Source organism: Paraniabella aurantiaca (genome assembly GCF_050309965.1).
Classification (GTDB): Bacteria; Bacteroidota; Bacteroidia; order Chitinophagales; family Chitinophagaceae; genus Niabella.
This window is the reverse complement of the sequence record NZ_JBLOSY010000002.1, coordinates 1-230686: the sequence shown is the minus strand read 5'-3', so window position 1 is coordinate 230686 and position 230686 is coordinate 1. Positions and strand designations below refer to the sequence as shown.

163 protein-coding genes and 2 tRNA genes are annotated in these 230686 nt (G+C 42.4%); 65 read left to right on the top strand and 100 right to left on the bottom strand.

Annotated elements, in window-relative coordinates; translation table 11 throughout:
• The first annotated feature begins 673 nt into the window (after positions 1-673).
• Positions 674-1219, top strand: a complete 546-nt coding sequence (locus tag ACLOAU_RS15725; RefSeq protein ID WP_427861403.1) for a hypothetical protein — start codon at positions 674-676, stop codon at positions 1217-1219.
• Between the two features lie 2 nt (positions 1220-1221).
• Positions 1222-2124 carry an IS3 family transposase gene (locus tag ACLOAU_RS15720; protein ID WP_427861404.1) on the top strand — a complete coding sequence of 301 codons (903 nt, stop codon included), beginning with the start codon at positions 1222-1224 and terminating at the stop codon, positions 2122-2124.
• Positions 2125-2536: 412 nt separating this feature from the next.
• Here ACLOAU_RS15720 and ACLOAU_RS15715 read toward each other — a convergent pair whose 3' ends face one another.
• Positions 2537-3781 (bottom strand): MFS transporter, encoded by a 1245-nt coding sequence (locus ACLOAU_RS15715; RefSeq protein ID WP_427862849.1) that lies wholly within the window; start codon positions 3779-3781, stop codon positions 2537-2539.
• A 115-nt stretch (positions 3782-3896) separates the two neighbouring features.
• Between ACLOAU_RS15715 and ACLOAU_RS15710 the strand changes: the two genes are divergently transcribed.
• A complete protein-coding gene (locus ACLOAU_RS15710) occupies positions 3897-4805 on the top strand; it encodes a helix-turn-helix domain-containing protein (RefSeq protein WP_427862848.1) in 909 nt (302 codons plus the stop codon).
• Between the two features lie 80 nt (positions 4806-4885).
• Entirely contained in the window at positions 4886-5887 is a 1002-nt protein-coding gene (locus ACLOAU_RS15705; protein WP_427862847.1) for an aldo/keto reductase, read from the top strand.
• A 319-nt stretch (positions 5888-6206) separates the two neighbouring features.
• Here ACLOAU_RS15705 and hepC read toward each other — a convergent pair whose 3' ends face one another.
• From hepC to ACLOAU_RS15690, 3 genes are read right to left on the bottom strand one after another with little or no spacing between them, the layout of a single operon-like run.
• On the bottom strand, positions 6207-8177 hold the full coding sequence (gene hepC / locus ACLOAU_RS15700; protein ID WP_427862846.1) for a heparin-sulfate lyase HepC: 1971 nt from the start codon (positions 8175-8177) through the stop codon (positions 6207-6209).
• Positions 8178-8230: 53 nt separating this feature from the next.
• Positions 8231-9070: a heparin lyase I family protein gene (locus ACLOAU_RS15695; protein WP_427862845.1), complete on the bottom strand. Its 840-nt coding sequence runs from the start codon at positions 9068-9070 to the stop codon at positions 8231-8233.
• Positions 9071-9129: 59 nt separating this feature from the next.
• Complete coding sequence (locus ACLOAU_RS15690; RefSeq protein ID WP_427862844.1) at positions 9130-10338, bottom strand: glucuronyl hydrolase; 1209 nt, start codon at positions 10336-10338, stop codon at positions 9130-9132.
• Between the two features lie 611 nt (positions 10339-10949).
• Between ACLOAU_RS15690 and ACLOAU_RS15685 the strand changes: the two genes are divergently transcribed.
• From ACLOAU_RS15685 to ACLOAU_RS15640, 10 genes are all read left to right on the top strand, one after another.
• Positions 10950-14108, top strand: a complete 3159-nt coding sequence (locus ACLOAU_RS15685; protein ID WP_427862843.1) for a SusC/RagA family TonB-linked outer membrane protein — start codon at positions 10950-10952, stop codon at positions 14106-14108.
• Positions 14109-14128: 20 nt separating this feature from the next.
• A complete protein-coding gene (locus ACLOAU_RS15680) occupies positions 14129-16009 on the top strand; it encodes a RagB/SusD family nutrient uptake outer membrane protein (RefSeq protein WP_427862842.1) in 1881 nt (626 codons plus the stop codon).
• 36 nt (positions 16010-16045) lie between these two features.
• Positions 16046-17569, top strand: a complete 1524-nt coding sequence (locus ACLOAU_RS15675; protein WP_427862841.1) for a sulfatase family protein — start codon at positions 16046-16048, stop codon at positions 17567-17569.
• 52 nt (positions 17570-17621) lie between these two features.
• Positions 17622-18575 carry an ROK family protein gene (locus ACLOAU_RS15670; protein WP_427862840.1) on the top strand — a complete coding sequence of 318 codons (954 nt, stop codon included), beginning with the start codon at positions 17622-17624 and terminating at the stop codon, positions 18573-18575.
• 17 nt (positions 18576-18592) lie between these two features.
• Positions 18593-19852, top strand: coding sequence for an MFS transporter (locus tag ACLOAU_RS15665; RefSeq protein WP_427862839.1), 1260 nt, complete (start codon positions 18593-18595; stop codon positions 19850-19852).
• Positions 19853-19957: 105 nt separating this feature from the next.
• Positions 19958-21106, top strand: coding sequence for a heparin lyase I family protein (locus ACLOAU_RS15660; protein WP_427862838.1), 1149 nt, complete (start codon positions 19958-19960; stop codon positions 21104-21106).
• A gap of 19 nt (positions 21107-21125) precedes the next feature.
• Entirely contained in the window at positions 21126-22679 is a 1554-nt protein-coding gene (locus ACLOAU_RS15655) for a sulfatase family protein (RefSeq protein WP_427862837.1), read from the top strand.
• Between the two features lie 18 nt (positions 22680-22697).
• Positions 22698-23471 (top strand): glucosamine-6-phosphate deaminase, encoded by a 774-nt coding sequence (gene nagB, locus ACLOAU_RS15650; RefSeq protein ID WP_427862836.1) that lies wholly within the window; start codon positions 22698-22700, stop codon positions 23469-23471.
• 36 nt (positions 23472-23507) lie between these two features.
• Entirely contained in the window at positions 23508-26693 is a 3186-nt protein-coding gene (locus ACLOAU_RS15645) for a chondroitinase family polysaccharide lyase (protein ID WP_427862835.1), read from the top strand.
• Between the two features lie 83 nt (positions 26694-26776).
• Positions 26777-28141, top strand: a complete 1365-nt coding sequence (locus ACLOAU_RS15640; protein ID WP_427862834.1) for a sulfatase family protein — start codon at positions 26777-26779, stop codon at positions 28139-28141.
• 28 nt (positions 28142-28169) lie between these two features.
• Here the strand turns inward: ACLOAU_RS15640 and ACLOAU_RS15635 are convergent, their stop codons facing one another.
• From ACLOAU_RS15635 to ACLOAU_RS15605, 7 genes are all read right to left on the bottom strand, one after another.
• Positions 28170-29105, bottom strand: a complete 936-nt coding sequence (locus ACLOAU_RS15635; RefSeq protein WP_427862833.1) for an ROK family protein — start codon at positions 29103-29105, stop codon at positions 28170-28172.
• Between the two features lie 130 nt (positions 29106-29235).
• The gene (locus ACLOAU_RS15630) at positions 29236-33297 is read right to left on the bottom strand and encodes a hybrid sensor histidine kinase/response regulator transcription factor (protein ID WP_427862832.1); all 4062 of its coding nucleotides are present in this window, start codon (positions 33295-33297) and stop codon (positions 29236-29238) included.
• Between the two features lie 122 nt (positions 33298-33419).
• On the bottom strand, positions 33420-34877 hold the full coding sequence (locus tag ACLOAU_RS15625) for a sulfatase family protein (RefSeq protein WP_427862831.1): 1458 nt from the start codon (positions 34875-34877) through the stop codon (positions 33420-33422).
• 61 nt (positions 34878-34938) lie between these two features.
• Positions 34939-36828: a sulfatase-like hydrolase/transferase gene (locus ACLOAU_RS15620; protein WP_427862830.1), complete on the bottom strand. Its 1890-nt coding sequence runs from the start codon at positions 36826-36828 to the stop codon at positions 34939-34941.
• Between the two features lie 7 nt (positions 36829-36835).
• Entirely contained in the window at positions 36836-38329 is a 1494-nt protein-coding gene (locus tag ACLOAU_RS15615) for a RagB/SusD family nutrient uptake outer membrane protein (protein ID WP_427862829.1), read from the bottom strand.
• A gap of 41 nt (positions 38330-38370) precedes the next feature.
• Positions 38371-41466, bottom strand: a complete 3096-nt coding sequence (locus ACLOAU_RS15610) for a SusC/RagA family TonB-linked outer membrane protein (protein WP_427862828.1) — start codon at positions 41464-41466, stop codon at positions 38371-38373.
• 567 nt (positions 41467-42033) lie between these two features.
• A complete protein-coding gene (locus ACLOAU_RS15605) occupies positions 42034-42438 on the bottom strand; it encodes a VOC family protein (RefSeq protein ID WP_427862827.1) in 405 nt (134 codons plus the stop codon).
• Between the two features lie 254 nt (positions 42439-42692).
• Between ACLOAU_RS15605 and ACLOAU_RS15600 the strand changes: the two genes are divergently transcribed.
• The gene (locus ACLOAU_RS15600; protein ID WP_427862826.1) at positions 42693-43670 is read left to right on the top strand and encodes a GlxA family transcriptional regulator; all 978 of its coding nucleotides are present in this window, start codon (positions 42693-42695) and stop codon (positions 43668-43670) included.
• A gap of 223 nt (positions 43671-43893) precedes the next feature.
• On the opposite strand, the gene ACLOAU_RS15595 is transcribed toward ACLOAU_RS15600, so the two are convergent.
• The 3 genes from ACLOAU_RS15595 to ACLOAU_RS15585 form a co-directional block, all read right to left on the bottom strand.
• Positions 43894-45288 (bottom strand): sulfatase-like hydrolase/transferase, encoded by a 1395-nt coding sequence (locus ACLOAU_RS15595; protein WP_427862825.1) that lies wholly within the window; start codon positions 45286-45288, stop codon positions 43894-43896.
• A 973-nt stretch (positions 45289-46261) separates the two neighbouring features.
• Positions 46262-47425 carry an FAD-dependent oxidoreductase gene (locus tag ACLOAU_RS15590; protein WP_427862824.1) on the bottom strand — a complete coding sequence of 388 codons (1164 nt, stop codon included), beginning with the start codon at positions 47423-47425 and terminating at the stop codon, positions 46262-46264.
• A 69-nt stretch (positions 47426-47494) separates the two neighbouring features.
• Positions 47495-48250 (bottom strand): DUF6597 domain-containing transcriptional factor, encoded by a 756-nt coding sequence (locus ACLOAU_RS15585; RefSeq protein WP_427862823.1) that lies wholly within the window; start codon positions 48248-48250, stop codon positions 47495-47497.
• A 411-nt stretch (positions 48251-48661) separates the two neighbouring features.
• On the opposite strand from ACLOAU_RS15585, the gene ACLOAU_RS15580 reads away from it, so the two are divergent.
• Both ACLOAU_RS15580 and ACLOAU_RS15575 read left to right on the top strand, forming a co-directional pair.
• A complete protein-coding gene (locus ACLOAU_RS15580; RefSeq protein ID WP_427862822.1) occupies positions 48662-49282 on the top strand; it encodes a Crp/Fnr family transcriptional regulator in 621 nt (206 codons plus the stop codon).
• 107 nt (positions 49283-49389) lie between these two features.
• Positions 49390-50268 (top strand): sterol desaturase family protein, encoded by an 879-nt coding sequence (locus ACLOAU_RS15575; RefSeq protein ID WP_427862821.1) that lies wholly within the window; start codon positions 49390-49392, stop codon positions 50266-50268.
• Between the two features lie 346 nt (positions 50269-50614).
• Here ACLOAU_RS15575 and ACLOAU_RS15570 read toward each other — a convergent pair whose 3' ends face one another.
• The 15 genes from ACLOAU_RS15570 to ACLOAU_RS15500 all read right to left on the bottom strand — a co-directional run bounded on the left by ACLOAU_RS15570 (position 50615) and on the right by ACLOAU_RS15500 (position 75354).
• On the bottom strand, positions 50615-52093 hold the full coding sequence (locus ACLOAU_RS15570) for a S41 family peptidase (RefSeq protein ID WP_427862820.1): 1479 nt from the start codon (positions 52091-52093) through the stop codon (positions 50615-50617).
• 52 nt (positions 52094-52145) lie between these two features.
• Positions 52146-53468 carry a MutS-related protein gene (locus ACLOAU_RS15565; RefSeq protein WP_427862819.1) on the bottom strand — a complete coding sequence of 441 codons (1323 nt, stop codon included), beginning with the start codon at positions 53466-53468 and terminating at the stop codon, positions 52146-52148.
• A gap of 18 nt (positions 53469-53486) precedes the next feature.
• Positions 53487-54647, bottom strand: coding sequence for a redoxin domain-containing protein (locus ACLOAU_RS15560; protein ID WP_427862818.1), 1161 nt, complete (start codon positions 54645-54647; stop codon positions 53487-53489).
• Positions 54648-54695: 48 nt separating this feature from the next.
• Positions 54696-55997, bottom strand: a complete 1302-nt coding sequence (locus ACLOAU_RS15555; RefSeq protein ID WP_427862817.1) for a MutS-related protein — start codon at positions 55995-55997, stop codon at positions 54696-54698.
• 6 nt (positions 55998-56003) lie between these two features.
• Positions 56004-58307, bottom strand: coding sequence for an ABC transporter permease subunit (locus tag ACLOAU_RS15550; RefSeq protein WP_427862816.1), 2304 nt, complete (start codon positions 58305-58307; stop codon positions 56004-56006).
• Between the two features lie 82 nt (positions 58308-58389).
• Positions 58390-60765: a Gldg family protein gene (locus tag ACLOAU_RS15545; protein ID WP_427862815.1), complete on the bottom strand. Its 2376-nt coding sequence runs from the start codon at positions 60763-60765 to the stop codon at positions 58390-58392.
• 102 nt (positions 60766-60867) lie between these two features.
• Positions 60868-61791 (bottom strand): ABC transporter ATP-binding protein, encoded by a 924-nt coding sequence (locus ACLOAU_RS15540; RefSeq protein WP_427862814.1) that lies wholly within the window; start codon positions 61789-61791, stop codon positions 60868-60870.
• A gap of 234 nt (positions 61792-62025) precedes the next feature.
• On the bottom strand, positions 62026-62733 hold the full coding sequence (locus tag ACLOAU_RS15535; protein WP_427862813.1) for an RNA polymerase sigma factor: 708 nt from the start codon (positions 62731-62733) through the stop codon (positions 62026-62028).
• A gap of 63 nt (positions 62734-62796) precedes the next feature.
• Positions 62797-63720: a hypothetical protein gene (locus ACLOAU_RS15530; RefSeq protein ID WP_427862812.1), complete on the bottom strand. Its 924-nt coding sequence runs from the start codon at positions 63718-63720 to the stop codon at positions 62797-62799.
• Positions 63721-63842: 122 nt separating this feature from the next.
• Positions 63843-65339 (bottom strand): RagB/SusD family nutrient uptake outer membrane protein, encoded by a 1497-nt coding sequence (locus tag ACLOAU_RS15525; protein WP_427862811.1) that lies wholly within the window; start codon positions 65337-65339, stop codon positions 63843-63845.
• A 77-nt stretch (positions 65340-65416) separates the two neighbouring features.
• Positions 65417-68929 (bottom strand): SusC/RagA family TonB-linked outer membrane protein, encoded by a 3513-nt coding sequence (locus ACLOAU_RS15520; protein WP_427862810.1) that lies wholly within the window; start codon positions 68927-68929, stop codon positions 65417-65419.
• A 176-nt stretch (positions 68930-69105) separates the two neighbouring features.
• Positions 69106-70287, bottom strand: coding sequence for a FecR family protein (locus tag ACLOAU_RS15515; RefSeq protein WP_427862809.1), 1182 nt, complete (start codon positions 70285-70287; stop codon positions 69106-69108).
• 57 nt (positions 70288-70344) lie between these two features.
• Positions 70345-70950, bottom strand: a complete 606-nt coding sequence (locus tag ACLOAU_RS15510; RefSeq protein ID WP_427862808.1) for an RNA polymerase sigma factor — start codon at positions 70948-70950, stop codon at positions 70345-70347.
• Positions 70951-71289: 339 nt separating this feature from the next.
• On the bottom strand, positions 71290-73770 hold the full coding sequence (locus tag ACLOAU_RS15505) for a glycoside hydrolase family 95 protein (protein WP_427862807.1): 2481 nt from the start codon (positions 73768-73770) through the stop codon (positions 71290-71292).
• 639 nt (positions 73771-74409) lie between these two features.
• The gene (locus ACLOAU_RS15500) at positions 74410-75354 is read right to left on the bottom strand and encodes a helix-turn-helix transcriptional regulator (protein WP_427862806.1); all 945 of its coding nucleotides are present in this window, start codon (positions 75352-75354) and stop codon (positions 74410-74412) included.
• Between the two features lie 88 nt (positions 75355-75442).
• Between ACLOAU_RS15500 and ACLOAU_RS15495 the strand changes: the two genes are divergently transcribed.
• From ACLOAU_RS15495 to ACLOAU_RS15480, 4 genes are all read left to right on the top strand, one after another.
• A complete protein-coding gene (locus ACLOAU_RS15495; protein WP_427862805.1) occupies positions 75443-76612 on the top strand; it encodes an FAD-dependent oxidoreductase in 1170 nt (389 codons plus the stop codon).
• Positions 76613-76806: 194 nt separating this feature from the next.
• Positions 76807-77811, top strand: a complete 1005-nt coding sequence (locus ACLOAU_RS15490) for an aldo/keto reductase (RefSeq protein WP_427862804.1) — start codon at positions 76807-76809, stop codon at positions 77809-77811.
• 8 nt (positions 77812-77819) lie between these two features.
• Positions 77820-78707 carry a helix-turn-helix domain-containing protein gene (locus tag ACLOAU_RS15485; RefSeq protein ID WP_427862803.1) on the top strand — a complete coding sequence of 296 codons (888 nt, stop codon included), beginning with the start codon at positions 77820-77822 and terminating at the stop codon, positions 78705-78707.
• Between the two features lie 400 nt (positions 78708-79107).
• Positions 79108-81276 (top strand): TonB-dependent siderophore receptor, encoded by a 2169-nt coding sequence (locus ACLOAU_RS15480; RefSeq protein WP_427862802.1) that lies wholly within the window; start codon positions 79108-79110, stop codon positions 81274-81276.
• A 311-nt stretch (positions 81277-81587) separates the two neighbouring features.
• On the opposite strand, the gene ACLOAU_RS15475 is transcribed toward ACLOAU_RS15480, so the two are convergent.
• The 3 genes from ACLOAU_RS15475 to ACLOAU_RS15465 all read right to left on the bottom strand — a co-directional run bounded on the left by ACLOAU_RS15475 (position 81588) and on the right by ACLOAU_RS15465 (position 86842).
• Complete coding sequence (locus ACLOAU_RS15475) at positions 81588-84230, bottom strand: alpha-L-rhamnosidase (protein WP_427862801.1); 2643 nt, start codon at positions 84228-84230, stop codon at positions 81588-81590.
• A 534-nt stretch (positions 84231-84764) separates the two neighbouring features.
• A complete protein-coding gene (locus tag ACLOAU_RS15470) occupies positions 84765-85100 on the bottom strand; it encodes an L-rhamnose mutarotase (protein WP_427862800.1) in 336 nt (111 codons plus the stop codon).
• Between the two features lie 86 nt (positions 85101-85186).
• Positions 85187-86842 carry an alpha-L-fucosidase gene (locus ACLOAU_RS15465; RefSeq protein WP_427862799.1) on the bottom strand — a complete coding sequence of 552 codons (1656 nt, stop codon included), beginning with the start codon at positions 86840-86842 and terminating at the stop codon, positions 85187-85189.
• Positions 86843-87357: 515 nt separating this feature from the next.
• Between ACLOAU_RS15465 and ACLOAU_RS15460 the strand changes: the two genes are divergently transcribed.
• Positions 87358-88236 carry a helix-turn-helix domain-containing protein gene (locus ACLOAU_RS15460; protein ID WP_427862798.1) on the top strand — a complete coding sequence of 293 codons (879 nt, stop codon included), beginning with the start codon at positions 87358-87360 and terminating at the stop codon, positions 88234-88236.
• An 832-nt stretch (positions 88237-89068) separates the two neighbouring features.
• Here ACLOAU_RS15460 and ACLOAU_RS15455 read toward each other — a convergent pair.
• Positions 89069-89719 carry an NAD(P)-dependent oxidoreductase gene (locus ACLOAU_RS15455; RefSeq protein ID WP_427862797.1) on the bottom strand — a complete coding sequence of 217 codons (651 nt, stop codon included), beginning with the start codon at positions 89717-89719 and terminating at the stop codon, positions 89069-89071.
• A 66-nt stretch (positions 89720-89785) separates the two neighbouring features.
• On the bottom strand, positions 89786-90193 hold the full coding sequence (locus tag ACLOAU_RS15450; protein WP_427862796.1) for an Rrf2 family transcriptional regulator: 408 nt from the start codon (positions 90191-90193) through the stop codon (positions 89786-89788).
• A gap of 513 nt (positions 90194-90706) precedes the next feature.
• Between ACLOAU_RS15450 and ACLOAU_RS15445 the strand changes: the two genes are divergently transcribed.
• Positions 90707-91528, top strand: coding sequence for a universal stress protein (locus ACLOAU_RS15445; protein ID WP_427862795.1), 822 nt, complete (start codon positions 90707-90709; stop codon positions 91526-91528).
• A 465-nt stretch (positions 91529-91993) separates the two neighbouring features.
• Positions 91994-94513: an SdrD B-like domain-containing protein gene (locus ACLOAU_RS15440; protein ID WP_427862794.1), complete on the top strand. Its 2520-nt coding sequence runs from the start codon at positions 91994-91996 to the stop codon at positions 94511-94513.
• A 451-nt stretch (positions 94514-94964) separates the two neighbouring features.
• On the opposite strand, the gene ACLOAU_RS15435 is transcribed toward ACLOAU_RS15440, so the two are convergent.
• The 8 genes from ACLOAU_RS15435 to ACLOAU_RS15400 form a co-directional block, all read right to left on the bottom strand.
• Positions 94965-95840, bottom strand: a complete 876-nt coding sequence (locus tag ACLOAU_RS15435) for a lysophospholipid acyltransferase family protein (protein WP_427862793.1) — start codon at positions 95838-95840, stop codon at positions 94965-94967.
• A 670-nt stretch (positions 95841-96510) separates the two neighbouring features.
• Positions 96511-97326, bottom strand: a complete 816-nt coding sequence (locus ACLOAU_RS15430) for a class I SAM-dependent methyltransferase (RefSeq protein WP_427862792.1) — start codon at positions 97324-97326, stop codon at positions 96511-96513.
• A 206-nt stretch (positions 97327-97532) separates the two neighbouring features.
• Positions 97533-98237 carry an SDR family oxidoreductase gene (locus ACLOAU_RS15425; RefSeq protein WP_427862791.1) on the bottom strand — a complete coding sequence of 235 codons (705 nt, stop codon included), beginning with the start codon at positions 98235-98237 and terminating at the stop codon, positions 97533-97535.
• A gap of 507 nt (positions 98238-98744) precedes the next feature.
• Entirely contained in the window at positions 98745-99056 is a 312-nt protein-coding gene (locus ACLOAU_RS15420; RefSeq protein WP_427862790.1) for a carboxymuconolactone decarboxylase family protein, read from the bottom strand.
• Positions 99057-99910: 854 nt separating this feature from the next.
• Positions 99911-99994 (bottom strand) — tRNA-Leu (locus tag ACLOAU_RS15415).
• Between the two features lie 48 nt (positions 99995-100042).
• Entirely contained in the window at positions 100043-101002 is a 960-nt protein-coding gene (locus tag ACLOAU_RS15410; RefSeq protein WP_427862789.1) for an SPFH domain-containing protein, read from the bottom strand.
• A 112-nt stretch (positions 101003-101114) separates the two neighbouring features.
• On the bottom strand, positions 101115-102380 hold the full coding sequence (gene pepT / locus ACLOAU_RS15405) for a peptidase T (protein ID WP_427862788.1): 1266 nt from the start codon (positions 102378-102380) through the stop codon (positions 101115-101117).
• Positions 102381-102528: 148 nt separating this feature from the next.
• Positions 102529-102984 carry an FKBP-type peptidyl-prolyl cis-trans isomerase gene (locus tag ACLOAU_RS15400; protein ID WP_427862787.1) on the bottom strand — a complete coding sequence of 152 codons (456 nt, stop codon included), beginning with the start codon at positions 102982-102984 and terminating at the stop codon, positions 102529-102531.
• 188 nt (positions 102985-103172) lie between these two features.
• Here ACLOAU_RS15400 and fmt point away from each other — a divergent pair, with 188 nt between their 5' ends.
• Positions 103173-104111, top strand: a complete 939-nt coding sequence (gene fmt / locus ACLOAU_RS15395; protein WP_427862786.1) for a methionyl-tRNA formyltransferase — start codon at positions 103173-103175, stop codon at positions 104109-104111.
• A gap of 278 nt (positions 104112-104389) precedes the next feature.
• Here fmt and ACLOAU_RS15390 read toward each other — a convergent pair whose 3' ends face one another.
• The 3 genes from ACLOAU_RS15390 to ACLOAU_RS15380 form a co-directional block, all read right to left on the bottom strand.
• The gene (locus ACLOAU_RS15390) at positions 104390-106312 is read right to left on the bottom strand and encodes an SH3 domain-containing protein (RefSeq protein ID WP_427862785.1); all 1923 of its coding nucleotides are present in this window, start codon (positions 106310-106312) and stop codon (positions 104390-104392) included.
• Positions 106313-106398: 86 nt separating this feature from the next.
• Positions 106399-107118, bottom strand: coding sequence for a LytR/AlgR family response regulator transcription factor (locus ACLOAU_RS15385; protein WP_427862784.1), 720 nt, complete (start codon positions 107116-107118; stop codon positions 106399-106401).
• On the bottom strand, positions 107105-108169 hold the full coding sequence (locus tag ACLOAU_RS15380) for a sensor histidine kinase (protein ID WP_427862783.1): 1065 nt from the start codon (positions 108167-108169) through the stop codon (positions 107105-107107). Before ACLOAU_RS15380 ends, ACLOAU_RS15385 begins: the two co-directional genes overlap by 14 nt.
• A gap of 209 nt (positions 108170-108378) precedes the next feature.
• Here ACLOAU_RS15380 and ACLOAU_RS15375 point away from each other — a divergent pair, with 209 nt between their 5' ends.
• The 5 genes from ACLOAU_RS15375 (at position 108379) to ACLOAU_RS15355 (ending at position 111414) form a co-directional block, all read left to right on the top strand.
• Complete coding sequence (locus tag ACLOAU_RS15375) at positions 108379-108843, top strand: hypothetical protein (protein ID WP_427862782.1); 465 nt, start codon at positions 108379-108381, stop codon at positions 108841-108843.
• 10 nt (positions 108844-108853) lie between these two features.
• Positions 108854-109429: a hypothetical protein gene (locus tag ACLOAU_RS15370; RefSeq protein WP_427862781.1), complete on the top strand. Its 576-nt coding sequence runs from the start codon at positions 108854-108856 to the stop codon at positions 109427-109429.
• A 123-nt stretch (positions 109430-109552) separates the two neighbouring features.
• Positions 109553-109942, top strand: a complete 390-nt coding sequence (locus ACLOAU_RS15365) for a DoxX family protein (RefSeq protein WP_427862780.1) — start codon at positions 109553-109555, stop codon at positions 109940-109942.
• A gap of 102 nt (positions 109943-110044) precedes the next feature.
• Positions 110045-110389, top strand: a complete 345-nt coding sequence (panD, locus tag ACLOAU_RS15360) for an aspartate 1-decarboxylase (protein WP_427862779.1) — start codon at positions 110045-110047, stop codon at positions 110387-110389.
• Positions 110390-110406: 17 nt separating this feature from the next.
• A complete protein-coding gene (locus ACLOAU_RS15355) occupies positions 110407-111414 on the top strand; it encodes a lysylphosphatidylglycerol synthase transmembrane domain-containing protein (protein ID WP_427862778.1) in 1008 nt (335 codons plus the stop codon).
• A 46-nt stretch (positions 111415-111460) separates the two neighbouring features.
• Here ACLOAU_RS15355 and ACLOAU_RS15350 read toward each other — a convergent pair whose 3' ends face one another.
• The 7 genes from ACLOAU_RS15350 to ACLOAU_RS15320 all read right to left on the bottom strand — a co-directional run bounded on the left by ACLOAU_RS15350 (position 111461) and on the right by ACLOAU_RS15320 (position 122110).
• Positions 111461-112831, bottom strand: a complete 1371-nt coding sequence (locus ACLOAU_RS15350; protein WP_427862777.1) for a protein kinase domain-containing protein — start codon at positions 112829-112831, stop codon at positions 111461-111463.
• 23 nt (positions 112832-112854) lie between these two features.
• A complete protein-coding gene (locus tag ACLOAU_RS15345) occupies positions 112855-113754 on the bottom strand; it encodes a hypothetical protein (RefSeq protein ID WP_427862776.1) in 900 nt (299 codons plus the stop codon).
• A 110-nt stretch (positions 113755-113864) separates the two neighbouring features.
• Positions 113865-117911, bottom strand: a complete 4047-nt coding sequence (locus ACLOAU_RS15340) for an FtsW/RodA/SpoVE family cell cycle protein (RefSeq protein WP_427862775.1) — start codon at positions 117909-117911, stop codon at positions 113865-113867.
• Between the two features lie 7 nt (positions 117912-117918).
• A complete protein-coding gene (locus ACLOAU_RS15335; RefSeq protein WP_427862774.1) occupies positions 117919-119013 on the bottom strand; it encodes a PP2C family protein-serine/threonine phosphatase in 1095 nt (364 codons plus the stop codon).
• A 101-nt stretch (positions 119014-119114) separates the two neighbouring features.
• Positions 119115-119480 (bottom strand): four helix bundle protein, encoded by a 366-nt coding sequence (locus ACLOAU_RS15330; RefSeq protein WP_427862773.1) that lies wholly within the window; start codon positions 119478-119480, stop codon positions 119115-119117.
• Between the two features lie 99 nt (positions 119481-119579).
• A complete protein-coding gene (locus ACLOAU_RS15325; protein ID WP_427862772.1) occupies positions 119580-120524 on the bottom strand; it encodes a hypothetical protein in 945 nt (314 codons plus the stop codon).
• A gap of 53 nt (positions 120525-120577) precedes the next feature.
• Positions 120578-122110 carry a serine/threonine protein kinase gene (locus ACLOAU_RS15320; protein ID WP_427862771.1) on the bottom strand — a complete coding sequence of 511 codons (1533 nt, stop codon included), beginning with the start codon at positions 122108-122110 and terminating at the stop codon, positions 120578-120580.
• A gap of 173 nt (positions 122111-122283) precedes the next feature.
• On the opposite strand from ACLOAU_RS15320, the gene ACLOAU_RS15315 reads away from it, so the two are divergent.
• From ACLOAU_RS15315 to ACLOAU_RS15305, 3 genes are all read left to right on the top strand, one after another.
• A complete protein-coding gene (locus tag ACLOAU_RS15315) occupies positions 122284-123132 on the top strand; it encodes a fructosamine kinase family protein (RefSeq protein ID WP_427862770.1) in 849 nt (282 codons plus the stop codon).
• A gap of 240 nt (positions 123133-123372) precedes the next feature.
• A complete protein-coding gene (locus tag ACLOAU_RS15310; protein ID WP_427862769.1) occupies positions 123373-125034 on the top strand; it encodes a DUF6923 family protein in 1662 nt (553 codons plus the stop codon).
• Positions 125035-125310: 276 nt separating this feature from the next.
• Positions 125311-125724 (top strand): PH domain-containing protein, encoded by a 414-nt coding sequence (locus tag ACLOAU_RS15305; RefSeq protein WP_427862768.1) that lies wholly within the window; start codon positions 125311-125313, stop codon positions 125722-125724.
• A 1-nt stretch (position 125725) separates the two neighbouring features.
• Here the strand turns inward: ACLOAU_RS15305 and ACLOAU_RS15300 are convergent, their stop codons facing one another.
• Together ACLOAU_RS15300 and ACLOAU_RS15295 are read right to left on the bottom strand one after the other, a co-directional pair.
• Positions 125726-127615: a tetratricopeptide repeat-containing sensor histidine kinase gene (locus ACLOAU_RS15300; RefSeq protein ID WP_427862767.1), complete on the bottom strand. Its 1890-nt coding sequence runs from the start codon at positions 127613-127615 to the stop codon at positions 125726-125728.
• A gap of 148 nt (positions 127616-127763) precedes the next feature.
• Positions 127764-128954: a pyridoxal phosphate-dependent aminotransferase gene (locus tag ACLOAU_RS15295; RefSeq protein WP_427862766.1), complete on the bottom strand. Its 1191-nt coding sequence runs from the start codon at positions 128952-128954 to the stop codon at positions 127764-127766.
• A 271-nt stretch (positions 128955-129225) separates the two neighbouring features.
• Here ACLOAU_RS15295 and secDF point away from each other — a divergent pair, with 271 nt between their 5' ends.
• Entirely contained in the window at positions 129226-132357 is a 3132-nt protein-coding gene (gene secDF / locus ACLOAU_RS15290) for a protein translocase subunit SecDF (RefSeq protein ID WP_427862765.1), read from the top strand.
• Between the two features lie 132 nt (positions 132358-132489).
• Positions 132490-133518 (top strand): DUF6807 domain-containing protein, encoded by a 1029-nt coding sequence (locus ACLOAU_RS15285; protein ID WP_427862764.1) that lies wholly within the window; start codon positions 132490-132492, stop codon positions 133516-133518.
• 2 nt (positions 133519-133520) lie between these two features.
• On the opposite strand, the gene ACLOAU_RS15280 is transcribed toward ACLOAU_RS15285, so the two are convergent.
• Positions 133521-134432, bottom strand: a complete 912-nt coding sequence (locus tag ACLOAU_RS15280) for a hypothetical protein (RefSeq protein WP_427862763.1) — start codon at positions 134430-134432, stop codon at positions 133521-133523.
• 181 nt (positions 134433-134613) lie between these two features.
• Here ACLOAU_RS15280 and ACLOAU_RS15275 point away from each other — a divergent pair, with 181 nt between their 5' ends.
• Together ACLOAU_RS15275 and ACLOAU_RS15270 are read left to right on the top strand one after the other, a co-directional pair.
• A complete protein-coding gene (locus tag ACLOAU_RS15275) occupies positions 134614-135273 on the top strand; it encodes a metal-dependent transcriptional regulator (protein ID WP_427862762.1) in 660 nt (219 codons plus the stop codon).
• Positions 135273-137159 carry an Nramp family divalent metal transporter gene (locus tag ACLOAU_RS15270; protein WP_427862761.1) on the top strand — a complete coding sequence of 629 codons (1887 nt, stop codon included), beginning with the start codon at positions 135273-135275 and terminating at the stop codon, positions 137157-137159. The genes ACLOAU_RS15275 and ACLOAU_RS15270 overlap by 1 nt, the downstream gene beginning before the upstream one ends.
• A 23-nt stretch (positions 137160-137182) precedes the next feature.
• Here the strand turns inward: ACLOAU_RS15270 and ACLOAU_RS15265 are convergent, their stop codons facing one another.
• Complete coding sequence (locus tag ACLOAU_RS15265) at positions 137183-137809, bottom strand: Crp/Fnr family transcriptional regulator (protein ID WP_427862760.1); 627 nt, start codon at positions 137807-137809, stop codon at positions 137183-137185.
• A gap of 152 nt (positions 137810-137961) precedes the next feature.
• Here ACLOAU_RS15265 and ACLOAU_RS15260 point away from each other — a divergent pair, with 152 nt between their 5' ends.
• From ACLOAU_RS15260 to ACLOAU_RS15250, 3 genes are all read left to right on the top strand, one after another.
• Positions 137962-139194: an isocitrate dehydrogenase (NADP(+)) gene (locus ACLOAU_RS15260; protein WP_427862759.1), complete on the top strand. Its 1233-nt coding sequence runs from the start codon at positions 137962-137964 to the stop codon at positions 139192-139194.
• Positions 139195-139320: 126 nt separating this feature from the next.
• Positions 139321-140019: a porin family protein gene (locus ACLOAU_RS15255; RefSeq protein WP_427862758.1), complete on the top strand. Its 699-nt coding sequence runs from the start codon at positions 139321-139323 to the stop codon at positions 140017-140019.
• 57 nt (positions 140020-140076) lie between these two features.
• Positions 140077-140571 carry a GNAT family N-acetyltransferase gene (locus ACLOAU_RS15250; RefSeq protein ID WP_427862757.1) on the top strand — a complete coding sequence of 165 codons (495 nt, stop codon included), beginning with the start codon at positions 140077-140079 and terminating at the stop codon, positions 140569-140571.
• On the opposite strand, the gene ACLOAU_RS15245 is transcribed toward ACLOAU_RS15250, so the two are convergent.
• The gene (locus ACLOAU_RS15245) at positions 140568-142205 is read right to left on the bottom strand and encodes a TlpA family protein disulfide reductase (RefSeq protein ID WP_427862756.1); all 1638 of its coding nucleotides are present in this window, start codon (positions 142203-142205) and stop codon (positions 140568-140570) included. The genes ACLOAU_RS15250 and ACLOAU_RS15245 overlap by 4 nt on opposite strands.
• Before the next feature lie 389 nt (positions 142206-142594).
• Here ACLOAU_RS15245 and leuC point away from each other — a divergent pair, with 389 nt between their 5' ends.
• The 8 genes from leuC to ACLOAU_RS15205 all read left to right on the top strand — a co-directional run bounded on the left by leuC (position 142595) and on the right by ACLOAU_RS15205 (position 150036).
• A complete protein-coding gene (leuC, locus tag ACLOAU_RS15240; protein ID WP_427862755.1) occupies positions 142595-144016 on the top strand; it encodes a 3-isopropylmalate dehydratase large subunit in 1422 nt (473 codons plus the stop codon).
• Between the two features lie 91 nt (positions 144017-144107).
• Positions 144108-144704: a 3-isopropylmalate dehydratase small subunit gene (gene leuD, locus ACLOAU_RS15235; RefSeq protein ID WP_427862754.1), complete on the top strand. Its 597-nt coding sequence runs from the start codon at positions 144108-144110 to the stop codon at positions 144702-144704.
• 115 nt (positions 144705-144819) lie between these two features.
• A complete protein-coding gene (locus ACLOAU_RS15230; protein WP_427862753.1) occupies positions 144820-146337 on the top strand; it encodes a hydroxymethylglutaryl-CoA lyase-like TIM-barrel protein in 1518 nt (505 codons plus the stop codon).
• Positions 146338-146381: 44 nt separating this feature from the next.
• A complete protein-coding gene (locus tag ACLOAU_RS15225) occupies positions 146382-147611 on the top strand; it encodes a hypothetical protein (RefSeq protein WP_427862752.1) in 1230 nt (409 codons plus the stop codon).
• A 9-nt stretch (positions 147612-147620) separates the two neighbouring features.
• Positions 147621-148283: a DUF8692 domain-containing protein gene (locus ACLOAU_RS15220; protein WP_427862751.1), complete on the top strand. Its 663-nt coding sequence runs from the start codon at positions 147621-147623 to the stop codon at positions 148281-148283.
• Positions 148284-148500: 217 nt separating this feature from the next.
• Positions 148501-149571 carry a 3-isopropylmalate dehydrogenase gene (gene leuB / locus ACLOAU_RS15215; protein ID WP_427862750.1) on the top strand — a complete coding sequence of 357 codons (1071 nt, stop codon included), beginning with the start codon at positions 148501-148503 and terminating at the stop codon, positions 149569-149571.
• Positions 149572-149588: 17 nt separating this feature from the next.
• On the top strand, positions 149589-149915 hold the full coding sequence (gene ytxJ, locus ACLOAU_RS15210) for a bacillithiol system redox-active protein YtxJ (RefSeq protein ID WP_427862749.1): 327 nt from the start codon (positions 149589-149591) through the stop codon (positions 149913-149915).
• 47 nt (positions 149916-149962) lie between these two features.
• Positions 149963-150036 (top strand) — tRNA-Met (locus tag ACLOAU_RS15205).
• A gap of 282 nt (positions 150037-150318) precedes the next feature.
• Here the strand turns inward: ACLOAU_RS15205 and ACLOAU_RS15200 are convergent.
• The 3 genes from ACLOAU_RS15200 to ACLOAU_RS15190 all read right to left on the bottom strand — a co-directional run bounded on the left by ACLOAU_RS15200 (position 150319) and on the right by ACLOAU_RS15190 (position 153084).
• The gene (locus ACLOAU_RS15200; RefSeq protein ID WP_427862748.1) at positions 150319-150690 is read right to left on the bottom strand and encodes a response regulator; all 372 of its coding nucleotides are present in this window, start codon (positions 150688-150690) and stop codon (positions 150319-150321) included.
• Complete coding sequence (locus ACLOAU_RS15195) at positions 150687-152222, bottom strand: PAS domain-containing sensor histidine kinase (protein ID WP_427862747.1); 1536 nt, start codon at positions 152220-152222, stop codon at positions 150687-150689. The genes ACLOAU_RS15200 and ACLOAU_RS15195 overlap by 4 nt, the downstream gene beginning before the upstream one ends.
• Before the next feature lie 406 nt (positions 152223-152628).
• Positions 152629-153084, bottom strand: a complete 456-nt coding sequence (locus ACLOAU_RS15190) for an SRPBCC family protein (RefSeq protein WP_427862746.1) — start codon at positions 153082-153084, stop codon at positions 152629-152631.
• A gap of 122 nt (positions 153085-153206) precedes the next feature.
• Between ACLOAU_RS15190 and ACLOAU_RS15185 the strand changes: the two genes are divergently transcribed.
• Both ACLOAU_RS15185 and ACLOAU_RS15180 read left to right on the top strand, forming a co-directional pair.
• Entirely contained in the window at positions 153207-154202 is a 996-nt protein-coding gene (locus ACLOAU_RS15185) for a GlxA family transcriptional regulator (RefSeq protein WP_427862745.1), read from the top strand.
• A gap of 138 nt (positions 154203-154340) precedes the next feature.
• Positions 154341-154784, top strand: coding sequence for an SRPBCC family protein (locus ACLOAU_RS15180; RefSeq protein WP_427862744.1), 444 nt, complete (start codon positions 154341-154343; stop codon positions 154782-154784).
• 134 nt (positions 154785-154918) lie between these two features.
• Here the strand turns inward: ACLOAU_RS15180 and ACLOAU_RS15175 are convergent, their stop codons facing one another.
• Positions 154919-157186: a PAS domain-containing protein gene (locus ACLOAU_RS15175; RefSeq protein ID WP_427862743.1), complete on the bottom strand. Its 2268-nt coding sequence runs from the start codon at positions 157184-157186 to the stop codon at positions 154919-154921.
• A gap of 457 nt (positions 157187-157643) precedes the next feature.
• The gene (locus tag ACLOAU_RS15170) at positions 157644-159923 is read right to left on the bottom strand and encodes an autotransporter outer membrane beta-barrel domain-containing protein (RefSeq protein WP_427862742.1); all 2280 of its coding nucleotides are present in this window, start codon (positions 159921-159923) and stop codon (positions 157644-157646) included.
• Positions 159924-161691: 1768 nt separating this feature from the next.
• Between ACLOAU_RS15170 and ACLOAU_RS15165 the strand changes: the two genes are divergently transcribed.
• Both ACLOAU_RS15165 and ACLOAU_RS15160 read left to right on the top strand, forming a co-directional pair.
• Positions 161692-162291 (top strand): PH domain-containing protein, encoded by a 600-nt coding sequence (locus tag ACLOAU_RS15165; protein ID WP_427862741.1) that lies wholly within the window; start codon positions 161692-161694, stop codon positions 162289-162291.
• Positions 162292-162425: 134 nt separating this feature from the next.
• A complete protein-coding gene (locus ACLOAU_RS15160; protein ID WP_427862740.1) occupies positions 162426-162788 on the top strand; it encodes a VOC family protein in 363 nt (120 codons plus the stop codon).
• A gap of 24 nt (positions 162789-162812) precedes the next feature.
• Here ACLOAU_RS15160 and ACLOAU_RS15155 read toward each other — a convergent pair whose 3' ends face one another.
• A complete protein-coding gene (locus ACLOAU_RS15155) occupies positions 162813-163178 on the bottom strand; it encodes a response regulator transcription factor (protein ID WP_427862739.1) in 366 nt (121 codons plus the stop codon).
• A gap of 331 nt (positions 163179-163509) precedes the next feature.
• Between ACLOAU_RS15155 and ACLOAU_RS15150 the strand changes: the two genes are divergently transcribed.
• Entirely contained in the window at positions 163510-163875 is a 366-nt protein-coding gene (locus tag ACLOAU_RS15150; protein WP_427862738.1) for a response regulator, read from the top strand.
• A gap of 51 nt (positions 163876-163926) precedes the next feature.
• Here the strand turns inward: ACLOAU_RS15150 and ACLOAU_RS15145 are convergent, their stop codons facing one another.
• From ACLOAU_RS15145 to ACLOAU_RS15135, 3 genes are all read right to left on the bottom strand, one after another.
• Positions 163927-164157 (bottom strand): hypothetical protein, encoded by a 231-nt coding sequence (locus tag ACLOAU_RS15145; protein WP_427862737.1) that lies wholly within the window; start codon positions 164155-164157, stop codon positions 163927-163929.
• A 367-nt stretch (positions 164158-164524) separates the two neighbouring features.
• A complete protein-coding gene (locus ACLOAU_RS15140) occupies positions 164525-165721 on the bottom strand; it encodes a hypothetical protein (RefSeq protein ID WP_427862736.1) in 1197 nt (398 codons plus the stop codon).
• Between the two features lie 141 nt (positions 165722-165862).
• The gene (locus ACLOAU_RS15135) at positions 165863-167071 is read right to left on the bottom strand and encodes a LamG domain-containing protein (RefSeq protein ID WP_427862735.1); all 1209 of its coding nucleotides are present in this window, start codon (positions 167069-167071) and stop codon (positions 165863-165865) included.
• A 328-nt stretch (positions 167072-167399) separates the two neighbouring features.
• Here ACLOAU_RS15135 and ACLOAU_RS15130 point away from each other — a divergent pair, with 328 nt between their 5' ends.
• A complete protein-coding gene (locus ACLOAU_RS15130) occupies positions 167400-169343 on the top strand; it encodes a sensor histidine kinase (RefSeq protein WP_427862734.1) in 1944 nt (647 codons plus the stop codon).
• Between the two features lie 23 nt (positions 169344-169366).
• Entirely contained in the window at positions 169367-169981 is a 615-nt protein-coding gene (locus ACLOAU_RS15125; RefSeq protein ID WP_427862733.1) for a response regulator, read from the top strand.
• A gap of 375 nt (positions 169982-170356) precedes the next feature.
• On the opposite strand, the gene ACLOAU_RS15120 is transcribed toward ACLOAU_RS15125, so the two are convergent.
• The 14 genes from ACLOAU_RS15120 to ACLOAU_RS15055 form a co-directional block, all read right to left on the bottom strand.
• Positions 170357-171532 carry a glycosyltransferase WbsX family protein gene (locus ACLOAU_RS15120; protein WP_427862732.1) on the bottom strand — a complete coding sequence of 392 codons (1176 nt, stop codon included), beginning with the start codon at positions 171530-171532 and terminating at the stop codon, positions 170357-170359.
• 28 nt (positions 171533-171560) lie between these two features.
• Positions 171561-173297 (bottom strand): alpha-L-rhamnosidase-related protein, encoded by a 1737-nt coding sequence (locus ACLOAU_RS15115; protein ID WP_427862731.1) that lies wholly within the window; start codon positions 173295-173297, stop codon positions 171561-171563.
• A 28-nt stretch (positions 173298-173325) separates the two neighbouring features.
• Positions 173326-176475, bottom strand: coding sequence for a glycosyl hydrolase (locus tag ACLOAU_RS15110; RefSeq protein ID WP_427862730.1), 3150 nt, complete (start codon positions 176473-176475; stop codon positions 173326-173328).
• Between the two features lie 170 nt (positions 176476-176645).
• Entirely contained in the window at positions 176646-178133 is a 1488-nt protein-coding gene (locus tag ACLOAU_RS15105; RefSeq protein ID WP_427862729.1) for a phosphodiester glycosidase family protein, read from the bottom strand.
• Positions 178134-178169: 36 nt separating this feature from the next.
• Positions 178170-179867, bottom strand: a complete 1698-nt coding sequence (locus ACLOAU_RS15100; protein ID WP_427862728.1) for a hypothetical protein — start codon at positions 179865-179867, stop codon at positions 178170-178172.
• Between the two features lie 233 nt (positions 179868-180100).
• On the bottom strand, positions 180101-181279 hold the full coding sequence (dgoD, locus tag ACLOAU_RS15095) for a galactonate dehydratase (RefSeq protein WP_427862727.1): 1179 nt from the start codon (positions 181277-181279) through the stop codon (positions 180101-180103).
• 48 nt (positions 181280-181327) lie between these two features.
• Positions 181328-182080, bottom strand: a complete 753-nt coding sequence (locus ACLOAU_RS15090) for an SDR family NAD(P)-dependent oxidoreductase (RefSeq protein ID WP_427862726.1) — start codon at positions 182078-182080, stop codon at positions 181328-181330.
• Positions 182081-182098: 18 nt separating this feature from the next.
• Positions 182099-182851 (bottom strand): SDR family NAD(P)-dependent oxidoreductase, encoded by a 753-nt coding sequence (locus ACLOAU_RS15085; RefSeq protein WP_427862725.1) that lies wholly within the window; start codon positions 182849-182851, stop codon positions 182099-182101.
• 13 nt (positions 182852-182864) lie between these two features.
• Positions 182865-183755, bottom strand: a complete 891-nt coding sequence (locus ACLOAU_RS15080) for an SMP-30/gluconolactonase/LRE family protein (protein WP_427862724.1) — start codon at positions 183753-183755, stop codon at positions 182865-182867.
• Between the two features lie 24 nt (positions 183756-183779).
• Positions 183780-185780 carry a retaining alpha-galactosidase gene (locus ACLOAU_RS15075; protein WP_427862723.1) on the bottom strand — a complete coding sequence of 667 codons (2001 nt, stop codon included), beginning with the start codon at positions 185778-185780 and terminating at the stop codon, positions 183780-183782.
• 60 nt (positions 185781-185840) lie between these two features.
• Positions 185841-187088: a DUF4998 domain-containing protein gene (locus ACLOAU_RS15070; protein ID WP_427862722.1), complete on the bottom strand. Its 1248-nt coding sequence runs from the start codon at positions 187086-187088 to the stop codon at positions 185841-185843.
• A gap of 10 nt (positions 187089-187098) precedes the next feature.
• Entirely contained in the window at positions 187099-188292 is a 1194-nt protein-coding gene (locus ACLOAU_RS15065) for a DUF5000 domain-containing lipoprotein (RefSeq protein WP_427862721.1), read from the bottom strand.
• A 30-nt stretch (positions 188293-188322) separates the two neighbouring features.
• Complete coding sequence (locus tag ACLOAU_RS15060; RefSeq protein ID WP_427862720.1) at positions 188323-190218, bottom strand: RagB/SusD family nutrient uptake outer membrane protein; 1896 nt, start codon at positions 190216-190218, stop codon at positions 188323-188325.
• Between the two features lie 23 nt (positions 190219-190241).
• Entirely contained in the window at positions 190242-193436 is a 3195-nt protein-coding gene (locus ACLOAU_RS15055) for a SusC/RagA family TonB-linked outer membrane protein (RefSeq protein WP_427862719.1), read from the bottom strand.
• Between the two features lie 249 nt (positions 193437-193685).
• On the opposite strand from ACLOAU_RS15055, the gene ACLOAU_RS15050 reads away from it, so the two are divergent.
• The gene (locus ACLOAU_RS15050) at positions 193686-194561 is read left to right on the top strand and encodes a helix-turn-helix domain-containing protein (protein WP_427862718.1); all 876 of its coding nucleotides are present in this window, start codon (positions 193686-193688) and stop codon (positions 194559-194561) included.
• 148 nt (positions 194562-194709) lie between these two features.
• Here the strand turns inward: ACLOAU_RS15050 and ACLOAU_RS15045 are convergent, their stop codons facing one another.
• From ACLOAU_RS15045 to ACLOAU_RS15035, 3 genes are all read right to left on the bottom strand, one after another.
• Positions 194710-196143 carry a Gfo/Idh/MocA family oxidoreductase gene (locus ACLOAU_RS15045; protein WP_427862717.1) on the bottom strand — a complete coding sequence of 478 codons (1434 nt, stop codon included), beginning with the start codon at positions 196141-196143 and terminating at the stop codon, positions 194710-194712.
• 42 nt (positions 196144-196185) lie between these two features.
• Positions 196186-197547: a 3-keto-disaccharide hydrolase gene (locus tag ACLOAU_RS15040; protein WP_427862716.1), complete on the bottom strand. Its 1362-nt coding sequence runs from the start codon at positions 197545-197547 to the stop codon at positions 196186-196188.
• Between the two features lie 481 nt (positions 197548-198028).
• Positions 198029-198898, bottom strand: a complete 870-nt coding sequence (locus ACLOAU_RS15035; RefSeq protein WP_427862715.1) for an alpha/beta hydrolase — start codon at positions 198896-198898, stop codon at positions 198029-198031.
• 175 nt (positions 198899-199073) lie between these two features.
• Between ACLOAU_RS15035 and ACLOAU_RS15030 the strand changes: the two genes are divergently transcribed.
• Both ACLOAU_RS15030 and ACLOAU_RS15025 read left to right on the top strand, forming a co-directional pair.
• Positions 199074-199910, top strand: coding sequence for a hypothetical protein (locus tag ACLOAU_RS15030; protein ID WP_427862714.1), 837 nt, complete (start codon positions 199074-199076; stop codon positions 199908-199910).
• A gap of 293 nt (positions 199911-200203) precedes the next feature.
• Complete coding sequence (locus tag ACLOAU_RS15025) at positions 200204-200590, top strand: VOC family protein (protein WP_427862713.1); 387 nt, start codon at positions 200204-200206, stop codon at positions 200588-200590.
• 40 nt (positions 200591-200630) lie between these two features.
• Here ACLOAU_RS15025 and ACLOAU_RS15020 read toward each other — a convergent pair whose 3' ends face one another.
• Positions 200631-201845, bottom strand: coding sequence for a serine hydrolase domain-containing protein (locus ACLOAU_RS15020; RefSeq protein ID WP_427862712.1), 1215 nt, complete (start codon positions 201843-201845; stop codon positions 200631-200633).
• Positions 201846-201954: 109 nt separating this feature from the next.
• The gene (locus ACLOAU_RS15015) at positions 201955-202620 is read right to left on the bottom strand and encodes a DUF1345 domain-containing protein (RefSeq protein ID WP_427862711.1); all 666 of its coding nucleotides are present in this window, start codon (positions 202618-202620) and stop codon (positions 201955-201957) included.
• A gap of 120 nt (positions 202621-202740) precedes the next feature.
• On the opposite strand from ACLOAU_RS15015, the gene ACLOAU_RS15010 reads away from it, so the two are divergent.
• On the top strand, positions 202741-204930 hold the full coding sequence (locus ACLOAU_RS15010) for an alpha-galactosidase (protein WP_427862710.1): 2190 nt from the start codon (positions 202741-202743) through the stop codon (positions 204928-204930).
• A gap of 28 nt (positions 204931-204958) precedes the next feature.
• Here ACLOAU_RS15010 and ACLOAU_RS15005 read toward each other — a convergent pair whose 3' ends face one another.
• The 3 genes from ACLOAU_RS15005 to ACLOAU_RS14995 form a co-directional block, all read right to left on the bottom strand.
• Positions 204959-205537, bottom strand: a complete 579-nt coding sequence (locus ACLOAU_RS15005) for a helix-turn-helix domain-containing protein (RefSeq protein WP_427862709.1) — start codon at positions 205535-205537, stop codon at positions 204959-204961.
• 249 nt (positions 205538-205786) lie between these two features.
• Positions 205787-206044, bottom strand: coding sequence for a DUF3781 domain-containing protein (locus ACLOAU_RS15000; RefSeq protein WP_427862708.1), 258 nt, complete (start codon positions 206042-206044; stop codon positions 205787-205789).
• A 61-nt stretch (positions 206045-206105) separates the two neighbouring features.
• A complete protein-coding gene (locus ACLOAU_RS14995; protein ID WP_427862707.1) occupies positions 206106-207944 on the bottom strand; it encodes a UbiD family decarboxylase in 1839 nt (612 codons plus the stop codon).
• 259 nt (positions 207945-208203) lie between these two features.
• On the opposite strand from ACLOAU_RS14995, the gene ACLOAU_RS14990 reads away from it, so the two are divergent.
• The 5 genes from ACLOAU_RS14990 to ACLOAU_RS14970 all read left to right on the top strand — a co-directional run bounded on the left by ACLOAU_RS14990 (position 208204) and on the right by ACLOAU_RS14970 (position 213023).
• Positions 208204-209280: a sensor histidine kinase gene (locus ACLOAU_RS14990; protein ID WP_427862706.1), complete on the top strand. Its 1077-nt coding sequence runs from the start codon at positions 208204-208206 to the stop codon at positions 209278-209280.
• A complete protein-coding gene (locus ACLOAU_RS14985) occupies positions 209277-210032 on the top strand; it encodes a LytR/AlgR family response regulator transcription factor (RefSeq protein WP_427862705.1) in 756 nt (251 codons plus the stop codon). Before ACLOAU_RS14990 ends, ACLOAU_RS14985 begins: the two co-directional genes overlap by 4 nt.
• A gap of 469 nt (positions 210033-210501) precedes the next feature.
• Positions 210502-210960 carry a cupin domain-containing protein gene (locus ACLOAU_RS14980; RefSeq protein ID WP_427862704.1) on the top strand — a complete coding sequence of 153 codons (459 nt, stop codon included), beginning with the start codon at positions 210502-210504 and terminating at the stop codon, positions 210958-210960.
• Between the two features lie 17 nt (positions 210961-210977).
• On the top strand, positions 210978-211586 hold the full coding sequence (locus ACLOAU_RS14975) for a YceI family protein (RefSeq protein WP_427862703.1): 609 nt from the start codon (positions 210978-210980) through the stop codon (positions 211584-211586).
• Between the two features lie 183 nt (positions 211587-211769).
• Positions 211770-213023 (top strand): hypothetical protein, encoded by a 1254-nt coding sequence (locus ACLOAU_RS14970; RefSeq protein WP_427862702.1) that lies wholly within the window; start codon positions 211770-211772, stop codon positions 213021-213023.
• Positions 213024-213152: 129 nt separating this feature from the next.
• Here ACLOAU_RS14970 and ACLOAU_RS14965 read toward each other — a convergent pair whose 3' ends face one another.
• The 9 genes from ACLOAU_RS14965 to ACLOAU_RS14925 all read right to left on the bottom strand — a co-directional run bounded on the left by ACLOAU_RS14965 (position 213153) and on the right by ACLOAU_RS14925 (position 225402).
• A complete protein-coding gene (locus tag ACLOAU_RS14965) occupies positions 213153-213701 on the bottom strand; it encodes a cupin domain-containing protein (RefSeq protein ID WP_427862701.1) in 549 nt (182 codons plus the stop codon).
• A gap of 158 nt (positions 213702-213859) precedes the next feature.
• Positions 213860-214336 carry a GNAT family N-acetyltransferase gene (locus tag ACLOAU_RS14960; RefSeq protein ID WP_427862700.1) on the bottom strand — a complete coding sequence of 159 codons (477 nt, stop codon included), beginning with the start codon at positions 214334-214336 and terminating at the stop codon, positions 213860-213862.
• Positions 214337-214351: 15 nt separating this feature from the next.
• Positions 214352-215197: a TapB family protein gene (locus ACLOAU_RS14955; RefSeq protein ID WP_427862699.1), complete on the bottom strand. Its 846-nt coding sequence runs from the start codon at positions 215195-215197 to the stop codon at positions 214352-214354.
• A gap of 164 nt (positions 215198-215361) precedes the next feature.
• Positions 215362-216612 (bottom strand): YeiH family protein, encoded by a 1251-nt coding sequence (locus ACLOAU_RS14950; RefSeq protein WP_427862698.1) that lies wholly within the window; start codon positions 216610-216612, stop codon positions 215362-215364.
• 40 nt (positions 216613-216652) lie between these two features.
• Positions 216653-218161 carry a hypothetical protein gene (locus ACLOAU_RS14945; protein WP_427862697.1) on the bottom strand — a complete coding sequence of 503 codons (1509 nt, stop codon included), beginning with the start codon at positions 218159-218161 and terminating at the stop codon, positions 216653-216655.
• Positions 218149-219630, bottom strand: coding sequence for a hypothetical protein (locus tag ACLOAU_RS14940; protein ID WP_427862696.1), 1482 nt, complete (start codon positions 219628-219630; stop codon positions 218149-218151). The genes ACLOAU_RS14945 and ACLOAU_RS14940 overlap by 13 nt, the downstream gene beginning before the upstream one ends.
• Positions 219599-220927, bottom strand: a complete 1329-nt coding sequence (locus ACLOAU_RS14935; protein WP_427862695.1) for a DoxX family protein — start codon at positions 220925-220927, stop codon at positions 219599-219601. Before ACLOAU_RS14935 ends, ACLOAU_RS14940 begins: the two co-directional genes overlap by 32 nt.
• A 17-nt stretch (positions 220928-220944) precedes the next feature.
• A complete protein-coding gene (locus tag ACLOAU_RS14930; RefSeq protein ID WP_427862694.1) occupies positions 220945-222318 on the bottom strand; it encodes a RagB/SusD family nutrient uptake outer membrane protein in 1374 nt (457 codons plus the stop codon).
• 30 nt (positions 222319-222348) lie between these two features.
• The gene (locus ACLOAU_RS14925; protein ID WP_427862693.1) at positions 222349-225402 is read right to left on the bottom strand and encodes a SusC/RagA family TonB-linked outer membrane protein; all 3054 of its coding nucleotides are present in this window, start codon (positions 225400-225402) and stop codon (positions 222349-222351) included.
• Positions 225403-226005: 603 nt separating this feature from the next.
• On the opposite strand from ACLOAU_RS14925, the gene ACLOAU_RS14920 reads away from it, so the two are divergent.
• A complete protein-coding gene (locus tag ACLOAU_RS14920) occupies positions 226006-226770 on the top strand; it encodes a transporter (RefSeq protein WP_427862692.1) in 765 nt (254 codons plus the stop codon).
• Positions 226771-227017: 247 nt separating this feature from the next.
• Here the strand turns inward: ACLOAU_RS14920 and ACLOAU_RS14915 are convergent, their stop codons facing one another.
• The 3 genes from ACLOAU_RS14915 to ACLOAU_RS14905 all read right to left on the bottom strand — a co-directional run.
• A complete protein-coding gene (locus tag ACLOAU_RS14915) occupies positions 227018-227359 on the bottom strand; it encodes a hypothetical protein (protein ID WP_427862691.1) in 342 nt (113 codons plus the stop codon).
• Positions 227360-227989: 630 nt separating this feature from the next.
• On the bottom strand, positions 227990-229774 hold the full coding sequence (locus tag ACLOAU_RS14910; protein WP_427862690.1) for an alpha-L-fucosidase: 1785 nt from the start codon (positions 229772-229774) through the stop codon (positions 227990-227992).
• A gap of 165 nt (positions 229775-229939) precedes the next feature.
• The coding region (locus tag ACLOAU_RS14905) for a DUF4998 domain-containing protein (protein WP_427862689.1) at positions 229940-230686 on the bottom strand (747 nt) is incomplete at its 5' end.

Genomic DNA, 230686 nt, shown 5'->3' with positions numbered 1-230686 from the left:
AACACGCTCTTTAATATTTTTATGTGTTTCGATTAGATTTGCTGAGATGACAATATGTAACAGTCATCTAACGGAATTGGCCAGGTGGCAAAAAGCCGGATTTGACTTCAATGTTGCAATCATATAAAATACCGTGCCACAACTAATATATTTTGCTAATATACGTTAAACAGTACTTCAAGCTTGCAAAACAATTCATATTGCCTTGAATTTCTAATCGTATTCTAATATTATTAAAATATATAAAGTATTAACATCCTGGCTATAAACTTCGTGGAATAAAGGGATCATCTTCGAAAGCATGCAAATGATCCATCTGAAATAACGATAGATGCTTAGTGTTTCAGCCATACTGCCGGGTTGTGTCTGACAGTCCCATGTGGTACAATCAGTAGCCCTCCATTCGGTCATTTGCGGAAGAGCATGATGTAGATGAGAAAACCATCAGACAAATTGCTGAATCGAAAAATACGCTCTACAGAATTGGTTTGTACACTTTACATAAAATGGGCGTGGCCAGGGATTTAACGCCGGAAGATTTTTTAAGGTTGATTAAGAGGTAGAATAGTTGTCCTTTTTTATATTTTTCGCCGCAGCTGGCTATGTCACGAATCAAAGCCTGGATACAGAAAGGTGTCTTGTCCTAAGATAGCTATACACCAAACAAGTGTATATGGAATCAAATCAACCAACAAATTATGTTTCCAGATCTGACGGACAGTCACGTTATGACAAACGATTGATTTTAAAAATTGTAAAAGAAGTGGAAGAAGGATTGCCCAGAAAAGAAGCCATGCGAATTTATGGTTTTGGAGTATCCACCTTAAATATCTGGTTAAAAAAATATGGTTCAACAAATTATCATGAGCATATCAAGCGAAAAACATATACAAAACTTCAAAAACGCACCATTGTCAGTGCTATCGAGCAAAAACGAATGAGCGTCAAAGAAGCTCAGGATGCCTATAAAATCAATTCTTCAAGCACCATCAGGTCATGGCTTCATCAATATAAAGCAGAAAACGTAGAGATTTGTATAGAAAAGCATGAGTCCATGAGTAAAAAGAAAAAAAGTAAAGAAGTGTTACAAACAGCGGCTCTGCAAAAAGCATTGGAAGAGGCTGAGCTAAAGATAAAAGCGCTGAATACTTTAATTGATGTGGCCGAAGAACAATTAAAAATTGATATTAGAAAAAAGTCTGGTGCCAGGCAGTCATAAAAATGAAACAGGATCACCCGGATAAAGGGATGGTTGTGTTATGCAGACTGTTTGGCAAAACAAGACATGCTTATTACGATGCATTATGGCGCAAAGAAAACTGCCTGGTCAAAGAAGATGTTATTATCCAGGAAGTAATTAATATCCGCAAAGAATTACCGGCATTAGGTACCCGCAAACTTCATTACCTATTACAGCACAGGCTTGTTTCTCATAAAATCAGTATAGGAAGAGATTATCTTTTTGATTTATTGGCAGAGCACATGCTGTTGATCCGTCGTAGAAAAAGAAAAGTTATTACAACGGACTCAAGGCACTGGATGCGTAAATATGGCAACCTGATAAAGTCTGTGTCAATAACCAGGCCCGAACAAATCTGGGTCAGTGATATTACCTACATCCGTATAAGTAATCAATGGGGATATCTAAGTTTAATTACAGACGCTTATTCCAGGAAAATTATGGGCTACAGCTTCCGCAATGACCTGTCCGCTGAGGGGTGTATAGAAGCTTTAAAAATGGCTTTAAATAACAGAATATATAATGAGCAGCTTATCCATCATTCTGACAGAGGTTCTCAATATTGTTCCCATCAATATGTAAACCTGTTGCTGGAAAATAAAATAGCAATCAGCATGACTGAAAATGGCGATCCATATGAAAATGCATTGGCAGAACGAGTAAATGGAATAATAAAAACGGAATTTAATTTGTATAATAACCAGCTTGGTTTTGAGCAGACCAATTATGTTATCAATAAAAGTATCAATGCGTATAATAGCTTAAGGCCGCATGCCAGTTGCGACTACATGACCCCTGATCAAGCCCATTTTAAATCCGGAAAGATTAATAAAAGATGGAAGAACTATAACCAAAATTATAATTTTGAAAAAGCAACTGTATAGTCATTACAGGATTGAAAATTATATTCGTATAACTATATCAGGACTTATTATTTAACCTGTATAGCTAATTTAGGACGATACAAGGATACACGAACGATACAGCCAGGATACAGAAGCGATATACAAACGATATACAAAGGATACAGAAAGGATATAGCCAGGATACAGAAGCGATATACAAAACCTTCGCTAAAAAGCTTTGTTTCGCCGCAGTTGGTGATTGTCACCAACTGCATGTAGTACCACTTTAAATTAGTTATAAATGTTTGATGTAGCTTGAACGCTAATGTAACAACCTATCCATGCCTCAGTTGTATAGAAAAAGACACAACAACGGCAGCGCAAAACCTTCACCTAAATGACTGGTAAGAGGATGGATTTTAGTAATGCAAAAACTTAGTAAAAAGTTCTATTACAACTGCTGCACTTCTTTCGAAACTCCGGGCTGTTGTTCTTTAAACAATCCGGCAAAAAGCAGCAGGCATACCGTTGCCATTGCTGCCGGGGTTAACCACAGGTAGCGCCAATACCGGGTTCCCTCATAAGCCATAAGCGCGTCGGCTACAAAACCTGCGATCCAGAACCCAATCAGCATGCCGACGCCATACATTGCAACAGTGACCAGTCCCTGGGCGGAAGACCGGTATTGTTCACCAGCAATGTTATTGGTATAAATCTGTCCTACCACAAACATAAAATCATAACATATACCATGCAATACAATACCCAGGATCAGCATAAATGAAAGGTCCTGGCCGTTGCCATATGCAAACAAAAGATAACGTAATGCCCAGGCGGCAATACCCAGCAGGATCATTTTTTTATATCCCAGTCGGGCAAATAACAATGGGATCAATAAGAGGCACAGCGCCTCAGAAAGCTGTCCCAATGCCATTTTAGCGGTAGGATTGGGCAAACCCGTTGCCACCAGAAACGGGTTAGTGTGCTGGTAGTAAAATGAAATAGGTATACAGATAACGATGGCCGTCAGGAAGAAGATAAGAAAGCTCTTTTGACGTAATAGTTTCAGCGCTTGTAAACCCAGGGCATCCTGCCAATCAAATGACGATTGATTTTTCTTTAACGGTGGTGTAGCCGGCAGTAGGAAACAAAGCAAGCCCAGAACCGCAGAGCAGGATGCCCCCAACAAAAAGGTTTTGTGCAATGCCCCCGCGACAACCGCTTCTTTGGAATCCCAGTGAAACAGGTAGCTGATAGCAAAGCCTGCAACCACCCACCCTATTGTGCCAAAGATGCGTATGGATGGATATTGTTTTTGGGGATTGGTGAGATTTCTGAATGCTACCGAACTGGTGAGGGCCAGCGTAGACATATAACCAATAAAGTAAAGCAGCACATATGGATATATACCAGCAGCGCTATCGGCCCGGTACATCATCAGTAATAAACCGGCCCCTATCAAATGCAAAACACCCATTACACGCTCTGCATTAAAGTATCGGTCTGCTATAAAACCGATGAAGAACGGAGCCACCACCGCACCCAGTGACTGCGTTGAAAAAATGTTTGAAACCTCCAGCGCTGAAGCTCCCAGGTTGCTTTTTAAGTAAGTGCCCAGTGTAACGAACCAGGATCCTTTCATAAAAAATTCCAGGAACATCATCAGGGACAGTTGGAAACGTAACCGTAAAGTCATACAATATCCGGGGCTTTGCTTATCGTTAAAACTTCCAAGATAAGACAGTTTATTCATCTACTCAACAACCCGGACACACTGCTTACAATTATGCTTGATTTTTATAACTTCGTGCATGTTTTCAACTGAGTCAATACAGGATTTTTATCAACGCCATTCAGGCAGTACTATTCAATCTGAGGTTATTAATAATACCGGAGCAGGGCATTTTAATGTATTCCGTCGTGAAACCTGCAGCACCAAAACCAGTTATAGCCGGAGGGATTTTTATAAAGTGTCTTTTATTATCGGAACCGGCAAACTTCATTTTGCTGATAAATGGATTTATATTGACAGCCCTGCCCTATTATTCTCCAATCCATTGGTGCCCTACTCCTGGGAAGCAATATCCAGTGAGCAAACCGGTTGGTTCTGTTTATTTACCGAAGACTTTCTTCAGCACGACGAAAAGACCACAACCCTTTCTGACTCACCATTCTTTCGGATTGGAAGCAACCCGGTATACTTTCTTGATCAGCAACAGCAGGAGGAAGCCACCGGTTTTTTTCATAAGATGGAACAGGAAATGAGTTCAGATTATCTGCATAAATTCAATGTTTTAAGAAATTATATGCACCTGCTTATACACCTGGCTATGAAGAGCCGCAGGGAAGCGATCTTCGAAAGAAATATCAATGCCGGCACGAGAATCACCGAGCTTTTTTTTGAACTGATGGAAAGACAGTTTCCTATAGATGCTCCTGACCGTAAACTTGTGTTACGCAATCCTCAACAATATGCATATGCCCTTTCAATACATGTAAATCATCTAAACCGGGCAATAAAGCAAGCTACGGGCCGCACCACAACGGAGCATATTGCATCACGGATCACCAAGGAGGCGCGTGCGCTTCTGGTACATTCTGATTGGAATATAGCAGAAATTGCCTATAGCCTTGGCTTTGAATATGCTGCGCACTTCAGTAACTTCTATAAAAAGCATACAGGCCTAAGCCCTGTAGCACAGAGAAAAACCCTTGTTTGATTTTTGTAAGTATTGGTTTGATTCCGGTAATTCTGTTGTAAAGAGATCCATCTACTTTTGGGTAACAAAACAAAAGTACGATGAAATACAAAACACTTTCGGCAACCAACAACCGGGTTTCGGCAATTGGCCTGGGATGCATGGGTATGAGTTTTGCCTATGGCCCTGCTGATGAAAAAGAAAGCATAGCTACGCTTCAAAAAGCATTGGAACTGGGCATTAATTTTTGGGACACAGCAGACATGTACGCTAACGGTGCCAACGAGGAATTGATATCCAGGGTGCTGGTACCTAACAGGGAAAAAATTTTCATTGCCACCAAATTCGGGTTCAGGTTCCGCAATGGCATTGCCGGGCCCAGCGGCACAGCAAATACCTATTTTGACGGATCTCCTAAATGGATGAAAATAGCAGTAGAAGCCAGCCTTAAAAGGCTAAAAATTGAGACCATCGATCTTTATTATGCGCACCGTATTGATCCGGCCATCCCGGTGGAAGATATGGTAGGCGCAATGGCAGAACTGGTAAAGGAAGGGAAAGTCAGATACCTTGGCTTGAGCGAAGCATCGGCGTTGTCTATTCGTAAAGCACACGCAGTACACCCTATTACGGCCCTCCAGAGCGAATACTCCCTGCTAAGCCGCGACATTGAACAGGATATATTGCCTACGATACGGGAACTGGGCATCACCCTCGTTCCCTACTCGCCTTTGGCACGCGGCCTGTTTGCTAACATTAACGAATCAGACCAGCTCTCCGAAGGGGATTTCAGGCGCAGCTTACCTCGTTACCAGGAGGAGTTCCTGGACAACAACCGGAAACTTGCGGCCAGCCTGAACGCCATAGCAGCGAGCAAGGGTATTAAAGGAACACAATTGGCTCTTGCCTGGGTACTGGCACAGGGCGATGACATTGTTCCCATTCCCGGCACGAAGCGAGTGAACTACCTGTTGGAAAACGCAGCAGCTACAGAAATAGCACTTTCCAAAGAAGATTTGCAAAATATTGAAGACCTGCTGGCTCTTTATCCTAATACCGGTGAACGGTACAACGAAGGTTCCATGAAAATGGTGAACCGGTAAAAGAACCCGAAACCGACCATAGCAACCAGTAAAGCAACAATTTTACTGGTTGCCTGGTCATATTGTTCAGGCTGGCCATAATCTAAATATTGCTAATGAAGATTTATAAGTATCTCTTTACGCATTACCGCCTGCAGAAAAGATATGATAATAAACAGGTATCAATATTATTATTACCTATAGCTTACCGTTTCCTCCCAGCCAGTAGAGACACTGGTCAGGGCAATGCTGAGGTTTGTATCTCACAAACCAGTCGGATGCATTTCAGTAAAATTGATGCCGGTTTGTTATCAGACTCACTTTAAATTCAAGCAGTCTTTTAAGGTAATATGCGTTGCGTTATGTTCCTGGATTTACCATCAACTGTCAGGGTAAGCCGAAGGGATCTGTTTTCATAATCGTTTTCTGAATGCTCTTTTAATGTTACTACCGGCGGCTTTTGACCACTGAAAGGATACAATACCGTAACAAATGTTTGGGCTGCGGCTCCCTGTTTGTTTTTTTCAAAAGCAAATGCCGGACGCGTCAGTTCCTGCCGATAGGAATAGGATACTTTGCCTTCTTCTTCCTCTAATGAAACAGGGCCGGTACTCAGGTTCTGGATCAATAAATTATTCCCGTCGTTAAAAGTGGTGTAAACCCTTTGTTGTTGCCTGTCAAAAACAGGGTTACTTTTTTCCTTAAGCAGAAAGTGAACACCAACAGTACCCTTAGCTTCACCTACAGCACGGTCAATAATTATAAAATATTTCTGATCCACAAATAATACGGTTCGCTGATGAGCGAGCTGGCTGTAGCTTGGATTGGTATAGCTGAGTACATCCAGATCTTTTTTAGTTTTCCATTGCTGCTGAACCGCTTTTGTGATCACCATATTCTCATTATTCAGTGTTAAGGTACTATGTACGCGGCTCTGCCGATACCAATCGCGCAGCTTCATGATGGTTGAATCACCGGCGTATACATAACATCCTGCATCTGGTGTAAAGTTGCGGCCCTTTACCCAAAGCTCAAAAGTTCCATTATCGGGCTGGGCATGGAAAGCGCCGGGCGGACTGGCTTTTAGTACCATTACCGTAGCATCTGTATTCCACCCATTCCTGAATGTATAAAAACCGGAAGTAGTTAAGCCATGTGAAAGATAAGACGGAGCTTTACCTTTTTTGCCATCCGTTGCATAATACCGGATCACTTCATTACCAGGAAAAGCTTTAGCCCAGCTCGCATACGACTTCAACATGGATGACTTATCTACCAGCTTTGCATCACTAAATACGGGATAAGTATAATCAGGAAAAGAAAAATTGATCGTTGCCAGGATCATTTTCTCTACTGTTTCCTTATAGCTGGATGGAAACAACTGATCCATACCGGCCTTTTGTGCAGAGCGAAGCGCACTTAAAAACGTATTGATCATAGCCACATGGTAGTTGGGCGACAGCTCCCACTGTACGCCATCAGGGTACACCTGCTTCTTTATTTCATCGTTCAGAATAGCAACACCTCCATCTCTCCAGCTTGCTGAGTTTTTGAATTCGGGAAAAGAAACCCCGGCAAATAAAACGCGCTGCGCCTCAAAAAGCCGGTGATTCCCCCTGTCTGCGTAATTATGCGATAAATAGTCTGCCTGTTGTTGATAATTTACCAAAAACTCCATCAGGAAAGCCGGCGTGAAATGGCGGGAATGTACAAAAATATTAAAGGAAGGCGCGAGATTCAGGATCCGGTCCGACACTTCTAATGGACGCCAGGCATATTTATCGTTGTCCTTTGACAACCCCAGCGGATTCTTCCGGGCCCAGTCGCCAAACTGCAACATCCACTCCTTTGCATAACGCTCATCTTTAGTAGCCCTGTATACCAGTGCCATTGATTGCCACCATTTCACCCGGTGTAATTGCCAACGCACTTCGTTATCTTTTACCGGCCAGTATTGCCAGTTAATATCCTTACCATAGTTAAAAAAGCCATAGCCTTTATGAGGCTGAAACCGGTGCTGCAACGCACTGTCAGCGGCAGCCTGAGCAGATTTGGCAACCGGCTGATTTAACTCAATCTCTTCTTCAGCAGCACTAAAATCGGGCTCTTTGCTCTTGTTCCGGTAATAGGCGAGCAGCGTAATAGCCGCCTCTTGGTAATTACCGGATTGTACCTGCGCTTTTACTTTTTCAAGACCGGGATAATTGAGATTAATTTCATTGAAACTTTCTTTGGCTATATGCTGCTGGGCATGGGACAAAACACTAATGATCAGCATGGCTAATAGCAGGAAATACCTTGTTTGCTTCATTGTACTTTTATTCTAAAGCCCGCCACAGCAGTAGCTGTGGCGGGCTTCGATTATTAATTTAATGCTATAATTCTTATATCATCATGATAAGCAATACCTGTTATATTGTCGGGCACACCATATACACCCCATTTGGCGTATCCAAATTTTCCACCTCCATTTACAGTAGTATCGCCGGTATAAGTTCTTATATTTTCAATTGAAGAACTTTGCGTATAGCCCGATTGCCCCGGAAGCTTGTTATAGGTTTTGATATACCCCGTATTATCCATGGTCCATTTTACATCTATTCTAAAATGCATCCACTGATTGGCATAATCCATATAGTTGGTTACAAGCGTAGCAGTTGATGCGTCGGCCCTACGTATTTGTATGGAGTTTCTTTGCAAACGGACCATTACCGGTACGTAGGCACTGCTATTGCTAACACGGCACTGGAATATATTAGAGCGGGTAGCGCTTTCTGCGCTGGTCCAGGCCGGCCAATCCTTCAGGAGCACGCTAAATTCGTAACGCCGCTCCTGCCCCGGGGTAAATTGCGTGTAAGTTAGAAACCGGGCGGTGGTTTCGCTTCTCCAATTACCATCAGAATAATAGGCAGAATCGCCATATACTACTTTATGAGCTATGGCATAATTACCGGTAGCGCCGGGGCTTACCATGTAAGCAGCATCCGGCGCGGACGCATCACTACCCGGAAGTCCCGGGATGCCGGAGTCAGTGGTTCCACTTTCGTAAGTTACATTTAAAATAGTGTCGCCTGCCGTAACCGACCTTGCAGTTGTTTGAAGGCTTGCCTGCCCCTTCAGCGTATTGTTTTTTGTACAGGATGATGCTCCTGCAAGCAGCACGGCAACTGCCGCAACCGGAACGGAAAGTAATCGTTTATTCATGTTGATTGTTTTAAACTAACCTTCAATAAATTAAAACACCTGTGCTATGCGGTAAGGTCTTATTGCAATGGCAGTGCAATTTTCTTCAGCGCAGCATATTTTTTCAACGCCTCCAGGTAATAATAATCTGCATAATTCAACGGCGTATCAATTTCTGAGTTGTAGAGAAATGCCCCCACACTATGCTTCAGGAGAAAATAATGATTATCACCGGGTGCAGCCAGAAAATCGGGAGATGATAGCGCTTCTAATATATCTTCAGCATAATCAGCATATATTTTACCGTCTTTTACTTTAGTGCTCAGGTCTAACAAACCACAGGCGATAACAGCAGCTGCAGAAGCATCACGGGGGGCACGTCCGTCGGCATCCAATGCATTGTGTGCATCAAAGTCCCAAACCGGGATCTTATTTTTCGGCATTCTCGGGTGCGTCATAATAAAGCGGGCAATATGCTGTGCCTGTTGTAAAAACCGCGCATCGCCACTATTATTATAACACATAATATAACCATAAAGACCCCAGGCCTGACCTCTTGCCCAGGCCGATTCGTCGGTAAGACCCTGGTGCGTTTCTTTACCGCGTACTTTGCCTGTAACCGGGTCATAGTCCACAACGTGGTACGAACTGTAGTCTTTTCTAAAATGATGCTTCATCGTTGTAAGCGCATGCGTATTGGCAACCTGGCTGTATACCGGCTTTTTGAATTGGGTGCCTGCCCAGTACAGGTATTCCAGGTTCATCATATTATCGATGATCACAGGAAACTTCCAATCACCGAAATCCCAGGACCGGATGACACCTGTTTTAGGGCTGAATCGCTGATAAAGATGTTGGGCGCCGTCTTCCAAAACCGGTAAATACATTTTATCACCGGTAATGCGCCAGGCATTTCCGTAAGAACAATAGAGCATAAACCCCAGATCATGGGTTTTGGTGACATAACGGATAGAGTCTAGGGCCAGCGTGAACTTTCGGGCTGAGGTAGCCAGGTCTTTATTGCCGGTTAATTCATACCCATACCAAAGCGATCCCGGGAAAAAGCCGGTGGTCCAGTCGGTATAGGGAGCGGTACGCACCGTACCATTTGGATTTACGGACCGGGGGTTTAAGCCTGGCGTGAAGGTTGCTGCGGCTCCTTTCAGCTGCTGTTCAATAACTGAAACCGACTGACGGAACCAGTTCTTTGATGGGGCTGATTGCGCATAAAGTTGGGTAGCAGCAAAAAAAGAAAGGCCTGAAACAATGGCATAAAATCGTCTTTTCATGTGTTTTATCTTTTCTTAAGTGTGTGCTGTAAAAATAGATTTCACCCCAAGCAAACCCTTTCAATATGGAGTTTAATATTTTAAAACTGGATGAAATTTGAAAAAAGAATATCAAAACAAGATCAACGGGGTGCAAACATTTTGCAATGACATTGTTTTGCAACATAATTGATAATCAATAACATAAAATAAAAAATCTTATAAAAATCCACAAACAACCTGAAAAATAACCCAAATCGAAAAAAGAAAAACCCATTTTTAAAGCCTTCCGTAAAACTGCATTCTATATTTATGAGGTCTAAAGCAGCAATTTGTGCCGGTTGATTTTTTCAAACAATAAAACGCCCGTACTTAAACTTAACCTCACGACAGTTTGTCGCATTTAAATTTTGAGTACCGGTCAATTGAATCAAAAGCCAACTAGCTAATAACAAAAACTGTTTATGAGAATTGACATTAACGTTAAAATGTATATTATGCCATTTGTTACAACGGTCGACGGCCGGCCTAACTGCGATTTTCCAAAGCAGGAACCGGAGACTATTACGCAGCCTCTCTATGAATTACCCCGGAAAAAAATCATTTCACCCGGATTAAAATTTAAGCATCTGATGAGATCAACGTTTATTCTTTTATTGGTATTGATGGGAATTTCCACAACACTGACTGCCCAAACCACTAAGATCACCGGCACCATTACCAACCCGGCCGGAGAACCGCTGGCAGGCGTTACCATTAGTGAAAAAGGTACCAACAAAACCGTATTTACACAGTCTAACGGCCAGTACTCCATCCAGGCTGCCCCTAATGGAATATTAACTATTTCCTATGTTGGCTACGATACAAAAGAAATCGACATTAATAACCGCCAGCAGATCGATATCAGCCTGGTAGCCCAGGAAAAGAGCCTGGAACAGGTGGTAGTTGTAGGTTATGGTACGCAAAAAAGAAAGGATCTTACCGGGGCTGTTAGTTCCGTTAGCGGAACCGAACTGGCTAAGGTTCCGGTGCAAAATGTGGGACAGGCATTACAGGGCCGTTTGGCCGGTGTTCAGGTAACCATGGCGGACGGTTCGCCTGGTGCAGAACCCACCATTAAAATCAGGGGCGGAACCTCTATTACCCAAAGTAACCAACCATTGTATGTGGTAGATGGAGTACCTCAAACAGACGGTCTGGCTTTCCTGGATCCTATGGATATTGAGTCGGTAGACGTATTGAAAGATGCTTCTGCAACGGCAATTTATGGAGCAAGAGGAGCAAACGGCGTAGTATTGATCACCACCAAACAAATTAAAGCAGGCAAAGTAACGGTGAATTATGATGGATATGTCGGCGCAAAAAAAATAACCACCGAAATACCCGTGATGGGCGCTTATGACTACCTGTTGCTCGATTATGAACGTCGAGTAGGAGATTCCGCCAGGGTAGCTGGTTTTACCAACCTCTACGGACCCTTCGACTCCCTCAAAACTATTTATGGCGGAAGGCCGGGTAAAAACTGGCAGGATGAAGTTTTTGGAAATACCGTTTACAACCAGTATCATAAAATAAGTATCAACGGCGGTAGCAAGGATACGCGCTTTAATGTGTTCTACTCCCGCAATAATGATGAAGGCATTATGTTGAACAGCGGGTCAACCAAAAATATAGGTAAAATTACTCTGACCCATAAAATAGGTGATAAGTTTACGATCAATGCTATTGCGAATTATTCCAACCAAAAAATAACCGGCCTTCCTCCTACTGAAGGTGGAAATGCACGGTTAACTTACCTGCAAACCCTTTTGCAATACCGGCCTGTAAGCGGCAGAAATCCCGCAGACGATGACGCGCTTCTTGACCTGGAAACAGACCCCCTGGACAATCAAAGTTCACCGGCATTTCAAAGCCCGATCATCGGTGCGCGTTCGCGTTTAAGAGAGCGTGTCATTAACACCCTCAACGCCAGTGCCAATATTCAATATAAACTGTCGAAGAGCCTTACTTATCGCGGATTGATCAGCTATACAGCAAAAGGCAATAAGTATAAGCAATTCAATACATCGGAATCTATTGTGGCTATTCGCAGCGGAGGCCCTTTCGGAAGCATTGATGAACAAAACGACAGTCGCCTGAACTATAATAACACGCTTACCTATGCGCGTAACTTTGCAGGCGCCCACAACCTCGATGTCACAGCGGGGCAGGAATATATTTATAACTACTTTGAACGTTTTGGTACCAGCGCTTCAGCATTTCCTAAGGTAAATAATGGTTGGGATGACCTTTCACTGGGAACTATTTTCGGCACACCCAGCTCCCGCGCTGAAGACGACAAATTACTGTCCTTTTTTGGCCGCGTTAATTATGGTTATAAAAGCAAATACCTTTTAACAGCCAGCCTGCGGGCCGATGGTTCTTCTAAATTCGGGATCAACAACCGCTGGGGCATCTTTCCTTCAGTAGCTGTTGCATGGAGAATGATCAATGAAGACTTTATTAAAACAATGCCTGCATTTTCAGATCTGAAATTAAGGATAAGCTATGGACAGTCCGGAAATAACCGCATCAGCAACTACGCTGCGCTGGGCATTTATACTACGGGGTCTTATCCGCTTAATAATACCATTACCACTTCTGCCTACCAGAACAACCTGCCCAATCCAAATTTAAAATGGGAAGCCAACCAGGCGGTAAATATCGGGTTAGACCTGGGTTTATTTGACCAACGGATTACACTTACTACGGAATATTATGACAACCGTTCGAAGGATTTGCTTTTCGACACCCGCATTCCTTCCAGCTCCGGTTTTATTACCCAGTTTCAGAATATCGGAACTACCCTTTCGCGCGGACTTGAGTTTACACTAAATACTGTAAATATTAAGAGCAACGATTTTAACTGGAATACCAGCTTTAATATTGCATTTCCCAAAACAAAAGTGCTGGAGTTGAGTGATGGAGAAACTTCAAAAATCGTAAACAGCTATACCACCTTTAATGACTACATCCTGCAGGTGGGGCAACCTGTCGGGATCATGTACGGGTATGTAGCTGATGGGTTATACCAGGTGAATGATTTCGATTTTAATGCTGCCAACAATACTTATACATTAAAAGCAGGCATCGTAAAAGATAACCGGGCCGTACAACCCGGCTACCAGAAGTTTAAAGATATCAGCGGACCTGATGGTGTACCCGATGGTGTGATCAACGACCTGGACCGTACCGCTATCGGCAATGCCAACCCGAAATATACAGGAGGTTTTACCAATACATTGAGCTACAAAAATTTCGACCTGAGCGTATTCTTAAACTTCGCTGTAGGTAATGATATCTATAACGCCAATGTGCTTAACAATGCCGCATTGAGCAATGAGCTGAAGAATACCTTATCACGCTTTAGCGAACGCTGGATGACTATTGATGCGGAGGGAAAACGTGTTACAGATCCTGTTGCGCTGGCGGCCCTGAACCAGGGTAAAACCATCCCTTCCTATATTGGTATGGTTTCAGACAGGCCTTACAGCACCATGATCGAAGACGGGTCTTTTCTGCGTGTAAACAATATGAGCCTGGGTTACACCCTGCCTAAAACCCTGATCCAAAGAGCCAGGATCAATAATGCCCGGGTTTACTTTACCGCTTATAACCTGCATGTGTTTACAAAGTATACAGGTTATGATCCTGAAGTGAGCGTTATTAATAATGCCATCACTCCCGGTGTTGATTTCAGCGCCTATCCGCGTGCCAGGTCATTTGTACTGGGTTTAAACCTATCCCTGTAACCATTAAAGTAATTACTACAATGAAACATAGAAATATAATCAGACAGGCAACTACTATCGCGGCATTTTGTGGCCTTATCATAACGGGTGGTTGCAAAAAAGTACTGGAAACCCAACCTTACTCTTATTTCACCAGCGATAACTTTTATTCTAACATTGACGAAGCCAATATGGCTACATTGGGTATATACGGAGCTGTATCTACCTGGAGCGGGTATGGATGGAATATCCCGATGGTTTTTGACAACGACAGTGACATCGGGCAAACTTCAGGTATTGCGGCCGATAACTGGCGGATCATACCCCATTATACCGGGATTCCCGAAACAGATATGTTTTATGGCAGCTGGAGCGCCCTGTACCAGGGTATTGACAGGGCTAACGTGGTATTGGAGCAAATTCCACAGATGATAGCTTACACCAACGGAACAGAGACGGAAAAGGCTCAATTGAACCGTATGCTTGGAGAGGCAAAATTTCTGCGTGGCTTTTACTATTCCGAACTGGTTCGCTTGTGGGGCGACGTGCCTTTTAAAACAACCGCATCCAAAGCAGGCACTGATTTAAAACTGGGACTGACTGACCGGTCTGTTATCTATACACAGATTATAAAAGACATGCAGGAAGCTGCCGAACTGCTTCCTGTAACAACCCCAACCAACGAGCGTGTCAACAAATGGGCCGTAAAAGCCATGCTGGCGCGTGTTGCTTTGTTTGCCGGAGGTTTCTCTTTGCAATCGAACGGGCAAATGCAGCGACCCACTAATTACAAGGAGTATTATACATTGGCACAGCAGCAGATCAATGATATTATGGCAGCCAATCCGTATAAGCTAAACACAAGTTACCCGCAGGTATTTATCAATCAATCCAAGCATGTATTAGAGCCTACGGAGAGTATCTTCGAGATAGCTTTTTTTACACCAACCGGCCCTGCCGGTGAAGCACCCAATGCTTCTCGTTACGGGTACTTTAATGCACCAGCTACAGCAACAGGCGTGTATGGCGGTACTTCTGCCAGGTGCCTGGCGGTGCGTCCTTTTTATGAAAGTTTTCAAGCAGGAGACTTTCGAAAAGATTTTGCTATAGCAAGGTTCAGGATTGACGCAACAGGCAACCGGGTATACCTTGTTACAGGAACCGGCGATCAAAACTGGACTGTTGGTAAATGGAGCCGTGAGTACCAGACCAACGCTCCAACAGAAATAGGCAGTACCAATATCAATACCGTAATCATGCGTTACGCCGACCTGTTATTGATGCAGGCAGAGGTAGAGAACGAATTGAACGAGGGACCTAACCAGGCAGCCCTGAATGCGATCAACCAGGTACGCAGAAGAGCTTATGGATTGGACATGCCGGGTAATGCGATCACGCTTTCTATCACTAATGGCGGATCCGGTTACACATCGGCGCCCACTTTAACGATTACCGGTGGTGGCGGAAATTATGCCAATGCAATTGTATCTGGTCGCAGCGGCGGACGCATTACAGAAGTAACGCTCTATAATACAGGCTTTGGTTACACTTCAGCTCCAACAGTTACCATCACGGGTGGCGGCGGAACCGGGGGCGTAATTACAGCAGCGCTGGCGCCAAAGCCTGATGCCGCAAGTATCAATATTCCTTCGGGCTTAAGCAAGAAAGCCTTCCTGGATACATTGATCAGCGAGCGGGCTAAAGAACTTTGTTTTGAAGGAATGCGCCGGGCCGATCTGATACGGTGGAACATGTTGGGTACTAAAATACAGGAAACCTATAAAAAGGTACAGGCTATAAGGGCCACTTATCCTTATCCTGCAGGCGCCAATTTCGTACCGGGCAAGCATGAGTTGTATCCTTTCCCGCAAAATGAAACTGACGTTAATAAAAATATCGGTCGTCAAAACCCGGGCTATTAACAGCAGGTACTATCTCATTATTTAAAACTTATTTGAATGAATAAAATAGCCTATAGTAATAGGAACCTGCGATGGGCGATCATTACTGTCGCTTTAGCAATAGCGGGATGTACAACGCCTGCGGAAAAGGAAACTAGCAAGCGTCCCAATATCCTGATCATCATGTCCGACAACCAATCGGCGATCCATGCAGGTGTTTATGGAGACTCAACGGTGCGCACACCACAAATGGATAGCATTGCCGGCGAAGGCGTGCGCTTTACCAACGCATTTTGTAATTCGCCTTCTTGTACCCCTTCCAGGGCCGGTTATTTAACAGGACAGGATATCTGGAGATTGAAAGAGGGTGCTAATCTCTGGAGCATTTTACCTACCGAATATCCTTTATATACCGATTTACTCGAAGCCTCCGGGTACGAAGTGGGCTTCCAGGGAAAAGGCTGGGGACCCGGCAACTTTGAAGCTAATGGCCGCAAGCATAATCCTGCCGGTAACCCGTATAAAAGTTTTAATGAATTTCTACAACTAAAAAAGAAAGATGCACCCTGGACCTACTGGATCAGCAGCCTGCACCCTCATCGTCCTTACGAGGTAGGCAGTGGCGAAAAAGCAGGTATCGACCTTTCAAAGATTAAAGTGCCGAAATATTTGCCGGACAACGACTCTGTGCGAAAAGACATTGCTGATTACTATTACGCTATAGAAATGTTCGATAAAGAGCTGGGCGATGCTCTTAGATTGCTGAGAGAAAGCGGAGAACTGGAAAACACCATCGTTGTAGTATGTAGTGATAACGGCTGGCAAATGCCCCGTGGACTGGCCAACCTCTATGATTTCGGTACCCATGTTCCTTTGATCATTTCATGGCCGGGTAAGTTTAGTAAAGGTACTGTAGCTAATGAACTGGTTACTTTGAATGACCTGGCGCCTACTTTCCTTGAATTGGCGGGTGTAGCCATACCATCAACCGTTACAGCTAAAAGCCTGTTGCCGGTTTTAGATAAAAACAGTAAGGATACGATTGCCAAAAGAGACTTTGTAGTATTGGGTCGCGAAAGACATGCTTTCGTTCGCCAGCATGGTATGGGCTACCCGGGCCGGGCTATACGTACCTCGCAATACTTATACATTCGCAATTACGAACCTAACCGTTGGGCTGCAGGCGACCCTCCCCTATATGGAGATATTGATCCTTACATGCTCAACTATCCCGGTCCCGCCAAATTTTATCTGATCGCCAACAAAGATAACCCGGCAGTTAAACCGCTGTTCGAACTGGGCATGGGCAAACGCCCTGCAGAAGAATTATTTGATATTCTTCGCGACCCTGATGAGTTACATAATTTGGCCGCTGATCCCGCGTATAAAAATGTAAAAGAAAAGCTTGCCGCACAAATGCAGCAATACTTAGTACAAACCAAAGACCCCCGGGCAACAGGCGGCGATGTAAGCGTTTGGGATAAGGCACCTTATTTTAGTGATATTGACAAACGGGCACATCCCAGTGCGGATGCAATCCGACAGTTTAAGCTGGATTCAGTATACGATTACTTAAAATAATTGCAGTCAACATCAATTTTAAGACGACAGCTTTTAGAATCAAAATTTATCCGTGAATCAACCATTAGCGATAGGAATAGATGTAGGAGGCTCTGCACTGAAATGCGGCCTGGTAGCTGAGGATGGAAGCCTGCTCCTATCTTTCTCAGAACCACTTGAAAAAAAAGAGGGTGAAGCAGGCATTATTGAACAAATAGTATCCTGCATTACGCAGGCTGAATCAACCGCCAATAGTTACAACGGCGTTGTTTGCGGAGTTGGAATTGGCTTTCCCGGTATTGTAGAAAACAACATAGTAATTGGCGGAGCTGATAACCTGCCGGGATTTGAAGACCTGCCTCTTGGGGCATTGCTGGAAACAAAAACGGGTCACAATATTTTACTGGACAATGATGCCAACATGATGGGCATGGGCGAGTGGATCTATGGCGCCGCAAAAGGATGCAGCGATATAGTATTCCTCACCGTTGGCACCGGTATAGGCGGCGCCCTGGTGATCAATAACCAGTTATACGGTGGTTATAAAAATCGTGGCACCGAGCTTGGACATATCATTATCCGGCATGAAGGCACACCCTGCTCCTGTGGCTCGCGCGGCTGCTTCGAAGTTTATGCTTCTGTAACTGCTTTAATCGATCGCTATCAGTTGCTGGCCGAGGAAGCCCCTGAATCAGCAGATGGTAAATACATCATGGAACGTTATTGGCAAGAAGATCCTGCAGCCATAAAGGCAATGAACTATCACCTGGATCATATGGCAGCAGGCATTGCCGGATACATTAATATTTTTAGTCCCGAAATGATAGTGATTGGTGGCGGTATCAGTGAAGCCGGTGACTTTTATATCCGGGCGTTGCGTGAAAGAGTAAAAAACCTTGCTATGCCTGCTACCAGCGGGCAAACCACTTTGATGGCGGCTGCATTAGGTAATAAAGCAGGGGTACAAGGTTGCGCTGCAAAAGTGTTCCGGTCTCCCGCAGTACATCCTGTAATCAACTTTCTATAATCCTTAATCGATGCTGCATGCAACAACCTAACCGTTTTTTAGTAGGTGTAATTTTATTGATATGGTTCGTCATATCTTTTGTAACCAACATACTAGGGCCACTTATGCCCATTATCATAGAAACCTACCGGCTTAGTTTAACGATGGCGGCCTTTCTTCCATTTTCCTTTTTCCTGGCTTATGGAATCATGTCGGTTCCGGCGGGCATCATGATCGAACGGTTGGGAGAAAAAAAATCGATGTTGATTGCTTTTGCATTGAATCTTATTGGAACCCTGCTCTTTGCCTTCAATCCTCAATACGGCATGGCGCTGGCCTCACTGTTTATTATTGGTATTGGCATGGCCATGTTACAGGTTATTATTAACCCGCTGATGCGTGTGGCCGGTGGTGAAGAAAATTTCGCGTTTTTTTCAGTAATGGGACAGCTGGTTTTTGGACTGGCGTCTTTTATAAGCCCTTTTATCTTTACCTACCTGATGCGGGAGCTATCCGCTCAACCCGTTACACATCCATTAGCTAACCTGCTGGGCGAACTGGTGCAAAACGGGCTACACTGGACGGCTTTGTATTGGATATTCAGCTTTATATTTCTTATCATGCTCATACTACTGGCGGTAATAAGAATGCCGAAAGTAGAATTAAAAGAAGATGAAAAGTCTGGCGCAGCCTCTGCATACCGGGAGCTCCTGCAAAAACGGGATGTATGGTTGTTCTTCCTGGGCATTGTAGCTTATGTGGGTACCGAGCAATCACTGGCCAACTGGATGTCGGAATTTTTAAAACAGTACCACCAGGTAGATCCGGCCGGCGATGGGGCTAACGCAGTGGCAGGGTTCTGGGGATTGATGACCATTGGCTGTTTATTGGGCCTGGTGGTATTGAAACTCTGGGACTCCCGAAAGGTATTAAAAGCAGCCTGCATTTTATCGGCATTAATATTAAGCATTGCTTTGCTGGGCAACAGGCAGTTATCATTATGGGCCTTCCCCGCCGCAGGCTTTACTATTTCGGTAATGTTCTCTGTAGTTTTTTCACTGGCACTGAATTCCATCAGCAAGCATCATGGTTCTTTCTCTGGCATTTTATGTTCAGGCATTTTTGGTGGAGCACTGGTACCTTTTATTGTAGGTGCGTTGGGAGATCTCATAGGCCTTCGCTATGCCCTACTATTTCTTTACATAACACTGGGATACCTGTTTTTTATTGCGGTGTATGCAAAGCCCCTGGTTAATAATAAAACGCTGGCCCTAAGGGAACTTTTTGCTAAAAAGTAATCCTGCAAAACCAGTGAAACGATTGAAAATATATCACAAAAGATTGCAGTTAATCAATATAGAAATACCGGCATCCGCAGTTCGGGCCGGTAACAAAAATCACGCATGAAAAAAATAATCTTAGGCATCGCGCCGGTATTATTGACATTGTTGGCAACAGCCCAGAAAACGGCGTTAGAGGCAGTGTCAACCCGCGTCAATGTACAGGCTGATACCGCCAGGAAAATTGATATAGTTGATAAAGCATGGGTAGCCGTGGGCATCAATAAGCCTTATTCTATACAAAAAGATGCAACCCTTTCCTTTAACGGCAAACCTTCTTACCGTTTTGAATTAAAAGGTGAGGATAATTCACTGGAAGGCTATGAAGAAGGTAGTACCAAGGGACGTGCAGAACTCTGTTATTGCTACGCTACAACAGATGATTATAAGGGCCTTCCCTCCCATACTTATACAACAGACCAGATACTGAAAATGGTTTACGACAGGGGTAAGGGACAATGCCCGCAGGGTTCGAAGTGGACGTATACTTTTTCAGTTTACGTTCCGGCTAATTTGTCCGCCGATGCTAACACTATTTTCGCACAATGGCATGGCATGCCGTCCCGAACGCTTGTCCAGGACCCATCAGGCAAAATCATGCAAATTACACCGCAACAGTTTGCCGGATTAAGCGATAGTATGGTATTTGCAAAAGACCAGGGACATGAAAAAATAAAAACGATCAGCCACAACGGCAAAGAGGATTTCAAAGCAGGCAAGAAAAACGGCTGGAAGATCGAACAGGGCGGATACCCGCCGCTTGCATTCGGGTTTTCCAATAATATGTTTTATATTAAAGCTAATTCAGATAGCAAATGGATGACCGATAAAACCGATCGAACATTGGCCAACCCGGCTAAAGATGCAATGATGAAGCCCGTGAGCTCTGAATATAAGATCTCGACCATAGCTTATAAAAGTGCATTTAATTCTTTTCCTAAAAATACCTGGGTTACATTTACAGTAGCGATCGACTGGTCGGTATATGATGGAGCCGGTAATAAAATGAAACAGCCCGGTAAACTGGATGTGGTAATGCAATACGATAACGGTAAAAAGAAAGTGAGCAATCATATTGTCAACAACCAAACTATCGCCATTGGAAGAAATGACGATAGCGGTTATTATTTTAAGTTTGGCATTTACCGCGTTGGGAGCAGCACGGTACCTGTTGTTTACAATCTCGCGGGATACCAGCAGGAACAACGATAAAGGAAAATAAAATAAAAAGATGAAGCATTTAAAACTACTAACCCTTGTAAAGCGAGCTTTACAGCCTGTTTTGCTATTGTTATTACTAAGCGGTGTTGTGCATGCCCAGCGTCCGAATATTGTATTGATCCTTTCAGATGATCATGCTTTTCAAACCATTAGCGCCTATGGTAACCGGCAAATACAAACACCGGGTATAGACCGGTTGGCGAAGGAAGGCGCTTTGTTTAATAGAGCTTATGTAACCAATTCCATTTGCGGACCCAGCAGGGCCAGTATTCTCACCGGCACTTACAGCCACATCAACGGGTTTAAGGACAACGTAAGTTTTAATTTCAATTTCAACCAGGAAAGCTTTGCCAAAGCTTTACAGCAGGCAGGTTATCAAACTGCCTGGATAGGTAAAATGCACCTCGGTGACAGTATTCCGCAAGGACTGGACTATTACAGCATTCTTCCGGGACAGGGACAATACTATAATCCTGACTTTATACAAACCGGTAATACTACCCGGCGTTACCAGGGTTATGTTACAGACATAATCACTGAAGAAGCGGAAGGCTGGCTGCAGCGCCGCGACCCCTCCAAACCTTTCTGCCTGGTTATAGGCCATAAAGCAACACACCGCACCTGGATGCCCGCCCTGGAAGACCTGGGCAGGTATGACAACATCAAATTCGATTTACCGCGCAATTTCTTTGACAATTATAACACACGAAAAGCAGCAGCAGCGCAGGATATGACCATTGCCAAAACGATGCGCATGGCACATGACCTGAAAATATATGAAACCGGCGATTCGCTGGCAATTGAAAATAGTGTGAAGCGGATGACTGCAGACCAACAAAAAAAATGGTTTGCCTACTACAATAAAATAAAAGCAGACCTGCATGCCGAGGCGCCTAAGGGAAATGCATTGACTGAATGGAAATTTCAGCGCTACATGAAAGATTATCTGTCAACAGCAGCTTCGCTGGATCGCAATATCGGAAAGACCCTGGACTACCTCGACCAAAACGGCCTTTCGAAAAATACACTCGTTATTTACATGTCTGATCAGGGATTTTACATGGGTGAACATGGATGGTTCGACAAACGTTTTATGTATGAAGAATCTTTCAGAACACCAATGTTAATGCGATACCCCGGTGTGATCAAACCCGGCAGCGTGATCAACAACTATGTGATGAATATTGATCTGGCCCCTACCTTTATTGATCTCGCCGGTGGCGTAACTCCTAAGCGGATGCAAGGCATATCCTTTTTACCCCTGCTGCAAAATAAAAAATACACAGGGCGCAATACCTTGTATTATCATTATTATGAAAACGGCGAACATGCCGTATCGCCGCATTTCGGCATTAAAACCAACCGGTATAAACTTATCCGGTTTTACAACAAAATAGAAGGCTGGGAATTATTTGATCTTGAAAAAGACCCGCAGGAAATGAAAAATATTTATTCCGATCCTAAGATGATGAGCGTTGTAACATCTTTAAAGAAAGAGCTGGCCCAACAGATTGAACGTTATGATGATAAAGAAGCCGCAGCTATTTTCAGAACCGGGAAGTAAAAAATCTAAAAAAGTTATATGAGACCGATACAAGTGTTTGATGATAAAATGGAAGGTTCAAAGGCCATTGCACGGCATATTGCCCATTTGGTGAAACGCAGGCGGGAAGAGCATAAACCCGTTGTACTGGGTTTAGCTACCGGTAGTACGCCAATCGGCGTATATGAAGAGTTGGTAAGAATACATAAAAATGAAGGTCTTAGTTTCGAGCATGTAATTACTTTTAACCTGGATGAGTATTACCCAATGCGGCCGTCCAGTCAACAGAGCTATTCATGGTTTATGCACCATCATCTTTTTAATCATATTGATGTACCTGCTCAAAATATTCATATCCCAGATGGCGCCCTTGCCAAAAATCATATACCTGCTTTTTGCCGCGGGTACGAGGCCGCTATAAAAAATGCCGGCGGTATAGATTTGCAGCTACTAGGCATTGGCCGTACCGGGCATATTGGCTTTAATGAGCCACCTGTCAGCGCTGACTCCATTACAAGATTGGTGTCTTTGCACCCAATTACAATTGAGGACGCAGCCCGGAACTTTGGCGGTATATCCTTTACCCCTACAGAAGCCATTACTATGGGCATATCCACGATCATGCAGGCAAGGGAAATTGTTATTGCAGGCTGGGGACCCAATAAAGCAGCTATTATTAAAAAAGCCATAGAAGCTAATATTGATGAGCAAATACCAGCGTCCTACCTGCAAACACACGCTTCGGTAAAATGGGTACTGGACAAAGAGGCAGCGGCTGAACTTTCGGAAATGACCGAGCACGCCGATGCATAAAAGTTTCACATAATTACTAAACCATGCAATAAATATATGCAGTTAAAGATAAAAGTGGCCCTGTTAGCGGCGTTGGCTTTATTTGCAACAAGCGGCATTGTAGCACAAAAAAACACAGCAGCAGAAAAAATTGTTACCGGCCAATATGGTTTTGAAACAGACGCTGATGCTGAAAACTGGCAGGCCCAAAAGAGTACCCTTCATATTTCATCGACACACTATAAAGAGGGACAACACTCGCTTTGCTGGAACTGGACAAAAGATGCCTCACTGGAAATTAATGGTCTAAAGGGATTGAAGGAAGCAGGCATGCCCTATCCCGGAGGTATTCCTGAAATATATGAGCCGTCGTTTTATGCCCGGGACCGATTCGGTGGTATTAAGATCTGGTTATACCAGGAGCAGCCTACATCCGGTCAGCTGGTTTTCCAGGCAGGAAGCAGCCTGACGGCAGCCAGGCAATCACCCAAATACCGGTTTTCTGTGAACCTGGACTTTACAGGCTGGCGAACCGTATGGGTTTGTTTTGAGGAAGACGCTAAAGTACCGGGATATAAAGGAAGTGACGATTTGCAGGCGATGGTTATACTCCCTAAAAATGTAAAGCCAAATAAAGGGAGGCTGTTCATTGATCACCTGACTTTACTCAACTTCGTTTCCAATAAAAGAAGCTCAGACCTTCAATTTGAAAATAAAAAACGGAATCTCCGGTCTGCTGACGGCTACGAAATATTAAAACCCTTTAAAGCATATAAGAGCGGTGTTTTTAACAGGCAGGTAAATACAAATGATCTCGCGGCTGAAACTGGCAGGATCGCTGACCGTTTGGAATTTTTGATACTGGGAGACCAGAGCACCGACTGGAAACAAAGAAATACGGGGATAGAAAATGTAATGCAGGGTAAATTAAAAGCAGCACGAAACACCTACGACCAATTAAAGATAAAAAGAGAAAACGGTACCGTTAATGGAGTTCCATTGTTCGCCATACGCGACGAACATCCGACTGCAGAGGGCCAGGTATTTGATAATGTTGCGCAAACCCTCTTGTTTCCTTTAGCTATAGATTACCGGCTCAACAAAAACACTTCTTCCAAAGAGCAGCTGCTGGCAGCATTGGATTACTTTCTCGACCAGGGCTGGGCCTCCGGGAGTGCTATCGGGACCGTTGATCATGTGATACGCTTAACACCTATAGCTACTGCTATTTTCCTGATGCGGGATGAATTGAAGGCACAAAATAAGCTGAAACCACAATTAGATATGCTGATCTGGCATACACGTATGGGCAGCCTGTTAGAGCTGGATGCTACGCGCGGTGAAAACTCTGATAAAGTGCGCGGTGGTGCAATGGTGAAGCTGATTACCATTTTACTGATGGAAGACGGAGCCCGTAAACAACAGTTGCTGGAGCAGTTTCAACAATACATGGATTATGTGGCATCTTTTTCGCCTGGATACAGCGATACTTTTAAACCCGACTATTCCATTTACCATCATAGGGGCACTTACCTTAATGCTTACGGCACCAACGCCTTAAATACTATGGCACTCATTCACTGGTTGCTGGAAGGCACCCAATTCAGCATGAATGCCACATCTACCCATAACCTGACAGCTGCATTAAAACAACAGGCGGCAATAGCATACGGGGTACAAATACATTATGGGGTAAGCGGCCGCTTCCCTTTAAACAACAGCTCTATAGATGGGCATAGTATGCCCGCTTTTGCGTATATGAGTATGGCCGGTGATAGCATCCGCGACCAAGAGCTGGCAGCACTCTACAACTACATTTACTCCATTGCAAAGCCCGAAGAAATCAATAAAATGCTACTTCCTGCGCTCACTTATTCGGGCACTTATGGCACACTGAACCTGATGGTACGTCTACATCAAAAGATGGGTGATACACAACATAAGCCTTCGGACGGCGTTACTGTAATGCCCTACTCCGGCCTGCTTGCTTATAGGCGTGGTAATGCCTTTGCAACGGTAAAGGGCTACAATAAATATGTTTGGGATTATGAGGGCGGTAAGGGAGAAAACAATATGGGACGTTACCTGAGCCATGGTATGTTAGTTACAGCACAGGGTGCCGAGAAAGATGGCTTCGATGGTATGGGAATGGCATTAAACGAAGGTTTCGACTGGTCTATGCTCCCCGGCGCCACTACCAAAAAGCTACCGGCAGACAAAGTACTCTATTATCCGCAGGCAGACCAAAAATACGTGGAAGGCAAACACCGCAACTTTTCGGAAAGCATAGTAGCAAGTGGTTTGAAACAGGGAACGAATGGTCTTTTCGCATTGGATTTAAGAGATGATGTTTTCCCCGATGCAGACCGGTCTCTTTTTGACAATAGTTTTCGCGCCAGGAAATCGTGGTTTTTCATAGGCGATGAGATTATTTGCCTGGGTTCAGGTATCCGCAGTAATGACAGCCGATACAATACAGTAACAACACTATTCCAATACCAGGCCAACGAAAAAAGAACTAATTATTTTAATGGCAAAGTTATCGCTTCGCCAACCTTACAAAAAGCAGATGGCGGTTACTTCACCGATCAGAACGGACTTCAATATATCATTCCTAAAGGACAGACTATTAATTGGGTACTGGCTAAACAACAGTCTTATCAATGGAAGAATGCCAGCTATAGCCCGGTGGAAGGCGCTTACCTGAAAGCGTGGCTGGATCATGGCACTCATCCCGCCGGAGTTGGCTATGAGTATATCATCCTCTTACACAATCAACAACCAGAGCGCTATATTCAATCTAAAACTTATCAAATATTGCAGAAAGATCAAATAGCACATAGCATCCGGCATATTGCTGCAGGCATCACGGCTTATGCAGTGTTTGAACCCAATATAGCTTTAAAAGGCGGACTGTTGCTAAAAAGTGATGCACCTGTGTTAGCCCAGTTTAAAGAGACCAATACCCGTCTTCAGTTAACGGTTGCCTGCCCTGATATAGGCCAGGCCCGTTGGAATCATAATATGTCTCATATGCCAGATAGTATTACCAATGCCTGGGCCAAAGGAAAAGTAATTACATTAACCGTTAAAGGTGAATGGTATGCTACCCAACAAATACCAACGTTGGTTTCGTCGATGGTAAAAAATGGCCATACGATCCTTTCCATCTTCTGTAAAGATGGCGAAAGTATTGACCTGCCATTGCAGCATCGCGGAGAAAGCGCAGCGGAAGAAGATTAATTGAAAGATAACAGGTTCAAAGTTTAAAGAAACTACAGTTCTTACCTTAAACCTTTAAACATTGAACGTTTAAATACTATTATATGCATAGATGGTTGTTATTAGTCCTGACGGTTCTTTGCAGCATGATGGCCCGGGGCCAGCAGAACAGTCGCCCCAATATTCTGATCATTATGACCGATCAGCAAACTGCCGATGCCATGAGCCATGCGGGAAATAAAGACCTGTATACACCGGCGATGGACCGGCTGGCGGCAAATGGTGTTCGCTTTACAAGGGCTTATTGCGCCCAGCCCCTATGCACGCCGTCACGCAGTTCCATATTCAGTGGCAAAATGCCTTTTGAAACAGGCTTTATTGGCAATGCCCCTGAAAAAGATGGCCAGTGGCCGGATAGCTTACTAATGATGGGAAAGATCTTTCAAGAAGGAGGATATCAAACGGGCTATGTAGGCAAATGGCATTTGCCGGTACCGGCAGAAAAGATCAGCCAGCATGGATTCGATTTTATACAAAATACTAAATTCCAGGATTACAACGATGCAGCTACACCCTCCTATTGTGCCCGGTTCATTAAGGAGCATAAGGATCAACCCTTTTTACTCGTGGCATCCTTTCTAAACCCACATGACATTTGCGAATGGGCTCGCGGAGATGCTTTAAAAATGGATGTATTGGCCGCCGCTCCCCCTCCTCATCAATGCCCGCCACTGCCGGCTAACTGGGCTATTCCGGCCAATGAACCCAGGATTGTACGGGATCAGCAGGCATCTAATGTACGTACTTATCCTTCGGTAAACTGGACGGGTGATCAATGGAGACAATATCGCTGGGCTTATAACCGGCTGGTGGAAAAAGTAGATCAATATATTGAAATGGTACTGACTTCACTTACCAAATATGGCATCGAAAAAAATACGATCATTCTTTTTACAGCAGACCATGGAGACGGATATGCAGCCCACTCCTGGAACCAGAAACAAGTATTGTATGAAGAGTCGGCCCGCGTTCCGTTTATCATCTCTAAGCTGAACAGCTGGCAACCGAAAACTGATGAATTGTTGGTTTGTAACGGCACCGATATCATTCCTACCATTTGCGGACTCGCCGGCATAAAAGCACCCGCCTATCTGAAAGGTGCAGACATCAGTAAAAGATTAAATAACCCATCCGCGATATTGCGGGACACCCTTGTAATAGAAACAGATTTTGCCGATAACGATGTATTGCTGGGCATCAGTGGACGTGCAGTGATCACTAAAAACCTTAAATATATTGTATATAGCAAAGGAGAAATACGCGAACAGTTATTTGACCTGCAAAAAGATCCGGGTGAAATGGATAACCTGGCCGTAAAGCCAAAATATAAAAAGCAGCTACAACAAATGCGTCAATACCTTAGTACATGGTGCAGGAAAAATGGCGATCCTTTTGAAAAGCTATTATGATCTGTCTGCAGCTATTATGCCTGTTTTATCAACGTAGCTCATTGGAGCTTAACAGCATGGGCGTAGCAAAAACACGGCTGGCGCATCCCAGCAGGCAAGCTTCGTAACCCATTCCGGCACGTACGATCATGGAATTAGTAAATGTATCAGGCATTACGCGTTTCGCCACACGGCTGCTGATTTCTTTCTCATAGAAATCGGTACCGTCCGAAATGCCGCCACCAATGATCATTTTTTGAGGACTGAAAATATGGATCAGGCTGGTAATACCAATGGCCATATACTCAAAGTGCCTTTCCATCACTTCTATGGCTTCAGCTTCGCCTGCTAAATAATTGGCTGCGATAATTTCTCTATTGACTTCAGAAGTGTCAATGCCTTTCAACCGTGAGTAATCCTGTATCAGCGCCTTTATAGAAGCGTAAGCTTCAAAACAGCCCCGGCCGCCACAGGAACAGGGAGGACCGTCGAAGTTGATGATAATATGGCCAAATTCCGTACCCTTATTCTGGTAGCCGCCATACAATTTATTATTGATGATAGCACTCCCTCCGATACCTGTTCCCAACGTGAGAAAGACCGCATCTGAACAATTTTTGCCTGCACCAAACTGCATCTCTCCCCAGGCCATCATATTAGCATCGTTGTCTACCACTACATTCAAGCCGGTTGATGCCGTAATTACAGCTCCCAGATTTACCTGATGAAAACCGGGTAGATTATCTGCGCCGCCAAGGATTACATTATTTTCAACAATGCCCGGAAACCCGATGCCCACACCCAGGATTTTGCCATCGGCAGCACCGGCACATTTTCGAACCGCCACATTAATTAACGCAATTATTTCTCCTTCAGATAATACATCTTTCGAAGGCATTTTAAACGAATAAGCGATCTCACCTCTTAAGTTGATAAGGCCGCATCTTAAATAGGTACTGCCTACATCAATGGCAATGGCATACATTCCTGTCGGTTTTTATTGAATAAATATGGAAGAATACAACTACTTCCTCTACCTCAAAGTAACATCACGCGGCAATCACAGTATTTAAAAAATGGTTTTATTTATTTAAATATGGTTGATTTTCATTCATTCAGGACCCGGCATGTTTACCGGATACATATTCGGTTGGCAAAACACCATAATATTGCTTAAACGATGTTGAAAAGTAAGACAGCGAACTGAAACCCGACATGTAAGCAACTTCTGTAACCGAATATGCTTTAGTTTCCAGGAGTTCTGCCGCCTTTTTAAATTTGATACGCTTGATAAAATCAGTAGTAGATTCACCGGTTATAGCTTTTAGTTTAAGATAGAGACTGGAACGGCTCATGCCAATGTTCCTGCTAAACTTCTGCACAGAAAATTCAGCATCGCTCAAACTCTCTTCCACTATTGTTATTGCTTTACGCAGAAATTCTTCATCCAGCGTATTGAGGGCTATATTTTCCGGAACAATTTCTGTTGCCGACGAATAATACTCTTTTAAACGCCTCCTCGACCGGAGAATGTTCTGCACTTTAGCATCCAATACCGGAAGGGAAAATGGCTTGGTCACATAATCGTCGGCACCGGCTTCCAACCCCTTTACCTGGTGGGCTGGTTCACTTTTGGCTGTGAGCAGTATAACCGGGATATGACAGGTGATAATATTTTTCTTAACTTTTTTACAAAACTGTATACCATCGGTACCGGGCATCATTACATCACAAATTACAATATCCGGGGCCTCCTCTTCTACCTGTTGAAAAGCTTCCTCACCATTATATGCCCTGGTTACCCTGAATTGATTCTCAAAATATCCGGCCAGGTAATCTACAATCTGAACATTATCGTCCACAATTAACAAGTGTTGCAGATGGGCTGCAGCTGTTGCAGACGCCTCATCCTCGTCCGCATCATCTGCGTCTGTAGCGGGAGCCACATAATTATCCACCAACAGGCTATAGTAATGGCTGTTGCTCATTTCTTCGGTTTCGTGCTCACTGTGGCTAACGGGTAGCCTAACGGTAAAGACGGTTCCTTTATCAGGTTCGCTTTCAAGAGCTATAGTACCGCGGTGTAATTCTGCCAGGCTTTTTGCAAATGCCAGGCCTACTCCCGACCCCCAATTAGCGTCGGAATAGTTGACCTGGTAAAACCGCTCAAAAACCCGCTCATGGTCGGCAGATGCAATACCCAGCCCGGTATCGCTTACCGTTAGCAGCATCTGGTCATTTTGCTGTTCGAAACCTAACACCACCGTATCACCAGGGCGGGTATATTTAAACGCATTGGACAAAAGGTTGTTGCATATCTTTTCAATGGCATCTCTATCAAAATAACAGGTGAAATCAGGCCGGTTAGCTTTGAACGTGTATTGAATATTTTTTTGCCTGGATAGTTCCAGAAAGGAAGCATAAATATCCCGCATCAACCCAACAATATCGCCTTCGGCCAACTCGAGCTTCTTCAAACCGTGTTCGGTTTTCCTGAAATCCATCAGTTGGTCTACGAGTTGATACAATCGCTGCGCATTGTTGAGCATACGCTCATGATACTTCCGGGCCTTCTTCTCCGGAACTGAACTATTGAGCATTTCCTCCAGTGGCGCCACTATAAGCGTCAGTGGTGTTTTAAATTCGTGCGAAATATTCGTGAAAAAGTCCATTTTCATCTGGTTCAGGTGCTCCGACCTTTCCCTGTCATTCCGCTCTTTTCTCAACGCAGCTTTTGCTTTAACACGTTCCCTGATAACGCGATAAGCGATAAACCCTAAAGCGCCCAACACCAATAGGAGGGCTAAATAAAAAATATTGCTTCGCCACCAGGGAGGCTGCACCCTGATAGGCAGTGAGCGAACCGGGCTCTGTTCTCCCAACGGCCCCGTGGCCTGAACTTCCAGGGTATAGTTACCCGGCTTCAGGTTCGTATATACTGCCTTGGGAATATTATCGCATAGTTGCCAGTTGTTATCAAAGCCCTTTAACCGGTAACGATATTGAATACTTGCCGGAGCAATATAATTGAAGGTGCTGAAATATACCGTAAACTGTTTATACTCGTGTGAAAGGCGCAGACTTTTAGCTTCGTTGATAGATTGGTCCAGTACATTGTAACCACTGCCGGGGGCAACACGTGTATTCAAAATATCAAGGCCGGTAAAACTAATGCGAAGATCGAAGGGTTTTAATTGAATTGACTGGGGATAAAAATAAATCAGGCCGTTTATACCGCCAAAAAGTACCAACCCATCTGCAGTTTTACAGAAGGCGGGCAAACTAAACTGCATGTTACCCATACCCGTGTAATTATTAAACACCTGCAATTTCCTGAAGCTATCGTAAAGCTTGACCAGCCCCTTACTGGTAGATACCCATAAGCTGCCCTGGTCATCGGGTTGGATGCCAAATATAGCTCCCTGGATGGTATTATCTGCACCCGTGTAAGGAATAAATCGATGCTGTTGCTCATCGAAAAGATTTAACCCGTCTCTTGTACCTGCCCATATACGCCCCTGCTGATCCTCTGCTATGCAGTTCACCAGTTCATTGGAAAGTGTATTGCCCGAAAAAACTTCAAGTCGGTTCAAATCGGCGCTAAGTACATTAATACCATTGATAGTACCGATCCATATCCGGCCTTTTCGATCCTGCAGCAGGGAGGTAATACCCTCCGAACTCAGCTGCCTGCCTGCGGGGTCCTGTTCAAATTTTGTAAACCGGCCTTGCTGCCTGTCGAAGTTATTGAGTCCCGAACGGGTGCCCACCCAGGTTCTCCCCTGCCGGTCATAAAGCAAAGCGTGAACCATGTCGCTACTCACTGAAAAAGGGTTCAACGGATCGTGCTGGTATTTTTTTACGGCACGGGTATTTTTCTCAACTACATTAAGACCGGCATTGAATGTGCCAACGAGGGCATTTCCCGCGGCATCAAATTCAATGGCCTTGATATTGTTCGAGCTGATGCTATTTGGATTGTTCTCTGTATGGTATAAATAGGTAAGCTGGTTTGCTTTCCTGTCCCAGATGTTCACGCCTTTATCATTGGTACCTATCCAGATCTTTCCGGTGGGATCTTCACTGATTACATTGACTACCTGGTCGTTTAGCAATACATTACCGGTGGTTTGGCTAAGAATATTAAAGCGGATATCATCTTTATGGTAATAATTGAGCCCTCCAAAAAATGTTCCCAGCCACATCCCATTTTGCCGGTCTTTAAAGATGCAGCGTACAGAATTCTGGCTCAATGTAAGATGCCGGTTAGACTGGTGCTCAAAATTACTGAATGTTGTAGTGCGGGTGTCCAAAATAGAAAGCCCCCTGAAGGTTCCTATCCAAAGATTACCACTCTGATCCCAGGCAAGGCTACGGATATCATTATCTATCAGGCTATTTACTTGCTGTGGCTGATGCAGGTATTTTTCAACCTGGTTATTTTTCAGGTTCAGACACAGCAGGCCTCCGTTTTCGGAGCCCATCCACAGCCTGTCATCCTGCTGTACCATGGCGTTGATCCGCACATTAATCTGAGCAGGCTGAATGGCTTTGGCAGTTTTGGTAATGAGATCGAGTTGATATACGCCCCTATCCGTTGCGAGGTATAAAAAGCCATTGATAAAAAGTATCTGCTGAATGGTATGAACAGGAGTACCACTAAACCGGTAAGAAAAATTTATAAACCGATTGGAGGCCTTGTCATAGTAGTACAACTCGCCCGAATTTGCAGCAACCCATAGTTTATCATCACGGTCAGCTGTAATACCCGAAACAAACCACTCTCCCGGCTTTACTGTCAACGGATAGTTATCAAACTGTTCCTTTTTGTAATTGTAGCAACTCACGCCTTTGTTGCCGCCAATCCATAACATGCCATCCTTATGGATATATAAGCTCCTGATATAACTGGAAAATAGGCTGTGCTGGTCTTTTTTATCGGGCCTGAATATGGTAAAAGTTTTACCATCGTAGCGATTCAGCCCATCCTGCGTACCTATCCACATAAAACCCTGAAGATCCTGCTGCACTACAAAGACAGTGCTTTGCGACAATCCCTGATCAACAGAAATAGTTCTGAAATACCTGTTTTCGGTAGTGCTTGATATGGGCTGACCGGAAATAACAAGGGAGATCAAAAAACAACAGATCACCACCCACAAATGTAAACTTCTCATTGACACATTCAGTATTTAAACCTCCGGCAAAACTTATTGACAAACGATGCTGCAATATTACGTTAACCGGCTGTGCCTGTATCATTTTCAACCGTAAAATGTATCACAAACTGTTCACACTTTTAAAACAGGCTTTTTACATTAATCCGGTCTGCATGCTTTGACGCGCCCGGCATTTCGCCTCTTACCCCTTTCTGAGGCAGGGCTTCACCGGTTTTCCTGTCATACCAATCGGCAGTTAGCTGAACCGGTTGCGTGTCACCGGTTTCCTTTTGCCATCTCGCCAGAATTTTCCTGTACTGGTCCACACGTTTCCTGTGCAAGGGATCCGATGCTATATTGATCAATTGGGCACTATCTGTTTTTAGGTCATATAATTCTTCTATGGGACGTGGGTTAATGAATACATCAGCCTGAAGCGGTGTGAGCGATCCGGAAGATTTTAAGTTCCGCAGGGAATATGCGGCAGGACTCTGGTTGGCGTCGATCGGTCCTCCATTATCAAAACCCGGCCTTCCGTTAAATAGGTATAAAAAATCTTTGGAACGCACGCTTCTTTCGTAGGCCTCGTAATCGTGCCAGTTATGCTCACCAAAAATGAAATTGCGAAAAGCAGCTTTCGGATCTTTTAATAACCGGGTGAAATCGGTGCCCTGTATTGTTGCAGCGGGTTGTACACCTGCCAGGTGCAAAAATGTAGGAGCAATATCGATGCTGCTGACCAACGCGTCCACCACTGCTGCCGATCGTATTTTTTGGGGCCAGGAAAATATAAAAGGAGTTTTCAGTCCCCGATCGTTCACCCGTGTTTTGCTGCCCGGAAAAGGTCTTGCATTATCCGCTATAAAAACAATAATCGTGTTATCTAACTGACCGTCCTCTTTTAGCCGGCGTACTAATACACCTACCGATTCATCCAGTCTTGATATTTCGTTATAATAAGATGCCAGGTCCCTCCGGGTTGCTTCATCATCGGTTAATGTTGAGGGCACCCTCACGTCGGAAGGTTTGTAAGGATTTTGAAACAGGTGGTCAGCAGACCAGTCCCGGTGGGCATCGTAAGCAGCCAACCAAAAAAAGAAGGGTTTGTTTTTAGGCCTGTTCAAGTATAGCTGCTCCCACTGGCTTTCACCCCCTTCCCCGTTGGCTGCTTTATCGGCTAAGATGGTATCGTATGCCCGGGCCGTATTGGGGCCTTCATGCCATTTACCGGCAAGCGCGGTATAATACCCGGAAGCCTTTAACTGTTCAGGAAAGTAAACCAAATGAGCCGGTACCGGTGCATGAAGTTCAGCAGCACCGGTATTATGCGGATAGCGTCCTGTTAAAATGCTTACCCGGCTTGGACTGCAAGAGCTGGAAGTAACATACATATTGTTAAACCGAAGCCCCCTGGCAGCCAGGCCATCAATATGAGGTGTCCTGATATGGGAATTACCATAGGCTCCAATATCGTCTATACTGATATCATCGCCGATCACAAAAACAATGTTAGGACGGTCTTTGCCAGACTGAGCACTACCCTTCAGGCATAGGCTGGCCGATAAAAAAAGTAAAATAGCGTACCGGATCATTTTCATATTAAACTCCTATTTGCAGATTTCGACTGCTTTTTTAATAAAACGGAAATTCTTCAATTCATTATTGCAGCCGTTGTAACAGGAAGTTGGCGGCCTTTTTATCATATTCGCTCTTATTGTTGCTTATGGCAACCAACACCTGTTTAACCTGTTTCAATTCCTCCGGTGTGGCCAGCTGCAATGCGTTTAAAGCCTGTACCCTTGTCATTGTGCTGTTATCCTTTATGGCCTTAAATAGATACTCCAGTGCCGGCTGTTTATCGCCCAATTTATAAAGGGCCTCTGCGGCTACGGTTGCAATATACACTTCTTTATCCCGCAGTGTTGCCGTTAATAAAGGTTTGGCGGCACGGGCTTCTTCACCCAAAGCCAACAGACCGGTTACAGCCCAGTAGCGGATTACCGCATCATTACTTGTTGCTTTCTTGACCAGATCCGGCAAATTGTTTTTATCAAAAGATGAAGCCTGGTAAGCCGTATTGATCACTTCGTTTATATTATACTTTCCCGACCTGGCATAATCATACAATGTAGTAGCCTTAGTGATTTTCTCAACCGCCGGTTCGGGAATAAATCCTACATCCCTAATTTTAACTAACCAGTTAAAAGTTTCTTTCCTTAGCTCTGAAATTACATTTTTAAAAGCCGGGATCGCAGCCAGGTTGTTAATATTGTCCGGATCCTTCTCTATGTCATAGAGCTCTTCTGACGGCTTGGGCTTGAAAAAACGCGACTGTAGTTCATTCAATTTGCCATCCTTATAATCCTGCTCCCAGCCCCGGATCGAACCAGCCATCCATAAAAATTCAATATGCTGTCCGTAAGGACGGTGTGGCATAAAGTTCTTTACATAACGGTACTTTTTATTCCGGATAGACCTTACCAGGTCGATACCCTCATCCATTCGTCCCCTGAAATTAAAAACCTGCGTTCTTGGAGTTGCAGAATGCTTACCTAAAAATGCACGTCCCTGTAAATACCCGGGAGGCACTATACCCGCAAGACTTAACACCGTAGGTGCGAAATCTGTAAAATCTACCAGCTGCTCTGCACGGCTGCCAGCCAATGGCACTGCCGGTGTTCTGAATTTGTCCGGTATGCGCACCACTAACGGGATCCGTAACCCGGATTCAAAAACAAATCTTTTACTTCTGCCCAATACGCCACCATTATCTCCATAATAAAATACAATGGTATTGTCCGACAACCCCGCAGCTTCCAGCTCTTTCAAAATCGTCCCCACTTCACTATCCATTTCCTGTATCTTATCATAATAAAGCGCCCAGTCGTGCTTCATGGCCTCGTTGGCAGGCAAATAAGGCGGTATCCGTATTTTTTCCGGATCGTGAACCAACGGCTTATTCTTCGGCAATTTGATGCTATCAAGTGGTTGGCCGCTGAAGGCCGCGTACATTTTCTTTCGCGCTTCGTAGCCAAAGATAGAGCTCTCATGAGATGTACCTATGTTAAAGACTGCAAAAAATGGCTGGCCGGGCCTGCGGTTTTTATAGGTTGCCTTATTGCCGGACTCGTCCCATGCTTCGGGCTGATCTACCGTATTGTAATCTTTTTTAGCATTGTTGGAAGTATAGTATCCCGCCTCGCGTAAATACCGGGGAAAGAACTTAACAAACTGAGGTAGCGGATATTCGCTGCGCATATTTTCTGTACCAAAGGCAGGTGGATACAAACCGGTTATAAGCGTAAAACGGGAGGGCGCGCATACCGGAGCTGTGCAGTACGCATTTTCGTATAATATGCCTTGCCTGGCTAAAGCATCAATATTCGGGGTACTTGCCGCCTGGTCTCCGTAAGCGCCTATAAACGGGCTGTTATCTTCGCTCACGATCCACAATATATTCGGCCTTTCGGTACTTACCTGCGCCATACAAGCACCCGTTATCAACGCAAGTGTAAAAACAAAGGATATGCGCTTTAATATTATTTTCATACAATAATTAAGGATTTTGGGTAATTCGTGGATTCACATCAATAACCGATTGAGGTATCGGGAAAACCAGCTTATTTTGAGATGTATTGATTCCCTTCGATTGCAATACGGCAACCGCGCGGCCCGTTCTCACCAGGTCGAAGAACCGGTGAAATTCGAAAGCAAGCTCTATTCTTCTTTCATGTTCAATAGCTAAAGCCAGTGTTGAATATTTTGCCGAAGGATAAGCAGCACTGCCATAATCAGCCAGTCCCGCCCTTCTGCGCACCTGATTTAAATAAGCGGCATCATTTGTCAATTCCGCATAAAGCAACAGTACATCCGCATAGCGGATAATCTCTACATTTTGTCCGGGGTAAAGAAAGGTAGGATCATAAAACTTTAATGTGTATGGATAAGCTATAAAGTTGCCGGTTTGAAGATCATTGAACCCTGTGGCAAGCGACAGATCTTTTCTCGGATCACCTGTTTCATATTCATTGATGAGATCATTGGTGGGTGTATTTAAACCTGTACCTCTAAACGTAACCGTACTCCCAGGCAGATGAAAAGCAAAGTCCCAGGGAGCGTATTCAGTCTGGTGGGTACTGTTTACCTGGTTCTGACCGGCGATATATTGTATCTCAACAATTGATTCCTTAGAGTTCTTGGTCGTTGCCTTAAAAAGATGTGCATAATCTGCTGCATTGATCACGCCATCTGCATTGGCATCCAAAGAAAATGCATTGCTTTCTATAATGGACTTTAACTCCTGCGTTGCATTGGTCTTGTCATTCTGTGCGAGATAAACATAAGCGAGAATGGCACTGGCACCGTATTGTGTAATACGTCCCACATTAGCTCCTGTATACAAAGACGGAAGGTTCAGTTTTGCAGCTTTAAGATCGCTTACCAGCTGTGTAAGTATAACCGCCTTATCTTCCCGTAAGTAGCTATAACTTTCCTGTGGTGATACCACTTTAAGTGGAAACGGCACGCCCCCCCATGCCTGCACCAGGTTAAAATAGATCAATGCGCGGATAGTCTTCGCTTCCGCCAGTAATCTTTCTCTTAATCCATCAGTGGAAAACACTACCGTTGTTTTCTCCAATTGTTCAATGGCATTGTTAATAATATAAATACCGTTATATGCGGTGTTCCATGCACTTGCCAGTTTACCGTTATCCGCATCTATATCATGCCTGTTAATATCTTCAGACCAGGGGTTTCCACCGGATGTTGCTTTTATGAATACATTGTCGGAGGCTAGTTCTCCATAAATATCAGGGATCCCACCCGCATCGTATATACGCTCGAGCTGGCGATACCCGTCGTTTACAGCCTGTGTTAACTGGGTTTCATTTTTATAAAAAATGCCTTCGGTTAAAGTAGTTTCAGGATACAGGTCCAGCGAGCCTTTTTTGCAGGAAGCTAAAAACAAAGACAACCCAACAAGAAAAAAGACCGGCACTAACTTCTTTCTTTTAAGTAATAAATTGGAGGATGATATAAAACGTTTCATCAAAGTATTTTTTAGATCGTTTCAGATTAATTTTTTAAATTTTACAGGCCTACTGTTAGACCCAATGAAATTACCCTGGAAGTAGGATATGAATTACTGTTAACCCCACGCCTGGAAGCATCAGCGGCACCTCCCGAAAAAGCTTCCGGATCGATCACCAGGCTTTTGGTACTCGTAAAAAGATTCACCCCATTCAGATAAACGCGCGCTTTGGAGAGTTTTATTCTTGATAAAAGACTTGCAGGAAGGTTATAGCCGAGTGTAAGACTTTTGAGTTTAAAATAGCTTGCATCCTGCAACCAATAGCTGGACGGCGTTTTTTCATAGCCATCCAGGTCCACCTTTAATTTATAATGATAGCCATCTCCCGGATCTTCTTCAGAGCGCCACCTGTTTACTAATACCTTTGAGTAGTTCCGGCCTTCATGATAGAGCAACGAGCGGTGTATATTCTCATCTAAGAGTTTACCACCCTGCACACCCTGGAACAGGAAACTCAGATCAAATCCTTTATATGAGAAATTGTTGGTAATCCCCCAAATGAAGTCTGGTTGCGGATTTCCTATAATCGTTCTGTCATCTGCATTCAACACACCGTTTCCATCTACATCAATATATTTACCATCACCAGGCGTAGCCGTAGCATAGTGAGCCGGATCAGCATCGATCTGCGCCTGGTTCATATATACACCACCATACTGATAACCATAGAAATTAAAGATCGGCTGACCTACTATATTAATTTTCTGCATACCGCTGAATGCCGCAGATGTAAATATCATAGGGGCATTATCTTCTCCCAATGCCAGTACTTTGTTCCTGTTAGCGGAGATATTAAACTGGGTGTTCCATTTAAATGCATCTGTAAGGTTTTGAGTACCTAAATTCACCTCCCATCCTTTGTTTTCCAGCTTACCAATATTTTTGAAAACACTGGTAAATCCAGACACAACAGGAACCGGCACATCCAGCAATAAACCGTCGGAGGTAGACCTGTACCAATCGGCTTCCAGCGTAATCCGGTTATTCAAGAACGCCAGGTCAATACCAATATCCAGCTGCCGGGTACGCTCCCATTTCAGATCAGGATTGGTAATACTCGATGGATAATAAGTTGTAGCAAGGCCCGACCCAAAGGCGGTTCGTCCCTGCGTAATAATACCGATCCATTTATAGTCGGCAAAGCGATCATTACCGGTAAGTCCATAACTGGCTCTTAGCTTCAGGTTATTAACAACCCCGGTATTATCAAAGAAGTCCTCGCGTGATATAATCCAACCTCCCGATACAGCAGGAAAATAGCCCCATTTATTATTAGGCGCAAATCTTGAAGATCCGTCACGACGCAAACTTGCAGATAGCAGGTATTTTCCTTTATAATCATAATTTAAACGGGCGAAATAAGAAATCAGCTTACTTACTGCCGCGTTGTCATTAGCCTGGAATACCGTTCTGCCTGCAGACAATGAATGCAACAGATCGTTATCATAACCACGACGCTCCTGTACATTATAGCGCCAATTGTTATAATTGTATTCAGTTCCCAACAAGGCGCTGATTGAATGGTCATTCCAGCTCTTATCATAAGTCAGCAGGTTCTGATAAGTGTAGTTAACGATGTTTACCCCACTTACTGTCATGATCCCTTCGGTATTGTAAGCCGCTCCCAGCTGATGATCTACCGCCTGGTAATTGCTGCTGTCAATACAATTGAGATAATAGTTAAAAGCTGTTTTAAAACCAAGGCCGGGGGCCAGCTGTAGCTGCGCATATAAATTGCCAATGGCATTTAATCTTTTTTGCTGTATATCATCAGTAATACGATATAAGGGATGCCCGTTTTGTGGCCGGAAAAGTATGGCATTATATTTTTCAAAGCCCGGTTGATTATTAGGCGCCCCCAGGTAACCATTGGCGCTGTATACCGGATAGATGGAAGGATATTGAGCGGCCCATTCAAATATCCTGTAATAAGGTTGTGTTTCATGATCATAGCTTACCGTGGCCAGCCCACCTATTTCCAGCCAATTGCTGAGGCGGGTTACATTTTTTAACGTAAGGCTGTATTTTTTATAGTTTGAATTTAAAACAATTCCCTTTTGATCGATATAGCCGCCCGATAAATAAAAAGTTGATTTATCACTACCCCCGGAAACATTAAGGTTAACGCGGTGAACAGGTGCAGTACGATATATGGCATCCTGGAAGTCCGAATTGGGTAGTGTTTCGGGGTGTTCCAGTGCAGCAGGCCATGTATATTTGTATTGTCCACGAGCTTCAATGGTATTAGGTGCATTGGGGTCTCCGCCTTTCTGCACCCAGCTATTCTGAGCCGCATCAATAGCAGCCTGAGCGTATTCAGTGCTGTTCATTACATCTACCTTATCTATTACATTTTGCAGGCCGGCTACATAGTTCAGTTCTACTTTTGTACGGCCTGCCTTTCCTTTTTTTGTGGTTACCAGCACCACACCGTTGGCCGCCCTTGAACCATATATAGCAGATGAGGCAGCATCTTTAAGTATATCAATCGACTCAATGTCATTACTATTGATGAGATTCAGGTCGTAATTGGGTGTGGGCAAACCATCAACTACAATTAATGGAGCACTACCCGCCGAAGCAGAATTAATACCTCTTATTTGTATAGAAGAGGATGCACCCGGCTGGCCCGAACCTGATATTACCTGCACGCCCGCTACTTTACCATAAAGAGCCTGGCCAAACTCTGCATTCGGACGGGCACTGATATCGTTATCAATTTTTACAGTACCCACCGCTCCGGTTATATCACTTCGTTTGCGTGAGCCATAACCCACCACTACAACATCATCCAGGTTACCTGAAACAGGTGCAAGTAATATTTCTATACCAGGTCTGGTAATAGCCACTTCTTTGGCACGATAACCTACGAATGTCACCTGTACACGAAACGGTGTATTGATTTTTGTATCAAAATCAAATGCGCCGGTATTGTCTGTCGTCACCTGTTGCCCGGAGCCCGGGATACTGACTGTAGCACCAATAAGAGGTTGGCGGGTAGCTGAATCAAGCACCCGCCCGCCGGATTGCGCATGAGCCATTTGAGCAACTAAAAAGCTGATCGTAAAAGTTACAATTGTTACTAATTTTCTCATTTTCGATATATATAATTTTTCTTTTGAACAGCAGGGAAATAATATCCAGTCTTCATATTTAGATGGTATTGAAAAGCTTTATTTATTCCTCATCCACAGGTAAGTACATAAGCCGTCCGCCTGCAATTCAGGTAGACGTACTTAACGGAACGCCATTATCAGGTATGAAAAATGATAAATCTAATTTGCAGGAAAGCCTGTGATAAGATAGTTACTAATAAAGCAACAACACAGGTTGTTTACAAAAAAGGATTGATCCTTAAAAGAAAACAAGAACTTGTTTTCCTTCTTAACAATGGAAAAACCTGACTGTATCATTGGTTTCTTTTTAGAAATTACAGCTATCAAAACAAATAGTCTACTTATTTGGTGGACAAAAGTATATTTTTTTGCGGACATTTTTTTAATAGCTGCAAAATTTCTTTTTCGTACCTGTATAACGTACCTGTATAAAAGGTAGATCCGCATAAACGCATGCTTGTATCCGTGGCTTGCAGATGCTGTTGAGTATATGATAAGCTAAAGAGTTAGCGGGCAGAGTTACTTGTTTTTTGATTTCCTACAGTCCTAATAATTCACGCTTAGTATCCAGTTGATGCGATAGCAATCAACAATATGAACCAGGGGGTTAGTATTTTCAATTGAACAAAAATTCCTGTTAATGAGTTTATTGATCAGACGGGTTCGCTCGGTAAAGGAGTAGCATTCGATCAGGATGCTTATATTATTACCGGCAACAATATTTCCTTCATCTGTCAGATCGGTTCCCACCAGGCTAAAGTATTTATTCTTTAACCGAGCTACTATAACCGCCCTGCGCATTCTTTGATTCATTAGTATGCCATCAGGAGTATCTGCTAAAGTTTGTATCGTTAATGATCCCCCAAAACAAGCCTTATAGTAGTTAAAAGCCTGACTACAATTTCCATTAAAGGAAAGGTATACTGAGAAAGCTGGTCCATCGTTCAACATTGAATTGGTTTGATATTATTGTTACGCATACCCCAACCCGGAAACTTAGTCACATCCCAAAACAATACCTCTAAAGGTTGACGTCTTCGACCGGCAGGTTGAAAGATTTTACTTGCCATCATGTATCATTTAAATTTTTTTCTTCAACACAAAGTTGATTTAAATGTGTTGAGCAGATGCTGTATAAACACGACAAACCAGCGGGGGAAAAATGACAGGCAAGTGTTATCTTTATTTTTTAAGCAATTAAGTATATGCGAGTAACCGTTTTTGCACCGGAGAAAGGCGTCATTGAAGCAGTAACCCCGCCATACCGGGCTTTCAAGGCAGCCAATGACTTTCTTATTGCGCTGGGAAAAGATGCCATCTTCGAGGTCGAATATGCCGGTCTCACCCCATTTGTACCAGCCAACGATGGTGAATATACTATAAAGACAGACCTCTTGCTCCGGGACGTGCCCACAACCGATTTATTAATTATCCCGCCCGTATATGGAGATCTTATTGAAGGCATTCAACTGAATAGCGAAGCCATCCCCTATTTCCAGCAACTATATAAAAAGGGTTGTAGCGTTGCCAGCCTCTGTTTAGGCGCTTTCCTGCTGGCCGAAACGGGACTACTGAACGGTAAAAGATGCTCGACTCATTGGGCTTACCTTGATGAATTCAGGACACGATACCCCGAAATAGAAGTAGTAGATGGCGCCATTATCACCGAAGTTGGGAATATATACAGCAGCGGCGGTGCCAGCAGCCTCTGGAATCTGGTGCTATACCTCGTAGAGAAATATTCGGATCGCGAAACTGCAATACTCATCTCTAAAAATTTTGCGCTGGATATCGACCGTAACAGCCAGGCTGTATTTGCCATATTCAAAGGACAAAAAACACATCATGATGCGGAGATCATAAAAGTTCAGAACTATATTGAAAAAAACTATACCGAAAAAATCGTGATAGATGAGCTGGCCGCCATCGTCAATTCGGGACGCCGGACTTTCGAAAGAAGATTCCGCCAGGCCACTAATAATACGCCTCTGGAATATATACAGCGAGTACGTATAGAAGCTGCTAAACGATTTTTCGAAGCTTCCAGGAAAAATGTGAGCGAAGTAATGTTTGATGTAGGTTACACTGATACCAAAGCATTCAGGGATACTTTCAAAAAGATAACGGGGTTAACTCCTGTAGACTACCGGAACAAATATGCTAAAGTCGCGGTAGAAGTTTAAGTGGCCATGTACCTCGAGAAAGCCGGCGTTCCCTTCTTCAGGTACCATTGAATAGATACGTCTATTTAGAGGATGTTACACAGCGTAACCGGTAGAAGTAAATAGCAGGTAAAGCAATAGATCATCGGATTGTCTCGCAGCAATCAGATTATTGCCACAAGAGTTGTGGCTATACATTTTAGCTGCTTGCAGCACTAATCAACTGAGATCTTATTATAAAGGGCTATTCTTTTAGTTTGGGTAACTGGTTCCACCAATTTTGCAATTTTAACCGCAGTTTCGCAGCAAGCTTTTCATTGGCTGTCACTATATTGGTTTTTTCTCCGGGGTCTGTAAGCATATCATATAATTCACGATTGCTTCCATCTGCATTCATGAGTAATTTCCAGCGACCTGACCGAATCGCTAAAGCAGGACTTTTGTCCATTGCCTTTGGATAATTGTAAGCAATATCATTACGTCCATATTCCCAAAAAATATCAGCGGTTCTTTCCGAGGGCTTACCTTCTAACACAGCTGCCCTGTTAATGCCATCGCCTTTATAGCTGACAGGCAGGTTAACATTGCACATTTTACTTAAGGATGGCAACAGGTCTAACGCGGTGACTACGGAATTATTGTCGATACGGCCAGCAGGTACATGACCCGGCCAACTAATGATAAAAGGCATACGGATTCCTCCCTCGTATAAAGATAATTTGGATCCTCTTAACCCACCCGACCGGCTACCTTTGAAGCTGGGCATGGGGCCATTATCACTCGTAAAGATCACTATCGTATTATTCTCGATATTTAGTTGTTTAAGTCCCTCCATCAGTCGCCCTATCTGCACATCCAGTTCTTTCAAAACACGTTTAAATGCTGCTTCTCCTTCCCGGTTTTTAGGGTATATTGTTCCATCATCATCCGCTTTGGGTACCCAGGGGGTGTGCACATCATCGGGCCACAAGTTGATAAAACAGGGTTTCGATTTATTTTTGGCCAGGAACGAAAGTGTTCTGTCTACAAAATACCTGGTTCGGTCCCAACGTTTAATACTGTCTTTATCAGACCAGATCCAGTCCGTGGCTGTAAGCAAAGGATCGGGCTCGGGACTTTCATAGGTACTTGCATGCTCATCAAACCCGTACTCGCTGAAACCTGGTGCATTCAATACATCACGTCCACCCCCCAAATGCCATTTTCCAAAATGACCGGTTGCATACCCGGCGTTTTTGAAAAACCTGGCTATGGAAGGGGCTTCTGTAGAAAGAAAATCCGTTTGCTCTGCTTTTTTATTATGCTCTTTGGTGGCTAAAAAAGTACAGAAGTTCCACCGGCCAGGGTAATTTCCGGTTAATATACCGGCTCTTGATGGCGAACAAATAGGTGCTGCGCTGTAATAGCGCTTCAGTTGAAGGCCGCCTTTTGCCAGCCGGTCCAAATGGGGTGTCGGAACAAAATTTCCGCCAAAACTGCCTATATCGCCGTATCCCATGTCATCTACTAAAATAACAATAACATTGGGCTGCTTTGCCTGTGCTTGGGCATAGGCGCTACTTATAAGTAACAATGCCAGCAACAGCATCAGCAATATCGATTGTAATTTCGTCTTGGTAGCCTGAATCGGTTTATACATTTAATCTTTTTTGCGTTTGAAAATATGTAAACGTGTTTAGTAACCTACCGCAGTTTAACAAATAGAATCCATATAAACACCTGATCTTTATTAATTATTCAGGCTGCCTGTAGAGCACCTGAAGCATCTTTACGTACAAAGATATTTAGTCAACAATAAAATGTATCAGGCTTACCCAATGAGTCGGGTATTTGAAATGAATTAAAGAAATGACAAATGTTGGCCGGTATTAAAACAAAAAGGGAAGATTGGGACCTTCCCTTTGAATCTCACTGATAGCAGGGCTAGTAAGACCCGTGCTGTAGGGCTAACACCGTGGGCTTTACCCAAAGATCGCATTGGACCTTAAGGCATAACTGAAAGTTAGCACAATAATTTGAATTTTCCAATAGTCTGTGACCAGTTCCAGGTTTTTATTTCATTGGGGGCTGACCATATTTATTGGAGCAAGTTCCGCTTTACCTTAGCGAAAGATTAAATACGGAGGTTTAGTGCAGGCTTGTACCAAATGATATCAAATAGAGCTATGTCTACACCATGATCATAAAAGACCTTGTATCATATCACTCTGATTTTATTTGTGTAAGATCAATACCTAGTTCGGAAAATTCATGCTCTCCTTTTTCCGTTATATAAAAGTGCTTGTCAGCGGACCCGTACTTTGAAATCCATCCTTTGGCCACGAATTGTTCCATAAGAAGTTCACCTAATTTCCCTCCAATATGTTCGTAGCAGATTTTGGCCGGCTTATGTTTTCCAGATTCTTTCATATTTAAATTGTTAATCGTAGCAGGAACTGCTGCTAGCTGGTACGGCAAAGATAATCACTCGCGTTCGCAAACCGGCGATCAAGACGGCAGCGTTTATAGCAAAGCTGCCTCTGGTATGTATGCCATACCTTATTCGAAATCAAAAACAGGATATTTAATATTGTTTTATAAAATGCCTTCATTTGAAAGTATAACGGTCTTCTTTAATGCCCGTTAAAGAAGTTCAGCATCGTTGACAGGGCTGTTTCACTATGCATCCGGTCTCCGTTATCAAGGGAAGCCTGCGCCACCTTTGCTGCTCTTTGAAGCATATTCATTTCGTAGGCTGCAATGGCCTTCTTTACAGTGTTGTACTTACCGGATGTAAGATTTTCACTCAGCTCCAAAGCATCCTGCATTGCCATATTTACCCCTTCACCTGCAAAAGGAGGCATTACATGCGCAGCGTCGCCAATCATAGTAAGGTTAGGTAATGTTTCCCAGGTTTGATCTAACGGCATGCAAAATATCGGACGGGGAATGAAAGGTGTTGCAGCAGCTTCAAATAACTCATACCAGATACTGTTCCATTTCGGATACTCTTTTTTGAACCACTCCAATATTTGTGCTTTATCAGAAAAATCAAGTAAGCTGTCAGCTGCCCAGTTTTCGCCCGCCCGAAAGCTTGCATAAAAACCGATCTCGCCATTTGCCTTTTGTCCTAACAGCACATCCTGCCTGTCTCCAAATGCCATTATTTTTCCGCCACGAAGTAAGGCTGTAATATTGGGTGCCGTTGTACCGGCTTCATAAATGGCGCCTTCCAACATCGTAATGCCAGAATAAAATGCTTTAATATCTGTGATATAGGGACGGATCTTTGAGTTGGCACCATCTGCAGCAATTACAATATCTGCATAAACTGTCTCTTTATTTTTGAAATGAAGCAGCCAGCCATTCTCTTGTTTTGTCATTGAAATAAAGTGACTATCCCATGCTACAGTTTCGGGTTGCAAAGACTCCAGCAATAGTTTTCTCAGCACCCCCCTGTCAATTTCCGGACGAAAATATTTGCTGTCGAAATTTTCAATTTGCTTGGTTGTATGGTCGCTAAAAAACACTTCTGCCTGCTCGTTCATGATTTGCATGCGGTCTGCGCCCGGAAGAAAATTTTGTTTGAATGCTTCAAATAAACCAGCTTTTCGCAAAGCAGCCAGACCCGAATCTTCATGCAGATCAAGTGGCGAGCCTTGTACGCGGGCGCTTTTATCCCTGTCTCTTTCATATACTTTTACATCAACATCGTTTAGCTGAAGCAATTTTGCCAGTGTAAGCCCACCGGGGCCACCGCCAATTATGGCTATTCTTTTTGAGTTCAATAACATCATTGCACTATTTGATTAAAGGACAAAATTGCAACGATGGCAGGAAAGCGAATAGTAAAAATCAGCCGTTTTTTAAGAAGGGAAATTTTTGATGGCTGTAATATTTACAAACCGTGCATTCTTATTTTTGCTCAGCACCTTGGGAGTAACGCCGGTATACCTCTTTACTTCTTTGATAAAATGATTCTGGTCTGTGAAATTCTGTTCAGGAAAAAGCTTGCCTTCGCTGATATGCCTGAAGGATTCACCAACGCGAAGTACATTACAATATGTTTTTAGAGAGATACCAAACTGCTCATTGAAGTAGCGATTAATCTGGCGACTGCTCCAGAATACTTTTTCAGAAAGCTCTTTTACTGTTATAGAGCCCTGAGCCGCATAGATAAGATCAAATAATTTCATCTTCCGGTCATCCATCTTTCCTGTTGCTACAGCTTTTATCTTTTGCGCTGCCTTCTTGCAAAAATTCTTTAAACTGTCTAAGTCCTTATTATCAAATTGCCAGAAGCTGTCTGATAGAGTTCTCCCCTCGTTCAACACATCCTTTACCGAATCTCCCAACAAATATTCCACCGCTAGTAATTTCAATCCGATAGAGAACATTTTGGTCCCGTTCTCAATGTTTACCTGTGACGGTTCTGTGTCAATACCTCTTACTATTATTTCCCAATGTTCAGCATTTACCTTTGACACAACCAGATCCACCATTCCATTAGGCAGTACGGTAGAGGGAATGGCTTTACCCGTGTTATTCTCCAGCATCCAGAAGCTGTGAACAAAATGAGAGATAGAGCTATCCGGCAATTCCGATTGAATGATCAGGCTCATAGAGAATTCTTTTGCATTTTTATGGATAAAAACAGGATACGTCGCTTTTAAAATTTTAAGGCAGATATCCTATTCGTATTACAGCAAAGCCACGGAGTATTTACAGATTTAAACCATTCTTCAGATAATTTTAAAATAAAAATTGACCGCTTTGGTTTGGCTTTACGCTTCCCCGAGCACACCTGTATCATCACCGGGCAGTTACAAGCAAAGGTAATGTAATGCAATATTTTCAAATAGCTGATGCAGCTGGTTGGCATAATTTAACTGACGTGTAATTTCAAAACGTACTGTAGTGGAAAATGATTTATTGTAAAGCCAGTTAAAGGAATTTCCTTTTGCAAAAAGAATAAAAATATCTATTTTACAAATGTTCTTTTAAAAAACCTGTCAATGCAGTAAAGGGTACAAATGCTTAGTGAAGATAAAATCATACATTACCTGAAGCTTTTCAATGGTCTGACATTCGATGACCTGCAAAAATTGTTTGAGCTGGCCAGCATAAAAAAATTAAAAGCCGGCGATTGTTATATCGATGCGGGTAGTACTTCCCGGAAGCTAACCTATGTAAAAGGCGGTTTAATAAGGGCTTATTCTATTAATAAGCAGGGAGCAGAAATAACAGTACTCCTTAGATGGGAAGATCAATTTTTTTCAAACTTCGACACCATTTTGTGGGAACGACCTTCTCAGTTTACTTATGAAGCCTTTGAAAATTCGGTTGTACTGGAAACCGAATACCGTGAATTTATGAAGGTTATTGACAGCGACCCAAAATTTGCTGCTGCCAAAACATATTTCTTCAACAGCATGCTTGCCGAAGCATTGGAGCGAATAGAAGGCTTTGTTTTACTAAGCCCGGAAGAACGATATCTTAATTTACTGGCTCAGAAGCCAGGTCTTACGCAACGTGTATCATCAAAACATCTTGCTACCTTGCTGGGTATTACACCTGTGTCTTTAAGTCGCATAAAAAAAAGAATTGCCGTCAGGTTTTCCTCGAAAAATAATTCGAAGCAATCCCATCCGTAAACGTCTGGGCAATCAATCGGCGGCTATTCATCCTCCGTTCTATTTATTATCTTTTGTAAATTTCTCTGTTCTGATTTGGGAATAATTTTGGATAAAAATATTCTATCATGAATGACATTATCCAATTCTTTGTTTCCTTTTTTACCATTTCTATTGCCAGGTATTTTATTATTGCTGGCATTGCTTTCCTGTTGGTTTATGTGTTGTTTGCAAGGGCTATGCGCAAAAACAAGATTCAACAAAAAAAAGCAAGTGCCTCCGACTTTAGAAGAGAAATACTACACTCCTTTTCATCCAATATAATAATGATTTTTGTAGCGATCCCATTTATGCTTACCCCTATTAAACGATACACTTTATTGTATAGCAATATTAATGATTACGGGATCTTTTACCTGCTGGCCAGTGTTGCCATTGCTTTGATTATTCACGACACTTATTTTTACTGGATGCACCGGCTACTCCATCATCGCCGGATATTCAGGTATACGCATTTATTGCACCATAAATCCACCAATCCATCGCCATGGGCTTCGTATGCGTTCAGTATGTTCGAAGCTTTTACCGAAGGACTTATTCTGCCTATCTTATTGTTCATGCTTCCTATGCATCCCATTTCTATATCACTTTTTGTTACGGCAGCCTTTATCATCAATGTATATGGGCATTTGGGTTATGAGATTGCACCCAAATGGTTTCGAAAGAGTTTTCTCTTCCAAATTTTAAACACTTCGGTACATCATAATCTCCATCATAGTAAATTCAAAGGCAACTATGGGCTCTACTTCAGGATCTGGGACCGGATTATGAAAACAGAAAATCCGCAATATGTGGCCTATTACGATCAAATTCAGGAACAGCGTTTTGGCTCAAATGCCATTAGCTTAACCTTACAAATGAATAACATTTCCGAGCTATCTTCAAATACGGAGAAAGAAACAATAGAAGGCTCCCGGGCCATTTCTGATCGAAAGCGCTCGGCTTAGTATAACGGAGACATAACCATCCTTATAAAAAAACTAAGATTCTTCCGGCCTGCTCTTTAGGATTTAACACAGTTAATGCTGTTACCAACTTATTGGCCGGTACGGACTTTTTAACTGAATAAGTATCCATTTCAATGTAGCCGGTTATGCAACCCGGATAAACTCATTTAACGCATACTTTATTGCTATATATACTTAGGCGCTAAACAGGTTATTGATCAAAAAACCGGCGGTGGTAAAAACCACGCCGGAACATATTTCATAAACCTAATAAAAAAAACGCAATCTTCAGGATATTGGGATAAGGCAGACTGGCTTTAAAACATATTGCAAAAATTCCCGGGAACTATCGCGATAGAATCACTTCTTTTACAAAAGTCATTTCAGGGTCTTTGCCGTCTTTCATATAGTTGATAAATTGTTCAATTGGCAGCTCCTTGTCTGGCATTACACCCCGTCCTTTATCGGCAACTGCATTAAAAAAATAAAGCTCCGACATGGGAACGGTTAAAACCGATTTCGTATGAGGCAGCTCATAGGTCAGGAACCAGGCGGCTGTGGTAGCATTTTCCCCGCTTCCTGTTTCTTTACCCACAATCAGGCCCCTGCTGTTTTTTTGAACCAGGGAAGCGAAATAGGTCGCTGCAGACACGGTTCCTCCACCTGTTAATACATAAACCTTTCCATTAAAAGCGTCCTTATCGGGCGGAAAATTCTCCAGCTGCCCTTCTCTCAAACGCGTGTTGCCAATATAAAAACCGGTTTTATCATCCTTATCATAGCGTTGGTATAAAAAATTCTTTTGATTCTGAATATCCTCGTCTGACATTTTACGGCCATTAGTGACGGCATATTCGGGATAAGCAATATCAATAGTTCGGGTTCGGTAATTAAAAATATTATGAAAAGGTTTTAAAGAAATAAAAGAATATAGCAGGGCAGATATATTGGGATTACCGCCACCATTGCTACGAATGTCAATAATAACATCTTTATAACCGCGCTTATTAACTTCCCTGAAAAAACCGCTGAACTCTTTATAGGCATATGACTCATTCAGGTTAAAAGAATTGACGGTTAATACAGCCGATTTAGCCGAATCATCAAAATCACTGTAGATCCAGAAACTGCGCTGCAATATATTTACCGGGAAGAACGCGTGCCTGGAAGAATGGGTACCTTCAGAAGCATTCTTTGATGACAGCGTGGCCTGCTTTACCTCTTTTCCAGAAGCTTCCTTATAGTCGATTACATAAGTTTTACAATCATAATTATTCAGACTAAACGCGGTTTGAAATTCTCCAAAAAAGCGATCCGTGGCTGTTTTTATATAACCGTCTGCATAAATTTGCGGGCTCATTTTGTTTAAAATTGATGCTACGGGCTGATGATTAACGGCGATGATCTCTGATCCGAAAGGCAATGAGGTCTCTTTCGTATTCACAAACATCCTTTCTCTTTCAATTAATACCGGTATCGGGAAAAAGCGGGTTGCTTTAATAGCTTCTTTCCCGTTATCTGCCGACCATCGCAAATTCAGATGAACATCTTTAATCAGGTAAACGGGCGAATAATTGGCCAGTGCCAATATATTATCCTGACGAGCAGCCTCTTTCATCAGGCTATCCGTTTTGCGATTGAGCGTAAGGGAATCGATAAATTTATAAGGATTGGGATGCTGTTTTTTGAGGATATCCATTGCCAGCCTGTAGTCTGCAATGATAGCTTCTTTTGACAGGCCAGGAACTTCCTTTACCTGTGCCTGCGTGGTAAACCAACAGAATGACAAAAAAATTCCGGCAGCTGATCGCAGCTCGTTCTTCATATTAAAAAATTTATAGTAATTGAAATTAGTTTTATCTTAAGCGATCATAGCACTAGTCTGCCGCATTTAGCAGTTCCAGAATTCCTTCATTATTAATGATCATCATTCCCTGCCGGTCTTCCGTGATGCCTTTTTCCAACTTGTAAGTATAACGTGGCACCAGGCCTTCCATAACTGTTGGCATATATACAAACTGTACATTATCCTCATCATTCAGTGCCGCTGCCACTTCTATGATATGGGTAGACACAATAAAGAGACATTCCTGGTAACTAGCAAATCCCTTTGTCACTGCCAGGGTGCCGTCATAGGCGTCTTTAACGTTAGTACCTTTAAACAACTCATCAAACATTAACAGGAGCCGCTTGCCGCTGGCTGCTGCCACTGCTGCCTGTTTAACGCGTACTACTTCTGCATAAAAATGACTATAGCCTAACCCGATATTATCTGCCACGTTGATTGAAGAATACATGCCCTCTCTTACAGAAAAAATCATTTCCGTTGCAGCCACCGGGAATCCCATATGGGCCAGATAGAAATTAATACCTATAGCTTTCATCAGCGTAGACTTGCCCGCCATATTAGCGCCGGTTAAAAACATTACATTATTTTGAACATTCAACTCCAGGTCGTTGCCAATGGCTTTGTCTATACAAGGGTGCGCCAAGCCCTTTGCCGACAGCAGGTTGCCCTCGGGCGCCAACGCGCGTGCATAACTAAACCCTTTAGCCCTGGCTACATCACTTACGGCTATATATAAATCAACTTCATAAACAAAGTTTAGCAGTTCCTGCATTTCTTTGTTTAATACTGTTTTCAAAAGATGATTGTAATAGGATAACTTTTTAACCGGCAAGGACTGATAGATATCAGTTTCCCTTAATCGCATCAATTCTTTCTTTGCCAGTATTTGTTGCACCGCATGTATATGATCAGCATAAGCATGATTAGCAGCTGGAACGGATTGAACAAAGGTGTTACATTTTTGTAAGGTTATAATGGTAGCCTGAAGACCCTGCACCATTTTTTTGTAACGCTCATCCCGGGTAAGGGACGAAAGCATTTTCTTAATAAGCGTATCTCCCAGAACCAGTAAGCCATTGCCAGCGGTAGCGGTATCCTGGTATTCGCGCATCAGCGTTACCTGTTGTACATCAAAAGGGAAAACAAGCCTGGCCGATTGAAAAAAAGAAAATATACTGCTGCGCCGGTTGATAGCCTTCGCATCTACCAGCAGATGCCTGAACATGCCATCGAGCAGCTGCTCCCCGCCACGTGTTTTTACACGGTTGAATAAATGGCTTACAGAACCCTGGCGAAATTTGCCCATCAGGTTTAGCTCATCTATGGTTTGTTTATCAGTTTCAAATACCATGTATTTTTTATTTAGAATTTATTCTTTAAACAACTCCTGAAGTTTTTGATCCAGGGCCGATCCCCGCAGGTTGGATGCAATGATCTCACCTTCAGGAGATATCAAAAAGTTTTGCGGGATGGCATTTACGCCATATAGCTGTGCGGCTTCATTTAAGGGGCCATTCAAATCGCTTACCTGCGTCCAGCTTAACCCGTCCTGTTTGATGGCCAGCAACCAGGCCTCTTTTTGTTCTATCTTATCCAAAGACACTCCCAGGATTTCAAAACCTTTTGAACGATATTTTGCATACGCTTTTACCAGGTTGGGATTCTCCATACGACAGGGGCGGCACCAACTGGCCCAAAAATCCAACAGCAGGTATTTGCCTTTAAAATCAGAAAGGTTTATATATTTACCACTCGCATCGGACTGATTAAAGACCGGAGCTATTGCACCTACTGCCGTCCGTTGTAGTGTTTGTAATGTTTTTTCCAGCTTACTTCCTGCCGGTGATTTACGCAAAGGCTCTTCCAGGCCCTGGTACAGAGGCGCTATTTCCTTAACATCTGCTTTGTTTTGCACCAACGTTGCTATAGCAGAAACGCTGAAATAGGACGAAGGATTAGAACGGGCATACTGCTTTAGAACCTCGTTGGTTTCGTGGCGAGCCGTTATTAGTTTTTGTTGCACCTCCTGCTGAAAGACAGGACTCTGCTGTTTTTCCGGCAGCGTTTGAGATAGCTCCTCCTGCAGGGCAGCCTGTTTCTTCATCCCGTTTTTTAAAAAAAGCTCGTAACGCAATGCTTCAGCATTTACGGGCGAGCCTTGTATTCTGGCCTTTTTTAAAGAATCTGTAACATCTATTTCAATTGCATCATTTGCCAGGTAAAAAGATAAAAAATCAGTATTACTTACAGTAAGCTGATCCAGGCCCATACCGGGCTGTCCTAAAACAAGATTGGCTGGTAAAGGCCCGGCAACCTTTCCCCTGAATTCAAATATGCCGTTGCTGATAACCGTTGAATCAGTAATGGTGACCCCGGAATCATTGGCATAAACAAGATAGATTTTTAAAGCATCTTTTTTACGATCGACGTTTCCTTTGATAGTAAAGCCCGCTGGTGTTACAGACGAGCCGCACGCATATAAAGCCATTACAATAAAAAAGCCCGCGGCTATTGATAATATTAATTTCATGATTGATTGTTGCTTCTTGTTATTGATGCTACATTATCATTTACTATTTTATATTGATTTCTTCCCCTTTTTTAATATATCCAGTATGCCCTCGTTGCGAATAATCACCATGCCATGCCTGTCGTCTGTAATACCAGTCTCCAGTGTATATGGATATTCCGGCACAGTGCCATTCATGCGGGTAGGCAGGTATAAAAAATCTATATTGCTTTTTTCCTTTAATTGATCGGCGGCTTCAATTATATGTGAGGAAATAACAAACATACTATTGCGTTTACCTGCAAAGCCTTTGGCAACAGCCACTGTAGCCTCATGCGCATCTTTAACATTGGTACCCCTGAACAGCTCATCAAATAAAATAAAAAAGGATTTGCCCGTGCTGAGTTCCTGCGCCATTTTTTTTACCCGCAACACTTCTACGTAAAAATGGCTGGCACCAATGCCCAGGTTATCCGGCAGGTTTACCGTAGTATAAATACCATCCAGCACAGAGAACTCCATGGCTTTAGCCGCCACAGGAAAACCCATATGGGCTATATAAAGAGCCGTACTTAAAGCCCGTAAAAAAGTGGACTTCCCGGCCATATTAGCCCCTGTTAAAAAAATAAGGTTTTGAGAGGCATCCATGGCTATATCATTAGCTACCGGTTTTTTTAAGGAGGGGTGGTACAACCCTTCCAGCTTTAATAAGCATTGTCCTTTTTCAAGCGCTTTGGGAAATACAAAATGCCTTTCCCGCGCGGTTATTGCCACTGAAACATATACATCCAATACGTATATAGCTTCCAGCAATTGTTTTATCTTTTGCTTTTCCGATACCCGGAACAGCGCGTCGTAAGCAGTGACTGCGCTATAAGACATTTTCGGTTTAAGCGTTTCTTTTAATACGGGTGCAAATACAGCTGCATTCACCAACCTCTCCAACACTTCCCGTTCGGCATTGTAAGCATTGATATCTTTAATTTCCTTGCGTTCTGTAAAGGTTTTAGTAAGCTGTATAATCTGTATGACAGATTGCACACCATTTTGTATTTCCTTTTCACCTATCGCCGCCTGGCTGTTCTTGCCTTTGCCTTCATCATCAGCACTTATTAAATACTTTTCAGCCGTATCAAAAAAGGCGCTGTCATAAGGAAATTTCAATTGTAAAGCAGCAAAGCTTTCTATAACACTGCTGCGCCTGTTAATGGCTTCCTTATCTGAAAGGGGTTGACGAAAAAGCTCACCCAACAGGGTCTCGCCCCCACGGGTATGCGCCTGGTTGTATATATCAAAAATGCCGCTACCTGTTTTCTTACCAAAAATTTCCAGGTCTCCAATGGTTTGCTCATCCGTTCTTAACAAATGCATAATATCCTATTTTCTTTTTCTCCTGATTAATAAAATACTTCCCAGCAATAATATCAGGCCGGGAAGCACCCATATAAAAGTTATCTTTTGCACTTTAGCCGCACGTTCTCCAATATTCAGTAAAACATCCTTAGGCATCACAATCGGGATGTCTATGGGAAAATGATTGTAGGTAAGCCAACTGTGTGCTGCCCTGATAAAATCAGTGTTTTGGAGTAGTCTCATATTACTGATAAAATCAGCACCGCCAAAAACCAACACACGTTGTTCTTTATCATTTATCCTGCGGGTTAAATGTGTAGCTGTTGCCAAACTGTCCTTCATAACATCACCGGCAGCAGCATTAAATGGGGGTAATGTAGAATCAATCACAAGACTACCTGCTTTCAACCAGGTTTTTCCCTTTTGTGTTAGCAACAACGGTTTGTTGGTATAGTTGGTATTACTGTCACTAACAACAGCAGTAACAGTTGGTGTTCCAATAGGTCCGCCCCCTGCTTCAAATGAAAGGTTGATTGCTTCAGGTGTAAAAAGTGATATTACTTTTTCATGCGTTTCGTCATAACTGGGTTGTACAATCTGTCCCTTATGTAACTGTACCCCTAATTGTTTTAATACAGGGTTCATCACATATTGTTTGCCGGGTTTGCCCAATATCATCATATTGCCCCCTGCATCAATATAGCTTCTAATTTTTGCCTGAACCACGGGGCTTAAATCCATTATTGGATCTGCCAGCACAAGGACTTTTGTATTACCTGGTATGTTTTGAAAGTTTAGGTTGAGTGTATCCACATCCAGCCCCATGTTGATTATAGATTGCCGCTCCCACTTAGCGGTATGGCCCGAATAGCCTCTTTCGCCCATTATATGAATATTACGCTCCAGATCGCCCGTAACAAAGTATGTTTTTGAAATCTTTTCCGGCTCCAATAACCTCTTGAATACTGCCGCAACATTCGACAAGCCGGGCCAGGTTTGTAAATCATCCATGGTTCGTAGTATTTCCGTGCGTCCGCGGTACTTTAACTGCATCACCATACGGTTATACTCGGGGGTCATATCTGCCACTTTGCGTATTTGTTCCGGAGTTTTAAACTGTGTAAGATCAATATCGCTTCTCTGTGCAACTTTGGTAGCTATTTCTCGGACAGATTTCCCGGGGTATCTTTGATACCAGATGCTATCTGAAGTGCGGGGATCAATATCATAATAATATTCATATTTAAAATTGATATCGGGTTTAAAGCGCAGGTATGGCTCCCAAAAGCCCGCAAAATATTCAGGATTTCGAGATACAGGGAACCCTTTCTTTGTCATTGAAGTTGTACTCAACAGGTTATCAAACAGCGTCACCTCCAGGCTGCTGTCACCCATTGCCTTTATCAGGGCCTGCATTTCTTTGGGTATCGTGTTTTTTTGAGCGGCGGTAGTATCCCAGTAAGCTGTCAGCATAGGCCTGGAGCTGGTATAACCCACTACTAAAGCTAATACCATTACCAATGCATACCGCCCTGCTTTGATATACCAGGGCTTAGACTCCCGCTCTGACCGTAATTTGATGATGGTAAAACAAACAAAAATAAAAGCCACTACCAGGAAGTAAAAAATATCGCGGGTAATAATCAATCCCATTACCATTGTTTGGGTACGATGTTGCAGCGAGAGGAACCAGGTAAGATCCCTTATAAAATCATACTCCTGCCAGAGCATACCAATACGATCGAGCACAAATATGACCATAAAAGTACCTATGCCCGAAATAATAAAATGTATGGAAAGCGAAGACATATAAAGCCCGATGGCTGCATAGGCACATACCAGCAGGTAAAAGCCCAAAGCACCGGAAAAAAATAAGCCATAATCTGCATCATGTATATTTAAAAAACCCAGTACCATAAATACTACTATTACAGCCACCAGCATTAGCAGGTAGCAAACAATACCCAGGTATTTACCCAGCACCACCTGGCGGGTAGTTACCGGCGAGGAAAAGAGCAGACGCATCGTATCTTCATTCCTTTCGCGACTTACCAGCCCCATAGTTAAGAGGGGTATAAAAAGGTAGAGATAGGATGCTGCATTTTTATAGATACCACTAAAAAGTCCTCCGGTTAATGAGTTGGGCAGCCAGTTCCACCCGGGATTGCTGTTTTTAATCATTATTTCCTGGGTATTGGCCATACTGTATAAATTATTGCAATAAGTTAAAGAAGCTATTACCCAAAACACCAATAGGGTGAGCCATGCAATCGGCGAATAAAAAAGATTGCGTAATTCATTCTTGGCAATTTTAAATATGAGTTTCATTTTTGTTTTTATTTATATGCAATAGCTGTGTCACTTTTAGGCACTATATAGATGTATTATTTATCGTTCAGATCCCTGCTCATTATTTTCTTTTTCTTCTCGTAAGCAACACAATACCCATCAAAAGCAGTATAGATGGGATTACCCAGGTATATAATAATTTTTCCAATTTTGCCCAGGCAGGTGTCATTAGGAGTATATTGTCTTTAGGTATAGGGAAAGGCGTGTATACGGGGTAATGGTTATAGCTAAGCCAGCTAAAAAGCGACCTCGGGAAATCATATCCTATCAAGGTAACCCTCAATATGCTTAAAAAATCCGCATCACCGACTATAATCATACGTTGTTCCTTTCCGTTAAGCGGTCTTGCCAGTTGAATAGCTATTGGCGCCGAACTATCTTTTACATCCCCCAGGAGAGGGTTGAATACAGGTGCTATTGAATCTAATACAAGTTTATCCATCTTTCGCCAGGATTTTCCTGGTTTTATGGTCCATAAAGGGTCGATGGTATAACCATTATTTTGCTGATAAGACAATGCAGCAACGCCTGTAAATACTTTATAATTAGTATCTCCTTTAGGAAGACCTTTACCAACATATTTCATGAAATTCAGAAGCCCCAGGTTCTCATATTCTTTGGCGAGTAAATAACTGTATTGGGTTTTATAAGCAGATATTTTTTCTGCCGTTTCATGTTGTGATGGCTGTACCAACTGCCCGGGTAACATTTGAACCCCCATTTTTTGCAGCAACGGGTTTAATATGCCCTGCTTGCCTGGTTCGCCCAATACCAACATATTTCCACCATTATCAATATACTTCTCCAGTTTTCCTGTTACCACGGGGCTGAGCGCTTCTTTAGGATCAGCGAGCATTAGCATTGTCATATTCGCAGGAATTTCCTGCGTTGCCAGGTTAAGGGTATCCCCATCAAAACCCAGGGCGTAAAGGGAGTTCAACCAGCTATATTCCCGTTCCCCGGTTTTAAGCACACTGCGCTCGAGCTGGCCGGTAATAAAACCAATACGGGGCATTTTAGCGCCGCTCAATCGCCTGAAAGCGGCATTAAAAGGTGGTTCACTGGTGCTTCTTGCAGCAGTAAATACGCTTTCTCCGGTTTGAGAGGGGAAATAGTCTATGAAAAGAGAACGCTCCTTCCAGCTTAGTTTGGTGCCCACACCATAATCAATTTTTTGAAGATCGACTATTTTACTTATTTCTTCCGGCCCCATGAACATGGAGGAATCCACTTTTAACATCCTGGCAATAAGCCCTGCTATTTGCTTCAGGCTTTTCCCGGGAAAGGTCCTGTACAAATTATCATCGCCTGGTTTAACAGCATAGTAGTATACATATTTAAACCGGATATCTTTTTTAAATCTCCGGTATGGCTCCCATAGATCCAGGTAAGAGTTAATATTTACAGGAAAGCCTATATAGGCATAACGTGCCTCATCGGGATCTCCAAACAGGTTGGTATAAAGGGTTACTTCAAGCGGAGCACCCCGCAACAGGTCCAGGTTTTGCCGTGTGTTGGGATGAAGTGTATTGGTTTGTCTTGCAGACAAATCAAGATAACCTGTTAACGACTGGCGCGAGGAGATATATCCAATACCCAGCGCGATAATAATAACCACCAGGTAACGGCCCATCTTTAAGTAACGCGGCAGCGCTTGCATCTTACCTTTCAGCACGAATAGCGTGAAAACGATAAACATGGCTATTATTACTAAGAAATAAATAATATCCTTAGTGGTGAGCAACCCGTTTAAAATACGGTTGGTGCGGTTTTTTAAACTGAGGAAATAAGTAAGATCTCTTACAAAACTATATTGTTGCCATACCTGGTCTATATTGCCTAACACAATAAGGATAACAAAACTGATAAGCGCTGCAGCAATGGGGTAGCGGGTAAGGCTGGATGCGAAAAAACCAATGGCAGCGTAGGACGAGAGTAATAAGAAAATACCAAAGGCCGCTGACACTAAAAGGCCTGTATCAACAGATTGGATATCGAATGATGCAGTAACCATAAATACAGCCAATATCAGCAAGAATAACAAATTGAAAATAGTAAGACCCAGGTATTTGCCTATTACTAACTGGCGCAAACGTAAAGGTGAAGTATATAACAATTTAAAAGAGCCCGAATTAAATTCCCTGCTAATAACACCCATAGTAAGCAATGGTATAAACAGGTAGAGGTATTGCAGTATATTGGCGCACATTCCTGATATAGGGCTTGTAACTAAACCGGCAGTAAGGGTTGCAGGCGATATGTACTTAACGTGTGGGTATTCCTGTAATGCATTATACATGCTGTTAGCCAGGCGCGAAAATCGTTGCACATAAAATAAGGAACATAGCACCCAAAATAAAATCAACAGGAACCAGGCTACAGGCGTATAAAACAGGCTCCTTAATTCATTTTTTGCTATTTTAATAATCAATCTCATTTGATAACCTTTAATGTTTTATATTAATATCGGCAACAAAAAGCCTGTACCGCCTGGGCGAACCAAACGACTGTATTTAATTATAATAGTATGTTGGAGTATTTATTGTCCTGAAGTATCTGATAATTGCTTAAATACTTCATCGAGCACACCCTTATCAAGGTTAATCTCTTTTAGACGCCAGCCACCGGCCACACTGGCTGCAATAAGACGGTCGGTAATTTCTTCCTCGCTTCCCTCAAAATGAATCCGGGCCTGTTTATCCGAAATAAATTCTACCTGGTTAACGCCCGGTATATTTTCAAGATCAGCCTTTGCAGGCGGATGATCCATACGCATTAATACTGCGTTTGATGATGCATAATTATTAAAGGCATCCATGGTGTCAGAAAAAACAATTCTTCCACCTTCAATCATGATCACCTCTCTGCAAAGCAGGTTGACTTCGGAAAGCACGTGCGAGGAAAAAAGTACCGTACGTTCTTCCGCAATTTCTTTTATAATTTTCCTGGCTTCGATCATCTGGTTGGGATCGAGCCCATTGGTGGGTTCATCCATAACCACAAGACTTGGCTTATGAATGATAGCCTGTGCTATTCCAACCCGTTGGCGGTAACCACCCGAAAGATTTTTAATAAGCCGTGAACTGAAATGCGCCACACCGCAACGTTCTTTTACCTCTTCCACGGCAGCCTTTATTTTACTCTTTTCTATTAATCGCAATTCGGCACAATATACCAGGTACTCATCAATAGTAAGATCGGTATAAAGGGGCGCCGTTTGTGGTAAAAAACCAATTTGTTTTTTTGCTTCCAAAGGATGTTTCCGCAGGTTGATACCATTGATATATACATTCCCCTCTGTTTGATTAAGGGTACCACAAACAATATTCATGGTGGTGGATTTACCGGCGCCATTAGACCCCAGCAATCCAATAATGCCGGGGTGCTCAATTTCAATGTTGATATCCCTAATGGCCCAGGAATTGGTATATTTATGGGACAGGTTTTCAGTTTTTAATATCATAATTCAGGTTTCTTGATACTTGATGTTTGTTTCTTGATGCTTGATATCTGTAACGTTCTATTTATTGGGTAAAAGACCACTACCTTCTCTCTCCCGACATCTATCATCTTTTATGTTTTATAAATGGCAAAACAATTCCCACCGGGCCATTGAACCCGTTTTTTGATGCTGCCATTTTTTGTGGTAAACTTTAAGTCTTACTATTATTATCCCGTAATCGCACCTGAAGACTTCTTATTGCTGGCGCCGGTAAATCATTTTTAAAACCATAGCTGAATTTTCATCCATATCTTTTTCTGAATACCAATTGCCGGGATCTTCATAACCCGACTCATGTATTATATATAAATCCTCCTGGAGCGTTTTTGTATTACTGATATTGAAATAAAAAATGTTAAAAAAGCAAAAAATACAGATCAGGGTCATATTGCTTTTCACAAAACGGTGCGCCCGCATCAGGTGCACTTTTACAGTGTTAGCCGATATATTAAGGAAGCTCGCAATTTCATTACGGTTCAATCCTGCTTCACGATTAAGCCAATACACTTTTCTTTGCATTTGTGGCAATCGTATCAATATATTTTCGAATTGTTGCAACTGTTCTTTATACAACAACCGGCTTCCGGCTTCAACAGACAAGAGTTCAGCCGTTTCTTTCACAACCTGCACTCCTTTTATATGCCTGGCTTCTTTTTTAAGATGCTTATAGGCTTTATGTGTAGCCACGCGGTACAGCCAGCCGCCGGGGTTATCATATACTAGAACCTCCCTTTTACTCCACAATTTCAAAAAGCTATCCTGCAAAATATCTTCTGCCGTATGCATACATTTTGTAATAGCATATAAAGCAGGCAACAGTTTGGGTGTATATAATTCAACCACCTCCCTGAATATATTTTCCTGGCTAAAAGCAATACCAGTATAGGAATTATGTTCCTTCATTGTAATCATTTAGTTATCACATTGCAGTTGCAATCATTTTCGACCCGCTCTCCTGATTTATTATTAGTCAGCAAAGCTGAAACCTATTTCTTTTGCCAGCCCTTTAACAACTTTAAACTTTTGAAGTACCAATGGGTATGCGGTATAGACAGCTTCAAACTGTGCTGTAGTATCGTAAAAAAATAATGCCTCCAGATAAGCAATTAAATCGTCTTGCTGATAAGGAGTCCACACCGCTGAAAGGTTAGTGGGGTTACGTTTAATAAAACCAAAATCTTCCAGTGTAAGGGATTCATCCGGAGATAATGCTGATAGTGGCTGAACATAAACCGACATACCGGGGGCACTGTTCACAGATATGTTGTAAAAATCGGCGTTTAAGCGCGTGCTGTACTCAACATGCAGTTTTTTCAGCATGAGCATTGCCAGTACAGAGGCTGCATTGCTCTTCTGGCTCAATACCGACATAGTATCTGCGCGAACTGCTTTTATTATAACCGTGTTAAAACCCACATAAGGCTTATTCACCGTTGTTGTGGTACCGGAACCGGAGGTTCCCCTTAACCGTATAGAATCTACGAGTAATATGCTCTGTACGGGTAATGCACCGTTAATACGGGGCAATACTTTATCCTCTAGAAAAGGTAACATAGGTAGCACCTTTTCTTTTTTTGATAATAGTCGAAAAAAAAGGAAAGTATTTATTCCTGAGGGAGAGTAAGCTGTTGCCAGTTTAATGTAAGAGTAGCGTGGCACACCGTCATTGTCGCCTATCTGTTCGCGCGCAATGGTATCGTTATAAAATACCGGTACTCCAGTGGCGTGGTAAAACTGGTAAATAGCGTGCTCTACCGGGTCTGAGGGGTTATCTTTTACTACCAGATAATTTTCATCCTTATTGCTGGGTTGCAAAGTCGCTTCCTTTTTGCAGCCAGCCAGCAACAGTAGCAAGAACATTGTTGGTATATAGTAATTCAATTTATACATAGTTTATTATCTTCTACGATGTAAGATGTATAGTTTAAAATCTCTTGGACTCGACATTTGCTATTTAATCCTTTATCACGCATCCACTACTCTGCCACTTATTACTCATTACTCCTCACTTATCAGTCTCCCGTTATCAGCGGCCGCTCCGGCCTTGGTTCGTTGGTAATTTCTCCTTTATTAAACTCAACTTCTGCTTCAGGTATGGGTAACACGTATGCAGCTTCATCCTGTGCGTACGGCTTTAGTTCATAATACCCCTGTATGTATCGACCGTCATTATCATAGGCAAAGGATCGGTGCCGGATAGTTTTACCAAAGGGGTATTTGCTATTAACACCGTAGCGCCGCAGGTCAAACCAGCGATGTTGTTCAAAACAAAGTTCGCGCCGGCGCTCCTCCCGTATAAAATTCACAAGACCGGCCCCGTTCAGTTGAACAGTTGTCAGGTCCTCCGTTGTAAACCTGTTTTTGCGTAACGCCTGCAAAACTTTGATAGCTTCGGCATTAAATCCCTGAGCAGCCAGTGCTTCCGCCTGGTTCAGGTATAATTCGGGCAACCGAATCGTGGTCCAGTCGTATAAATCGCCTGATTTCCTGACTAACCAATCGCCCTGATCTGTTTTTATGAAAAACCACTGCAGCCGCAAGTCCCGGTTTGAATAGATATTCAGCAAATCTTCGGATACCCGATAATTATTAGGACTAGTAGCGGACAGGTTTATTCGCATTATATCTGCAATTCCCAAAGGATCATTCTCGTAAGCCGGACCATGAGGTAGAGTAAAGATTGTTTCGGACGAAAGCCGTATGTTAAAATAGCTCCCTGCAGCCATTCCATTCATATCCCGCAGCCGGTACTGTTTTTGTAATACTTTATTAGCGTAGGTTTGTGTCTTTTCATACTGCTCCATATACAAGTATACCCGGCTTAGCAAGGCCTGCGTTGCGGCCTGGTTAGCTCTTATAACAGATTGGCTGTTCATTCCTTCCAGTTCTTTCTCAGCGTCCAGCAGGTCCGCCTCTACCTGGTCATACACCTGCTGTACCGTAGCCCGGGAAAAGTATTTCAATTCCACATCAGGTGTCACTTTCAAGGGTACGCTATAATCCGTACCGGCAGTTGCTATGCGGTAAGGCTTACCATATGTGTTAGCTAATACCAGGTAAAAATAGGCCCTTAAAAAATGGGATTCTCCTGCAATACGTTGCAGTTGTTTTTCAGGTCCGCCCTTTTCCAGCAGTAAGCGTACGTTGTATAAAATGGTATTGAGTGCCGCAATTCTTTTATATAATGTACCATAAGACTCTCCGTAAGAACTATTAAATTTCCCATCGTCCTGTATAGAAGGCATCCTTTGCCAATTATGCACACCAAATAAATTGTATGAAGATACAGTTTTTACCGGTGGGTTTTGCTCCATGTCATCATCCAGGAGATCCTGTTCTGCCCAAGACACAGTTAAACCGGGAGCGTATGCCATTCCAACCAGCAGTTCATCCAGGTCGGACGCAGACTCAATAAAAGTTTGGTTTTGCGAATATTCAGCCAGAAATTTTTTGCAGGAAGCTGCTGTTAAAAGCAATATCCCTGTTATCAGTTTTATAATTGATTTCATGTATAAATAATTGGAAGGAGTAATCAATAATCTCTAATGAATGACTCAAGATTTAATATTCAAATGGTCTCTCCCGGTCAGAAGCTCACATTGACTGCAAATACGTATACGGGACGCAATCCCAGGTTGATATTAGCGCTTGAACCCGATTGAGTAGGATCCTGTCCCCGTAAATCCCTATGCACCCAGGTAACCAGATTGGACCCGGAAAAGCTTAAGTTGGCAGCCTTTAGAAGCAGTCGCTGACATAATTGCCGGGGACATGTATAATTAAGCGTAGCTGACTGCAGTTTGAGGTAATTGCCACTTACTACCCGTATATCTGCGTTGTCGTACATCTGGTAATAATCTGAACCAATACCCAATGATTCATCCCACCATCTTACGGCCACGCCCTGCGGAGCCAGACCGGGGATATTGGTTTTTTGCTCATCGCCCGGATAACGCCAGCGATCCACAAACTCCCTGCGCAGGTTTTGTTGTGCATTGGGCCGATAGGTGCCGTAATTTCCCGAGGCAATTTTAAGAAGACGCATTTTATTACCGAAACTATAAGTAAGCATTGTATTCAACGACCAGGGACCATAAGCAATATAACTGGATATGCCCCCCTGTACCAACGGCTCCCGCCTGCCGGCCTCTACCATCACTTCCCTGAAAACCTCCTCAACAGCCATATTACGGTACTTATCAATAAGCGCTGCCGCATTATCTGCTTCAGCTCCGTAAAAGGACGGCTGACCATCCCTGTTAAGTCCTTTAAGACGGTAAGCATAAAATGTATTGATGGTTTTGCCATTCACTGGTACCTGGCCTTCTAAATAGTCGCTATAACTTATGTCACCAAGATCTATTATTACTTGTTGCTGATTCTTATTTAGCGCCTGATCAAGTAGTTTATTAAATACCTGTCCCAGCTGAGGATCGATACGCCATACCAGCCTTTTTTTCTGGCTACCCAATGTTGTATTCAACGGGGTAAAATTGAAGCTCAGCTCCATGCCCTTATTTTCTAAAGTGCCGGCATTTACTATATAATTATTTATTCCGTTGACATCAGATACTTTTCTCGTTAAAAAGGCATTGCTGGTTTTTTTGTAAAAAAATCCTACAGAACCATTTAATCGGTTGTTAAAAAGTGCAAAGTCTAATGCCGCATTATAGGCATCTGTTTTTTCCCATTGCAGATTGGGGTTAGGAAAATAAGCGATAGAAGATCCAAATGCTCCATACAAGCTATATAAAGGTCCCTTTTTCATAATGGTATAGGGGGTTTGTCCGGGTAACATATTGCCCTGAGTGCCATAAGAAAAGCGCAGGGCCGCCAGGTTCACCCATTTTATCTCTTTCAACAAATCCTTATCCATATTCCAACGGGCTGAGAGTCCCCAGGTGGGCAGGAAACGTTCATTGCTGCGGCTGCCAAAAGCGTTAGAAAAATCGCTTCTTGTATTAGCACTCAATACATATCGGTCGTCATAAATATAGCTGGCTGTAGCATAAGCAGAAAGCAGGTTGGTAAGTCCTGTAGTAATTACAGGTTGCGCATTAGTTGCCAACCAACCTGCATAAGCGGTATAAACAGCGGTATTTATTTCTGCAAAACTATGCCCTCTTTCCGGGTAATACCCCCGGCTTACCTGCTCTATATCATTGCTTTTTACAGAAGATATTTCTCCACCCAATGTAACATTTAAAAGATGCTTTTTATCGGCATCAACAAAGCGACTGAAATTGGCCTGGGCACGTGCTGTATAGGCCGCTTGCCGCGTATTTTGCTGCTGCAGTTCACCTCCAAAAGGTATCTGGTTTTCGCTTGGTGCTTCAGGAGTGGTACCACTCAATATATCTACCCAATTTGTTTTCTCACCAAACCAGGTTTGTTGTTCTGTATTTGAAGAGGTGTAAGATAAAACAGTTTCCAGTTGCAGACCATGCATTACCTGGTAATTGATATTAGCTATTGCCGTATAACTGCTCCCATCTACTGTATGACCGGTGTTATCCATCTCATTCAACACATTGAAAGAAGGTTTTGCAGAGGCATAAGTGTTAATGCTTTTGGTCGAGGCAAAATAATACAGGCTGCCATCTTCATTATATAAGGGTATGGCCCGACTGGTTCCGTAAGCATAATTTAAAATGCCCAGGTCAGCGGGCGTATACTCGCGATTATTTTTGTTGGCCATGATGCTAAACTGCGCTTTGAGGTTTTTATAATTTACATCAAATTTTACCTGTCCGGTATAGCGCTTATTAAATTCTCCTTTGATGACACCCCGCTCATTGGTATAGCCGACCGATGCATAATAGCCGCCGCGTTGGGTGCCGCCAGATATCCCCAGGGTATGATTAGAGGATAATACATCCTGCGTTACCGCCCCCAGCCAGTCGGTGTTCATGGTCTCCGCTCTATCCACCCGTTGCTTATACGTATTATAATCAATACTGCCATTGTAATAATCGATTATAGCTTTTTCGTAAGCTTCGGGAATACCTTGTACCGGAATCTGCCGCTGTATCAGCTCGCGGGATACATCCACCCGTTCCAAAGAATTCATCATATACACATCCCTGTCGGTATACCGCGGGCGACGGGTCATATTTACGTTGGCATTATAAGTAACAGTTGGCGGGCCGGGCATACCTCTTTTAGTTGTAATTACAATAACCCCGTTGGCAGCCCTTACTCCATACAACGCAGTAGCTGCGGCATCTTTTAGCACAGCGATGTCCTGGATATCGGCTGGGTTAAGACCGGAAATAGCATTCCCCACCAGGTTTACAAAATCGAGGTCGTTGATGCGGTTAGCAGCAATGGGCACGGGGTCCACCTGAACAATGCCGTCTACTACCCAAAGCGGTTCCCGGTTGCCCAAAAAGGTGGAAGTACCACGGATACGTAGTTTGGGCGCGGCCCCTGCCTGCCCCGAGTTCTGCATCATAATCAACCCAGGAACCCTTCCTTCCAGCATTTTATCTACCGTGGTAAGGCCCGGCTGATAAATGGAATCCATATTCAAACGTGTTACAGATCCAGTCAGGTATTTTTGCTCAATCTTCTGGTAACCGGTGGAAATGGTCACTTCTTCCATACTGTTTACATTGGGCGCCATTACCACATCAATCACACTGCGGTCTTTCACCGCTACCCGCTCCTGCTGGTAGTTTACAAATGAAAAGATCAATTGCTCATCAGGTCCTGCATAGATCCTGTATTCTCCATTAGCATTTGTGATCATCGTCCTGGTCTTACCTTCCACCTGAACCGAAGCACCTTCCAGCGGTTCCTTATCCCTGTTGGTTACCCGGCCCGTGATCAACTGCGCCAGGCTCTGGGCAACGGCTACCGAAATAGTGACCGTAGGTTTATCTTTTATAATAATGATACGATCTGCCGCCTGTATTTCGTAGCTTATTTTCTGATCATTAAAACAGAGATCCAGCACCTGTGTCAATGGCTGGTTAGTGACGTTAACGGTTACCGGTTTGGCCGCGTCCATTTGCGATTTGGTATACACAAACCGGTAAGAAGTTTGTTTCTGAATCGTTTTTAATACCGCAGTTAAGGGTTGATTTTTGGCTTTCAATGTTACCGTTTGCCCGCTCGCATGGTATCTACAGAACAAGACAGCGCAGCATACAAAAAATCTCAACGTAGCAGATTGTGACATATAATTAATAGTGGCTTTATATCAACGACATAAGTTTCTCCTGAGCTTATCATAAGCTCCTTCTTCCTATTTCAACTGTTATAAAAATCTGATTAAGGTTTTACAATCACTTTTTTCCCTTCTACTGTAAAATGAATACGCCCGGTTTTTTCTAAAAATCCCAACACTTTGGAAAGCGGCGCATCCCTGGAAATAGCTGCGGTAAACAGTTCTGTTACTTTATTGCCGCGGTACTCCACTTCAATATCATACCATTGTGACAGCAGGTTCATAATAGATCCCACATCTTTATTTTCAAAGAGGAACAAGCCTTCCTTCCAGGCAATAACTTCCTCCATATTTACGTTCTTAGTCACTTCAAGGATATCACCTGCTGCTACCGACTGCTGCCCGGGATTCAATAATTTCTCCCTGCCGCTGTTGAGCACTTTTACAGCACCTTCGAACAAGGTAGTACGTACCGCTGCTTCATCCGGATATGCGTTGATATTAAAATGTGTACCCAATACCTCCGTAGCAGTACCATTGGCCATCACCACAAACTTTCTGGCGGGGTCTTTGGTTACTTCAAAATAACCTTCTCCCTCCAGCTCTACCGTACGATTGGCACCTACAAAAGCAACTGGATACCTGATAGACGACCCGGCGTTTAACCACACATGTGAACCGTCAGACAGTATGATATCGATAACCTTACTGCCACGTGGATTAGATAGTGTATTGTATTGCAGTTCTTTCAGTATTTGTCCCTCAGCTGTCTGATAGGCAATTTGCCCGTTGGCCAGTTTTACCAACCTGATATTACCTACCTGCCCCAGTTGCCCGTTGCCCGCACTGTCTAAGTACACCTGGCTACCATCTGCCAGGGTAATCGTAGCCCTGTTGGTAACAGGCGCTACAATATTTTCTATCGAACTGGTGACCGTATGATCCTGTGATTTATTATTCTCCTTATAATAATACACCCCCAGGCTTAATAGAAGGAGAACTGAAGCCGCCGCCCAATACCATCGTGCTTTCCTTACCGCTAACTGTTTAACACTACTACGTTCTATCTCAATTTGCTTCTTCAAAGAAGCCTTTATACGCTTTTTTACTTCCGGAAAAACAGCCTCACTCTGTTCCCACTGTTTTATGTCGTCGATCATCAGCAAATCCAGATCTGCTTCATACTCCTCATGCTGAAGTAACTCTAACAATACCGCAGCTTCCGCTTCGGTCAACGTACCATTCTGGTAACGCTCCACATAGTACGATAGTGATTGTTTAGCCATGCTCTAATGTATATAACCCCGGTTTTTAAAAACAGGACAGGTCAATGTTAATTTTTTTTAAACAAACAGGTCGCAGATCAGTAATAACCAACCGGAATGGCTTACGATTATGCCCAGTTTCTCCTTCAAATAGCTCCTCAAAAACACCAATGCTTCAACAATATGTTGACGCACAGCGCTCCTTGAAATGTTTAATTGAGCTGCTATCTGGTCGTAGGTAAGGTTTTCCACCCGGCTTAATAAAAACACTTCTTTTCTTCTGGGAGGAAGATTGTCTATAGCTTGTTGCAACACCCGTTGTAATTCTTTTACTTCAAGGCTTACGGCCTCCGGGTCGGCCAATATATCATTCAAGGGGTCAACCAGTTCTGTAGTCCGGCTGGCTAATTGCTCTTTAAACGCAGTCTTTGCCCGGTTGCGTGTGATGACGTAAACATAACCGGCAAAGTTTTCAATGCCGGCCAACTTCTTACGGTTATTCCATATTCTCAAAAAAATATCCTGGGTGATCTCTTCCGCCTTCTCTGCATTTTTTATAAAAGATAAAAGATGGGGGTAAATAATATCAGTATAGTGATCTACTATAACAGCAAACGCCTTTTCATCTCCTTCGGCTACGCGCAAGAGAATCTCATCTTCATTATTTAGATAGGTAGAAGCCACAATGATCGCATGAAAAATATGATTTTTTCCCCTAATACTTTACAACAAGGGATACTCCTTAAGCAGTTGTCAATGACTTGACATACCAAAATTAAGGTTTTCAATTAAAATATGGCTGCTTCCAATAAGCCGGGGGAAACGAAAATTTAATAGCAAGGCATCGTTCTGAATCGTTTGATGTACAATTTATATAGGGAAAGAAGTGTACGTTTCAAAGAAGTTGGCTGTCTAGTAGCAAACAAATCAGACCTAAAGGATCACTGGAGAATGCAAGTAATTAAGGCAGCCACAACATCATTGTATAGAAAAGCGGTATGCGTCCTATATGAAGGTTCCTGTTCAAATTAAAAGATAAATACCACCGGGTTTTGTTTTAAATTTCAGCACATAAAATGCTCCCTCCTTTTGAGATGTTGCACCGGTTGCAGCTATTTTCAACGGTCTTGCTGACCTGACAATACATTCGTTGCCATTCAAGGATTTGATCTGGGCCTGCTCTATTTCACCATTTTGCCATTTCATATCTACTTCAAAGCCGCCCCGGGCTTTTAAGCCCCGCACACTTCCCTTTGCCCAGGCCTGCGGCAGTGCGGGTAATAAATGCAAAGTACCTGAATGGCTTTGTAAAAGCATTTCGGCCATTCCCGCAGTGCCTGCAAAATTTCCATCTATTTGAAAGGGCGGGTGCGCATCAAAAAAATTGGGATAGGTACCGCCGCCTTTATGCATATCCAATTTCCCGTTGTCGGTATATTTCAGTAGCTGCCTTACCAGATAGTAAGCATGATCACCATCCTGTAATCGGGCCCACCAATTAATTTTCCAGCCGCGGCTCCACCCCGTGCCTTCATCCCCACGCATCTGCAGTGTTTTCTTTGAAGCCTCAAAAAATCCAGATGTTCCATCGGCTGTTATCTGGTACCCGGGATAAAGCCCAAACAAATGTGAAACGTGCCGGTGCTGCGGGTCTGTTTCATCAAACTCTTTATACCACTCCAATAGCTGTCCCTTTTTACCTACCTGCATGGGGAATAATTTTGAACGTTTTTCCAAAACGGAATCTCTGAAAGCTTTATCGGTGTTTAGTATTTTAGATGCTTCGGCCATATTGGTAAAAAGATCCCAAATAATCGCCATATCCATTGTTGATGCAACAGACACGCTTTGAGATTTACCGTTCACATCTTTGAACCTGTTTTCAGGCGATACCGAAGGGGCCGTAACCCAATACCCGCTACCGTCTGGTATCAGCCAATCGAACATAAATTCCGCTGCACCCTTCATTAACGGGTAGGCTGTTTTTTTTAAGAACATTTTATCGCCGGTATAATTGTAATGCTCCCATAAATGCCGGGCCAGCCAGGCACCGCCCAATGGCCAATTGGCCCATACCGGGTCGCCCGTCCCGAAATCTCCTACCGGATTGGAAAGCGCCCAGATATCTGAATTGTGATTGGCGGTCCATCCCCGTGCATCATAAAACTCCCGCGCTGTACGGGTTCCGGTTACAGACAGGTCTTTTAAGAAATCGAGCAGGGGCTGATGCATTTCAGAAAGATTAGTGACCTCAGCCGGCCAATAATTCATTTGCGTATTAATATTTATCGTGTAGTTGGAGCTCCATGGAGCTCTGAGTTCCTTGTTCCAGATGCCCTGCAGATTAGCAGGTGGTGACCCGGGACGGCTGCACGAGATCAGTAAGTACCGGCCATACTGAAAATATAATATCTCTATGAAGGGGTCGACAGCCCCTTTCGAATAGTTGAGTAATCTTTTATCGGAAGGAAGTTTAACCTGGGGGTTGTTGCGTCCTAAACTGTCATTAATTTCCAGTGACACCCTGTCAAAAAATTTTTTATAATCAGCCAGGTGTTGTTGTAACAGTTGCTTATAACCGGTTTTCAAGGCACCCGCCAGGTAAGATCGAGACAGGGCTTTCTCATCTTTACCCTCGCTATCGGGACATTTATCAAACCCATTAAAACTGGTTGCGGCAGAAAAGTACATCACTACCTCTGTGGCATTTTTAACGGCTAATTCCTTACCCTCCTGCTTTACAGTACCAGTGTTGGTTACTACCTTCAACCTGGCCTGGAAACGCATACCATTGCAGCCAGATGTATCCAGTTGAATTATGTGCTCCCGGTCCTTGGGATTATAATAGCTGGGATCTACATGCGCAGGGGCTTTACCTGTTAGCACCAGCTCATTATTTTCAAACGTGGCCAGGGAAGATTGCAGCGGGCTGGCTGCACTAACATTAAACGCAAGAGCTCCAGGCCTACTGGCTGTAATTTTAATGACTATTATGTTTGCCGGCGCCGAAGCAAATATCTCACGCGTATATGTCACGTTTCCGGCTTTAAACCTGGTAGTTGCAACTGCTCTTTCTATATCCAGATCTCGATAATATTCCGTAACGGCCTTTGAATTAAATTTCTGAGTAATTTTCAAATCACCTAAAGGCATGTAGGATTGTGTATAAGGCCCCTGCATGCTTCGCGCCAACCTATCAGCAGTTCCGTAATCTTCATTTTCTAACAGTGCTTTTCGTATTTCGGGCAAGTATTTAGAAGCGCCGGGGGCAATTTGCTTCGGTAAGGGTCCCCCACTGTATAATGTACTTTCATTTAGCTGCAAAAGCTCCTCCTCTACCCCGCCAAAAATCATAGCACCAATTCTACCGTTACCTACGGGCAAAGCTTCTATCCATTGCGTTGCAGGTTTATCGTACCATAATTTAAGAGGTTGAGTATATCCCTGTTTCATTGACAGAGTAACAACAACTGTAAGCAAAGTAAAGAGTCTTCCTTTTTTCATTCGTAACGGGTTTATTGATTTCAGCCAAATGAAATTGACCAGGATACAACTTTCGTTCTCCTGTGCGAAAAATAAAAATTTCTACATGAATCTTTCACTTTGACAACTTTCAATCCTTATGTATTTGTAGTTAATAGAGAGGTTCAATTTTTGTTAGTTTCGAAGTTACCAAACTAAACATCCGGTTCTGGCAATGTATAAATCGAAAGTACGCATGAAGCAACCTATAACGGCCATATTTGGTCTTTGAGTTATAACCATAATGACTTGCAAATTTAGCCGAAACAACTTACATGGATCATTCTGTATCCTTTTTATATTTCTCACTTCAACTATTGCCGATAATCACGCAATGTTATAGCGAAAAATAATTTTCATAAGGGAGCAAATGACAAAAGATAGTGGATAAAACGATATTTAGCAAAGATGTAAATATTTAATTGTTGTTACGAGTAGAACTACATTCCAGAAAAATAAGCAACTATGTTACTGTTTGCAGAAGGGTTCATCGGCTGAAAATTAAACCGGATAATATCTGACAGCTAATACCATTTCGTAGACTATTACAATAATGAGAAGAAATCAACGGCTGACAAAGAAAAATATGTTGCTTTAAAATATTTTGTAAGTCAATTTATCCTATAACTGAGCGCTCCATTTTTTCGGTTTTGTTCCCAGGTGCCTTTCAAATAAACGTCCAAAATAACTTAGGTTTGAAAAACCTAACTGATAGCCGGCTTCCGATACAGATAAATGCTCTTGCCGCATCAGCCTTGCTGCTTCCTGCATGCGAAGGTGCTGGTAATATTCATAAATACCTTTTCCAAATACCTGGGTAAAAAGTTTACGGAGTTTAAGAGCATTCATTCCGCTCATCTTTATAAGCTGACTCTGTTCAAATGGCTGATACAATGAGGAAGCGATTTTATCACGAACTTTGTATAAAGCTTCTATTTCATAGTTACTAAGATTTTGATGCACCCTATCCTGCCGGCTTAACAAATTCCTGAAAAGATTATAAAGCAGCTCCAGCGCCTTCAGTTTATAGTATGCGTCGGACAGAATGACTGCTGATAAATTGGCGACTTCGTTAACAACAGTTGCCACTTCCGGGGACATAAATTCCTCGATAAAAAGGGTTTTATCTTCAATAAAAAGATAATCAAACTTACTATGATCACGGCCTATAAATTTTTTTAAATACTCAAGCTCAATTAAGATCGTTACCTGCCTGATATTTATCCCCCTGGGAAAAATGACTTCGCTGTCTAAATGCAATAGTGTTATACGAACATGTGGTTGTAATAATAGCCTTTCATGAGGTAAAGCTTTGCCCGGTACATTGAATATATTTTGAAAGGAAACCAATAAACCGTTTTTAATTATATCAATGGACTTCCTTTTATACGAAAAAGTTTCTCTGGCAATAACGGAACGTATCATTATCAACATTTCGGGAAGTAGGTCTATTATTTTCACTTCGTTAACCTGCAGTAGTTTAAGGTCTGCCTCCGAGGCTGAAACAGGAATGCCCATTTGCCCGGCCCAGTAGAGCATTTGTTGTTTACTATCTGTAGCGTTCATTTTTTAGGACTATTTTTAGTACAAATCGGACTATTTTATTCTTAAATGTATAAATAATTTTGCGCTATCGTATTTAAAATTTATAAAAATGAAGAAAAATATTCTGATATCGGGTGGTGGTATTGCAGGACTGACAGCCGCCAAATTTCTCTCAAAACAAGGTCACAACATAACAGTAATTGACAAGGCCTCTTCTTTCAGTAAAGTAGGGTTTCTGATTTCTCTTAAAAGTTTTGGCGTGAAAATAATGGATGAGCTGGGCCTGTCGGCAAAAATACTGCAAGAGTCATCGCCTTCAGAATTTGTTAGTTTTCTGGAAGCGAATGACGAAGTCATCCAACATATAAGTTATGAAAAGATGAACGAAAACATTGAGCGTTCTGTACTCATCTCCCGGGGAGGTCTTCACCATGTTTTATATGAAGATATTAAAGATCATGTTACCCTACTTTTTAATACAACAATCAGCCACCTCGACCAGAAAGAAAATAAAACCAATATCACACTGTCTGATGGTAAAATGATTGAGGCTGACCTGGTGATTATATCAGAAGGGCTGCGTTCCCCAACCCGGGAAAAATATTTTAAAGATTGTAAAGTGGAGGACTTCAATACCCTTTACATGGGAGGCAGACTGAAGCAAGCTCATTCTTACAATGTTGGTGCATTCAAAATTTATATAGATGTAAACAAAATGCTCTCCATTTATCCCATTGCCCAAAATGAAATTGCCGTTCAATGCTATATTTACGATACAGGGACGCTATCTGCGAGTTATGAAAATGCCTCCGATCTTTTTCAAAATTCTTTCAGAGGGTACAGCGGGGAAGTACAAGACCTAATAAGCAAGTTTGCGAAGAATGGGATAATGTTTGTCGATAAAATGGGCATGGTAAATGCACCTGATTTGGTGAATGGAAATGTTGTTTTGTTGGGCGACGCCGGTTACTGTCCAACAGCCCTATCTGGTATGGGCGCGTCTTTATCTATATATGGCGCCAAAGCACTGGCATATTTTATCAGTATTAACGCTGTAGATTTAGCATTAGCATGTAACAGATATAATGCATTAATGCAACCTATCATTAAAAAATTTCAAACTAATGCAAAAAACAATGCATCATCTTTTATACCTAAAAACAAAGAACAACTGCACCATTTCGTCAGTTCTTTCAGGAACGCATCAGATGCTGACATAAAAAAAATAATGACTGAACCTATAGTTCTAACAGAAGAACAAATAAATTTCATTCAATAATAGCTAGCCCTTAAAAAACTACACCAGTTTTATGGAGTTCTGAAAGAATCGGTCTGCTAAATTGTGTCTCAGAAATACCGGAGTGCCCATAGTATCGGAATGTTATCTACACTAAAAAAGTTATTCCTTGATTTGCTTACAAGCTTCAGGGATTTGCATACATGTGTGCGATTGAGCTTACCGATCTTTGGATCATGGAAATAAAACAAATTAAATTGGGCAGCCAGGGTTTGGTTGTACCGATGATCGGACTGGGTTGTATGGGCATGACTGGCTTTGAAGAAGGTAATATGTACGGCCCAGCGGATGAGCAGGAAGCTATCGCAACGATTCACCGCTCGCTCGAGCTGGGTGGTAATTTCCTGGATACCGCCGATCTGTACGGGCCGTTGAAAAATGAACAACTCATTGCGAAGGCAATCAGCGGCAAACGCAACCAGTATATTATAGCTACCAAGTTTGGCTGGGAAATCGATGACAACAATAAAGTAACCTGGACCATTAACGGCAAAAAGGACTATGTAAAGAAATCTTTAGAGCGTTCACTAAAAAACCTCAATACCGATTACATAGATCTGTATTATCTGCACCGCCTGGATAAAAATACGCCGGTCGAAGAAACCGTTGAAGCTATGTCCGGGCTTGTTAAAGAAGGCAAAGTAGGTTACATAGGCTTATCGGAAGTATCGTCTGAAACGGTTAAGCGGGCGCATGCCGTGCACCCGGTCACCGCCGTACAAAGCGAATATTCTTTATTTGAACGAACTGTAGAAGAGCGCGGAGTGCTAGCAACATTACGTGAATTGGGTATCGGCTTTGTAGCTTACTCACCATTAGGCCGCGGTTTTTTATCGGGACAGATCAAAAGCATCGATGACCTGCCGGAGAACGATTTCCGAAGAGCGATCCCCCGTTTCCAGGGCGAAATGTTTCATAAGAATATTGAATTGGTAAAGGCAATTGAAGCTATGGCTGAAGCAAAGAATGTCACTTCCTCACAGCTGGCATTGGCCTGGATCATGAGCAAGGATATTTTGCCGATCCCGGGAACGAAACGCAGCAAGTACCTGGAACAAAACCTTGCTGCAACTGCCATTGAGCTAACGGAAAGGGATCTTTTACAACTGGAGCGCATCGTGCCTTTAGGTACGAATACCGGTGCCCCTTACGATGAGTTCAGTATGGGCTTAATTGATTAATTTTAAATATGAACGCCATCAATTCCATATCAGAATTTCACCGGTTGCTGTCATTACCCGAACCGAGCCACCCACTGGTAAGCGTGATCAACCTGGCCGAAAGTGTTTTTTTGGAAGACGATATCTGGAAAGGTTTCGTCAACCGTTTTTATTGTGTAGCGCTCAAACGCGAAGCTAAAGGCAAGATCCGGTACGGACAACAGCATTATGATTACGATAAGGGAGTATTGAGTTTTACCGCGCCTAACCAGGTGCAGCAACTGGACCTGCAAAACATGGAATGCGGGTCCGGTTATCTATTGATCTTTCATCCCGATTTCCTGTTACACCATACGCTGGCAAGCAGCATTCATCACTACGGCTTTTTTGATTACGCGGTTAACGAAGCGCTACACCTGTCGGCTGAAGAGGAAGCTGACCTGATATCAATTCTCCATAAAATTGATAAGGAATGCCGGCATATCGATAAGTATACCCAGGAGATCATTCTGACACAGATTGAGAGTCTGTTGAAATACTCAAATCGTTTTTACGAGCGGCAGTTTCTCACTCGCAAAAATAATAATTCAGACCTACTAACCAGATTTGAACAGCTGATCGACGACTATTACAACAGCGACGTGAAGGGTTTACTCACCGTACAATACGTCGCTGCACAGATGAACCTGTCGCCGAATTACCTGAGCGACCTGCTTCGGGTTCATACGGGTCAGAATACACAGCAGCATATTCATGAAAAACTGATCGCGAAAGCCAAGGAAAAACTTTCCACGACTGATCTTTCAGTTGGCGAAATAGCCTATGCCCTGGGCTTTGAGCACGCACAATCCTTTAGCCCCCTTTTTAAGAAGAAGACGAATGTATCGCCGCTGGAATTTCGCCAGGCTTTTAACTAAGCCGACGTAATAAACTGTATCTGTGAAATCTTAATTGAGATACACCACTACAATAAAAGAGAGCGGTTTCCGTTGGATACCTCAGCGCGCATTCGTGCAAACACCGTGGCTAACGGCAGGCTGACCAAATGTGCAGATGTTTTGCACAAAGTTTCCGGGGCATATCCTGATGGTATCAAGAAAGCACCTGACCTGATTTTTTAAAAAAGATAGGCTGGCTAAATTAGCATATCGTCATTGTTTTGAAGTGAGCAAAAGTTTCGACGAAGGCTATACTATCTTCAATGAAATCCGGCCGGGAGTCTATATTGTTGTCTGCAAATTTTCCGGATTGCGTAAACAGGCTATCACCTAAAGATGGAATTTTGCTGCCGGTTTAACAACGCATAAACTCCTGATGATGAAACTTACATTATGTTCCTGTCTTATCCCGCTTTGTCTTACGTGTATTTCGGTCTTTGGACAGAACAATCCATCAAAGACAGACACGAGTACTGTGGATACCACTGAGGTGTTAAAGGAAATAATCGTATATGGTCAAAAACGGGAGATCGCTTCCATTACAAAAACATCTACGCCGTTGATTGACCTGCCTATTGCTGTACAGCTTGTAGATAAGAGGCTGATCGAACAGCAACAAATTATAGATGCCCGCGATGCGATCAAGAACGTAAGCGGCATTACTGTAACCGGCACCTACGGCGATGGCTACGCCATGTTCAATGGCCGCGGCTTTGGGCTCAACTTTAACTCCAACTACCGCTGGAACGGTATCCTGATGCAAACCACCGGCAGGTTGTACGGCGATAATGTCGAAAGGCTGGAAGTTTTAAAAGGACCAGCTTCCATACAATATGGCGATGTGGCTCCCGGTGCAGTGCTGAATTTCGTATCTAAAAAACCTCTGGATTATGAATACCGCCGGTTTGAGGTGAAGGTCGGAGAATATGGCATGGTGCGTCCTACCCTGGATCTCAGTGGTGCACTCACAAAGGATAAGAAATTACTCTACCGCCTGAATACAACATATGAAAGCAGCAGGCACTTTATTGATGAAATAAGGGGTAAAAATTTCCTACTGGCCCCTACGATTACCTGGAAAGTCACTCCCGACCTGGACTGGACCGTTGAGCTGGTAGCCCGCAACGACGACCGAACTTTTGCACCTGGCCTTGTTTCTCCCGATGGCACCTTTGAAGGCCTGAAAAAGTTGCGGCGTGGACTTTTCCTGGGTGAACCGGATAACAAACACCAGGTAAATGACCAGAGCGTGTATTCCACCCTGAACTACAAGATTAATAAGAACCTGACTGTCCGCAATGTTACCTTTTACTCCAGGTCGCAGGAACGTGAAGAGTCGGTGTTTTTTCCCGATCGCAGAGCAGACGCCAAAGACAGCCTGAACAGGACTACCGAGTTTTTCCAGACTTTTACGTATATCAAAGGAACTACGCTCGACCTGGTTGGAAAGTTCAGCACCTTCGGTGTACAACATGATTTTGTTGTGGGTGGGGACTATACAGAAAGGGATTATACCATCTTTTACAATGATCCCGTAATCTTAAAACCCATCAATATATACAACCCCGTTTACGGACAGGATGTTTTACCTAAGATCATTGGCTTTGAAGGCGACCCGGACAAGCCTTCCCAGTTTATCAACAGGCAGGGTATTTATGCGCAGGACCAGCTGAAGTTTTGGAATAACCGCATTCAGGTTATGTTAGGATTACGTTACAACAGAACTTCCAGAGGTACTAACTATACTCACAATGCACCTGCGCCGGATACTTACAAGGATGATGTGAAAAAGCCACTGTCGCCCAGGCTGGCCTTATTGGTGAAGCCCTGGAAAAACCTTTCTTTATACGGTTCTTATACACAATCCTACGAGCAGAATGGTTGGGATGAGATCACAAATATTATGCTAAGCGCAACCAATGCTAAACAAATAGAGTTCGGCGCCAAAACCAATCTGCTACATGAAAAGCTGGGTATAGGCCTGTCTGTTTTTCAGATAGATAAGAAAGATATAGTAGGTTATGTTTTTGGATTGGACCAACCGCCGGCATGGGATCATTTGTATTATCACACTTTTTATAAGTGGGCTATGTACCAGGGCGGGCATCACCGCAGCCGTGGCATTGAACTCGACGTAAATGGTAAAATCACCAATCAGCTAAGCGTTAATCTTGCCACCTCTTATATAGACGCCATTGTTGTGGAAGACCCTGCATTCCAGAAAGGAAACCAATTAGAAGGGAATGCCAGGACGACTCTTAACATCTGGGGCAATTACACGTTGAATAAAGGTCTGCTAAAAGGGATGGATTTCGGTTATGGTTTTTTTTACAAAGGAAAGTTCTACGCTACTACAGACAACAGCCCGCTGGATGAGGTGAAAGCCTACTGGAGTATGGACGCTTCCGTTGGATATAGTTATAAAAGCTTTTTTACCCGCCTTAATCTTTCCAATTTTACTGACAACAAAGGCTATCTTGCCCGCAGCGGTTTATACGAGCCACTTTGGGGACGCCGGACCATCCTGAGTGTAGGTGTCAAATTTTAAATATGTGCATGTGTGGCTATCATGCAGCGATAGGAATATTGAAAGAGCTATCGATAAATGAAAGACAAATACAATAAAACATTTCTTCAGACCCATTCTATTGCAACCGGAAAATCGTTAAGCGACGTAAAAAACATAATTGGAAGCCAGAAAATTGATTATTTCATTTATAAAGTTGGTATCTGGGAACGAAATACCTTTACCGAAGAATTTGATTTTTCACAAAGCAGTACCTTCTTAATAAACGAGCATGGGCTTGAACCATCCGGGAGCAATCGGTAAAAATACGACCAAGGTTCAGTTGCTCTATTTTAAAGCAATGTAACCTGCAATGTATGTTTCCCGGCAGGTAATTTCACGAGTCCTTTATCTCTTGCGTTTGCCGGAGGATAAAAGGTAGCAGAAGCATTGGCTGGAATCTGTACTTCATACGTTACCTTTTTATTCAACTTCGTCCACCCGGAAACGATAGTACCATAAGGAGACTCATGAGTTACCTTAGCATGATCCATTCCCTCGGGGAATATAGGTCGTAGCAAAATATTTTTAAATCCAGGTTGACGGGGATCCGGTAAAATGCCTCCTACCGATTTAAAAAACCAACCTCCTATTTCCCCGAACATCATGTGATTATCAGATATATCTCTTTTCGCTTTTAAATCCCAGTTCTCCAGCAAGGTAGTAGCACCGTTAACCACCCACCATCCCCAGGAAGGATACGTGTCCTGTACGGCCACTTTGTAGGCTGATTGTTCATAGCCATTTTCTTTAAGCGCATTGAGTAAGGCTTTAGCACCCAGCACGCCTACATCAAGATGAAAATTGGTTTCCTCCACTTTTTTATTCAGATTAGCGGCAACCTTTTGTATCATATTTTCAGGCACTACCTTCCAGTATAACGGAACGCTCAATTCAGTCTGACTTCCTCCGGCATAGATACCGGTGGTACGATTCAAAAATTTTTTATTAATCGCATCTTTTATCTTTTGACTTAACGCTGTATAACGGCGATGATCTTCCACCCTACCAAACAGTTGAGCTGCAGCTGCCAGTATAGACGCATCTGTATAGAAATAAACCGAAGAGGTTAACTCAAGATTAGAGGTTGTTTTAACCGGCACCCAATCGCCACGCCCGAATGTAGTAAGGCCATCCGGGCTGATCCGGTCAACATAATCTACGTAACGCTGTATATTTTCGTAACAGTTCTCCAATAACCTGCTATCACCGTAAAACATATAAACCTGCCATGGAATAATAGCAATCGTGCTTGTCCAGTCCAGGCCATTAGCGGTACCATACCCCCACCCACCAGTGGGTATAATGTCGGGTAATACGCCATTGGGCTGCTGTTCATCTCTATGATCTGCCAACCATTTTTCATAAACTGTAATGCCGTCAAAATTATATAATGCTGTTTCTATGGCGAGATGTCCATCACCCGTCCAGCCATTTTTCTCCCTTTGCGGACAATCAGTAGGATATCCCATGAGGTTGGAGAGGTAAGCATTATTAGTCACTTTCCAGAGACTATTTACCAGCGGTACTGAAGTATTTACTTCACCTAAGGGTTTAACATCGCTATGAGTAAAATAGGCCGTAACATTGGCTTCCGTCATTTCTATAGGCTCGCTCGAGGTAACTTCTATGTAACGAAATCCCTTGTAATTAAATTTAGGCATGAATTCATCCTCTTTCTTACCGCTTAGGATTAGAATATCTGTTTGAAAAGGATCGGCTTCTTTATCTCCCCTGTAATATACATCTATATTAGACATGTCAACACGCCCGCTTTCATGTATCCGCTCTCCATGTTTTATTTTAAGAATAGTCCCCTCCGGTCCTTTTATACTGATACGGGTTACTCCCGACATGTTTTGCCCCATATCAAAAACGTAAGTTTTCCAGTCTATTTTTTTCAGGAGTTTAGGTTTGTATGGAGTAACAAGCCGAATAGGAACCATTAGCTGTGCAACTACCTGGTTTGAAGGTACGCTGCGATATCGGACACCGCCCCATTTGGCATCATCAAAGCCGGGCTTATCCCATCCCGGTTGCTCCAACCGGGCATCATAGTGTTCGCCTGTATAAATACTATTGAAAGTAATGGGTCCTGATGCTGTTTTCCAGTCCCTTTCGGAAACAATAGTCTCTTCAGTACCATCCTTGTATACGATTCTCAGATCCAGGCAAAAGGCCGGGCGTGCCCGCCATGGCGCATTATGAAAATCCCATACAGCCAGCGACTGATGATTATACCAGCCATTACCCAGCACCATTCCTATAGCATTTGCACCTTTTTTAAGCTGCGATGTAACATCATGTGTTACATATAAAGTGCGCCTGTCGAAGCGTGTATACATAGGATCCAGCTGATGATCTCCTACCCGGTCGCCATTTATTGAACACTCATATAAACCGGCAACAGCAATATAAGCCCTGGCATATCTTACGTCCTTTTTCACCTCGAATTCTTTTCTAAAATAAGGTGCGGATTTATGGTTAATATTATTGTGATCGCTGATCCATGTCCCCTTCCAATGATTAATTCCCATCATGCCGGTTTCGAAAGCCGCTACTTTTGACGATGAAGGATTACCATCTTTATCCCAAACAGTTACCTTCCAGAAATATCTCGTTACAGGTTTCAGGCTTTTGCCGTTATAAGCAACCAGCATTTCATCACTCCCTTGTTTACCACTATTCCAAAGAGTACCCTTACCATTAAGCACTTGTATTGAATCAGTACCCACTATAATCTGATAAGCACTTTGACGGGCACCGTTACGATCATCCTTTAGCATCCATGTTAGCCGCGGGCTCTGTGCATCCACTCCCAAAGGGTTGACCAAATGTTCGCACTTCAATTGTATGGGCTGCACCTCACGGGCTGCCACCTGTGCCGGTGAGGAAACAGCAGCCAATATCAATGTTACTATTATATTTTTTATCATTTTTGAACTATATTCAATTTGTTGCCTGATGGCTTTATTATTTATTCTATATGTTCTCAAACACCAGGTTCATTTTTACCCCTGGGGATGATACTAAAACAAGTATCGGCGTCCTTTTAAATCCGCCAAATTCTGCAACAAACTTATACGGTATTTTATCAAAAACAATATTTATCGATTCGGATGTAATAAAAGCATAAAGCTTATTACCGTTCATCGTAAAACGCACGTCAGTAGCTTCAAAATTGCCTTCATTACTTAATCCGCCGAAGTAACCTTTTTTCTGGCTGGCTTTTATGGTAAACGGGGGAATTTAGCAACGCGGAACCATTGCGGATAGCGGTATTCCTTAAGCGACTCTACCGTCGGCTCGAATAGCACCTTATTAATGGGCATATCCTGCGCCAATGAGACCACCGCCGCACCTGATAGTGTAGCGGTCAGTGCTATAATTTTTACGATATGCATATTGTTATAGATACTTATCAGATGGGGGAATATATAGGATGCAGTACAGTAATCGATGCAATGACTTTAAAGCTGAAATATCCTTTTCATGGTCACCCACTTTTCATTATCTCCCGCCCAGGGTAAGGGCGCCTGAAACCGGCTCATCAAACCTTCCCATTTTTTTACATCCGGGTTTGTTGCATCATTCGCTGCTTTTTGTACAGGATCAAAAACATCCGAAGTTTCTATAATCATAAACAGGCGATTACCCGTTCTGTATATTTCCATAGATGCAATTCCTGATTTCTTGATACTTTCCTGTACTTCCGGCCAGCTATTTTCGGGCAAATGCCATTTTTCATATTCGGCGATAAGCTCCGGGTCATCCTTGAGGTCAAGAGCCAGACAATATTTTTTCATTTATCTGATAGTTTTGATATTAACGACCTTCTCAGTATAACGCCTTTGCAGCGACTAGCTTTTAGAATATCGTTGCTGTTCGGAAATTACACAATCTTTAAAACGTTGGCGTAAGTAAATTGCGGCCTGTTATTGGGCAATGTAACCAACAACCCATCTGTTCTTCTTTCAAATTTCAGATCGGCTCCCGATTCCAGCCAGCTCACCCCGTTAATCTCTTTTGGATATAAAGAAGATCCGGCTGCAAGGCTCCTGATCAAAACAGTGCGCTCCTCCGGCCATTTCATAATAGTGGCATACAAAGCCTGTGGCTTACTGTTGAACCGGATATCCACTGAGGAAAACCTGGTCTTTCCTTCATTGAAACCCTGCCCCATAAGTGCGGCCTGGTTTTCTGTCGAAGGACCTTCACCATATACATTCCACGGACGGGTATCATAGATGCTCTCGCTGTTTACCTTCATCCAGGCTGTAATATCTGCTACAATTTTCCTTTCGAGTTCATCTATACTTCCGTCGCCTCGCACGGGGACATTCAGCAGGTAATTACCATTCTTACTTACTACATCTACCAGGGTCTGAATCACCATTTCCGGCGTTTTATACCTGTTTTTTTCATAAACCAGCCGCTCATAGTGCCAGCTGCCCAGGCAGGTATCGGTTTGCCATACGTAAGGCATTATGTTGCTTGCCTGTCCCCGTTCGATGTCCCACACCATGGCCTTGCGCTGCTCTTCATTCAGAATTTTTCCATTTAGAATTGCCCTGAGCTCACCATGCTTCTTAATGCTTTTATTATAATGATGGGCTGCTATACGCAGTCCGGCATCGCTGATGGGCCAGAAGGGAAGCTGCGAATCGTCGAAATATAATAAATCAGGCTCGTATTTGTTGATCAGGTCTATCGTTCTGTTTACGAATTTTTCGATATATTCTTTTGAAGGAGGATATACGCCCTCGCCCCAATGCCATTGCCGGTGTATCGAACCGTTGTCCCAGCTATCCTTGCTCAACGGATGGTTTTGTGCATATAACTCCTGCGGATCCAATCCTTCCCACCATTTTCCTTTACCATTTTTACGCGTTATATTTCCATCGTAAGGGATGCCGGCATATTCGCCTTTTTTATCATGCCGCTGCGCTGTTTCAAACCATCGCCAGGCATGTGCCGCGTGCACACTACAGCCGAAAGGCAAACCGTTATTTTTGGCGGCCTTTGCCCAGCCGCCTATAATATCTTTTTTGGGACCTACTTTGAGCGAGTTCCAGTTTTTCTGATATTTTGAACGGTAGAGATCAAGATTGTCATGATGATTCGCCATGGCAAAAAAGTACTTGGCCCCTGCATTTTTGTAGAGAGCTACCAGTTCTTCCGGATCCCATTTATCTGCCTTCCATTCATTGATCACGTCCTTGAATCCAAACTTTGAAGGGTGTCCATACTTCTTTAAATGAAAGTTATATTTATAACTTCCCTCTTCATACATTTCCCTTGCATACCAGTCGCCAGCTTCAGGCTGGCATTGGGGTCCCCAATGCGCCCAGATGCCGAATTTTGCATTACGAAACCAGTCGGGTACCTTATAAGCTTGCAGCGATTCCCAGGTTGGTTTGAATGGCCCGTTGATGATCTTCTCTCTTTCAACAGCACTGAAAGTTAAACCTGCAGCACGGCTAAGATCTGTAATTGCCGCAGCGGATAATGCCATACCCATCTGCTTGATAATTGTACGTCTTTTCATTACTTTTTAATTACGATTATTAGTAGCCATTATATTTTGCAAGATTTGCATTGACATCTCTTTCTGTTTGGAAATAGGTGACCAGCTGAAGAACCGTTTTTTTATCATATGTGCAAGTTTTTAAAAGTGGATATACTACCGTACTATCACCACTGTAAGGGGCCGGAGCGTTTTAAGCAAACCGGCCTCAAACAACCAGATAATGGCAGAAATAACCCATACAAAGCTAAAGATGGCCCCCTGTACGCCGCTATACAAAAGCGACAAAAAAATATACAAAAACGACTTTTACCTCAAGAGCCTCTTATCATACCGTAACCGCACTTTAAATGATTTCCCCAGGACTACTTCTATCCGCAACAACAGGAGAAAACCTGCTGTATACCAGTCGCAGCAGCCAGCGGTGAATTGCGCAATACAAAAATTATTTTAAAGATTTTTTAGGTACAAAACCGATACTTTTTCTGAATGAAGTAAAAAAACATTAATTATGTAGTGACTAAACCGTTGCAACAATGATAAAAAGAACGTTACAATATTCGTTTTCCCTTCTTAATATAGATTACGTGCATTTATCAACAAAATGGAATTACCAGAACGTTATTAGCCCTTACTACAGGATCTATTATATTGATGGCGGCCAGGGAGAAATTTCCGATGCTCATTCCCGCGTTTGCCTGGAACCCGGCTATCTGTACATGATACCCAGCTTTACACTTTGTAACCTGAGATGCGATAACTTTTTAAGCCAATATTTTGTTCAATTCTTTGAGGAATCTACCACGGGTATCTCCTTGTTTGCCAACAGCAGGGTACTTATTAAAATAAAGGCCACGGATCTGGATATATTATCCTTCAATCGTTTACTAGAAGTCAACCCCAATCGGGGAATTAACCGGTCAGACAATCCGAAAGTCTATGAAAAAGAAATTTTTTATCAGGAGTACCAGGAATTAAATAACCGGCAAAATATGGAAGATTATATGGAGACCCAGGGAATATTAATGCAATATGTTTCCCGGTTTTTATCTAAATGTCCCAGCACCTTCCACGAGCAACAACACATCCCGTCTAAGATCGTCGACTCACTTAATTATATTATGGCTCACCTGAGTTCAGAGTTATCTGTGTCGCTTCTTGCTGAGCGCGTTTATCAGAATGTAGACTATTTTTCCAGGCAGTTCCAGGAGTATACCGGCATAAGGCCTATCAACTATATCAATCAAAAAAGAATTGAGCGGGCTCAGCATTTTCTATCCACCACTAACATGTCTTATTCTGAGATTAGTGATTTCATCGGGTTTAACTCGTTGTCCTATTTCTCAAAGACCTTTGCTAAAATCACCGGTATGACGCCCAGTCAATATAAAAAACAATCTCAAATTGTTCAATGATCGAATAAACACTATGATATATTGCTAATGTTAAAATACCTCATCTATAGTATCGTCCCAAAAACGCAAGTGGCTTATATTACAGGGTACACTCATCCTCTGAATGCGCACCAGGTTTGCTTCTTAAACATTATCGTATCCAAATCAAATCTGCCTGATGTTCACTTTGAGGCCTTTCATGCGCAACTCCATATGGATACCACAGATTGATCCAATAGCCTTAACAGCACAGGATTTTCAAAATCATTCGTTGTATATATTTTGTCTGTTACATTGGAAAGTCAACGCTCCTACGCCAGCGAGGTACGCATATTAAAAGGAACAATAACAAAACGACAGTTACTACCTGGTAAAAAAGGGCTTTTAAAAGGCTATAAATATTTCATGACCGCTATAGGTGTCTATTTGAAGCAGGCAATTCCGTCGACTGACAGTAAGAAGGCGGTATCTGCAACCAGATCAAGAGTAATAAAAAACTCTTCGTTTATTATTATTCGTCAGTAAACATTTTGGAAAGCGCCTTCCACAAGAAATTCATTTAGCGTCAGCGTTCAACAATCTTTTATTCATCGCCTATCTCCTGTAATTACAGTTGGGCTATTCCATGACGGCCCATTGCTTCGTAGCGAGTCCCAGGTTTGCCTTTATATTGGAAATAAATTTCTTAGTCTTTTCTTTTCAATCCTTACATTCCCCCCTTTAGCAATTGCTTGCCATACAACAGCGCAAAATTTTTACAACTAAAACAACAAAAGGGGTGTCAATATCACCATGACACCCCAAGGAATATCAAAAAAATTATCTACAAATTTAATTTATGCTGAAATTTAGTTTAGTAGGCAATAGTAAAGCGTTGACGGCTATGTTTGTGATTTTCAATTTCGTCCACAATTGCTACCGCTGTATCTTCAACTGAAATAATGCTCCTGTTATCTTCATCAAAAACCGGATGATCCAGTCCGGTTCTATAGACTCCTTTTCTCAATCCTGAAGTACCCTGGTGCATTTCTATAGCGGGGCTAAGAAAGGTCCAATCAAGCTGCTGCTCGTCTTTTAAGATGTTCAGATAGTCTCTTGCAGCCAAAGCGCCGGGTTTCCATTCTGCCGGAAAATCCGGTGTATCTACCAATTGTAAACCATCTGCTACGAAGAGGCTTCCTGCACCACCAACGATAAGAATCCGTTTAACGCCCGATTTTTTCACGCCTTCCTGAATGGAAGCAGAACCCTTTAAGAATTCATCATAAAGGTTTGGATTGCTCCAGCCTGGGTTATAAGCGCTTATGACAACATCATGCCCTTCTATGGCATCAGTAACTTCCGAGGCCTTCAGTACATTTACTGCCTTTGCCGTTACCAGCGCGTGCGGTTGTATCTTTTCAGTGTTACGTGAAATGGCTGTTACCTGATGGCCTCTGTCCAGAAGCTCTTTTAAGACTGCTGTTCCTACGAAGCCGCTGGCTCCAATTAATGCTACTTTCATTTTTATTATATTATATTTTAACAACTAACACTGTAGCAATAACTACTACAGTATTGGATAAAAAAGTTAAGTAAACTTTGCGGCAAAATCTTTTACCGTGATCTGCCCAAGCTGTTGCAGAAATATCTCATCTGCTGTTTTGAACAGACTCTCGAGGTGAGTATTAATTTGTCTGCCCACGGGACAACCAGGATTAGGATTATTAGACCTGCCCAGTAATGGTATGTAGTTCACAGCCCTGTAAAGCTCGCCCAGCGTAATCGCCGACGCTGGTTTTCCCAGCGAGAAACCGCCACCTTTTCCTTCCTTACTGTCAACAAAGCCCAACTCCCGAAGATTACGGATCTCTTTTCTCACTACAGCAGGATTGACATTGATACTGCCTGCGATATAACCGGAGGCAAGAAGCTCGCCGTTTTTAATCTCCAGGAGCGTCAGTATATGTAAGGCTGTAGCAAATCTTCCGTTACTCATACTGTAAATATTTTTATTACAGTACAAAATTACACACTTAGTTTTATGTTTCGAACTTTTTTATCAGGTACTTAAAGGAGCTTGCGTTTTTGCAAGTATCCACTGCCTTCCAAATTGCGACCAGTATAGATGCCCGCTGCAACGGCGTGAATAAAAAATCTTCTTCTTTTTAAGGTTATACGCAATAAAGTCGTGTATAAAATCTCATTAATACTGCTATGGTTTCATCTGAGTCAATGCAAGGTATAAGTGAAGGATCACTAGTACATAACATTAAGAAGGCAGGTAAACATTATTAAACCATGTCCGCAAGCATCGATTCGAGTAGGCGGGTTTCCTTTTTATAAGATCGCCTTTGTACCGAAAATTTGTAAAAGTACATGCAGATAATTAAGAAGCTTAAAAAATAAAATTAACCCGGGAAGACCAAAATCATCCTGAAACATGTTTGTAGTCATCTATAACCCTCCGCCCGGAAAATACCTTTATAAAACCTCAACAAAGTTCCATTTTATGAAGACTATTATTGTTCCTGCAGACTTCTCAGAAAACTCCGTTAACGCCGCCATCTATGCAGCCCGGTTAGCGGAACAGCTGGATATGCATATAACTTTGCTTCACGCCCTGCCCCTGCCATTGAGCGCCGGTGAAGCTGTTTTTCCTCCTTCGAGTTATGAGGATGACTTTCAGCAGACGGATCAGTTAATGAAACAACTTAAAGTAAAGCTGGAAGGCAGCAGTAAAGCCATAGTCAGTTACCGGATTATCATGGATAGTTTCCTGGCAGAGATCGAACGACTCAATCACCGGCAGGATATCTTTGCAATGATTATGGGTATGAGCGGGTCCAACGGCGCAGAAGCCTTTTTATTCGGCAGTTTCAGCCTCATGGCAGCTACCCATTTCAAGTATCCCTTACTTGTTATTCCGCCCGATTGCACTTTTAATGGTATTCAAAAAGTAGGTCTTGCCTGCGACATGCTGAACGTTTCTGAGACCTTGCCGGCGAAAAGCATTATTGACTTCCTGGAGCATTTTGACGCCCGGCTGCATATCTTGCATGTCGCTAAACCTGAAGCACAGGAAACCGCGCAAATAGCTGTGGCAAGCCGGTCGATTCAAAATATGTTACAGTCGCTGACACCGGAGATGCATGTAGCTAAACATATTACAGTAAAAGAGGGACTGGAGCAATTTGTACAACTCAACGGCATCGACCTTTTAATGGTCATACCTAAGGAAAGGACTTTTGTAGAACGGGTTTTCCATAAAAGTATTACTAAAAATATGGTGCTTCATTCCAGGGTGCCGGTAATGATACTACATAAGCAATAGCGGGTCTTTTAATGAAAGTATCCAATATTACCACTGTAGATTAAAGTGTCTTGAGGCCTGCTATAGATCGGTCAAACCGTCACAGAGGTGAACTAATATTTATACATATCATCAACTTAACCCGATCATTGACGAGGTACAATTTTTTTTTTTAAAATCATGATCGCCATTATACAGGGTTGTGTCTTCACTCCCCTGCTACAGCCTTGAGATAGTTAAAAGATGTTATAAAACTTACAATTCATAAAATCTGTACAATATTGAACTTCGCGATCCAGCAATATGAGCTACCAGGTACAGATATATTCTCGTGATCACGCCAATGTACACCCCAAAAGAATGCCTCAGTTTAATTTAACGCCTATCAAGCACTAAAGATTTAAAGACCCCTTATATTTTATCTCGCCCAAGATTATAATCCTTAAACAAACAAACATCTAAACTAAAATGCCTCAATCAAACTTCATGCGTTTCAATTCAATAAAAAGATGGTATGCCTGCATACTGTTCAGCGTTTTTCTAACAGTTTCCTACAATTCGAATGCTCAGTTATTTCCCTGTGACGGAAGGCTGTATTTCACCAGACAGATTAGTGGTACCCGAATCAGCGAAGTAACAGTTGCAGGTATAAGTACTGTTGCAGTTAATGATGTTCGCACGATCGCCAATTATAACACTAATGCTACTGTTTTCTATAACGGTTACCTTTACACGCAGCGTTGGGCACAAAGCAGCTTTACCCTGTTGAGAGTTGACTATAACGGAAATATTGAGTCGAAAACTATTGCCACCTCCAGCATTCCTAATGCTGACTATAACAATGCCGGGGTAGATAAAAACGGTATTATGTATATCCTAGGTACACAGGCGAGTCCCGTACTTTATAAAATTGATTTAAAACAGTGGCCTACGGCTGGGAGTACCCTCACAGCTACCAGTGTCACCTGCACAATGGCTGCGGGTAGCCGAATCTGGGGAGATATAGCATTTGATCCTACAAATGGAAAAGCTTATGCATGGTACCACCCATCTTCGGTAAGCGGTACAGATGCCGTGCGTGGTCTTTATGAAATTCAGAATATTACCGGCAATAATCCGCAGATTGTAAAGGTGGGCGCTGCTGCTGCCTTCACCATGGGTTCTCTCTTTTTTGATGAGCGGGGAAGAATGTTTGCCTATGGTGCCGCTTCCGGTAATCAAAATACATTTTATTACGTAGCACTTAGTGGTGCCAACACCGGCCAACCACAGGTAATAGGCACTTCAACAGCAGCTTCACAGTCAGATGGATGCGAGTGCTCTTATCGCCTTAGCCTTACCCTTACCGGTGGAGATAACGGTAACGGCACTGTAGATATTCCCTCCTGCTCCGCACCTTCAAATTTCTATTTCCAGTTTACTGCCACTAATACAGCGTCGGGTGGCTTTAGCGGTATCACATTCGACTTCCCGGTAGATAATCGTTTTTCTTTTGTAAAAACGGCTGCTGAACTAAAAGTTATTTTTGACAACACTTTTCCGGGCTCCAATACAACTGTTAACCTAACCAATGCCGGCGGAGGCTCCAACAACCGGTTACAGGTGAGCGGTCTTACCATTGGTGGCACCATTGCCAACAATGGCAACGCTGTAATCATTCCGTTTAGTGTAGACGTAAAAGTAGCTAATGCCGGTAACATCGCCAATAACGAAAAAGTACAATTTCAGGCCGTTGTGGGTGGTCTCGATCCATATTACGGCACAGCAGAAAACTCTTCAGACCCGCTGTTATTTGGCAAGCAATCTACAGAGCTAACGTTCAAAAAAGTAGACGATTGCAATCGTTCCATCTCAGGTACAGTTTATAATGATCCCGATGGTCCCAACAACGGCGTGAACGGCTCTGTACTGGAAGGCATTTCAGTTACGGCATTTCTGGGTGATGGCATTACACAGGTGGCTACCACCACCACTAACGCCAGCGGTGTATATAGCTTTTCTAATCTTCCACCGGGCAACTACATTATTAAAGTTACGTTACCCGATAATACATTTGCACATGTAAGCTCCACAGACTCCGGTAACAGCCAGAACGATGGTAGCACACCTGTTACTGTAAGCACCATTGATATTGCTAATATTAATTTTGGAATACAAAAAAGTCCTGAAGCATATAATGCGACTACGCCGATAACCGGCCCGCCTACACCAAATGTAGCTATACCACTTACAAGTTTAGTGTTACAGGGCAGTGATCCGGATGATAGTCCAACACAAGGCGGCTGGACGAACCGGAAGTTAATAATTACCAGCCTACCTTCAGATGACAATGGCGATTCCAATGGCTTTGAGCTCGCTTATAATGGCCATATTATTACAATAGCAGATATGACTGCGGGAGGCTATGTGATCGAAAGCTACGATCCTACCTTGCTGGTACTTACGCCGAGAACGCCCGCAGGCAATGTAACAAAAACCACATTCAAATACAAGACGGTAGACGCAGCCGGAGCTCCCAGCCCGGAAGCCGACATTGTCATTAATTTTTCTCAGGCATTACCTGTAGTATTCGGCACTATCCAAGCAAGCTTTTCGGACGGTGTTCTAAATATTTCCTGGCAGTCAGTAAAAGAAATTAACAACAGTCTTTATAATATAGAAGTATCCAAAAATGGTATTGATTTCATAAATATTGGTTCTGTGAAAAGCAAAAGTGAAAATGGCAATTCTGATGAACCTATCCAGTATCATTTCAGCCGAGCATTGAACCAGGTTGCCTTTGGCACTTCTATCGTGCTAATGATGTTAGGCATTGGACATCGCAGAAGGAAGGATCTGTCTGTAACACTTCTCACTTGTAGTTTGACCATAGGCATTTATTCCTGCTCAAAAACAAATAGCGATATAGCCAACATCGACGGCCAGGAATGGTTCGTTCGTATTGTGCAGGTGGACAAGGATGGTTCAAAATCTTACTCGAAGGTAATAAAGGTTATAGCGCACTAGAATAGTGCGTGTGATTAAACAAGAACCACCTGACAGCCCGACAATTTGAATAAATACAGTTAATGCATACGGCAACTTTTACTATTGCTGTATGCATTTTTGTATCTGGGTGTGTGGATTAAACTAAGTTTACGCATTTAAGTCAGTTAACTGAATAAGAGGATTTCAATAAACCAAAATCAGATCACTCCCTTAAATGGTGTCGCTAGAATAGCAGCTTATACTATATATATTGGCGCCCTGCCAAAACTTGCTTAAGTAAATTATTATTTTCAGAGATCAAGGCAGGCTCTTGTTTGAACGAAAATCAATCATCATCTGCGTCCGTCAAGATCATTTCTCTATCAAAGCTTGCTTTGAGAAAAGTAAATAGAAATATTGCCCCGGTTATTAGAATAATACTCCCTATGATCAAGATGATTCCGAGAGCAGGTAATAAATAATCCATAATTTATCTTTTCCATCTTTTATGTGTCCAAAGCCAGCCGCCAGGTTCTTCTTTAATATTTTCTTCTAACAAGTCAACATACTTTCGTGTTATTTGCCCCTCTGATTCGGATTCAACATGGGAACTTACCGGTTTACAGGTTACCCTGTATCTTCCTTTTGATAGTTGTTTAATATGCAGGTAAACTACAACTGAATTGCTTTTGCATGCTAATTTTTCCATCCCTGAAAAAAAGTGCGTATCCTGGTTTAAAAAGTGAAACCGGAAGTTTTCTTCATTGACCGGCGGACATTGATCAGCAAGAAAAAGATACACTGCCCGAGGTGAAGCCTTGGAAATAATATGGCGCACAACTGATTTATCAGTAATTACCTTCATACCAAACCGGGTGCGAAACTTTACCATCAACCTGTTCATTACATCCGAACTAAGTGGCTTGTAAACTGCGTAAATCTCGTGATTGATTTTGTGGGCCATGAAATGTAACATTTCCCAATTACCACAATGCCCCAGGCAGGCGATGACGTTTTGACCCGATTCAATGAAGTTATCTAATTGTTCGAAACCGGCGAATTCAATTTTCTTATCTAATATTTCGGGAGAAACAGATATAGCTTTTATAATATCGGCAAAATGGGAAATAAAGCCGCGATAAAACTTCTTTGTAATAATACTGATTTCTTCATACCGCTTATAGGGAAATGAACGCGCAATATTCTGCAACACTACCTCCCGCCTATACCTCACAATGTAATAAATAAGAAAAAATGCCAGCGTTCCGACCCGATAGATCCAGGTTACAGGAAGTAAACTTGCAACGTATAAAGTACCATAAACAAATCTGTAAATAACGGATCTAAGGGACTGCCTTATTCTCATAAATGTAAACATCCAATATCAATGTGGTAAAGCCTGGTAAATGTTTTACCAACTATTACAAGTTCTGTTTTGCCTAATACTTTTTGTCAACCTCAAACTCATGGTAATGTATCCTCAGAAACATTTATAGTTATGCCTGGCAGTTTGTGTGTCACAATATTAATTGCACGCGCCTGGCTTGTCCAAAAAGTTACTATAAGACCGCAATAACAAGTCAGCCTCAGAAACATTTTCCAATTCAGGTATGATGCTCTTATCAATACTGGGAAGGACCACCGTCATATTTCTCTTTTTGTAATAAAATCAATACCCTGATATTATTACAACTAAGTCTACGTTAACCCCTATAACAGTCATACAAAAAGATCCTTTTGCTTTTAGGCTACTATATAAAAATCTTAAGAAGCGCATTAATTAAGGCGTTGAGGCCCTCCATCCACAATGAAATCAATATACGGTCTGATGAAACCACGAATGGCAAGGCTGAAAAAGCTGGTTCCTTAAGGGGATATTTTTTTAGAAACGAACAAGCGTGAAGACGGGCAAAAGAAAAAGCCGCTTGAAAAGTAAAACATAACCTTGCCTGATATAGCACGGTTGAAAAGGATAAGGACAAATAATTCAATATAACTCAGAAATGGTACCAGGAACTATTGTGTATGGACATAGTTCATTTCCATGCCTGGCTGATCAAAGCCCTCATGGGCGCAATCATAGGGCTGGCCCCAAATTTTTGAGCAAGCTCCCGGCTCAATGAAAGTTGAGCCTCCTCTACCCTGTCCGGGTAACGCTTCCTGAATGCTTCGAAAACAGCTCCCTGCACAAAGCCATGCGCTGCCTCTCCTGCTGTTGCGCAGACGGCTGAAAGGCTCACTTTTTCAATGACCACTTCTCCAAATCCTGCATTTTTCAAACCAGCAGTTATTGCACGCTCCTCACTCATCGAAGTCGCCAAATCATATGATCCGGGCAATGGCTCCCCAAGATATTGCTCCGCCAGACACCTGGCGGTATAGGATGCACCATTATGCTCCAGTTGATCCCAGGTAGTGAATATTAACAGACCGCCTGGTTTTAGAACACGAAAGGCTTCTGCAAATGCCTGTTGTTTATTGGGAACGAACATGTACCCAAAACAACAAACGATCATATCTATACTCTGCTCCCCGAAAGGAAGTTGCTCTGCATTTATCTTTTGCCAGTCAATGTTAAGGTGGTTTAGCTGTTGTTGGGCTACTGTGAGCATATCTTCATCAATATCTGATGCAATCAATCTTGCCGAAGGCGTTATATGCTCCCGAATATGTCGTGTAACGCGACCTGTTCCTGACGCCAGTTCAAGAGCAATAAAAGCAGGATGGGCAGCAATACGTTTGGCTACTTCAATAGCATATGGCTCAAAATACAGGGGACCGAAAAATTGATCATAATGGGCAGCAGTATTCTTGTTTAAAGAAGGAAAACCGTCGGTTGAAGTGTCGTTCATAAATATTCATTTTATATGGAAGATCAATGACAACTGTTAACCACCCGGTGTAATAGCAATCATTTATCTGATATCTCGTGATCTCTTCACTAATCTGTAAACGGTCTATATCATCTGTACATGCAAAAGTAATCTGCTTTAATGGCTTATCCGAGATCCGGAGAGCTAAGCTGGCGGATCTCTGTGCTGAACCTTAGTTCATATAGCTACTTCGTTTTAGTGGGGCGTACCTCTATTTTGCTTGGTAAAACGTTGGGGTTCATTTTTAGCAAATCAACTACGATTTGTCCCAAATCTGACGGCTGAATTTTCCATTCATCTGCCTCACTTGGAATATGGTCATTAAACTGAGAAGTAACTGAACCTGGCATAATGGTTGTACATTTGATATCGTAGTTGCGCAGATCTAACATTGCGGCTTGTGTAAAACCAACAACCCCGAATTTTGAGGCGTTATATCCTGCGGCCTGTGCAAAGAAATTTGTTCCTGCTAACGATGCAATTGAAATATAGTAACCCTTATTCTGTTTCAGCTGGTCAACGGTTGCTTTTAATGTGTGAAATACACCTGTTAAGTTAGTATCTATCATTGCATTCCAATCTTCCAAAGTCAATTCGTCAACTGCAGCAAATTTTCCTAAGCCCGCATTGGCAATGACAATATCTAGCTTCCCGTACGTTTCTACTATTTTCTCAACTGCCTTTACTTCATCATCAAAATTCCTGACATCAGATTTCAATGCCAGTACATTGGGGTTTTTCAAATCTAGTTTTGCTTTTTCAACAGCCTCAATATTTCTGCCAGAAATGGCGACTTTAATACCATTTTCCAATAACACCTTCGCAATTCCAAAACCGATCCCTTTTGTCCCGCCTGTAATGTAGGCTACTTTGTTTTCTATATTAGTCATATCAAGATGATTTAAAACTTATCTTTTAGCTACTATAAAATAATAAAGATAGTGATTACTTCAGGGTAAGAAATAATTTATGGTAGATATTAACCGATAGCATACCGTTTGAGACTTTTCAGCAGATACATCTATTATACAACATTGCAGGTTAAAACAACAATAGTGGTATCTCAATCATTATAGTTGGCAGCAGTTCTCTTTTTACCCTATCAATCTTGGGTAACCGGTATGAAGCTCAAGCAGGTAGTTGACCTGATAAAAGGTCGGCTATTGTAGATTCAGTCTTTTATGACACTCCATATAAACCCGCCCCATATGCGGGATCCGCTATCAGCGGCCGGTTGTTCCCGAATTGAGTATATCCGAATTTCCGGCGGTACAGCAAGTTGCGGTACATAATTGCGTCAGATAGATTTCTTCGTTTGCAATTGAAACATACAACATGAAAACAAAATCAACTTTGCCAACTGTATCTTATCTGCAGGCACTTCAATTTGTCTTTTATCATTCATGATTTTCAAAAAGCTTTACAACGGCAGGCAAAGACGCCATTACGCCGCTGATTCCAGAAACCGTCAGGCTTAGCAGAACTGCATCGACAATCTCCGGTTTAGTTGCCCCCAATTGTTTAGCCATCGGAGCATGGAATTTTACTGCCATATCATCACCCATAGCCGTTTTCATTGCTATATAGATGAGCTGCTTTGTCTTTTCATCAAGGCCATTGGATGCGATCAGTGATTGTATAAGCCCATCAAAAGCTCTGGCTACATCCGGAGCTTCTTTCATAAATAAATCCATTGGATTACTTTCCATAATTTCCTGTTTTAAGTTCCTAACCATAAAAATAGACCTTCGTACCTGATCTGTAGATGATTTTGTTATTTAGCGGGCATGATTCCGGTCATAATTTTCTTATATGTTTTAAAAACCATTCTGATCACTCCAACTTTCATCTGTGCCCGGTAATTTCTGATACTAATATTTCATCTCTTCATCAAGCCCTTTGAGAATCTTATATTCACAATTGAGTAATTGCGTGCATTGTTAAAACTACCGCTTACCGGTTTTAGCTTGCATGAGCCTTGTGGTAGCTGAATTACCTTTGATATCATCCATGATAAAATAGAAACATCAGCCCATCTTAAGCCAGTATATAATTAAAAATAAAAAGCCTGACCAGCCTCCTGATTTGAGCGGGGAGTAGATAAAAATTTTAGTCAGCCTCAACAAATTCCTCGATGTAAGTAGAATAATTCGCCTTGCACATTATATTATCAACAGGATTATCCAGAAAATAACATAGCTGCATAATTTCGAAGGTGGCAAAATCATGCATCGAGGATTGTACCTGCTTGAACTCTTGGTTACACAAACAATTAAAATAATCTGTTAATGCCGGATCGAATAATAGCAACCTTTCTTAAATGTCCATAGAATCTGATGGTACCAGTATGAATCCAGTCCCGGGCCCAAAAGATACAAATATGAAAACCGATGTAGAAAGTGGCTGAAAGCGGCCGGCACTGCATTTGAGCAAACTTGATACCTCAGTCATTTTGTTGCTTATTTATCAGTCAGAAAAGGCGGGAACAAACGTAAAAACTGACTAAAATAGACTAACTAAAAAGAAAAAGAGATTGTAAACAATTGTATACAATCTCTTTTTGTGCCCGGGACTGGATTCGAACCAGCACATCCTTTCGAACGCCGCCACCTGAAGACGGTGCGTCTACCAATTTCGCCACCCGGGCAGCCGTTTTGGGGTGGCAAAGCTAATGAAAAATTAAATACAAACAGCTTTAAACACCCTGATTTTTTGGTCTGTCAAAATCATCGCTTGTTCCCGCCTGTCTTAACATTAATCCCTGAAACTGTTTCATCGTCTTTTCCATTCCTTCCGTACTTCCATCCAGGAAGATCACATTGCCTTTACCAAATTCTGCAAAATTTTTGATCGCTTCTGTCCACATACTGAATAAAATAAAATTGGTATCCAGGTTGGCCTGTCTTAACTCTTCAGCCGCCGATGACATACCTTTAGCTACCTCCTCCCTAAACAAGGCAATACCCTGTCCGCGCAACCTGGCCGCTTCACGTTCTGCTTCCGCACTGATCTTAATGGCATTACCTTCCGCTTCAGCCGACTTAGTTTTGGTTATCAATAATGCCTGACCTTCATTTTCAGCAGCAGCTTTCAGGTTATTACTGGCCACCACTTTACTCATAGAATCCAGAATCATTTTATCAAAAGTGATATCATTGATCTGCAGATCCTGCAAATGAAACCCCCACTCTTCCAGTGTTTGATCAATTTCCACCTTTACGTATTGAACGATCTCACGGCGCAAGCCTAATACTTCCGCTTGTTTTTTTGTAGCTACAAATGAACGCACATTACCTTCGATGGTTTTGATCAGTGCCTGCATCAGATCACGGTCGCTGATAAACTTAAATGCTACCTTTTTTATGGTTTCTTCATCCGCATTTTGCACGGCGTATAACAGCATTGCTTTAAAATACACGTTGGCCTGGTCTTGCGTTACTGCCTGAAACTCCAGTTCTACAGACCGGTTTTGAGTAGATACTCTTTTAAAAAGCTGCTCTATCAAGGGAATTTTAAAACGCAAACCCGGCCGGGCTATACGCTGGTATTTTCCAAACATGGTAATAACACCTATATAACCCTGGTTAATAGTAAACAGGCCGCTAAATACAATGATGAGCAGTACCACCACCCACCAGTAACTTAAAAATTCCATAGTGTTTTATTTTTTATAAAAATAGAGATAAATAAATGAATCAGGCAATCGTCTATATATAGAGGGCATCAGCTAATTTCATCAATTATAAAGTCGATACAATAAATTCGTATTATACCACCGGCAAAAGCCCGCCCTTTTCTTCCCATACCTGTACCAGGTTTACCAATACTTCAACCGACTTTTGCATATCCTGTACACTCACATATTCCTGCTTGCTGTGAAAAGCCATTTCGCCTGTAAAGATATCCGGGCAAGGCAGGCCCATAAAAGATAAACGGGATCCGTCAGTGCCACCTCGTGCGCTGTCCTGCCTGAAATCTACTTCGCTGCGTTTCATGGCTTCTTTCACATATTCGCCAATCTGTGGGTAGTCCTTCAACACATCTTTCATATTACGGTATTGCTCCCTGCTTTCAAATGTATAGGTAGAGCCGTCGTACCTGCCGGTAGCCTGTTTGGCAAACTGCTCCAGCCGCTTCTCATGCAGCTTTAACATGGAGGTATCAAAATCACGGATAATAAAATGAACGACAGCTTTCTCCACAGTTCCTTCCATTTGTACAGGATGTACAAAACCTTCCCTGTCTTCAGTGTTCTCCGGACTAAAAGAATCTTTAGGCAATAAATCTAAAAAAGTACCGGCCACCTTCATTGCGTTAACCAGTTTTCCTTTGGCATAACCCGGATGAGCACTGATGCCATAAAAACTAACTGTAACACCATTTGCACTAAATGTTTCATCCGTATAAGTGCCCCGTTTGCCCCCGTCAAGCGTATAACCAAAATCGGCACCCAGCTTTTTTAAATCCACCTTTTCAACGCCGCGCCCTACTTCTTCATCCGGAGTAAACAATATTTTAATATCACCATGCTTTACTTCAGAATGTGTAACCAGGTATTGGGCCAGATCCATAATGATGGCTACACCAGCCTTATCATCGGCTCCTAATAAAGTAGTTCCCGATGCGGTGATAATATCATCCCCCATTCGCTTTTTTAAATAGGAATGCTGCCTGATAGAAATCACCTGAGTTGGATCATCGGGCAACACAATATCTTTTCCGTCAAAATTTTTATGAACAATGGGTTTTACACCGGTACCAGAACAATCAGGCGATGTGTCAACATGACTGCAAAAACAAATTACCGGCACTTTTTTATCGGTAGTACCAGGTATGGTCGCATATACATAACCATGTTCATCCAGGTGCGCATCAGATACGCCCATCTGCCGCAATTCATCTACCAGTATCCGGCTCAAATCCTTTTGCTTTTCAGTTGAAGGGAAACGGTCGGCATTTGGGTCACTTTGTGTATCTACGGTAACGTATTTCAGAAAACGGCTTGCAACACTAAAATCATATTCACTAATCATTCAATAAAATTTTATTGGTTATAGGTACTTTTCAGGCTCTCTGCAAATTTAAGGGTTGCCATATAAAGAAACCAATAAATCCAGCCATAAAAAACCCCAAAGTATTATCAAATATACTTCGGGGAAATCATGTATACAATACTACGAATTAGGGAGTTATAATTAAAGGAGCTTTTCCTTCAATACCTACCAGTTCGAGGTCGAAAACCAGGTCTTTACCAGCCAGCGGGTGGTTACCATCAAGGGTTACAGCATCATCCTTAATTTCTGTAACTACTACCTGAAATTGCTGACCGCTCGGATCACTCATTACCAGCGGCATTCCTATTTCCAGCTGCATATCTTCAGGAAAACGGTCCTTCGGCATATCAATCAGCATTTCGTCATTTTTAGGCCCGTAGGCTTCCTCTACAGGTATGTTGATGGTCTTCTTTTCACCTACTTCCATACCTGTAACACCATCATCAAAACCTTTGATCACCATGCCACTGCCTACTTCAAATTCAAGTGGCTCCCGACCTTCAGAGCTATCAAATGTTTCACCTGTAGTTAACTTGCCGTGATAATGCACTTTTACTTTATCACCTTTTTTTACTTGTTGCATTGTTTTCTTGTTTGTTGTTTTTTATGCCAGCTTTCCATTATTGCTCATCATCGTTGCGTCGCACACTTGTACGGCGGTGCAATACTCAACACGAAAACACATCAGAAGCTGTCTTCTCTGTAATCGAAGGTAGGTCTTTTTAGTTTTCTACCTGTTTTTTATCAGAAAAGCATGCGATATTCGCGGCTATGATTGAGGATCGTTTCAAAGAATTACGCATTATTTACATGGGAACGCCCGAATTTGCAGTAACCAGTCTGAACGCGTTAGTTGAAGCCGGCTGTAATATAGTGGCAGTTATTACAGCTCCCGATAAACCTGCCGGCCGGGGTATGGAACTGCAGCAAAGTGCTGTAAAAAAATATGCTGTTAGCAAAAACCTGCCAGTGCTTCAACCTGAAAAGCTTAAAAATCCGGCTTTCCTGGAAGAATTAAAGGCTTTAAAGGCCGATCTGCAGATTTGTGTGGCATTTCGAATGCTTCCTGAGGTAGTCTGGAACATGCCTCCCATGGGTACCATCAACCTGCACGGTTCCCTGCTGCCACAATACCGTGGCGCTGCGCCTATTAACTGGGCCGTCATCAATGGCGAAAAAGAAACAGGCGTTACCACTTTTAAGCTTCAACAAGAAATAGATACAGGCGATATTTTATTGCAGGAAAGTTTTCCCATTAAAGAAACAGATACCGCAGGTACGATACACGACATCATGATGCACGTTGGGGCCGGCCTGCTGCTGAAAACGGTTAAAGGTCTGGCAGATGGCAGCCTCCGGGAAATACCACAGCTACTGTCTACTGATCAAACGCTGCATCATGCACCAAAGATCTTCACTGAAACCTGCGAGATCAATGCTGCTCACAGTGTCGAACAGGTGTACAATCTGATACGCGGGCTTTCTCCCTACCCGGCTGCTTTTACCTTTTTAAAAGGAAAAAAATTAAAGATCTACCGGGCTGAAAAAATAAATACAATACCTGGTCAGGGAGTGGGTGAGTTTAGTACGGATGGCAAAACCTATTTACACCTGGCCTGCTCAGACGGATCGCTGAACCTGCTCGAAATACAACTGGAAGGCAAAAAAAGAATGCTTACAGAAGATTTTTTAAGAGGCTACAGATTTTAATTCAGTTTGGATTTTATTAATATCACTACACCTTAAAAGATGAATTCTTGTAAAAATGGAATGCAACTCCATTTTTACACTTCAATCCCTGGCTATTGAAATAAAAGCAGCCAAAGCCCCTACCAAATCTATGTTCTCAGGAATTCGCTATTGGCAAAAAATAATTTCTATCATAAACAAAGTATGCTCATTTATGGCGGTAATAAAACCGAGCCACTAAATGAGCATACAAGTATTATATCGTGGAAAGATATAGGAGATATTTAACTCACAGCCTTTTAATAAGTCACCGTTACATTAAACTTATCGGAGCTGCCTAACTGGAGTTTTTGAGCGGCCGCTTCGCTGATCCGTATATCAAACCCTTCACTATATTGAATACCTTTCATCTTACCTAATACTTTTGCATATACCACTTTGTTATTAGCGGGGTTAGTCAGTTTCACCAGGCTGCCCGGAGCAGCATTATCCATTAGTAAATAATATTTACCGTCATTCCAGCCGCGGTCTGTTTTGAAAATACCAGAGGCCAGGGTTTTTTCGTAAGCCAGATTGGGATTTACGAGTTTTAAGTAATCTGCTTTGAAATAACCGGTTTCATCAGGCACAGTCGTCTCAGCATCATTGCGGGCAGTAATTTTTTCAGACACCAGGCTTTCAGCTTTCTGATCTTCCTCTTTCTTTTTGGTGTCAGCCAACGCTCTTTCAGCGGCCGCTGCCTCCGCTGCTGCCTTGCTGGCCTCCTCGGCCTGGGTTTTTGCAAGAGCCTCTGCTTCTATTGAGGCTACAGAGGGTTTTCCATCGAATGACAGAAAGCGGGTTGCTACAAAGCCTGTTGTGCCTTCAGCGTTACGCACTTCTGACCAATCGTTATCTACCTTGCGCAGATAAGTAAGCACTTCTTCAGGTTGCGCCATACCCACTACTTCCTGCTCGGTAGAAGGGCCTTTACGTATATTAATACGGGTACCAAATGCAGTGGCTGTTCGCGTAGCTTCCGTTACCTTTTTAAGTTCTGCTTTCTTGCCGGCAGCCTGTAAAAACCTGGTAGCCACAAACCCTTCCACACCATCTTTGGTGCGTATAGAAGTCCACTCACTGTTAACATTTTTCAACACTTCTACTGCTTCATCCTGCTGGGCCACGCCCACAACCTCCTGATCCGTTGCCGGCCCCTTGCGAATATTGATATTAGTGCCCGATACTATAGCACTACCGATAGATTTAGCGGCACTCGGGCGTTCCGGCTTTACCTCAGCTTTTTTATCGCCTGCTGCCAAAAACTGTGATGCCACAAAGCCTTCTATCCCATCTTTGGTACGAATGGAAGTCCATTCATTATTTACCTTTTTGATCACATCAACCGTTTCATCCTGCTGCACTACACCCACCACTTCCTGGTCGGTTGCAGGGCCTTTTCTTATATTGATATTGGTGCCCGAAACGGTAGCTGTACCTATTGCTTTTGCTGCGGTACGTGTTGGTTTCGATTCTGCTTTCTTTTCTACAGTTTCCAAAAACTGGGAGGCAACAAAACCTTCTACTCCATCTTTGGTACGAACCCATGCCCACTCATTGTCCACTTTTTTGAGAACATCCAACACATCATCCTGCGAGGCCGTTCCTACAACTGCCTGGTCTGTAGCCGGTCCTTTGCGAATATTGATATTGGTGCCTTTTACTAAAGCCTGGCCAATAATTTTAGTATTGCTTTTAGCAGCAGTACTTTTTTGATCTGTTTCTTTTTCTGAAGCTGTTGCAGGAGCCGCTCCATCAAAATACCCCACGATTATGCTTTTTTCCTTACCAACCGCATCACCGTCAATTTTATTCCAGCTTTTCAGATCTTTCACAGAAACTTTGTTAAAACGGCTGCTGATGCTCGTTAACGTTTCTTTGGCCGACACCTCGTAATACACAGGTGTCTTACCTTTCTTCTGAGAAAGATTTTCAGCAGTTAAAGGAATTTTTATTTTCTGCCCAATCGACAGCCCTTTATCTTTATCAAAGCCATTCGCCGCTGCTATATCAGCTACTTTCACACCATATACCCGGCTAATCGAGTACAATCCCTCTTTGGCCTGCACCTGGTGCACCAGCACAGCGCCTTTACCAGATTTTTCTGCGACCAGTTTGCCGCTTTGAGCCATTACCCATCCAGACGTTATAACAAAACCTGCCAATAAAAAGTACTTCTTCATATCTAAATTGATCCTTTAAATGCTTTCGCGAATTTACAATAAAGATAAATGGCAAATACAGGGTATTTATTAAATATGTCTCAAAATTAAGAAATCGGGCTTTCCAGGGCCTTGAACACGAGCTCCTTAAAGTTCCTGCCAATGGGAATAGACCCGGCCTCAACATCTATCTCGGTGGCGGTATATGCCCTGACACGGGCTTTGGACACAATAAAGGAACGATGTACCCTTATGAAATCTGCTGTCCCGAGTAATACTTCGAAATCTGCCAGCTGGTATTTCACCAGGTAAGCCTGCTTATCTGTAATAATCCGGATATATTCCCGCTGGCTCTCGATGTAAATAATTTCATCCAGGTGGATCCTGATATTTTTCTTATTGATATTTACGAAAATATGCCTCCGCAATGGCTGCTCCTTTTCTTCCGTGTTAGCTACAACAGGTTTTACGGGCGGTATAGTTAGTTTATTGACAGCTGCTAAAAAGCGATTAAACTGGATCGGCTTCAACAGGTAATCCACCACATTTAAGTCATAACCTTCCAATGCATATTCCCGATATGCTGTTGTTAAAATCACCTGCGGGTGTTTTCTGAGAATTTTCAGCAGATCAAGCCCCTTTAAACCTGGCAAATGTATATCGAGGAACATTACATCTACAGGTATTTTTTGCAACAGCTCCAATGCATAGATAGCGTCTGTAACCTTATCAATAAGCGATAGAAACGGTACCCGGGCTATATAATTCTCCAGTATCTCGGCCGCTATGGGCTCATCTTCTACAATAATACACTTAAGCTGTTCCATAACTATTCAGATTAATCGTTAGTTCTACCGAAAATACCTGATCCTGTTGGTAAATATCCAGTTCATATTCCTGATAAGTGAGCTCGAGCTGCCTCCGGGTATTATGCAAACCAATTCTTTCCTTTTGCACTTTTTCCTGTTCATTCTTTTCAAAAGAATTAGATATATTGAAATATAAGATCCCGTATTCGAGACTCACCTTAATATGAACAAATGATTGGAAACGACTATTGCCGGCGCCATGTTTAAAAGCATTTTCAATAAGCGGCAGCAGGATTAACGGTGTAATGGCCTGCTGCGGATTATCAACGTGTTGCTCCCACTTCACTTCAAGCCGCTCGTCGTAACGGAGTTTTTCCAAACTAATGTAATCTTTGATGATCTGTAGTTCCTCCTCCAGGGCAATAGTAGCAGCACCCGCCCGGTACAAAGTAAAATGAAGCAGTTCAGATAACTTCATTACCGCCTCCGGTGCCTTGTCTGAATTTCTTATCGAAAGCCCGTAAATATTATTCAATGTATTAAAAAGAAAATGGGGATTGATCTGGCTCCTCAACATTTTAAGTTCGGTTTCTAATTTTTCTTTAACGAGATTTTTTTGCTTTTCTTTCAACTCCAGTTGTTGCCTGATAGATTTCACCGCAACCATCAGTCCTGACGTAGCTAAAAAGTTGAAAAGAATGGCCATAAACCGCCTGAATTCAAAGTGTTCGGATGAGGGGAACAATCCTTTAAAGATCTGGTCCGCTACGATATAATAAAAAATAATGCGTACCATGTAGATCGCCGACAGCAATAGTATCAGGGCTTCAACCAGTATCCACCAACGCATAACACCACCTTTTTCTAACCTTGGCCAGACTCTGTAAGTGAGATAATAAGCGTACAAAACCTCCGGCAATCCCTCCAGTAAAGCTGCCAGCCAGGCGGCTACCACGTAATCGGTTTCAGAAAACCCTTTTAAACTCCCGTGCAGCCAGAGGTACTCTATAAACCCCCGGAAAGCAAAATAGGCCAGCCAAAAAAGTAAGTGAAATAACAGCCGTCTCATTACTTCAAAAATCGTTAAAAACAATAGTATTAACTAAAAAGCCTATGAACGGCTAGCATCTTTCTACCAAATGCATGCTGCTATCTACGAGGTCCGATTTTATTCATTTCGGTTGTTTGTTTGCAAATCCCTCCCGTTCGTTGAATATACAAAGTAGCGTTGTTAAGCGTATTTAACTTCATATCGAATTTTAAAATCAAATCCTTAATATGAAAACCTTCTTACACATTTCTTCATTGATATTGCTGGCAACTATATTAGTACTAGCCGGCTGCTCCAAAAAAAGTGACGGTCCCGGGAGCACAGGAAAAAAAGCAAAAGTCACGATCACGGTTTCTAATACTTTTTCAAAGGCCGAAGGTGACTATTTCAATGCTACAGTTACTGCCAGCACAAGCACCGGCACTACTATTGACTGGACAGTTAACGGTACCCGTAAAACAGGCACTGCTATAACCGTAGGCACTGATGACTTTAACGGCGGCAAAACCATAATCCTGGAATCCTCCAGCGAATTTTATACGGGACTGGTAAAAATGGGAGGATTTGAAATGGGTGCAACACCCTATTCCGTGTCTTACAAAGTAGAGGTCAACGGTTCAGTTAAAGACCAGGGAAACCAAACCATAGTAAAGAACCAGGATCCCATATTCACAAAAGACATACAGCTCTAAAATTTTTGATATGAGTATAACACGATGCCATTCTTATCCGGCAAAATGGATCCTGTTCTTGTTTTTGGCCGTTCTAACCCACCTGCAAGGATTGACACAAAACCCCAAAACTGCAGAGCCGGAGTTTTCGGGAACTATTATATTTGCAGATACAACGAGCTCGGGAAAAAACCTGGAAACCGCCACTATGACTGTTAAAACCAAGGGGAATGCATCGCTGTATATAACCGGTATCGGAAAAGCCACTTCATTTGGTATAGTAAAAGGTAAAACCTCAACCTGCATTTTGTCAGCCCAACCCACGTTATCTTTTGTTTATAGGGCTAAATCCAATAGTGTCAATCCCAAAGATGTGATACAACTGGCTCGTTTTACTATATCAAAAGACGGCAACCGGGTAATGCCTATTGTTTCGGCAACTACATTTAGCTCAACCAGCAATGAAGTTATTTATCTTGATTTTGCGGCCAAAAAATATGGCAGGTCTTCTTATATCGTTACCGTAACCGACCTGGCGCCAGGTGAGTACGGCTTTTCTCTAGGTAAAGAAAGTACCTACACAGTACACTTGTTTACAGTGCGCTGAAAACAATATTTACGTTTTCTCATGTAATTTTTGTTATAAATTACAACGCGGGTAGTTTCAACTGTCCGCTCATTTTTCTTTACAACCTTTACAAAACCCAACGTTCACTTTAAAACTGATTGTATGCCAGTCAATACCTTTCTGCTTCGTATAGCTTTGAGTATTATTTTATTGATGCACAGCATCCCGGGCATGATAAACCATTCTATTTCACAGTTTGGTATTTACCTGGATCAATCCGGTTTAGCTCCGGTGGGTATATTTGCGGCCTGGGCCATTAAGCTATCCCATATTGCAGCTGCTATCTGCTTTGTTATCAATAAATGGATAAAGCCTGCTTGTATTGTAACGCTCGTTATATTAACTACCGGCATCTTTATGGTACATCTGCCCAATGGGTGGTTTGTAGTAGGTGGCGGCACCAATGGCATTGAATTTAATTTCCTGCTGATAGTGGTACTACTAACCATCCTCTTTCCATCCGGATGGATTCGTTCCCGTTCAAAAAGTTGATTTAGTGTGCATTGGCAGGCAGGTTCTGCCAGCATCAACAATTTACATCCGGGGATGTTATATACGGGGTAGTTTCATTCAAATCACTACCTTTGCGGCGCTATGCAAATAGAAGTTTTAAAATCCAAGATCCATCGTGTTACCCTTACAGAGGCGAACCTGGATTATATGGGCAGCATTACTATTGATGAAGACCTGATGGATGCTGCAGGTTTAATTGAAAATGAGAAGGTTCAGGTTGTAAACGTTAATAACGGCGAACGACTGGAGACCTATGTGATTCGTGGTAAACGGGCAAGCGGAACGATTTGCCTGAATGGTCCCGCCGCTCGTAAGGGAATGGCTGGTGATATCATTGTAATTATCGCTTATGCAATTATGGATTTTGAAGAGGCGAAAACGCACCAGCCAAAAGTTATATTCCCTAAGTCGGGCAATAAGTTATAACCGTCAGCATTTCTTTAATGGCTAAAAAAATAACCACCTTATCCCAATATGTATTCTTTTTGGGATTAGGCGTGTTTTTAATTTGGTTGTCATTAAAAGGTTTAACTAATGAAGACCGATTACAGATTACCCATGCTCTCGAAAAAGGCCGCTACTGGCTGATTATTCCCGGCATTGCGGTTAATATACTCAGTCATTGGTTAAGGGCTTTACGCTGGCGGCTGATCATTCAGCCCCTGGGCTACTCCCCTACCAAGATCAATACTTTTTTTGCTGTAATGATAGGCTACCTCGCCAACCAGGCAGTACCACGCCTGGGCGAAGTATTACGCTGCAGCACATTAACCCGTTACGAGAAAATCCCCCTGGACAAACTTGTAGGTACCGTGATACTTGAAAGACTGGTAGACACCATCTGCCTGTTTGCTGTTTTCATCTTAGCATTGGCCATACAACCCGATCTCTACCAGAACATCCTCGCTACATTTTTTCCTGCCAAACAAGAGAGTAACAGCCCGGGGTTGTTGTTTTATATCGGACTGGCGCTGCTGGCTGTAATGGTGCTGACTTTTCTTTGGATGTTGATCGCCAAAAAAAAGTTCTCCGACCTGGTGGCTGCTTTTAAAAAGATCAGCTTGCATATCTGGCAGGGATTTATCTCTATACGTGCTTTAAAAAGACGTTGGGCCTTTGTTTTTTTAAGTATCTCCATCTGGGCATTATATGCTGCAAGCGTGTATATCGGCTTCCTGATGTTGGAAGAAACTATGCAGTACGGCCTGAAAGAAGCGTTGACTGTTTTATGTGCGGGCACACTTGCGATGGCAGCTACGCCCGGTGGCATTGGTGCTTATGCTTTCCTGGTACAAAAAACCATGACCATTTACCAATTGAGCACAGGCCTGGGCCTGGCATTAGGCTGGTTGCTCTGGTTACTACAGGTGGTAGTGGTGGTGGTAGTTGGCGGGTTAAGTTTAATTGGATTGCCGGTGTATAATAAAAACAGGCAAAACTTATCAGAGTGATACAGTTATTCAGGTATTTGGTTTGGCTAAACTATTCTGCCGAGGATCAGTCTTCATGAAAGATGATCTGTGTATTACCGATCCAGAAATAATCCCCTTCTTTAAGATTCACCTTGATATGTGGTTCAAGTCTATGTGTATTTCGCTCCGTATTATAGAAAGTTCCGTTTTTGCTGGGTGCCGCATCGCCTAACTGGTAAACTGTTCTACCATCAGAGAGCCGCCTTTTAATAATCTGGCAGTGATTCTTTGAAATAAACTTATCCCCGGTTCTTATAGCGATATCGGCTATTTGTTCTGAACTGCCATCGTTCCAACGTCCCACAACCGTAATATCTTTGTTTAAAGAATAGCGCTGCGCTTGTGTAATAAAATTGGGTACCACTTCCAGATAAGCTCCCTCTGCCGGAACTAAAGTCTTAGCTGCCAGAGGATCAATATCAATTACTTCTGGCTCCGGTTCTTTTGCCTGTGGGATATCTATCTTCCCTTCTATTCCATCATAATAAAACTGGCTTAACTCACGGCCCGTTTTAAAGCGATCCTGCGGTGATTTTTCAAGGCATTTTTTCACTAGCATTTCCAGCCATTCGGGGATGTCACATTCAGCGTCCACATCCTTTTCGTTTAAAACAGCAATCCTGCTTTTACACATATCGGGTATGGCCGCACGCCGGTGATTCTCCTCCAGTTGAATCATATCGCCGGCAACCTTGTAATCTTTCACGGGGAAAGGCACCACTCCCGTTAATGCCTCGTAAAGCACAATACCAAAACTATAGATATCTGAAGGCGCGTCTACCATGGCGCCACTCCACTTTTCAGGCGATTTATACTCGGCCATACCCTCTTCTTTCTTACTATGTCTTACGGCATTAGGATCAGTAAACGAAAGCCCAAAATCAATGAGTACATAACGGTAAGTGCCATCCTCATTGCGTGTACGGATTATATTTTTGGGATTGATATCATTATGAATGATGGCATTTCTTTTCAACAATGCTGACTCCGTATGCTGAACGATATTACCAGGCAGGTAATAGTGATGACAATAGTTTAGCGCACCAGCTATCTGCTCAATTAAGTCCAGCGTATCATCAATCGAGAAGTATTTCTCTTTTTTAAGGATTGTCTCCAGCGTTTCCCCATCAACGAATTCCATTTCAAGGGAAGGTTTATGATCCAGTATATGCTCTTCGTAAACCTTTACAATATTGGGATGATCCAACTTCTTTAAGATATCTACTTCCTCCTTGAAATCCCGGTACTCTTTTTCGGTTTCATTCTCAATAGTCAGGTCTAATTGTTTCAGGGCAACAATATCACCGTCAGCTTTTCTACGCGCTTTAAATACCGCAGAAAAACCGCCATGTCCTAAAACTTTTAAAATATCATATGCTGTTGCTAACTCTGTCATTGTTCAGATTTCCCTTTAGGGATTTATTCGGTAATATAAAACTCCAACACTATTTTATCATTGAAGCAAATGGAATCACCATCTTTTAAAACATGTGGTACCGCAGATTGGTTGAGGCTTACTCCCGAAAAATCATTCCTTCCGGCATTGTATATTTTAATTTTATGCGAAGGGTTATTCAGGAATTTAGAACGGTAGATCTTAAAAGCTCCCAGGTCTTTATCAAAAACAATCTGTGCGTGGGCACGGCTGATATAGTTATTGATTTTGTACTGCTCTTCATCTTTTTCTTCCATTCCTATAAAAGCTATATCGTTATGTATTTTCGGGCCATTATCGATCTTGGGATCTTTGCATCTGCCAATAAAATAGGTCTTACCTGATGGCTCCAGCAAGTATTCTTTTTCCCAGGTAATACCTTCTGTAGCTATAAGCCTCGCCCTTATTTTACGCAGCGACTCTCCCGGTATCAACACTTCCACACCTACGCCATCGATAATGGGTGTAACCTTATCAGTTAGGCCCGAACTATTCAATACGTCGATCGTAAAGTTATCCTTATATGCAATGCCTCTTGATTTTAAAGTACGTTTGATTTGTTTAATAAAATCTGCATCTTTGGTTAGAGCATTTACTGCTACATTCTCTATTGCATTATCAGCAAACCGGGAATGAAAAACAAAGCCTGATACTGTACTGTTTCCATAACCCATCATTTTAATGGCACGGGTGATAGCGCCAATGGTCACCTCTTTCAGCTCCTCCACATTGTCTAACGATGCTGTGCGGCCCTCTTGTGAACCCTCCTGCTTCCGTCCCGCCACCGGGGCATTATTTTCCGGTTGCGTTGGGAGATCCGATTCCTCATCCGCATTCAATTTATCCGATAATTGTTGCAGCTTTTTTTTTAACCAGTTGTTCATGATGTCAAATTTATAAGTTGAAAGCCTGCCTGTCGGCAGACAGGGTTTAAAAGTTGAAAAGTGGCTCTTATCATATTCACTCTTATTACTATATCAACCTGTAAACCGATCTAAAAATACCCGGAAGCCTTTAACTGTTTTAAAATCTCGATTGCCAATTGTTTGGCATGCTCTGAATTACCTATTTCTTCAATTCGTATAGCAAACGCTATGGGTGCGCCCAATTTAGGAGACGGCACATAAAAAGTATACCAGGCATCCGTAATTCGTTTACGGATAGTTTGATCTTTTACCCTTATGAGCTTGTCCCGCTCAGGGCTGCCCGTTTTACCATACACTTCCAGGCCGGTTGCTGCAGCCACTTTGGCCGACTGCTCTTTCATAAAGCCTGAAACAATACCGGCGGTACCTGCATTTTTCGCCAGCGCTACTGCCGGCTCCTGTTGCAAAGGTTTGTTCCATGCCTTATAAAGAAAACGGGACGGCTGTAAAGAATCCTTATTAGCTATTCCCCCGCTCATTTTTGCCAGGTGCAAAGGAGTGGCCATCAATTCACCCTGTCCCCAGGCTATATTGGAGTAGTTGGACTGAAAGCGTTTACGGGTATTCATCAACCGCTGACTTTTAGTGTTATAAATGCCGCGCCCTTTATCCAAAAACTCATCCCAGGCTTTAAAATTAGCAGCCCGGTCGTAATCGAGTGGCTTTTTGAAATTAAAACCGCCGCGGTTAATAATATTCATACCGAGCATATCATACATTTCAAAAAGAGAAGGCTGCAGCTTTTTTTCATTCGCCAGCTTGATAAAGTATACGTTACTGGAGCGAACGATTGCTTTACGCATATCAACATCCTCATTGGAAGGCTCATCTGCACGAATTACTTCAGCAGGATAAACAAAGAAGCTGAAAATAGCTGCCCCTAACCCGTATTGGTTAAAAGCGGCATAGGCATCAATGATCTTCACTGTTGAACCCGGCCGCGATGTGTAGGTTATCCCCAGGTCCTGCGGCACTACCATCCTGTCGTTGAATATCTGTTTGTAAATATTGCGATAATCATCAGGCTCTATATTGCTGATCAGTTTCTGATCTTTATAAGATGGTGAAGGATTGGAAGCGGAAGACAACACATCTCCTGTTTTTGAATTAATGGCTACAACGGAAGTTCTGAAATTTTTGTAGGGCGACTGGCTTTGAATAATTGCATTGATCTTCTCATTCATTAATACATCTACAGATAGCCATATATCTTTTTGTTTATTATTCTGTGCCGTTATTAAGTCGCTCTCTTTACCTGCCTTTATAAAAGGAGCTAAAGCACTATAATCGTAAAGCGCCAGTTCATTGTCGGCAGTAGTTTCAGGTAAAAATTTATTCTCCTTATAACGGTCAGTAGTACGGGCTACACTGGTGTAATTAACTTCAAACCCTCTTAAAGCCGTAAAATGTCTAAACTCGGCTGCATAGCCGGCACTTTCTTCCCGTGCAATCTCTTTATTATAATCACCCAGCCAGAATAAGAGGTCTGAGCCAAAAGGATAATAACGATCCTGCTCCCTTGACAGCTGCTCATTATATAAAGAAGTATTGGCGCCCAGGTTGACTAATTTGGCTTTATTTTTTTGAAAATTGGTTTTGCTGGATGTAGCCAGTAACACGCCGTTCTTGTCGTATATATTGCCTGCTTTTATTTCACGGAGCATTAAGCCGATCCGCGGATTATAACTATACTGCCAGGCACCCTGCCTGTTGAGCACCAATGCTGGTTTTACAATATAGTCGTTAGATTTAACCTGGTACCAGATGAGGCTGCCGGTAAAGATCAACACAACTGTAAAAAAAGTAAGAATAGCATAGGTATTAACATTATCAAAATGTTTCTTTACATACTCCATTTCTATTGCGTCGCCTTTTTCATTGGACATGATCAGCACAAAAAGAAAGGCTATTAATGTTACAATAATGCCCGCATTCCCTTTGCTTAAAAATGGAACGGAGATACCAGTCAATGGTAATAAACCCAAAGTCCCGGCAGCGATCAGCATAAACTGCAGCATGGTTGCTATAGCAATGCCCGACATCATATAAAACATAAAAGGCTTACCGGTTCTTCTTGCGGCGAGTATACACCTGTACACCAGTAATCCCAGGGCGAAAAACAATGCGATTAAAGTGATGAGTCCTAACTCTTCACCAATACTCTGCAGGATCATATCGGTATGATGAGCCGGCATCACATTAGAAAAACCATTTCCAAGTCCCTGCCCCAGTACTCCGCCGGTATTCAACGACCATACTCCCTGCGCCACCTGGTCACCACCCACCAGTTTATTTTCCCACATATTGGCAAACATGCCGTTTCTATCAGCCAGCCTTTGTGTAAATTTAAATGGCAGTGCCGCAAGTAATATAAATGAGGACATGATCAATACCATAAAGAATACCGACTCATGTTTCTTTTTGATAAATGCGTACGCTAAAGTTCCTCCGCAGGCCAACAATGCCAGCCAGGGCAAATAATTATGTTCCGCGGAATTCAGGAATTTCCCCGTCAGTAATAATAATACGCCAAACAAAGCCGCAGTGGCTATCATTTCAAAGAACTCATTTTTAGCAAAGGAGTAAAAGAATAAAAAGGTCAGACATAATACTACGGCGGGTCCTAGATCACCCAATATCGCATAAACAGCTAGTAAAAATAAAAAGAGTCCAAACATCAGGAGGTTATTCTTAGTAAGCCATCTGTTATCCGGTATATTTCTAAAGTATCCGGCGTTAACGGCGAAGTAGGCCGCAAAAAAAACCACCATCAGGTACTTGGAAAGTTCACTTACCTGGAACCCGAACAGGTTTACTTTTACACCGCTTCCTTCCGGACCCGTACCGAACACTGCCAGTAAGAGCATTAAACCAATCGATACCAGCAACCAGGTAAAACCCCTGGGATCTTTGAGTTTATTGGTAAAAGGCAGCCAGTTATAAACAGGGTCAAACCATTTGGAATGGTAGAACCGGTTAACAGGATTAGACTTAAAAACAAATGCCAGTACGGAAAACAGCAATAATACCAGGGCGATATATTTAGCCATCCCTGTGCCGTACACTTCATCACGCAGCGGATCCTGTACGCTGTAAAGCACCATGATACCAATACCTGAAATAAACATGATCAGGGGTAGTATGAACTGATCGCTCCTGTAATTCTTCAGGTATAACGCTATATGAAGTAACCAGAAACCTAACACAAACAAAATCGTATAAGTAAAGAAATCTTTCTTAAATGTCTCCGGTGTTCTTACGGTTAGGACCTTATCATTTTTAATTTGGCGGTACTCGACTTTATCTAGAAGCCTGAGCTGATGAGGCTTACCGGTAAAATCATAGCTGCGGCTCGACCCGATTGCAGCAGTACCTTTTGCAGCTCCAAAATTAAATCCGGGCTTTATAGCGGCCACACTATAGTTGCCATCCGCATCCAGGTTTGTAAATTCATAGTTGCCATCCGCATCCGTACGCGCATAAAACTCCGTAGGTATGGTTGAAGCCGATACCGGCAAAGTATCAAAATAGGCTTCAGGATAAATCCGCGTCAGTCTAACCAAAACACCAGCTGCATGGGCGCTTTCTTTTGCCTGTAACTGTATGGTGCCGCTGATGGAAATACCGGTTTCCTGGTTGCCTGTTTTTACTTCTGAAGGAAATGGTTGAGGCGCTGTCTTTTCCGTTTCATACAAGGTTGAGTCTGCACCTAAATGTGCCAGTGAATTAATAAATCGTAGTTTTCCCGATTCGCTTCCGCTTTGCAAAAAAGAAGCAGCATCCAGCAGAAGCGGCACCTTATTCAGAGCTCCCAGGTTAGGCAGGTATTGTTGTTCGTCTACTTTCTGCTTTATATTACCTGTTATAAAGCTGACATACTTTTCGTCGGTAAAGTAGCCACCTTTTATAAAAATATTTTTCAGCGTTTCAGCTTTAAGCGGCGCAGTTAAATTAATAACGGTACCATTAGCATACCCTTTTTCCGCATCCTGTAACTCTTTTTTGATATGGTTATAATAACTAAACGCCATTACCCCCATTATCATCGTTACAAAAGCCAATAATAAACGCTCTATATTACGGGCATATAATTCAATCTTTTGTTTTTTCTTCATAATGATGCTAATAGCCGGTTGTATTACGGTTTCGGGCACTATCGCTGAAAATAGTATCAGTAGCTTGTATCAAAGTATCCTTATTACGCAAACTATCATAATAAGGAATCGTATCCTTAACAAAAATGGTATCAACCCTATTTACGCTTCCGGGGAGGAATATTTTTTTTGTTCCGCCCCAGTTGGCCAGGAAGCCCGCCAGGAACGCTACCGGGAGTAACCACAACCACTGTTTTTTTTTACGCGCAGGCTTCTTATCCATAATAGTTAAAAGATCTTCTTCTTCACTGATGGGTACTTCTATCGTATTTTTATACGCACGTTTTTTTGCGGGAGCCTTTGCTTCATATCCTGCGATAGCAACTGTAATATTGTCTTTTCCTCCCAGCTCATTGGCCGCATCAATTAATTGTTGTGCCTTTACTTTGATGGCCACATCTGTTGCCAGTATTTGGGTCATACCCTGCCTGTTCACCAGGTCGGTAAGACCATCACTGCAGAACAGTACAATGTCTCCCGGTAAAAAACTATGCTCAAAAAAATCAAAATATCCTTCATTATCGTTGGCATCGATCATATATTCCCCCAACATCTTGCTGATCTCATTACGCTGAGGGTGCAGCATAGCTTCTTCTTCTGTAAGAAAACCTTTATCTTCTTTAAAACCCACAGTTGAATGGTCCCGTGTAATTTTGATCAGCTCACCATTCCTGAACACATATCCCCTGCTATCGCCCACATGAGCCACATACATCAGTTCCTTCTCTGCGTCTAATATAGCTAAAGAGGCAACACAGCTCATTCTTTGTAAATTTGCCTCGGTGCGGCGGGTGTGAATGGCATTGTTGGCATTAATAAATGCCTCCTTCAGCAATTGTAGCGGAGCACCGAAACTAAAATTCTGCAAGTAGTTTTCAATAGTGGTTTTGGCCATTGCAGAAGCCTCCTCCCCACCTTCGTAGCCACCAACACCATCGATAGCGCCCACCAATGCGATGGCAGGCTTACCCCATAATCCGGATAACCATACAAAATTATCTTCGTTATTATCGCGCCGGCGGCCAACATCCGTTTGCACATGCGATACTATAGCTCTGCTCATTTCTTTGTTTTTGTTTGCAGGTAAAACACTAATACTATGAATACGATCAGTAGAACGGGAATCATAAAAAGTTGATGGTTGACTGATTACAGATGACAGTGTTATTTTAAAGATGACCTTTCATAATAGGCAATAAGTCCATTCAATATTTTCAGACACTCATCCAATCGTACAACAAAAGGTTCAAATTTTTCTTCAGAAATGATATCCACCATAACTGCAATATTTAATAATGTCTCCAATTCATAAAGGGATCCTCTTGCTATGTGTAAAAACTGTATCGTATCCTTTTTATAATTCCGGCCAATACCCTCAGCTATATTGGCAGGAACCGATATCGCTGCTCGCTTGGTTTGGCTCGTGAGTGCATATAATTCCTCTTTAGGATAATTAGCTGCTAACAAATAAATTTCCTTTACAAGCTCCATCGACTTCTTCCAGGCTTCCAGATTTTTGTAATTTGTCATAACAAGTGTTTTATTAATAGATTTAACAATAAAAACATCGTTGCTTACATATCAATTCATGCTTTGCTGTCATCTTTCCTCCGTCATCTGTCCTCTCCTTTACACTTCCGACTTAAAATCCAATTGAAAAATGCCACATACTATAGTTGAATCATTCTTTAACGGGTGCCATACAGGTGTTTCACCTATGCGGCTCAACTCCAGCTTCTGTTCATTTACAAACGCATCAGCAAAAAGGGCAATATAAAAAAGTCGCGAACCTTCTTCATATTTTATCATCACATGCTCTTTTTGCAAAGAGCCGGATGGCTCGTTAATACAAAGCAATGTGGCTGTGCTGGTAAGTCCTTCAACGGCGCGGGTGATCTTTAGTTGCTTTTCACGCATGGGAAAGCTATAGCGTTGTTTATTGATCACGAACTGCAGTGTAGCCAACTTATCTTTTTTAGGAGTTACCGAAGTATTGGCACCTGCCGATGTTGTACCGGGTTCGGAAGCGAAAAGCTCTTTGTTAAACTTTACCCGGAAATGCCCTTTGGATAAAATATCAATATTGGCAAATGTATTAGGATTCAGGTCATACTTCGAATATTTAGAATGCTTACTGCTTACCGAAACTTTGATCTGTTCGCTCGACAATTCCATCCACGACTTTTCTGAAGTAGGCGCACTTACCACCTGTACCGATCCAGGTTCAATCTCCGTATTGTCCACCCCCTTTTCAGCCGGGCAATATTGAAAATCCCAGAAACTGCCGATTGGGTCGTAGCGCGGGTATTGACTTTTCATTTCGTTGATATGGCTGTAAAATTCATCCAGGATACCTTCGGTTATACCCGCCAGTCTTAACTCCGCATGATGATAATCTTCAGGCCGCATCAAAATCAGATAGCTACAGTCGTACATCATCCTTTTATTAAAAGATTCTCTCCCGATGGTTTCCTTAAAGGATTCTACCACCTGGTTAACTAAAACCTGGTTGGTCAGTCTTTTTTCTTCTTCCTCCTCATCGGGTAACAACCACTTTTTTATTTTATTCAACATAATTTATGAGTTATTATTTGATTCCTGCTATTTTTTATCAAGCCTTATTCCTGCTATAACTTTTCAATTCGTCTTTCCACAATTCTTTCAATTTTATGATTTTCGTCTATGACCATAGAAACATCAATATTATAGGGGATCCAGTCATCCATTTCATTTTGCCGGATCTTATAAAGCATACTGAAATCTACATAAGTTTTACCATTCTGGTTATGTGTAAATACATAAGAATCATTACTGATATCCGCTTCCGTATATTGCCATTTTCCATGATAACCTTCACATTCTTTTCGAATCTCGCTAAGGGGTACATTACTTTTTTTATAGTATTGCTTCACAACATCATTAAAGAAAGAAGATAATCCGCTGCAATTGCTCCGGCTACGGTAATAGCTGCTTATTAACGACTTCACATCTGCTTCAATCTGTGCAGGGTCGGCACTTACGATCACCTGGTCCAGGCTTCCATCATCACCATTGGAGATGATCGTATCTGGTAAACCTACCGGTGTATCTTTTGATGGGTCTGCTTCTTCCTTCTTTGGCTTTGGTTTTGGCTTTGCGACAGCTTCCCTGACGGCGGGTCCTTCATCTTTTTCAAAAAAACCTGCTACTTTATCCTTATTCAAAGCAAAAGCAATCAGCCCTAAAACTACAGCTATCGGAAATAACACATAAAACGGACTGCGTCTTTGTGTGGCTGGTTGATGATATACAGGTTTGGGCGGCACAGCATCAGGCTTCGGATCTTGTTTTACCGGCTCAACCGGATTGATATACATTGTAGCATCGCTGTCTTCTACAGCATTCGCCACAACCGGATGCAATTCTCTTCGCTGTTCGGCATTTTTGTTGAAATAACCGGGCAACAGATCACGCCAGGGCTGTGGTAAAATGGTAGTATCAATATCCTTTCGTACAATACGCTCCTGTATTTCAAAGTCGGAGATTTTAGTACTATCATAGGGAGCTTTACCGGTAACGAGGTGATAGAAGGTTACTGCCAGCGAGTAATTATCTGTTTTGTGCGTGAGATTTTTTACATCGTACACCTGCTCGGGACTCATGTACATGAGCGTACCCATACGTGAACCCGTTTGGGTAACAGTTATATTGTCTTTTATTTTAGCAACACCAAAATCTAATAGCTTTACCTTACCATCATCGGTTACAAAAATATTGGCCGGTTTTATATCACGGTGTACAATATGCTTTCTGTGCGTATACTGCAACGCATCAACCAGGTTATTCCACCATTGTATTAACTGATCACCGCTAAACTGCTCACCACCTTTCATACGGGCCGAAAGATCCTTACCTTCCAGGTATTCCATGATCATGCAGGGACGACCGTCTATCATTCCATAATCATGTATATTGCGAATATTGGGGTGGTTCAGCTGAACCATCAACCGCGCTTCATTTTGAAAACGGGCAACCAGGTCTGCTTCTTCACAAAATTTGCGGAGTAAGATCTTTATTGCCGCCGGCTTTTGCAGGTAATTTTCAGCATACCACACCTCCGCCATGCCTCCGTCGCCTAGTTTATATTTTAATACATATCCGTTAATACTTGTACGTTCCATGCTGTCTGCCTTAATCCATTATAAATATATCATCAATTTTGCTTCCGATCAGCTATTTTTAATACACATTCGTGCATATTGTAACCGTTAAAAATAAAAGAAGAAGCCTCATTTATTCATAAAAAAATACAAAAACCGGTAAACAGCAGCCCTGTTTCGGTAAAACCCGGCTAATGTTATCAAACAGTATTTTAGAGCAGCTTATAGTTACCCCCGAGAACATAAGTGAAGTGCATGGTGGCGACATCAATAAGGCATATTGCATCGAAACCAAAACCCAAAGGTTTTTCCTTAAAATAAATAATGCCGGGTTTTATCCGAATATGTTTATACGGGAAGCCGGTGGCTTAAATATATTAAGAACGCACACGCAATTGAAGGTACCCAATGTTATTCAAACAGGAACCGTTAATACCTATCAGTTTCTGCTGCTCGAGTGGCTCGAAAAAGCATATCCTCCAAAAGGCTCCTATTACCAGTTCGGTTGCGGGCTTGCCGAATTGCATAAAGAGCGCCAGCCCTGTTTTGGCTTTGAAGAAAATAACTATATCGGAAGCCTGCCGCAGACCAATACGCCATTTGACAATTGGCCGGAATTTTACGCCAATTGTCGCATTTTGCCATTAATAAAAAAACTGGCTGACTTCGGACGCCTCCATTACAAAGACATTGCTCAAGCTGAAAGATTCTGTTTGGCTATTAAAAACATTTTCCCGGAAGAAAAACCTTCCCTGCTTCATGGTGATCTATGGAGCGGTAATTATATAAGCACTTCAGACCAGGGCTTTGCCATTTTTGATCCGGCTGTATATTATGGTCACCGGGAAATGGATATGGCTATGACAAAGCTTTTCGGCGGATTTCCAGAAGATTTTTATAGTGGCTATAACAATGTATATGCGCTGGAGAAAGGATGGCTCAACAGGCTTTCTTACGCACAGCTCTACCCACTTTTAGTACATGCAGTTTTGTTTGAAGGACATTACATTAATGATGTGACAGCAATTCTGCGTCATTTTTAAAATTTATACCCGCTATTATTCTAACTGAGACAGAATCTGTATCCAAAACTAAAAGCGAAACATCCAGAAACTTACTACGATCAATATTTCCGGTAGTGCTTCTATAACATCAATTTTCTCAGTTTCAACGAGTAATCCTAGCCATTCGTCGAATAAGCACTGCCTAAAAGGCTCGCGCCAATATCTTAGTGATTATTCTAAACAGGATCACCTTTATTTAACCTTACTAAAATCATGATGATGAAACAAAGATTAAAAAAGGCCCTTCCTAAACCACTCTTTTGGCTTACAGCCTTGTTTCTTTCTCTAAATGTATTTGCTCAAAGTCCCACCCAGGTCAATTGCTCTGGCGGTTATGCCTACATTATCAACAGTACAGGCGAATCTAACACGAGCGACTTGTATGCCTTTGACGTAGCCACTGGTAGTGCTACACTTATAAAAGCGGGCATTATTCCGTCTGGAGGCGTTTCGCGCTATGTTAATGCTCTGGGATATAATCCTATAGACGGGTATATGTACGGATACCTGATGTATACAGGCAAGGTATTTAGAATTGGTGCTAACGGAGCCGTAGAAGAAATAACGGTGGCCGATCCCGGTAGCCTTTTACCTACCGGTATTTCTTATGTAGCTGGAGATGTGGCAAGCAACGGTATTTATTACCTGTATGATTATGAAAACATGAATTTTATCAGCATAGATCTTAATAGTGCGACGCCTACCGCTGTGCTGGAATATAACGTTCCATCTGGTACATTTTCGGGTAGCGGGTCGGCAAACAATATTAACGATTTTGTTTTTAGTCCCATAGACGGTAATATTTATGGCGTAACCAGCGGCCTTGAGCTTTTTCGATACAATCCCACTACCAATACCTTAACCGTTTTAGGAACTGTTTCCGGCACATCCGGCACAGGTACTTATGGCACAGCTTTTATGGATAACCTGGGCAATATGTTTGTAGGTAATAACCTTACCGGCGAGATCTACAAAATAGCTACACCTAATACTTTGGCAGCAACGGGAGGCAGTATTGCAGCTACACCATACTCCGATGCATTTAAGGGATTTTTTCCTAACGACGGGGCACGTTGCGCCCGTTGGGTAGCTCCTATTGCTAAAAATGATTCAACAGCCATAGCGCCAGGCGTTACATCGCCGGTTACCCTGGACGTAAAAGTAAACGATGTTGCAGGCACCTATGCGTTGAACCCGACTTCTGTACAATTATATACTGTTGGTTCTGTTACACCGGATGCCGACGGTTCTATATTTATAACAGGAAAAGGAACATTCACGTTAAACCCCGCTACTGGTGTGGTAACATTCACCCCTGTTGCAGGCTTTACGGGTGAGGCCATTATTGAATATACTATAAAAGATAACCAGGGAAACATATCAAACCACGCTACTATTAAAGTAACGGTTGATGCTACCCTCCCTGTCACATTGGGATCATTGGAAGCTCGTGTTGTTAATGGCCAGTTGATAGTGAACTGGAGTACCCTGAGCGAATGGAGTAATGCTTATTTCGATATTGAAATATCTAAAGATGGCGGGCATTTCGTTAAAATAGGAACCGTAAACAGCCTTGCGGCAAATGGCAATTCCAGTTCTGCATTGCATTACAATTTTAAAGCAGATTTAGCTGCTGCTACTGGGCTATTAGGCATCTCTTTGTTTACTGTTGTCTTCGGTTGCCTGTTGTTTAATAAGCGTAACCAATGGGTTTGCTCTTTAATGATTGCGGCCGGGCTTATATTTATAGGGTTGACATCTTGTTCTAAACAAGATGCAGCCATGAATGATAAAGGTCAGAAGGTTTTTGTTCGGTTGAAACAAGTGGATAAGGACGGAAATTATAAGTATGTGAAAGTAGTGGAAGCTATACAACAATAATTAATGTAATATTTGAAGCAGGTAAAAGCCAACGGATAAAACTGTTGGTTTTTTTTCAAAGCATTTTTTAGGGGTACCATTCAAATTTTCTCTTTAAACTATACTTCATTTATAGGTCATTTCCAGCGTACGATGAAACCCGCCTGGTCTTCCATATTTTAACAGATGCCTCCACTTTGGCGCCAATGATGTAACAAAAATCTGAATTACACTCGTTTTTTTTTAAGACTTTACCTATTGTTTAATGTAACTTAGAAGTAAGTATTAATGACAACAATGATGATCGTCTATAAAACTAAAGCAAGCCTTATTATTAAGCTATTATTTGCCACGGCTTTGGTTGTTTTATTGATAGTTGCCCTGATTGAAAAAAGTATTGCTTTGTTTGCGGTTACATTAGGATTTGGAGCCTTTACTATCTACATTTTTTATAACACCCATTATACTATTTACGAGAACACATTAACTATCAAAAGCGGCTTTCTTTTTACGGAATCTTTAGACATCGAATCTATAAGAAAAGTAACACGCAGAAGGCGTCATCTTTTAAGCGGTCCCGGGTTTTCTGTGGACCGGCTCATGGTGGAGTATAATGAACATGATTGCGTTATTATTGCACCTCGTTTACGCGAAGCTTTTATTGCACACCTGAAAAAAATAAACCCGGATATTTCGTATAAAGAGCAATAAACTATACCGCATGTAAAACAGTAAGCCCCCTGGCTTTCACCACCAGTATAATTTCAGTACCCTGTCCCGGGGCGGATTTGATTTGAATATCCGCATTGATTTGATTAGCCCTTGCCTTTAAATTCTTAATGCCATTCCTATTAGTAAGCTTTAACGGGTCAAATCCTTTTCCATTATCTTTTACAATAAAACAGAGATCACCCTGATCGTAGAAAGCCCTTATTGAAGCCTTACTACATTCTGAATACTTAATGAGGTTATTAACCGACTCTTTAATAATCAGGAATATATTTCTCCTTGTTTCCATAGGCAATGGAACTTCGGAAATAGCATCAGGAAAGTCAATTTCAAAAGAAATATTTTTTGATTCGAATAACGGTATTGAAAATTCGCTGATATGCATACTGAGGTTGCTGAACTTGTCATTGGTGGGTTTCACCAACCAGATGATATCGTCCAACGCCTCAAGAGTGTCCTTAGCATTGGCTTCTATCTTGGATAAAAGATCATGCGAATTGTTACCGTTTTTGCGCAATAGTTCGCTGAAAATGTGAATACTACTTAAAGACGACCCCATATCGTCGTGCAGGTCTGAAGCGATCTGCGAGCGTATTTCTAATTCTCTTTGCAGTGAACGGTTTCTTTCGAGCAGGCGGTTTCTTAAATAATACAAAATACCTGATGCCAGTAATAACAAGAATAAAATAAGGCTGCCTACCATGATAATATTCTTGTTCCTGTCATCTTTTTCAAGCAGTGCTATTTTGTTTTGATGATAGGCTACTTCGCGGGCTCTTAAAGACTGCGAGCTTTTAACATTGATAATGCTATCAGAAAGTGCCTTATAAAGGCTGCTATAGGTATATGCCTGCTCCCAATTCTTTTCGGCTTCAGATGTTTTCATTAATCCCCAATAAGCTTCTTTGGCTTCCGTTACCGATCGGATAATGGTTGAAATATGCAGTGCACTGTCATACATCCGGCGGGCCATTGTAACGTCTCCGTCTTTCAAATGTGCGGCCGCTATATGATTATAACTATTGGCAATAAAAATTCTGTCACCCAGCTCAATGTTTATTGGAAGCGCTTTTTTATATAAAGCCAAAGCCTTATCAGACTTTCCCTCCTCTAAAAGAATATTACCTAAACTATTTAAGCAGATGGCAATACCCTTCAGATCGTTTCTTTTCTTGTTATACTCCAGTGCACGATCGTAATATAGACGTGCCGAGTCCGCAATATTCAACTTTTCATAACACTCTCCCATATTCTGGAGATTGATAGCGATGCCCCTTTCGTTGCCAGCTTTTATAGCCAGGGGCATACACTGAGCAAAATAATCGATAGCAGCCCTGTAATTTCCCTGGGCCAAATGGATATTACCTATACTATTTAAAGCAATCGTAGTACTATAATCATCACCAGTTTTCTCAGAAAGTTTAAGCCCGTCCATCAGGTACTCCAGGGCCGTATTATAATCATCCATTCTCCGGTAAGCAACACCCAGGTTATTATAAGCTTTGATCTCTTCGTGGATATTTCCCTGCTTTTTAGAAAATTCCAAAGCCTTGATGTGTAAACCTATTGATTCTGTATACTCAGAAAGTTCCCGTTTAAAATATCCATAGGAGTTATAAAGCAGCGGTTCTACCTCCTTGTAATGCAATTGATCAACCAGGCGGAATGCTTCTTCATATAATGCCCCGCGCGATACATCACGTCCATTTTTTTCTACATAACTTAAAATGGAATCTACCTTAGCCTTATTATCGGGCATCAGTAAAATAGCATTTTTTTTATCCTGCGCGTTAGATGATGAGTGAAAAATAAACAGGAATGCAGTAAAACTCACTGCAAACAGCATGCGATTACGTTTAGTACGAAGGCTCATGGCTTAGTTTCAATTTAACTCAATCCCCTCAATAATCAGTCAATCCTTCCTCTACAAATCTATTCAATATTTTCTATACTCGTTAGAATAAAGCTATAATAAATATAAAGACTCCCTCATCGGGAGTCTTTATAATATATTAAACTTTTTAATTTAGTTTAGATAACGCATCCTTAATCCTTACCCACCCTCGTTCAATATTGGATAAACTATTGGCAAAAGAGAAGCGAACACAATTAGGTTCTCCGAAAGCGGCGCCCATAACAGAAGATACGTGTGCTGTATTCAATATATACATACACAAATCGGCAGAATCCTTAATAAAGGTTTCTCCGTCTGTCTTACCAAAATAAGAGCTCATATCAGGAAAAATATAAAATGCACCGTCGGGATCTGAGCAGATAACACCCGGAACTTCGTTAACGAGTTCCAGAACACGTTTTTTCCTGCGGGTAAATTCTTCAGCCATTTCCTGTGTAGGCCTCAGGTCTGTTGTTAAAGCCGCAACACCTGCTTTTTGTGCAATAGAACAGGTTCCGCTGGTGAATTGTCCCTGCAATTTCTCCATTCCTTTTGCAATAGCAACCGAAGACGCTGTGTAACCAATACGCCATCCGGTCATAGCAAAACCTTTACTCAAACCGTTTACGATCACCACTCTGTCTTTAATATCTTCAAACTGGGCAATACTTTCATGATCACCCACATAATTAATGTATTCATAAATCTCATCAGAGATAATGGTTACCTGCGGGTGCCTTTTGAATACTTCGGCCAAAGCAGCCAGTTCTTCTTTATTATATACTGCTCCCGAAGGATTGCATGGAGAAGAGAATAAGAAAGCCTTTGTGTTTGGAGTGATCGCAGCTTCCACTTCTTCAGCAGTAGCTTTAAATCCTTTTTCCACACTGGTTCTGATTTCAACCACTTTACCACGGGCGATTTTTACCAACTCAGAATAAGTTACCCAGTAAGGCGTAGGAATAACCACTTCATCATTTTCGTCTACCAACGCCAGCAATACATTTGCCAGGCTTTGTTTGGCTCCTGTAGAAACTACAATCTGCTCGGGTTTATAATCCAGGTTATTATCTCTCTTTAACTTGGTGCAAACTGCCTCACGTAAGTCTAAAAAGCCCGGTACCGGTGTATAATGGCTCCAATTATCATTGATAGCCTTAATAGCAGCCTGTTTTATATGTTCGGGTGTATCGAAGTCAGGTTCACCAAGGCTAAGGTCAATTACATCAACACCTTTCGCCCTTAATTCGCGCCCCAATTTTGCCATCTTAAGCGTTTCCGGCTCTGCAAAGCGCTCTAAAAGAGATGATAATTGCATTTTTTTAAATATTTTTCTGTTAGAATAAAAAATCATGCAAATGTAATAGTTGATTGGTTTAAAAGTTTAAAAGTTTGGGGTTAATTTATCGAAAACTCCTTTTTGCATATTTTTTTCGCACATAGTTATATCAACTTCATAACATATCAACTTTCAATTCACCTAACCCTTATCTTTGCAGCCTTTAAAAAAAACCGGATAAGGTTTTTTGGTGCTTTACCGTGCCGAATAACTTTTACCAAACTAAGTGAATTATAAATATTAAACTCGTATGCAACTCAAAGGCCTGGTTCGTTTTTTTACGATTTTGCTTATCATTTATTCCCTGTATCAATTATCGTTTACCTGGTTTGTAAGAAATCATGAGAAGAAGCTGGAAAAGCAAGCCCGAAGCTATGTGGACAGAACACATCCTGCCGCTGCTGTAAAGTATCCTGCCAATAAAGATTCTCAGACTGTATATCAGGAATGGCTGAACGAAGCCTATGAAGCGAGATTAGCTGAATTAAAAGATAGCACGAGAGATGTAACTGTTACTTATGGTATTACAGGCCCTATCAGTTACCAGAAAGCGAAAGGCGAAGAACTAAATCTGGGCCTGGATCTTCAGGGTGGGATGAACGTAACCATGGAAGTGGAAATGAGTGGTGTATTATCAACACTGGCTAACAATTCCAAAGATCCTAATTTTACAAAAGCGCTGGCCAATGCGGATCAAAGAAGAGCGGCTAGTGACGCTAACTTTATAACCTTATTTGTAGAAGAATACAAAAAACTGGTTCCCAACGGAAGACTGGCTTCACTATTTGCCAATTCAAGCAATACCGAATTAAAAGCTACTGACGATGACGGCAAAGTGATCAGCTACCTGAACAGACAGGCGAAAGCTGCATTTGATAATACATCAAGACTGATTACTACCCGTATTGATAAATTTGGCGTAGCTCAACCTAATATTAACCCCGATCCCGAAAAACAGATCATATCTGTTGAACTTCCGGGAGTACAGGATAAAGAGCGTGTAAAGAAAAACCTCCAGGCCAGCGCCAACCTTCAGTTCTGGGAAGTATATAGAATTGATGAGATCGGTCAAAATATTCAAAGTGCTGATGAGGCCTATTTTGCTCAGCAAAGTGGTAAAACAAACACAGATACATTAAATACGGCAAGTCAGAATGACACGAGCGCTGTTGCAACTGTTATCGGCACTGATTCTGCAAAAGCAGGTACTGTTAAAGCGGATACCGGTAATTTACAGGCTCAACTGAAAGACCTGGCAAAAAAAGATGCACCAAAGGCTGATGCCTCCACTTATATACAGGAAGCGGAAGCCAAAAAACATTTAATGGGGTGGATTGACTTTGCTGCCGCTGCTCAGGGCAGAACCAACGGTGTTGGTATGGTTATGCTAAAAGACACCGCCAGTATTCGTAAAATATTGGAATCTCCCCTTATTAGATATAAATTTCCTGCTGATTTAGTGTGGATGTTTGGCATGCCTCCTAAAAAGTCTCCGCAGGTTGAACTTTATGCTATTAAAACTTTCGGCCGTCAAAAAGCTAAGTTAGAAGGCGAGCAGGTAATTAATGCTGGATATGATTTCGACCAAACCGGCCGGACTAATGTAAGCCTGGAAATGAGCAATACTGGTGCTAAATTATGGGCTGATCTTACAAGGGCAAATGTAGGCAGACCTATTGCTATCGTTGTAGACGGTACTGTATACTCTGCGCCCAATGTAAATGAGGCCATCGAAGGTGGTCGCTCCAGCATCTCAGGTAGTTTTTCCCAGGAAGAAGCAAGTGACCTTGCCAATATTTTAAAAATTGGTAAGTTACCCGCCCCCGCAAAAATTGTTAATGAAACAACAGTAGGCCCTACTCTGGGTGCAGCAGCTTTACAGGGTGGTATGTGGTCATTTATCATTTCCTTTATAGTGATCTTCACCCTGATGATCATTTACTACAATACAAGTGGCTGGGTAGCTAATATTGCACTCATACTAAACTTACTTTTCACCATTGGTGTATTGGCAGGCTTAGGTGCAACTTTAACGGCTCCGGGTATTGCGGGTCTGGTGTTAACCATTGGTATGGCGGTTGATACCAACGTAATTATTTATGAAAGAATAAAAGAAGAGCTAAGAAAAGGAAAAGCGTACCTGCCCGCGATTAATGATGGTTACAGCCGTTCATTAGCCCCTGTATTAGATGGTCACGTAACTACCCTGCTTACAGCTTTTATTTTATATTACTTTGGATTAGGTCCCGTTAAAGGTTTTGCCACCACACAGATCCTGGGTCTGTTCCTTTCTCTGTTCTGCGGTATTTTAGTAAGCCGTTGGGTGAGCGATTGGTTTACCAATAAAAACAAACACCTGAACTACTTTAGTAAAGTAAGTAACGCAATAGAGAAGAAATCGAAATTCAAATTTATTGAGTTCAGAAAAAGGGCTTATGTTATCTCAGTAATCATTGTATTATTGGGTATCGCTACCATCTTTAATGGTTTCGACTACGGTGTTGAATTTGATGGTGGACGTAGCTATAAAATTGACTTTGGTAAAAAAGCAAATGTAGAAGCTATACGCGATGACCTGAGAGCTGCTTTTGATGATGAAAACCCGATCATTAAAACAATCGGCGATGGCAGCAGCCTGGACATTACGACCTCTTACCTGATCAGGGAAGCTAAAACCGAGATGGCAGATTCTATTGTTGAGCACAAATTATTTGAAGGTTTAAAGAAGCATTTACCCGAAAATACAAGTTACCAGCAGTTTGACGCCGTTAATAAAAAGGAAAGCAAGAAAGTGTTGCCTACTATTTCTGATGATTTGAAAAAAGGTGCATTAAAGGCTACCTTATTTGCAATGATCGCCATCTTCCTGTACATCTTTATTCGTTTCCGCGACTGGAGGTTTTCACTGGGTACTATTTTTGCATTGATACATGATACTTTGGTTACATTGATCGTGTTTTCATTCGCAAGAGAAATTGTTCCGTTCCCACTTGAGATCGATCAGCACTTTATCGCAGCGATACTGACGGTTATTGGTTTCTCCATGAACGATACGGTGGTGATCTTTGACAGGATTCGTGAAGACATGAAGCTTCACCCTACCATGGATCAAAAAACACTGGTGAACAAGGCGATCAATGAAACTTTAAGCCGTACCATCATGACTACCTTAACGGTATTCTTAACTATCCTGATCCTCTTTATCTTTGGTGGTGAGGTAACCCGCGGTTTTGCATTCGCGATGTTGATAGGTGTAGTTACAGGTATCTACTCAACCGTATTTGTGGCAGCACCGGTACTGGTTGACCTTAGAGGTGGTATACGTAAAGACAAGGCAAAAGCTGATGCTCCGGCAGCAAAAGCAGAAACAGCTAATAACTAATATTATCTTCTTAATCAATAAAACCGGGTACTTGAATACCCGGTTTTTTATTTTAGCCTATACCCAATTTGCAGAAAAGGTAGTAAAGAGTTATCTTGAAAGCTTCAATAACTGAATTCAAATTATTGCCAAATGAAACATACAATCACAGCTATTTATCTTATGCTCTGCACTACCCTGCTTTATGCCCAAAGTGGTTTTAATATTGTTTCAAGACCTGGTGACAAGCGTGCAGACATTACTTATAACGGTCAATTAATTACGTCCTATTGTTATTATGATTCTATAGCAAAACCCTTTCTCTATCCTGTAAATACCATTGATGGTATTACTGTAACCAGGGGCTATCCCATTGCTCCCCGGGTGGGAGAAAGAACCGATCATCCCCACCATGTGGGTATATGGCTAAACTACGAATCGGTTAATGGCATTGATTTTTGGAACAACTCCACCGCAATAGCTGCAGATAAAAAACACCTGTACGGCACGATCAGGCATGAGAAAATTGAAAGAACCAGTAAATCGTCTAACAAAGCGCAACTGGTTGCTACAGCCAATTGGTACAATAACCAGGGCGCTCATTTCCTGAAAGAAAGAACTATTTATGATTTCAAAATACAAAACGATGTGGTGATCATTGACAGAACGACTACACTTACAGCGTTAAAAGAACCTGTTGTTTTTAAAGATGTAAAAGATGGCTTTTTTGCCATACGTGTGGCAAGAGAGCTGGAAATGCCCTCTAAAGAGCCCGGCGTTTTTGTTGACGCACACGGCAACAAAACAAAAGTGGATCCTTCCTCGGGAAATAATATCTCGGGAATGTATTATAACAGCAATGGAGTAAAGGGAGATAGTGTTTGGAGTAGCAAAGCGCCCTGGGCAATGTTGAAAGGCGTTAAGGACAATAAAGATATCACGATTGCCATTTTTGATCATCCCGGCAACACTGGCTATCCAACCTATTGGCATGCAAGGGGTTACGGACTGTTTGCTGCAAACCCATTGGGCAGAAAAGTTTTTAGCAACGGGAAAGAAACACTTAATTTTTCACTTAAACCAGGTGGGGCAGTAACTTTCAAATACCGGATATCTATCGCGTCGAAAAATATGAACCCATCGGAAGTTGAGGCTTTATCTAAGGATTTTCAAAAGCGATAAGTTTACTTTTTAGGGGCTTTCTTTTTAGGATACCTTCCATTAAAAGTGCAGTCCAGCGCGCCCATGCGCGATCCACATCCCTCAAGCTCTTTGAGGGTTACACCATTTTTGTCAAATTCAAACTGCAGGGCACAAGGATCACCAGGCCTCTTGTAAATAACGATGTTATCAGAAGTGATATTAGCTTCCCCCTTCAACTCACCGCTGCACTCGGAGTTCTTTTCTTCCAGGTGAATATAGAACTGAACACGTCCGGGTTTTATATTATCACGAATAGAAATAATATTACGACTACCAACACCATAATCTCCTGCATATTTATAGCTCCTGCCAAGAGTGTCAATAGGGTTGATGACTTCGGCATCGTCACCCAGAGCGTCCGTCATTACCAACATAAATTTCTTAGCAGCACTGTTCAGCACATATATATCGTCCCCGCTTATCTCCACATCATTAGGTAGTTTTTTGATGGTTTTCTTATTAATATTAAAAAGTTTGTCGATGGTTATCAACGTGGAAACCCCTCTCTCCTTTTGACTCTTCATTACCGGCATAGCAGCTATAAATTCATTTTTATTATTGTATGCAGAAATAAACATCACTTTATTCTTAGCGGTGGCTGCCTTTGACATCAGGTAAACAGAACCGTCCTGGTCATTAAACTTTCCTATTGCGTATAGTTTTGGCTTTTCAGCGCCAAAAGCTGCGCTTAATACACTGTCCGGGGTAAATTCATTAAAAATTTCAGCACTGATCAGCAAGCTGTCATTTGTCTTGCCATACAGTGAGCTATCTACATACATGAACGGTAATGGAGCTGCGGGGAAAAAATCCACAAACTCCTGCAAATTCACATCGTCCTCACCGGCCATTTTCTTTTTCTTATTGCCGCAGGATACAATCATTATCGTCATTACAGTAAAAAAACAGAACCTGTATAGCATAATTGTTACATATTATTGGTTACAAATAAACAATACTTCACCAATACTACCATAGTTTTTTAGAAATGTACTTCACAGAAAATCTGATTTCTGCAGAAAGTTTCTTAATGTCGAAAATTATTTTTAGGTTTGTCTAAATTATTATTTAGGCATGATCCGATTTTCGATCGCGGAAGAGAATTATCTGAAGACTATTTACCACCTGCAAAACGCGGCAGGAATTGTTGCTACCAACGACCTGGCTGCAGCACTTCATACTGCTCCTGCTTCAATTACCGACATGCTAAAAAAACTCAGCAAAAAGGGACTGGTCAGTTACAAAGCCTACTATGGCTGCACACTCACTGAGCCGGGTGTTGAAGCAGCTGTAAGTATTGTAAGACGGCATCGCTTGTGGGAATATTTTCTTTCGCAGAAACTGGGCTTTAGCTGGGAAGAAGTACATGAAGTAGCCGAGGAGCTGGAGCATATCAGCAATGAAAAGCTGATCGATAAGCTGGATGCTTTTTTGGGTTTTCCGCGAACAGACCCGCATGGTGATCCTATTCCTGATGCAAAAGGAAAGATCATTCAGCTCAAACAAGTGTCGCTGGCAACCCTCTCCGAGAAAAAAGTAGCCATCGTAACACAGATAGGCAACCAGTCACCACAGGTATTGGAAATGCTGGATGAAAAAAACATCTCTATAGGAAGCCGCATTCAGGTGATTAAAAAATATCCTTTTGACGAATCGATGGAAGTAAAAACGGATAACAGGCACCAATCCTATTTAACAAAAGAGCTGTCTCAAAACATCTTTATCAAAAACTAATGGCAAAGCATCATTCAGAAATTTCTTTAAGCGAGGTTCATAATTCGGTAGATACTACGGCACCTAATAAATCCAGGTGGAGGCGTATCCTGGCTTTTTTCGGTCCCGCCTACCTGGTTAGCGTGGGCTATATGGATCCGGGTAACTGGGCCACAGACCTTGCAGGCGGCAGCCAGTTTGGTTACTCACTTTTGTGGGTACTGGTAATGAGTAATATAATGGCCTTGCTATTACAAAGCCTCTCTGCAAGATTGGGGATTGTACGTAACCGCGACCTGGCACAGGCTAACCGCGAAACCTATCCTAAAAAAGTAAATTTTGCTTTATATATATTGGCTGAAATAGCCATTGCGGCTACCGATCTGGCTGAAATATTAGGTATGGCTATCGGCTTGCAGTTACTCACCGGTATGCCCCTGATTTGGGGTGTACTCATCACTGCGTTGGATACGTTTTTATTGATAGCGTTGCAACGACTGGGCATGCGCAAGCTGGAAGCTTTTATCATCGGCTTAATTTTTATTATAGCGATGTCGTTTCTCATACAAATCATCGTAGCTGAACCTAATGCAGGTGAAGTGGTTTCCGGTTTGGTACCTCATATAGAAAATGACACGGCCTTATACATTGCTATTGGTATTATAGGTGCTACTGTAATGCCACATAACCTATACCTCCACTCTGCTCTCGTACAAACCCGTAAATTTAACCGGGATGATGCCAGCATTAAAAAAGCCTTGAAACTAAATTTTATTGATAGCGCCGTTGCCCTGAATATGGCATTATTGGTAAACGCGGCCATATTAATATTAGCGGCCGCAGTGTTCTATAAAACCGGCCGGTCAGATGTCGGAGAGATCAAGCAGGCTTATGAACTTTTACCGCAACATCTCGGAAGCAGTTTTGCAGCTAAGCTTTTCGCCATAGCACTTATTGCCGCAGGACAAAGCAGCACTATTACCGGCACCCTTGCTGGGCAAATTGTAATGGAAGGCTACCTGAGGCTAAGGATCAATCCCATTGTACGCCGCTTAATAACCCGCTTAATAGCCATTGTGCCGGCGGCGCTGGTTATATTGATTAACGGCGAAGAAGATGTAGACAGCCTGCTTATATTTAGCCAGGTGGTCTTAAGCATGCAGTTAGGATTTGCCATTATACCCCTGATTCATTTCGTGAGTGATAAAAAGACGATGGGTAAGTTTGTTATTAAGCCCTGGGTAAAAATATCTGCATGGCTGATAACTGTGGTGTTGGTGTATCTTAATGCGCGCTTAATAGTGGAGCAGGCAATGGATTTTTTTAACACGCCGGGCAACCTGGTCTGGAAGGGTTTAATCATTCTCGGGGCCATCGGCTTTGTTATACTTTTGTTGTATACAACAATATATCCCTTACAGAAAAAGAAATCGGCTCAAAAAATCACCATACATGATACGCCTAAAAACCTGGAACTATCACCCGTACCACACTATGGCAAAATAGCCATAACCCTCGATTTTAGCGAATTGGATGAAAAAGTAATCAATCACGCTTTGGCACAGGGAACTTCAGATAGCGGCTACCTGCTAATACATATAACGGAAAGCGTGGCTGCCGGTGCTAATTTCGGTGAGAGCGTTGATGACGAAACTCTTTCTGACCAGCAATATCTTAACGATTACGTACAACAACTTAAAGATAAAGGTTACCAGGCCGAGGGCAAGCTGGGCTTTGGAAACACGGTAGACAGTATTGCCCGGATCATCAATGAATCGAACATAGAGCTATTGGTAATAGGCGCCCACGGGCACAGAGGAATAAAGGACCTGATTTACGGCGAAACCATCAACCAGTTAAGACACCTTATAAAAGCGCCCATACTGATAGTGCCGGCAAAAAGCTGATCATAGTTGCATTTAGAAATAAGTTAGATAGCAGAGGGCCGTCTTGTTCTTAACAGGTGTTTAAAACGGCTAAATGTTTCGGGTTTAATGTTAAGATAAGAAGCCAGGTATTTTTGAGGAACACGCTGTAACACTTCCTGGTGGTTTTCTACAAAATTTAAAAACCGGTCGCGGGGCGATTGCATGATCAGGCTGGTTTGCCATTTATCTTTCAATACCATAGTATGAACGGTTACCAACCTGCCCAATCTTTCGAAGCTATGACTTGACGCAAACAAACGCTCCATGTCTTCGAATGTTAATGAAATAACGATACTGGGCTCAATGGTTTCCACAAAATACTCTGAAGGTGTGCGTGTGTAAAAAGATTCCTGCGCAGATATCAGGTGGCCTTCGCGCGATATCTGTACAATGTGTTCCTCCTCTCCTGTTTTATAGTATTTTCTTATCAGTCCTTTACTGATAAAATTCATGTAGTTTTCTATTTCACCCGCCCTGGAAATAACCTGCTTTTTGGCAAATTCCCTGGTAGTAATAATAGGAAGCAATTCCTTTTTTACTTCGGTGTCGGTAAGCGGTACAAACTGTCGTAAAAACTTTACGAAATCGCCTGCAATTTTTTCATTAACGGACATACTCAAAGGTAACATAATTGATGTTTTATCATATAATATTCTAAAACTGTTAACTGACAAAATTGTTGTTAACATTCTTATAGTGTTGTAAAGTTAAAACTCTATTGTCTATTGCTGGATTTATCTGTAGATTTGCCGGAATCACAAATTCTTAAACGATATAATATATGGCTGAAAAAATCAAAGTGGCTAATCCCGTTGTGGAACTTGATGGCGATGAAATGACACGCATCATATGGAAATTCATTAAAGACAAATTAATTCTTCCTTATGTTGACTTGGATATTAAATATTTTGATCTGGGCGTTGAATACAGGGATGAAACCAATGACCAGGTAACTATAGATGCTGCAAATGCCATTAAAGAGCATGGTGTAGGTATCAAATGTGCAACTATTACACCAGATGAAGCCCGTGTTACAGAGTTCAATCTGAAACAAATGTGGAAAAGCCCTAACGGAACCATCCGGAATATTTTAGATGGAACGGTTTTCCGTGAGCCAATCGTTATCAAGAATATTCCCCGCCTGGTTACCAACTGGACGGCTCCTATCATTGTTGGTCGTCATGCATTTGGAGATCAATACCGCGCTACAGATACCGTAATTAAAGGTAAAGGTAAATTAACCATGACTTTTATACCGGAAGATGGCGGCGAAGCACAAACTTTTGAGGTATATAACTTCAAAGGAGATGGCGTGGCGATGACAATGTATAATACAGACGAAAGCATTTACGGCTTTGCACGTAGCTGCTTCAATGTTGCATTAAACAAAAAATGGCCTTTATACCTTTCCACTAAAAATACCATTCTTAAAAAATACGACGGCCGCTTTAAAGACATTTTTGAAGAAGTTTACCAAAATGAATTTAAGGCTAAGTTTACTGAGGCAGGAATCGTTTACGAACACCGCCTGATTGATGACATGGTAGCCAGCGCATTGAAATGGAATGGCAATTTTGTTTGGGCTTGTAAAAACTACGACGGTGATGTACAAAGTGATACAGTAGCACAAGGGTTTGGTTCTTTAGGCCTGATGACTTCCGTATTAGTTACACCTGACGGTAAAACTATGGAAGCTGAAGCTGCGCATGGTACTGTTACACGTCACTACCGCGAGCACCAAAAAGGTAACCCCACCAGCACCAACCCAATTGCCAGCATTTTCGCATGGACAAGAGGTTTGGCATTCCGTGGCAAATTAGATAATAACCAGCCTTTGATCGATTTTGCCAATGCATTGGAAGCTGTTTGTATTGAAACCGTAGAAGAAGGTAAAATGACCAAAGACCTTGCGGTTTGCGTTCATGGAAACAAAGTAAGCCACGGTGAGCATTACTTATATACTGAAGAGTTTTTGGAAGCAATTGACGAAAACCTGAAAAAGAAATTAGCTTAATTTTTATATTATCTCTTAACAAAAATGCATCAATGATAATTGGTGCATTTTTTTGTGCCCCTAAGCAACGATCAAAACTATTTTCTCATCCTTTGTTTTAATGTTAATCTATAAAAATCTCCTCTTATGCGAAAATTGCTTGTGAGCTTAGCCTGTTTCTTATTGATCCCAGGCCCGGGTAAAACCCAAACGCGCATCGGTATCACAGCGGGCGGTAATCTTTCAAATATAACATGGAAACAATACTCTAATAAGCAAAACACAAGGTTTCTTGCGGGCTACCAATTTGGGTTTACCATAACTACACCAATAAATATTTACAAACGGCAGCTACATATCCAGCCGGGTATTTTGTTATCCCGTAAAGGATTTCAGCAAGACTACAGCGACTACCTGGGTAATGGCGACTATAAAGTAGCTCCTTATCATATTGAGGTGCCGGTTAACTTTCTTTATTTAATACCCAATCAATCCGATAAAAATGTGTTTGTTGGCCTGGGCCCTTATATCGCGTGCGGACTCGGAGGGCAGTGGGAGATCCGTTATAATGGAAATACAGGAAATTTCGTCGGCGATATTGAATACGCAGATATAAACGATCAAAGACCACCTCAATATAACATTAGTGATGAAGCGTTTAATTATGGCAAAAGATTAGACTATGGTGTAAATACGCTGGTGGGCTACGAGCTCTGGAGAAATTTACAGGTGCAGGCACATGGCCAGCTCGGTTTAAGAAACCTGGCGCCACCTAAGAACGGGTTAACCGGCAACGAGTATTTTAAAAACATTAGCCTGGGCATTTCATTAGGCTACCTGCTTTAATTTGTCAAGTATGGTATAATTAAAAATCAAACCTTACTTTTATCTATAATTTCAAAAATGCCAATCAAAATAAGAAAAGCCGAACAAAAAGAACTTCCCGTTATTCGCCAACTGGCTCTTGATATCTGGCCTGCCACCTACTCGTCTATTTTATCACAGGATCAACTGGATTATATGCTGGAACTATTTTATAGTGACCCAGCCCTGGAAAAGGATTTCAACAAAGCAGGATATTCTTTCTTTCTTCTCGAATTGGAGGGAACAGATGCCGGATTCGCAGGCCTGGAATTAAAAGATAATCAAACAGCCCACCTGCACAAGATCTACCTGTCGCCCAACTGCCAGGGCAAGGGACTAGGAAAAAAGCTGATACAATTCATAATCGATTTCTCGAAAAATGCCGGGGCCCAAAGCCTTACACTTCATGTAAACCGCCATAATAAGGCCCTCCGGTTTTACCAGGCAGTTGGTTTTGAAATTATCAAAGAGCTGGATACTGAAATTGGTAATGGTTATTGGATGAATGACTATGTGATGAAGAAGGTGCTCTAATATATTTTAGTGGGTGATGGATGTTGAACCTCAGTATTAAATCTGTTAATTTCAATCATAAATTCATGCGGTTCAGATTTTCTATTTAATACCTCTCCTTCTTTATTAATAATAGCATACCGGGGTATACCATAAAAGCCAAAAAGTTCTCTCAGGTAACGATATTCGTCACTGCTTACATAAACTGTATTTACCAGTTTCTGTTTTCGCACGAATGCCTCATAGGCCTTTTTAGGCGATTCGTCTTCGGAAGTAATAAACAAAAAAACAAAATCTTTACTATCCTTGTATTTGTCCCTTATTGCACGCATTTGCTGAATATCCCAAACACAGGTCCCACAGGTTGTAGCCCAAAAATCCAAAAAAATCATTTTGCCGGCGTATGGCGCGATCAGCTTTTTAAAGAGAACTCCAGCATAAGACCCTGGCAACGATATACCCTTTCCTTCTTTTTTCCGAAGCGCGTCCTCCATAATAATATCAGCCTGTTGCTTATAAAATGAATTATACAGACTGCGTTTTATCGTTTCGAAATAACTAATTAAGCTGTCATTACTCGCGGACCGTAAATCGGGATCAAGTGCTGAAATAAGCCGGTGTAATTTTATCAGGTCATATACTTTACCATTAGTCAGGTAAAGTTCATTTTGTGCTACTGAGTCCCGCATGTTATCAAGCCTTACTATTTTTTCCATTCCTATCATGTGAAGCTCATGATCTGGCAAATTCGCTGCCTTAAACAAGGGCCCGAATTCCATTTGATTGATCAAATGGGAAAACTGCTCAGAAATAAAAATAGCGTTATCTTCAATGTTTCCATGATTGATAAAGTCATAGAAATCTGCCGGCAGTTGGTTTTGTAAAACAGTGTTTGAAGGGTCTGCTCTTCTCTGATCCTTTCTTTCATTTGCATAATCATACAAACGCATGAGCATACTTATATTCAACTCTGCACGAGCAAGGCTACTTAACTTGTCACCATATTTTTTAATTGTCAGGATCGAGTCCAGTACCCGTTTTTGGATATCCCATTCCTGAAGGGTTTTTGCCTTAAACTCATGAGGCTTTATCTTTTTCGCCTGTTTAGCCAACCCATCGTTATCTGCTTTAGATAACGGAAGGTTTCTACGTTCCCTGTTGATATGAGCCAAAGCACCATAAAACTGTATGGCTTTGTCATTTTCATTATTCCTGAATGCCAGCCAATCTATAGCAATAGCCAGGGCCTGAACCGGTTCTATATAACATTGAAACTCCTGATCATTAAAAACTATATCGACTACTTTTGGATACCACATGGGAATACGAGCTTCAAAACGGCCATCCTCCAGAATTTTTACCACGACAGGATGGTCCATTCTGGAAAATTCATTCTCAATATAGATCATTCCTGTTTTGAAACCTTCAGATCGCTTATACCCCTTAAGGCATCCTATTACGGTAGCCGAATCAGTTGAGAAAAAAAGATCGTCATCGCTGTAGTTGGCGAGTGGTTGCCTGGTGTTGGCGCCTTGTAATCTCAAGTTGAACCACTCTTCCATCACTTTGGTTATCAATGTCGCCTTCTGCCCTGAAACGCTGTTAAAAACAAGCAAAAGGCTAAACAATTTCAAGAACTTCTTTACATTCTTCATAGCTTTAGTCTGGTTTTGTAAACACTAAAAAAAGAGCCTATGCAAAACTACATCTCCGTATAAAATATTGAAATAATTACGTTATCCAAATATAAATTTAAACAGTCCTTCTTTTGTGTCAAAGGCATCCATATAAACGTTAATAAAAATATATAATCCTCATTTACAATTATTTGAGATAAAAAAAGGGCCAGTAACATGAACTCCTCATTCAATATAATTGTAATTATTACATTTAATATTATTACAACCCTCAATATATTTTAAAAAGAAGAGCAGGGCCATAAAACACAGGTGATGCCAGCTTAAAATCCTGATATTCTTGTTACCTTTACGTGCTTTCGAAAAGCAACGTTTGCACGATATTTTTAACTATAAGAATTATTACAATGAGTACAAATCCAACCACTTTGTTTGATAAAGTCTGGGACGCCCACGTGGTAAGAAAAATTGAGGACGGTCCGGATGTTTTGTTTATTGACCGCCATTTTATTCACGAAGTAACCAGCCCGGTAGCTTTCCTGGGTCTTGAGAACAGAGGAATTGGAGTGATGTACCCGCAGCGTACTTTTGCTACAGCCGACCATAACACTCCTACTATTAACCAGCATTTACCCGTTGCCGATCCTTTATCAGCTAAACAATTAGCAGCGCTTTCGAGCAATGCTGAAAAATACGGTATTTCGATCTGGGCGTTGGGAAGTCCTAAAAATGGTATCGTACACGTTGTTGGACCAGAAAATGGTATTACCCAACCGGGTATGACCATTGTTTGCGGCGACTCTCATACGTCTACGCACGGCGCTTTTGGCAGCATTGCGTTTGGTATCGGTACTTCTGAAGTGGAAATGGTATTGTCCTCCCAGTGTATCATGCAGCCGAAACCTAAAAAAATGCGCATTACCGTTAATGGCAAATTAGGCAAAGGTGTTTTACCTAAAGACGTTGCTTTATACATTATTGCACAGATCACTGCCAGCGGCGCTACAGGTTATTTTGTAGAGTATGCAGGCGAAGTGTTCGAAAATATGACCATGGAAGGCCGTATGACGGTTTGTAACATGAGTATTGAATCGGGAGCCCGTGGTGGTATGATCGCTCCTGATGAAACTACTTTCAACTATATTAAAGGAAGAGATAAAGCACCTAAAGGAGAAGATTGGGAAAAAGCACTGGCTTACTGGAAAACCTTAAAGACAGACGCTGACGCGAAATTTGATTTGGAGCTGAGCTTTAATGGAGCAGATATTGAGCCCCAGATCACATACGGAACGAACCCTGGTTTAGGAACCGGTATCACCCGTAAAATTCCTAAAGCCTCTGAAGTAAAAGATGGCGAAGCTTCCTACAAAAAGTCACTGGCTTATATGGACTTCCAGGAAGACGAAGACATCATTGGTAAAAAGATCGATTATGTGTTCCTGGGTAGTTGTACCAATGGCCGTATCGAAGATTTCCGTGCTTTTGCCTCTATTGTTAAAGGTAAAAAGAAGGCCGACAATATCACTGCATGGTTAGTGCCGGGTTCACATATTGTTGAAGCACAAATTAAAGCAGAAGGCATTTTAGACATATTAACGGAAGCGGGATTTGAATTAAGACAGCCGGGCTGTTCTGCCTGCCTGGCAATGAATGATGATAAAATTCCTGCCGGCAAGTATGCTGTAAGTACCAGTAACCGAAACTTTGAAGGAAGACAAGGACCTGGCGCACGAACTCTTTTAGCAAGTCCATACGTGGCTGCTGCTGTAGCAGTAACCGGTGTAGTTACCGACCCAAGAGAATTAATTGAAGAAGAAGCAACAGTTTAGTTAAACATTATAATTAATTATTAATCAGCTTAATAAAATTAATTATATACAGCAAAACATCAATTTAGATCATCTCAAATTTTACATTAAAATGGCTTACGATAAATTTACAGTATTACAATCAACAGCAGTTCCTTTGCCTATTGAGAACGTAGACACCGACCAGATCATTCCTGCGCGCTTCTTAAAAGCAACAGAACGTAAAGGCTTTGGCGACAACTTATTTCGCGACTGGCGTTACAATAACGATGATACACCCAAGCAGGATTTCGTATTAAACAATCCTATTTATAGTGGTAAAATACTGGTAGGTGGTAAAAACTTTGGTAGCGGTAGTAGCCGTGAGCACGCGGCCTGGGCTATTTACGATTACGGGTTCCGTTGTGTAATATCCAGCTTCTTTGCAGACATTTTCAAAGGCAACTCTCTGAATATCGGTATCCTGCCTGTAACCGTTAGCGAGGCTTTTCTGGATAAAATATTTAAAGCTATCGAAGCCGATCCCAACACAGAACTCGAAGTAAATCTTCCTGAACAGAAGGTAACCATTTTGGCAACCGGCGAATCGGAGCGTTTTGACATTAACGGCTATAAGAAGCATAATTTAACTAATGGCTTCGATGATATTGATTACCTGCAAGATATGAAAACAGAAATAGCGGCATTTGCGGATAAAAGCATATACTAAATTGGAGTATTAAAAATGGTTGTTATTCAAATAGTCGAGTAATACTACCTATAATTTACAAAAATAAAAGCGCCCCTGGTCTCCCATTTCGGGACAGGGGTGCCATAATTTATAAATGGACCGGCGTCATATAGAAATAATGGACACTACGCTGCGCGATGGAGAACAAACCAGCGGCGTGTCTTTCTCAGCACAGGAAAAATTAACGATAGCCCAACTACTGCTTACAGAAGTAAAAGTAGACCGCATTGAGATCGCCTCGGCCCGGGTATCAGAGGGGGAATTTCAGGCAGTAAAGAGAATTACCGATTGGGCTACTGCAAATGGAATGATTGATAAAGTGGAAGTGTTAACTTTTGTTGATGGCGACACTTCCATTAAATGGATGCAAAAAGCCGGGGCTAAAGTGATGAACCTGCTAACCAAGGGCTCACTTAATCACCTTACGCATCAGCTTAAAAAAACGCCTGAACAACATTTTGCGGAGATAGCGAATGTTTTAAAGCTTGCCACAAAAAAAGGAATTACCTGCAATGTTTACCTGGAAGACTGGAGCAACGGCATGCGTTTTTCGAAGGATTATGTTTTTCAGTATATCGACTTTTTGGCTACCCAGCCGGTTAAACGGATATTGCTTCCTGATACACTTGGCATCCTTATTCCTTCTGAAACTTCAAAATATCTCACTGAGATCACTGAGCGCTACCCCACGCTCCATTTCGATTTTCACGGGCATAATGACTATGACCTGAGTGTAGCTAATGCCCTTGAAGCGGTAAAAGCAGGTGTTAAAGGTTTGCACCTGACCATTAATGGCATGGGCGAACGTGCAGGCAACACACCTCTTGAAAGTGTTGTTGCGGTATTGAACGATTTTCAAAAAGATGTAAAAATATCGGTAAATGAAAAAGCGCTATACAAAGTAAGCCGCCTGGTGGAAGCTTTTTCAGGCTTCAGAATATCTGCCAATAAACCTGTTGTTGGAGAAAATGTTTTTACACAAACGGCCGGGATACATGCAGATGGGGATAAGAAAAAAAACCTGTATTATAATGACCTGATGCCTGAACGTTTTGGCCGCAAAAGAAAATACGCACTGGGCAAAACATCGGGTAAGGCCAATATTGAAAATAACCTGGCGCAGCTGGGCATTCAATTATCTGATGAAGATCTTAAAATTGTAACCCAAAGAATCATTGAGCTGGGCGACAAAAAAGAAACCGTTACGCAGGATGATCTGCCATACATTATTTCGGATGTACTGGATAGTCATACCATCGGTGACAGAGTTGTTGTAGAAGATTATGTATTGACTCATTCTAAAAACATGCGTCCGTCCACAACAGTAATATTAAAGTTTGAAGACGGTATTGTTGAGGAACATGCTTCAGGGGACGGGCAGTATGACGCGTTTATGAATGCTCTGACCAGGATCTATACTAAAAAGAAATTACCCCTGGCTAAACTGCGTGATTATATCGTACGTATCCCGCCGGGAGGTAAAACTGATGCGCTTTGCGAAACGATCATCACCTGGGAACTGAATGGCCGCGAATTTACGACTACCGGCCTGGATAGTGACCAAACAGTAGCAGCCATCAAAGCCACACAAAAAATGTTGAATCTTATATAAATTGCTGACGCCAGGTGTGCCGGTTTGTGAAATATCACCAACACATGCATCCTGAAAGAAAACCAGATATGAGACCCATCTTCCTGTTGTTCTTTTTGATCTTACTGATGCAAACAGGGCTTGCTCAGAAAAATGATGCCCGGCCTGCACCTGTTAATTCCAGGTCTTTAGAGATATCTAAATCCAGAAGCCAGCTGCTTGATCAATTTCTTGAAAACGACCAATTGGGAGTAATGCTGGGGCTTGATCGCATCATGATGCTGGAAGATGATGATTATATAGCCCTCTACCCGGTCGAATATTGGCTGCTTTCATACTGGGCAAAAGATTACGAAGTTATTCTTTCTTCCTGCAAAAGCCTTCGATTGGATAGTCTTACCAAAGGCAAGCAAATCATCAGGATACCTCCCCAACAGGATTACCTGGGGCCCAAGCTGATTGAGAAGTTAACAGCATCGAGGGACTCGTTGATCAGCCAGATCAATACTGCATCCTTAACGGATGAAGAAAAAGCATTTTTGAAATTAAACCTCATTTACCTGTTACCAGACCCTGCCACGCCGGCAGCTCAACAACAACAGTTAAACGAATTAGCCGACAATCTCCTGGCTCATTATTCGGAAAGCGATTATGCCAGTTTCACCAGGGAATTTATTCGTATCCGCTATAAAGAGACCCGGAATGGCAGCAGCTATTTTCTTTCCTTCGGAAAAGTTCTGTTTACAGGCAATTTGGTAGATTACTACAAACAACCCACTTTTTTCGGTTTCGGCTTTGATATAGTAAGAAATAACTGGATTTACGAGCTGGACATCGACATCAGCTTTGCAAAAACAAAAACCGATATGCCATCCGACAATGAGCTGTGGCCTAAAAATTCGAAGGCTTTAGGTGGATATGTGAAGCTGGCCGTTGGAAAATATTTGTTGGATACAAAGAAGCTCGCCCTCGCCCCGCTGGCGGGTATTGGTATTTTTGGTCTCGATCCCAATACCAATAGTGAGGAAGCCAATAAGTACAAAGGTGCAGGTATTAAAACGAGCATAGCCGGCAGCGTCGGTTTTACCGGCGATCTTAAATTCAAGCCTAAGCAAAGCAATTATAACAGCTTTAGTGGCTATCGTGGCCAGCAAAATAGTATCACCTCTCTGCGTTTCGGATATGAGTATATCGCAACGCCCTTAAAAAGCAAATATTTAGATTATTCAGGTACGGTTCACAAAGTAACTTTGGGGATCGCCTTTTCAACAAGGCGTCTTCAACGATCATTATAAAACAGCATTTTGAAGCTTTCAAAGAATATACTATACTTTATACCGCTGATGATGCTATTAGCAGCAGACCTGGTGCTAATAGTACTGGACATCCGCAATTTCTACCACCCCTTTCCCAATTCCGGGCTTTACGATATTGAAACCAATAACAGTTATGCTGAGGATTTTCAAAACCTGAAATGGATCATTATGATGATGGCATTAGTACTCATTGCAATGATCCGACAGGAAAAAAAATACTTTACCTGGGTATTGGTTATGCTCTTTCTTTTCCTTGAAGATGTTTTTAGAATACACCAATCACTGGGACATTTCTTTTATAATATATTTGGGATGACTACCGGGCAAAGAGGCGTTAAGATCATGGAACTTTTTGCAGCCGCTTTTTTAGGCTTTATATTTATGGCCCCTGTTTTAGAAGCTTATAAAAAAGGGGACGCATTATTCAGAAAACATTCGAAAGTGATATTTATTTTGCTGGCTTTGTTTCTGTTTTGTGCGGTAGTGATTGATCAGGCGCATCGTTTGGCTGTTGTGCAATATAACTGGAAGTATAACGTGGTGTTTGGAATGCTGGAAGACGGAGGCGAACTGATCACTGAAAGTATTTTAACGGGCTATTTAATATCAGTGGCCCTAAGGCAGAAAAAAGTTGACATAGTTAGCTCATAATATAAATAAATAAGCATAGTAATACCGTATAATCGTGGTATGCTTGCTTCAAAATAATAATTAGAAACCCGTCAGTTCCGGTTATTCGGGGCGACATAAACAAAAATACAGATGAAATGAGCCGTAAAAATCTTCATCCTTAAAGAATTTCCCAGGAACTTCTTTGGAGATTATTGGCGAATTCCATCTGACCATTAAAAACAATAAAAATATACAGATGAAAAAAAACATCTTAATAGTTCCGGGAGATGGAATCGGACAGGAAGTAACTGAAGTTGGTAAGAAAGTTTTGGATAAGATTGCTGCAAAATTTGGTCACGAATTTACGTACGACGAAGCGTTGATAGGACATGTGGCTATTGAAGCTACCGGCAATCCATTGCCTGACGAGACACTGACTAAAATGAAAAATTCTGATGCAGTATTATTCGGTGCAGTAGGCCATCCTAAGTACGATAACGATCCTTCTGCCAAAGTAAGGCCGGAACAGGGTTTATTAAAAATGCGTAAAGAGCTGGGCTTATATGCCAACCTCCGCCCTATTAAATTATTTGACGAACTCTTGGATGCGTCCAGCATTAAACCGGAGATTTTGAAAGGAGCTGACATCCTGTTTTTCCGTGAATTAACAGGTGATATTTATTTTGGCGAAAAAGGAAGAAAAGATGATGGAGACAGCGCTTACGATGTAGCCGCCTATAGCAAATATGAAGTAGAGCGTATTGCACGCAAAGCCTTTGAGGCAGCCCGTACCCGCCGCAAAAAACTATGCTCGGTGGACAAAGCCAATGTATTGGAAACAAGCCGTCTTTGGAGAGAAGTGGTACAGGCTGTGGCTAAAGACTATCCGGATGTGGAAGTGGAGTACCAGTTTGTTGATGCTATCGCCATGCTGCTGATCAAAGATCCTAAGAAGTTTGATGTTATCGTTACTGCCAACCTGTTTGGTGATATCCTTACTGATGAAGCATCTCAAATAGCAGGCTCGATGGGTATGCTGGCTTCTGCTTCTGTTGGTGACGGAACCGGCGTATATGAACCTATCCACGGATCGGCGCATGATATTACGGGTAAAGGTGTGGCTAATCCGATGGCTTCTGTACTTTCGGCAGCGTTATTGCTTGATATTTCTTTTGGATTAAAAGAAGAAAGCAATGCAGTGATCAGCGCGGTAGATGCGGTGTTGAAAGCTGGTTTCAGAACCGGTGATATTGCAGACGCTTCTACACCTAAAGATAAAATATTAGGAACAGCGGCTATTGGCGAAGAGATACTGAGCCGTATTTAATTATTAAAAAAGAGATTATGAGCTGGATAACATTGGACAGTGAAGAACAATTGGAAGCACTCAATCAAAAGTCATTCGAAAAGCCACAACTGATCTTTAAGCACAGCACGCGCTGTTCTATCAGTAGTGTTATTAAGAACAGGCTATATAAAAATGAGCTGCCCGGAGCAATAGATTTTTATTACCTTGATCTTATTGCCAACAGGCCGGTTTCCAATAAGATAGCTGATCAATATGGTATTGAGCACGAATCTCCCCAGGTACTTTTAATAAAGGACGGCAAATGCATTTTTGATGAAAGTCACAGCGCCATTTACATGGAAGACATTGTTGAAAAAGCATAAAAAACATTTCTTTTTTACAGAGAAATCCTCTATTTTTGCCGCCCATTGGCGGGGTAGCTCAGGTGGTTAGAGCGCAGGATTCATAACCCTGAGGTCACGGGTTCAATTCCCGTCTCCGCTACGAGTAAAATCAAGCCTTTCAGCGTTTTTCGCTGGAAGGCTTTTTTAATGAATACAACGTTGTAGCTTTTTGCCTTCCACAACAAAACATCTGTACCCCGATTTTAGCGGATCAAGTCCATTTTTGGGGGACTGATTAAAAATATTTGTATTTGCATTTAAATAAAGCGAGTATAAACTGGAAGTTTTGATCCAGGCCCTACCCGAACTGGAGGGACAAACCAAACCGACCGCCTGCATAAGGTTTATAACACCTGGTCCAGCGAAGTCAATTCGGAATATACTAGCTACAGCAATATTTTTCTATAATATGGGTAAGATCCATTATGTCGAAGGGTTTGGCCAGGTACTCCGTAGCACCGCTTTTCTCAGCGATCATTTTACCATCCCTGCTGGCAGAGATGATCAAAACGGGCAAGTCTGCGCATTGCGCCTCCTTTCTTATTGCTTGTAAGACCATATCGCCGGACATCACAGGCATCCATAAATCAAGTATAACCAGTGACGGTTTGTTTTGCCTGATTGCATTCATTACATCCAGGCTTTTGGAAAGGATTAACGGTTCGCAACCGGCGCTCAGTGTTATCAGCTCTAATAGTTCCAGTATACTTGGGTCATCATCACAGATGATTACTTTTGAATTATCTTTATTCACGGCTCAATAGGTATTGTAAAGTTAAATGTAGAGCCATGGTTTTTCTCGCTTTCCAGCCAGATCGTTCCATTATGGTTCTTTATAATTTGCTCGCATACATACAGACCAATTCCCATCCCGGCGAATTTCTTCTGAAATTCAGCGCCACGGAAGAACCTTTGAAATACACGCTGCTGATCCTCAAGGTTGATGCCTACGCCTGTGTCCCTGACTGAAACTTTTACATAATCACTTACCTTCGAAATGTGCACAAAAATCTCGCTGCTGTGAGGACTATATTTAATTGCATTCGCCAGGAGGTTATTCAATACCTGTACTAACTGCTGTTCATCTGCTGTTACCATTACACCGGTTGACCCCGTGCAAATGATCTTATGACTTGAACTTAAGCTTTGCATCTGGTCGACGGCATCCATTACCATCTTGTCAAAATTAAAAGTATCCTTATGAATCTCTATATTACCTGACTGGATACGCGACACATCCAGCAGATCAGTGATGAGGCCATTTAATCTATCGATGGACAAGTTTACCTTTTCGAAGATCGCATGATACTGCTCTGGTAACCCAGATGGCTGCAAACGCTTCAACATTTGCATAAATCCTTTAATGGAAGTTAATGGTGTTTTTAGCTCGTGGCTGGCGATCGAAAGGAAATCGTCCTTCCTGCGTTCTATTTCCCTACGCTCCGTTATGTCTTCTATTGCTATTAATATCCTGTCCTTATATTGCCCCTCCAGTTCAATCCGGTAAGCATTGAGCAGCATGAGCTTCTTGCCAATATGCGGAAATTCATGTTCCACTTCGAAATCCAGTACAGGATTATTGGTGGGTAAAATTTTTACTAATAATTCTTTTAATTTTTCAATATTCCACTGACCATTGCCCAGATCATAAAGCAACTTCCCGAGGGTTTCCTGGCTATTAACCTTGAAGGTTTTAAAAAAATGATCATTAGCGCTGATCACTTTAAAATCCGGATCCAGCACGAGCAGGCTTTCCCTTACGGTTTGTATAATACTGGATAAAAAAGCTTCACTTTCCCGCAATTTGGCAGTCCGCTCCTTTACCTGCTCTTCCATTACCGCTTTTTGTTCGATCAACTCTAGCTCTGCCTTTTTCCTGAGTGTAATGTCATTTTGCACACCTATAAAATGTGTCACAGATCCGCCCTTATCTTTAACCGGCGCCATAAATAGTTCATTCCAGAACAAGTCACCATTTTTTCGATAATTACGTATTTCCACGCGGCAGGTTTCCTCATTTTTTACTGCCTCGGCGATTAACTGCCTGGCCTTCTGAGCCCGATCCTTGCCCTGGAGGAAACGGCAATTATGACCAATGATCTCGGAGCGGGTATAACCACTAATCTTTTCAAATGCCTCATTACAGTATATAATGGGATTATCCGGCTGCTGGTTATCCGTTATAATGATACCCGATACCGAAGCATTTAATGCGCTAAAAAGCAGTTCAAAGCTTAATCCTCGCGAGGGAGCTCCCTGGAAAGTGAAGTTATCAATGGATCTCAATTTCTTAAAATTTTCGTTTTTACTGGTATCATATCAAAAGAGCTCAACTTTGATACTTAGCGCTTATTGAAATGATTCTTAGCTACAATGTGCAATATGATTACCAAAATAATACCAAAATCTTAGTCTCTCCACCAGCTAGTGATATAACCCCGCGTATTATCAAAATCTTTCAAAGCCGATTGCCGGCTCATTGAAAATGGATAACAGCATTGCTTACAATTGAACCTGTTCAAATGATTCATTTTAATCTATAAGTAATCTTGGATCTGATCCGTTATATGCTCAACTCCTGCTGAAATCTATGCCGAAGCAGTTGTATATAATAGAAGCACCGAACCTTTCGGATTAGGTATGGAGAAGTTTTACATAGAGGTTCACAACATATAGAATAAGCATGCTCATCTCAAACTTTATTAAACTCAGGATAGGGAAATCCTTTTCCTGTTTCACAAAGCCACTTTAAACTCCTCAGGAATAGCGCCCAATCGAAGCTACAGGAAGCAACCTCATTGGAAGAGGCTTTCCATCCTTCGTGATGAAACAACAGAACAGTTCCTTTGGGATGCGATTCGAGTTCAAAAGTCATAACCGTATCCAGCCAATCCTGAAAACCTTTTATACACTGCCATTTAACGAGCTTTCCGGGTACTAAATCTACCACTTCCAGTTCTTTGTAATAGTCGGGACCGAAGCTGAACCGGGATACGGACCCAATTTCCGGAAGAGCAATGGTGTCAGGTGTCCACCAACTCGATAATCCCTCTTGCGTAGTGAGCGCGGCATATAAGATATCGGGAGATTTTTCAATCAGCAGCCGGTGATGAATGGCTGGGTTAGCGGCAAAGGATGTTGTGCTCATGGTACTTCAATTTTCACCTAAAGGTATAACCAAAAGGATCTGCGCAAAGGAGAAATTCAGACAATGTAAGGGGTTGTTTCGGACAACACAAAGGTTTAGCTTTGTAAATTAAGTGATCCGTTATGAGCAAGCATCTGACCATCCTGGTACCGGATATGCAGGCAGGCCCCAATACTATTTCCTGCATTATCGGCGCCTATCATATCTTTTCCGGAGCTAATAACTATCGTAGGGAGCATGGGCAGGAACCCGTATTTGATATTCATCTGGCGGGTGTTGCTTCGCAATCCCAATTTATAAAAGGGATGCTGCAGATCATGCCGCAATGTAATGTTGCAGACATTAAAGCAACCGACCTGATCATTATACCAGCGGTAGCACCGGATTTTAAGGAGCTCGCTAAAGAGAATGAACCGCTGGTAAAGTTCATGATCCACCAATACAAACAGGGAGCTGAACTTGCCTGCATGTGCACAGGTGCTTACCTGCTTGCTTCAACCGGGCTCCTGGAGCAGAAGAGTTGCTCGTTACACTGGAACAATGCCAATCATTTCAAAGCTCTTTTCCCGAAGGTAAAGGTGCAAACAGAAAAGCTGATCACCGACGAAAACGGAATCTATACCAACGGCGGCGGTTACTCCTTTTTGAACCTGATCTTATACCTGGTTGAAAAATTCTATGACCGGGCTACTGCTATTTACTGCTCCAAGGTCTTCCAGATCGATATCGACCGGCATTCGCAGTCAGACTTTGTCATCTTTAACGGACAAAAATCTCACGATGACCCCGTAGTGCAAAAAGCCCAGCAGTATATTGAAAGCTATTACTATGAAAAGATATCCTTTGAAGCACTATCGAGGAAGTATGCAGTTGGGCGACGGAATTTTGACCGGAGGTTTGTTAAAGCTACAGGTAACACACCCCTGGAATATCTTCAACGCGTGAAGATAGAGTACGCCAAAAAAGCACTGGAATCCACGAGAAAGACGATCAGCGAAGTGATGTTTGAAGTTGGATATGCAGACATGAAGGCTTTCCGGGAAATATTCAGGAAGATCACCGGTATATCACCGCTGGAGTATAAGAAAAAATATAACAGGGAACGCGCTATATCCTGATAGCCGGGTTAATTATCCTTAGCACCCCACCTGATTGTCCAAATCACCCTTCAAAGATGTCTATTTCAGGCACCCACACTGCGACCAATCTGGTTTAGTTTTGAGTTTATCATTTAAAAATAATTAAAGACAATTTTTATGGCAGACATCTTACATCGCATTGCGGTGAAAACCGAAGATATCAATTTAGTTTATAACGCCCTTGCTACACTGGAGGGGCTTAGAGGCTGGTGGACAGAAGACACCAGTGGCGAGCCGGGTAAAGTGGAAGGCACTATCGCTTTTCGTTTTGCAGCAGGAGGTTTTGACATGCGGGTAAAGCAACTCAACACAAGCCTGGTTCAATGGGAAGTTATCGCCGGGGAGTCGCAATGGATTGGCTCTACGATTAACTGGCAGCTAAAGCAGGCGGAAGGGTATATTGTTGTTCTATTTGAACATGAGGGTTGGAAAGAAGCGACGGAATTTATGCACCATTGCAGTACCAAATGGGCGATCTTCCTGATGAGCTTAAAAGATCTTATTGAAAAGGGAAAAGGCGCACCCAATCCTCATGATGTTAAAATTGATGAAATTAACTAAACCCTTCGGATCTGATTTTTAGGAGCCGCAGTAATGTGGCTTTTAATGTTGATACCATACCCGCAAAATCTCTGCTCAATAATATCCGTTTATATCTTTACAAAATCAACTACAACTTGAAATAAAAAGCGCTCTCATTGAATAGTTCTGTCCGATATATTTTTAATCACATCATCCAGCTCATAAGCCGCATTTACCAAATGCGTTAGAAGTTCCTCATCAGAACTTTGTAATGAAAGCTCGTGCTTTAACATATCGGCAAGGCCTATCAACCTGGTTAACGGTGCTCTAACAACGTGAGATTGCAGCCAGGCTATTTCCCGTAGCTTTTCCTGGTTGGTTTTTGCCTTTGTTATATCAAGGCAGGCGCCTATCATTTTCACCGGATTTCCGTCGTCATCAAACAAAAGCCTGCCCCATGATTTCAAAGTCAATTGCTCACCATCCGGACGGATGATGCGTTCTTCGAAAATAACATCCTTATGTGTTTCTAAAACAGTTTTAATCAGATCAGCGACTCTTCCCTTGTCTTCCGGATGCAACATAGAAAGATAAAACTCAAAAGTAGCTGTGAAGTTAGATGGTTCTATTCCATATATCTTATATAAAACATCCGACCATGTTACTACATTTTCAGTTATATCCCATTGCCAGGTACCAAAATTAGCCAGCTCCTGACCTTGTGTTATGAGTAAATTGGATTCCTGGATTTTTGTAGTTTTCATCCTGTTCTCAAGTATCATATTGAAAATTGCAACTGTACGCTCTACAATTGATGACTCGATATCACTTGGCGTTTTTGAAACATAATGATAAATACCTAAAACAGCAATTACATTATCTTCAGAATCGATTAACGGGTAAGACCAGCTGGATCGCAGTCCATACGGCAATAGTAAGTGTTTAAAAGCTGTCCACCTCGGATCTGTTTCAATGTCGGCAACAATAACTTTTTGCTTCAAATACGCAGACGCTCCACAGGATCCCGCTAAAGGTCCCATCTCAAAGTTATTGATGGTTCTGACATAGGGTTCGGGCAACGAAGGGGTTACCCAGTTATACAATCGGTTACCTTTAACCCGCAACACAGAACATTTCATCTTAGGAAAAAGCTTTTCCAGTCCCAGTATATATTCCAGCAGCAAAGTCTCTGTCTCTATATCACTTTTTGAATTTAATTCAAGCACTTTTTTTTCCAGGTGGTCCAGATTACTCAACAATTTATCTTCAGTAATATCTACCATAATTCCCCGGATCAGCGTTGGCTTGCCTTGCTGAACGATAACAGACACCAAATCTCTTATCCAAACAATACTACCATCGCTTTTAACCATCCGGTAATCAAACGTATGGTTTTGCTTAAGTTGAGTCTGGGCTATGCAATAGGTTAATGCCTGTGCTTTATCATCAGGATAGATATGATTGCTCCAAAAATCCGGATCACTTAACCACTCCTCCGCAGTGTATCCTAGTATACTTTCTACCTGGTTACCAATGAACGTAAATTGAAAGGTCTCCGCATCTGCTTCCCAAACTATACCATCTACCGTTTGAATAAGTGAATTCAGCTTTTCAAGGGACTCACTCAGGGCTTCTCTTATTTTTCTATTTTCAGTTATGTCCTGTGTTACCCCGTAAAGCCGGGTACATGTACCGCCCACCAAATCGGCTTTCCCCGTTATTTTAAGCCATGCCTCGTTACCTTTTGCAGTCAGCACAGGCAGTTCCAGATCAAATATTTTTCCTGATTGCAGGGTAGCCTCAACTGCATCAGAAAGACGTCGCCGGCTATCCTCGTCTTTGAAAAAAGACAGTGCAGATTCGAAGCTTAGTTCGAAATCGGGACCTACTTCGTAAATCTCACGTAACATATCCGACCACACAATATTATTAGTATTTCGATCTATTTCCCAGGTTCCATTCCGGGCCACCCTTTGGGTTTCGCGGAGAAACTTATCTTTTTGATGAAGCAGCGTCAGAATCGCCGAATCGTTTTGCTGAGTCACCCTGCTTTCTGCAACCTCATATAACAGAGCAATGATCTGTACTACCACTCCCTCCTCATTTATTGAAGGGCTTAATATAACGTCAAAATAGCTATTACTGTGAATGGCACCGGCAATATTGAGTTTGCAGGAAGCTATTTTCTTATTTTCTTTATGAACACATAACAGCTGCAACTGCTGGTACAAATCCACCTTAGATTCACTAAATAAACCGCTGATCCATTTTGAAGAATTGCTTTCTATTATAAGATCCGAAGTTACATTTAGTAATTGCTCTGCCTCCTTGTTTAAAAATGCAACTTCAAAATTATCCGGGCACGGGTTTATAGCTATTACCGGAAGCGGAAGGGTTTGATAAATGTTCATTCGATAATCTGAGGTAACCGTCTGGTTCATAAACATTGTATTTATCGCTTCGGTTTCACACTTTTAAAGTTCTCATTATCGGGCAATTGATCGGCCCTTACTTCTTACTCAAAGACAAGGTCATCTGCTGCGTGACTTTGCGTCATTTATTTACAACAGGATGCCATAGGGACAATTGGCAATGCAACAGGTGACCTACTATTTTGTTGGCTGAATAATTAATCTGACTTGGGCTAATACTAATGTAATACTTTTCCGTAATTTTTTCAGGAAAAATCAAAAATACTTATTGACCATAGAAAACTTATCGCTGCTCAACCGGGAAATTGCAGGATTTACATGTATGAACTACCAGGATGTTAAAGATAAAATGGCCGCAGGTTTAGTAAAATTCTTAAAGCTTCTCAAGTCAGATATTTTTATTGAGTCTACAATAAAAAGAAGGTGTCCTTTCAGACACCTTCTAGCCCTTTTGGTGTTTTTCAGCCTATCTGTAAACTACCTTCACCACTTTCGAATAAGATGTACTGCCATCTTTATCTACCTGGGCAATTCGTATATATGTAACAGTCTTTTCACCTATCTCGGGAGCATTATCTGATTTACTACATGCGAACAGTGTTAATGTCATGACGATTGCTAAAATCGGAGTGAGCATAAATGCTGACTTTCGCTTGATGGAAGGGAACATCAACAACGCCAGACCCGCAAGCAAAATCATAGATAACAAAGAAAAACCAGAGAGCGCTATCAGTTCCTGAACAGATTTACTGAAGTCATATTGTATTGAGGTATCTGAATTACCATCGCTGGCTTTTGAAGCAACAGTACCCAATTTTGTCCATGTCTTACCATCAACAGACCCTTCAACTACAAACTCTTTATTATTAGTTTCCGAAAGTGTTGACCAGTTCAACGATAGCTTACCATTTTGATAAACTGCGTTCACTTCACCAAAGTTTACGGGCAATACTGCCTGACCAGAAACAAAAGCGCTGTATACCTGCAGCTCGCTACCAATTCCAACGAGATCATTAACAGTCAATCTTACTTCGTCAAAATCATTGGTAGTTTTAAAATAAACCAGCTGGGCATCAGGCGGAACAGCTCCATTAACAGACAATGCATTCAGTACATTTAATTTCAGCAAATTATTGGAAACAGAACTCTGTTCCTGTAAAACCCCATCTAAATAGGTACTAACAGTAACGCCAGTCAATAAACCCACATTAGCAAGCGGCGCGGCAGCTTTTACCACAAAACCGGTATACTCGTCATTTACGAACGTGTAGGCGGGCGTTGTAACAGATACCGATGCTGCATTAGCCGCGCCGATACCTAACGTACTGCTCAATGATACATAATTGGAGGCATCGTTATCAATCAGGTTATTCATTGAGCTGGCCAATGTCTGGGAATTTATTAAAGATGCATTTGCCAGGCCGGAATTTCCGCCATTTACAGATACACCCAAACCATTAGCTGAAGCATGCCCGTTTGCAAGAATTGTAGTAGAACCTAATGCTGAACTTGGAGGACAGAAATTTCTTACAACAGCATTGTAGATGCGTGTCGCCCCCAAGCTAGCACCGGCACTTAAAAGACCGGATGAAAATATCAACCGTAGCTCATTGAATGCGCCGTTGGTCACCAGGAACCCAAGTGTTTGCCGTCCTGAGCTTCCACTAAGTACAGAAGCGCTCAGTATTTGAAATGCCGACATACTCTTAACAAGTGTACCGTTATTCAACGCCTCGATTCTCATCCCGTTTAACAGATCTACATTAAGCAGGTTGTTGTTTTCAATTTCGAAACCCGCGTAATAATTGGCAGGTACCGAGCCGCTTAATAATTTAACAGAAAGATATCCTTCCCCGGCAATCGTAGCGTTTGCCGGGGACAAATTAGCATAATCGGTAGTAGACGACGATGTAATATTTTCTACATTTTGCATACTGTTCAAAATGCCTGCAACATCTGCTGCCGCAAGTCCGCCGCCGCCTACAACACCTGTGGTACCATACGATGCCACCGCAGGAAAAGCAGCCTGGTTAAGTTGGGTGATGGAATTACAAGTGGAAGGCAAAGTTCCTGCTTGGGGTACCAGTACGTCTGCACCGTATACGCTTATCGTCGCCCCGGCACCTAAAATAGAAGTGAGCACGCTTAAATTGATCCCAGAAAAATTAAGCCTGACACGACGAAAAGAGCCGGCGCCTGTTGATACAAAACTGATCCTCTCTGTACCTCCTAATAAAGACGCACCTATAAGCTGACCTGCACCTGATGTAGACACCACACCACTTTCACCACTCGCTGTACTGTAGGTCGTAATGCTAATACCTCCCAAGAGCGATGCACTCAATAATCCATTGGTAATAGTAAATCCCACTTCAGAACCCTGGGGGAAAGTTCCGCCGGAGTAATCAATTTCTACCCAGGCGCCCAAAATTCCCGTCAGGCCAATAGTTGCTGCATTGGCTGTATTATTATCTTCTAGGTTACCAACGTTATTGAAATCAGGAAGCAAGGGTCCAAGAAGAGCGGAAGATCTTGCTGTAAGGTTAGCTGCGGTAAAGGGCCCACTACCATTTCTTATAGGCACGTGCAGATTCGGCGTTTGCGCAGAGAGACTGGATGAAACAAGCACTAAAGAAACAAAAAAGAGCGCAAGACCCTGGGCATTGGAGACGATCTTGCGGGTTAGTTGCGGGGCAGCAGCGAAAAACTTGCTGGCCAAAGATTTAATTAGGGTAATCTTCTTCATAAAAGGTTGTTTAATTTCTAATCATTAAAAAATATTATTGAGGCTGAGAAAACAGATCAGTAACAGCGACTATTGAATTTTAACTGAGTGGGTTGTAGCGTTCCGGGTGCTTCTTTGCCAGACTACTACTACCCAAAATCGATCGTTGCTACAATACCGACATAGGATCACCGGCGGGCATTAATAACCAGTTTCCCCTGGAGTGTAATACCTGGGAACATTAATATGTAAACAAACGGCGATCGTCGTTATCTGCTTGGTAAATAGGCTGGTTAGGTAATCAACATAATTAGAAGGTTTTAAGAGTTAAAAGGGCTAAATCAAATTTTAAAGTCAAGATCTAAGCCGGCCGGGCTTTTGAACCGGCTTAGAGCGAGACAGCTTACATCACGATTCCTGTGTGTTTAGGGCTTATATATGTTTAATGAATCGTCAAATGAAATTTTGGGGGAGAATTCAATTATCTCCAACTCTGGAAACTGACAATACTCAATCGTAACCATGCTCAGCATGCGTAATAGCTTCGCGCAGCAACAGCACCGGGTAAAAAGTAGTTCAATACAGCTTTAAAATACTTTCGGCTATTCAGACCATTCAATTACTCAAATAAATCTTTACAACCGGCTGTATAGCATGAATTATCAACAACAAAATTGAATTTCGATTAGGGCTCAAAATTTTTCGTTATGACCTTTTACTACAAACTGACAGTCTTAGAAACAATTTAAAATTCTACAAAAATGTAATTTGGGTTTAGGGCTTTAATTTAATTTTTTTAACTCTCGTTCTACGAAAGTTTTAGGGCTTTAATAAATTGGGTTCTTAATTTGAAATTGACATCTGAACAAAATTCCATTAGGGCTTGTGAATAATGTTTATCAATTTCAAGCACCCCAAAAATACAAGTTATTGCTATTATTAACAAAAAATATTGTTACCTGATTTTTTAAAGAAAAACAACTCCCTTCATTCACTGGAATCCTGGTGAACGTATACATCGCTATAATCAACTTTAAAGTAAAGAGCGACAAACCCAACCTGGATAAATCAGGAGTTCGCTACTTTACACCCTAATACGGAAAACCCTTCCCGTAAGTACGAATATATCACTAGAATGAATGTTTTAACGACAACGACACAAATAGGCAATTATTTGACACATAAAGGAAATTTTAATCGATAATCTTGTTACATAAGAGTTCATGTATATGTTTTAAGCTTAGGGTTGTAATAATTCACTGTAGATAACGAAACCTGAGTATCAGAGCACCTATGGTGGCTGACATCCGAAACATTCCCGACTATGCGACTCAATATAATATACCAACTGAGCCAGCAATGTTAAAGTAGAATATGCATAATCAATATAACCCTGTTATCGTCCGGAAAGCATTGCAGGGCTAAGTAGTTATGAGGCTGATCAACTGGCCGGTGAGTAACCTGCGAAGAATATAACACAGAGATCCGAAGAGGAGCGGCGTAATGATAGCGGTGAATAAATTTATTAGGTACTCTTTGTAATTTTGACCTGAAAATTCTATTGTATTAGCAGAACGGCGAAACGCGATCACCCGGATGTTTCTTAATGACAGATAGAACAGGCTGCTTATGGGCAAGGAAGAACATTATCCTACTGCCCCAAAAGACGGGCAGCTATAACCCCTGCTTTGATTTTACAATTGAAATGCTTTAAATGTCAGGTCATTTTTAAACATCTTCCATTGCCTGAAGTCATTAACTTTACGGAAGAAAATCACAGATCTAAGTCATGTCTAATCCCATAAGAAAGTTCCTTAATGAGGACCAGGATCCCAAAGCGATTGAAAAGATCGTTGGCAAACTGGGTAGTTTATTGATGAGCGGAGAAATCATCGAGTATATTGCGGTTCAAAAGAAACCGGCGGTAAACTTATCTCCTGATGCTATCGCTCTAACCACAAAGCGTGTTATCTTTTGCCGGTTTAAAAACCTGGGGCTTTCCATGGAACTGGAAGACTACGTATGGAAGGATGTATACGACTGTCATATGAAAGAAAGCATCCTCGGCGCAGAGTTCTCCGTTAAAACAATAAGCGGACAGGTCAGCAAGGTCGATTACCTGCCTAAAGCTCAGGCCAGGAGACTTTACACGGTTGCCCAGGAACAGGAAGAAAAGCAACGGGAGTTCCGGCGACAGCAAGACCTGGAAGATAAACGGGCAACTGCCGGCAACGTTAATGTTACTACTGCCCAACCACAGTCTACTTATCAGCAACCGGTTGAAGATCCGGTAGCCAGCCTGGAGAAATTAAAGGCGTTACTGGACCGCGGTCTTATAGAACAGTCGGAGTATGATGCAAAAAAATCAGAAATCCTGGGCCGGTTATAAGTTACAACCCTAATGTAATTATTATATACTTTCCAGGGTGCATAATACTTACACATTACCCGGATTCTGTTGTAAAGGCCTGGCTAACTGAAAAGCATATATTTACCTTTATTTTCACAAAAACTCTTGCCCAAATGAGCAATACCGTTTCGCAGCAAAAATTAAAACATCAGCAGATACAATATATTGAATTTCTTTCACGCGATCTGGAAGCTGCTAAAACTTTTTATAGCCAAGCTTTCGGATGGAGCTTTACTGATTATGGCCCGCATTATACTGCCTTCGAAGGTGACTTTGTAGATGGGGGCTTCACCAGCGGTACTCCGGAGAAAGGTAGCATCCTGGTTATTCTCTATTCTGAAGATCTGACTCAGACCCGGGATCATGTAATAGCTGCAGGCGGCATCATTTCGAAGGAGATATTTGAATTTCCCGGCGGACGCCGATTTCATTTCCTGGACCCGGATGGATACGAGCTCGCCGTATGGTCTCTTTAAAAGAACCGATTGTGAACGTCATCTTCAGGCCCCCTCCAGTAATTCTTTTACATATTGTACAAATATTTGTATATCGAACGGCTTTTGTATAAAAAGATCAGCACCGCACTCCAGCGCCTTTAGGGCGTGTACGTTTGCAGACATTACCAATATAGGTATCGCCACCGTCGCTATATCAGCTCTTAGTTCCCGGCAAATATCAATACCGTTGCCATCGGGCAACATCATGTCAAGAATAAACAGGTCGGGCAACAAATGGCTCAATGAATCGCGAAACGCACCCGCACTGGCACATAAAGTCACTTCATAGCTCTCACTGGTCGACAGGATATCGATTATATCCCGGATATGTTGATCATCTTCGACAACAGTAATTTTTTTGCGCTGCATAGATCGATTTTAAATGGCCGCCAATCTCACTCCTCTTTTTTAATTAATGGTAGCACATCAATTATTCGACCAAACTCAATCTTTTAAAGAATAATATGGTGTATCACAATGATATTGCACAAATATCACTACCTATCTACAGGTTACCGGTAGCAAGATGTATTATACGAGTATCCTTCATTGCTGCAGAAATTACTGTCAGCTCCAGTTGAATAACACAGTCAACAGCTTAAAGCCGGGAAAACAACTATATATTTTTTTATTCTTTGATTTACCTTGCAGGCAATAGCAATACATTTGCTGCAACTATTTGCTTCTAAATAACTGGAAAATGACTACAATTATTGTACAGGACAATGACCCTTCTATTTTAGAAGTTCTTAGCCTCGCGCTGCAGATAAAAGGATTTACGACCATTTCTATTGATACATGCGATGAGGACCTGATGCTTGACATGATTGATAAAGAAAGGCCACATGTGGTTATGATGGATATAAGGCTCTCTGATGAAGATTGCATTAATGCCTGCAAAGCCATAAAACAAAAGTATCCTCACCTACCTGTTATTGCACTAAGTTGTAACAACAATATACACGAGCAGTATGATAAGCACGGATTTGATGGTTATATCAGCAAGCCATTTGACCTGGATCTGTTATACAGCATTCTGCGATCACATATTCAACCTGCTTCATAGCCCGCCTGTTCTTGCCAAAGGGTTCAGCCAGCTTTACTGATGCCTTATATTTTAACAGCAATAACGATCATTAGAATTATTATTCGTCAGTTCCTCGTTTACGCCCGTCACCAGAATATGCCCCTCCTCGTATTGAGTAAAAGTGAATCCTTGCTTAACCAATGTTTGCTCTTTCAATACTTCGTGTACAAATAGCAATAGAGTGATACCCTGATAAAGCATTTCATCGGATTGGTATTTCAGCAGTAAAATAACCTGTTCGTAAGATAATTCCTTTCTCATGTTGGTCAGGATGAGCCACAAATCTAGCTAATGGAGCTAATAAAATAACCACAAGTATTATATATTTTAAAACGTGATTTAATAGTTCAGAGAACTGCTGCAGGGCCTCATCTATTGCAGTATGCCAGCTAGTATTAATTATTACATAGCTATGGTCTCCCCTGCAAACCAAAATAGAGTCCCCAATTTGAAAAGGCTGTTGGCAATCAGCGGCCCTTTCCCGGATCACATTGAGGATTGACCATGGGTGCCCCCGGCTCCAACAGCAATGTTCTTTGAAGCCTTTTTAGGGCTGCTTATTTTGCCATTAGCATATCTATAGAAACCTTCGTATTAGTGGCCTTTTGCACGAACGGCTTTTCTTTAATCAGGGCATTTCACAGACCCGCCAGTTTAGAGTTTCGGCATAGCTGGTGGCACCTGCAAAAGCGATTCCGGAAGCTGAACTCAGGTTGGCAGAGCCATATCCGAAAACCATTACCGTCCCTGGCTGTTTTACACTAAGGGAGGAGCTAAAGGAAGCGTCTTCGCTTAAAAAGGAAAACATAACAAAGGTAACCGGAGCACAAATAGTTCTTGAGCTACGCCAGTTTGCCAACTGATCAGCAAAAAAAGGTGTTTCATAGTAGCTTGCCACTGATGTACCTAAGACCGAAGTGGTATACGCAGAACCGCCCCAATCATACACCAGGGTACTCTGCAAACGCCGGGAATCGAGCGGAAACCTTCCGGGTATAGGAAAAGAATCGAGTGTGATGCCCACTTCAGAACGCGAACCCCACGGGCCTTGTGTATCTGTTTTGGTATCAATGCCGCAATAAGGATTGCCGATACTTGTTGTGTTTCGGTCGCTGTGGTGCGATCCTGTTCCGATACCGGATCTGTAACCATCAAAGAGAAAGAACGATGTAGGAATATCGTTGACACATAAAAAGGGATTGGGATCATCCGGTTTAGACACCGGCGGCGTTGGAGTTGATGGCTGACTACCATCGCCGGGTGAATAAGGCTGAACCGGCTTTTGCACAACAAGCTGAAACCGGAGAAACTCATCAAACTTAATTAACTCACGCACATCCGAGGGGAACACCGCTTTTATTTTTTTCTGGTAGCCAGGCTCATCAACTTTTGCCTCTGCCCATATCTTTTTTATAAAAGGATAGTAAGCTTTTATTACATATTCAGTTTTCAATTTTTTTTCGTCGGTGGTTTTGGCATCCGCTATAGCTTTTATTGCAACCTGGTAGCCTTTATACATGTCTGGTGATGCCTCCATAAGCTTACGCAGGTCTTCTGTGACCGGGGCTACTATTTCTGATATCTTCTTTACCAGAGCTTCCTGTTCAGTTTTGGCTGCAACCCGCATTTCTTCGAGGGACTTATTCGTAAAAATGGTTGGCTGCCTGGTTGAGTCTGGTTTAAATACCAAAAGACTATTTGTAGCTGCCAATTTAGCCGAAGCTGTAGTAGCTGCTTCCGTATCATCAGCAATCATATTTTTTTTACAGGAAGTTGGCCCTAAAAGCAGGCTGGTAAATAGCGGGAGGTAAAATACTTTTTTCATGTGTATATGTTTTAAAGGGGTCTCTGAAATAGCCCCGCTCCTTCTGGTAAGCAGCTTATTTGAGCTATTTCGTGTTGTTAAATTCTGCAGGGTAAAATGGTACGTGCCGGATGCGATGTCAATCACCAAAAAGAGAATTTCCTAATGAACCACCGCCTGTATTATCCTGCTACTGGCCGTTACGCCGTCTTTGTCTACCTGTGTTATCCGTATATAAATATTGCTGTGGGATTCCGGTTGTATGTCAGCTAAACTCCTGGTACACGAAACAAAAATCACCGCACTCACAAACATTGTAATTGCAAGCCGGTAACGGCATTTATTCTGTAGTGGTAATAATAAAATACCCAGCAAGCCCAATCCCGTAATGCCTAAGCCGGTAATATCCATACTAAAGCTATAGGATGCCGGCAGATATGAATCGCCCGAAGTGGATTTGACTGTTCCTATCTCTTTAAACTTTTTACCATCTGACGATGCTTCAATGATAAAGCGGTCATTATTTTTTTCTGTCAGACAGGTAAAGTTTACTAACAGGATTTTGTCTTTAACAATTGCTGTAGCGGCGCCAAAGGTTACCGGCAGCCCGGTTGCGCCAACAGATGGCAGGGTCATTAGCTCGGCATCGCTCAGGGCACGATTATAGATGCGCACCTCATCTATTTTACCATCGCTGTATTCATCAGGACCACTTAAGCTACGTCCAATAGCATAGGAATTTACATGATCCGGGCTAAAGGCTTCCCGGTATTCTTTAGCTTCAAGCAAATGACCATCCACATAAAATCTGGCGATGTCCGTAAGCTTGCTATAGGTTACAGCCAGGTAGTGCCACTCATTGAAACTCCACGCATAATTGCAGCCAATATAGCTGGTGTTATAGCCCGACTCAAACAAAATACCGCCCGAAGCCCAATTAGCCTCCAAAAGTACCGACCCCCAATCGGTAGCGGGATCATATTGTTCAAAAACAGCAAATACATTCCAGTTGTTATACCAATTCCGGATGTTGATCCAGGCTGCAATGGTTACCTCGTTAGCAGTATATATTTTGGAAAGAGAAGCGCTTGGCGCCATCTCTATGTAGGAGTTCGTGCCGTTAAAATCATAGGCTGAATTTGCAACACCCAACCTGTCTGTTGTAGGTGTTGCATTGGATATGACACCGTTATTTCCATTACCACTCGCATCATTCGCATTGCCATTGAACGGCAAATAAAGTAAAAGGCTGTCATTAAGGTTTTGTGCGTGTAATGAAGAAACTCTGAACATCAGAAAAAAAAATACCGGAATACAGCCTATTATATAATGGTTTTGATATTGACTAAAAAATTTAAAGGCGCGTTTCATTTGTTGCATATTTTATAGCGTTAAGAATTCAAATTGATTGTTATGGGCAATGTACCGATACCAGTAATTCACACGGATACCAGACTTTGAGCTTCCTTATTACCAGTTCAAGAAATGCCGGTTTTATTTTTGAGGATTTGTTGTTAATTATTATAGCTTTAATGACTGGTGTAAAAGTAGATTTACTAGCAGGCCGTGGCAATCATTAAAAAAGATGATTTTTGAAACATACGCTCAAAAAATCATTAAAAAAGATGAGAAAAAGCTGTAACACACATTCATAATTTGCAAACGGCGAAAAGGCATAATAGCACATAACCTTTATCGAATGAGAAAAAAAATATTTTTAAAAATGATGTATTTGCTATGCGTTATCGCAGATAGCAATGCACAAACACTGAATAAAGACAGCTTATTAAAATTATTATCCGCGACAAAAGATGATACAGTAAAAGTGCAACTTTACTTAGATATCGGCAACCAGTATGAGCCAGAGAATCCAGAAACTGCAGGGAAATATTACCTGACGGCGGGCAAGCTAAGCAGGCAGCTGCATTATAAAAGAGGCATCATCAAATATATCGCCAGCTATACGGGCATATTGAATGTGAAGGGTACGTTTGATAGTGCTTTAGTGCTCAACAAACAATCTTTTCAAATTGCAAAAGAACTTAATGACAAATCGTTACTTGCAAGAACATTGGCTAACATTGGCAACAGCTTTAATTATTTAAGTGAATATGATAGCGCCATCTATTACTACGAAGCTGCCGGCAGGTATTTTGAAGACATGGGGAACCAATACCTTCTTGCCAGAATGTATGAAATGAAGCAACTTGTTTATCAAAATATAGGGCAGTATACACATGCCCTGCAATACGGAAAACTGGCGGCAAATGAGCTAAGGGCCTCGGGAGACAGTATTGACCTGGGCCGGTGTTTGCTTAATCTTGCTAATAGTTATCAAAGTAATAATTTTCCCGATTCAGCATTTATCTGTTACAAAGAGGCGCTAGCCATTTCACAAAAAATAAATTTTGTATCGGGTGAAATTGCCTGTCTTTTGGGTATTGGAAATATTTACTTTCATAAGTATGATGCTGATCAAATGAAACCCTATTACGAAAAGGCACTTATAAAAGCAAGACAATTAGCTGACCCGCAGGGCCAGTTAGTAGCATTGCGGGGCATGGCACTCTATTATTTTTTAAAAAAAGAATTTGATAAGGCAAAGGAATCTTGTACGGCATCCCTAGCCCTTGCAGATAGCCTGGGAACAAAATATGACCGGTACGAGTCTATGCAAGTGCTGTCGTCTATACTTTATGCGCAGCACGACATTGAAGATGGTGAAAAATTAAAAGATAAAATTCAATTGTTGGAAAACGAAATAAGAGGCGATGAATTGCAGCAAAAAACTATTTCCATCGAAAAGAAATTTGAAACCGAAAAAAAAGAGACTCAAATAAAGCTGCAGCAATCGCAGTTAAAGCAGCAACACATTCTTAATTATTTTTTGATTGCCTGTGCAGCTGGTTTGCTCATTATTTCGTTGCTCGCTTACCGCAACTACAAACACCGGCAAAAGCTGCAACAGTCAAAAATTGATGAACTGGAAACCGAAAAACAACTCACTGCCACGGAAGCGGTGCTAAAAGGAGAAGAAAGGGAACGTACCCGCCTGGCAAAAGACCTGCACGATGGACTGGGTGGCATGCTGAGTGGTGTTAAATTTTCCCTAAGCAATGTGAAAGGTAATCTGCTACTAACGCCCGACAATGCACAGGCCTTTGAACGCAGCATTGACATGCTGGACAGCAGTATTAAGGAGATGCGCCGGATAGCGCATAACATGATGCCTGAGGTGTTGGTAAAATACGGTATAAATGTAGCGTTGCAGGAATTTTGCAATGAAATAGATCGAAGTGGCGCGGTACAGGTCAGCTATCAGTCTGTGGGGGCTGGTGATGCCGGCATCGACCCAACCATTTCTGTTACTATTTATCGTATCATACAGGAGCTGGTACACAATTCCGTAAAACATTCCGGTGCGCAAAATGTACTGGTACAGCTTCATATATCGATACAGGAAAAGCTGCTGACAGTTACCGTAGAAGACGATGGGAAAGGATTTGATAAAAACCAGCTTACCGCAGCAAAAGGTATGGGATGGAACAACATTCAAAACCGGGTTGATTTTCTGAAAGGAAAAATTGATGTACATTCAGAACCAGGTAAAGGCACATCCGTCCTGATTGAAGTTAATATTTGATATTGTCCCCGAAAACCTCAATTATGAAAGCAGGCGTGTTTATAGTAGATGATCATTATATGGTAATAGAGGGTATCCGCTCTCTGTTGCAGCATGAAAAAAACATTGATTGGCTCGGGCATGCCGCCAATGCAGCCTCCTGCCTCAGTTTTCTGAAACAGCAACAACCGGATGTATTGCTTATGGACATCAGCTTGCCGGACAAGAGCGGCACCGATCTTTGTAAAGAAGTAAAGTTGCTATACCCTGCCGTTTTTGTACTGGGTCTCAGTACTTTTAACCAGCAGGCAATCATCAGAAATATGATGGATAACGGCGCCTCCGGTTATATATTGAAAAATGCAGACAAGGAAGAAGTGCTGGAGGCTATCCGGGTTGTATTGACCGGAAAAACCTATTTTAGCCCCGAAGCCGCTGTATCAATGAAAGAAACGGGTAAGGAAATGCCCCTGGTAACCAGACGTGAAAAAGAAGTGTTGCGGCTGATTGCGGCAGGACTTACCAATGCAGAAATAGCCGGACAGCTTTTTATCAGCATCCCCACTGTAAATACGCACCGAAAAAGCCTTCTGGAAAAATTTGATGCGAAAAATACGGCAATCCTTATCAGCAAGGCCATCCGGCAGGGAATAATATAAGCATTACTGAAGTTGAAGCCTACACCATTACCGTTCATCTCCATCTCAGTGATCCCGGAAGCAATTCAATCCTTTAAAGAGCTATGGCAAGCCGAGCAATGCGGGCAATAATTGTTTAACAAGCAATTAATTCGTATCGGCGACAAAAATAGACAGGATGAAATCAGAGAGCGGTTGATTCTGTACCAGTTTTATTTTGTACCAATCAAAAATGAAAATATTTGCCAGGTATTTTGAAACAATAATCCCCTCCGAAGAGGCGGGGTAAATAAAAATCCGGCCAATATAGCCGGATCTATCATTAACCCGCTTGTGGATTAATGTAAACAACAAGTATTATAGCAAACAACAAGGGGCCAGGTGGAGAGTAGATAACTATTTCTGCGAACCAAAAACGCGCTTTACCGCTTCGAGATATTTCATATTATGAGTAGTATCCGGTTCAAGATAGCTGCCTTCCGACCATTCGTTCCAGGCATTAATGGTAACCAGCCGCGGTTGTTTCGGGTGCTGATCAACAAAAGCTTTTGCCTTCCTCAGATATTTTTCAAATTTTTCAGGAGCAGGATTAGTAATATACCCTGCTTTGAATGGATAACGCGGATTTGCGTCCCAGCCAATTGTCAGATTGGGAAAGTAAGGGATGGAAAAATCACGGGTAAAGTTGGTCCACATGTTAGTGGAAGCGTCTGCCCATTTTTCATAGTCCCCTTCGGGGTTTTGTAAATGTGCCCAGCAGTAATTAGTAATACTGTTGAAACCGAAAAAAGACAGTACCTTATCTTGTGTTTGGATCTTATCGCCTGGCACACCATTTATGTTGGCCGGCAAGGCGGACCATAAAATACCCTGCAAATGAAGTCCCGGAAAACCTGCTACCCTGACCTTCCTTCGAAAATCATCGAGAGCGAGGCGGGTAGGTTCCGCGCCTCCCAGGCCATCTATTAAGGTTTGTAATTCGTATAGGCAAAAGACCGGTTTTCCATCGATTTTATAATAGGAAGGATTTTTAAAATAACGGGCGATAATACGGTCGGTAACTTTATCAAACTCAGCCCGGTTCACCCCTCCTTTCCAGACAACAGAGTCCTTCCTCGGATTTCGGGTGTCCCAATAGCTGGTAGCATCATGATTGGCCCACATGATGTAAAACTTCATGCGTCCTTTATTGGCTTTTAAAAAGCCATCATTCAAACAGCTTTCCAGGAAGGGCTTTCGCTCATACCAATACCAGTCGAAGATAAACGTGTTTACTCCATGCTCTACCGCTGCAGTTATTTTCTTATTCATTTCGCGCGGATTCGCTTCGTCCTGGTAACCCCATACCGGCACTTTCGGTTGCAGATGGCCGGGCTCTTTGGGCTTCGACTTATAAATAATTTCCCATTCTCCCTTTTTCTCAGGAAAGAGAAATTCAATACGCGGTTCGTAATGATAGGCAGGCCAATAAAATGCAGCAACATCATACTTCTGAGCAGATATATCGATATGAGTGAAGAGCAGCGCCAAAAGCCAGCTTAACTGAAATTGTATTTTTACTGATCGGGGCATGTTGACAATAATAAAAAGGATAGGTAATTTATTTTAAAATGCGGATTCCTTTGGGCGCTTTTACTATACTGATCACTTTGCCCTTATTATTTTTTGTATGTTTTACATAAATAGGTCCGAGCGAAGTGGGATAAGTACCTTCTGCAAAAGACAGGTTTCCCAGGTTGGGTTTGACGCGGAACGTTTTTCCACCGGGACCAGCCAGCTGAATTCCCAGCACATGTTGCGACAGCCATACTGTTGGTCCTGAAGCCCAGCCATGACAAAAACTGTGACGATGACCCACATAACAGTAGTCTCCGTAGGCTGCATGGATATCCACCTTACCTGGCGGCGTGATCTCGTCAATACGTCCTGCATTCTGTAACCAGTCCATATTAAAATCTTCCCAGAAAGTGGTAGCGCCCAGGTCCAGCATAGCTCCCCAGTAAGTAGAGATAATTTCCAGCGCTTCCTGGTATTTTCCTGCTTTAGCCATGGCTTCCAGCATATAATAACCATAGAAAGTAGAAAAGTTTTTGGCTCCGCCTGCCGATAACACATCGTTATAAGCTGTTTGTGGATCGAGTATGCCTGTTAGGGCTAGCAAGGCGGCTGCCTGCTTGCTATTGTTATGTGAGGGTATTACCGACCTAAGCCGGGATACAGTTTCCTTACATAATGCTGCCGTTTCATCATCGCCAATAATCAAGCTTAGTTCGGCACCTTTTTCCAGGCTCCAGATGGTCATTGCCTGTAAGCCTGCATGAATGGCAACTGTATCTTTGCTTGAAGGCCAATCCAGAAAACGATGCCCATCCATTTTTTCTTTTCCGTCATGCACCTTGCTTACAATTTGTTTTAAAAGACCCTGTAAGTAATCCTTTTGCTCCTTCAGGTAACTTAAATTACCATGCTGCATATACCAGTCATAATGAAGAATGATCCACCACATAGAGTAGGTACTAATGCCGCTCATCCAGCCAGGTAACGGTGTGGTATTACGTGCGAGATCAAGACTTTTAGGTACTACTTCATTATAACCAAAAACCGTATTCACCGTAGACACTTCGGGATGCAGATCGCCCACCCAAACCAGCCTGTCGCGCTTGATACCATCCCACAGGTAGTCCTGCATGTTTAAATGCACAGTATAAGCTCCCGTTTCCCATATCTTGTTAAGACGCTCATCACTACTTTTAAAAGAGCCCAGGTAAGGGATATCCCTGTAGGTGGATATGGCGCGTACCTCTTTTAACTGTAATACGGCATCCTTATCCAATAAATCTATCCGTACAAACCTGAATCCGGACTCCCCGGTTTGCGCTTTACCCAGCCAGGGTAACATCAGGTTAAAATCACGCATGGCATGATCGTTAGTGGAACCATGTTCACCTAGTTCTGCCATCGCTTCACTTACGGACTCTCCAAAACGCACCCGGATAGTTCGGGCTCGGTTAGGTGCAGGCCACATGCCTGTTATTATTTCAAGAGCACCGTGCAGTTCTTTGCCGAAATCAAGTAAAATACTTGCCGTGTCTGAGTTTTTACTTTTGAGAATAACAATATTCGAATTGTTCAGACTGGCCTGGCCAATTCCCTTTTCAGATAACTGCTCCGCGTGAGCCACCTCTCCTTTTTGCCATACAACTCTTGTGGGATATATATATTCCCGGGTAATAGGGCTTTTTATTTTTTGACTGGTGCCGCCCTGTTGAGCAAAACCACTTACACATAACGGGCACAAACCACTCCACAAAATCAAATAAAACAATACTTTTCTCATTACAAAAATTTAGTTTTTACTATGGGAACTAATACACCTGAAGTTTTACAGGACCTAATAGTCCTGATAGATGTAGAAGACTATTCTTAGTATAAGGATTAACCATAGTCCAGGTTTTACGCTTTTCTTCGGGTAAATTGAGATCGCCAATTAAACGATTGACCCAGGTGTTCACTACTGTCACCGTTAATACGTTACCTGTTGCTTTAAGATGATCGGAAACCTCTAACCTGTAAGGTGGAGTCCAGACATTGCCGATTTTCTTTCCGTTGATGCTTACAGTGGCGGTAGCCACCAGATCACCCAAATCCAGGAATACCTGCTGTTTTTCTTTGACCCTTATTTGAGGTAATGCAATAGTGTAGGTGGCAGCGCCTGAGAAATACTTAACAGCGGGGTCTTTATGCTTAGACCAATCCATCAATTCATTCATTTTTATGTTAACCTTATTGCTGACGGGGCTTTCCAGCAAAACATCCCAGGTACCCGTAACCGGTATTACCTGCACCGGCTCGGGGAAATTAAGGCGGCCGCTATTCTTTGCAGATTTTGCGTTGCGAAAGAGAATAAAGGCACTTTCCAGTTTATCTAATTGAAGTGGAACGGCAGTTTGTTTACCATTATCATTAAATTCCGGTAAAGGTCTTGTAGTACCTGTAACAGCGTCCCAAAGCTCGGGCAGTTTACCGGAAACCCTGAATTGGGGTATGAATGATATTTTCTGATCGGACTGGTTCGCTATAAAATAAATCTCCCCATCGGGCAGTGTACGATGCAGATATGTTACAGAATCTTTTTCCTTTAATGTTACATCAGCCTTCATGGACAGTCGTTCCATTACAGCTTCCAACGATAATCCGTCCAGTACTAATCCTGAGCCATAGCGGTTTTCCAGGGTGGCTTTTCCATCTATCCCCTTCCACATATCCGCCGCAATACGTTGTACTTCCTTGTCGGCCTGTAAGTAATTTGCCAAACCCGGAGCCCGTTGTGGCTTAGGTCCCAGCACCACGCCACCCTCCTTTACCAGCTTTTCAATTTGGCGCAATACTTCGGGCCGCATGGTTTCTAATTTAGGCAACACCAATACCTTGTAAGATAACCCGTCAGGAAGTGTAAAGCGTCCGTCTTTCATAGTAAGCCGGTTTAATATAACTTCTGCATTAATATAATCAAAAGCATATCCTTTGGGAATTGCCGGATCCTGAACGCCTGTCATTTTAGGGGCATCTTCACCTATAAAATAAGCCACATCTGCAACATAACGCCCCTGCTGCAGCATAAAGTTGCTTCGTTTTAAATAGGATATAAACCCGCCCATATTGTAAAACCAGGTATTATTTCGGTTGAACTCATTGCCAAACCAGGCATTCATTCCAGGTAAGCTATCTTCATAAGGCTGGTGAATATATACGTGCAATAAAGTGTTATTGATACCTTCGGCGAAAAAGCGATCCCCTCTTTCTTTAAAGAGCGCCGGGTAGCGACCAAAAGTATTTCCGGCTGCAGTAAAGGACTCCGCTGAAACCTTGGTTTTACCATAGATATGAGCTGCAGAAGCTGCTGCCCTGTTCTCTATATTGCCCAACTCTCCTTCACTCCAGAACTCACCTCCGATCTCATCTGACTGGCCTCCATATTGCAGAAACTCGCCGGGAAAGCCCCAATGTCCATAACTCTCCAACCAAATGGTTAACCCATGCTTATGACTGATATTCCTCAAACCACCTACATACTCATAAGCGACTTTGTCAGCCACCAGCCGTCGAAGATCCCAGAGAAAGCGATCTGACTGGCTTTGGCTGCCTACGACCAACCCATGAAATACGGGAAGGAATGGTACAGGATCATAGCGATATATTTTTTTAAACTTATCAATAAATCCATCCGTCCAATTTTGGCCGCCTGTTTCATAACTGTCCTGCACCGCTACCTTAAAAGATCTCCTGTCCTCTTTAGGTATCCTTCTTAATATCTCGCCTAAAAAAGCATCGAAATGAGCCAGCACATGTTGGTAGTTCATTTTGTCAATCTCCAGTCCTGTCCCTTCGGGACTCGCCGGACTATTAGTAACACCGGTGGGCACCATTCCTGTATGTAAGATCATCCATTCGCCAGCAGGCATATCCCACACTAGTTGGCCTTTCTTATCTACCTGTGTGGCGAGATTGATCACCTCCTGTGGGTTAATCAAATATCCGGGATCTGATATTTCTGCCTGGCGCTCCCATTGATAGTCGTGCCAGTAAGGAAGCGGCGTAGTATGCATCCTGGCCAGTATCTTCTCTTTATAATTTTCAACTACCGGAGCTGTTGCAAGAGCCACTTCGGCTACTCCTGATTCACCCTCAATATGCTTAAACACTAATCTAAATGTATTGCCCTCCACGGCATTAAACGATACTGAAACAGGGGCAAATTGCTCAAATCCTACGTTCAGGTTATTATTAATCCTGTTCAACCTGAAGGACTTTACAGGAATAAAAGTATTTCCCTTTTTCACTTCGAGAAGTACGTCAAAAATCATATTTTTCTTCATCGGCGTTACAACGAGACTACGTGCCGTGAATGGTTTTGTGACATCTATTATTATTTCTGTTTCACTGCTCTTTTCCAGATCAATGCCAGTACCTGTATTTTTATCCAAAATATGGTACGCTTCTAAACCCGGCTTATTAGACCTTAGTTTAGGATTGAAATCGGCAATGCTTATACCATGATCTTTGGGAGTACGAAAGGCTAAAGTCTGCACCGGTTGAAAATCTTTGTGCGGAACGGGGAGGTTTAGCGCCAGTTTACGGCCACCACTAATTATTGTATCTGCTACTGCCAGGTAGCGCATTGCCTGGTTTGGCTTTACCCATGGCCCACCCGACTGACTCCAGCCCGGGCTGTTGAAAATACCAACTTCTATATCTAGCTCGGTAGCTGTTTTTAAAGCGGCATGTAAAATATTCCACCAGGCTTCAGAAAATATTTTCACTTTACCATAGGCGCTCCCGGGCAGATCACTCAGCCCTATATTACCAATAAAGGCCCGGTTGATTCCAACGGCTTTCATTGCTTTAAGATCTTTAATAACCCCCTCTTTAGAAATATGGTCGGATATCCAATACCAGTAAACACTGGTTTGAATAGAATCAGGTGCTCGTTTAAAAATATCTTCGATACTCGTCAAGCTTGTATTTGTTTTTTTAACGCCGCTACAGGATGGCAATAGCCAGATAAAAAACACTAGAATAAAAAAAGGGCCAAGTCTCATCGTTATTATTGGGTGTTTAACAAATAAAATAATTTTATTAGGATCAGTTATTCTGTTTAGATATTTTAAACTTTGAAAAACATTAATTACTTTTCTACAATCGCAATGGAATTAGCAATCGCTCTCTCTGTGGCATCAGAAAAGCGGTTCGTTACCGCCAGGCCATTATTCTGGTTCACAACCATGGTACTCGATCCTCCGCCATCCAGGTTGGTTGCAAAACTTACATTAAGACTGCCTATTATTTTGGAAAGTTCATCGAGGGTCATGCCGATGGAGTAGTCGTTTCTACGCCCGTCTACCACTATTAGATACAGCATTCGATCGTCTGTAAATCCTGTCATAGTTCTGGGATGCCGGTCTGTGTCATTATAAATTTTTCTCGTTTTATTTAAGTACAGGACGGTTTCACCTGCACCCACCAGGTTCTGAAAACCGGTATAATCTGCAGCCGTTAATGCGGACGCCATGCCCAAGGCTAAACTGCCGTCTTTTCTTACACCAATATAAGATGAATTAATACCGGCTTTTAGAAAGTTCTTGATCACATTGCCTTCTACGACCACTGGTCCCCAAGGTCTACCCTCAATTGGAGTCCAATCGAAAAAATCTCCGTTTACAGCGGCAAGAACCTTCTGACCGGCCTCTGTCCGCTTTTGCGCCATCTGCTTTACCGTTTGTGTTTTAAATGCAGTAGCGTTATCCGGCATTAATGTACTGAGTCCCAGGTTGCCCTTACTTAAATCAGCTGCTATTATAAACAGACTTTGCGGACTTCCTGTTCCCGTCTTAAATCTTAATGTCGAGTATTCAACGTGGTTATGAAGTTTTGTTCTTGATTGTTCTGTTACTTCGCTTACCATACCCGATTTTTCTATAATATACTTATTAGCGAGGCTTGCGAAATAGGCCGGAGCAGCGGTTTTAATGGGTGCTGAGAAAAATGTGTCAATACTATTGGCCGGTAAGTACATGGAACGATATTCAAACGCCGTACGGTCTTTATACCCGGGTAAAACAGAAACGCCATCCGCTATATAGGAACGAATACTGGTTGTTTGATTGGAAACAGTGGTATAGTATACTTCAGTACCAATGAAATCGGTTGGAAGGGATCGGGTCCATGTAAGGTAAGGAGTTTCATTCCTGATAAACACAAGGTCGGCAGCAGCAACAGCAGCCAAACCGGCAACGTGACCCTCTCCATAAGTTCTTCCATTAACTATATGGGCCCCACCAATAATGCTGCCATCTCCTCTGACCGCTTCCACTTTAAATGTATAGTAGCCCTGGTTGAGGTTCTCTATAAAGAAGGTAATTGAGTCGTTAACTGCCTGTGAAGCATTCACCCGGATCACTTCAGATGAAGCGCTGTGTGTGACTAAAAAGGCAGAGGCCTTGCTATTAGCTATACCAAAAGAAACCTGAACTCTTTTATACCCTGATTTTACCAAAACCCTGGATATTGCACCATCTGCAGTTCCGTTCGATTTTTTTTCACAGGCGGAAAACTGAGACATAGCGGCAGCGAAAAATACGATCACCCATTTTTTAGTAATTCCTTTAATAGCCATAGTTTATCATTGATTTTTATTAAAATGGGGTTATCCTTATTTTATATGTAATAGCAAATTAAATCTTCCTCCCGGTGCAGCATCTCCATTGACATACCAATCCAGTGGGTCGTTATTTTGCATATTATCGGACCATTTCATTTCAATAGAAAAATTGCCTGCTGGCAAGCCAAGAGAACGGTAAGGAATTTCCAACACCAGGTAGTTGGTGTCAACCCGATGTTTTATTTTTCCCTGCGATTGCCAGTTATTGTTTATATACCGCTGTAGCAAATTGCCCTTAACCACCCTGTAATCATATCCGAGCCAACCAGATTGGTAAGACGCATCCGTATTTAACCATAGCGTCATCCAGTTATCTCCTTTGGCAGGTGTTAGCTTATTTACAGTATTCACAAAAAAGTGCAACCGGTTCTTGCCTGCAACTACTTTCAGCCTATTGATGTCATTTCTTCCTGAAGTATTTTTGTATACGATCCGCGGCTCAGAGGGCGCTCCGGGATGATCCCGGTGCAATATATCTCCTATATAGTCCTGGTAAGCTACGGGTATATCATCCCAGTTAATGGCAGCAGCATTTTTTTTCTGCCTTTCTATTATGCGATCATTATTTACCCCCTTGTAACGCCTGATGTTAGCCACCAGCTGCATGTAGTAATGATCTCTCAAACCTGCGGTTAGCGATGGTTCTATATCTCTGCTATATTCGGGACTTGCCTGATCAACGAATAACGACTGGCTGGTATCTTTTGACTGGGAGCGCCATTTACCCGCTACCCATTCATTCCATTCTGTAACAAAGACAAAGGGTACATTTTGTTGGATCGCAAAATCCCATTGCTCCTGAATATTGTAACCATAATGCATATCAGCAGACGGATTACCCGGAGCATTATTATGAAAGCTTCTGCCCCAGTTGCCTGCTTTCCCGTAGAATGCCGAGCCTCCCATAGAAGCTTCAAGGTTGGGATGTTGGGCAGCTGAAACATTCACTATCTCCCGCTCGCCCCTATGATTGCTATACACATGCTGCGGGCGCTGAAATTCAATCCAGGGCCATCCATTGACTTTTTGCTTTTCGTTGGGCCACTGCGATTCCCTGATTGTAAAAAAACCGGCATAATCAGATCCCGTTGCTTCTTTTGATATACCAATGATCAAGGGCTTCCCATCCAGGTAGAACCAGCAATCGGGGTACCTGTACGGCGCTCCTTGCCTGTAATACTTGTTGTAGATATCCTGCATAGCAGCGCCCGAAGCCGTATTGGTATAATACACTACTTTAGGAGGATGCTTATGCTGTTTGCGAACGGCCTCCATTGCTTTAAACAATATATCCGACTGTTCTTCGTAAATCAACCGGTTGGTTGCATCGATAACCAAAAAATCTACACCGGCATCGGTTAGCAACTGTATATTCTTTAAATGTACCCAATAGTCATCCCCGCGGTAATACCCATAAATAGATTCGCCCCAGAAATAGTACCTGCCTGGTATTCCGGCACCTCCCCCCCAGCCCTTATGATAAAAATCATTGAATATCCCGGGATTCTTTTCATACATATCAGTCAAATCCCAAAAACGTTCGGAAACGCGTGAACGTGTATCGCCCTGCCATAAAAAGTAGAACATGCCCACCTGCCTGTTCTTTACAGGATCGCCCACTACACTATTTTGAGGCAGCACCCTGCCCAGGTCGTCTACACCACTTAAAACCTGACTGTAACAGATCAAACTAAATGGAATTACTATTAACAACAGGCAAAAAGGCAATCGGTACATATATAAAATTCTACACAACGAAGTAATACATAACGAGGTGGGTTCATTTTCGCGCCCAAACAACTACTCTAAATTATTGCAAACAAATCGCCCACCAGCTCCTATCCATTATCGGCTATAATCAATCTATGTTCTATTCAGGTAACCTAACAGAGGCCGGCAGTTGTTGTTGCTACCAACCAGCATTACCAATCTCCCACGGCCCCATCTTTATAAAAAACACGCTGCGGCAGCTCCTGTTCAAACGGATGCTTCTTAATTATATCTTCATTAATCTCGATACCAAGACCAGGCTTTGAAGAAGGAATTATTGTACGGTTGGATTTATTGATGGAAAACCCTTCCTGTACCACTTCTTCCCGCCAGGGCACATCATTATGTACGGTTTCACAAATAATATAATTAGGAGTTGCAAATCCAAATTCGAGCGAGGCAGCAGTACTAACAGGACCCTGTGGATTGTGAGGCGCTATAGAAACCCCGTAGGCTTCGGCCATAGCCCTGATCTTTAAAGCTGCGGTCAATCCTCCACAATGAACGATATCGGGCTGGATAACACTGGCAGCCCGCAGTGAAAGCATATCTCTGAACGCATGTATGGAGGTAAGCCTTTCTCCTGTTGCGATTGGCGTTGTTACTGACTCCTGTATGCGGGCTATATCTGTCATGTGCTCGGGCCAGCAAGGTTCTTCGAAGAAGTATAAGCCATAAGGCTCCAGTGCTTTTGCAAATTGCATACCCATGCGCGGACTTGGCCGGGCGTGGCAATCTACCATGATATCTATATCAACGCCTACGGCCTCACGCATAGCAGCTACACATGCTTCGGCATAGTGAATGGGCTTCAATCCTTCCAAAGTATCTGTAACAGGTACGGCCATTGATTTAAAAGCTGAGAAACCTTCAGCTACCGATTGCAACGCCAGCTCTGCAAACCTTTTGGCATCATCAGGTTTGGTCTGGTAAAAGTCTTCCATCTTCCCTCCGCCCAGGTGTGAATACAGGCGAATAAAATCCCGCACCCGTCCTCCGAAAAGTTCATGGCTGGGTAGGTTATGAATTTTACCCAGGATATCCCAGAGCGCAATATCAATACCACTGATGGCCGTTCCCCGCACCACGTTATTACCATGCCAGAAGTGCTGCCGGTTCATCATCTGCCATAAATGTTCGATCCTCCGCGGGTCTTCGCCTACTATCAGTTGTGATACATCTTCAATAGCGCCTACCACCGAGCGGGTATGCCACTCGAGGGTAGCTTCTCCCCAACCCCAAAGACCTGGCTGATCGGTTATCACCTTTACAAAGATCCAGTTACGCATACGTGCATTACATACATGCGTTTCTACACGAGTTATTTTCATTTGCTTCTATTGCTTTAATTAAGGCTGCTTCAACCTATATGGTTCGCCTTAAAATGTTATAGTTAGTCCACCATCTACCGTCATTACAGAACCGGTAATATAGCTGGCATCCGGGCCTGATAAAAACCATATTACACCAGCTATTTCCTCCGGTTCAGCCGCCCGCTTTAATGGAAGATGATCATTCTTAACATAGTTATCCCTGAACCATTCAGAATCCAGCTCATTTCGCCCGTCTTCCTTTACAGACATGCCTGTATTTACAAAGCCCGGTGCCACAGCATTTACCAATATATTTTGGGGAGCCAGCTCTACTGCTAACGAGCGGGTGAATTGAGTAATAGCCGCTTTCGCCATTCCATAGGAAGAACTACCTTTTGCCACGCGGTTCCAGTGTATGGAAGTAACGTTTACGATACGTCCTCCATTCGACAGGAAGGGAATCAGCAACCTTGTTGCTTTAATAACTCCATACATCATCACCTGTAACAGGCTATCCCATTCATCAAAATCAGACTGAACTACATCAACTGATTTTGAAATACCTATCGAGTTAACGAGGGCATCCAAGGGGAAAAATTCTTTTTTAATATGTGTTTGTAATTGTTCCAGGTCGGCAGGCTTTGTAACATCCAACTGTAAAGCCCTGTGATCTTCACCAGTTAAACCCGCTGCCACATTTTGTGCATTATCGAAATCCGGGGCTGCTACCAGTACGATCCATCCTTCTTTTGCAAAACGTTGTGCAGCTGCCTTACCAATTCCTGAACTTCCTCCTAATACGACTACTTTTTTTCTCATTCCTGTTTAGTTTCCTGATCAATAAGTGGCACGTCCACCCGATAGGTCAAAGATAAAGCCTGTATTGAAACTAGACTCTGTTGATACAACCCAGGCCGCCATGGCAGCAACCTCTTCAACAGTCCCCAACCTGCCCATCGGTATCTTGCTTACCATATAATCCAGTTGTTCTGCAGCTGTATTGGCATTCATAGCAGTTTTGATCACACCCGGCGCCAGTCCATTTATAGTGATACCTGTTTTAGCATACTCCTTACCTACTCCCTTTACCAGTCCCATCACACCCGACTTGGAGGAAGCATACCCGCACATAAACGGATTTCCTTCTTTGCCCCCAATGGACGACATCAAAAGAATCCTCCCATAGTTATTCTTTTCCATAGCCAAAATACTGTATTTCGTCATCAGAAAAGAGCCTTTGAGATTGACATCATATACTTTATCATAGTCACTCAGCTCATAAGCGGTTATCCTGGTATTGCTGGGTCCTACTATTCCCGCGCAGTTAACCATTATATCAATTTTACCGAAGAACTGCTCCACTTCGTTGACGGCATCTCTTACAGCCTGTTCTTTACTAATGTCGATCGAAATACCTTTTACTATATAATTAAGGTTGGTAAACTCTTTTACCGTTTCGTTTAAAAGATCTTCATTAAGATCTAAAAGCGCAATCTTGCACCCTTCGTTGGCCAATCTTAATCCTACTGCTTTTCCTATACCTTCTGCGCCGCCCGTCACTATTGCCACCTGATTTTCAAATCTTCTCATGATTCCGTTTTTATTATTTTTCAGTGTTTTTTATACTAAACCTGTTTGCAGGCAATCCTTTAAAGCCACTATTCACGGCCACAAAAAGACAGCCTTCGTCACTCCTTATCGAATCGTTGCCGGAACTCATTTCGGTCCGGGCTGTTGTTATATAAAGATCTTCATGGGCCGCCCCCCCGAATACACAGGAGGTTACATTAGCAACCGGAAGTTGAATAGAAGATAATTTGGTCCCCGTTGATGGATCCCAGCGCGCCACCTGGAAACCACCCCAGTGTGCAATCCATAACATGCCTTCTGTATCAATGGTCATTCCATCGGGAAAACCCTCCTCCTCAGCTATTTCAATTACCGTTCGTTTATTGCTGATACTGCCGTTATTCAAATCATAGTCATAAGCTACCACCCCGAAGGTCGGCGTATCTATATAGTACATCGTCCTGTAGTCATCACTCCAGGCTATACCGTTGGAGATGGTAACATCCTGAATTTGTAAAGAACATACACCATCTGCCACGCAGTATACATTGCCGGCCCGTGGCTCATCTGACAGCGATTTGGTTCCAAACCAAAATCTTCCCTTCGCGTCACATTTACCATCGTTAGAGCGATTGGTTACCAGGCGGCGCTCAGGGCCTGCTATTACAGACTGTACCGCCCCTGTCAACCGGTCTATCCTTACCACCTCATCTTTCAATGCCGCCAGGAAATCACCATTATCGCACAGCGCTATACAGCCCACAGCCTGCTCCATTAAAAAGGTATGCTGCCTTCCTGATGCAGTATTGAATTCATGTATAGCCTGCCCTGTTATGTCTACCCAGCAAATAGCGGATCTTTCGGCATCCCAAACGGGAGATTCACCGAGCTTACAATTGAGGTCAATTACTTTTTGAATCGTCATTGCTACTTAGATCGTTGGTTACTTTTAGATCTTCCTGAGTTTCATGGCAAACCCACCACCAGGCATCAGTTTTATTTTTAGCTTCTCTCCATTTTTTATATTCCTGATTTCCCGGTTATAATCATTACCGTTTCTATCTGCATTGATGCCATCCGTAAACAATACCATTTCATAACTACCGGTTGGCAAAAAAGAAAGATCGATTTCCATGTCCCGCTCATTCCAGTTGGTCATACCCGCTACCCACCAGTCCTGGCCTTTTCTCCGGGCCAGCGCCAGGTGTTCTCTCAGCTTGCCATTTATTGTTATGGTTACATCCCAGCTTACCGGAACGGTTTTAATAAAATCAAAGCTCTGAGGTTCTTTACTATATTCAGAAGGATTATCGCTGATCATTTGCAGCGGTGCCTTATATACCACGTACATGGCTAATTGCCTGCAACGGGTACCATGACTCATAGGCTGGCTGCCGATGACCCTGAAATTACCTTTGGCGGCATTGCGCATAGCCCCGGGGGTATAATCCATGGGACCCGCAAGCATCCTGATAAATGGAATCGTAACATCATTATCGACCATTTCAGTGGTTGCAGAGAATTTTGAAGTTTCCAGGCCCATCACCCCTTCGAAATTTAATACATTAGGAAAAGTGCGTTGTATACCGGTTGGCTTATAAATTCCATGAAAATCCAGGATCATCTTATATTTAGCAGCTGTAGCGGAGGAACGATAAACAAAGTCTACCATCTCCTGGTCATCGCGGTTCAGATAGTCTACCTTAAATCCTTTTACACCTATTTCGCTATAATGTTTGAAGGCAGCTTCCATATCCCTGTCCAAAGGCCAATAACCCGCCCACAAAAGAATGCCAATATTTTTGGTTCGTCCATACTCAACGATCTCTTTAATATTCATCCCGGGCACCACAGCAAAAAGATCTACTTTCTTCCGGTCAGACCATCCTTCATCCACTACCACGTACTTCATGTTATTTGCTGCAGCAAAGTCGATATAGTATTTATAGGTTTCCGTATTAACGCCTGTCTTAAAATTCACGTGCGTCATATTCCGGTCGTGCCACCAGTCCCACATGGCCAGGCCCGGTTCAATCCAGGAAAGATCTTTGATCCTCGACGGTTCGGCAAGCTTATATACCAATTCAGAAGCCAGCATATCCTGGTCCCTTGTAGTGACAACAAAAACTCTCCACGGAAAATTTCTCCTGCCTGTCACTTTTGCTATATAGTCAAACCGCTTATCTACCAGCATCTGGATATTCCTTCCTCCTCCCTGGTGTTTAACATCGGGGTAAGCTGCAAAATAGGAAGTGAGCATGCTACTGCCTTCTTCACGGTTTAAATACAAACCGGGATAAGATTCGAGATCAGACTCGGTAATAGTCACTTTCTTTCCTTTACCTGCATCTATCACCAGGGGAAGAACGATCAGCCTACGGCTATCGATTTTAGAAAGAGGTATCACCTCATAAAAATTTTCAAAGGCGGTTTCCAGCTGTTTATCTTTAGGAGCAGGCTTATCCTTGGAGCCTGAAGTATAATTGGTGAATGTTTGAAAATCACCCAGAAAGTTCAGCCCCACTTCCTCGCCCGTGACATTGAATCCGGCCTCCCGCCTGTTAACAAACCTGTAGGCGGCTCCCTCATTATACAACCTGAAAACCAAACCCCAGTTGCCTTTGAAATCAATAGCTACCTCTTTATAATGGTTCTGTAACTTATCCGAAGTACCGAAATGATAAGGAATAGTGTCGTTTCTTTCGCTTTTGCTTATCTTCTTTACAATCGGGTTTACCCCCCATACTTCTCCTCCGACGAGCGTCATCGAAAGCCGGCCATTATCGATCAACGGATCTCCTGCATGATGTATGGAATAAGATATTTGTTTCCCTACCGCAAGTAGCAGTTTCAATTTCCCATCGGGAGATTCTATGTTGATCTGCCGCTGACCATTAGCAACCGTTACCATGATCAGTATTCCCGGTAACACCCAACCCAGCTTTTTCATTGTTCTTATCATTTTAGTCCGATTCTTAATTATCCCCAATAGATCTTTAATAATTTTTGTTTACAAATCTGGTCCCATCAGCTTGATGCCTCCCGCTCTGAAGGCCTGCTGGCCGCTGGTAAAGTTGATAAGTATACCAATAGATACCTTTGTGCTTTGCTGCAGGGTAAAAGTTGTTTTCACATTAAACCTGTCTACACCGGTAACAAAGCTTACGCTGGAAAGTGCCGAAGAAAGATTGGATACGTCAGGTAATGTGCTGCCCAGAGCCGCCACCACATACCGCTCCTGCGTACCACGGTTTACAGCAGAAGAAGTTCCATCGGTGGTCCATATAACATCATATTCACCAGCCGGCAATGTAAACGTTTGATAAATTTTACCATTGTTGATCGCGGGATCTGTATCACCCCATTTTTGCACACCAAGGGCACGTCCGCCGTTAATATTGTCGTAGCCGCCGTAGATCTTATTACCCGCAGCTCCCTGGTTTAATACAGCGCTGTTGATAGTCCAGTCTTTTAAAGTTCCGAAACGGGCGCCATCATATAATTCAGCTACGAAAGGTGCTGCGTAGTTTTTGAAGTATCTGCCGGTGAGATCGATTTTGGCAGGCGGTACGTAAGGCACCACTTCTTTTTTTGTAAATGTGGTACGAAAAGTGTCCAACGCATTGGAATCGGGCAGGAACAGGGTTCTGTAAAAGTAATTCGTACCCGATTTATAATCCTGGAAGAAGGTCGTATCTATATTCTTTTTTTCAAAGCGGTAAACAGTATCGCCTTTCAGGTTTACATATTTTATTTCGGTACCCAACGCACCAAGATTATCATCTGCAATACCCCAGGCCAGGAATACTTCTCCGCTGCTTTTTTGCTGGGCTGCCAATACCGGTCTGTCTAATAATCTCGACCGGTATCTTGAGCCATAAGTAGTACCAAACACTTCCAGCGGTACCGAATTGTGACCGTCTTTATCGTAAGTTACGATAGTAAATGAATAGCTGTTTTCAGGGAGGTTATTGATCATGCAGCGAATGGTATCAGCACCCGCGCTTACGGGAACTTCTATTGAATCAGCGCCTACGTTCCAGCTTATTTTTGCTTTTACAATACTGGGATCCGGCCCTTTAGGCCAACTGATCCTTATGCGGTTATCCCCACCGTTCAATATTACTTTTGCCGGCCGGCCGGGATAAATGATACCTCCCTTTTCTAAATATTGTTCGTAGGTGCTATCCATCTTTGTACAACCCATTAAAAAGAAGAATAAGCCCGTCAATGCTGTTAATAATATTCTCATATTCATGTTAAACAGTTTAATTTACTTCACCCCAGAATGAAATTTCGGAAGTTTGTACCCCGCCACCGGGCGCCCAGGTCTCTAATGTCTTGAAACGTATATACCGTACCGGAAACGTATTCACCGGCTCAAAGTCAAAATCTTCTCCATTTACCACCGCATACTCTACATCTTCTGCAGTGGTAGAACCAAATGGCAGGCCCGAAGGTTTAACTGATGTGAACGAGCCCATCAGTCTCCAGTTATTCCATCCGCCATCAGGGTCGGGATTGTTGCTTCCATAAATTTCAAAAGATTTGATCATGGGCGCGATGTAAGGGTAAGCCCTGCGCTGGTATACCTTCATCCTGCTGAACGTAGCAGTAAGACCCATGTCCAGCGTAAACCATTGGGGCACTGCATAAGTAGCCGAAACGATCCATACGTTTTCGGAGTTATTGGTAATACCATCCCATATTTTTTCAATGTTATAGTTAAAGGTATTCTGCCAGGTATCCGAGGGAAGCTTTACCAGCTTGAAATTGGTTTTTGATATAAACGTTTCCGGTAAAGGCGTTATATTTTTAATCAATGTATCTGACCGGTTGCCCCACCTGTCCCTGATAAAAAGACCGATCCTTTTTTCCTTATTAGCCATGCCTCTTGCCGAAAAAGCAGCTTTAGGGCTACTGGTGAAGAAAGTAGTAACCGGCGCCCAGGTGTCTTTACCGGTTGAATCGGACATTACAACAATTGCCAGGTTTTCCCTGCTGGGATTTTCAAAGGCCACTTTTACACCGCCAAATGTTGCTGATAGATCTATGGTAGCAAAAACCGACAATACCGGGGGCGTTAGCGGTCTTACGCTGACCACTAAGGGATCTGATTCTTTTTCGTTGCGCCCAACGCTGATCAGCTTTACGCTATGATCCAGCATCTGCCCAAAACCTTCTACCCGAATGGTATCATAATACCTGGAAGCTTTTGCTTCCTGCACAATACCCGGCCTCACTTCATATACAGCTTTTACGTAAGACAGATTCGCATCATCCGGTAGTTTATACTTTATAATGCCACCACCCGGTGTAGGCTGCACTACTACATCAAATACCTTTGCAGGTGCCGGCTTAGACATGTCCAGGTGATCCAGGCGATCTGTTTTAGCACAGGAAGCGATCAGCACAACAGACATTGTCAATAAGGTTATTAATATATCATTTCTACTTTTCATATTACCTAGTTATACGATTCACAGATTTGTTTACCAGCCGGTGTTCTGCACCAGATTCCTGTTCACTAATATATATTCATCTTTTATGGGCCAGAAATAATCCCTGGTGCCAAAGCGCTGATCAAAGATCACTTTAGGACGATAATAAGCTGAAGGCACTTTCTGCTTCAGGTCCCAGCCAACAATGGGTTGATTAAGAAGAGACGCAGCATCTTTCCACCGCCTCAGATCCCAGAACCTTTGTCCTTCAAAAGCCAGTTCAATCAATCGTTCCTGTTTAATAATGCTTCTCAAACCTTCTTTTGTCTGTGGTTTACCCGGCTGATTGGAATAAGTTGCCCAGGACGTTACTACACCATTCAACCCGGCTCTTTCTCTTACAAGATCTATGTAACGGAAGGCCGTTTCACCCGGACCGTTTACCTCATTTGAGGCTTCGGCATACAGGAGGTATACATCAGCCAGCCGCACAATGGGCCAGGGATAATTAGTAACGGAATAAGCAGTGCCGGCACCAATCACATTTTGAAAGTGTACATATTTTTTGATGAAATATCCGGTGATGGTTCCCCTGTCTGCCAGGTTACTACCATTACGCTGGCTGCCCATCGCTTCAAGATAAAACAACTCAGCAGGCTTAGAGTCATCATATTTACCCTGGCCATACCAAACCCCGCCATCGAAACCCAGGTCGGCATAGAAACGTGGCTCCCTGTCAAAATGAAGGCGGGCCGTTAAGTAATTTCTTCTTACATAAAGCTGATCCTGTTCTGTGGCTTCTCTTAAAGCATACCTTGAACTATAGTCCCAGAATTTATCTTCTTCAATAGGTACACCATTGGCACTATAAAATTGTTCTGCAATTTTCATGGGTGGCGACAGCTCCCCTCTCAATGGCCAGTTATCTAAAAACAACGGGTCAACAAATGTAGTTGCCAATACCTGTACACCACTCGAATTAGTTTGTGTATTGGCCCATAAAATTTCGCTGTTCCATTTTTCGCACAACGAATTCCTGATACTCATTTGTGTTGAAATGGTATCCGAAAGATTATTTACACCAACCGTTGGAGCAAACATGTAAAGTTTATACCCGGCTCCCTCGCATACATCTACAGCTTCTTTACAGGCCTCTAATGCCCGCTCCCATTTGGAAGCCTGGTAGACAGTATTAAACAAAGCTGTTCCATTCGGATTTTTCAGATCTACCTGGTCCTGGTTACCATTAAATAAAGGGCTGGCAGCTGTAACCAGCACTTTAGCTTTAATGGAAAGTGCAATAGGAACCGTCACCCTTCCCAGCTCATTCATTGGATCGGTAATGGCCATGGGCAGAAATTCCACGGACTCATCAATCAGTTGGGTGATGTAATTAAAGCAGGAATCTACCGGATCTCTCATCACTTTTACTTCCTCCGGTGTAGCCGAAATAGGCAGATTTTGTTTTACCAGCGGTATGGGCCCATACATTCGCACCAGTATAAAATGATAGTAAGCTTTTAAAAATTTCACTTCGCTTGCCCAGCGTGCTTTCTCCGGGGCTTCCATATCAGGCACTTTGTCAATGTTCTCCAAAAAAATATTACAGTCTCTTAATGCCCGGTACAGCGATTGCCAGTTGTCTCCGTAAGGATTAGTTGAATTCATGAGTCCCCGGGCAATATTGAACATATTCCCTCCATTGGTAATAATACGCCATATTTCATCGCCGCCCTGCATGGCAGGATCAGACCCGAAATCGCCGTTGCGAGGCATATAAGAATAGCAGGTTGCCAGAAACTTCTGCGCCTGTGTTCTTACAGTAAAAGCATTATCCAGGGTAGCGATATTGTCCGGCACTACATCCAGGTATTTTTTACATCCCGAAATCAGGATTAGCAATACAGCTAGTCTGAAAATAGTATTGATACATCTTTTATTTGTCATAACAATTTCCTTTATTGATGCTTCTAAAAATTCACATTAAGTCCGATATTGAATACACGTTGTACCGGGTACCCCAGGCCGTTACCCGCCATTTCTACATCCCAGAGTTTAAACTTGCTGAAAGTGAGCAAATTGCTGCCGTTAACAAATATGCGGAAGTTGGTAGTTTTGATCTTGCTTTGCAGTTTGGTGGGTAATGTGTAGCCCAGCTCTGCCTGCTTTAACCGTAGAAAAGTACCATCGCGCATAAACCAGGTGCTGGTTTGCGTATTATTGTTGATGATGGTGGTGCTTAGCCTTGGCCAAAGTGCATATACATCCTGGTTATCCTCCGACCAGTGACTATTGGCATAAGCGCCCAGCAGCTGCGTCTGATCTACAAATGGATAGGTTTTGTTAACATCTATCCAGAATGACTCATTGGTTAAGCCCTGGAAGAAAGCCGAGCAATCAAAACTTTTATAACCTAAAGAGAAACCAAAACCGTAAACGATTTCCGGCACAACCGGGTTGCCGACAGGAACTATATCAGCTTCGGATATTCTTCCATCCCTGTTTACATCGAGGTATTTTATATCACCACCACGATACTCACCGAAAGGCTGAGCCGGCGAGTTATACGCTTCATAGTCGTCTACAAAGAGTTTCTCTGCAATATAGCCATACCATTGGTTGATAGAGTTACCCACTTTATACCGGTACGGCTCCGTGTATTGAGGCTCCTCGAACTTGCGATATTTATTGGTGGCATAGGTAAAGTTGCCTCTTGCGGTTAACCACCAGCCACCGCTCCAGTTATGCTTATAATCCAGCGATAAATCTACCCCCTGGCTGGATGCTTCTCCAACATTGGCACGTATAGGTGCTGCAAGTCCCATTGTAACGGGCACATAACTTCTGGTCATCAGAATATTGTTCCGGTACTCATAAAAGAAATCAGCCTGGATATTGATTTTATTGAACAAGCCCAGCTCTATAGCATAGTTTTGCTTTGCTGCTGTTTCCCAGGTAATATCTTCATTAGCATAACGACTCAACGAAATGCCGTTTGCGGACCAGGTTTGATCTCTTCCAAAAACGGCCCTGCGGGTAGCATCATTCATATTAACGTTGGAAAGAAAAAAGAAACGGTCCTGGGGTGAGCCAATAGCATCGTTACCTACATAACCATAGGTTGCCCTTAAACGAAGGCTGGATATAACATCCTTTAAGGGTTCAAAGAACTTCTCATTGGAAACAGTCCAGGCCATACCCGCCGACGGGAAGAAGCCAAACCTTTTCGATTTATGAAATCTCTCGGAACCATTATAACCAAAGTTAAATTCCAGGAAATACTTATTATCGTAAGAATAAGTACCGCGGCCCGATACACCCAGGTTCCTGAACGGTAAGGATAACTGCAGATCAGCGGCGTTGGCGTTAAGGTACTCGCGCATCATAAATACCAACAAACCACTTAGACCATGCTTTTCATTAAACGTGCGTTTATAGTTTAACATAGACTGCATGTAGAAGGTAGAATTCACTGTTTTATCGCCGGGCTCATAACTCAGGTATTCGGTAGCTGTAGCGGGATTCAGGTTACTGATTCCATAAGTATCGGTAAACTTATCATAGCCGTTTAGCGTGTAATAAAAAGGATTATAAGATCGCAGCATATCAAAATAGGCATAGCGGTTCGTGTTCATCATTGCTTCGAACGAAAGTCCCTCCGTGAGATAGGAAAAGTCATGCTTCAGTTCGAGCTGCGCCGCCATAGTAGAGGTTGAGTAGTCTCTGAAGCCCCGGGTCATGTCAGCGTAGGGATTCCTGTAATCACCATTTCCAAAATTCCCATACATAATATGCTGAACAAACTGGGTTTGCTCATCCTGCGGAAAATAAGCCGGGAATAAAACGGGGTTTGATCTCACTACCCTTTCATACATGGCCGCGCCTCCGTAAATAGGCCCGGTATAATCATCGAAATTACCGCTCAGGCGTACCACCAGCCCGGTTGTTTTGTTTACTTTAATATTAACATTGGAACGAAGCGAATAACTTTTCAGATCTATATTATTATTAAAATTATTGCGCTGATCAGCTTTTAAAACACCGTTATCTTTATTAAAGGTACCAGAGACGAAATACTGCGCTACACCACCACCACCGCTTATATTCATGTTCATACGCTGGTTCATGGCATAATCTTTAAACATCATCTTACGCCAGTCATTAGCCGGGTACACATAAGGGTTCGTACCCAATTCAGTATTCATTATTTTCTCATCAGAGTATAAAACCGTGTTAGGATTCAATTGACCCAGAGGCGTACGGGTGTATACAGCTTCATTGTATTGCTTCATAAAAGTTACCGGGTCGGCAAGCTCCACATTTTTTGTAGGTGTGGATATAGAATTCTCTGCCCGCAACGACAAAACCGCTTTTCCCTCCCTACCTTGTTTCGTAGTAACCAATATAACGCCATTCGCTCCCCTGGCGCCATATACTGCGGTAGCAGTGGCATCCTTCATGATACTAAAGCTGGCGATATCATCAGGCGTTAAACGCGCCAGCTGCGTTGTGGTTACTTCCATATTATCTATAAGGATCAACGGATCTACCTTGTAGCCAAATGTGGTAACACCCCTGATAAAGAAATCTGCATTATCCTGGCCAGGCTCACCACTCCGTTGGTAGGCGATAATACCGGCTACTCTTCCTGCAAGCGCGGTAGTAAGATTACTCGATGGATTTTTCTTGAACTCTTCCGCATTGATAGAGGTTACAGAACCCACCATATCACTTCGCTTCTGTTTACCAAAACCCACGATCACAACCTCATCCATATTGCTCTGTTCTCGTACCAAAACAATGGACTTGGCGCTATTATCTTTTACGACTACTTCCTGTGTAACAAAACCCACAGCCGAAAATACGAGCACTGCTTTTTCGTCCTTTACGGTGATTGTAAACGCACCGCTACTGTCGGTAACCATACCATTGCTGGTACCCTTTTCCACAATATTCACACCGGCAAGATCATTACCTTCATCGCTCATTACTTTACCCGATACCTGTAGCTGTACCCAAACATGGGTAATTCCCGGGGCCGGTTCGTGTGCGTATAATGAATCAATGCTAAGCGCCATTATGAACAACAGGAATAGTTTTGTCCGTCCGAGGCACATTGATAAAAGAGCCCTACCGGAGCCGGACTGCAGACGTCTTTTCTTCATAAAAATTTACTCTTGGTTATTAATACAATTCACTGGATTGTATTACTGATGACAAAAAATCGCTTTAACAATTAAGGAACAAGTATCGTTATTGGAAAACAAAAATATCTTTTTAAAATACCTGTTTCCTTCACTATTTTGCATAAATTGTATACTTTATTAACAAAAAACGGCAATATATTCACTGCTTGATATACAAAACAAATATTTTTACACGGCGCACCGGTTTTCCTGATAAAATTCATCGATTTGAAACCCCAACTCCATAAATTACCTGTTAACCCAGATGCCAGCTTTATCTATAAAGAGCTCATTATGGACTATTTCCCCATGCAGTGGCATTTTCACAAAGAGTTTGAGCTTGTATTAATAGATAAGAGTACCGGGACAAGATTTATTGGCGATAATGTAAGCCGCTTTGAGGATGGGGATCTCTGCCTGATAGGGCCACAGGTGCCTCACTTTTACAGGAACGATGATATATTCTACCATCAAAAAAATATACCTTCAGCACAGTCTATTTTCATTCATTTTACGGAAGATTTCCTGGGAAGGGATTTTTTGCTGATACCCGAAATGAAGCAGGTAAAAACACTGTTGCAGCGCTGTTGCTATGTTTTGGAGATACAGGGTGCCACTAAAGACCAAATTATCAATAAGCTCTATGCTATGCGGGATGAAACGCCCCCTCAGCGCCTGGTCAGCCTGCTGGAAATTCTTATTGTTCTTTCTGAAAGTAAGGAACTGGAACAGCTTCTTACTTTTGACTTTTCAGCCAGAAGTAATGATAAAACGCAAAAGGTCACACAGGCCATAGAATTTATTTTAAAAAATTTTAAGCAAAAAATATATGTAGACACTATTGCCCAGCAACTGAATATGAGCGTTCCCGCCTTCTCCAGGTATTTTAAAACACATACACGAAAAACTTTTACAGATTATGTGACGGAAGTAAGGATAGCCCACGCCTGCAAGCTGATCACAGAAAATCAATTTTCCATTTCTGAAATAGGGTATAAAAGCGGGTTTGATAACCTGTCCAACTTCTATCGTCATTTCCGGAAGATCCATGGATTAATCCCTAAAGAATACCGCAAGCGTTTTTTAAGTAATAAGATTGAGTGATGGCAGCCTGTAGTTCCTGTAATAAGATGAGTTATATATGGACTTAAAACCTTTCAGGCCTGCCACAAAAAAAAGCAGCGTCTTTGATGATCAAAGACGCTGTGGTTCCCAATAAAGTACTTTTAAACACTACTACCCATAACAGGGCTTAAACCTTGTAGTATTGCTCCCAACCCTTTCGCGGAGGAGGCCCCTCAAGCAGGTAATTGGCAATGCTGTGATTGGTAATTTTCTTTTTATTCCTGTCAAACCTCAGCTGCCCGTTAGTTTGCTGCGCCAATACACCCAGTGAAAAAACCTGGCTAAGCGTGCCCGCTATTTCAAATGGAGAGCGGGTTTCTTCCAATCCCTTGCAGGCCAGTAAAAAGTTCTTGTAATGATTGGAAGTTGATTGAGGTACTTGCGGTAGCTGTGATTGCATGTCTTTTGCTTTCTGCTCCGGAATGATCGACAATGTACTGCCATGTGATGCTCCTTTAAATACCAGGTCTTTTGAATAAATAATCTTACCCGGGTTTAATTTAACAGGCTCCAATGTGCCGGTACTTGGCGGTGGAATATTGGGATCAAGCCCCGATACCCCATAACCCTCCGGTATGGGAGGAAGATTATCTACACCATCGTACCAGGTAATAGTAACGGGAGGCTTCCCGCCTCTTTTAGGAAACTTAAACTCAATGGTGCTCGACATGGGAAAGAAAAAGCTATTGTGGCCCGTTGTCCTTAATGAATTGACTTCTTCCGGCAGTCCCAGGTCGAGGAACTGGTGCGCGGTATCCAGTATATGAGCACCCCAGTCGCCTAATGCGCCCATACCAAAGTCGTACCAGCATCTCCATTGTCCGTTGATAAAATCTTTGTTATAGTGATGTTGTTTACGAACAGCGCTATGCCACAAATCCCAATCTAATGTGGCTGGAGTAGATTCCATTGCCGGGAAGCTTTTGATAGCCGGGTCCCAGGTATGCCAGCGTCGCGGACTGTTCATGTGCGCTGTAATCCTGGTTACATCTTTTATAATGCCGGATTCCACCCATGTTTTGAATTGAAAATAGTTGGCTTCCGAATGTCCCTGGTTGCCCATTTGCGTTACCACCTTATTATATTTCCTGGCAGCTTTCATTAAAAGCTCATTTTCCTGAAACGTACGCGCCAAAGGCTTTTCAACATATACATGTTTCCCCAACATCATGGCGTGCATGGTAATGGGAAAGTGAGAATGATCGGGCACGCCGATGCAAACTGCATCGATCTGGTTACCCATTTGATCGAACATTTTCCTGAAATCCTGGAATCTTTTCGCGGCCGGAAACATGTTCATAATCCTGGTAGTTTGCGGGGCGCCCATATCCACATCACATAATGCAACGATATTGGCCAGCCCTGTCTTATTGAACTCAGCAATAATTTCGCTGGCCCTGTTGCCAATCCCTATGCAGGCGAGATTTACTTTTTCATTAGCCGCTGCTACTAATCCTTTTGATGCCTTCAGGAATGATGGCAAAAGAATTAAACCTGTTGCGCTCAAAGATATTTTTCTTATAAAATCGCGCCGGCTATTGTTGTTTTTTATTGAATCCATTTAAATATTGCATTTACTGATTTATACTTTTTTACCAGTCGGCTATTTCGACAAATCCCTGATCTTTATACTTCTGAAACTCACTTCATTTCCATGGTCCTGCAAAAGAATATGACCTCTGGTTGCTTCACCAAATTGACTCCAGTCCTTGTATTTGCTCCCAGCTACTAATTTCCTGAAATCTTCCGAGCCTCTTACAAATTCAACCAACGGTATTCCATTCAGAAAATAAGTTACCTGTCCGTTTTTTCGGGCCAGTATTCTCCCGGTATTCCACTGACCAATGGCCTTGAAAGCCCTCGGGTCTTTTTTAGAAGCAATGAGATCATATAACGAGGCCATCGTACGATTACCATCCTTTCCTAATTTTGCATCTGGGTGTAATTTATCATCCAGGATCTGGTACTCAGGCCCGATAGCTGAGCCCTGGCTTTGTTCTTTTAAGGTTACATAATATTTCACGCCACTATTGGCACCAGGTGTTAATTTAAATTGAAAAGTGAGATCAAATGCAGCATACTGCCTGCTGGTCACAATATCACCTCCATTGGTAGCTTCTGCACCATCCGACGGAAGCACTTTTAAAGCGCCGTCTTCGATACCCCACCCTTTGGAGGGAAAGCTGTTTCCCCTGGCACTGCGCCAGCCATTGAAGCTTCTCCCGTCAAATAACAAAGACCAACCCTGGCTTTTTTCAGGTACCGATAAATTATTGGGTATATTATTAACCGTATAAACATTTTTAACAGGCGATAACTTTACATCGCTGGTATTAATCCTGATATTTTTCCAGTATATCTTTTGTCCTCCTACCTTGCTGGCTCCTATGCTGTGCACCTGTAATGCTATATATCCACTGGTATTCATTGTATCTACCAGGATGGCAGCCGGTGTACCATTGATAAAGGTTTGCGTTACTACACCTTTACATTCAATTCTCACTTTATTGTATTGCCCTGTTCGGTAGGCCGATCTTGCTGCATCATTCAGGTCAAGAGGATACAACCATCCCCTGCGAGCCTCATCGTATATACCACCTGTCCAGGCCCGCGGCGAAGGGTCCAGCTCGTACTGATAGCCAAAAACCTTTCCTTTCCCATTGGCTGCCGAAGCATCATAGTTACTCCTGAACTGGATGCCTGAATTAGTAGCTTTGTCCTCTATTTTTACATCGAGCTCCAGTATAAAATCGCCGTAAATTTTATCCGTAAGCAAAAAGGTATTAGGCGTGTTCACCACCGTAACACCCACAATCGCATTATCTTCTATTATATAATTGGCTGCGCCGGCTACTTTATGCCACCCTTTAAGGGTTTTGCCATCGAATAAGGAGTGCCAGCCTTTTTGAGCATTAGAAGTGATGCCAAATGCCAATACTAAGGCTGCGCCTATCATTTTTTTCATGTGTAAAATTTAGTATATTGTTTTTAACCCTCCTGTTTGATCGTTAGATTCATTACTTCTGCGCCGGTAAAAATGCAGCTGCAACTACGGCCAATTTACCCGTTGCGAAAGCTATTTTGTGATAGAACGCAGATTCATTTTAAGGATAACTATGGCGACTATTATCACAGCAAACCGTTATACTCCTAACCAGCACAAAAGTGCTGCATGATGGCACAAAAATATTGCAATCGCTTATTTCTTTATTTCACTTTCGTGTTGAAAACCTATACTTTCTTAACAGAACAAGCATCATTCAACAAAGCTCAACGTCATTAAAGTCAATAAGTATGCTAAACGCAGATGGTAATAATAAATATACCCGATTAGGATCGAACCGGAAAAAAATCCAATTAGATTAGCTAAAGGTTGGCGTAAATACTCCATATCAGGGCAGGCTGGTGTTGCTCTCCAATATGAATTTGCGAAGAACACCTAGCAACTACTGCTTTCTTTTGTAAGGCTCCCTTTTAATCCAGTTGATGCAATCATCAATCCATTGCAGAGAGGCTTCTTTATTGAATACCCCATAACCATGCTTTCCTTTCTCATATAAAAACAATTCAACGGGCACTCCTTGCTGCCTGAGTGCGGCAGAGAAATACAGGCAATTTTTTACATCTACAACTTTATCATCCATTCCTGATGTAATATAGGTGGGTGGCGTTTGTTCCGTTACATTTAATTCACTGGAGTACTTACGGATCTCCTCTGGTGTAATATCAGGTCCCACCAGGTTTTTCCTGGATCCAAGATGTGCCAGGCTATCGGCAAAGCTGATCACGGGGTATACAAGGATCATAAAATCCGGTCTCAGGCTGGTTCCCTTCTGATTCTGCAATTTTGTCTCTGTAAATTGAGTACCTACAGTAGATACCAGGTGCCCGCCGGCAGAGAAGCCCATGATACCGATCCTGTCAGCATCTATCTTATATAACCGGGCATTTTCTCTCACATATTGTATCGCGCGTTGCGCGTCGGTAAGAGGTACCCATTCCTTATGATCCATCTTTTTATCGTTGGGAACCCTGTAATCTACAAGGAACGCCGTTATGCCAGCCTCATTCAGCTTCTTACAGGCTGGAATTCCCTCAACCGTATTAGCTCTTCCTCCATATCCTCCGCCTGAACATACAATAACAGCCGTTCCTTTTGCTGTATTTTTTGATGGGCGAAATACGGTTATCGTCGGTACTTCTGTACCTTCTTTGGCAAAAGGAATTTGACCATCCGGATATAAGTTTATTTTTTCCTGGGAAAAACATAGGAGTACAGCCAGGTTAGCAAGCATAAGGGCTAATGTTTTACGCATCGTTATTTTTTTACTGTTTATACAGGCAAGATATTAAAAATCCTGTGACTAATGTAGATGTTAATGCCATGAACAATCCAGATTACAGTACAACACATCGGTATGCCTGGCATTGCTATGGAATAGTTCTTGTATAGGTAAGAATCGTTAGTAATAAAAATCTGCTGATACTATTATGAAAGATCTCCCTCAATTTATAGTATACCAACCCAATGCAAAAGAGTTTCATATTTGCCTGGAAGCAGGTAGCATTTACTATTGCTGGTGGGCTTATTATCCGCCAACGCAGGACAACCGTTTCGCACGCAAAGTGACCCGGTTAAGAGATATATCGCCAAAAGATATTGCCAGAAAGCAGGTATACGACCGTGGAACTTATACCGTGAACAAGGGCGACGATAAAGTGACAGCAGAAAAAAAATTAAAGGAGGGCGTAAAGGCTAAATCGTTTTCATTTATACTTGAAGGAAAAAAACTCAAAGGAAGATATATTATCAGGAAGACCTCTGCAGGAACAGTGATACAAAAATTTAAAGACAAATTTGTTGTAGAGGAAGATGTATTTGGCGGAGACTTAAGCAGAACGATCAACCTGATGGTGCCGGGCTATGATCCCAAAAAAGTAAGGCTGAATTACGTAAAGGAAAAGAACGATCCTACACGGGGTAAGAAAGCAAAACTGCCGGAACCTGAATTAATAATTACTGACGAAGAAGAAATCACGGCAGATAAAAAAATAGGCAGAACCAGCTATCACTTCAGGTTTTACAAGTCAGACCATGCACCCGATCTCTGCCTGATCGCTAATACGAATCATGAAGTGCTGATACTTGAAAAAACCAATAACAAATGGAAACTGCTAAAAGCTGCGCGGGGCGCTATATTGAAGAGAGAAAAAGAATTCATTGAACATGCCACGGCACTACAAAAGCTACTATGGCCCGCTTTTAATGCCTATGAACTTTATCAACCTGTACAAATAAAAAGGATAATAAGTCCATTAAAAAAATAAAGCGGACTACGTCCGCTTCACTTCCAGTAATATGCTGATTCATCAAACAATACTATTTTGCATCACCCGATGCTCAACATGAACTTTGCGTTTCACAGTTAACGGATTAATTTTCTAAGGATTAGGGTTCTAACCTATACAGGCAATAAGGATGCCAAACTGTGATTACCATATAAAACCACCAGTTTTCCTGTTATATTATTTATCTTAGTAACCAGCGGGGGACTTATCAAACTGCGTAAATGATTCAATAATCCTGCTGAAGCGTGAGTATTATTTTAAATTCCTTCTATATGAAAGCAAAAAAAATCTGGGCCAATTTTAGTGTCTCTAATTTAGAACGCACTACACAATTCTACAAGCAGCTGGGATTCCGTTCCAACGGCGCATCTGAACAACTCACCAGTTTTTTCTTCGGCGAAAACGACTTCATTATACATTTCTTCCTGAAAGAAGTATTAGAACCCAATATGAAAGGGACTATTATTGATGCCAAAGAAGGCAATGAAATCATTTTCACGCTTTCGGCAGACAGCAAGGAAGAAGTGGATTCCTGGGCAACAGCCGTGCAGGATGCCGGAGGAACCTTAGTATCTCAACCGGAGGCATTTGGTGCAGGTTATTATGGATTTGTATTTGCCGATCCTGATGGTCATAAATTCAATGTTTTTTTCATGTAGGGGTATACAATGGTGTTTTCTTCACACAACCATGAACGTATTATGGTTCTTTTTCCTGCCATGGTATATAATTCTCCCAGTACCATGGTGTAAACTTATCACCAATAGCATATTGAAGCAGGTCACGGAAAACACCCTCTCCGTTATCAGAATTAGTCATAATTATGATAGCTATTTTCCTGTCGGGAAAAGCTATTGAATAATGTCCCCATCCCCTGTCATTTCCTTCCTTAAAATAACCCCTCCCATAAGGGCTATGAATAACTCCAAAGCCTAAACCATAGGCCAACTGAATAGCATCATTCATTGTGGTATCCCGCCAGGATAGCGGACCAAATTGTTTTACAGAATGGATGCGGATCTGCGCTGTTGTCATCTCTTTCCATAGCCGGGGCTGCAAGCCTCTTGACTGAATCAGCGCCGTATAAAATTTACCGTAATCGTTCAGTGTAGTAATCATTGAACCTGCAGCGTTGGCATCCGGCCTTCTTGGAAAACCGGTGCTATTGCCTTGCGCGTCATGGCCCACTACCAATTGTTTTTCAAACCTCGGCTGCCATATATAGCTTGTCTGTTTCATTTTCAGCGGCTTAAAAATTCTTTGTTCAGCAAGTGTTTCCAGGCCGGTATGTATCATTTCCTGTATCACTACCTGTAGCAGGTACATTCCTTCACCTGAATAGCTAACCCGGGTACCCGGTTCAAACTTAATGCGTAGCTTCTTATCAGGCTCAAACCATCGAAAATTGGGAAAACCTGTTGTATGAGCCAGGCACATACGTGCCGTAATTTTTTCATAGCGGTTATCTCCCTCCAGGTCACGATAGTCTTTTAGTTTTCCCGGGAATGTATAAGAAAGTAATGGTTGCGGCAGGTATTGCACCAATGGCTTGTCCAAATCTATTATACCCTCGCCTGCCAGCTGCATCACGAAGTAGGTAAATACAGCTTTACTAAATGATGCACCATAAAGATGAGATGTATCCGTAAAAACCTGTTTTTCCGCTACATTGGCATAACCGAAAGTGTGGCTATAGACCGGGCGGTTGTTATTAAATACAATGATGCCCAAGCCGGCTACCTGTGCTGTATCCACCAGGTGCTGTATCTGCCTGGTAAGATCTGTACGCTTGAGTAAGCTACCATCTAATCGTGTGATACTTTGTGCCCCAGCCCATCCGGCACTAAATAATGATAACAACAGGAACATTACAACATGTGTCCTGAATGATCTTAACCAGTTAAAAAACTGCATATACATGTATTATTTAAGTTCACGAAATGAAAACCGGTCTCCAATCATCGGCCAACCTTTCTAAACAGCATGCTTTATTTAAAAGAAATACCAGGAAGCAGCTATCGCCTCATTTACCCAGGTTCACTATCACGTTAATGGTGATCGCAACAATAACAGTATTAAACGCAAAAGAAATAAGGCTATGTAATAATACGAACCTCCTCATCATCTTTGAGTTGATCTGTATATCCGAAACCTGGAAGGTCATGCCGATTACAAATGAAAAATAGGCAAAGTCCAGGTAATCGGGCTTTTCGGAAGACGGGAACATTAATGCTTCCGCATCACCACCCTGATTCCGTCGTTTTCGATCTTTAAAATAAAGGTCTGCATACCTGGTAGTAAAAATAGTATGTAACAAAATCCAGGAACATACGATGGCCGACAGGGAAATAAAAGCCTGTAACCATTTATACCTGGAAGCTTCCTCCTGTATCTGGTACAATAAGATAACACCAAGGAAACTAACGCAAACAGCTACCAGCACAATGCTGAAAATGATCTTTACACCATCGTCTTCTGTTGCAACAATCCGGGGCAATTTCTTATCATCTGTTTTGAAAAATACTGTCCAGTAAAACAACAGGAGCACCACGCTAAAAACATCCCAGGCAATAATAAGCCGGGTGTTTATTGGTAATTGAAACAATCCAAAAAAAGCTGCTAAACCGGGAACCAAGCTGTAAATAAGTTTCTTTATTCCTTCATTTAACCTGTGGCTTTCTGTAGACATTTGCGAGGCTATTTTTGCGTTAAGATACAACTTTCATCTTTTTAAAATAAACAGGATTATTTAAATGTCCGGTATAGAGCTACTGGTAAAAAGGTATATTTGTCAACCTCAACGATTGCCATGAAAAAATACGTTCTGTTGATCCAATTGTTTATTTTTTGCGGCATTATTGCCCGCAGCCAGCCCCCACTTCCCGAATGGAACAAAGTGCCCGGATTATTTCCTAAAGACTGGCTACTATCTCCCGTTACACAAAAAGGGGCCGTATACCTTACGCCTGATAAAAAAGATCTTGTATTATATAATGGACTTGTAAAAAGGGTTTTCCGGATTACTCCTAATACCGCCTGTACAGATTATACTAATATGAGTTCGGGTCAACAATTATTGCGTTCCGTTAAACCCGAAGCAATACTAACTATAAACGGGCGAACGCATCGTGTGGGAGGTTTATATGGACAAAAAGAAAATGCTTACCTGCTTCCCGCCTGGGTAGATGGTATGAAAAAGGACGATAGCGACTTTCAGTTATTGCGATACGAAGTAAAAGAATTGCCCCCCTATCTGAATGCTGCTTCCAGGGTATGGGCCACCAATCATACGGCAGCTACAGGAAAATTGGTTCAGTTTCACTATATATCTGGTCTTGATGAATTAAAAGGAATTACCGTAACCGTGAATTATGAATTATATGATGGTATACCGCTTATCTGCAAATGGCTTGGCCTGACGAACAATTCCCTGAAACCCATACAACTTGACCGCGTAGTTAATGAAGTACTAGGCATGGTAGAAGAACAAAGTGCCGTGGTGGGAAAGCCTCAGCAAATGAAAAAACCACAGGGTCTTTATATCGAAAGCAATTACGCTTTTAATAATGCTATGCGCTATGACCTGAGCGACCAGACTACACACTGGAAAACCGACTCTAGCTATACTTCACAGGTAAACTACGATTTTCAGACACCCTGCCTGCTGGAAGTGTACCCAGAGTATGCTCCCGGTATAGAAATGAAGCCAGGCGACCATTTTATTTCGGTGCGAACTTACGAGCTCGCAATGGATAGCTACGACCGGGAAAGGCGTGGGCTGTCGGTACAAGAAATGTATCGCACCATCGCTCCCTGGACCACGGGTAACCCAATTTTTATGCACCTGGTAAGCAAAACCGATGAGGAAGTGAAATCAGCAGTTGACCAATGTGCCAATACAGGCTATGAAGCACTGATACTGAGTTTTGGAAGCCATATAAATATGGAAGACACTTCCAAAGAGAATGTATTGCGCTGGAAAAACCTGGCTGATTATGCTCATCAAAAAGGTATAAAAATAGGTGGCTACTCCCTGTTTAGCTCAAGAAGAATAAGCGACGCAGATGATGTAATCGACGCAAGTACCGGCAAACCTGGTGGTGCTTTTTTTGGCAATGCACCGTGCTTTGGTAGTTATTGGGGGCTCGGCTACCGCGATAAAATAAAAACCTTCTTTCGGTGCACCGGCTTCGACATATGGGAAAACGATGGTCCCTACCCGGGCGATAGATGTGCTTCCGTTACGCATCCGGGACACAAAGGACTGGATGACAGCCAGTGGCGGCAAATGGAAATACAAAAAGAGTTGTACCAATGGCTGAATAAACGCGGCGTATATATCAATGCTCCGGATTGGTATTTTTTAGATGGCACCAACAAAATAGCATTGGGATACCGGGAAGTTAATTTCAGCTTACCGCGCAGCAACCAAAAGCTATTGAACCGCCAGAATATTTATGACGGAACATGGGACAAGCTGCCTTCTATGGGCTGGGGATTTGTGCCCCTGACCCGCTACCAGGGCGGCGGTCCTGAAGCCATACTGGAGCCACTATCCCAACATTTATCTGACTACGAACAGCTCATGATGCAATATTATGGCGCAGGTGTACAAGCATGTTACCGTGGTCCGAGATTATATGATAATGACACTACAAAAGTAATAGTGATAAAAGTAATCAACTGGTATAAAAAATATCGCGACATTCTGAATTCAAGCGTTATTCATCTGCGCAGGGCAGATGGAAGGGACTGGGATGGTATACTACATGTGAATCCGGCGCTAAAGATCAGGGGATTGATGATGCTTTATAACCCCACCGATCAAAAGATAGAAAAAAACATTAGAATACCATTGTATTATACCGGGCTTACGCAAACGGCACGAATACGGAAAAAAGAAGGCCCGGCGAAAAGCTATTCACTTAACCGTAATTATGAAGCAACCATAAAAGTGACACTGGCCCCTAACTCCTATTCATGGTGGCAGGTAGAATAGTACCTGGCGTTGAACCCGCACTAAACGGTTAGTAATTTTTCTGCTCCATATATTTCAACGCATTTTCAGCAACACGTTTTTGCGCTTTTAAACGATCCAGTTGATATTGCAGTTCTAACCGGGCAAGGATGCCACATTTTTCCTGCAATAAACCAGCTTCTCGCTGAAAATATTCAACACATTCAATCTGTTTAAGTATTCGCTGCTGCTCATTGCTTCCCTGCTTTACTTTAGAACGTCTGGCATCCAAACGTGATTTCAATATCGTTAAGGTTACCTGTTTTACCTGTAACCTTAAACACTCATCTTTCATTTGTATCAATTTTTCTTCGCATACTTCAACATCCTGCTCACATTTTGCTATTTCATAACGGATCTTCTTTTTAAACAAAGTAAGATCATTCTTTTCCTGCAGGTGGTTAAGATGTACAGGCGGCTCAATAGTGGCAGCTGCATAGCATTCCATTATGAGTGTTTCCATTAAGCTTGCGGCTGTTGATAACTCACGCCAGCCATTTTCATGCATCGTGATAGTGCTTCTTGACACTCCTAATAACAGCGCCATATCTTGCTGGGTAAATAGTAAGGCATTTCGCAGGCTTCGCATAGGCAATAATTTACCCTAATATACAACAATTTCCGGGTCCATTACTGTGTCAAATTTGAAATATCCGCTCCGCGTGACACGTTTTTTTGTGTCATATATCACTGTGTCAACATTCAATGACACTTAATAAAACGACACAGATATTCCTAATAAATCAATAGGGTATGCATATCATTACACCTGACAAAGATGGCTCATTTATAAAACCCAAAAATAACGCAGAAACATCCCAACCAGGCGATAAATCTTTTATAAGATCGCATCAACCGTTATTACCCTCCGGGTGCTGGAATTAACAGTAACCACAATTTTATTTTTCTTGCAGGTTATGTAAATATTTTTGCCTTGCCTGCGAAAGTATTCCTCAGCCGTTTCATTGATGGCACTATAGATGAAAGTTTCTATTTGCTCCCTACCCATGCCGGTTTTCAGCTTTTTATTAATTCTTCCGTACACCAGTTCTGTATAACAGATACTATCAAGTATTCGGGATTTAACGGTGTTCATCTATATTTTAAATCTATTCTACCCAACTACTTATCCGTTGGTATATATTAACAACTCCCCTTTATATAATCCCGTGCAGGGAGGCACCCTTTTCACCCAATCGGTCTACCCTACGCTCTACAGCCGGATCTTTTATCAATGCAGGCGCATGATGGGGTTTGGTACGGGCGTCGATAATCAATGGCCCCCGGCATCCCCAATGTTTAAATTGTGTAAAGCTATCAACCCCGTAAATATCGTAAGCCGGGTTACTCCGGGTAAATGCCACCCAAACCAGGTTATCATCCGTATCGGCTGTAAAACCCGCGTCATCAGCAATAATGATTAGCCTGATGCCTACAAGCTGATCGTTTGAAATTTGTTTTGTCCATTGCCCGATAATACCTGCTTCCTGCTCATAGTTTGTAAACTTGGCCCCATCCACTACCATGATACCCGGCAATGCTATTTTAGCATGTACAAAAGGCTGGGATAAGTTAATCCCGGCAGGTAATTCCTTTACCAACTGATGTTGTGGCGCACCTACAGCAGCAAAAACTACTTTTGACCCCGCGTTTAAACCATCACCTGTATAATCCAAAGTATCGATGGTGGTATTGGTTTGAAAATGTACATCACGCGTCCAGTCGATACGCTCTAACATATGACTCAAAAATCCCGGCACATTATGAATATCTAAGGCCGGATCGTCGGCATGAGATGCTATAAACAGGTATTTGGCCAGGCTTAGCTGGTTCTTTCCCAATATCTGGTTGGCGATGGTTAAAAGCTCCTGCGGACGTTCTGTTTTCTGATAAGGCGTGTACCGTTCACTTCCAATGGCAAATAATAAAGGATGCACCCCTGCAGCATCTACTGCATGTACCGCATGCAGCCCGTTTATTTCCTGCGGAATGGCTGAACCCGTTATTTCATGAATAAGCGCACCAAAACTGGTATCTTCCTGTGGAGGACGTCCTACCACGGTAAATGACCAGATGGGATCTTTCTTATGATATACTTTATGCACTTTCATGAGGGGGAACGGATGCGTTAACGAATAATAGCCAATATGGTCTCCGAAAGGTCCCTCTGGTTTATTCTCGTTGGGGTAAACAGTCCCGGTTATTACAAAGTCTGCATCAGCAGAAATGCAAAACCCTTCCTCATCATAAAAATACCGGAAGCGCCTGTTCCCCAGTGCGCCGGCAAAGATCATTTCCGAAAGGCCTTCAGGCAACGGCATTACTGCCGATAAGGGATGTGATGGCGGCCCGCCTACGAAAATTGACACCTTCAAGGGTTTGCCTAAAGCATTCGCTTTGGTTTGATGCACGCCAATACCGCGGTGCAGCTGGTAGTGCAAGCCAATTTCTTTATTGGGAATATAGTCGTTACCAGAAAGCTGAATACGGTACATACCCAGGTTGGCATGCATAATACCGGGTTGCGTTATATCTTCTGAGTATACCTGTGGCATCGTAACAAAGGCACCACCATCCATGGGCCAGTTTACCACCTGTGGTAGTTCAGCAATGGTTGTCTGTCCATACAAGATCGGCGCATTGGCTCTTTTTTTCCAGGGAAGCGCTCCCAGCGCCGTCATAGAAGAGCCGATATAACTCAGCGGCTTCTTGAGTACCGACATAGGATTCATCTTCACATCTACCAGTTTCTTCACATGATCCAGTGAATCACGAAACATAAAGCGGGAACGATCGAGGGTACCAAAAAGGTTGGATACCGCGGGAAATTTATTGCCTTTGATATTCTCGAAAAAAAGAGCAGGTCCCTGTGCATCATAAACCCGCATGTGAATAGCGGCCATTTCCAGGTGAGGATCTACTTCTTCTTTGATACGCACCAGATGACCATTTTGTTCCAGGTCTGCTACACATGCCGCTAAACTGCTATACCCCATAACACTTGTACAATTTGCGGCAAAAATAGAATTTAAATCAGCTTGGCAGCGCATTATCATCATTACAAATATCGATCGCCAATGTAAAGCACTAGATAAATGCTGATTATGAAACAATAATTGCATTTAACATCAATCATTGCCGGAAATTTTATCCCTCTTTGACAGTACATTCGTCGACCAAAGCCTTTCTTTTGTCTACCAATATAAGAAATATTGAAAGCGGGTCTTAACTTTACGATCATTCAAAACAGGCTTCTTGACAAACAAACTTCAGACGCTCCGACCATTACTTTACTGGCTGATCTCCTTTAGCCTGTTACTGTTTATTTACGGCACTGCCTATGGAAGCTATGAGCTCGGAATAGTAGTAGTTCTGATACTGTTGCCGGTACACATGTGTTATTTCTACCTCATCTCCAATTGGATATTGCCCCGATTCTTCTTTCGTGATAAGTATATCCAGACTTTTTTGTTGTTGCTACTTACGATGCCGCTGATTGCCATACTGTACAGGCTTGTGGAAGTTTACATTACCAACCCCTATATATTTAAGTTTTATACGATACGGGATAGCAGCTTTAGCTGGCCATCGCTCAGCCTGTCCAAATGGAAACAACTTACCCACCCGGGTGATTTTGTAAACGCGATAGAGCGAACCAATACCGTAGCCTGGATATGTGTAACGATTAAGCTATTCATTTTGTGGAATGAGCGGAAGCAGGTTATATTACAATCAGAACTTAACTTTTTAAAAGGACAATTACATCCGCATTTTCTTTTCAACTCATTGAATAATCTTTATGCGCTTTCACTTAATAACTCACCTCAAACCCCGGAGGTGGTGCTCGGGCTTTCCAATATACTTCGCTATATTTTATACGAATGTGCCAGCGAGCAGGTATTATTAAAAAGAGATATTGAGATTCTCAGCGATTATATCAGTTTGGAAAAACTCCGTTATGAAAAAAGATTAGAGCTGAACGTAAATATGACCAGTCCTGCCAATGACGTAAAAATTTCGCCCCTGCTCATGTTGCCTCTTGTAGAAAACGCTTTCAAACATGGTGCTGCCGAAACTACCGAAACACCCTGGATCGATATTGATTTATATATACATGAAAACACCATGATATTCAAGGTAGCCAATAGCAAACCAGAACAACCGATTATCAATAACGGCAACCAGCAATTCAATGGCATAGGCTTACGTAACCTGCAACAAAGACTGGACCTGCTATATCCGGGAAGACATACATTCACCTACTTAGATGAGGCAGACTGTTTTATTGCCGAGTTAAATATTCAGTTATATTTAAAGGGTAAACGTTCATGATGAAGATCCGCACGGTAATAGTTGATGATGAACCCCATGCACTGGAAATTATCAGGAGATATGCAACGCATATACCACAGCTGGAAATTACAGGCACCTGCGGCAATGCCCTCGAAGCTTTTCAAATGATTCAAAATACCAAGGTAGACCTGGTATTCCTCGACATAAAAATGCCGCGCCTCCTGGGAACCGATCTGGTTCGGAGTCTGAAAACCCCTCCCCTGATCATTTTCACCACCGCTTACCAGGAATACGCCATTGAAGGTTTTGATCTGAATGCTGTAGATTACTTACTAAAGCCGGTTCCCCTCAAACGCTTCCTACAGGCCATTGACAAGGTAAGGCATTTTTTAAGTGCAGACCCCAAAACAAACCAGGCTATCGAAAACCCTGCAGATCCCCCAACGCCGCCCGTTGCTCATTACCTGTACCTCCGTGTTGAACGCCGGCTTTTAAAGGTAAACACCAGCGATATTTTATGGATCGAAAGCATAAAAGATTATATAAAGGTAGTTACCACGGAAAAAACTTTTCAAACCAAACAAAAAATCAGTGTAACCGAAAAGCTGCTTCCAATAGGTGAATTTATGCGAATTCACCGGTCCTTTATTGTACCTCTTAATAAGGTTGAAGGCTATAACCCCAACCATGTTGTTATTTCCGGAACTCAGATCCCTATCGGCCGTAATTACAAACAAATCTGCGCACAACAATTCACTCCTCAAAGCGAGCATTCATACCGGCCAGAATAGACAGAGCTTGATTTAACAACTTTCTATAATACAGATTGCAGTTCCATCAGCAACCAATGTTCCATATAACCTGATAAACGGGGAAGCAGCCTTGCCAGTATGACCACTTATAGTAGCATCTCTTATACTGTAGTCCATTTTAAAACGCCCGTAAACGTTCGTCTACAAAATCTATCCTTTGCCGCCCAAAAGAGGTATACATCGCTTGTATTTGTACAGGTATTAAAATAGTCTCAATCTTGCATCTCCTTAGCGCAAGGAAATAAAGATGGTACTTACATTCTGTTCGCCTCCCGCGAAAAGCCCTTGAAAGCGCCATATACAAATTTCTGAAACAGGTAATGAAAACATGAGTACTTCCGGTGGCACGGCCCTCCGGATTCAGTACTACTGCACGGTTACCGCCATTTATCCGGCGGCAATTATTTACCTGCTCAACAACATACATACATCAAAAAGAAAGATTAAAATGGAAACATTACAAGAACCCTTGTACAGAAGCTACCAGGGAGGATATTTCAGATCATTGGTTACACCGGAACAAACAGGTAATCTATTCTCATTGCTTGAATTTACGTTACCGAAAGGTGCTGAACCACCACCCCACATACATACCAACGAAGACGAATCTTTTTACGTGCTTGATGGCGAGCTGAGTGTTACCATAGGCGACCGTTGTACCATGCTTAGAAAGGGCGATGCCCTGTTTGCACCCCGCAATATTTCTCATTCCTTTAAAATCGTTACGGATAAAGCTGTTTTTATTAACCTTATTACTCCCGGAGCACTATGGAACTATTTCATAGCATTCAGCGAACCTCTTGAGTCTTTACCGCAAACCCTTACTGCGCCGCAGGCTCCATCGCCGGAAAGGCTGAAGGCAATGCTGGATGCAACCACTAATATTTACCAGATCAATTTTAAATAACCTTTAAACAAACAAAAATGAAACAAAAGATCTATTCCCTGTTTTTCGCAACGCTGGTTCTTACTGCCTGTTCAGACAAAGAACCCATCTCGGCTGTTGACTATAAAGTTAACGACCAAAATTCTGCCGTTGAATGGAAAGGAAGTGCGCCTACGCATTACCACGAAGGTGCTTTTAAAGTATCCGGCAATCTTCAAACCGATAGAAAAGGTAAAATAACAGGCGGAGACTTCACCATTCCAATTGCCAGTATCAGCAATTTTGATCTCAGTAATGAAGCAGAACGGGAAGCCTTGTTAAATCACCTGAAAAGCCCTGACTTTTTTAATCTCGCGGTTCATCCCAATGCAAGCTTTCATATAACAAAGGTTGAGCCTTACAGTCAAACCGGCTCAGCGGCTAATGTGATGATCACCGGTGATTTTACCATGATAGGGCAAACTCACAGCATAGAAATCCCTGCAGTAATCAAAACTGAAAAAGAAAAAATAGCTGCCGAGGGCAGCTTCAAACTAAAACGTCTTCAATGGGGAATGAATAGCTATAATGATCCCGAGCAACAGCTATACATTCTACCGGAGGTAGATATTAAACTGAAACTTCATTTTAACAAATCAACATCTTAGCCGTGTCCCTGTACCGCTCTCACACGCGGGGTAATAAAATCAATAACCCCACGCTAAAGTCCGGGTGGCATATCACTACCCGAATGCCGCTTAATGCGGACATTCAATAGCGGTAAGATCTACAAAAAGCCTGCTCTGACAACCAGGAGCAGGCCATTTTTTATTAATCAAAACAAATCTTTTATGACAAAAAGCAAGAGCCCGATAAAGTTTTTATACCTGGCCGGCTGGCTTATTTTGATCATCTCCTGTAAAAAGAATGATACCCATACCGGTGCCGGCCCCTCAGTTCCTTTAAAAACGATGCCCGGTCAGCTAATAGGTGTAGCAACCAAAACCCGCATTGGCGTTAATGGGGGTTCAATATCTATACCTGATCAATATATTACTGTGCAGGTTCCTGCCGGTGCTGTTGATGCTGATACCGAATTTTCCATCCAGGAAGTTCAACCTAATAGTGCAGTTGCAACCGGGCGCCTGTTCCGTATTTTGCCGGAAAATATTACTCTTAAAAAACCAGTTGAAATCACTTTTAAATATACTGATGCAGATGTTGCCGGAACGGATGCGGCCCTCCTTTATCCCTGCTTCCAGGGCAATGATGGATTATGGCATAAAGTATTGGATTGCACTTTAGACCCGGTAGGCAAAACCCTGAAAGTATCTACCACTCACTTCAGTGATTGGGGCATTTTAAGAGAAGTATCCATCCATGCCCCTAAAGAAGAAGTAGGCTCTAATGAAGAGATCGATTTAACTGCTTTTATATTGGATGAAGATGTAGCAACAGGTATATTGATAGGCTCTGACGTAAAACGTGATCAGATCGTTGGCTGGAAAGTAGTAGCCGGCGGTGGTACCATCTCCGGTGGCAAAAACACTACCGTAAAATACAAAGCACCGGATACGGATAAAAAATCGGAAGCATTAATTGAAGTAACTGTTAAAAATGTAGTGAAGCGGTCAGACCCTAAAAGGCCCGGAAACGGAGGGCTCGTTATTGTAAGAAGAAAACTCACGATAATGCCCGAAGAATATGTAGTATGGACCATCGGCGGTCAAAAATCTACCGGCATATTTTTCAGCATCGGCGTATTTAACGGGCATGCTATCATGACAGCTACAGCAGGAAATGAAGCTATATCGTTTCACACTAACGGGACAGTACTGGGCAAATACAGTTTCGGCAAACTCACAGACCCCAAAAAGGCAACCTGCACCGGCACCTATCAATTTAAAACCTATGAGAGCGATTACACCGAGTGCGAAACTTTCGAAAAAGTATATGGTGAAGGCGCTATCGTTTTTGAAACATTCGGGGAAAGTGGCGGTGGTATGGTACAGGGTAGCTTCGAGGGTACGCTTTACAAGCTTGAAAATTGCGATGTTAGTGCGAGAAGCATGTATGGGTCGTTCAGAATACGACGAACCTATTAAATGGTGTGTATGTTTTATGTTTGTACAAAAGTCCGGAGCGGTTGAATGCCCCGGACTTTTTAATTAATCAATATAGATTTATTGAATGAACGGTACTAGCCTCACCTGAACGATCCCTGGTATACGCTCTTATTGAGCATGCACACAATACCGTGCAACCAGCCTCCGGCGATAACCCGAAATCCTGGCGACAAAATTCAGCAGACCTAAAAAAGGGATCATTAACGCACCTGCACCGCCTGGCCGCATATCGCTTATGTTGGAAACAACAGCTAGGGCCAGCAGGCTCCTGGGAGTGCCCTTTTCATCAGTTTGATGATCTCCCGCCAATCCATATAAAATCCGGAGGGCATTTTCAAAACCTTCCGAGCCGGGCTCAACAATCGTAGTAAAACGTACAGCTGCTGCAGTGGTGTTAGTAAAGCGGTGTAACCGTCCCGGCTCTACAGTCAGCTGATGACCCGCATCAAGGATCAGGGTCCTTTTTTTTAACTGAATGGTTAAAGCGCCGGAATGAACGATAAAGGTTTCAGAAAAATTCCGGTGATAGTGTACCGGTGTACCTCCGCCCGGCATCAATGTAACTTCCAAACGGGTAACACCGCCTCTCATATCTTTCGCGGTTTGTTTAAACGTAACCTGGTCTTTGATCACGGGGTTTACAATTGTTCTTTCCATATAAAATATTAAAAATTTGAAATCGTTAGGGGCCATTGTTTATTACCAACGGTTACAGCTTTAGCGTCATAGATAAACTAAGGCTCAGCAGTGGGTAACGGCTGAGCCCAATCTATTAGCACATCCTCAGTTTGTATTTCAATAGCGGTTATGGTATCTTACAGTATTGAAAGGATCTTTTCCATTACAGCTATATTCCGGTTGCTTATTGTCAACCGCTGTATTATTGACCAGCCCAATTTCTGATACATAGGCCCCGCTGTGTGGGTAAACAGATATATCTTCTCCAATGCAAGGGCGCGGCAATGATCCTGGATCTGCTTACAAAGACGAATGCCATAGCCGTTGCCTCTTTCACCGGGTATGGTGTACAACTGAGCCAGCCATTTTTTGTATATGTTTAGCTCCGGTTTATGATTGAGCAGACCAACATGATCGTAAACACCACCCGTAGCCACTGCTCTGCCATCTACAAAAAGGAGCATTTGAAACTGGTAGATATCTGCCGTTACAGCGCGTAGATTATTAACGGTATCTGCTACAGGTATACCCCATTCGTCATGATACCAATCAGCGATTAGCGATAACACACTGTGGTCATCAGAAGCTACCAGTTTAATGTCAATATGATTCATTGTTTTAACTGCCGGTTATTGAATATTCTGAAGTGTGGTAGTGGAAGCTGTGTTGGTTACAATCTTTTTAATTTCCCCGGTAGGCAGGGGAATAACTGATACCAGGGCGGCCTCTGATTGTTGCTTTACCATTCCTATACCTGGAGCCATCCAAACAGTTACCTTTTCGTTGCCATTGGCGGTTTCCTGTATATTGCCAACCCTGGTGATGATCGTTGTTGCTACTTCATAAGAAAAACGGCTGCACACAAAAGAACCGGCAGGCACTTTAATAGTTTCTACTTTGCCGGTACCCGCCATATGCACTATTTCCTGTTTGACGGAACCCGGATTGCCATTGCTTGTATATTCTATCAATTGCTCCTGCACCAGGGGGCCGGAAATAGCAACCTTGCTGCCGTCTTTTAAAGCGTGGTCCATTACCATATAGGCAGGGTATCCGCTCACTACGGCTTTTGTAACCCTTACATTGGGCACCTGGTTCAATAAGGCTACATTCTGATACCAGGCATCCGGCACTTTTATTTCGGTATATGTTTTGCCACCAATAACAAACAGGTTATTATTCAGGGTCATAGAAGCACCGCTTGCCTGGATCACCGACTGCAGGTTATAAACAGTAATGCCCGACGAATCCCTGGTACCGGAAACACGCTGTGTTACAGTACCACCAGCGCCTCCATCGGTTTCAACGCTGTAAATATACTTCCTGTTTCCACCGGGAATAAAGCCCGAACTGTTATCAGAATTTTGCGGATCGTCGAAATCTTCGGCAGCCTGTTCGCAGCTGGTACCGATACTGATCATTAAAAGGAAAGCTACTCCAAGGCGAAGCATGTTGTTAACTGATGGATAATACATGGTTGTTACATTTTTACTTTACGCACAAATGTAGCAAGGGCTATATCTAAATTGAAGAACCGGCGACGTAAACCATCCTTCGTCGCCCGATAACAGGATGAATAGATGTTTGACTATATTAAACTATAGTCTTGTTCTAAAAATGGTACTGATTATTATACTTACTAAACGTTTCTGAAAAGCAGGTAGGCTATTATCAGCGTAATGAAAATATTAAAGGTTTGCGCACCGAGGAAAGCCAGCAAAGGTTTACGGTTATGCGTTCCGAATAAATCTTTGAAATTGGTTTCAAGCCCGATACAGGTAAAAGCTAAGGCAAACCAAAAACCCTGTACACTTTTCAACTGTGGCTTAACAGCTTCTGTAACCTCGCTGCTTACAAAAAAGGAAAAAATAACAGACACCAGTATAAAACCCAATACGAATTTGGGGAAGCGCTCCCAAATAATTTTCAGGGTGGGTTTTTCCTGTTCGTCTACATCTTTTTTGGAATAGGACCAGTAAATAGAAATAGCAAAAGCAGCAATTCCTAACAATACGTTTTGCGAGAATTTAACGATGGTGCTTATTTTCAACGCTGTTTCTCCTACCAATGTTCCGGATGCTACTACAGCTCCAGTTGTATCGATGGTGCCGCCCAGCCAGGCGCCTGTCACTTCCTCACTCAAGCCTAATTGATGTGCGATCCATGGCATAAAGATCATCATAGGTACGGCAGTGATCAATACCAGGGAAACCACCAGTGATAATTTTTTAGAATCGCCTTTAATAGCACCGGATGTTGCTATCGCTGCGGACACCCCGCAAATAGATACAGCGCTGGATAGCATCATGCTCAGTTCCTTATCTACTTTCATTTTCTTGCAGAGCCAGAAAGAGAAGTACCATACAGACAGTACCACCAACAGGGACTGGATCAGGCCCAGAGAACCAGCCTTCAGAATATCAGAAAATATGACACTGATCCCTAAAAGCACCAGGCCGATCTTTACAAAGAACTCGGAAGACAAAGATTGATAAAACCATTCGGGTAGCTTCACCAGGTTGCGGATCAACAGGCCTAAGAACAAACAGAAGATCACCGTTTCAAGGTTAAGCGTTTTAATACCTTCGTATCCACCCGCAACAGATGCCAGTATAGTGATGAGATAAACTACCGGCAACGATCGCGCAATCCCTTTAACCGGCTTGCCCATTAAAACAGCCCCTGCTACAGCCATGCCATATACAAACAGGAACAGGATCAATATCTTCAAAAAATTCTCTGCAGACAACACACCTGACAACAGACCGCCAGCATCAGCCCATTTGAAGGTGGGAGCCGCCAGGCGCAGCCCGAAAACAGTAACAATAATAATGAAGAAGCCTATAACAACAGCCGACCAATCTTCAGTCAATACACTTGATTTTTTCATATTCATCGTTTCGTGAAACCTGTTTGCTGGTTTCGTCTATTTATTTTTTGTTAAGTAAAGGATGCTGATGATCGCTCTTATTTAATATGATATAAAGAGAATCCTTTCGATCATCCATTCCTTTTAATATAATGGTATTGGAATTGGGGCGTGTAAACTCCAGCACCATCTTTTCTTCCCTGTGATAGCGGTTCTTATTCATTAATTGAAGCACATGATTGACCGTATCAGCTTCATAATAGTAAAACGTCCTGCCCTGCATTCCTGCAAATTCCCAGTCTATTTTTACACCCCTGGGCCATTTCGGCTCCTTTGAAAATGTTCCATTGGCTTCAAGATGGTATCTTCTCAAATCCCCTCTCCAATCGAAATGCAGTTTTCCATCGTAGGGCTCTCCCACCCTTGGATAGCTGCCTGCAGAAAACATGGCCATCTGCTGTGGTTTATTTACATACCGCACTCCCATTGATGACCATTTTTCAAAAATCACATCCTGCCACCTGGCTGTATCCAAAGGATTATAAGGATGTTCTACCCCGTTCCGTTTAAACAGGCTCACCTCGTATATACCGCGTACATTAGTCAATCCGGGTGTATTGGGTAGTTTATAAAAATCATTCGTCCTCACAGCCTTTACTTCATACCAGGCAAATAAAACTACCAAAACAAAATTAAATAACAGTTTTAACCCGGTGCGCGTCCAACGCTGCCATTTCTTTAATACGGGGTAATAAACCGGTACTATTGCATTCTCCTCTTTAACCAATACGCGATAAATATAGGGAAGATATTGCCATAAAACGAATAAAGCCAACAGCGACATTAATGCGCTGGGCACGTGTTCTCCGATATCATAAGCATGGTTGGATATGGCGATATTGCCAAATACCACGAAAGCCAATGCCGCACCGATAGCAGTAGTACGCCTGAACAATAGTAAAAATCCTGCTATGAACTCGGCAAAGCCCAGCCATACTTCATATACAGGCGCAACGCCTAACACCTCCCAGTACAATCTTTTCACCAAGAAATCGATCAGGTTAGTGTTCCATATAGCCTCGAACTGTTCGGGCATTTGCATTACAAACAATTTTTTATACCCCCAGCTAATGCCTGCATAGGCTACCCGATAGCGTGCAAAAACGATCACCAGGTAATAAAGATCATGATAAGAAGGTCTTTTTTTATCAAGCCAGCTCCAAACCAATGCGCCTAAAAGCGCAATACCCAACACTAATAACCAATTGATATAGCTGGCCGGACCAAAGAAGCCGCTCTCTGAGTATACATTTAAGAACTGCGGGTTAAAAAAAGCCGCCAATTCCGTTAGATGCCGGTAATTTAAGTTCAGCCAATCAAAATGCAGCAGCATTACATAGTATCCATAGTCGGTAGGCACACTCATGATTGTAAAAAAAATGAATGCGAAACGAAAAGCAAATTTCTGTTTTTCAGTCCAGGCCTTTTTAGATGCCGGCTCAACATTGCTTACGGGCTGCTGTACCGTTGATATACCGTGTTTCATATCAGCTATTGCTAGGGTATCCATGTATTTTTTTGACTACGATCCTGGTATACCAGGTATCGTTTGGAGCGCTTTAATAATAACATTGATATGGGCTGTCCGTATTCATTATTACCGTTCAACAAGACTTCGTTTTCGTTGGGACGTTCGTAATGAAGCTGCAGCACCTGTTTCTCATACACTTTATTTTTGTTCTTTAGCGTCAATACCTTGTTAACACTATCTATCTCATAATAAAAATGTCTTCTTCCACCACCGGTGCCTGCCGATTCATAGGTTCTGTCTATGTCTTTATATTGCTTGCCCCGGCCAGCCTCTCCGTGTATATCGAAGGTGTTGAAAACAGTAAAAGATAACGTAGACCATTTTTCCAGCGTCACATCCTGCCAGCGTAGAGAATCTACCGGGGAGTAAGGGACCACCGTATCATTTACTTTAAAGTCTGCAACAGTATAAAGTCCCCTTGCATTCGCCAATCCGGGATTCTGGGGCACTTTATACGAATCATTACGATAATTATCCCAATGCAGGTAAGCGCTTACAACAAAGAAGAATAAAAAAATAAAGCTTTTAAAGGCGATCCGAAACCATTTTTCCCAGGACCTGCGGAATGGATAATAAACTATTTTGAGTGCAGTGTTTTTTTCATGAACGATCAGGTTCCATATAGGTGGTAAATACCTCCATAGCACAAAAGCTCCGCCTACTATATAAAAGGATGCTAATAAGTGGATCCCTCCGTCATAGGTATGATTCGCGAGCGCAATCACGCCAATCATGGCAATACTTAAAGCAGCTCCTATGGCCCTGGTTTGCCTGAAAAAAAGCGCAAACATGATCACCAGCTCGGCATAACCGGCATAGCGTTCAAAATTATGAACAAAACTAAACTGTATCCAATATAGCTTTTGCGCTACAAAGTCTCCGAATGGTGTATTTAACTGGGTCAAGGCAAGGTCAGGCATCTGCGATGGAAATATTTTTGAAAAAGTAAGTCCCTGTAACCTTACGATCATGGCATAGCTGACCAGCACTTCCAGGAAATAGTAAAGCTGGTTATAATTCTTCGACTTCCGGTCCAGTAATGTCCACACAAAAGCTCCTGCTACTCCCAACACCAATGCTATCAACCAGTTGATATAGCTCCAGGCACCATACTCCCCTGTTTCGGGATAGATCACATAGTCATACTGCTTCTTCTCCGGCGCGCCTCCGGTATCATTGCCTCCGGGTCGTTTAGTGGCTACTTCGATGATCTTAAAACTCGATCCGCTTAAAGAGCCCATATCTCTGATGTGCAGCTGCTTCCAGTCGGTAGTCACCCATTTCTTGTAATACTTTGCATCCGTTGGAATGACCATTATCAAAAAGAATACAAAACATATACGGAATACAAATTTTTGAGACGGGCTCCACACTCCTGATCCGGGGTAATTGATTTCATTCCCTGTAGTCATGGCATTATAATTTAACAGGTTTACGTCTTCCTTCAAACAACAGGTATTTTCGATTGATTCTGTTCAGTTCGGCATAAATGGAGTCATTATGCTCGTTTACTCCTTTTACAATGACCGTGTCACTACCCAGTAGCTGGTAAGTCAGCTGAAATGTTTCTTCCCTATGATTTTTATTTTTATTAGCAAGAGACAATTGATGATTTGCGGTGTCCAGATTGTAAGAGAAATAGCGTCTTCCGCCCACACCAGCCGACTCAAAGTTTCTTTCGTGATCATTATTGGTAAACTGATCCCCTAACCTATTATCTATAATAATAGGCTTTGCTGTTTTGATACTTAGGGTAGCCCATTTTTCAAAAACAACATTCTGCCACCGGTTAATGTCTGTTGCAGAATAAGGGATTTCCTGGCTATTCCATTTAAATACCCTTACATTATAAAACCCGTAAGCTCCGGGTAATCCCTTTGCTGCGGGATACTTATAAGGAGCCCTTGTATAATTATGATAAGCGGCAACGCCGAGCCATACAATAAAAATGGCAATCAAAGGGCGAGCTATTTTTTTCAGCCATTTCTCTTTTGAATTAAAAACAGGATGATAACTGTTAGCTATAGTATATTTACGGGCCACCAGTAAGGTGTAAAGCCGGGGTGCATCGTAAACAAATAGTACAATCGCAAAAATGGTCAGCTGTAAACTATATGCCTCGTAACCCATACTATAGGCGATGTTTGAAGCAAACACATTGCCATAATAGCCTGCTAAAATACCAGCGCCGAATGTGGTGGTCTTCCTGGAAAGTAATAACAGGCCCGACAGCAATTCTACTCCACCCAGGAATATTTCAAAGGGTGGCGCTATAGCCGTGGTGTGGAAATATATTTTCCAGGGGAGAAAATCTCCGTAAGCCGTATGGAGGTTACCAAGACTGGGATAAGGCATTTGTAGCGGAAAAAGTTTTATAAATCCATAGGAAATGGCTGCCAGCGCCAGCCGGTATCTCAGGATCACACGAAGCCAATAATACCATTTGTCGTAATCCAGGCTTTTAAACCGGCTTATCCTTTCTAAAAGGAAAGCGCCGGCAAAAGCAATACCCGCAATAATCAGCCAGTTCGCAAAACTGTTCCCTACTACGAAACCCGGCGTGTAGTTGGCTAATTTAAAAAGAATATAAAAGCCTTTATCACCTGCGGGAGATTGTAGAATATCCAGGTAAAATTTATAATCCAATGGTATAACCTGTATCAAAAAAAACAGGAACAGGAAGCGTAATATCCACTTATTTCTATGGTTCCATTGCAACGGCGATGATAGATTTAAGAAGCTCATGTTTGCTTATTTAAAAGTTAATAGCCCGGGTTTTGTTCCAGGTTAGGATCCAGTTGAATTTGAGTTACCGGTATCGGGAACAGGTACTCATGATCATCTACTTTTACGTTAGCATCTAATGCTTCCAATACAGCCTTGGCCCGGCCGGTCCTGGCCAGGTCGTACCAACGATGGGCTTCGAAAGCAAATTCATATCTTCTTTCCTCTTCTATCGCTCTTAAAACTTCTGTTTGTGTGGCCGCAGTAGCAGCAGCAAGTCCCGCCCGGTCGCGCACCTGGTTCAGATCGAACAAGGCGCCATTGGTTGCTGATAAGTTATTAAGCTGAGCTCTTGCTTCAGCCCTGATCAGGTACATTTCTGCAATCCTGAAAATATATGCAGGATCAGAAGCATCCTTCCTGTAATACAGATTGCCGTACCAGTTGGTAATGCCGCTTTGCGTAATACTACCTATTAAAGCAGAACGGCCTCCGCCGACCGACGGATTATTGAGCAGTTGTACAAACCGGTCGTTAGGTGCATACCGGTACTGTCCTCCATTAGACGAGTGGGCCATTTGCAAGCGTGTAGAATTAGGGTTTTGCAGGCTGAACTGCAGCTCGAAAATAGATTCCTGCGTTGCAATCACGTTATTGGCAAACCAGGTGCTGTAAGGCTTCAGCAGCTTGTAATCCGCTGTCTTATCGATCAGCTTTGTTGCATATTCTGCTGCCTGTGCCCATTCTTTCTTATACAGATGCAGCCTGGCTCTTAAAGCCCATACCGTTCTCCGGGTGGCACGGATGCGGTTTACGGCGTCGGGCAATACAGGCTCCGCCTCTTCCAGGTCTTTTAACACCTGCGCATAGGTATCCGCTAAAGTGCTTCTTTTAATAGCAGGACGGTTTTGTAATGAAGTGGTGGGATCCAAAACGATCTGAACACCTCCCCAGGCGCGGGCCAGGTCAAAATAAGCTAAGGCTCTCAGGAATTTAGCCTCACCGACATACTGATTTTTTAATGCAGTTGTAAGCGCCGGATCATTTACAGAAGGAACTTTTGTAATTACATGGTTGGCACGGTTGATCGCGCTGTAAATAGCTACCCAGGTTGTATTGAACAACACATCATCCGACCGGAAGTTCACATTTACAAAATTCGCAGAGCCACCTGTTGTCAGGTTCTTGATATCTCCACTGGGAAAATAACCAAAGGTTACATAGTTTTCTCCATAGTAGCCGATATTCCCCATCTGACGATATACCGCCCGCAGTGCGGTTTCGCTGGATGTTTTATCAAATATGGTTGTTTCATCAGATACGGCATTTACAGGCTCTACAGTAAGATATTTTTTGCAGGAACCTAATAACACTAATGGTAAATAAAAAAGTATAGAAGTAAAAAATTTCATCGTCATTTTGTTTGTGTGGTTAATACGGGGTTACAGGGAAACATTTAAACCCAACTGTACGGTTCTGGGCTGGGGAGGTGTACCATAATCGTAACCCTGTATATTCTGTGTTCCCAGGTTAGATTCCGGATCTGCACCGGTATACTTGGTGAACAGCAAAAGATTACTTCCCGTTAAGTAAAACCTGACCTTACTGATATTAATGCGGTCAGTTAAAGACCTGGGTAAAGTATAGCCAAGCGTTAGAGAACGTAATCTTAAGTAAGACCCATCTTCGAAAAAGCGGCTATTTTCCTGTCTCGAATAATTGGCGGCGGTTAACCTCGGTGTTTCTGTGATTTGACCTGGTGTCGTCCAGCGATCCAGCTGGCTGGCCAGCAATACACGCCCGGCATCCAAAGTACCACCCGTTTCACCCAACATCCTGTTATGATTCCAGATGGAATTGCCGTAGGAGAAAGTAAAGAACACATTCAGATCGATGCCTTTATAGCTAAAACTATTGGTAAGCCCTCCGAAGAGCTCAGGCCAGGTGCTCCCTACGATCTGCCTGTCTTCAGCAGTTATTCTGCCATCTTTATTATAATCATCAAAAATGGCATCGCCGGTTTGAGGATCTACACCCAGTTGTTTATACAACCAGTAAGAATACAGTGAGTTGCCCTGTTGTAAACGGATCAGGTCGCGGCCAGCGAAAGGAATATCAGCGGGTATTCTCTCAATTGTATTTTTATTGCGGGCTATATTCAGGTTGGTATTCCAGGTAAACTTCGGGGTTTTAATGTTGACGGAGTTAATGGCCAGTTCAAACCCTTTATTGCTGATCTCTCCATAGTTGGTGAGATAAGAAGAGAAGCCCGATATACCCGGTGTAGCCACCAGCAACAACGCATCTCTTGTATACTTATTATAATAATTAAACTCTATCGTTAACCTGTCTTTGAGCAAACCTATATCTACCCCGGTACTAAACTGGTCTGTGCTTTCCCATTTCAGATCAGGATTTGCTATTTGCAGGGGGCCCGTACCCGGCAATTCGGTTCCACCGGCTACATCAGCATACCCAAATCCGCCCGTCCATAAACCTTGAGAAGCAAATTCATTAATGCCACTCTGGTTACCGGTAGTACCATAGCTGATCCTGAATTTCAGGTTGGAAATAGCTGAAATATTGTCTTTGAAAAAGTTTTCTTCGTTAGCGCGCCATGCAAAACCAACTGCCGGGAAATAGCCCCAGCGGTTATTGACACCAAACTTGGAGGAACCGTCTGCTCTTATCGTAAACTCAGTGTAATATTTATTGGCATAGTTATAATCTACCCTCGAAAAGAAGGAAGCCAGGTTACTGTTATTTTTGAACTGGGAGGCTGTTTGAGTAGCTGCTGAAGAAATTTGCGTATAAGAGTTATTGGGAAAGTTAGTACCGGTAGCAGACACATTCTTTACCTCTACATTCTGTAAAGTATTACCCACCAGTATACCAAAACTATGCCTGTCAATTTTGTCATTATAACTTAAGGTTTGTTCATTGATGGAGGTTGTTGCCTTGGTTACACTTTGCGTTCCGCGTCCCCCGTTATTCCCCAGTATGGTACGCGTATCCCAATATTCATTTTCTTCATAGTCGTTGTAATCAACGCCAAATGTAGATTTAAAAATAAGCTTAGGTGTGATTTTATAATCGAGGTAAACATTACCAATATAATGATAGCTATTGGACCATAAATTAACGGTGCTGGTAAGTACTGATATATTATCAAAATTCACCCATTTTAATGGCGTGCCATCCTGCGAGAAAATGGGCAGATAGGTTGGGATATTTAAAGAAGCTTGTAATAGTGTTCCGTTAGCGCCGTTAGCGGGTCGGGCCTGGTTACGATAGCTCTTACTCAGGCTGTTACTCGTTCCGACGGTTATTTTGCTATTGATCTTATGGTCCAGATTCACTTTAAAACCACCTCTTTCAAAAGACATCGGCTTCCATATCGATTCCTGTTTGGTGTAGCCTCCACCCAGGTAGAATTTTGTCTTTTCTGAGCCGCCCTGTATCGATATATCGTAATTGCGTAATTGTGCGGTACGGTTCAGGTAGCTCATCCTGTCGTAGGTGGGCTGATTCTGCGGAAGCCCTCTTCCGGCAACCCCGTTGATAATGACTGCGGGATCCCTAAATGGTTCGGGCGTTCCCATATTGCGGTTATACTCATTGATTAACAAAGCATGTTCGGCACCTGTGGTAGTCTTCCATACCCGGTCGGCCGGGGCCCATGCAAAACCTTCTGACCCGTTAAAATGGATCCTGGTTTTCTGGTTGTAATTACCTCTTTTGGTAGACACCAGCACCACTCCATTAGCGCCACGAGAGCCATAAATTGCGATAGCCGAAGCATCTTTCAGGATTTCAATACTCTCGATATCTGCGGGATTGATATCTGACAAAGGTGATGTACCCCGCTCCTGTGCTATGTTTTGTAAACTAGAGTTATTAATAAACACGCCATCTATAATATATAAAGGATCGTTGGATGCATTAATGGAGGTGGCCCCGCGAACGCGGATAAAAACATCCGAACCCGGAACACCTGTATTGGTGTTGATTTGCACGCCGGCAGCCTTGCCCTGTAACTGGGCATCAAAGCTTGCTTCGGGGATAAGCTTTGTATCGGTAGGATCTACTTTAGCTACAGAGCCCACCAGGTTCTTCCGCGACTGTGTACCATAACCCACTACCACTACATCATCGAGATTATTATTAGTGGGCTTTAATTTTACCGATACAGGCGAACCATTAGCTACCTGTAACTTCTTTTCATATCCTACAAAAGTGACAATGATGTTATAAGGGAACTTTTGACCGGTTCTTAATTCGAACCTGCCCTTTTGATCAGTAGTCGTTTGATTGGTTACACCTTCAATAATAATATTGGCCCCTTCCAGGGGAAGACAGGTGGTTTCATCTACGACTGTGCCCTCCAGAACCGAATTAATAGTAGCTGGATTTTGTGCATACAATACTTCCCCGAAAAGAGAAAGGCATAAACATAGCAGTATAAGACTGCCGGCTTTGTAAAACTTGGAAAACATTTATTTGTAATTTTTGTATCGGCTATTGCCAAAGACATAGCATAGCTGTTCTGCGGCCGCCCTTATGCGGGTAGCAATGAACGCAGCAGCATTAACTAACGCTGACTGTAAAAGAAGACTACGATGCAACCCAGTAACTGATCACAGCATAACAACTACTTTTACTCTGGCTAAAAACTTTATGTAACTGAAGTGAAGAAGTATAAACAGGGCTGTTTACACTCAGCAGGTACAACAATGCGAAATAGAATCGCCCGAAAGCGGTACTTCAAACACTATGTCCACCTCATAATTAATAGTACATTCTTGCAACCAGGTTGCAGGGATTTTCAAACTATTCATGTTGTTTTTTAGTTTAGATGGTCTGCTGCCGGTGGCTGACAACATTAGTCCACTTAAATGATAGACAAATATACAGTCTTTTATAACACTTCCCCCAGTTTTGCTTAAAAAAATATGAAACGCCTACCGGTACTGGGTTTCAGCGTCTGTTATCCAAAACAAGGATTCATCCACTTTTAACTTTCCTGTTATCATAATTAAAAGCCATACTTATGTGAAAGAATATGGCATGGTTTAAGCTTTATGTTTTGAAAACACATCTTGAAACAAACGCTTCTTTTCATTGCAATTATTGTTTCCCACTTAAGCGTGATCGCTCAAAGCAAGTCTGCTGCGTCCACTGAAATGAATGTGGATTTACCCGACGAAACCGAAGAAGCTTCCTTAGTAAACAAAGGCAGCATACAGCTTGAAACTGCCCTTTTACTAAACCGGTATCGTCAGGAGGCTTCATCCGCCATTGGTCAGGCACTCCTCCGCATAGGAGTATCTGACCGCGTAGAATTACGAGCACTTTTAGAAGAGGGGAAGAACCGGGATACGTACTTCGATCAGACCGTACAAAGTACCATGCCCCTGGGCATCGGTTCAAAAATATCATTGGTAAAAGATCATAGCTGGCTACCCGATATGACTTTTATAGGCCAGCTTTGCCTGCCCCTGACTTCTAAATCATCCCGTCAACGCGAGCACTGGTCGTCCCTATTGTTAATGGCATTTGAGAATAAATTATCTCAAAAATGGAAACTCGAATATAATGCCGGTGGGCAGCAGGAAATTTTTTCAACGCAATGGGTTTGGTTAGCCAATGGTTCTTTGCATTATCATATCAGCGATCCGTTAGAGGTTTTCCTGGAGTACTATGCACAGTATGGTGTAGGCAAATCCGGGCATAACAATATGGGCGGTGGTCTTACTTACCAGCTGGGAAACAATATACAGGTCTATTTATCTGCCGGCTCGAGTGTCGGATATAATGAGCCCAATCAGTTTGCAGCGGGAGGAATTGCATTCAGGCTGCCTTAGTCTAAAAAACAGCAGTACCCTGTTTCATCTATCCAAACTACCGACTTCAGATCTTTCACTATCCTTGATGAATCATCTTTTTCATAATCCAGTTCAACCAACCTGTTCCGCGGTATGTCCATTGTTTCATAATGATACGTTTATTGTAATGAAAGAGTAAAGGCAATGGGTTTGGCAGGTTATTGATGAAACAGAAGGATTAATAGTAAAATGATCATCGGAGTCATACACAGAGGGCTGTCAAATATTAATTGCGGCTATGCATGATACCGCCGGTATTGCCACCACCGCTATTACTTGCTCTGTCCCCAGGCAGTTTAATCGTCTCTTCTATAAAAGCTGCCATCTCATCGCCAGGCTCGTGGTGTGCCAGGCGTTCCTGTACATTCAGCTCCCAATCGGCCACGGCCTCTTCAACGGTAGGACCATAACCCAAAATGCCTTCCCTGAAATCAGGTCCGAGAAGACAGCAATAACTGGTGCCTTCTTCCCATATAATGGGTCTTAACTCACGTACAAGCGGAGGCCAGTCCGTTCGTTCATAATCCAGGCGCACCTGCATTTCCATCGGTATGATCATCTGTGTCATCGTATAAGATTTTAAAGGTTATAATGACAATAAATACAAGTAGCATACCAATTGACATAAAAAATAATAAATCCTGGCACCATTCCACATACTGTTGAAAGGGCTACCCATTTAGTGGCTCATCTTCACATTTTTTAGTAAATAGCAGGTGATCAATTGAGGCCGGTATAAAGTAGGTGAGCCAACCATCTGCCCCGTTCTGAGCTAACCTATGAAGGCTGTGCGGCAATGGACCCGGTGAAGACCGTTGTGCAGCCACTCTTCAAGAAGCTTCCACCTCCGGTATTTGTTACCAGTGCAGCTTCAGTCTTGCTTTCTGGAAGAAAAACCTCTTACAAGTCTTTTTGGGTCTCGCAGGGATCCCACTTCAAATTTCCTTTTTACGATGTTTCGTACCTTTTCATCTATGAAAGCAATATTTGCGGTATTTTCTGTTAGCTTTGGTTTCCTTCTTTATCGTTAGCTATAAAAAGCCAGGTATAGTTTTATATGCCTTTGCGGTCCACTCAACATGAACTTCAAATTCATTGACCTCCATGCCGTGTAAAAAGCTTTTATTACTTGCGCTGTAAATTAAAATCCCATTATAGCGATGTTCACGGAAAATCCGACGGGTATCCCGGCTTGAAATTACTGAACCGGCTCTGCTATGATCGATTTCAGTTTCATTAACTCAGCTCCTGTTTTAGCAGGTTTTACGGTCAGTGTATATATACCGGGCTTTTCCACATGCAGAATGGCTACAGGGTGCTTTATAAAAAGCAGCGGTGCCTTACGGTCAAACTCTGATGTGCGCAAAGTTCTAAATAAAAAAGGTTGGCCATTTACCTCCAGGATTCCTTCCTGCCGTGAACCCGACTCGGAACAGGCGTATTCCAATATAAGTTTATAATCTCCCTGATCAATAATACGCACAGAAAATGTTGCCCCATCGGCTGGATTTTGCATGTCTGTTACACATGTGGTATGTTTCCAATCGCCGTAATAATGACTATAGGTTAATGGCTGTATCTTGGCAGCCCCCGAAGTTTTTGCAAAAGCAGCATTGATGTAATTCGTCTCAAATGCCGCTGCAATAGTAACCGGAGCAGTTTCGTTATACGCAGGCTCTGTCCCACTGTATTCAACTACCAACACTGTATTAGGGCTTTGTTCATTTTTTACCCCTTTCATCTGCACCAATAGGTCCGTTCCTTTTTTTTCAAAAGACAAATTCTTTTTGTCCGTCAGCGCATACACCTTCAACACATTGTTTTTAAAACCAGGCACTAACACCAGATCATATGCGGGGCGATTGACGACATGCAAAAATAATTTTCCCGGCTTGGAGGTTGTAAAGCCCCAGGGTTGTTCCGGCACAAATCCTGCGGTAGTAGCATAAATACTTTCGCCATTTTTTTGCAGCCAGGCACCAGTTTCCCGTAAATATTTTACAGAATAGTAGGGTATTTCCCCTTCTCCGTCGGGTCCAACATTCAACATCAGGTTACCTCCTTTGGATGCCACATTGGCCAGCAATCGGATAATTTCAGCCGTAGATTTAAAATTCATATCGTGCGTAATATATCCCCAGGAATCGTTGTGCGTGTAAACAGACTCCCAGGCTCCCTTAATAGGAACCGGTGGTACTTCCGAATCACCAAAATCTTTATAGTCGCCCAATCCCTGGCCTACCCGGCTACTGAATAAGCTATTGGGCTGCAGTTGACGCAGTTCATTAATAAACTGCTGTGTTTGCTCCTTACTCATGCCGCCCGGCGTATCAAACCACACAATGCCCAGCGGACCGTAGTTGGTTAATAGTTCCTTTAACTGAGGAATAGCTTTTTTTTGGTAGTAAAGCTGGTAATCCTTTTTTGATTCATCAAAATCCCAGGTATTTTTTCCACCATTGGGCTCGTACCAATCCTGGAACTGCGAATAATAAAAACCAAACTGAATTCCAAGGCTACGTGTGGCTTCTGACAGGGCTTTCATAGGATCCTTCTTATAAGGTGTGGCATCCACAATATCAAAATCTGTAACCTTCGAATCAAACATCGAAAAGCCCTCGTGATGCTTGGCCGTAATAACCATATATTTTACACCGGCGTCCTTCGCCAGCTGCGCCCATTCTCCGGCATTAAATTTTACCGGGTTAAATGAGGCTGCTATTTTTTGATAATCTTTTACAGGAATACGAGCCTGGTTCATGATCCATTCACCACTACCATAATAGTTTTTTCCACTCCAGACTCCGGCCAATTTGGAATACAATCCCCAATGGATAAACATCCCGAACTTAGCATCTTTAAACCATTGAATATTCGGATGCTCCTTACCAGATGCTGATTTATCCCACATCTCTTCCATTCCCTGTGCTTTGGAAACAAGGAATCCGGTAGAAAAAGCTATTACTAAAAATATACTCTTCATTCGTTTATTTTTTATCGTCAAAAGTGCGATAATAATCTTATGCGGGTTGATGCTTTGAAAACAGCTGTATTACGAGTGCCGTAGCTAAAGTATCATTTCATAATTATTGCTCTTAAGATCGAACTTATTCTGCAATACGCTATCCAGCCCGCTTTTCCTATTCAGTTAGGGCTTACTATATAGAAGTTCAATGAATGGTGTATAAAACAAATCAATACAATTTTCTATTGGCATAAATGCTGTTCTGTACTGCACTACGCTAGGATTTTTTATACCAGGCAACGCTACCCGGTTTTCATATGGCGTAATCCGTACTGTATCCATTCCGTTACCCGTGTTCGTATATACAATTTCGGTAAGCTGCATTATATAAAAAATTCCAGGCTTAGGAAGATTAATTTCGGGCTTGAATAAAATTGAATCCTTAGCACCTGAAAGCCTGAAGGCCGAGAAAATCCTGTTAGACAAAGCGCTGTTATAGTTTGGACCATAGATAAACTGACTGGCAGCAACAGCCCTCGAACTATCATTTGCAGCAGAGTATGACCGGATTGAAATTGAATAGGAGGTTTCCTTTAAATTAGGTAAATCAACTTGCTTTACACTTCCATACTCATTGGGCTGAACCGGGATATCAATCTGAACTTCATCCGGTGATAAACTATTACGTACAAAAGCTTTTAACCTGGTTACTTTGGGGTCGCTTGTCATTTTAAACCTTATACGCCCTCTCAGATTACCTGTTAAAAGAGATAAGGAATCGATCCTGCCCGGATAATAAATTTCACCGGTTTGTAAATATTCCTTATACGCCTCTCCCGTTTTTTCACAGCCCGATAGTATAACTATTAAAGCTGCCAATATATATATAGCTGAGTACTTCATTTCAAAGTGATCTTTATAATTAATCAT

Bases quoted from the DNA above. Each gene is read 5' to 3' on its own strand.
- ACLOAU_RS15720 (WP_427861404.1), top strand. From the start codon at position 1,222: ATGAAACAGGATCACCCGGATAAAGGGATGGTTGTGTTATGCAGACTG.
- ACLOAU_RS14975 (WP_427862703.1), top strand. From the start codon at position 210,978: ATGAAACAAAAGATCTATTCCCTGTTTTTCGCAACGCTGGTTCTTACT.
- ACLOAU_RS15270 (WP_427862761.1), top strand. From the start codon at position 135,273: ATGGCAAAGCATCATTCAGAAATTTCTTTAAGCGAGGTTCATAATTCG.
- ACLOAU_RS15180 (WP_427862744.1), top strand. From the start codon at position 154,341: ATGGCAGACATCTTACATCGCATTGCGGTGAAAACCGAAGATATCAAT.
- ACLOAU_RS15375 (WP_427862782.1), top strand. From the start codon at position 108,379: ATGAAAACCTTCTTACACATTTCTTCATTGATATTGCTGGCAACTATA.
- ACLOAU_RS14955 (WP_427862699.1), bottom strand. From the start codon at position 215,197: ATGTATTATCCATCAGTTAACAACATGCTTCGCCTTGGAGTAGCTTTC.
- ACLOAU_RS15540 (WP_427862814.1), bottom strand. From the start codon at position 61,791: ATGATATTAAAAACTGAAAACCTGTCCCATAAATATACCAATTCCTGG.
- ACLOAU_RS15445 (WP_427862795.1), top strand. From the start codon at position 90,707: ATGAAGACTATTATTGTTCCTGCAGACTTCTCAGAAAACTCCGTTAAC.
- fmt (WP_427862786.1), top strand. From the start codon at position 103,173: ATGATTGAGGATCGTTTCAAAGAATTACGCATTATTTACATGGGAACG.
- ACLOAU_RS15155 (WP_427862739.1), bottom strand. From the start codon at position 163,178: ATGCAGCGCAAAAAAATTACTGTTGTCGAAGATGATCAACATATCCGG.
- ACLOAU_RS14915 (WP_427862691.1), bottom strand. From the start codon at position 227,359: ATGACACAGATGATCATACCGATGGAAATGCAGGTGCGCCTGGATTAT.
- ACLOAU_RS15420 (WP_427862790.1), bottom strand. From the start codon at position 99,056: ATGGAAAGTAATCCAATGGATTTATTTATGAAAGAAGCTCCGGATGTA.
- ACLOAU_RS15575 (WP_427862821.1), top strand. From the start codon at position 49,390: ATGAATGACATTATCCAATTCTTTGTTTCCTTTTTTACCATTTCTATT.
- ACLOAU_RS15465 (WP_427862799.1), bottom strand. From the start codon at position 86,842: ATGAAAAGACGTACAATTATCAAGCAGATGGGTATGGCATTATCCGCT.
- leuC (WP_427862755.1), top strand. From the start codon at position 142,595: ATGAGTACAAATCCAACCACTTTGTTTGATAAAGTCTGGGACGCCCAC.
- ACLOAU_RS15620 (WP_427862830.1), bottom strand. From the start codon at position 36,828: ATGAAAATAATATTAAAGCGCATATCCTTTGTTTTTACACTTGCGTTG.
- ACLOAU_RS15335 (WP_427862774.1), bottom strand. From the start codon at position 119,013: ATGAGCAGAGCTATAGTATCGCATGTGCAAACGGATGTTGGCCGCCGG.
- ACLOAU_RS15165 (WP_427862741.1), top strand. From the start codon at position 161,692: ATGTCTAATCCCATAAGAAAGTTCCTTAATGAGGACCAGGATCCCAAA.
- ACLOAU_RS14960 (WP_427862700.1), bottom strand. From the start codon at position 214,336: ATGAATCATATTGACATTAAACTGGTAGCTTCTGATGACCACAGTGTG.
- ACLOAU_RS14945 (WP_427862697.1), bottom strand. From the start codon at position 218,161: ATGGATACCCTAGCAATAGCTGATATGAAACACGGTATATCAACGGTA.
- ACLOAU_RS14910 (WP_427862690.1), bottom strand. From the start codon at position 229,774: ATGAAGAGTATATTTTTAGTAATAGCTTTTTCTACCGGATTCCTTGTT.
- ACLOAU_RS15305 (WP_427862768.1), top strand. From the start codon at position 125,311: ATGATGATCGTCTATAAAACTAAAGCAAGCCTTATTATTAAGCTATTA.
- ACLOAU_RS15250 (WP_427862757.1), top strand. From the start codon at position 140,077: ATGCCAATCAAAATAAGAAAAGCCGAACAAAAAGAACTTCCCGTTATT.
- ACLOAU_RS15055 (WP_427862719.1), bottom strand. From the start codon at position 193,436: ATGAAGAAAAGACGTCTGCAGTCCGGCTCCGGTAGGGCTCTTTTATCA.
- ACLOAU_RS15710 (WP_427862848.1), top strand. From the start codon at position 3,897: ATGTTTTCAACTGAGTCAATACAGGATTTTTATCAACGCCATTCAGGC.
- ACLOAU_RS15505 (WP_427862807.1), bottom strand. From the start codon at position 73,770: ATGAAAAAAGGAAGACTCTTTACTTTGCTTACAGTTGTTGTTACTCTG.
- leuB (WP_427862750.1), top strand. From the start codon at position 148,501: ATGAAAAAAAACATCTTAATAGTTCCGGGAGATGGAATCGGACAGGAA.
- ACLOAU_RS15625 (WP_427862831.1), bottom strand. From the start codon at position 34,877: ATGAAAATGATCCGGTACGCTATTTTACTTTTTTTATCGGCCAGCCTA.
- ACLOAU_RS15005 (WP_427862709.1), bottom strand. From the start codon at position 205,537: ATGCGAAGCCTGCGAAATGCCTTACTATTTACCCAGCAAGATATGGCG.
- ACLOAU_RS15460 (WP_427862798.1), top strand. From the start codon at position 87,358: ATGATAAAAAGAACGTTACAATATTCGTTTTCCCTTCTTAATATAGAT.
- ACLOAU_RS14985 (WP_427862705.1), top strand. From the start codon at position 209,277: ATGATGAAGATCCGCACGGTAATAGTTGATGATGAACCCCATGCACTG.
- ACLOAU_RS15600 (WP_427862826.1), top strand. From the start codon at position 42,693: ATGCGAGTAACCGTTTTTGCACCGGAGAAAGGCGTCATTGAAGCAGTA.
- ACLOAU_RS15120 (WP_427862732.1), bottom strand. From the start codon at position 171,532: ATGCCCCGATCAGTAAAAATACAATTTCAGTTAAGCTGGCTTTTGGCG.
- ACLOAU_RS15725 (WP_427861403.1), top strand. From the start codon at position 674: ATGGAATCAAATCAACCAACAAATTATGTTTCCAGATCTGACGGACAG.
- ACLOAU_RS15695 (WP_427862845.1), bottom strand. From the start codon at position 9,070: ATGAATAAACGATTACTTTCCGTTCCGGTTGCGGCAGTTGCCGTGCTG.
- ACLOAU_RS15530 (WP_427862812.1), bottom strand. From the start codon at position 63,720: ATGTATAAATTGAATTACTATATACCAACAATGTTCTTGCTACTGTTG.
- secDF (WP_427862765.1), top strand. From the start codon at position 129,226: ATGCAACTCAAAGGCCTGGTTCGTTTTTTTACGATTTTGCTTATCATT.
- ACLOAU_RS15085 (WP_427862725.1), bottom strand. From the start codon at position 182,851: ATGAGAAGATTTGAAAATCAGGTGGCAATAGTGACGGGCGGCGCAGAA.
- ACLOAU_RS15280 (WP_427862763.1), bottom strand. From the start codon at position 134,432: ATGACGATAATGATTGTATCCTGCGGCAATAAGAAAAAGAAAATGGCC.
- ACLOAU_RS15705 (WP_427862847.1), top strand. From the start codon at position 4,886: ATGAAATACAAAACACTTTCGGCAACCAACAACCGGGTTTCGGCAATT.
- ACLOAU_RS15580 (WP_427862822.1), top strand. From the start codon at position 48,662: ATGCTTAGTGAAGATAAAATCATACATTACCTGAAGCTTTTCAATGGT.
- ACLOAU_RS15565 (WP_427862819.1), bottom strand. From the start codon at position 53,468: ATGGTATTTGAAACTGATAAACAAACCATAGATGAGCTAAACCTGATG.
- ACLOAU_RS15630 (WP_427862832.1), bottom strand. From the start codon at position 33,297: ATGAGAAGTTTACATTTGTGGGTGGTGATCTGTTGTTTTTTGATCTCC.
- ACLOAU_RS15125 (WP_427862733.1), top strand. From the start codon at position 169,367: ATGAAAGCAGGCGTGTTTATAGTAGATGATCATTATATGGTAATAGAG.
- ACLOAU_RS15435 (WP_427862793.1), bottom strand. From the start codon at position 95,840: ATGAGAATAAGGCAGTCCCTTAGATCCGTTATTTACAGATTTGTTTAT.
- ACLOAU_RS15000 (WP_427862708.1), bottom strand. From the start codon at position 206,044: ATGAACACCGTTAAATCCCGAATACTTGATAGTATCTGTTATACAGAA.
- ACLOAU_RS15515 (WP_427862809.1), bottom strand. From the start codon at position 70,287: ATGGCTAAACAATCACTATCGTACTATGTGGAGCGTTACCAGAATGGT.
- ACLOAU_RS15595 (WP_427862825.1), bottom strand. From the start codon at position 45,288: ATGTATAAACCGATTCAGGCTACCAAGACGAAATTACAATCGATATTG.
- ACLOAU_RS15645 (WP_427862835.1), top strand. From the start codon at position 23,508: ATGCAGTTAAAGATAAAAGTGGCCCTGTTAGCGGCGTTGGCTTTATTT.
- ACLOAU_RS15145 (WP_427862737.1), bottom strand. From the start codon at position 164,157: ATGAGAAAGGAATTATCTTACGAACAGGTTATTTTACTGCTGAAATAC.
- ACLOAU_RS15485 (WP_427862803.1), top strand. From the start codon at position 77,820: ATGAACGCCATCAATTCCATATCAGAATTTCACCGGTTGCTGTCATTA.
- ACLOAU_RS15475 (WP_427862801.1), bottom strand. From the start codon at position 84,230: ATGATAAAAAATATAATAGTAACATTGATATTGGCTGCTGTTTCCTCA.
- ACLOAU_RS15185 (WP_427862745.1), top strand. From the start codon at position 153,207: ATGAGCAAGCATCTGACCATCCTGGTACCGGATATGCAGGCAGGCCCC.
- ACLOAU_RS15105 (WP_427862729.1), bottom strand. From the start codon at position 178,133: ATGGCTATTAAAGGAATTACTAAAAAATGGGTGATCGTATTTTTCGCT.
- ACLOAU_RS15610 (WP_427862828.1), bottom strand. From the start codon at position 41,466: ATGAGAAAATTAGTAACAATTGTAACTTTTACGATCAGCTTTTTAGTT.
- ACLOAU_RS15010 (WP_427862710.1), top strand. From the start codon at position 202,741: ATGAAAAAATACGTTCTGTTGATCCAATTGTTTATTTTTTGCGGCATT.
- ACLOAU_RS15635 (WP_427862833.1), bottom strand. From the start codon at position 29,105: ATGTATGCCATTGCCATTGATGTAGGCAGTACCTATTTAAGATGCGGC.
- ACLOAU_RS15265 (WP_427862760.1), bottom strand. From the start codon at position 137,809: ATGTTACCTTTGAGTATGTCCGTTAATGAAAAAATTGCAGGCGATTTC.
- ACLOAU_RS15025 (WP_427862713.1), top strand. From the start codon at position 200,204: ATGAAAGCAAAAAAAATCTGGGCCAATTTTAGTGTCTCTAATTTAGAA.
- ACLOAU_RS15495 (WP_427862805.1), top strand. From the start codon at position 75,443: ATGAAGAAAAATATTCTGATATCGGGTGGTGGTATTGCAGGACTGACA.
- ACLOAU_RS15370 (WP_427862781.1), top strand. From the start codon at position 108,854: ATGAGTATAACACGATGCCATTCTTATCCGGCAAAATGGATCCTGTTC.
- ACLOAU_RS15135 (WP_427862735.1), bottom strand. From the start codon at position 167,071: ATGAAACGCGCCTTTAAATTTTTTAGTCAATATCAAAACCATTATATA.
- ACLOAU_RS15470 (WP_427862800.1), bottom strand. From the start codon at position 85,100: ATGAAAAAATATTGTCTGGCTCTTGACCTCAAGGATGACCCGGAGCTT.
- ACLOAU_RS15325 (WP_427862772.1), bottom strand. From the start codon at position 120,524: ATGTTGAATAAAATAAAAAAGTGGTTGTTACCCGATGAGGAGGAAGAA.
- dgoD (WP_427862727.1), bottom strand. From the start codon at position 181,279: ATGAAAATAACTCGTGTAGAAACGCATGTATGTAATGCACGTATGCGT.
- ACLOAU_RS15020 (WP_427862712.1), bottom strand. From the start codon at position 201,845: ATGCAGTTTTTTAACTGGTTAAGATCATTCAGGACACATGTTGTAATG.
- ACLOAU_RS15560 (WP_427862818.1), bottom strand. From the start codon at position 54,647: ATGAAATTAATATTATCAATAGCCGCGGGCTTTTTTATTGTAATGGCT.
- pepT (WP_427862788.1), bottom strand. From the start codon at position 102,380: ATGATTAGTGAATATGATTTTAGTGTTGCAAGCCGTTTTCTGAAATAC.
- ACLOAU_RS15275 (WP_427862762.1), top strand. From the start codon at position 134,614: ATGATCCGATTTTCGATCGCGGAAGAGAATTATCTGAAGACTATTTAC.
- ACLOAU_RS14930 (WP_427862694.1), bottom strand. From the start codon at position 222,318: ATGAAATTTTTTACTTCTATACTTTTTTATTTACCATTAGTGTTATTA.
- ACLOAU_RS15450 (WP_427862796.1), bottom strand. From the start codon at position 90,193: ATGAGTAACGGAAGATTTGCTACAGCCTTACATATACTGACGCTCCTG.
- ACLOAU_RS15535 (WP_427862813.1), bottom strand. From the start codon at position 62,733: ATGAAGGAACATAATTCCTATACTGGTATTGCTTTTAGCCAGGAAAAT.
- ACLOAU_RS15060 (WP_427862720.1), bottom strand. From the start codon at position 190,218: ATGACAAATAAAAGATGTATCAATACTATTTTCAGACTAGCTGTATTG.
- ACLOAU_RS15640 (WP_427862834.1), top strand. From the start codon at position 26,777: ATGCATAGATGGTTGTTATTAGTCCTGACGGTTCTTTGCAGCATGATG.
- ACLOAU_RS15070 (WP_427862722.1), bottom strand. From the start codon at position 187,088: ATGAATATGAGAATATTATTAACAGCATTGACGGGCTTATTCTTCTTT.
- ACLOAU_RS15260 (WP_427862759.1), top strand. From the start codon at position 137,962: ATGGCTGAAAAAATCAAAGTGGCTAATCCCGTTGTGGAACTTGATGGC.
- ACLOAU_RS15390 (WP_427862785.1), bottom strand. From the start codon at position 106,312: ATGAAGAAGTACTTTTTATTGGCAGGTTTTGTTATAACGTCTGGATGG.
- ACLOAU_RS15605 (WP_427862827.1), bottom strand. From the start codon at position 42,438: ATGTTGAACGATGGACCAGCTTTCTCAGTATACCTTTCCTTTAATGGA.
- ACLOAU_RS15585 (WP_427862823.1), bottom strand. From the start codon at position 48,250: ATGAGCCTGATCATTCAATCGGAATTGCCGGATAGCTCTATCTCTCAT.
- ACLOAU_RS15365 (WP_427862780.1), top strand. From the start codon at position 109,553: ATGCCAGTCAATACCTTTCTGCTTCGTATAGCTTTGAGTATTATTTTA.
- ACLOAU_RS15045 (WP_427862717.1), bottom strand. From the start codon at position 196,143: ATGGATTCAATAAAAAACAACAATAGCCGGCGCGATTTTATAAGAAAA.
- ACLOAU_RS15455 (WP_427862797.1), bottom strand. From the start codon at position 89,719: ATGAAAGTAGCATTAATTGGAGCCAGCGGCTTCGTAGGAACAGCAGTC.
- ACLOAU_RS15310 (WP_427862769.1), top strand. From the start codon at position 123,373: ATGAAACAAAGATTAAAAAAGGCCCTTCCTAAACCACTCTTTTGGCTT.
- ACLOAU_RS15330 (WP_427862773.1), bottom strand. From the start codon at position 119,480: ATGACAAATTACAAAAATCTGGAAGCCTGGAAGAAGTCGATGGAGCTT.
- ACLOAU_RS15685 (WP_427862843.1), top strand. From the start codon at position 10,950: ATGAGATCAACGTTTATTCTTTTATTGGTATTGATGGGAATTTCCACA.
- ACLOAU_RS15500 (WP_427862806.1), bottom strand. From the start codon at position 75,354: ATGAACGCTACAGATAGTAAACAACAAATGCTCTACTGGGCCGGGCAA.
- ACLOAU_RS15380 (WP_427862783.1), bottom strand. From the start codon at position 108,169: ATGAGACGGCTGTTATTTCACTTACTTTTTTGGCTGGCCTATTTTGCT.
- ACLOAU_RS15480 (WP_427862802.1), top strand. From the start codon at position 79,108: ATGAAACTTACATTATGTTCCTGTCTTATCCCGCTTTGTCTTACGTGT.
- ACLOAU_RS15040 (WP_427862716.1), bottom strand. From the start codon at position 197,547: ATGAAAAAAATGATAGGCGCAGCCTTAGTATTGGCATTTGGCATCACT.
- ACLOAU_RS15075 (WP_427862723.1), bottom strand. From the start codon at position 185,780: ATGAAAAAGCTGGGTTGGGTGTTACCGGGAATACTGATCATGGTAACG.
- ACLOAU_RS15665 (WP_427862839.1), top strand. From the start codon at position 18,593: ATGCAACAACCTAACCGTTTTTTAGTAGGTGTAATTTTATTGATATGG.
- ACLOAU_RS15315 (WP_427862770.1), top strand. From the start codon at position 122,284: ATGTTATCAAACAGTATTTTAGAGCAGCTTATAGTTACCCCCGAGAAC.
- ACLOAU_RS14925 (WP_427862693.1), bottom strand. From the start codon at position 225,402: ATGTTTTCCAAGTTTTACAAAGCCGGCAGTCTTATACTGCTATGTTTA.
- ACLOAU_RS15245 (WP_427862756.1), bottom strand. From the start codon at position 142,205: ATGAAGAATGTAAAGAAGTTCTTGAAATTGTTTAGCCTTTTGCTTGTT.
- ACLOAU_RS15655 (WP_427862837.1), top strand. From the start codon at position 21,126: ATGAAGCATTTAAAACTACTAACCCTTGTAAAGCGAGCTTTACAGCCT.
- ACLOAU_RS15350 (WP_427862777.1), bottom strand. From the start codon at position 112,831: ATGACAGAGTTAGCAACAGCATATGATATTTTAAAAGTTTTAGGACAT.
- ACLOAU_RS15015 (WP_427862711.1), bottom strand. From the start codon at position 202,620: ATGTCTACAGAAAGCCACAGGTTAAATGAAGGAATAAAGAAACTTATT.
- ACLOAU_RS15615 (WP_427862829.1), bottom strand. From the start codon at position 38,329: ATGAAACGTTTTATATCATCCTCCAATTTATTACTTAAAAGAAAGAAG.
- ACLOAU_RS15300 (WP_427862767.1), bottom strand. From the start codon at position 127,615: ATGAGCCTTCGTACTAAACGTAATCGCATGCTGTTTGCAGTGAGTTTT.
- ACLOAU_RS15065 (WP_427862721.1), bottom strand. From the start codon at position 188,292: ATGAAAAGTAGAAATGATATATTAATAACCTTATTGACAATGTCTGTT.
- ACLOAU_RS15230 (WP_427862753.1), top strand. From the start codon at position 144,820: ATGGACCGGCGTCATATAGAAATAATGGACACTACGCTGCGCGATGGA.
- ACLOAU_RS15570 (WP_427862820.1), bottom strand. From the start codon at position 52,093: ATGAAGAACGAGCTGCGATCAGCTGCCGGAATTTTTTTGTCATTCTGT.
- ACLOAU_RS15115 (WP_427862731.1), bottom strand. From the start codon at position 173,297: ATGAGAAAAGTATTGTTTTATTTGATTTTGTGGAGTGGTTTGTGCCCG.
- ACLOAU_RS14965 (WP_427862701.1), bottom strand. From the start codon at position 213,701: ATGGAAAGAACAATTGTAAACCCCGTGATCAAAGACCAGGTTACGTTT.
- ACLOAU_RS15690 (WP_427862844.1), bottom strand. From the start codon at position 10,338: ATGAAAAGACGATTTTATGCCATTGTTTCAGGCCTTTCTTTTTTTGCT.
- leuD (WP_427862754.1), top strand. From the start codon at position 144,108: ATGGCTTACGATAAATTTACAGTATTACAATCAACAGCAGTTCCTTTG.
- ACLOAU_RS15130 (WP_427862734.1), top strand. From the start codon at position 167,400: ATGAGAAAAAAAATATTTTTAAAAATGATGTATTTGCTATGCGTTATC.
- ACLOAU_RS15030 (WP_427862714.1), top strand. From the start codon at position 199,074: ATGAAAGATCTCCCTCAATTTATAGTATACCAACCCAATGCAAAAGAG.
- ACLOAU_RS15680 (WP_427862842.1), top strand. From the start codon at position 14,129: ATGAAACATAGAAATATAATCAGACAGGCAACTACTATCGCGGCATTT.
- panD (WP_427862779.1), top strand. From the start codon at position 110,045: ATGCAAATAGAAGTTTTAAAATCCAAGATCCATCGTGTTACCCTTACA.
- ACLOAU_RS15175 (WP_427862743.1), bottom strand. From the start codon at position 157,186: ATGAACCAGACGGTTACCTCAGATTATCGAATGAACATTTATCAAACC.
- ACLOAU_RS15430 (WP_427862792.1), bottom strand. From the start codon at position 97,326: ATGAACGACACTTCAACCGACGGTTTTCCTTCTTTAAACAAGAATACT.
- ACLOAU_RS15345 (WP_427862776.1), bottom strand. From the start codon at position 113,754: ATGAACAACTGGTTAAAAAAAAAGCTGCAACAATTATCGGATAAATTG.
- ytxJ (WP_427862749.1), top strand. From the start codon at position 149,589: ATGAGCTGGATAACATTGGACAGTGAAGAACAATTGGAAGCACTCAAT.
- ACLOAU_RS15140 (WP_427862736.1), bottom strand. From the start codon at position 165,721: ATGAAAAAAGTATTTTACCTCCCGCTATTTACCAGCCTGCTTTTAGGG.
- ACLOAU_RS15150 (WP_427862738.1), top strand. From the start codon at position 163,510: ATGACTACAATTATTGTACAGGACAATGACCCTTCTATTTTAGAAGTT.
- ACLOAU_RS15190 (WP_427862746.1), bottom strand. From the start codon at position 153,084: ATGAGCACAACATCCTTTGCCGCTAACCCAGCCATTCATCACCGGCTG.
- ACLOAU_RS15090 (WP_427862726.1), bottom strand. From the start codon at position 182,080: ATGAGAAAAAAAGTAGTCGTATTAGGAGGAAGTTCAGGAATTGGTAAG.
- ACLOAU_RS14935 (WP_427862695.1), bottom strand. From the start codon at position 220,927: ATGAGCTTCTTAAATCTATCATCGCCGTTGCAATGGAACCATAGAAAT.
- ACLOAU_RS14995 (WP_427862707.1), bottom strand. From the start codon at position 207,944: ATGGGGTATAGCAGTTTAGCGGCATGTGTAGCAGACCTGGAACAAAAT.
- hepC (WP_427862846.1), bottom strand. From the start codon at position 8,177: ATGAAGCAAACAAGGTATTTCCTGCTATTAGCCATGCTGATCATTAGT.
- ACLOAU_RS15160 (WP_427862740.1), top strand. From the start codon at position 162,426: ATGAGCAATACCGTTTCGCAGCAAAAATTAAAACATCAGCAGATACAA.
- ACLOAU_RS15425 (WP_427862791.1), bottom strand. From the start codon at position 98,237: ATGACTAATATAGAAAACAAAGTAGCCTACATTACAGGCGGGACAAAA.
- ACLOAU_RS15295 (WP_427862766.1), bottom strand. From the start codon at position 128,954: ATGCAATTATCATCTCTTTTAGAGCGCTTTGCAGAGCCGGAAACGCTT.
- ACLOAU_RS15170 (WP_427862742.1), bottom strand. From the start codon at position 159,923: ATGAAGAAGATTACCCTAATTAAATCTTTGGCCAGCAAGTTTTTCGCT.
- ACLOAU_RS15080 (WP_427862724.1), bottom strand. From the start codon at position 183,755: ATGACGATTCAAAAAGTAATTGACCTCAATTGTAAGCTCGGTGAATCT.
- ACLOAU_RS15715 (WP_427862849.1), bottom strand. From the start codon at position 3,781: ATGACTTTACGGTTACGTTTCCAACTGTCCCTGATGATGTTCCTGGAA.
- ACLOAU_RS15355 (WP_427862778.1), top strand. From the start codon at position 110,407: ATGGCTAAAAAAATAACCACCTTATCCCAATATGTATTCTTTTTGGGA.
- ACLOAU_RS15320 (WP_427862771.1), bottom strand. From the start codon at position 122,110: ATGGAACGTACAAGTATTAACGGATATGTATTAAAATATAAACTAGGC.
- ACLOAU_RS15410 (WP_427862789.1), bottom strand. From the start codon at position 101,002: ATGGAATTTTTAAGTTACTGGTGGGTGGTGGTACTGCTCATCATTGTA.
- ACLOAU_RS15400 (WP_427862787.1), bottom strand. From the start codon at position 102,984: ATGCAACAAGTAAAAAAAGGTGATAAAGTAAAAGTGCATTATCACGGC.
- ACLOAU_RS15590 (WP_427862824.1), bottom strand. From the start codon at position 47,425: ATGATGTTATTGAACTCAAAAAGAATAGCCATAATTGGCGGTGGCCCC.
- ACLOAU_RS15225 (WP_427862752.1), top strand. From the start codon at position 146,382: ATGCATCCTGAAAGAAAACCAGATATGAGACCCATCTTCCTGTTGTTC.
- nagB (WP_427862836.1), top strand. From the start codon at position 22,698: ATGAGACCGATACAAGTGTTTGATGATAAAATGGAAGGTTCAAAGGCC.
- ACLOAU_RS15035 (WP_427862715.1), bottom strand. From the start codon at position 198,898: ATGCGTAAAACATTAGCCCTTATGCTTGCTAACCTGGCTGTACTCCTA.
- ACLOAU_RS15550 (WP_427862816.1), bottom strand. From the start codon at position 58,307: ATGAAACTCATATTTAAAATTGCCAAGAATGAATTACGCAATCTTTTT.
- ACLOAU_RS15525 (WP_427862811.1), bottom strand. From the start codon at position 65,339: ATGAAATCAATTATAAAACTGATAACAGGGATATTGCTTTTAACAGCA.
- ACLOAU_RS15545 (WP_427862815.1), bottom strand. From the start codon at position 60,765: ATGAGATTGATTATTAAAATAGCAAAAAATGAATTAAGGAGCCTGTTT.
- ACLOAU_RS15255 (WP_427862758.1), top strand. From the start codon at position 139,321: ATGCGAAAATTGCTTGTGAGCTTAGCCTGTTTCTTATTGATCCCAGGC.
- ACLOAU_RS15675 (WP_427862841.1), top strand. From the start codon at position 16,046: ATGAATAAAATAGCCTATAGTAATAGGAACCTGCGATGGGCGATCATT.
- ACLOAU_RS14980 (WP_427862704.1), top strand. From the start codon at position 210,502: ATGGAAACATTACAAGAACCCTTGTACAGAAGCTACCAGGGAGGATAT.
- ACLOAU_RS15490 (WP_427862804.1), top strand. From the start codon at position 76,807: ATGGAAATAAAACAAATTAAATTGGGCAGCCAGGGTTTGGTTGTACCG.
- ACLOAU_RS15285 (WP_427862764.1), top strand. From the start codon at position 132,490: ATGAAACATACAATCACAGCTATTTATCTTATGCTCTGCACTACCCTG.
- ACLOAU_RS14950 (WP_427862698.1), bottom strand. From the start codon at position 216,612: ATGAAAAAATCAAGTGTATTGACTGAAGATTGGTCGGCTGTTGTTATA.
- ACLOAU_RS15440 (WP_427862794.1), top strand. From the start codon at position 91,994: ATGCGTTTCAATTCAATAAAAAGATGGTATGCCTGCATACTGTTCAGC.
- ACLOAU_RS15555 (WP_427862817.1), bottom strand. From the start codon at position 55,997: ATGCATTTGTTAAGAACGGATGAGCAAACCATTGGAGACCTGGAAATT.
- ACLOAU_RS15660 (WP_427862838.1), top strand. From the start codon at position 19,958: ATGAAAAAAATAATCTTAGGCATCGCGCCGGTATTATTGACATTGTTG.
- ACLOAU_RS15340 (WP_427862775.1), bottom strand. From the start codon at position 117,911: ATGAAGAAAAAACAAAAGATTGAATTATATGCCCGTAATATAGAGCGT.
- ACLOAU_RS15385 (WP_427862784.1), bottom strand. From the start codon at position 107,118: ATGGAACAGCTTAAGTGTATTATTGTAGAAGATGAGCCCATAGCGGCC.
- ACLOAU_RS14970 (WP_427862702.1), top strand. From the start codon at position 211,770: ATGACAAAAAGCAAGAGCCCGATAAAGTTTTTATACCTGGCCGGCTGG.